The sequence below is a fragment of the Sphingomonas sp. PSPC2-2 genome, assembly GCF_049897725.1.
Lineage (GTDB): Bacteria > Pseudomonadota > Alphaproteobacteria > Sphingomonadales > Sphingomonadaceae > Sphingomonas.
Genome location: NZ_JAFCWU010000001.1, coordinates 169,411 through 397,556 on the forward strand (window position 1 = coordinate 169,411; position 228,146 = coordinate 397,556).

Sequence of the window (228,146 nt, forward strand, 5' to 3'; positions counted from 1 at the left end):
TCTTTTCGAGGCGGTCGGAAATATAGGTCCACAGATCGCGGATTTCCTGCGCCGATTTGCCGTTGCCATCGACCTCCATGACCGTGCGCCCGTCGATCATCGACGCCGCGAAATCGGTGCGGTGGTGGACCGTGATCGGCGCGACGGTGCCGTGCTGCGACAAGGCGACCGCCGCTTCGGAGGTGATCCGCGCCTTGGGTGTCGCGCCATTGACGACGAACAGCAGCGGCTTGCCCGCGCGTTCGCACAGATCGACCGTGGCCCCGACCGCGCGCAGATCGTGCGGGCTCGGGCGTGTGGGGATGACGATCAGCTCGGCCACCGCGATCACGCTCTGGATCGCCATAGTGATGGCGGGTGGCGTGTCGATCATCGCCAGGCGGAAACCCTGCTGGCGCAGCACCTCCAGATCGGCGGCGAGCCGCGCGACCGTGGTCTGCGCAAAGGCCGGAAATTCGCTTTGCCGCTCGTTCCACCAGTCCGACAGCGACCCTTGCGGATCGATATCGATCAGGACGACCGGGCCAGCCCCGGAGAGCTGCGCCTGAACGGCCAGATGCCCGGACAAGGTCGTCTTGCCCGATCCGCCTTTTTGAGATGCCATCGCGAGGACGCGCATGAGCCCCTTTCACTCCCGCTATTCGAGAGCCATGCCTGCCACGCCATCCCTCAAGGAACGGTTAACGGTGGGGGGCCTGCTCCCCCTTTAGGATGAGCGTGGGTAACAAAATCTTTGCCATGATGCGGCTACAGGGCATGATCGGTTGAAGAAACGGGACGGGACCATTGTTATGCGCAACGCGCTAATCCTCGGCATGGCCGGGCTCTTGCTCGCAGGCGGTGCTGTGGCGGCACCCGCCGTTGCGGATGTGCGCGAGGGCGTCGATGCCTGGAGCCGCGGCGAGTATAAGAAAGCCGTCGACCAATGGCGTCCCGCGGCCATTGCGGGCGATGCCGATGCGCAATTCAACCTGGGCCAAGCCTATTCGCTCGGGCGCGGGGTTCCGGTCGACATTCCGATGGCCGAAAGCTGGTTCCGCAAGGCCGCGTTGCAGGGTCATGCCGAGGCGGAAGCGAAATATGGCCTGGTGCTGTTCGACCAGAAAAAGCGCGCCGAAGCGCTGCCGTGGCTCGAAAAGGCGGCGAAGCGCGGCGAGCCGCGTGCACAGCTGGTTTTGGGGACGATGCTGTTCAACGGCGACAGCGTCGCGAAGGACTGGCCGCGTGCCTATGCGCTATTGGTGCGCTCCGCCGCCGCCAGCACGCCGGGCGCTTCCGAAGTGCAGGCGCAAATGGATACGCTGATCCCGACCGAGCAGCGCCAGCAGGGGCTGATGCTGGCCCGCCAATATGAAGCCGAGGCGCAACGCCCGCAGCTTCCACCCGAAATTTCCGGGCGGGGCACCAGCACCGCGATGCGCGCCACCGACTTGCCGCCGTCGCAATATGATCCCAGCGTCGGCAACCGGCCCCAGATCGTCGCGCTCGCCCCGCCGCCCGCCGCCAAGCCGACAAAGCCGCGCGTACCGCCCCGTGCCGCCGCAGTGGCTGAAGCGGCTCCCGCCCCGGCGGTCGGGCGTGGCGGCTGGCACGTTCAGCTTGGCGCATTCGGCGATCCCGGCAATGCCCGCAAATTGTGGGGTCAAGTCAGCGGGCGGTTTGCCGGGGCGAGCGTCAGCTACGTCAAGAGCGGCGCGCTGACGCGCGTGCTGGTCGGGCCCTACCCTTCGCGCGCGGCGGCGGCGGCGGCTTGCGGCGCAGTGCGTCCGTGCGTGCCGGTCAACCCATAGCGCGTTACGCGCCGACCCATTCCGCGCGGGGAATGCCCTGCGCATAGAGCAAGGCGGACAGATCACCCTGGTCGATTCGCGCATCCGTCGCTGCAGCGACGACCGGCTTGGCGTAATAGGCCACGCCCAAGCCAGCGGCGCGGATCATCGCCAAATCATTGGCACCATCCCCCACCGCCAGCGTAGCCTCGGGCGGCAAGTTTAGCTCGGCCATCGCCGCCAACAGCGTCTGCAATTTGGTGTCGGAGCCGACGATCGGTTTGGTCACCGTGCCCGACAGCACCCCGCCCGCAATCTCCAGCCGATTGGCAATCGCGCGGTGAAACCCGATCTGCGCCGCCACCGGCTCGGCAAAGCGGGTGAAACCGCCTGAAACGAGAATGGCGGTCGCCCCGCGCGCACGCATCGTGCCGATCAACGCAACGGCACCGGGCATGATCGTCACGCGTTCGGCCAGGCAACGCTCGATCACCGCCTCGTTAAGCCCCGCCAGCAATGCGACGCGCGCATCGAGGGCACCTTCGAAATCGAGTTCGCCGCGCATCGCCGCTTCGGTAATCGCCGCGATCTGTGGCTTGATCCCGGCAAAATCGGCGAGTTCGTCGATGCACTCGACGGTAATCATGGTCGAATCCATATCGGCGACGAGCAGCTTCTTCTCACGGCCCTCAGCCTGCTGCACGACCACGTCGATGCCGGGAAACGCGCCCTCCAGCGCCGTGCGCGCGGCATCCGAGGCCAGGCCGAACGCAATGTCGGCCGCCTTGCCCGGCTCGATCCAGCCCTGCGCGACCGGCGCACAGCCAGCCGCTTCGAGCCGGTCCATCGCCGTCGAAATTTCCCCTGCAGCCAGATGATCCGATGCTATCAGCGTCGCAATGAACACACGTCACCTCCCAAGGCTCGCGCTCATCGCAGGGCCGACCGCCAGCGGCAAGTCCGCTCTCGCGATTGCCGTCGCGGAGCGACACGACGGCGTGGTCATCAATGCCGATTCGGCGCAGGTCTATCGGGATTTGCGCGTGTTGACCGCGCGCCCGTCCACTGAGGACGAAGCGCGCGTGCCGCATCGTCTGTTCGGCCATGTCGATGGCGCGGACAGCTATTCTGCCGCCCGCTGGGCAAACGCGGCCGCGCGCGAAATCGACGCGGCGCACGCTGCGGGCAAGCTGCCGGTGCTGGTGGGCGGCACCGGGCTCTACCTGCGCACCCTGCTCGACGGCATCGCGCCGGTGCCCGAGATCGATCCGCAAATCCGCGAGGCGGTTCGCGCGCTGCCGGTGGCGGAGGCCCATGCTGCACTTGCCGTGCTGGATCCGCCCGCCGCCGCGCGGCTTGCGCCTGCCGACACCACGCGGGTGGCGCGCGCGTTGGAGGTGGTCCGCTCGACCGGCAAGCCCCTCGCCGACTGGCAAGCGGCGCGCAGCGGCGGAATCGGCGACCGCGTCGCACTCGCCGCGCTGGTCCTGCTGCCCGATCGCGACTGGCTGATGGCGCGTTGCGATGCCCGCGCGGCGGCGATGTTTGCCGACGGTGCCCGCGCGGAAGTCGCGGCGTTGCGCGATCGCCCCGACATTGCCCCCGCCGCACCGATCCGCCGTGCCATCGGCGTACCGGAACTGACGGCGGTGCTGGCCGGAGAAATGACCGAAGATCAAGCGCTTGATCTAACGTGCGTCGCTACCCGGCAATATGCCAAACGGCAATATACCTGGTTCCGCAACCAGCCTCCGGCGTGCTGGCGGCGCAGTCATGCGTTAGAAACAATCGATCTAATGCATGAAATGGATATTTTATTACGCAGTTAGCGATTGACACGTACATTTCGTGCAACTAGCAGCGCCGCTCCAACGCTGCTAAGGCCGCAGCGCGAAAGGAGACGAAACGTGACCGAGAAAAGCGGAGCAGACATCCTGATCGAGGCGCTGGGCGATCTCGGCGTGGAGGTCATCTTCGGCTATCCCGGTGGTGCGGTCCTGCCGATTTACGACGCGCTGTTCCGGCACAATGCTGCGGGCGGTCGGATCAAGCATATTCTGGTGCGCCACGAACAAGCCGCCACGCATGCCGCCGAGGGCTATGCCCGTTCAACCGGCAAGCCCGGTGTCGTTCTCGTTACCTCGGGCCCCGGCGCGACCAATGCCGTCACCGGCATCACCGATGCGCTGATGGATTCGATCCCGATGGTGGTCATCACCGGCCAGGTGCCGACAGCACTGATCGGCACCGATGCCTTTCAGGAGGCCGATACCGTCGGCATCACGCGCCACTGCACCAAGCACAATTATCTGGTGAAGGACCCGGCCACGCTGGGCGCGACGATCCACGAGGCGTTTTACATCGCCACCTCGGGTCGCCCCGGCCCGGTCGTGATCGATATCCCCAAGGATGTGCAGGTCGCCACCGCGCGTTACACCAAGCCCGGCCCGATCCGCCACAAGACCTATCGCCCGCAGGTAAAGGCCGACCAGGGCGCGATCGAGCAAGCGATGGATATGCTCGCCGCGGCCGAGCGCCCGATCCTCTACACCGGCGGCGGCATCATCAACGCCGGGCCCGCGGCCAGCCAATTGCTGTGCGAACTGGCGCGGATCACGGGTGCACCCGTCACCTCGACGCTGATGGGCCTGGGTGCTTATCCGGCAAGCGGGCCGCAATGGCTCGGGATGCTCGGGATGCACGGCACGTACGAAGCCAATCTGGCGATGAACAAGGCCGACTTGATCCTGTGTCTCGGCGCGCGTTTCGACGATCGCGTGACTGGGCGGCTCGACGCGTTCAGCCCCTATTCGCGGAAGATCCACGTCGATATCGACCGCTCGTCGATCAACAAGAACGTCCGCGTCGATTTGCCGATCGTGGCGGATGTCGGCCATGCACTGGAAGACATGGTGCGCGTGTTCAAGGCACGCCGCCATCCCAAGCCCGATCTCGCCGAATGGTGGCGGATGATCGCAGGCTGGCGCGCGGTGAAGAGCCTCGATTTCGCCGAGACCGGCCCCGAAATCATGCCGCAACGCGCGATCCGCGCGTTGTGGGAGGCGACGCACAAGCGCAGCCCGATCATCACCACCGAAGTCGGCCAGCATCAGATGTGGGCCGCGCAGCATTTCGGCTTCGAGGGCCCCAACAAGTGGCTGACCTCCGGCGGGCTCGGCACGATGGGCTATGGCCTGCCCGCCGCGATCGGCGCGCAGCTCGGCAACCCCAAGGCGCTGGTCATCGACATTGCCGGCGAAGCCTCGATCCAGATGAACATTCAGGAGCTGGCGACCGCGGTGCAGTATCGCCTTCCGGTCAAGATCTTCATCCTCAACAATGAATATATGGGCATGGTCCGCCAGTGGCAGGAACTGACCTATTCGAGCCGCTATGCGGAAAGCTATTCGGACACGCTGCCCGATTTCGTGAAGCTGGCCGAAGCCTATGGCTGGAAGGGCATCCGCATCGAAGGCATCGGTCAGCTCGACGACGGCATCGCCGCGATGCTCGATCATGATGGGCCGGTGCTGGTCGATTGCCGCGTGGCCAAGCTCACCAACTGCTTCCCGATGATCCCGAGCGGAGCAGCCCACACCGACATGCTGCTCGCATCGAGCGAAGTGTCGGGCGAAATGGACGACGAAGCGAAGGCGCTGGTCTAATGCACATCACCGAAGAAAAAACGCAGCGGCACACGCTGGCCGTGATGGTCGATAACGAGCCGGGCATTCTCGCCCGGATCGCCGGCCTGTTCACCGCGCGCGGTTACAATATCGAGAGCCTGACCGTGTCGGACGTCACCGCCGACCAGGCCGTCAGCCGCATCACCATCGTCACCTCGGCCAGCGCGCATGTGATGGAACAGATCATGGCGCAGCTCGACCGGCTGGTGCCGGTGCATTCGGTGACCGATCTCACCGCACTCGGGCCGCATGTCGAGCGCGAACTCGCGCTGCTCAAGGTCTCCGGACACGGCGAACACCGGATCGAGGCGTTGCGCCTCGCCGATGTGTTCCGCGCGCGCGTGGTCGACACCACGATCAACAGCTTCGTGTTCGAACTCACCGGCGGGCGCGAGAAGATCGATGGCTTCATCGCGCTGATGCGGCAAGTCGGCCTGTGCGAAGTCGCGCGCACCGGCATCGTCGCCATCGCCCGCGGGGACAAGGCGATTTGAAGAAAATACCCCTCTCCCACCGGGAGAGGGAGGGGCCCGCCGCGAAGCGGTGGGAGGGTGAGGGCGATGATGCTCAAGCCCATCACCCGCACCACCTCCGACGAGGCGGCTAAGCCACCACGTCTTCGTATCCTCTCCCACGGGGAGAGGGCTTTGATAGGGAACCAAAGAATGCGCGTTTATTATGATGCCGATGCCGACCTGAACCTGATCACCGACAAGAAGATCGCGATCGTCGGTTATGGCAGCCAGGGCCATGCCCATGCCCAGAACCTGCGCGATTCGGGCGTCAAGGAGATCGCCATCGCGCTGCGCGCTGGTTCGACGACGGCCAAGAAGGCGACCGATGCGGGCTTCAAGGTGATGACCAATGCCGAGGCCGCCGCCTGGGCAGACATCACCATGATCCTCGCGCCCGACGAGCATCAGGCCGCCATTTATGCCGACGATCTCCACGCCAACCTGAAGCAGGGCGCGACGATCGCGTTCGCGCACGGCCTCAACGTGCATTTCGGTCTGATCGAGCCGCGCGCCGATCTCGACGTCATCATGATCGCGCCCAAGGGCCCCGGCCACACAGTGCGCAGCGAATATGTGCGCGGCGGCGGCGTTCCGTGCCTGATCGCGATCCATCAGGACAAGAGCGGCAACGCGCACGACATCGGCCTCGCTTATGCCTCGGGCGTCGGCGGCGGTCGCTCGGGCATTATCGAGACCAACTTCAAGGAAGAGTGCGAAACCGATCTGTTCGGCGAGCAGGCCGTACTGTGCGGCGGCATCACCCACCTCATCCAGGCCGGCTTCGAAACACTGGTCGAAGCGGGCTATGCCCCGGAAATGGCCTATTTCGAGTGCCTGCACGAGACCAAGCTGATCGTCGATCTGCTCTATGAAGGCGGCATCGCCAACATGCGCTATTCGATCAGCAATACCGCTGAATATGGCGACATCGTCACCGGCCCGCGCATCATCACCGATGCGACCAAGGCCGAGATGAAGCGCGTGCTCGCCGACATCCAGTCGGGCCGTTTCGTCAAGAACTTCGTGCTCGACAACCGCGCCGGCCAGCCCGAACTCAAGGCCGCGCGCAAGCAGGCCGCCGCGCATCCGATCGAGAAGGTCGGCACGGAGCTGCGCGCGATGATGCCGTGGATCGGTGCCAACAAGCTGGTGGACCAGACCAAGAACTGAGCCGCGTTTCCTTCGGCTATGGTGGAGGGCGCATCACGCGCCCTCCACGAAACGGATCGTTGCCGAAACAGCGTTTGACGCTGCCACCCGTTGCGCCGCACTTGGGGGCCACGTAACAGGAGAACCGCAATGCGTCTTACCCATCTCTACGCCGCTACCGCCGCCGTGCTGCTCCTTGGTGCACCCGTCATCGCACAGATGGCACCGCCCGAGATGTTGCACGGTGCAGGCACTGTCGCGGACATCAAGGCCGGCACCTATGCGGTCGAGCCACACCACACCCAGGTGACTTTCAGCGTCAGCCATTTCGGCATTTCGCCTTATGCCGGCACCTTTTCCGATGCCAGCGGCACGCTGAAGGTCGATCCAGCGAAGCCCGCCGTCACCCAGCTTGACGTGACCCTGCCGATCGCCAGCGTGCAGACCACCAGCGCCAAGCTGACCGAAGAGCTGAAAGCAGCCGACTGGTTCGACGCCGCCAAATTCCCGACCGCGACCTTCCATTCGACCAAGGTCACCCCGCTCAGCGCCGATGCCGTGGCGGTCGATGGCACGCTCACACTGCACGGCGTGACCAAGCCGGTCACCTTCCGCGCAAAGCTGTTCGGTGCGGCCACCAATCCGATGAGCAAGAAAGCTTCGATCGGTTTCCTCGGCCGCATGGTGATCCATCGTTCGGACTTCGGCGTCAGCAAATATGTGCCCGTCGTGTCGGATGAAACCGTGCTGGTCATCAACGCGGCATTCGAGCTTCAGTGAGCCCAACGATCCCCCCGTCCGAGGACACCGAAGGCCGCCCCGGCGTGGGCCGGGTCGAGGCGTTTTCGGACGGGGTGATCGCGATCATCGTCACCATCATGGTACTGGAGCTGCACCCGCCGGTCGCGGCGGGGCTCGATAAGCTGTGGTCGCAATGGCCCGTCTTCTTCGCCTACGCGCTCAGCTATCTCTACGTCGCGCTGTACTGGTCGAACCATCACCGGCTGTTCAGCCATGCAACCGTGGTCAGCAACGGTCTGATCTGGTCGAACATGGCGCTGCTGTTTGCACTGTCGCTGGTGCCGTTCTCGACCGCCTATCTCGGCGAGCAGCATTTCAGCCGCGATGCGACCCTCGTCTATCTCGTTACCATGTTCGTCCCGGCCATCGCTTACGCCTGGCTACAGCGCGTGATCCGCGCAACCGGGGTACAGGGCGCACGCGCCAGCCGCTATCACGTGGCGACGCTGCGCAAGGGCATCGTTGCGATCATCCTGTATCTGGCGGGCATGCCGCTCAGCTTCATCTCGCCCTGGCTCGGCATCGGCTGCGCGATGCTGGTGGCGGTGCTGTGGTTCCTGCCCAACAGTCCTTTCGACCGCCTGTTTGAATCCCGGACTGGACAGCCTACCCCGTGACTTGCTAACGCGCCGCGACCATGACGCAGGCTCTGCTTCTTTCGCTGCTTCGACTTACGCGCCCTTAGGCGCGCCCCTCGCTGCGCGCCCACGGGCTGCGCCGCGACCCGCCTAAGGGACAGACCGCCCCAAACGTCGATCCGCGATACCGAGCGAGACCAACCATGCTGCGTGACCCTTCGACCAAATACCGCCCCTTCCCCACCATCGACTTGCCCGATCGGCGCTGGCCGTCGCAGACGATCGCCACCGCCCCGCGCTGGCTCTCGACCGATCTGCGCGACGGCAACCAGGCGTTGATCGACCCGATGGATGCCGAGAAGAAGACCCGGATGTTCGACCTGATCGTCAAGGTCGGCATCAAGGAAATCGAAGTCGGCTTCCCCGCCGCCGGCGCGACCGAATTCGATTTCATCTCGGGGCTGGTCAAAAGCGGCCGCATCCCCGACGACACCATGATCCAGGTGCTGACCCAGTCGCGCCGCGATTTGATCGAAACCAGCTTCCAGTCGCTGCGCGGCGCGCGCGCAGCGATCGTACATCTCTACAATGCGGTGAGCCCGGCCTGGCGCAAGATCGTGTTCGGCATGACTCGCGCCGAGGTAAAACAGATCGCCATCGACGGTGCGATGATCCTGCGCGACCAGGCCGCCGCCCAGCCCGATACCGACTGGTATTTCGAATATAGCCCGGAAACCTTCTCGACTGCCGAGCTCGATTTCAGCCTCGAGGTTTGCGAGGCGGTGATGGACGTGCTGCGCCCGACGCCCGACCACAAGCTCATCCTCAACCTGCCCGCCACGGTCGAATGCGCGACGCCCAATGTCTATGCCGACCAGATCGAATGGTTCGGCCGCAACATCCGCAACCGCGATTGCGTCGCGCTCAGTCTGCATCCGCATAACGATCGCGGCACCGGCGTCGCCGCCGCAGAACTCGGGCTGATGGCGGGGGCCGACCGCGTCGAGGGTTGCCTGCTCGGCAATGGCGAGCGCACCGGCAATTGCGACCTCGTCACCGTCGCGCTCAATATGTACACGCAAGGGCTTGATCCGAAACTGGACTTTTCGGACATCGACGCGATCGTCAACACCGTTACCTATTGCACACAGCTCCCCGTGCATCCGCGCACGCCTTATGCGGGCGATCTGGTGTTCACCGCCTTCTCGGGCAGCCATCAGGACGCGATCAAGAAGGGCTTTGCTGCGCAGGAAGCCAAGAACGATACGCTGTGGGAAGTTCCCTATCTGCCGATCGACCCGGCCGATCTCGGCCGCAGCTATGAAGCGGTGATCCGCGTCAATTCGCAGTCCGGCAAGGGCGGCGTCGCCTGGGTGATCGAACAGGATAAGGGCCTGAAGCTGCCCAAGCGCCTGCAGGCCGATTTCAGCCGCCACGTCCAGCGTCTGGCCGACGAAACCAGCCGCGAAATGAACGCGAGCGACATTTGGGGCCTGTTCGAGTCCACCTATCTCGCGCGCGGCGAGGACCGCTTCCGTCTGCTCGATTATAATGAGAGCGGCAGCGTCGGTGACCGCCTGTTCGTCGGCCATGTCGCAGTCGATGGCGAGGAACGCTCGATCTCCGGGCGCGGCAATGGCCTGATTTCGGGCGTCATCGCGGCGCTCGGCGAAACCACCGGCCCCCAGCTCGACGTGGTCGATTATAGCGAACATGCCATCGGCCATGGTGCCGATGCGCAGGCCGCGGCCTATGTCGAATGCCGCACGGGCGACGGGCGCACCGTGTTCGGGGTCGGCATCGACGCCGATATCGCCACCGCCAGCGTGCGCGCGGTGCTCAGCGCGGCGAACAGGGCGTAGCGCCCTTCCCGTTCGCCCTGAGCCTGTCGAAGGGCTCGTCTTCGCAGGCCCCAGATCCTCGCTTCAGGCGAGGGGGGCTTCGACGGGCTCAGCCCGAACGGGGCAATGGGACAAGACCGGATGTGCGCTACCGCCCGCGCACAATCTCGCACCCGACCGCAGCATCGGGATACACGTCCGGCTTCGACGTACGCACCGTCACGCGCTCGACGCGCGGGTCTGCAAGACACAGCGCCGCGATCGCCTCGCACAAGGTTTCCTGCAAATGGAAATGGCGGTCGGCGACCAGCGCCTGCACGCCTGCGCGCACGAAATCATAATCGAGCACCGCATCGATGCGGTCTTCGGCGGGGGGCGCGGGATAGACCACCTCCATCCGCACCGACACGATCACGCGCTGCCGCGCCGCCAGTTCGTGCGGATGGATGCCGAGCCCCATCGTCACTTCGAGACCCTCGAGGATGGTGGTGAACCGAACCGTCATACCCGCCCCTCGAACATCACGTCGCGCGCGCGCGGCAGGAAGCGCTGGCCGCAATCGACGTACACAGTCTGCCCCTGCACGCCCCGCGCCTCCAGCAGGAAGGCGACCGCGCGGGCGATATCGACGGGATCGACCGGACGCTGCAACGGGTTCTTGCGCGCCGCTGCGGCAAATTCGGCGTCGCTCTGGTCGGCGCTGGGCAAGGACAGGCCGGGCGACACCGCATTGACGCGGATGCGCGGCCCCAATGCCTGCGCCAGCATCGTCGTCGCGCCCGCAAGGGCGAGCTTGGCGCAGGTATAAGAGAAGAAATCGGGGTTGAGATTGGCGATCTTCTGGTCGAGCAAATTGACCACCGCTCCCTCCGTCAGATCCTGCTGCTCCGCCAGGGCGTTGGCCAGCAGCACCGGGGCCTCGAGATTGACGGCATAATGGTCGCGCAGCAACGCCCGGCCGATGCGCGGCGGCGTGTCATAGTCGAAGAGCGACGCGCTGTTCACCACCGCCGCGAGCGGCCCGCCAAACGCCGCCCGCGCGGCCTCGACCAACGCCCCCGGCACTTCCGCGTCGGACAGATCGCCGGTCAGCACCGTTGAGCCGGGCAAGGCCGCCGACAGCCGGTCCGCATCTTCCGCCGAATGCAGATGATGGATTGCGACGCGCCAGCCCTCGCCCGCCAGATGCCGCGCAATCACCGCCCCAAGGCGACGCGCCGCCCCAGTCACCAGCACGGTGCGCGGCATTGCGATCAGCATCCCATCAAGGCGAGGATTTCCTTGCGGCTGCGTTCGTCGTCGCGGAACACACCCATCATCCGGCTGGTGACCATCGCAACGCCTGGCGTCCGCACCCCGCGCGCAGTCATGCAGGCATGGCTCGCCTCGATCACCACCGCCACACCCAGCGGCTTGAGATTGTCCCAGATGCAATCCGCGACCTCCGCCGTCAGCCGCTCCTGCACTTGCAGGCGGCGGGCAAAGGCGTGGAGTACGCGCGCCAGCTTCGAGATGCCGACGACGTAATTGCCCGGAAGATAGGCGATGTGCGCCTTGCCGATGATCGGGGCCATGTGATGTTCGCAATGCGACTGGAACGGAATGTCCTTCAGCAGCACAATCTCGTCATAGCCGCCCACTTCCTCGAAGATCCGCGCCAGATGGACTGCCGGATCGTCGGCATAGCCCGAACAATATTCCTTCCACGCCCGCGCGACTCGTTGCGGCGTCTCCCGCAAACCCTCGCGCGCGGGGTCGTCCCCGGCCCAGCGGATCAGCGTGCGAACAGCTGCCGCGACCTCCTCCGGCACCGGAATCTTCGCCGGTCCGGCCACCAGATCGCCGTCGCCGCCTGCATCGGAACTATCGTTCATTATCTTCCCTTACCCCGATCCGTGCGATTGACGTTACGGCAAATGCGTTTCGCCGTACTGCAACATGAATTCCAGTCGCCCTGGAAACTGTTCTATTTTGAACACAGCGGGCGAATGCCGCAGTTTCCCTATTATTATGTCATTGACGGGCGATTCAACGACACGCTATTTCACAAACCGTACATTCGAAAACCAGCACCCGACATGAGATTGGGGCTGACCATCAAGGGGATGCCATCATGAAGAAGTTCGAATTGCTTGCAGCGTCGGCTTTGGCGATGCTTTCTGCCACGCCCGCCCTGTCGCAAACCACTCCTCCCCCGGCTCCTGCGCCCCAAACCACGCCCGATGGCGATGACATCGTCGTCACCGCAACCAAGCGCGAGCAGACGTTGCTCGATACGCCTGTTGCAGTGTCGGTAACCAGTGGCGCAACGATCGAGCAAGCGCAAATTCGCGATCTGAAGGATTTGCAAAGCGTCGTGCCGTCGCTGCGCGTCAATCAGCTCCAGAGCTCGGCGAACACCAACTTCATCATCCGCGGCTTTGGCAACGGTGCCAACAATGCCGGGATCGAGCCTTCGGTCGGCGTATTCATCGACGGCGTGTACCGCTCGCGATCGGCCGCGCAGATTTCCGATTTGCCCAACCTGAAGCGCATCGAAGTGCTCCGCGGCCCGCAATCGACGCTGTTCGGCAAGAATGCCTCGGCGGGCATCATCAGCATCGTCACCGCCGAGCCCGCCTTCAAATTCGCGGGCAATGCCGAGGCGACCTATGGCAATTACAACGCCGTCGTCCTGAAGGCGGCCGTCACCGGTCCCATCAGCGATACGCTCGCCTTCAGCATCGGCGGCAATTACAACCGTCGCGACGGGTACGCCTATGACGCCTTGCAGAAGACCAACGTCAACGATCGCAACCGCTGGGGCGTTCGCGGGCAATTGCTGTTCCAGCCGAGCGCCGATTTCAAGATCCGCGTGATCGGCGATTACGACAAGATCGACGAAAACTGCTGCGTGGCCGGCAACCTCATCAATGGGTCCACCGGAGCGATCGTCCAGGCGCTGGCCGGCGGCAACGGGATCGATCCGCAGAACGTGTTCTCGTACAAGGTGTACAACAACTTCCTGTCGAGCAACAAAATCGAGAATTACGGCGGATCGGTTCAGGCCGATTACAACCTCGGAAAGGTCGCACTGACCTCGATCACCGCCTATCGCGAAGTGAAGAGTGCCACCAACCAGGATTCGGATTTCACCGGTGCCGATCTGATCGGGCGGAATTCGGCCAATGTCGGGATCGATACGTTCACGCAGGAACTGCGTCTCGCCACCGATTTCGAGGGACCGCTCAACTTCCTGCTCGGCGGCTTCTATTTCAACGAAAAGATCAACCAGAAGAACCAGATCACGTTCGGTTCGCAATTCCGCCCCTATGGCAATGCGCTGATCCAGGGCGCGACCGGTGGTGCATTGAGCGTCGCCACGCTGGAAACGACCTTTGGCGCGCTTGAAGGGAATCCGGCGAAATATACCGGCACCTTCTTCCGCACCGGCGACGGCCTGAACGAATCCTATGCGCTGAAGGACGAATCCTTCTCGATCTTCGGCACCGCCGATTTCAAGCCGGTCGACCGGCTGACGCTCACCGCCGGGTTCAACTATACCGACGACCGCAAGCACTTCTCGACCAACGTTGTCAGCACCGACGTATTTTCCGGCATCAACTTCGATGCGCCGCAATATGCGCCGTTCCGCAACCAGTTGCTCTACCAGGGCGGCCTCGCCCAATTGATCGGTACGCAATTGGGTCTTGGCCGCTCGGCCACCGCAGCCGAGATCGGGGCGTTCGCAGGTGCCAATCCGGCGGCCTTCAGTGCGATCAACGCAGGTGCGCAGGCCAACGCCAACGCCAATCAGAACAACCCTGCGGCCAACCCGCTCGCGGCGCTGCGCCCGCTGCAATTCCTGCCGCCGTTCCAGAACGTGCCCAACGCGGTCGAACCCGGCAAGACCAGCGACAGCAACTTCTCCTACACGTTGCGCGCGGCGTACAAGCTCGACAACCACCTGAACGCCTATGTCACCTATGCGACGGGTTTCAAGGCGAGCTCGGTCAACCTCTCGCGCGACAGCCGCCCGACTGCGGCGGATCTCGTCGCGCTGCGTACTGCCGGGCTTGCCGTCGTCAATCTCAGCTCGGGCTCGCGTTTTGCAGGCCCTGAAAAGTCGCGCGTGATCGAAGGCGGCATCAAGGGACAATATCGCAACTTCGCCTTCAACATGGCGGTGTTCCAGCAGCAGATTACCGGTTTCCAGAGCAACGTCTTCACCGGCACCGGCTTCTCGTTGCTCAACGCGCCCAAGCAATCGACCTTCGGGGTCGAGTTCGATGGCAGCGTGACCCCGGTGCCGCGGCTGACGCTCAACGGCGCGGTGACCTATCTCGACCCGAAATACGACTCCTTCCCCAATGGCGGCGCGATCGTCGCGGGCACCTACACGGTCGGGCCGGTCAACCTGTCCGGAACACGCCCGGCCGGCATCCCTGAATTCTCGGCATCGATGGGGGCCACTTATACCCAACCGCTGTCGCACGGGATGAAGCTGTTGCTGCGCGGCGACTTTGATTACCAAACGCCGGTGCAGATCGCCGAAGGCGTCATCACCCTTGAACGCGAGGTCAAGGAACTCAACCTTGCCGCGACGCTGCAGTTCGAGAACGGGCTCGAAGTTTCGGCCTGGGGCCGCAACGTCACCAACAACCACTATATCACGACGATCTTCTCGTCGGTGGCGCAATCGGGCAGCGTTTCGGCCTATCCCAACCAGCCCGTTACCTATGGCGGGACGATCCGCTTCAAATTCTGAGCGACGCTTTTGTGGCGTAACGGCCCGCTTTCCGAACCGGAGAGCGGGCCTTTTTGCGTTACAACCCCGAAACCGACGCATTTCAGGGCATTGTAAGGCGTGACAAGGGCAAAAAGGCAGCGCACAAGGAGCGCAGCGCTATTCAAGGCGTGAAACCGATGTCGGTTGTAACGACACTCAGGAAGGACACATAATGGCCAAGACCCCAACCGCGAAGAGCGATGCGCCCAAGACCGGCGGCATCTTCGCGCCCATCACCCCCTCGGCCGAGCTCGGCGCGATCGTCGGCACCGACAAGCTGCCGCGTAGCGAAGTCATCAGCAAGGTGTGGGCCTATATCAAGGCACACAATCTCCAGAACCCGGAGAACAAGCGCGAGATCGTCGCCGACGAAAAGCTGAAGAAGGTTTTCGGCAAGGACAAGGTGACGATGTTCGAAATGAACAAGCACCTGGCAGGCCACATGAAGGCCTGATCCCTCCTGGATCGCTTTTAAAAGACGTCGGACGCCGGCACCTCCGCAGGGGTGTCGGCGTTTTGCGTGTGTGGGGGGCTTGCTCCTCCCCTTCTTCCTCCCCTCCCTGGAAGGGAGGGGTTGGGGGTGGGTCGGCTGATGGCGAGTGTCACGCTCGATAACGGGCCAACCCACCCCTCAATCCCCTCCCTTCCAGGGAGGGGAGGCAGAGCGCGCAGCGCGGGCGTACACCCCCCTATGTGTTGGCCTCAGCCTCCCCCACCGACACCACACTCGGCTCCGCCAGTTGCAGCGGTTCGCTGTCACTATAGCGCGCCAGCGCTTCGACCGGGGCGACATCCTCCAGCTCGCGCGCGCCGGTTTCGATGTTGAGATCGCGGAACTTGCGCCCCGTCACCATCAGGCGGCCGTTGAACGAGTTGGAGAAGCTGTTGAAATTGTTGACCGCGCTGTTCAACCCCGCACCAACTTTGCGCAAGTCGTCGGCCACCTTCGCCAAACGGTCGTGCATTTCCTTGCCTAGCCGCCCAATCTCGGCGGCTTCCTTGGCCAACCGCTCCTGCCGCCACACCGCCGCCACCGTGCGCGCGATCGCGATAAGATTGGTCGGGGTCGCCAGCAGCACACGCTTTTCAAAGGCGAAATCCCACAGCGTAGGGTCTTGTTCAAGCGCCGCCGACAGGAAATGCTCGCCGGGGACGAACATGATGACATAATCGGGCGCGTCGGCGAACTGGCTCCAATAGGCCTTGTTGCCAAGCCCGTTGACGTGCGCGCGCATCGCCGCAGCGTGCAGCGCCAGGCCCTTCGCGCGCTCCGCCTCATCGACCGCGCCGAACGCATCCTGATAGGCGTTGAGCGACACCTTGGCGTCAATCACCAGGCTGCGTCCGCCCGGCACGGTGACGATCGCATCGGGGCGCAACCGCCCGCCCTCATCGCCGCCCGAAACGGACACTTCGGTCTGAAAATCGGTATGTTCGGACAGGCCGCAGCTTTCGAGCACGTTCTTCAATTGCTGCTCACCCCAGCGCCCGCGCGATTTGGGGGCGTTGCGCAGCGAATTGACCAGCTTGGCCGCTTCCGACGATACCTTTTCCTGGCCGATCCGCAGCCCCTCAAGCTGGCCTTTGAGTTGGTCGAACGCGCTCAACCGCTCGCTCTCGACCTTGGTTACCGCTTCCTCATATTTGAGCAGCCGCTCGCTGACCGGCTGGAGCATCGATTTGAGGTTCTGCCCGGCGGTTTCTTCCGACTGACGGAACCGCTCGTCGGCGCGCTTGAGGAAAACCTCCTGCGCCTCGTTGAGCAATTTGTTCGACACCTCGGCAAATTGCGTGGCGAGCAATTCTTTGGCGTGGAGCAATTCGGCAATGCGCGCCTCATGCGTTTCGCGCACCATTTGGAGGCGGGCTTCGTCGGCCTCGCGCATTTCGGCAAGGCGGCTTTCAAAGGCCGAACTGTGCGTCTTCAACGCGGTGTTTTCGAGCCGCGCGACATCGCGTTCATCGCGAATTGCAGCAAGATCGGTGCGCAATTGCGCGGTTTCTCGCGCCCGTTCCTCGGCACTGGCCAGATCGACGATCGCGCGCTTGAAATCCTCATTGCGCGCATCGCGCTCGGCGCGGGCCTGCGCCGTACCGCGAATCCCGAGCAGGAAACCGATCGCCAGGCCAACCAGCAGGGCCGCCACTCCAAACAAGGCCATCGTCACACCGGTCATACGAACTCTTTCTGGAACATTCTGCGAACCTGTAGCTTGGGCGACCAGTGTCGTAAATCCTCCCCCTTTGGGAATGGATTTGTTAGGGCAGTATCATGCTGTCTGACATTGCGATCTCGCGCGCCGCCACCCTGCAACCGATCGGGCAGATCGCCCAACGTGGCGGAATCCCGTCCGAAGCGGTTGAACCCTATGGTCATTTCAAGGCCAAGATCGACCTTTCGCGCCTCCCCGCGTCAACCGCGCAAGGCCGCCTGATCCTGGTCACCGCCATTAGCCCGACCCCGGCGGGCGAAGGCAAGTCGACAACGTCGGTCGGCCTCGCCGATGCGCTGAACCGCACCGGGCGCAAGACGATGCTGGCGCTGCGCGAACCGTCGCTTGGTCCCTGTTTCGGCACCAAGGGCGGCGCGACCGGCGGCGGCTATGCGCAAGTGGTGCCGATGGAGGACATCAACCTCCATTTCACCGGCGATTTCCATGCGATCACCAGCGCGCACAATTTGCTGGCCGCGATGATCGACAACCATGTCCATTGGGGCAATGCGCTCGATATCGACGTGCGGCGGATCGTGTGGCGGCGCGTGCTCGACATGAACGACCGGGCCTTGCGCGACATCGCCCAGTCGCTCGGCGGGCCCGCCAATGGCTACCCGCGCGAAAGCGGGTTCGACATTACCGTCGCGTCCGAGGTGATGGCAATTCTGTGCCTGGCCAGTGACTTACACGATCTGGAAGCCCGGCTAGGGCGAATCGTCGTCGCCTATACGCGCGACCGGCGGCCGGTAACCGCGCGTGACCTCAAGGCCGATGGCGCGATGGCGGTGTTGCTGGCACAGGCGATCAAGCCCAACCTCGTCCAGACGCTGGAGGGCACCCCTGCCCTCATCCACGGCGGCCCGTTCGCCAATATCGCGCATGGCTGCAATTCGGTGATCGCCACGCGCACCGCGCTGGGCCTCGCCGATTATGTGGTGACCGAGGCCGGGTTCGGCGCCGATCTCGGCGCGGAAAAGTTCTTCGACATCAAGTGCCGCCAGGCCGCCTTGAAGCCCGCCGCCGCGGTGATCGTGGCGACGGTGCGCGCGCTGAAGATGCATGGCGGCGTCGCCAAGGCCGATCTCGGCGCGCCCGATGCGGAGGCGGTGCGACGCGGTGGCGTCAATCTCGCCCGCCATATCGAGAATGTCCGAGCCTTCGGGGTGCCGGTGGTGGTGGCGGTCAACCGCTTCGATGGCGATACCCCCGATGAATTTGCGGTGATCGAGCAGATTGCCGCCGAGCAGGGCTGCAACGCGGTGCTATGTACGCATTGGGCCGAGGGCGGCACCGGGGCCGAAGCACTGGCCGAGGCGGTGGTGGCGCTGTGCGACCACAATGCCGGTCAGTTCGCGCCGCTCTATTCGGACGAACTATCGCTGTTCGACAAGATCAACACCGTCGCCACCCGCATCTACCGCGCGGAAGAAGCGATTGCCGATGCCTCGGTCCACGCGCAGCTCGCCCGCTGGGAAGCTGCGGGTTTCGGTCATTTGCCGGTATGCATGGCGAAGACGCAGTACAGCTTCTCGACCGACCCGGCCAAGCTCGGCGCGCCGACCGGCCATGTCGTGCCGGTGCGCGAGGTGCGATTGAGCGCGGGTGCCGGCTTCGTCGTGGCAATCTGCGGGGAGATCATGACCATGCCCGGCCTGCCGCGCGTTCCGGCGGCGGAGGGGATCCGGTTCGGGGCCGGGGGCGAGATTGAAGGGCTGTTCTAACCTCTCCCTCTCCCCTTCAGGGGAAAGGGCAAGCTAGGCGAAGCCGAAGCGCGGAAGAGCGGCAGTCTAGACCGCAACGGTTGTTACTGCCTCTCTCCCCGACCCTCCCCCTGAAGGGGAGAGGGAGAATCGGTCAAGCCGCCTTGCGCTGCTTCGCCAGCTTTTTGAGCAGCATATCGCGCTTCAGCTTGGAGATATGGTCGATGAACAGCACGCCGTTCAGATGGTCGATCTCATGCTGCAACGCCGTCGCCAGCAAACCGTCAAAATCGGCCTCGTGGCGTTCACCCTGCTCGTCGAGCCAGGTGGCGCGGCAGCGCGTCGGGCGCTCGACCTCGGCATATTGCTCGGGGATCGACAGGCAGCCTTCGTTATAGAAGGAGGTTTCCTCGCTCAGCGACAGCAATTCCGGGTTGATATAGACCAGCGGCTTGCGCACCGGCTTGGCATCTTCCGCATCGCTTTCGGGCTCCTGCAGGTCGATCACGACAATGCGCTGCTCGATCGCAACCTGCGTCGCGGCGAGACCGATCCCGCGCGCGGCGTACATCGTGTCGAACATGTCGGACACGATCTTGCGAACGCTATCGTCCACCGTTTCGACGGGCTTGGCGACGGCGCGGAGGCCAGGATGCGGAACTTCAAGGATTTCTAGGACAGCCATTCCTTCGAGCTAGGAAAGCAACAGCCGTCCGTCAAGTTTCGTTCTTCTCCGCGCGGCAGCGCTCAAGAAAAAGAAAGAGTGGTTCGCGCAGAGGCGCAGAGGACGCGGAGAAGGCCATCTCTGCGTCCTCTGCGCCTCTGCGCGAACCCAATCTTCTTAAATTACCCCACCGGTCGGCGCGCGCGCAGTGCCTGGGCCAGCGTGCCTTCATCGAGATAATCGAGTTCGCCGCCCACCGGCAGGCCGTGCGCCAATTGGGTGATGCGCACCGGAAACCGCTCGATCCGCTCGATAATGTAATGTGCCGTGGTCTGCCCCTCCAACGTCGCATTCATCGCCAGCACCACCTCGTCGATCCCGCCCTCAGCAATGCGGCGTACCAGCGAATCGATGGCGAGATCCTCGGGTCGCACGCCCTCCAGCGCCGACAATCTCCCGCCTAGCACATGAAACCGCCCCGGAAACAGCCGCGACCGATCGAGCGCCCATAGATCGGCCACCTCCTCCACCACGCACAGCGCGCGCGCATCGCGGCGCGGATCGGCGCACACGCCACAGGGATTGGTGGTATCGATATTGCCGCAAATCGAACAGGTTGAGAGCCGTTCCTCAACCGCCATCAACGCACTCAGCAACGGCCCCAGCGCCGCCTCGCGCTTCTTCAGCAAGTGCAGCACCGCACGTCGGGCGGAGCGCGGCCCCAGCCCTGGCAATTTGGCGAGGGCCTGTGTCAGCGCTTCGATTTCGGGAGAGGCCATGGAGAACAGATAGGGGGTTGCGCCGCGTTCGTCACCCCGGCGCAGGCCGGGGCCGTCCCGTGGCGCTGAAAACGATCGCCGCGCACCCGACCCAGCGGCCCCGGCCTGCGCCGGGGTGACGGGGCTTGTGTTTGCGGGCCCTCGATCGCAAAGCGCCGCCATGCGGATCATTTTCATGGGAACCCCGGACTTCTCGGTGCCGGTGCTGCAAGCCTTGGTCGATGCCGGGCATGATGTCGTGGCGTCGTACAGCCAGCCCCCGCGCCGCGCCGGGCGGGGCAAGGCGCTCACCCCCTCCCCGGTCCAGGCCCGCGCCGAGGCGCTCGGCATTGCGGTGCGCACGCCGTTCACGCTGCGCGACGCCGAGGCGCAGGCTGAATTTACCGCCTTCGGAGCCGATGTCGCGGTGGTTGCGGCTTATGGATTGATCCTGCCGCGCGCGGTCCTCGATGCCCCTGCGCGCGGGTGCCTCAACGTCCACGCCTCGCTGCTGCCACGGTGGCGCGGGGCGGCCCCCATCCAGCGCGCGATCCTCGCGGGCGACGGCGAAACCGGCGTGTGCATCATGCAGATGGAGGCCGGGCTCGACACCGGACCGGTGCTGCTGCGCGACGCGACCGCGATCGACGGCAAGACCGCAGGCGCGCTGACCGACGAATTGAGCGCGATGGGCGCACGGCTGATGGTGCAGGTGCTGGGCGACTTCGCCGCCTATCCGCCCGCGGTGCAGCCCGAGGACGGCGTCACCTATGCCGCCAAGATCGACAAGGCCGAAGCGCGCATCGACTGGACGCAACCCGCCGACGCGGTCGAGCGGCAAGTGCGCGCCTTCAACCCGGTGCCCGGCGCGTTCTTCGAGTTTCAGGGCGAGCGCATCAAAGTGCTGGCAGCAGACCTTCTCCCTCTCCCCGCAAGCGAGGAGAGGGTGGCCGAGCGCAGCGAGGTCGGGAGAGGGGCAGTCCAGCAGAACGCTGACGATGCGCACAGCCCCTCTCCCCGGCCCTCTCCCCACCAGCGAGCAGGAGAGGTGCTCGACACGCTTCTAACCATCGCCTGCGCCACCGGCGCGATCCGCCCGACCTTGCTGCAACGCGCCGGGCGTGGCGTCATGACCACCGACGAACTCTTGCGCGGCTTCTCCATCCCTGCAGGCACACAGCTTTGACGCGGTTCGCGCTGACGGTCGAGTTCGACGGACGCCCCTATATGGGCTGGCAGCGCCAGCGCCACGGGGCGAGCGTGCAGACCGCGATCGAACGCGCCGCGCAATCCATCACCGGCGAGGAGATCGCCGTCCATGCCGCCGGTCGCACCGATGCCGGCGTTCACGGCCTCGGTATGCGCGCGCATCTCGACCTGACGCGGAACTTCACCCCGTTCCGGCTGATGGAGGCGCTCAACGCCAAGTTACGGCCAGACCCGATCGCGATCCTCGACTGCGAGATCGTTCCCGATGACTGGCACGCGCGCTTTTCATGCATCGGGCGGCATTATGAGTTCCGCATCGTCACCCGCCGCGCGCCGCTGACAGTCGAGCGCGGGCTGGCATGGCGCATCCCCGCCCCGCTCGATGTCGCGGCAATGGCGGACGGTGCCGCGCGGCTGGTCGGGCGGCATGACTTCACCACCTTTCGCTCGGCGCATTGCCAGGCCGACAGCCCGCTGCGCACGCTCGACCGGCTCGATGTGGTGGCGAAAGGCGAGCGGATCAGCGTGTTCGCCTCGGCGCGCTCCTTCCTGCATCATCAGGTGCGCTCGATGGTCGGCTGTCTCGCGCTGGTCGGCGAGGGCAAATGGAGCCCCGACGACATGACCACCGCGCTCGAAGCCCGCGACCGCACCGCACTCGGCTTCAACGCCCCGCCCGACGGCCTGTACTTCCTGCGGGCCGATTATCCTTGATGGCTATCGGCTGAAGCGGGCCGCTAACTCGGCATGGGTCGACCAGCGGAACTGGCCGACCGGCTGCACCCAATCGAGCGTGTAACCACCCTTGCACAAAATCTCCGCATCGCGCGCAAAGCTACTGGGATTGCACGAAACATAGGCGATCACCGGCACCTTTGATGCCGCCAGTTGCGTCACCTGTTCGCGCGCACCCGCACGCGGCGGATCGAGCACGATCGCCTCGAACCGGTCGCATTCCGCACTCGTCAACGGACGCCGGAACAGGTCGCGATGCTCGGCGAACACCGCCCGGCCCGCCTGCGCCGCGCCCGCCTTCAACGCGAAGATCGCATCGCGCCCAGCCTCGGCAGCATACACCTTGCCCGGCAGCGACAGCGCCAGCGTGCCCAGCCCGGCGAACAGATCCGCGCTCACCCGCACTGCGCCAATTGCCTCGCGCACCGCCGCAACCAGGCTCGCCTCGCCCTCGCGCGTCGCTTGCAGGAAGCTGCCCGAGGGAAAGGGCACCGCCACACCACCGAGCGTGATCGTCACCGCCTCAGGCTCCCAGCGCGTTTCGGGGCCGATCCCGTCATCGACCGCCAAGCGCGCAATACCGTGCGTGCCGCAAAACGCCGTGATCCCTTCGGCAATCGCCAGCCCCTCGGCCAGCTTGCCCTCGATCAGCAGATCGATGCCCTGATCGACCTCGGTCAAATGCAGCCGCGCCCGCCCCTTCAGTGCCCGCGCGAGCAGTTTGCGCAAGGGCGCCAGCACCGCGAACAGCGCAGGCGTCAGGATCCAGCATTCCTGCACATCGACGATCGCATGGCTGGCGGGTTCGCTGAACCCCAACCGGACCGCACCGCCCTTGACCTCGGCATGGAGCGCCGCACGCCGCCGCGTGCGGTCGGGGGACAGTGAAGGCGGTCGAAGCGGTGCCGTCAGCCCCTGGGCGGCGAGGGCACCCGATATGCGATCGGTGAGGAAATCGGCATAGCTTGCGTCATCGAGATGCTGGAGCTGGCACCCACCGCACACCGGAAAGTGGCGGCATGGCGGCGTCTGGTGGCGCGGCCCCGGAATCACGAGATTGTCGGGCGTCAGCGTATCGCCCGGCGCGGCGAAGGCAGCATGGCGACCATCGGCGGTGACACCGTCGCCGCGCGCGGCCACCCGAACAATCACATCGCTCACAACGCCGCCCTTATTACCGATATTTCACGCGCCAAGTCGTCCGCCAGAAACGCCCCGCCCAACCGCCGCGCGGCCGCGCCGTGCATCCACACCGCTGCCGCCGCGCGCGCTGGCGTCCCCAGCGGCGAATCGCTTGCCGCCAACGCGGCGACCGCCCCCGCCAGCACGTCACCCGTGCCTGCGGTCGAAAGCCAGGACGAGCCATGCGGAGCCATCACCACGCTGCCATCGGGATCAGCGATGACCGTGTCCGCGCCCTTGAACACCACCACCGCCCCCGATGAGGCTGCGGCGGACCGTGCCGCCTCGATCTTGCTGCCGCTCCACGCGCCGAACGCCGCAACAAATTCGCCGCCATGCGGGGTCAGGATCGTCGGCGCTTTCCGATCATGAAAGGTCCGTCCGTCCAGCAAATGCAGCGCATCGCCATCGAGCACCAGCGGGCGATCGCTTGCCAAAGCCACTGCGAGCTTGGATCGCGCCGCATCGTCGCGCCCGAGACCGGGGCCGATCAGGATCACTCCGATCCGCGCGTCCGCAAGCGCGTCCGGTGCCCAGGCTCGACGCACCAGCGCGTGCGGCGTGTTGGCCGGCAGCGTGTCCGACAGCAACAGCACATAGCCCGCCCCGGCCCGCATCGCCGCCTCCGAAGCGAGCGCGGCGGCTCCGGGCATGATCCCGCCGACCACCGCCACCATCCCGCGCGTATATTTGGTGCTGTCGCTGCCGGGCGCTCGCAGCGTGGGGCGATCGATCACCGTCGCGCGCGCAGCGCTGCGTGTCTCCAGGCCGATCTCCACCAACCGCACGGTTCCACAAGTTTCAGCAGATGCAGCAAGCACATGCACGGGTTTCAACGCACCCAGTGCGAGCGTGATATCGAAGCGGCTGACAGTATCGATCAGCGCCTCGCCCGTGTCGGTGGCGAGGCCGGTCGGCACATCGACCGTGATCGAAAGCCGCGCCGCCTGCACCAGCGCAGCCAGCGGTGCCGCAATGGCATCGTCGACCCGCCGCGACAGCCCCGTCCCGAAAATGGCATCGAGCACAACCGGCGCAGGCGCGGCATCGCCAAGCGCTTCAACCGCCCCATCCCAGCCGCCGCGTGCTTGAATGGCGGCCTCGCTCGTCGGAGCCCCCGTCGCCGCCACGCGTACCGCGACGCCGTTCGCGCGCAGAATCCGCGCCGCGACATAGCCGTCGCCGCCATTATTGCCCGGTCCGCACAGCACCAGCACCGGTGCATCCCCCGCCAGCCGCCGCACCGCCTCAGCCACGCCCGCCCCGGCGCGCTCCATCAGCGCGGCAACGCTGGCTCCCGCATCGATCGCGCGCTGTTCCGCCGCGCGCATTTCGGCGGCGGTCAGGATCGGCTGCCCTGCAATGGGGGTCATGAGGCGGCCGCGGCCTTGCTTTTGACGGTGGCGGGGAGACGATAGCGGTCCCCGCCCAAAGCGACCTCGATCTCGCCATTGGCAATGATCGTCACCACGGCCGTCTCCGCGCCGTCCGCAGCGATGACGCCGCGCCCGTCCTTGGTCACCAACAAGCGGTGGAACGCCCCGTCGGGGTGGCGCACGGTCAGCACCAGCCCGGCATCGGTTTCGCTTCGGTCGACCGTGCAGGTCCGCGCGAAATCGGCGGAACCGCGCTCCGCGCAGACGATGTTCCCGCTATCGTCGCGCGCCTGGCGCTGCTCCGCCTCGATCTTGGCGAGTGTGGCGTGGTCGGTGCGTTGCTCGCCGCACGCGGCGAGCGAAAAGGCCAGCAATATTAGACTAGATATCCGCGTAGACATGAGTTTCGGCGCTGGCTCCCGGGTGCGTGACCGCGCCCTTATAGGCAGGCCCGACCGTCTGGGAATAGCGCCACAGCGCGCCCGCCTGGTAATCATTGACGCGCGGCACCCATGCCGCCTTGCGGGCGGCCAGCGTTTCCGGGGTGACATCAAGGTCGATCGTGCCCGCTTCGGCATCGATGCGGATGATGTCACCGTCTTCGACCAGCCCGATTGGCCCGCCTTCGGCGGCTTCCGGCCCGACATGGCCGATGCAGAAGCCGCGCGTGCCGCCCGAGAAGCGACCGTCGGTGATCAACGCGACCTTTTCACCCAGCCCAAGACCGTAAAGCGCGGCGGTGGTCGACAGCATCTCACGCATGCCGGGGCCGCCCTTGGGGCCTTCATAGCGGATGATGATGACTTCGCCCTCGTTGATCTGGCGCGCCTCGACCGCCGCGAAACAATCCTCTTCACAATCGAACACGCGGGCCGGGCCGGTGAACTGCAACCGGTGCATCCCCGCGACCTTCACGATCGCGCCATCGGGGGCGAGCGTGCCGCGCAGACCGACCACACCGCCGGTCGCCGACAGCGGTGCCTTGACGTCGTAAATGACCTTCTGGTCGGGGTTCCAGGTGACCTGATCGATATTCTCGCCGAGCGTCTTGCCCGTCACGGTCAGACAATTGCCGTCGAGGAAGCCGCCTTCGAGCATCGTCTTCATCAGCATGTAGACACCGCCCGCCTCATACATATCCTTGGCGACATACTTACCGCCGGGCTTGAGATCGGCGATATAAGGCGTTGATTTAAAGGCCTCTGCCACATCGAACAAATCAAAGTTGATGCCCGCTTCATTGGCCATCGCGGGCAGATGCAAGGCGGCGTTGGTCGATCCGCCCGTCGCCGCGACAACGCGCGCTGCGTTGATGAAGGCTTCGCGCGTGCAGATGTCGCGCGGGCGAATGTTGCGCGCGATCAGTTCCATCACCTGCTCGCCCGCTGCGATCGCGATCTCGTCGCGGCCGCGATAGGGGGCGGGCATCATGTTGGAATTGGGCAGCGACAGGCCGATCGCCTCACCCACGCACGCCATCGTGTTCGCGGTGAATTGCCCGCCGCACGCGCCGTGCCCGGGGCACGCGACCTTTTCGAGCTCGATCAGTTCCTGCAGCGGACAGCCGCCCGCCGCATATTGGCCGACCGCCTCGAACACATCGACGACGGTGACGTCGCGATCATGGAAGCGACCGGGCAGGATCGATCCGCCATAGACGAAGATGCTCGGCACGTTGAGGCGCAGCATCGCCATCATCATACCCGGCAGCGACTTGTCGCACCCGGCAAAGCCGACGAGCGCGTCATAGCAATGGCCGCGCACGCTGAGCTCGACCGAATCGGCGATCACTTCGCGGCTGACGAGCGAGGATTTCATCCCCTGATGCCCCATGGCGATGCCATCGGTGACGGTGATGGTGTTGAAACGGCGCGGCATTCCGCCGCCGGTGATGACGCCCGCCTGCGCGGCATCGGCCTGTTCGTCCAGCTTGGTGTTGCACGGCGCGGAGTTGTTTCCAGCCGAGGCGAGCGCGACGAACGGCTTGGCGATGTCCGCCTCGGCGATGCCCATCGCATAATAATAGCTGCGATGGGGTGAGCGTTCGGGACCAACCGAAACGTGACGGCTGGGGAGCTTGGCTTTGTCGAAGGTGCGAGTCATGGCGAAAGCCTATGTCGCCAAACCCCCGTTCGACGCAAGTCTGTTACGTATTTCGATCAAAATTGGCGCGAGGATCGTGGTCCAGCGGGCTACCCCTCCCGCGTCGGCGATCAGATCGTTGCGGATTTCGATCGAAAGGCTGGCAATCCCGTTGCCTTCCCCATGCCGGTCGAGCGTCGCGTTGAGCAGGCGGCCCGAATAGGGTTCATTGTCGCCGGTGACCAGGCCCTGCGCCCTCAGCAGCGGCAGCGCGATCTCGGCGGCGCGACGGTCGTTGTTCGACAGGATACCGATTTCCCAGGGACGAACCGCGCCGCTCCCGCTTTCGAGCTGTGGCGTGAAGCTATGGATCGCCGCAAGCAGAACCGGTCGCCGCGCCGCGATCGCGGCGTCGATGGCCTCGTGATAAGGCACATAAAAGCGAGCGATGCGGTCGTCGCGCTCGGCGATGGCATTGCCGGGAATGGCGTGGCCATCGCTGGCGACGGGGATCAAGCCCGGAGACTCGAGCGGGCGGTTGAGGTCGATCACCAGACGCGACACGCTGGCAAGGATGGCCGGTGCATCGAGCGCTTCCGCCAACGCTTCGGTCAGCGCGGCGCTGCCAAGATCGATCGCAATGTGTTTGTCGAGCAAGTCGGGCGCGATGCCGAGCTCGACCCCGACAGGCACCGCGTTCGACGCGTGATCGCAGATCAGCAGAATGTCGCCCGTGGTTGCGGGCAGGATGCGCGGGCCGGTCATGCCGACGAGGGGACGGCGCGGTTGCCCGCGCCGTCCCGCTGCATGGATGGCGCGCGGGGGGACCGTGGACCATCAACGGGCGCTCCGCTGGGGGCGGCGGACCCGTTCGATCCGACCGCTGCAAGGCCAGTGCCAAGCGCGCATTTCCGCCGTTGCGGCACAGCGCGCTGCATCGTCTGTCCCGAAATGGAGCGCGAGAGCGTCATGCGAGTCGCGTTTCGAGACACCACCACCCCGGCTGGGCGGCACGAATGCGCGTCGCGGCGGCGGCGCGCTCCGCCTCATCCGTATAGAGGGCAAAGCAGGTCGCGCCCGAGCCCGACATGCGCGCCAGCACTGGATTGCCCTCGCCAAGCGCGTCCAGCACTGCGTCGATTTCGGGCGCAAGTGCGCGCGCCGGTGCCTCCAGGTCATTGCGCCCTTCGAGCGCCATCGCCAGCACGTCCCCGGTCGGCAATGCGCCGCGATCGACGCCATCCCACGCCTTGAACACCGCCGCCGTCGATACGGCGACGCCGGGGTTCACCAGCAACGTCGGCATATCCGCCAGCCCGGCAAGCGCTTCCAGCCGCTCGCCGCGCCCCTGCCCCATCGCGGTGCGCCCAAGCAGGCAGGCCGGCACGTCCGAACCAAGCGCCGCCGCAATCTCGAACAGGCGCGGGTCGTCAGTCGCGACATCGTGCGCCCGCGCCAGCGCGCGCAAGGCGGCCGCCGCATCGGCGGAGCCGCCGCCAATGCCCGAAGCGACCGGCAAATGCTTGTCGAGCGTGAAGGCCCCGCCCACGGGCACGCCGAAGCGATCGGCAAAGGCGCGCGCGGCGCGCGTGACGAGATTGTCGCCCTCGCCCGACAGGCCACCCGCAAACGGGCCGGTGATGGTCAGCGAGAGCGGCCCTGGCTCCAGCGAAACGGTGTCGCCATCGGCGACAAAGGCGAACAGCGTTTCCAGCTCATGATAGCCATCGGTGCGCCGCGCGCGGACGTGCAGCGCGAGGTTGATCTTGGCGGGGGCGTTTTCGGTGATCATCGGCGGCAGCCCCTAGAGCAAGATCGCATCGGTTGAAAACAGCGATGCGAGCCTGCGGAGGGAAACGCCCCCATCACATATTCGGATAATTCGGTCCGCCGCCGCCCTCCGGCACCACCCAGTTGATGTTCTGCGTCGGGTCCTTGATGTCGCAGGTCTTGCAATGGACGCAATTCTGCGCGTTGATGACGAACTTCGGGTTGCCCTCTTCCTGCCCGACGATTTCATACACGCCCGCCGGGCAATAACGCTGCGCCGGCTCGTCATACATTGGCAGGTCATATTCGACCGGGATGTTCGGGTCCTTCAGCGTCAAATGGACGGGCTGGTCCTCCTCGTGATTGGTGTTCGAGATGAACACCGAGGAGAGACGATCGAAGGTCAGCACGCCATCGGGCTTGGGATAGGCGATCGGCTTGACCTGATCCTTGCGCCACAGGCTTTCGTTGTTGGGGTGGTGCTTCATCGTGAAGGGCATCTTGATGCCGATATATTCGGCCCACATCGTCACGTTCGCCAGCGCCGAACCGATCAGCTCGCCGAACTTTTCGACCAAAGGCACGACGTTGCGGACGATCGACAGCTCCTTCTTGACCCAGCTCGCCTCGAACGCCTCCGGGTACGCCGCCAGCTCATCATGCTGGCGCTGCGATAGGATCGCATCGACCGCAGCTTCCGCCGCCATCATGCCGCTCTTCATCGCGGTGTGCGTGCCCTTGATGCGCGGAACGTTGAGGAAACCGGCCGAACAGCCGATCAGCGCACCGCCGGGGAAGACCAGCTTGGGGATCGACTGCAAGCCGCCATCGCTAATCGCGCGCGCGCCATAGGACACGCGCTTTGCACCTTTCAGGATCTCGGCGACCTTGGGATGGGTCTTCCAGCGCTGCATTTCGTGGAAGGGCGACAGATACGGGTTGGAATAGCTGAGCCAGGTGACGAAACCGAGCGCGACCTGCCCATTGGCCTGGTGATACAGGAAGCCGCCGCCATTGGAGCCCTCGGTCTCATTGAGCGGCCAGCCCTGGGTGTGGATCACGCGGCCGGGCACATGGTTTTCGGGGGCGATGTCCCACAATTCCTTGATGCCGATGCCGTAGACCTGCGGCTGGCTGTCCTTCGCCAGATCGAAGGTGCGGATGATCTGCTTGGACAGATGGCCGCGCACGCCCTCCCCGAAGAAGGTGTATTTGGCGTGGATTTCGAGGCCCGGCGTATAATCGGGCTTGTGCGTGCCGTCGCGCGCCACGCCCATATCGCCGGTGGCGACGCCCTTTACCGAGCCATCGTCATTGTAGAGAATCTCGGCAGCGGCAAAGCCCGGGAAAATCTCGACGCCCAGCTCCTCGGCCTGAGTCGCCAGCCAGCGGCACAGATTGCCCAAGCTGCCGGTATAGGTGCCCTTATTGTGCATGAAGGGCGGCGTGAGGAAATGCGGCACCGCGACCTTGCCGGTCTTGGACAGCATCCAATGCTGGTTGTCGGTGACGGGCACCTCGGCAAGCGGGCAGCCCTTTTCGCGCCAATCGGGGATCAGCTCATCGAGCGAGCGCGGATCGATGACCGCGCCCGACAAAATGTGCGCGCCGACTTCGGAGCCTTTTTCAAGGATGCAGACCGACAGGTCCGCGCCCTTTTCGGCCGCAACCTGTTTCAGCCGGATCGCCGCCGACAGGCCGGCAGGGCCAGCCCCGACGATTACGACGTCATAGGGCATGGATTCGCGGTGGTTTTCGGCCCCAGTTTCTTGGCTGCTCACATCTCGTCTCCATCGCGGACGCCACCTGCGCATTCTCGTCGCGCGCGCGGCACGTCCTGTCCATCTCCGCGTGCCAGCGAATTGACCTTCACGTCAACATAGGAGTCTAAAGGAACGCATGGGGGCTGACCAGAATATCGATTGGCGTTTGGCGGCGGCGAGCGCGCTGGAATGGTGGCGCGACGTCGGCATCGACACGCTGGTCGATGAGGACGCGCGCGACTGGACCGCCACCCCGCTTGCACCGGTCGAAACCCAGCCACAGCGCCCGGCCCCGCGCGCCGTAGCGGCACCGGTCGTCGTGCCGCTACCGGTTACGCTCGATGCGTTCCTCGCGTGGCGCACTGGTCCCGATGCGCCGGAAGCAGCGTGGCGCGGCGATCCGATCGCGGCATCGGGCAATCCCGCCGCAGACATCATGATTTTGGTGGATGTGCCCGATCGCGACGATAGCGATACCGGCGTGCTGCTGAGTGGCACGGTCGGGCGGTTGTTCGACCGGATGCTGGCCGCGATCGGGCGGGATCGCGAATCGGTGTACCTTGCGCCAATGTGCTCGGTGCGCCCGATGGCGGGCCGAATCGCGCCGGAAATCGAGGCGCGGCTGGTCGAGATTGCGCGCCATCATGTCGCGCTGGTCGCCCCGAAACGGGTACTCCTATTAGGGAATGCGCCCAGTCGTGGATTTACCGGGATGGACGTCGCGCGTGCCCGCGGTAGTTTGCAGGCAATTAACCTCGAAGGTGGCATGGGTGGGACCACGGTTGATGTGGTGGCCAGTTTCCATCCGCGACTCTTGCTGGAACGGCCCGCCGAAAAGGCGCGCGCGTGGAAGGATTTGCAGATGCTGATCGCAGGATTGGACGCATGAGCGCTAGACTGGCTGTCGTCGCCACCTTGGCGCTCGCCGTTCCCGGTGTCGCGCATGCGGCGGGGGAGCCGCCGGCCTCGATCGAAACCGCCAGTCCGCGCGGCGTTATTCCCGCACAGCTCGATGTCGAGCAGCGCGAGGGTTATCGCGCGGTCTTCGCCAGCATCCGCAGCCAGAGATGGCAGGACGCCCAGCTTCAGCTCGCCGCGCTCAAGCCCGGCCCGCTCCACGCGATCGCGCAGGCGGAATTGCTGACCGCCAAGGGTTCGCCCAAGGCCGATCTCGACCCGTTGATGAAGCTGCTCGCCAGTGCGCCCGAACTGCCCCAGGCCAAGCAGATCCTGACGATGGCCGCGTCGCGCGGGGGTGTCGGGTTGCCGCCGCTGCCCGAGGCACGCGCGCTCACCTGGATCGACGGCGCGCCCGCCCGCAAGCGCGCGAAGAGCTTCGGCAAAGGCGATCTGCTCGCGGTCGAACTCGCGCTGAAGATGCAGCCGATGATCAAGGAAGATCGCGGGGCGGATGCGCAGGCGCTGCTCGAGGCGACGCCGGGGCTTTCCAGCGACCTGCAGACCGAATGGCAGCGCAAGATCGCCTGGATGTATTTCCTGGCGGGTGACGACAGCAATGCCCGCGCGATGGCGCAGAAGGCCGCCGCCGGATATGGCGATTTCGCGGTCGAGGGCCAGTGGGTCGGGGCGCTGGCGGCATGGCGGCAGCATGATTGCGCCGCCGCTGGCACGCTGTTCGAGGGCGTTGCCGCGCGCGCCAGCGATGTCGACCTGCGCGCGGCGGCACTCTATTGGGCGGCGCGCGCCGACATGCAGTGCGCGCGGCCCGATCGCGTCGAGAACCGGCTGAAGAACGCGGCGCAATATCGCGAGACGTTTTACGGGCTGCTGGCACGCCAGGCGCTCGGCATTCGCGAAACCGCCGCGCACCCGATGGCGGCCGTGGTCGCGAGCGACTGGCAGACGCTTGGTCGCCGCCCCAATGTGCGCGTTGCGGCGGCCTTGGTCGAGATTGGCGAAAACGGGTTGGCCGACAGTGTCATCCGGCAACAAGCGCGGATCGGCGACCCCGCCGAATATCCCGCTTTGGTCCGCCTTACGACGGCACTCGATCTTCCCGCCACGTTGATCTGGCTGTCGCACAATGGCCCGGTCGGCGCGACGCCGCCAGTCGAGGCGCGCTTCCCCGCGCCCAATTGGGCACCCGATGGCGGCTGGCGCGTCGACAAGGCGCTGGTGTTTGCGCACACGCTGCAGGAATCGCGCTTCCGCACCGATGTGGTGAGCCCGGCCGGTGCCTATGGCCTGATGCAAGTGCGTCCCGGTGCCGCGACCGACATTGCGCGCAAGCAGGGCCGCAATTTCGACCGCAGCGCCCTCTCCCGCCCCGGCACCAATTTTGAGGTCGGGCAAAGCTATCTCGAGCAATTGCGCGACCAGCATTGCACCGACGGGCTGCTGCCCAAGGTGATTGCGGCCTATAACGCCGGGCCTGGGCCGGTCGAGGCGTGGAACGCGCAGGCCCGCGACGGCGGCGATCCGTTGCTTTACATCGAATCGATCCCGTTCTGGGAGACGCGCGGCTATGTCACTACGGTGCTGCGCAACTATTGGGTGTATGAGGCGCAGACCGGCAAGACCGCCTCGGTCAGCCGTGCCGCTTTGTCGCAGGGCCTGTGGCCGCGCTTCCCTGGTTTGCCGGGGGCTGCGGCGGTGCGGTTAACATCAAGTGCGTCCTCGGGCCGCACGATGGCGAGCACCACGGCGACCAGCCCCTCGAGACAAGCGATCGCCCGTGCCGATTGACGAAAGCCTGACCTTCCAGCCCGTCCGCATTGCCGTCCTTACCGTCTCCGACACGCGCGGCCTTGCCGAGGATCGCTCGGGCGATACGCTGGTCGCACGGCTGGAGGAGGCAGGCCATATCCTCGCCGCGCGCGAGATCGTGCGCGACGATGCCGATCTGATTGTCGCCACGCTGCATCGCTGGATCGATGACGAGCAGGTCGATTGCGTCATCACCACCGGCGGCACCGGCGTGACCGGGCGCGACGTGACGCCCGAGGCGATCGAGCGCGTTGCCGACAAGATGATCCCGGGCTTTGGCGAACTGTTCCGCTGGCTCAGTTTCCAGTCGATCGGCACCTCGACCGTGCAATCGCGCGCCTGCGCCTGCGTCACCCGCGGCACCTATATCTTCGCGCTGCCGGGCTCGACCGGCGCGGTGAAGGACGGGTGGGACGGCATCCTGGCGAGCCAGCTCGACAGCCGCCACCGGCCGTGTAACTTCGTCGAGCTCATGCCGCGTTTGCGGGAACGCTAAGCCCTCACAGGCACGCGACTGTCCGCTACTTCTTCGCCGCCGCGCGCTTTTCGTCGAGGAACTTGGCGAGATCGGCGTCCATCGTCTGATACCAGTCGACGATATCGGCAAAATTGGCGAAGGTGGTTTTGCCGATCGCGGAGAAATCCATCCACTCGTCGAGCGTGCCCTCCTTGGTGACCACGATCTTCAAAAAGCGCTTGTCGCGATTCCATTCATTGGCGAGTTCGGGCGTGAACAGCGGCTCGGCCTTATACCAGCTCGAGAATTGATAGGAGCCGCAATCCTTCACGCCGGTGCAGCCGTAAAATTCGATGGTGAAGGAAGACCCGTTGGCTCCGCTCAACACATAGGGCTCGCCTGCCTTGTTGGTCTTGAGCTCGGCCTTGTAGCCCGCGTCATGGAGCGCCTGGACCACCACCGACGGCTGGCGGAGATCGAGCAAGCGCTCTTTATCCTCTTATCCTCCTCCGCAGATGCCACCATCGGCAGGACCGCCAAAGCCGCAAACAACACTGCTGCAGAGCAATGAAGATACGAACGAATCATCGAAAAATCCCCCGGAAATCTTCGTGATATGTATCATCCAGATCTTGGCGGACAAGCACTTCACCTTGGCTGCATCACCGCCAATTCATGCCCCGCCACATCGCGAAAATGAAACCGCCGCCCGCCGGGGAAGGCGAAGATCGCCAGCGTGATCTCGCCTCCTGCCGCCTGTACCGCCGCTTCCGCCATCTCCAGATCCGCCACCTCGATCACCGGCAGCGGGGCCGCGGTCTGTTCCGCGATATCGCCCTGCAGGCCGATATCCGTGTCCCCGCTCATCGTGGAGGCATAGCTTGGCCCGAAATCGGTAAAATCCCAGCCGAAGGCGGCGGTGTAAAACGCCTTGGCCGCGGCAAGGTCGCGAACCGGCAGTTCGAGATAGTTCAGACGCGCCATCGCTGGGTCTCCTCCCAAATGTTCTTGTTACGTTCTTACGTGCCTGCTAGCATCTGTCAATGGCCCAAAACCGCCCCCAGCGCGGCGCAACGCTCAATCGCGAAAGCCGCCGCTTCAACTTGCCCGAGCGCGAGGCGGATGGCGACTGGCTGGATGATCGTGAAGCGCTCGACGGTGCCCCGCCGCGCCTGCGTACCACGGTTACGGTCGAGCGGCCGCGCACGATCATCAGCCGCAACAGCTCACCCGACGTGCCCTTCGATCGGTCGGTTAACCCGTATCGCGGGTGCGAGCATGGCTGCATCTATTGCTTCGCGCGACCGACCCACGCGTTTCACGACCTTTCGCCGGGGCTCGATTTCGAGAGCAAGCTGTTTGCCAAACCCGATGCCCCCGCCCTGTTGCGCGCCGAATTGTCCAAGCGCGGCTATGTTGCGCAACCGATCGCGTTCGGCACCAATACCGACCCCTACCAGCCGATCGAGCGCGAATGGCGGATCACGCGGGGGTGCATCGCGGTGCTGGCCGAGACCAACCATCCCCTCACCATCACCACCAAATCGGACCGGGTGGTGCACGATCTCGACCTGATCGCGCCGATGGCGGCCAAAGGGCTGGCGGCGGTGGCGATTTCGATCACCTCGCTCGACCCCAAAATCGCGATGACGGTCGAACCGCGCGCGCCGACCCCGAAGCGGCGGCTGGCGGCGGTGCGCGCGCTGGTCGCGGCGGGCGTGCCGACGCATGTCTCGATCGCGCCCGTCATCCCCGCGATCACCGATCACGAAATCGAGCATCTGGTCGAGCAAGCGGCGGAGGCGGGCGCGCGCTCGGTCTCGTTCATTCCGGTGCGGCTGCCGTGGGAGGTCGCCCCCTTGTTCAAGGCCTGGCTCGACACGCACTTCCCCGACCGCGCGAGCAAGGTGATGGCGACGATCGCCTCGATCCGGCAGGGCCGAGAGAATGATCCGGGCTTCTTCTCGCGGATGCGCGGCAGTGGCCCCTGGGCGGACTTGCTGCGCACGCGCTTCCTCATCGCATGCCGCAAGCATGGGATGAACCAGGAGCGGATGGTGTTGCGCACCGACCTGTTCCGCCCGCCCGCAGGGCCCCAGGGCGATTTGTTTGGCTGAAGCCGGGTGGGCGTCGTCCGCGATCTTTGCTATGCCCGCGCCGGATGCGGGGGCTTCTGACATTTACGGTGCTGGTCGCCGCCGTTCCGGCTTACGGCCAGGTGCTGCCGCGCGCGCCCGAGGGCGGCGATGTCTCGGCGAACATCCGCCTGCGCTACGAAACGATCCGCGATCAGGCGCGCGCGGGCGTACCCGTCGATGAAGCCTCGACCCAGTTGCGCACGATCGTGCGTGCGACATATCGCAGAGGCCCGCTGACGCTGGGCGGGACGCTGTTCGACAGCCGCGCGCTCGATGCTCCGCGCCCAAGCGCGCTGTCGACGAACGAGGTCAATGGCTTCGAGCCGGTGGAGGCGTTTCTCGGGCTCGATCTGGGCGATGCCGCGCGCAAGCGGCTCTACGGGCATGTGACGCTTGGGCGGCAGACCGCCGACCTGCGCTCGCGCCGGTTGATCGCCAATGACGATTACCGCAACACCACCAACGCCTTTACCGGAGCCCGGCTCGATCTGGCCGACGGCGATCGCTGGAATGTGACTGCTTTCTATCTGCTGCCGCAACAACGCTTGCCCGACGATGCCGCCGGATTGCGGACCGGGCGCGTAGTGCTGGATCGGGAGGGGTTCGATACGCGCATCTGGGGGGCGACGGCCGGGCTGCCGCGCCTGTTCGGTCGCGTTGCGGGCGATATCGGCGCGTACCGCTTCGAGGAACGCGACCGCCCGGACCATGCGACGCGCAATCGTCACCTGACGACGCTGACCGCACGGCTGGTCGCCCCCGCCAGCCCGGGCAAAACCGATGGCGAAGTCGAGATCATGCGCCAGACCGGCACGATTGCCGTCAGCCTTGCCCCCACCGCCGCACGCGTGCCGGTGGAGACGTGGTTCGCGCACGCGCGGATCGGCTATCAATGGACCAGGGCATGGACGCCGCGTCTCGCCGTCGAGGGCGATTATGCTTCGGGCGACCGCCGCAACGGCGGCTATGGTCGGTTCGACACGCTGTACGGCATGCGCCGCGCCGATTTTTCCCCAGCGGGACTGTATAATGCGGTGACGCGCAGCAACCTGATTTCGCTCGGACCCCGGCTGGAGGTGACGCCGTCGCGCCGCGTGGACGCGATGCTGTCGGTCAAGAAACTGTGGCTCGCCTCGGCACGCGATGCCTTTGCCACCACCAGCGTGGTCGACCCGACCGGGCAATCGGGCCGCGATGCCGGGTGGCAGAGTGATGCCCGCGTGCGGTTCTGGGCGGTGCCCAAGCGCCTCCAGCTTGAGGCCGACGGAGTGTGGCTGGCAAAGGGCCGCTTCCTCGCCAGCGCGCTCAACCGTGCCAGTGACCACGACACGCTATACCTGTCGCTCAACGCGTCGGTATTCTTTTAAGAAGGCGGGCATGAGCCGCATCAAGAACAGCTTCCCCCCGCGCGAGGAACTCGAACGATTGATCGATGCGCACGGGCATTTGACGATCCGCGCAACCCCCAATGCGGGCGCGAACGACATCCGCCTGCCCGCCGATGGAGCGCCCGCTGTGCTCAACGTGCGGACCACCGTGACGCCCGAGGATGGCAAGGCCAATGACGCGATCCTCGCCTTGCTCGCCAAGGCGCTGGGTCGACCGCGATCGGCGCTAACGCTGGTGCGCGGCGCGACCGCGCGCGACAAGGTGGTGCTGGTGACGCGCTAGCGCGGGAGTATTGCCGCGAATCCCCGTTCGCCCTGAGCTTGTCGAAGGGCACCTCTCAAAGCGCAGGACGCGCGTGGCGCGAGCGGGGCTTCGACAAGCTCAGCCCGAACGGAAAGAAGCGGAAGCCTCAGCTTCAGGCCGCCGCCAGCACATGGTCCTTGAACTGTTCGCGCAAGGCAGTTTTGAGCAGCTTGCCGGTCGCAGTGTGCGGCAGCGCCTCGACGAACACGATTTCATCGGGCAACCACCATTTGGCCACGTGACGGCCAAGGTGGACCAGAATCTCGTGCGGGGTCACCGCACTGCCGGGCTTGCGCACGACGACCAGCAGCGGGCGTTCGTCCCATTTCGGGTGATACACGCCGATTGCCGCCGCCTCGGCAACGCCGGGGCAGCCGATCGCGGCATTTTCGAGATCGACCGAGGAAATCCACTCGCCACCCGATTTGATGACGTCCTTGGCGCGATCGGTGATCTGCATCGTGCCGTCGCCGTGGAGCACCGCGACATCGCCGGTGTCGAACCAATTGTCGGCATCGACCGCGTCCTCCGTGGCCTTGAAGTAGCGTTTCACCACCCACGGCCCGCGCACTTGCAACCGACCCGAACTGGTGCCGTCGCGCGGCAGCACAGCCCCCGCATCATCGACGATACGCAATTCGATGCCGAAGGGAATCTGCCCCTGCTTGCCGACATGGTCGAGTTGGGCCTCCGCGCTCATCTCGTCCCAATGCGGCGGCGGAAAACCGGCGGTGCCGACCGGCGAGGTCTCGGTCATCCCCCACAGATGCTTGACCTCGACGCCCATGCCCATGATCCGCTCGATCATCGCGCGCGGCGCGGCCGAGCCGCCGATCGTCACTTGGCTAAGGAAGCGTGGCACCTCGCCGGTCGCATCGATATGGCCGAACATCGCCAGCCACACCGTCGGCACGCCCGCCGAATGCGTGACCTTTTCCTGGTTCATCAAGCGGCACAGCACCGCCGGATCGTTGACCGCAGCATAGACGAATTTCGCGCCGGCCAGCGCGCCCGCGAACGGCAATCCCCAGGAGGCGGCGTGGAACATCGGCACGACCGGCAGCACGACGGCGGAAGGCGAGAGGTTGAACACCCAGGGTGCGACTTCGGCCATGGCGTGGATCACGGTCGAGCGATGTTCGTACAGCACGCCCTTGGGGTTACCGGTAGTGCCGCTGGTGTAGCAGAGCATACACGGATCGCGCTCTGGCCCTTCGTGCCAGCTATAGGCCCCGTCCTCAGGCGCAATCAGCGCATCGAAGCCGCCATCGTCGAAACAGACATAGCGTTCGATGCTGGTCCACAGCGGTTTGAGCCGGTCGACCAAAGGCTGGAACTGCTTGTCATAGAGCAGCACGCGGTCTTCGGCATGGTTGGCGATATAGATAAGTTGTTCGTCGAACAGGCGCGGGTTGATGGTGTGGATCACCCCGCCCATCCCGATCGTGCCATACCAGGCGACCAGATGGTGGCTGTGGTTCATCGCCAGTGTGGCGACGCGGTCGCCGGGCTTAAGCCCGATCCGCTCCAGCGCCTGCGCCAGCTTGCGGGCATCGCGGGCGACCCCTGCCCAATCGCTGCGGGTTTCGCGTCCATCGGCCCAATAGCTGACGATCTCACGCCCGCCATGTTCGCGCGCGGCGTGGTCCAGCAGCCGCGGCACCCGCAATTCGAAATCCTGCATTCCGCCGAGCATAAACTCCCCTCCCGCTTGCGGGAGGGGCTGGGGGAGGGAATGCTTCCTTCGCCCCGCCGCCGCTCCCGCTACTATCCGACGAGTGCCAGCCGCGCCTCTGCGGTTCTCAGCACTACGTTCGAAACATCCTGCAAGGCTTCGATCCGCGCGGCAAGCTCCCCGTCGAGCAGAAAGTCGCGCCCGAGCAGCACGCGGGTGGTCTCGCCCGGCGAAACCGTCACCGTCGCCCATATCTCGCCGCGTGCGCCGCGTGCCTCCGACAGCATGCTCGCAAGTGCCGCCATCGCGCCCGGCGCATCGACCGACAATTCCAGGCAGAAGCGCGCGTTGGAGGCGAGCGATTCGAAGGATTGCAGCCGCTTGACCGAGACACGCGGGGTTTCCTCGCCGGGGCGGCGATCGAGCTCGACCGTCGCCAGGCCGCAGCCTCCGGTGCGCGCGCATTCCTCCAGCTCGGCGGCGACCGCATCGTCGAAGCAGGTCGCCATGAACTGGCCCGACGGGTCCGACAGCGTCGCCATCATATAGCGCTTGCCGCGCGCCGAGGTGCGCCAGCGCGCATCCTCGACCAGCACCGCCATGGTCGCACCGGCGCGGGTGCCGTCATCGGGAATGTTGAGTTCGCCCAGCGTGACGAAGCTGCGCGCGCCGTGCAGCTTGGCCAAATGGCTGTGCCGGTCGACCGGATGCGCGGAGAAATAAAAGCCGAACGCCTCACGCTCCTGGTCCATCCGTTCGGCCATCGTCCAGCGCGCGGAGAGCGGGAATTTGATCGGCGGTTCGGACGCTTCGGCGGTGCCGAACAGGCCGCCCTGCCCGCTGATTTTCTGGTCGTGAATCCGCGCGGCGGTGGCGAGGATCGTCTCGGCGCTCGCCACGATCCCGGCGCGATTGTCATTGAGCGCATCGAACGCGCCCGCCGCCGCGAGCGTTTCCAACTGCCGCTTGTTGAGGATGCGCGGATCGATGCGGCGTGCGAGATCGTCGATCGACTCGAACGGCCCGCCCGCCTCGCGCTCCGCGACGAGCTTTTCCATCGCGCCTTCGCCGACCGATTTGAGCGCGGCGAGCGCATAGCGCACGGCGAGCCCGTCGCCGCTATCCTCGACCGAGAATTCGGCTTCGCTGCGGTTGATGTCGGGCGGCAGAATAGCGACGCCAAGGCGGCGCATATCGTCGATGAACACGCTCAATTTGTCGGTCTGCGCCTGATCGAAGCACATCGAGGCCGCGAAAAATTCGTGCGGGTGGTGCGCCTTGAGCCACGCTGTCTGATAGGACAGCAAGGCGTAGGCGGCGGCGTGCGACTTGTTGAAGCCGTAGCCGGCGAATTTGTCGATCAAGTCGAACAATTCGTTGGCCTTGGCTTCGGGAATGCCGTTGATCGTCTTGCAGCCCTCGACGAAACCCGCGCGCTGCGCGTCCATTTCGGACTTCACCTTCTTGCCCATCGCGCGACGCAGCAAATCGGCTTGTCCGAGCGAATAGCCGGCCAGGATCTGCGCCGCCTGCATCACCTGTTCCTGATAAACGAAAATGCCGTAGGTTTCTGACAAGATGCCTTCGAGCAGCGGGTGCGGATAGGCGATCTCTTCCTGCCCATTCTTGCGACGGCCGAACATCGGGATATTGTCCATCGGGCCCGGACGATACAGCGAGACGAGCGCGATGATGTCGCCGAAATTGGACGGGCGAACGGCCGACAGCGTGCGGCGCATCCCTTCGGATTCGAGCTGGAAGACGCCGACCGTGTCGCCCTTTTGCAGCAATTTGTAGACGCCCTCGTCATCCCATTCGAGCGCGTCGAGATCGACCACCACGCCGCGCGCGGCCAACAGGTCGATCGCCTTCTTGAGCACCGACAACGTCTTGAGGCCGAGAAAGTCGAACTTCACGAGGCCTGCGCCCTCGACATATTTCATGTCGAATTGCGTGACGGGCATGTCCGAACGCGGATCGCGGTAGAGCGGCACGAGATCGGCGAGCGGACGGTCGCCGATCACCACGCCCGCGGCGTGGGTCGAGCTGTGGCGCGGCAGGCCTTCGAGCTTCATCGCCAGATCGAGCAAATGCCGCACGCTGCGATCGTTCTTATATTCGCTGTGCAGTTCCGACACGCCGTCGATCGCGCGTTTCAGGTCCCACGGGTCGGCGGGAAGGTTGGGGATCAGCTTGGCAAGCCGGTCGATCTGGCCATAGCCCATTTGCAGCACGCGCCCGGTGTCCTTCAGCACCGCGCGCGCCTTCAGCTTACCGAAGGTGATGATCTGCGCGACCTGGTCGCGGCCATATTTCTCCTGGACGTAGCGGATCACCTCGCCACGCCGCGTTTCGCAAAAGTCGATGTCGAAGTCGGGCATCGACACGCGTTCCGGGTTGAGGAAGCGTTCGAACAGCAGGCCGAGTTTCATCGGGTCGAGATCGGTGATGGTCAGCGCCCAGGCGACGACCGAGCCCGCGCCCGAACCACGCCCCGGCCCCACCGGGATGTCATGATCCTTCGCCCATTTGATGAAGTCCCCGACGATCAGGAAGTAGCCGGGGAAGCCCATCTGGATGATGACGTCGAGCTCGAAATCGAGCCGCTTGCGGTACGGCTCGCGCCAGTCCGAATCTCCCCTCCCGCGTGCGGGAGGGGTTGGGGGAGGGCCTGAACCAGCCGCAGAAGACTCCCCTCCCCCAGTCACACCCGCAAGCGGGAGGGGAGCAGAAACCGCGAGTTGTTCGATCCGGTCGAGCCGCCGCTCGAGCCCGGCATGGGCATCCTCGCGCAGCTTGGCGGCCTCGGCGGTGGGATCGCCGGCGAGGCTCGGCAGGATCGGCTTGCGCTTGGGCGCGCCGACGCCGCAGCGCTGCGCCACCACCAGCGTGTTGGCGATCGCCTCGGGCAAGTCCGCGAACAGCTCGCGCATGTCCTTGGCGGGCTTCATCCACGCGTCCGGCGAGGTGCGCGGCCGGTCTTCGCTGGCGACATAGGTCGAATTGGCGATGCACAGCAACGCATCGTGCGCCTCGCTGAAATCCTGCGTGGCGAAGCAGCACGGGTTGGTCGCGACCAGCGGCAGATTGCGGTCGTAGGCAAGATCGAGCAGCGCCGGTTCGGCCTTGCCTTCGATCTCATCGAGCCGCCGGGTCAGCTCGATATAGAGCCGGTCGGGGAACAAGGCCTGCAGGCGATCGGCATAAGCCAGCGCGCGATCGGGCTGATCCTCGGCGAACAGCCGCGCCAGTGCACCTTCACGACCGGCGGTGAGCGCGAGCAGGCCGTCGGTGCGGCCCTCCAGCGCGGCGAAGGGGACGTGCGGCGCGAGTTCGAGCGGGCGATCGAGATGCGCTTGCGATACCAGCACGCACAGATTGCGATAGCCATCCTCATCCTGTGCGTAGAGCGCGATCCAGTCGAGCACGGGCGGTGCATTCTCGGGCATATCGGGGCGAGCGACGCCGAGCATCGTGCCGATCACCGGCTGCACCCCCGCCGCGCGCGCGGCATCGCCAAACGCCATCGCGGCGTACAGGCCGTTACGGTCGGTCAAGGCGGCGGCGGGAAAGCCCAGTTCCTGCGCGCGTTTGGCAATCGCCTTTGGCTCGATCGCGCCATCGAGCATGGTGTAGGAAGAGAAGATCCGAAGGGGTACGAACGCGGAATGGGCCATTCCGGTTGGTAGCGCCCAACGCGCCGATTCGTAAAGCTGCGAACTCGGCAGCGGCCGCGTTGCCCGTAAACTTACGTATAGTGCGCCTGACACGATCGGCGTTCTGATATAAAAATCAGCTTGTTCAACGCCCCCCCGTGCACTTCACCCTGGAGACAGACATGAGCGACACGACTTTCGGTTCGTCCACCACATCCGCTCGCGTCGGGACCGGTTGGCTACTGGCTTACGGCCTCCTCAGCATCGCGGTCGGCATCACCGCATTTCTCTGGCCGGTCAGCGCGACGCTGACCGCCACGCTGCTCGCCGGGTCCTTCCTGATCGCGACCGGTGCGATCGCGGTAGTCGCGAGCTTCGGCCTGCGCGGCCATCATTTCTCCGCTTACACCTTGCTGAGCGGCATCCTTTCGCTGGCGATCGGCGCGTGGATCATCGTCGAACCCGCAAGCGGCGCGGTCTCGCTGACGTTGCTGATCGCGATTTGGCTGACCGTGCGCGGCGTGATCGAAATCGCTATCGGCACGCGCTTCCGGCGCTTCGGGATCAGCCTGATCCTGCTCGGTATTCTTAACATCGTGCTGGCGGTGTGGATCATCTGGGGCATCCCCTTCACCGCGCTGACGCTGCCGGGTTATGTGCTCGGGATCAGCTTCCTGTTCAGCGGCATCACCGCCACGCTGCAGGCGATCGGCACGCGCGGGCGCTGATCACTCGCCGATCGAAAAGGCCCCATCGGCATGCAGCACCAGCGTCATGCCCGATAGCAGATCGAACCCCAAAACTCCGGTGGTACGCCCCTCGACCACCGCCGCCTCCGGCAACGGTTGCGGGGCGTCGCCCACCTTCAGGGTAACGGGGCCGACGATATCCATGGTCACCGTCTTCCCCCCAACCCCGCGGCTCTGCGCGGTCCGCAGCCGGGGAAGACGGGGGGCGGCAGTGGCCGGGATCGCACTGCGCCAGGCACCGCTATCGACCAGAAAAAACGGCGTATCCGCCCCCTCCCCCACGCCGACCGGAACATGCGGACGCCCATCGCCGCGCCAGCCTGGTGCCGCAACCCGAGCGCCCTTGGCCAGAGGACGGCAGGCCACCGCACCCGCGTCCGCCACGGTCGCCACGCCACCGCGAAAATCGACGCGCACGCACCCCGTAGCGGCCAGTGCCTGCGGAGCGATAACGCCCGCCAGTCCTAGCGCCTCGAGCGGCCCCAGCGGCATCGCCAGCACACGGTCCACATGGCGAAGCGGCGCGCCCTCCGCCGTCGCGATATCGACACCCGTCACGTAGCGCCCCGCGACGGCGACGCCGCCGCTATCGGTGCCGGTCTGCGTCGTCGCCCCGCTCAGCCCGAGCTGGGTCGCAGTACGCTCGCTCAGCACGATTTCGGAGGCACCCGTGTCGAACAGAAAGCGAAGCGAAGTGCCGCCGATCCGCAGCGTCACGATCGGCAACTGCGCACCCACCGGATGCCCATCGAGCTGCTGCGGTCGCTCGATCGCGATGGAGCGCTCAGGGATAGCTTCCGCCATGACGGGCGACGCCACCACCATCGCTATCGCTGACCCCAACGCCACCGAGTAGCGCGTCAAAACCATACCGCCCACGACGTACCTCTCAGAGCAGCTTTTCGATATCCGCCGCAATCGCCTCGGGCTTGGTCGTCGGCGCATAACGTTCAACCACCTGCCCGTCCTTGCCGACGAGGAATTTGGTGAAGTTCCACTTGATGCCCTCGGTGCCAAGGATCCCCGGCGCCTGCTTCTTGAGCGCGACGAACAGCGGGTCGGCATTGGTGCCGTTGACGTCGATCTTGGCGAAGACCGGGAAGGTCACGTCATAGGTCAGCGAGCAGAAATTGGCGATTTCCGCGGCATCGCCCGGCTCCTGCGCGCCGAACTGGTTGCAGGGGAAGCCAAGCACCTCAAACCCACGATCGCCGAATTGGCGGTGCAGCGCCTCCAGCCCTTCATATTGCGGGGTGAAGCCGCATTTGGAGGCGGTGTTGACGATCAGGAGCACCTTGCCCGCATAAGCCGACAGGTCGACCGGCGTGCCGTCGGCGGCTTTAACCGTGAGATCGGTGATGGCAGGCATGAACGCACTCCTCAGGCGTGGCGCGCGAGCAGGAAGCGCAGATTCTGCCGCACCCCGGCCCATTCGCTGGCGATGATCGAATAGACCACAAGATCGCGCACGCGACCATCCATCACTTGATGGTTGCGCAGCACACCATCGCGCTTGGCCCCCAGCCGCTCGATCGCGGCTTGCGAACGCTTGTTGAACCAGTCGGTGCGGATCTGCACGGCGTTGCAGCCCATCACCTCAAAGGCGTGGCCCAGCAGCAGCAACTTGGCCTCGGTGTTGACGCCGGTACGCTGCACCGACTTGGCGTAGAAGGTGCCGCCAATCTCCAGCCGCTTATGGCCTGCATTCATCCGCATATAGCGCGTGAGGCCAACCACCCGGCCCTCGGGGGTGCAGACGGTAAACGGCATCGCCCGCCCGAAATCCCGCTCCTTGAACAGCGCCGCCATGAAGGCGTCGGGGTCGGTGAGCGTCGAGGCGTTGGTGAAGAACAGGTCACTGATCTTCCCATCCGCCCCCGCCGCGACGATGGCGTCGCGGTCGTCGACCACGGTCGGGCGCAGCGTGACGTGATCGCCGGTGAGTGTTGGGGGCGTGGTCCAGGCGCTCACGCGAGCCGCCCCTCGTGCAGGCGCACCACGCGGTCCATCTTGAGCGCCATGCGCTCATTATGCGTCGCGACCAACGCCGCCGAGCCTTCGCCGCGCACCAGCCGCAGGAATTCGGCCAGCACCACGTCCGCGGTCGCCTCGTCGAGGTTGCCGGTCGGCTCGTCGGCCAGCACCAGAGCGGGCTGGTTGGCGAGCGCGCGGGCGACCGCGACGCGCTGCTGCTCGCCGCCCGACAATTGGCTGGGGCGGTGGGTCAGGCGGTGGCCGAGGCCAAGCGCGGTGAGCAAAGCCGTCGCGCGTTCGTTCGCCTGGGCGTGGGTGCGATCGCGGATCAACTGCGGCAGCACGACATTTTCGGTCGCGTTGAAATCGGGCAGCAAGTGATGGAATTGATAGACGAAACCGAGCGAATCGCGCCGCACGCGGGTTCGCCCGTCCGAATCGAGCTTGGCGACTTGCTCGCCCGCGATGCGGATCGACCCGCCGAAGCCGCCTTCGAGCAGCCCGACCGCCTGCAACAGCGTGGATTTGCCCGAGCCGGACGGACCCAGCAACGCGACGATCTCGCCCGCGCCGACATGGAGATCGACCCCGCGCAGCACCTCGATGGTTTCGCCGCCCTGGCTGAACGCGCGCGTCAGGCCGGCAACGCTGAGGACGGGTTCACTCATAGCGCAATACCTGCACAGGATCGGTGCTCGCCGCTTTGAGCGCGGGGTAGAGCGTGGCGAGGAAGCTGAACAAGAGCGCCATCAGCGAAATGACGGTCACTTCGACCGGGTCGGTCTTGGACGGCAATTCGGTGAGGAAGCGGATCGAGGGATCCCAGAGGTTCTGCCCCGTCACCAATTGCACGAAATCGACAATATTTTGCCGGAAGTGCAGGAAGATGAAGCCAAGCACCAGCCCAGCGACCACGCCCAGCGCGCCGATGGTGGTGCCGACCGTCATGAAGATACGGATCATCGCCCCCCGGCTCGCCCCCATTGTTCGCAGGATCGCGATGTCGCGCGTCTTGGCGCGCACCAGCATGATCAGCGAGGACAGGATGTTGAACACCGCCACCAGGATGATGATCGACAGCACGGTGAACATCGCCACGCGCTCGACCGAAAGCGCCTCGAACAATTGCGCGTTCATTTGCCGCCAGTCCTGGATCACCGCGCGCTGCCCGACTTGTTTGGCGAGCGGGGCGAGGATCTGGCCGACGCGATCGGCATCGTTGGTCTGCACTTCGATCATGCCGACCGAATCGCCCATCATCAGCAGCGTCTGGGCATCTTCCATCGGCATGATGACATAGGCTTTGTCATAATCGTACACGCCGATCGTGAAGATCGCGCCGACGGTATAGCTCACCGCGCGCATCATCGTGCCAAAGGGTGTTGATGGTCCCTGCGGACTGATAATCGTTATCTGGCTGCCGACCACCGCCCCCAATTGGTCGGCCAGGCCCGATCCGATCGCAATCACGCCGCTGCCCGGCTTCAACGACGCGAGCGAACCCATCACCACCTTGCTGCCGATCGTCTTGTTGCGGCGAATATCGGACACCTGCATCCCGCGCAGCAGGATGCCTTCGACGCGGCCGTTATAGGTGGTCATCAGCGGCTGCTCGATCATCGGCGTGGCGCTGGTCACGCCCGGCGTCTTGTCGGCCAGCGCGACGATATCGCGCCAGTCGCGCAATTGCCCGGCATAGCCCTGCACCACGGCATGGCCGTTGAGCCCGACGATCTTGTCGAACAGTTCGGCCCGGAAGCCGTTCATCACGCTCATCACGATGACGAGCGCGGCGACGCCGAGCATCACCGCGACGAGACTGATGCCAGCGACGAGGAAGATGAACCCCTCGCCTTTGCCGGGCAGCAGATAGCGCCGGGCGATCATGCGTTCATAGCGGGAGAGGATCATGGAGCCCGCTCTACGGCGCACATGCCGCGCTGGCAACTGTTGCCCCCTGTTGCGCAACCGCCACAGCAGCGCCGCAATCGCTACGGATCGGCCATATTCCCCATGACAAGCCGCTCACTCACACTTAACGCTTCTGTCACTGACACACAGGCAACGGCCGTGGTTCGGGGAATGCTTTCAGCGCCGCCGCAAGGTGTGCAGCGAGAGCGAGATGGGGGCTGACGAGCGATCGTCACGCAGGCGTCCGGGTCGGAAACGGCCCGGACGTTTGCGTTTGGGCGAAGGTGGCCATGCTGGCCACCGGTCCGCACAGCGGATCGCCCAAATCGGACGGCGGGTCGCCTTGGGCGAACCCGGCCGACGGCGGCTTTGCCGTCGGCGCTCCTCCTTCCCTGTCGCCCCTCCCCCGTCACCCCGGCCTCGTGCCGGGGTCCACCATGCCGCAGCTCCCGCGTCCGACTCCGAACGCTATCCGAGCAGCGAAGTAGACCCCGGCACAAGGCCGGGGTGACGGCCAGGCCTCAGAACGACTTGGAAATCGTCGCGCCAAAGGTCCGCGGGTCGCCCGGCTGCCCGACGATCAGCCCGGTGCTGCCCGACTGCGTCGACAGCAATTCGAAATAATCCTGGTCGAAGGCGTTATGCACCCAGGCAAAGACGTTGAAGTCCTTCTTGCGATAGCCAAGCCGGAAGTTGGACAGCGAATACCCCTCGATCCAGGTGTAAGCCGAAGGCGATGGATTGGACGAGAAGCGCGAGCGCGCGCTGCCGTCATAGCCCAAATAGACCTGTCCGTCCCCACCGCCGACCGGCACATTATATTCGCCGCCGTAAGAGAAGGACCATTTCGAAATGCCGGGCAGACGCTGCCCCGAAATATCGCACACCACCGGGCTCAGTGATCCCGGCACCCCGGCCGGACCAGGCGTACCCGTCGTCACGGTGCCGCCGGACAGCTCGGGCGGGCACGGCGCGTTGGTGAACTTTTTGTAGATCGCATCGGTATAGGCACCGTTGAGATACAGGTTGAAACGCTTGCTCGGGCGGAAGCTGGCGTCGAACTCCACCCCGCGCGACCGCACCTTGCCGGCATTGGCGAGATAGCCGCGGATCACGGTCAACTGGCCGTTGTTCACCGTTGCCTGATAATCGCCGATCTCGGTCCAGAACCCGGCGACGTTCAGCGTGACGCTGCGATCGAGAAATTGCGTCTTCAGGCCCAGTTCGAACGCATCGACCTTTTCGGGCTTCACCGTCTGCGTGGTGAGGTCCACCGCCGTCCCCGCCGCATTGAGCGGCAGGCCCGACAGATTGATGCCGCCCGATTTGAAGCTCTTCGCATAGGTTGCATAGCCATGCACATCGGCGGAAAAATCATAGGACAGCGTCACGTCCCCCGACACGTTCCACGCGCTGAAGCGCGGCGCATAGCTTTGCGGGGCAAGCGTGGCAGACTGATCGGCGTTCAGCGTGGTGCTGCCGCTGCCGGTGGTGACGACCGAGACATAGGAGCCGCTCTTCTTGTCATAATTGACGCGCAGGCCCGGCTGGACGTGGAAATGGTTGAACGCTTCCCAGTTGAGCTTGCCGAACACCGCAAAGCTGGTGTTCTTGAAATTGATCGTATTGGTCGAGGTCAGCCCGTTCAGCACCGCCGGATTGCAGGCATTGGCGGTCGGGGACGCGCACCCGCGCGACCCCACCGGAACGTTGCCGGGGTTGAGCAGGAAACGGCTCGCCGCCGATCCCTGCACTTGCGACCCCTGTGTATTGATCGTCTGATGGAACAGGAACGCGCCAACCGTGTAATCGAGCTTGTTGGTCCCGTTCGACGCGAGCCGGATTTCCTGCGATTCCTGTTCCTGCTGCGACGGATTCTGCGACACTGTGGTAATCGGCAGGCCGATGAAATCGCGGTCGTTGGCGGGTTTCCAGTCCCAATAGCGCCATGCCGACACCGAGGTGAGCGTGGCCGGCCCCAAATCCCAATTGGTGACGAGCGACGCCCCGCCCACTTCCTGGCGCGAATTGATCTTGGCATCGAGATCGGTGACGCGATCGAACGGGTTGGTGCTGGGCGGGGCATAGCCGAACGCCGCCGCCAGTGCCGGATATTGCCGGTTCGCCGCGCGCTGCGTGGTGCCGACCCGCGCATAGATTTGCGCGCAGCACAATGGGTTCTGCACGTTGAGATCGCCTGCCAGCGTCAGGCTGAGCGTGTCGGTCGGCTTGTACAGCACTTGCCCGCGAAACCCGATATTGCGTTGGCGGTGGAGATCGGTGTTGCTGGCCACATCGTAAATCGTGCCGTGCCGCGTCGTCGCGGAGGTCGACAGGCGGATCGCCAAAGTGTCGGTAATCGGCCCCGAGATCGAAGTTTTGCCCTGTACGAAATCATAATTGCCGACGCTCAGTTCGGCGCGCGCCTCGGGCGTAAAGCTCGGCGCGCGCGTGGTGATGTTGAGCGCGCCTGCGGTCGTGTTCTTGCCATAGAGCGTGCCCTGCGGCCCGCGCAGCACCTCGACCCGGTCGACATCGACGAAATCGAAGGTCGATGCCCCGACGCGCCCGATATAGACGCCGTCGATATAGAAACCGACGCCCTGTTCGATCCCGTCATTGGTGAGCCCGAACGGTGCGCCCAGCCCGCGAATGTTGATCGCCGAGTTGCGCGGGTTGCTCGAATAGAATTGCAGCGTGGGGACTTGCTGCTGCAACCGGTTGACGTTGAACGCGCCACTATCGGCCAGCGTGCGCCCGCTCAGCACAGAGAGCGCGATCGGCACGGTCTGCTCGGTTTCCGCGCGGCGGCGTGCGGTGACGACGATATCGCCCGCATTGCCTTGTGCATCGCCATCGGTCACCTCCGGCGCAGCGGGTTCCGGCGGCGTCGAGGGTGGCGCGAGTGTCGCATGGGCAAGCAGAATGAGCGGCAAGTGCGCGAGCATGAACGTCCCCTTGTTCCCGGGCGTTGCCCCGAGTCGGCGTACAATGCCCATCATTCACGGGGATATTCACGCCCTCTCCTTCTTTGCCGCGCCAAAGCTGGTCTTTAGCACCATGAAATTCTGTACCGGTGGGTCTTGAACTCCGGCCAAAGCGAACCAGATTCTGCGCGTGTGGTGCCCTTGGGGCCGCACCGGGCAGGGTCGCGCAGGTGGCGGGCCCGGCTCGACGTACCGACACTCGCTTGTAAAGGAGTTCACCATGCGTCAGTTCGATTTGACCCCCTATCGTCGCTCGACCGTCGGCTTCGACCGGCTGTTCGATATGCTTGAGGCCAATGCCCGGCAGCAGAGCGCCGACAATTATCCGCCCTTCAACCTCGAACGCCTCGATGGCGACCGCTACCGCATCACGCTGGCGGTGGCAGGCTTTGGTCGCGACGAGATCGAGATCACCGCGCAACAGAATCTGCTGCAGGTGAAGGGCCGCAAGGACGAGAAAGAGGCCGCGACCTCCTCGTTCCTCCACATCGGCATCGCCAATCGCAGCTTTGAGCGCCGTTTCGAACTCGCCGATTTCGTGCGGGTCGAGGACGCCCGGCTGAACGATGGCCTGCTCACCATCGACCTTGTCCGCGAAGTGCCCGAGGCGATGAAGCCCAAGACGATCGCGATCAAGACCGGCACACCGCTGGTCGCGGTCGAGGACAAAGGCGCGGCGCAAGCGGCGTAACGCTGAAGAATAAGGGAGGTGGCCGGACTTTGGCTCGGCCATCTCCCCTCTTTGTTTGTTTTACCGTGCCTTGATTCCGTACCGCGCATAATGCCGATCGATGCTGGGCGCGATCCGGCGGGCGATCTTCAACTCGCTTGCCGCCTCGGCGTCGCGGTGGAGCCTTTGCAGCACGATTGCCCGCATGAAGCGGCTGGCGGCCTGGCCGGGCTCAGCGGCAAGAACCGCATCGAGATCGGCCAGCGCGTCATCGAACCGGCCCAGTCGGAACCACACCATCGCGCGGCTATCCAGCGCGGCACTGCTGTCCTCGCTCAGTTCGATTGCCCGGGTGCAATCTTTCACCGCTGTATCTAGCATCACGCTGCGCGTACCCTTGGTCCAGCACCGAGCATTCATCAGACTGGGCGAGCCCGGCTTGTCGGCAATCAAGGCGTCGAACTGCGTGATGGCCTCTGCCGGATCGCCATATTCCCCGATCAGGCTGGCCTTGGCGGTGCGGAAGGTCCGTCGCATCTCCCCGCCAAGCGCGATCCGCTGGTCGAGCAACGCAAGCCCGCCCGCCAGATCGCCGCTTTCCGCCTTCAGCATCGTCACACGACCGATCGCGGCTTCCGATGACGGATCGAGCGCCCGCGCCGCCTCGGCGTCCGCCAGCGCGGCTTTGACATCGCCCAGTTCGTACAGCGTCGCCGCACGCTTCAAATACAGGTCGATCGAGGGTTCGATCGCGATCGCCTTCGTCCAATCGGCAATTGCGCCCGCGCGATCCCCGATATTGGCGCGGAAGGAACCGCGCGTTGCATAGGCACTGCTGTCATCGGCGGTGGTTGCAACAATCGCCTTGGCCAGGACCGCGTTGATTGCCGCGACTTGCGTGGCTCCGGCAGGATCGCTTGTGCCAATCTCCCATTTGCGCGCGGTCGCCACCGGAGCGACGAGGCGCGGTGCCCGCGCCTTCGCGGTCGCCACGGCATCGCGCTCGATCGGGATGCGCGCGACCGGCACTTCGCGGCCGACAGTGTCGATCCGCTCGTCAACCGTAACGACCCCGCCATCGAGCTTGGTCGTACGTGAAATTTCGTAACCCGCGACGTGTTCTTTCATGTCGGGCTCGCCCTCGATCGCGAAGCCGCGCCCCCGGTCGGGCAGACGCAGCCGCAACCGATACCGCATCCCGAACGGATCGCCCGTCGCCACCGGAATCGTCGTCCACGCCACCTTGCTGCGGTCGGGCGCGAAGGTGACGTTGTCGAGCGCCCGCGCCAGCGCGCGCTTGCGCCGGCGGTCATCGGTCGTCCATGCCGAATTGACGATGCCATGCGCCTTCAGCGTCACGTCGCCAGTCAGCGGATCGGGGACCATCGCGGTATCGGAAAACTGCCCTTCGCCAAGGTAATTGATGAAAAACCCGCCGACCGCGTCGCGTTCTTCTTTCTCCCCCATCTGCGTCTTGGCCAAGGTCAAGGCCGCCGCATAACCGCCATGGACCACCGCCACCGCATCCACGGCACTCGGCAAATCGACGCTAGCGCTCTCATCGACATCGACCGTCAGATCCACCATCGGCCGGGCGTTGGCGTGGGTCTCGATCTTCAGCAAATCGGCACCCGCCGCGCGCACCGGCAAGCCATAGCCGAACGGCGGTGTGTCGTGGATATCGATCAGGCGCGCTCCACTGCCGGTGCCGTCCAGCCACAGCGTTTGTCCATCGATCGTCGCGCGCACCAGCACGTGGTTGAACGCCATCGGGCTGGGCAAACGGTCGGGCACGATATCGCCCAGCCCGATATTTGCGAGCACAGGCTCAGCCTCGATCTTCATCGCCCGCAACAAGGTCAGCAACAGCAGCGTCTTGGCCTTGCAGTCGCCATACCGCACCGCCCAGGTCCGTTCCGGCTTTTGCGGGACATAATTGCCGCCGTTCATGCCCACCGCCAAATACCGGATCTTCTGCTGAACCAGTTCGAGCGCCCGCTCCGCGCGGCCGATCGGCGTCGGGTCGGCCTTCATGATCGCGGCGGCCTCGGCCAGGATCGGGTCGTTCGGATTGGTCGATTCGGGCGTCGCATATAGCGGGGCCATCACGCGCGAGACGTCGGCCCAATCCTTGAATGTCGCCAGTTCGATCAAGGGCGGATGGCGAAAGCGGACCGGCGCATCCGCAGGCATTTCGGGTTGCTTCGGGGCCGGCAGGGGGATGGTGACTTCGCTATAGGCACCGTTGCGCACCGGGGTGAGCGTAACGCCCTCGGCGAGCAGCTTCCATTTGGGCGGCGTCGCGGTCGGCCAGGAGAAGCGCATTTTGGCATAACCAAGCCGCGTCGGTGCGGCGAACACCGGCATCACCGTCTGTACCCGTCCGCCCAGCGCCGCGTCGGTCGTCGTGGTCGACATCCGCAGTCGCAGCACGTCGCCGACCTGCAACCCCTCCACCGCCATCGTCGCAGTCAGAATGCCGGTCAGTTCGCGCTGCTCCAGCGTCTGCTCGCGCCGTAGCACCGTGAATTTCTCGCCCTTCGCGAGCAGGTCGATCCGCTCGGTCCCGCGCAGGATCGAGAGTTCGTGGATGATCAGATCGCCCTTGTCGGGCACCCACGGCAAGGCGAGCGACGTTGCCTGCGCCAGCAGCTCGGGCGACGTGATCCGCGTCGCGCTATCGACATAGGCCCATAAGCGCCCATTCTCGATGCGTTGCTGGACGTCGAAGATCAAATTCGGCGGCGCGCCTGCGTCCAGCTTGGCAAGGTCGGGCATCGCAGCCATGACGATCCAGCCCGGCGCGGGTTGATAGAGTGGGGCTTCACTTGCAAAAGCGACGGAAGGCATCCCGGCAGCAATAACCGCCAGGCTCACCGAGTGAAAAAGTCGCAAATGATCCCCCTTACGTCTTCAAGTCCGTAGACAAGACTATGGGCGGAGGCGGCACGAAGCCAGTGCAATCTTTAAGGATTTTTGGCGCGGACTGACAATTTCAGGCACCTCCACCCCCTTTGTCAGTTTGCAGCAATCCTCCCACCACACCGGACCGGCGCGATCAGACCAATCTCGACTGTTTGACTGCCGCCGCTACGAAGCTTGCGAACAAGGGATGCGGATCGAACGGCTTGCTCTTCAATTCCGGGTGGAATTGCACGCCGACGAACCACGGATGGTCGGGCCGCTCGACGATTTCGGGCAGCATGCCATCGGGCGACATGCCGCTGAACACCAGGCCACCTTTCTCCAGCGCCTCGCGATAGGCGGTGTTGACCTCGTACCGATGGCGATGGCGCTCGGAAATGTCGGTGCCGCCGTAAATGGTCGAAACCACGCTGTTGCCGTCGAGCTTGGCGTCATAGGCCCCAAGTCGCATGGTGCCGCCCAGATCGCCGCCTGCCTCGCGCGTCTGCACGCCCTCGGCTGTCATCCATTCGGTGATCATGCCGACCACCGGCTCGTCGGTCGGGCCGAATTCGGTCGAGCTGGCATTGGCAATGCCCGCCAGGTCGCGCGCACCCTCGACACAGGCCATCTGCATACCGAAGCAAATGCCGAAATAGGGAATTTCGCGCTCGCGCGCGAACCGCACGCTGGCGATCTTGCCCTCGGCACCGCGTTCACCAAAGGCACCCGGCACCAGGATCGCGTGCATCGGCTCGAGCCGCGCGGCAATGTCGCTATCGGGCCCTTCGAACAGCTCGGCGTCGATCCATTCGACATTGACCTTCACCTTGTTGGCGATGCCGCCATGGACCAGCGCTTCGTTGAGCGACTTGTACGCATCCTGCAAACCGACATATTTGCCGACGACGCCGATCGTAACTTCGCCCTCGGGGTTGGTCAGCCGGTCCATGATGTCGGTCCAGCGCGACAGATCGGGCGCGCCGCCGGGCAGGATGCCGAAGGCGTTGAGCACCGCGTCGTCCAGCCCCTCCTGGTGATATTGCACGGGCACCGCGTAGATGCTCTTCGCATCCAGCGCCGGAATCACCGCCTCCTTGGGCACGTTGCAGAACAAGGCGATCTTGGCGCGGTCGCTTTCGGGCAAGGGCTGTTCGCAGCGGCACACGAGCACGTCAGGCTGCACGCCCAAAGCGGCCAGTTCGCGCACCGAATGCTGCGTCGGCTTGGTCTTCAGCTCGCCCGCCGCCGCGATATACGGCACCAGCGTGACGTGGATGCTGATCGAATTGCCGCGCCCGAGATCGTTGCGCAGCTGGCGGATCGCCTCGATGAAGGGGAGCGATTCAATGTCGCCGACCGTCCCGCCGATTTCGCACAATACGAAATCGAGATCGTCGGTCTCTGCTTGCGCGAATTCCTTGATCGCATCGGTGACGTGCGGGATGACCTGGACGGTTGCACCCAGATAATCCCCGCGCCGCTCGCGCGTGATGATCTGCTGATAGATCCGGCCCGAGGTGATATTGTCCGACTGGCGCGAGGCGACGCCGGTAAAGCGCTCATAATGGCCAAGGTCGAGATCGGTCTCCGCCCCGTCGTCGGTCACATAGACTTCGCCATGCTGATAGGGCGACATCGTCCCCGGATCGACATTAAGATACGGATCGAACTTGCGAATCCGGACGCGATAGCCGCGCGCCTGCAACAGGGCGGCGAGCGATGCCGCCATAAGACCCTTGCCAAGCGAGGAGACCACGCCGCCGGTAATGAAAATGAACCGCGCCATGGGAGAAAAGACCTAGCGTGAAGAGGGGTGGCACGACAAGCGCGCGACTCCGATATTTTTGGAAAAGTGCGCGGACCGGAAGACGGCCCGCGCGCGACTTATTGAGCGAGCGGAACTGCGCCGTTATCGGCCCGCGCGGCGGTGTTGCCGGTCGGCGCGAGCGCGCTGCGTGCGCCGCTGGCGAAGGGAACGCTCGGGTCGGTCTGCGCCGGTGCCTGGATCGGCGCGGTTGCGGCGGCGGGCGGCGGCGTGGTTGGTGCCACCACCTTGGCCACGCGCCCTTGCGCTGCGAGCACGGCGAGCAGGATGCTGAGCGCGATGAACAGACCGCCCAGAATCGAGGTCGCCCGCGTCAGGAAATCGGCTGCGCCGCGCGCCGACATCAGGCCGCCCGGGCTACCGCCCATGCCCAGCCCACCGCCCTCGGAACGCTGCATGAGAACGACCGTCACCAGCGCCAGCGCAATGACGAAATGGACGACGAGGAGAAACTGGAAGAGCAACATGAAGCGGGTTGAATCCTTGGAGCGCCGATGGCGAAGCCGGGCACATAGGCGAGGTGCGCCACGCGATCAACCGCGTGCCGCATCCAGGGGTTGTAAACATTCCGCAATCGAACTGAAACCTGATGCGGCGCGGCGCGTTAGGTTCTCAGGAATATCCCCAATTGTGGGGCTTTATTGCGTCATTTGCGGACACTTGCCGTGGCTTCACACACCAATCATGCACTCACCGAATGGATGGAGACCCTGATCGATTATGTTCGGTCGGGCGAGCCCGATTTGACCAATCGGCAAATGGCCCTGCTGCTGCTGGTATACCTCCAGCCGGGGCCGCATACCGTGCGCGGACTGGCGACGATGCTCAACGTTTCAAAGCCCGTTATCACGCGCGCCTTGAACAGGCTCGGCACCCTGGGCTATCTGCGCCGTCAACGCGACGATAACGACAAGCGTAATATCTTTGTCGCACGTACCTCCGAGGGGGCAGAGTTTCTTGACGATTTCGGGCAGTTCATCGGCGACAGCACGCCACAACACGCTCCCCAGCGAACCCTTCGACGCGCCAGCACGTAGGAGCTTTGCGCTCCAGGGCGCATCGGTAACGCTCGATCCGCGGCGACACGCCGTGCGCCGCGATCTCGCCGATATTCGCCTGGCCGACCGCGTTTTTGCGCCGCATTATGCCTGTGCCGTCCCCCGCGTGGTGATCGCTGCGGCAGCCTTGCGTGAGGAGCCCGCCCCCGATTCGGCGGTGCTGGTCGAATTGGAGATTGGCGACGTGTTCGAAGTGCTGGAATTCGTCCGCGGCCGCGCCTGGGGCCGCGCACCGGGCAAGGATCTGGTCGGCTATGTCGACGCCGACGCCTTGTCATGGCCCGCACCATGAGCATTTCGGTCTTCATCGATGGCGCGCACGGTACCACGGGCCTGGAAATCCGCGAGCGGCTTGCCGGACGCAGCGAAATTTCGCTGATCTCGCTCGACGAAGCGCGGCGCAAGGACACGGTCGCGCGCGGCGAAGCGCTCAATGACAGCGACTTTGTCATTCTTTGCCTGCCCGACGATGCCGCCCGCGAAGCCGTCTCACTGATCGACAATGATCGCACGCGCGTGATCGATGCCTCGACCGCGTTCCGCACCGCCGAGGGCTGGACCTATGGTTTCCCGGAACTGGAGCCGGGCCAGACCGCCGCGATCGCCGAGGCGAAGCGTGTCAGCAATCCCGGCTGTTATCCGACCGGCTTCCTCGCGCTCGTGCGCCCGCTGGTGCGCGCCGGGCTGGTGCCGGTCGATTGGGCGATCAGCGTCAATGCCGTGTCGGGCTATTCGGGCGGCGGCAAGGCGATGATCGCCGATTATGAGGGCGTCAATCCACCGCCCGCAGCGCGTGCTTATGCGCTGGGCCTCGCGCACAAGCATGTGCCCGAAATGCAGAAGCATGCCCGGCTGGAACATCCGCCGATTTTCATGCCGTCGGTCGCCAACACCTATCGCGGGATGATCGTCGAGGTGCCGCTGGCGCTGCATATGTTCACCCGCCGCCCGACATTGGCGGTGTGCGAATCGACGCTGCGCGAGGCTTATGCCGACAGCGCGCTGATCACCGTCGGCGACGGTGATAGCGACGTGGTGTGCATTGAGGACGATGCCGGCACCGATCGGCTGACCGTCCGCTTGTGCGGCAATGCCGCCACCGGCCAGGCGCGCCTGATCGCGACGCTCGACAATCTCGGCAAGGGTGCGGCGGGTGCTGCCGTGCAGAGCCTCAACATCATGGCCGGGCTCGATCCTTTGGCAGGGCTGACGCTGTAACTTTTTGGTGCCCCGTGATACGTATTCACCTTGGCGGCGCGCTTGCGCCTCTTTAGGTGACCCCTTCCCCAGGAGGTCGATTTAGCATGCCCGTCCGCACGCCCGTCGCCAAATTGATGTTGTTCGGCGCGACCGGAGATCTCGCGCAGCGGATGCTGCTCCCCTCGCTTTATGGCCTGCATGCCGACGGCCTGCTGCCCGAGGGATTGACGATCACCGGCACTGCCCGCTCCGATCATACCGATGCGACGTTCCGCAAATTCGCCAAGCAGGCGCTGGACCAGTTCCTGCCCGAGGACCGCAAGGACGAGAAAGCGGCCAAGACCTTCCTCGACCGCCTGCAATATCAGGCGCTCGATGCGACCGACCTCGACCATTACAAGCAGTTGGCGGAGAAGGTCGGCGACATTTCCGGCGGGCTCGCCATTTTCCTGTCGACCGCGCCCTCGCTGTTCGAGCCGGTCATTCGCGGCCTCGAATCGGCAGGGCTCGCCGGGGAAACCGTGCGGATCGGCCTCGAAAAGCCGCTCGGCTACGATCTCGCCTCCAGCCAGGAAATCAACGACACCGTCGCCACGGCCTTCCCCGAGGACCGGACCTTCCGCATCGACCATTATCTGGGCAAGGAAACCGTCCAGAACATCCTCGCCTTGCGCTTCGGCAACAGCTTCTTCGAGCCGGTGTGGAATGCGCGCGGCATCGACAATGTCCAGATCACCATTTCCGAAACGGTCGGCCTGGAAGAGCGGGCGGCCTATTATGATGGTGCCGGCGCTTTGCGCGACATGGTCGCCAACCACATGCTGCAATTGCTCGCGCTGATCGCGATGGAGCCACCGGCGCGCTTCGACGGATCGGCGATCCGTGACGAGAAGGCCAAGGTGTTCCGCTCGCTGCGGCAGGTCGCCCCGGCCGACGTGCCCAACATGTCGGTCACCGGGCAATATGCAGCGGGTGCCAGCGGCGGCGCGATCGTGCGCGGCTATATCGACGAGCTCGGCAAGCCCTCGACCACCGAGACCTTCGTCGCGCTCAAGGCGCATGTCGACAATTGGCGCTGGCAGGGCGTGCCCTTCTACCTGCGCACCGGCAAGCGCATGACGACGCGGCGCTCCGAGATCGTTATCCAGTTCAAGCCCGTGCCGCACTCGATGTTCTCCAATCGCGGCGGGCTGTTGCAGCCCAATGCGCTGATCATCCGCTTGCAGCCCGAGGAATATGTGCAGTTGCTGGTGATGGCGAAGGAGCCCGGCCTCGACCGCGAGGGCATTCGCCTGCGCGAAGTGCCGCTGAACCTCAGCCTCGATTCGGAATTTGCCGGCACCCGCCGCCGCATCGCGTATGAGCGGCTGCTGCTCGACCTGATCGAGGGCGACCAGACGCTGTTCGTGCGCCGCGACGAGGTGGAGGCGCAATGGACCTGGATCGACGCGATCCGCGCCGGTTGGGTCGCCAATGACATGAAGCCCAAAAGCTATGCCTCGGGCAGCTGGGGCCCGAGCGCCGCAGTCGCGCTGACCGAGCGCGACGGGGTGACCTGGCAGGACGATTGAAATCCCCCTCTCCCCACCGATCGGGAAAGGGTAAGCAAGCGAAGCGCGGGGGCGGCGTAGGGACGCAGACATATGTCTGACGCACTGCGTCCCCCCTCTCCCCGACCCTCTCCCCGCACGCGGGGAGAGGGAGATGAAGGACAAAGATCATGAGCGAAGAAATCGAATGGTGGGATTATGACGATGCCGAGGAAATGGCCGATGCCGTTTCCGGGGACATTGCCTTCATCATCGAATCCGCGATCGATGCGCGCGGTGCCGCCGTCATCGCTTTGTCGGGCGGCAAGACGCCGATCCCGATCTACGAACGCCTGGCCAAAGCCAAGATCGACTGGAAGCGCGTCACCATCGTGCCGACCGATGAGCGCATCGTGCCGCTCGGCGATCCGCTGTCGAACGTGACGATGATCGCCAAGACCTTCCTGCCCAAGGGCGCGCGCGTGATGCCGATCGTCCCCGCCGCGACCGCCGATTACAAGGCCGCCGGGCGCTCCGCCGACGCGCTGATGCAAGATCTGCACTGGCCGCTCGATTTGTGCCTGCTGGGCGTGGGCGCCGACGGCCACACCGCCTCGATCTTCCCCGGCCCCGATTTCGACGAAGCGCTGTCGGGCCCGAACGAGCGCCGCGCGCTGGGCGTGATGCCGGAGCCGCTGCCCAAGGAAGCGCCGGTCGCGCGCGTCACCTTGAGCCGCGCCGCGATCGTCTCGGCGCGCGCGCTGATCATCGCTGTCACCGGCGACGCCAAGAAAAAGGTGATCGAGCAAGCGATCAAGCAAGGCCCGTCCTCGGCTTATCCGATCGGCCGCGTGCTGGCGGACGCCGAATTGCCGGTCGACATTCACTGGGCGGCTGCGTGACAGCAACGCGCCCCGCACCGTCACCCCGGGCTCGTCCCGGGGTCCACCGCGCCGCCTGGCCAGCGATCGCGGGACGCGCTGCGGGGTGGATGCCGGGACAGGCCCGGCATGACGGAGAAGTTTCATGACCCTGCACCCGGAAATCGCCGCCGTCACCGACCGCGTGATCGAGCGCTCCAAGGCCAGCCGCGCCGCCTATCTCGGCCTGATCGGCCGCGCGCGCGATTCGCATATCGAGCGCCCCGCCATGGGCTGCGCCAATGCCGCGCACGCTTATGCCGGCACCGAGGAGGACCGCCCTGCCCTGACCAGCGGCAAGGCGATGAACATCGGCATCGTCACCTCCTATAACGACATGCTCTCGGCACATGCGCCTTACTATCGCTACCCCGAGCAGATGAAGGTGTGGGCGCGCGAGGCGGGTGCCACCGCGCAGGTCGCAGGCGGCGTGCCCGCCATGTGCGACGGCGTGACGCAGGGCTATCCCGGCATGGAGCTGTCGCTGTTCAGCCGCGACACGATTGCCCTCTCCACCGCGATCGCGCTCAGCCACGGCGTGTTCGAGGGTGCCGCGCTGCTCGGCATTTGCGACAAGATCGTGCCGGGCCTGCTGATGGGGGCCTTGCGCTTCGGCCATTTGCCGATGGTACTGATCCCCTCAGGCCCGATGCCCTCTGGCCTGCCCAACAAGGAAAAGGCCGCCGTGCGCGAGGCCTTTGCCGAGGGCAAGGTCGGCCGCGAGGCGCTGCTCGAAGCCGAGATCGGTGCCTATCACTCCAAGGGCACCTGCACCTTTTACGGCACCGCCAATTCCAACCAGATGATGATGGAAGTGATGGGCCTGCACATGCCGGGTGCCGCCTTCGTCAACCCCGGCACCAAGCTGCGCCAGGAACTCACCCGCGCTGCCGTCCACCGCCTCGCCGCCAATGGCTGGCATGGCGACAGCTATCGCCCGCTGGGCCTGTGCGTCGATGAGAAAGCGATCGTCAACGCGGCGATCGGCTTGCTCGCCACTGGCGGCTCGACCAATCACTTGCTGCATTTGCCCGCCATCGCGGCCTGCGCCGGGATCGTGCTCGACTGGGAGGATTTCGATCGCCTGTCCAAGGCGGTCCCGCTCATCACGCGCGTCTACCCCAACGGTTCGGCCGACGTGAACGGGTTCGAGGCGGCGGGCGGCATGCCCTTCGTCATCCGCGAACTGGTATCGGCCGGGTTGCTCCACGGCGATTTGCTGACGGTCGCTGGAGACAGCCTTGCCGATTACGGGCGCAAGCCGGTGATCGAGGGCGACGCGCTTGCCTGGGTCGATCCCGGCCCGAGCGGCGACGAAACGATCCTGCGCGGTGCGGCAGCGCCATTCGCGCCCGAGGGCGGCTTCCGCATCCTCACCGGTAATCTCGGCCGGGCCTGCATCAAGGTGTCGGCGGTCGAGCAGGACCGCTGGACGATCGAGGCCCCCGCGCGCGTTTTCCACGATCAGGCGTCGGTCCAGGCCGCGTTCCAGGCGGGCGAGCTTGACCGCGACGTCGTCGTGGTCGTGCGCTTCCAGGGGCCGCGCGCCAATGGGATGCCGGAATTGCACAAGCTCACGCCCCCACTCGGCGTGCTGCAGAATCGCGGCTTCCGCGTGGCGCTTGTCACCGATGGGCGCATGTCGGGTGCGAGCGGCAAGGTGCCGTGCGCGATCCATTGCTCGCCCGAGGCTTTGGGCGAAGGCCCGCTGTCGCGCGTGCGCGATGGCGACGTGATCCGGCTCGATGCGGTGACCGGCGAGCTGTTCGCGCGGGTCGATCCGGCGGAATGGGCGGCGCGCACGCCGGTCTCGATGCCGAGCGAGATTGACGGCATGGGCCGCGAACTGTTCGGCCTGTTCCGCCAGAACGCCAATGAAGCCGAGCGCGGCGCATCGCCGCTGCTGACCGGCATGGGATGGTAGGGATGGACCTCCCAACCGCACAGCCCCTCCCCTTCAGGGGAGGGGTTTGGGGTGGGGCCTGTCCAAATGGGCTGACCGCGTATGCGCGGCACGTCCCCACCCCAACCCCTCCCCTGAAGGGGAGGGGCTAAAGTGACGGAGAGAGATAGAATGGAAATCGTTTCGGTCGATATTGGCGGCACGCACGCGCGCTTTGCGCTGGCCGAAGTGGCCGAGGGCCGCGTCGTCTCGCTGGGTGAGCCGGTCACGCTCAAGACCGCCGAATATGCCGGTTTCCAGACCGCGTGGGAGGCGTTCGGCACGCAATTGGGGCGCGCGCTGCCGCGTGCCGCCGCCATCGCGGTCGCCTCGCCGATCAGCGGCGACGTGATCAAGCTGACCAACAATCCCTGGGTGATCCGCCCGCCGCTGATCAAGGAGCGGCTCCACGTCGACAGCTTCGTGCTGATCAACGATTTCGGCGCAGTCGGCCAGGCGGTGGCCCAAGTCGATCAGGGCGATTTCCTGCACCTGTGCGGGCCGGACGTGCCCTTCCCCGATCACGGTGTCCTCACCGTCTGCGGCCCCGGCACGGGCCTGGGCGTGGCGCAGGTGCTGCGCGGGCCGGATCGCTATCATGTGATCGAGACCGAGGGTGGCCATGTCGATTTCGCGCCGCTCGACGGGCTGGAGGACCAGTTGGTCAAGCGCCTGCGCAAGGCCTATACCCGCGTCTCGGCCGAACGCGTCGTCTCCGGCCCCGGCATCGTCGCCATTTATGAAACGCTGGCCGACATCGAACATCGTGTCATCCCGCGTATTGACGACAAGGCGATCTGGGCTGCGGCGCTCGATGGTGAGGATAGCCTGGCGGTCGCGGCGATGGACCGTTTCTGCTTGAGCCTCGGCGCGGTCGCGGGCGATCTCGCGCTGGCGCATGGCGCGAACGGCGTGGTCATCGCGGGCGGGCTTGGCCTGCGCCTCAAGGACCATATCCGCAATTCGGGCTTTGCCGAGCGCTTCGCCGCCAAGGGCCGTTTCCAGAACCGCATGGCCGCGATTCCGGTCAAACTCATCACCCATCCGCAGCCCGGCCTGTTCGGCGCGGCGGCGGCTTATGCCCAGGAGTACACCTTATGACCGCTTCGCCCTCCATTGCCGACGTAATGCAGACCAGCGCCGTCATCCCGGTGCTGGTGATCGACGACGCCGCCACCGCGCGTCCGCTCGCCGAGGCGCTGGTCGCAGGTGGCCTGAAGGTGCTCGAAGTCACGCTGCGCACCCCGGCCGCGCTCGACGCGATTCGCGAGATGAAGAAGGTGCCCGGCGCGATCGTCGGGGCCGGGACCGTCGTGAACCCCGACCAGTTTGCCCAAGCCGTGGACGCCGGGGCGGAATTCATCGTCTCGCCCGGCCTGACCCAGCACCTCGCGCGCCCGATCATCGACGCAGGCGTGCCGTTCCTGCCGGGCATCGCCAATGCCGCCGACATCATGACCGGGCTTGACCTTGGCCTCACCCACTTCAAGTTCTTCCCGGCCGAGGCGAATGGTGGGCTGAAGGCGCTGAAGGCGCTCGCCGCGCCGTTCTACCAGTGCAAATTCTGCCCGACCGGCGGCATCACCGAGACGAGCGCGCCCGAATGGCTCGGCTTCGCGCCGGTGCTGTGCGTCGGCGGAAGCTGGGTGACGCCCAAGGGCGCCTCGATGGCCGAGGTGGAAGCGCTTGCGCGCGCGGCGAGCAGGCTGCGGGGCTAAGCGCACACCCGTCACCCCGGCCTCGTGCCGGGGTCCACCGGCCCGCCAAGACAACCGCCCGCAGAACACGCGGCGCGGTGGATGCCGGGACAAGCCCGGCATGACGGGCGTGGGGCGACCAGAACAATCTGCGGCGCACCACCCTCACTCCCCGTCAGGATCAAGCGCCTTCTTGGCCAGGCGCGTCAGCAGCGTGATCGGATCGCGGCCATTGCCATAGCCGTAGGCAGCCGCTTCGCGTTTGCTGCACCGCCGCTCCCCGGCAAAGATTCCGCAGCGACCCGATGGGGTGATGGCGCTCAGGCCACTCGCCTCCGCCCCGCGCGCAGCATCCGCATCTGGCGCGGGCTCCTCGCGCAGCGGCAGCCGGTATTGATCCCGCCTTCGCCCGCACACGACAATTTCGTCAGCAGAGAGTGTATCGTCGCACTTGGGAAGCGCATTTAGCCCGATGGGCTTGGTGGTCCCGGCCAAATCGAAGGGCTTCGCGACCGGGGCAGCCTCTGCTGCCTGAAGGGCGATGCTCAGCCACAAGGACATCCATGCTTCCCCAACCGCCTGTTCCGCCGGAGGTACAGCAGATTGGGAACACTGCCAAGGCAACCACCCGTATGCCGCGCGGCCCGGTGGATGCCGGGACAAGCCCGGCATGACGGCTAGGGGCTAAATCCCGTGCGCCGCGCGGTACGCGCGCCACTTGGCGACATTGGCGTTATGTTGTTCCAGCGTGTCGGCGAAGACGTGCCCGCCCGACCCGTCCGCCACAAAGTACAGCGCATTTGAGGGGGCCGGGTTCAGCACCGCATCGATCGATGCGCGGCCTGGGTTGCAGATCGGCCCGGCGGGCAGCCCGACCATCGCATAGGTGTTGTAGGCGTTCACCGCGTGAACCTCGGACAGCAAGATCCGCCGCCCGAGTGGACGCCCCTTGGTGATCGGGTAGATGATCGTCGGGTCGGCCTGCAGCATCATGCCGCGCTTCAGCCGGTTGGAATAGACCGCCGCCACCATCGCGCGCTCGCTCGGCTTGCCGGTTTCCTTTTCCACGATCGAGGCGAGGATAAGGGCCTGTTCGGGCGTGGTCACGGCCAGCCCAGGCTTGCGATTCGCCCAGGCATTGGCGAGGTAGCGGCGCATCACGCTCTGCATGCGTTTGACGAGAAAGGCGCGACTGTCGCCACGCTGGAACGCGTAGCTGTCAGGCAGGATGCTCCCTTCCTCGGGCACCGGAACCGTTCCGGTCAGCCCCGGCGTCTTGTCGAGCGCGTCCTTGACCAGCACCGAGGGCCAGCCCTCGGGGATCGTCACGAAGCGCTGGATCGTCTTGGTGCCCTGCAACACCTTGAGGATGTCGGCCTGGCTCAGATGCGCCGGAATGCGATATTCGCCCGCTTTGATCGGTGCGTCCGCCCCGAACACCTTGGCAAACAGGCGGAAGCGCGACGCCGACGCAATCGCCCCGGCCTTCTCCAGCTGCACCGAAGCGGTTGCCAGACTGCTGCCCGGCGCGATTTGCACCGTGATCGGGTGGGCGAGCGGCCCGCGCCCGCCCCACATCTGCGCAACGCCGAACAACGCGGCAATCGCGACAAGCCCGAGCAGCAATCCAAGGCAACCGAGCTTGCGCATGGCGCTACTTCCCGTTCGGGCTGAGCGTGTCGAAGCCCAGCTCCCCAAAAGCGGAGGTTCCGCCCGTGGTGGGCTGCCCTTCGACAGGCTCAGGGCGAACGGAAGCGGTCGGCATCAGATCGCCCGCATCACCAGGCTCGCATTCGTCCCGCCAAAGCCGAACGAGTTGTTCAGCACTGCCTTGACCGAGCGCTTCTTGGCAACATGCGGCACCAGATCGACGCCGGCGCAATTCTCGCTCGGATTGTCGAGGTTGAGCGTCGGCGGCACGATCTGGTCGCGCAAAGCGAGGATGCAGAAGATGCTCTCCACCGCACCCGCGCCGCCGAGCAGATGCCCGATCGCCGACTTGGTCGAGCTCATCGACAGCGTGTCGATATTGTTGCCGAACAGGCGACGCACTGCGTTCAGTTCCAGCTCGTCGCCGAGCGGAGTCGAGGTGCCGTGCGCGTTGATGTAATCGATGTCGGACAAAGCGAGGCCCGACTTCTTCATCGCCATCTGCATCGAGCGGAACGCGCCCGAGCCTTCCGGGTGCGGCGCGGTGACGTGATAGGCATCGCCCGACAGGCCATAGCCAATCACCTCGGCATAGATTTTCGCGCCGCGCGCCTTGGCGTGCTCATATTCCTCAAGACAGACGACGCCCGCGCCCTCGCCCATGACGAAGCCGTCGCGATCCTTGTCATACGGGCGGCTGCCGCGTTCGGGGGTCGCGTTGAAATTGGTCGACAGCGCGCGCGCCTGCGCGAAACCGGCAATGCCGAGCGGGCAGATCGCGCCCTCGGCACCGCCTGCCAGCATCACGTCGGCATCGTCCATCGCAATCATCCGCGCGGCATCGCCGATCGAATGCGCGCCGGTCGAACACGCGGTGACGACCGCGTGGTTAGGCCCCATCAGGCCGTATTTGATCTGCACCTGGCCAGTGATGAGGTTGATCAGGCGGCCATGCACGAAATGCGGGGAAACGCGGCGCGGCCCCTTTTCATGCAACACGATCGATTCGCTGGCGATGCCCGGAAGTCCGCCAATGCCCGATCCGATCGAGCAACCCGCGCGGAACTTCTGTTCCTCGGTCATGTCGAGCAGACCGGCGTCTTCCAGCGCCTGCCCGGCGGCATCGATGCCATAGATAATGAACGGATCGACCTGGCGCTGCACCTTGTGGTCGACGCGCTTGCCCGGGTCGAAGCCATAGGCATGATCGGCGGGCTTCACCTCGCACGCGATCGTGCAGGCATAATCGGTCGCGTCGAAGCGCGTGATCGTGCCCGCGCCCGATTTCGACGCCAGGATGTTCGCCCAGGCGGTTTCGACATCGGCCCCCAAAGGCGTCACCAGCCCGAGTCCGGTTACGACAACACGGCGCATGGCCATCTCCGTTTATTCAAATGCTCGTAAATGGGAAACGGCCCCTCGCCCCCGGTCAGTGCCCTGGGACGGGGAGCCGTTCCTGTGTTCAGCCGTGCGGCCGCGCCAGAGGCGTGGCGCTCAGCCCTTGTGCTCGTCGATAAAGGTGATCGCATCCTTGACGGTCGTGATCTTCTCGGCAGCATCGTCGGGAATTTCGACTTCGAATTCTTCTTCGAACGCCATCACGAGTTCCACGATGTCGAGGCTGTCCGCGCCCAGATCGTCGATGAAGCTCGCGTCTTCCGTCACCTTGTCGGCTTCGACGCCGAGGTGCTCGACGACGATCTTCTTAACGCGCTCTGCGATCTCGCTCATTGTATCTTCCCTCTAGTCGGTGGGGGTTTAGGTGTTTCCTGAACGCACGTAGAACGCGCATCGGAACGGCGCAAGAGGGCGGCGTGGCGAGCCGGGCTATTTGCCCGCCAGGACCGTATCGCTAACCATGCCGCCGTCCTATGCGATGGCGATCAGATCATCGCCATTCCGCCGTTGACGTGCAAGGTCTGCCCGGTGACGTAACCCGCCTCACGGCTGGCCAGATACACCACGGCCGCGCCGATATCCGCGCCCTCGCCCATCTTACCCATCGGAATCCGTGCGTTAAGCGCTTCCTTTTGCGCATCGGGCAGGCTGTCGGTCATCGGCGAGGCGATGAAGCCCGGTGCGACGCAATTGACAGTAATGCCGCGGCTGGCAAGTTCCTGCGCCAACGCCTTGGACATCGCGGTCAGCGCGCCCTTGGATGCGGCATAATTGGCCTGGCCCGGGTTGCCGGTGGTGCCGACGACCGAGGTGATCGACACGATTCGCCCGAAGCGCGCCTTCATCATCGGGCGTGCTGCCGCGCGGGCCAGCCGGAACGCCGCCTCCAAATTGACCCGGATCACCTGATCCCATTCCTCGTCCTTCATCCGCATGACGAGGTTGTCGCGCGTGATGCCGCCATTGTTGACGAGGATGTCGAGCTTTCCCCCCAACGCCTCGACCGCCGCGGGCACCAGTGCATCGACTGCGGCACCATCCGAAAGGTCGCACGGCAAAGCGACATGGTCGCCGCCGAGGCTATCCCGAAACGCCTCCAATTTTGCGATATTGGACCCGGAAACCGCCAGCCGCGCGCCTTGTGCCGCAAGCGCGCGCGCGATCGCGGACCCAATCCCCCCCGAAGCGCCCGTCACCAGCGCGGTCATGCCTGTAAGGTCGAACATTATTCTCTCCGATTGATATGATTCACGCGAAGGCGGTCACCTCATCCCTGCGCAAAAACGTCCTAAAGCGCCTTCGCCAAAGCCTCGATCTCCGCCATCGTCACCACGCTGACGGCATCGACGTCCGCCGCGATGCGCTTGACCATCGGGGTCAGTACCTTGCCGCCGAATTCGACGAAGCGCTCCACGCCCGTTTCCGCCATCGCCAGCACCGATTCTCGCCAGCGCACCATGCCGGTCACTTGCTCGACCAATAGCCGCCGGATCGTGTCGACATCGCCGACCGGCGAGGCGGTGACATTGGCGAAAACCGGAACCAGCGGCGCATCGATCCGCGCATCGGCCAGCGCCTTTGCCATCGCGTCGGCGGCGGGCTGCATCAGCGGGCAGTGGAACGGTGCCGATACCGGTAGCAAGACCGCGCGCTTCGCGCCCATGTCCTTGGCCAGCGCCACCGCGCGCTCGATCGCGCCGCGATGACCCGAAATCACCACTTGCGAGGGATCATTGTCATTGGCGACGGTGCACACCCATTTGTCTCCGCCTTCCGGCGCGGGCCCCTCGGCCGCCGCCTCGGCGATTGTGCGCGCCTTGTCGATATCGGCCCCGAGCAGCGCCGCCATCGCACCCACGCCGACTGGCACTGCGGCCTGCATCGCCAGCCCGCGATGCTTCAGCAGCAACGCCGTCGTCGCCAGGTCGATCGCGCCCGCAGCGCACAAAGCGGTATATTCGCCCAGCGAATGCCCCGCGACATAATCGGCCTTGTCCGCCAGCCGGATACCGCCCTCTTTCTCCAGCACCCGCAATGTCGCGATGGCATTGGCCATGATCGCGGGCTGGGCATTTTCGGTCAGTTGCAGCTGATCCTCCGGCCCTTCGCTCATCAGCCGGAACAGATGCTGGCCCAGCACCTCGTCGACTTCCTGAAACACCGCCCGCGCCTCCGCGCTCGCCTCGGCCAGCGCCTTGCCCATGCCAACGCTCTGGCTGCCCTGCCCCGGAAAAATGAAAGCGCGCATCGTGATACTCCTTTGGTGCGGCGGTTAGGCGCTCCGCCAAAGCCGCGTCAAGAACGGGGCACCCTGCGCTGAACCTGAACAGGGCCGAAGCGGGCGGGACACTTTGCGACCATTTCGGGTTCTATCCGCCACGGGCGTGCGACAACCACGTCCCACATATGTGTTCGACGCCGGGAGTAAGGCGCCGTGTACAAACAAGGAGCCCATCATGAAGAAACTCATCCTCGCCGTTCTGGCCGCCACCACCGTCCTCAGCCCGCTCGCCGCGAGCGCGCAGCAGCGCGACGAGCGCCGCACGACGGAGGTCCGCCATCAGCCAAATGGCCGCACCGTCGTCACCAAGCGCACGGTCGTCCGTCCCGAACCCGGCCGTCGCTGGGCCCGCGGGCAGCGCTTCGACCGCCGCTATGCCTCCAACTATCGCGAAATCAGCGATTGGCGTCAGTATCGCGGCCGCCGCCTGTACGCGCCGCCGCGCGGCTATCACTGGGTGCGCTCGGGCAATGACGCCGTCCTCGTCGCGCTCAGCGGCGGCCTGATCGGCGCGGTGCTGGCGGGCGCGTTCAACTAAGGCGCGTCGTCTTCGTCATGCCGGGCTTGTCCCGGCATCCACCGGGCCGCACACCCTGCAGTCGATCCGCTCGGACGACGGTGGCCCCCGGCACAAGGCCGGGGTGACGGAGGTCCGTACCGGGCTTGCCTTCCTCGCGAATTTCGCTATGGGACGCCGATCGGGGTGGAGAGCGCACGCTTTCCGCCCCGGTTGTTATGCAAGACGATAGCCGGAGGGGCGTTTCGCATGGTGCGGGCGTCAGCGATCGGCCAAGAAGAGAGACGAGACACATGGCTCTATACGAGCACGTGTTCCTTGCGCGCCAGGATCTGGCACAGGCGCAAGTGGACGCTCTGGCGGAAATCGCCACCAAGATCGTGAACGATAATGAAGGCCGGGTCGTCAAGACCGAGAATTGGGGCCTGCGCAGCCTCGCCTACAAGATCGCCAAGAACCGCAAGGCGCATTACGTCATGCTCGAAATCGATGCCCCGGGCAGCGTGATCGTCGAGCTGGAGCGTCAGGTTCAGATCAACGAAGACATTATTCGCTACATGACCGTCAAGATCGACGCGTCCGAAGAGGGCCCGAGCGTGATGATGCGCAAGTCCGATCGTGACCGTGAGCGTCGCAGCGATCGTGAAGGCGGCCGCGAAGGCCGTGGCGATCGTCCCGACCGCGGCGACCGCGAGGATCGCCCCCGCCGCAGCTTTGACGGCGAATAAGGAGCTATAGATATGGCACGCCCATTTTTCCGCCGCCGCAAGAGCTGCCCCTTCTCCGCGAAGGACGCGCCCCGGATCGATTATAAGGACGTCCGTCTGCTGCAGGGCTTCGTGTCCGAGCGTGGCAAGATCGTCCCGTCGCGCATCACCTCGGTGAGCGCCAAGAAGCAGCGCGAGCTCGCCCAGGCGATCAAGCGTTCGCGCCATCTGGGCCTGCTGCCCTACATCGTTAAGTAAGGGGCCCAACAGATGGACATCATCCTGCTGGAACGCGTCGAAAAGCTCGGCAACATCGGCGACGTCGTCAAGGTCAAGGACGGCTTTGCCCGTAACTACCTGCTGCCGAACAAGAAGGCGCTCCGTTCCAACGAAGCCAACCGCAAGGTCTTCGAAAAGAACCGCGAGAAGATCGTGGCCGACAACGCTGCCAAGCGTTCGGAAGCCGAGGTCGAAGCCAAGACGATCGACGGCATCACGCTGACGCTGATCCGCCAGTCGTCGAACACCGGCCAGCTCTATGGTTCGGTCGCCGTGCGCGATCTGATCGAAGCGCTCGACGCCGCTGGCCACAAGGTCTCGAAGTCGGCGATCGTGCTCAACAAGCCGATCAAGGCAATTGGCCTCTATGAGGTCAAGGTTTCGCTGCACCCGGAAGTGTCGGTGACGATCAAGGTCAACATTGCACGCTCGCCCGAAGAGGCCGAGATGCAGGCCAAGGGCGTCAACGTCATGGAAGCCATGTTCGAAAAGGACGAGGCTGGTTTCGTCGAAGCGTACGATCCCAATGCCGAACCCGGCGCGACGGCGGAAGTCGGCGCGGACGATGCCGAGGCACCGGCCGCAGCCTGAGCCGTTCGCTCAAGCGCACAGAAAAAGGGCCGTCCGGAGCAATCCGGGCGGCCCTTTTCTTATGTGTGCCTGTCCTCCCCGGCACGGGGAGGATGCAGTTACCCCGTGACCGCGCACGCGCCGACCAGCGCAGCAAAGGGGATAAGCGCTAGGAAAACGGGAAGAATCTTGTTCATGGGAAAGATCGCTTTGCGGTGATGGGATGTTGCCTGGACAACGTTGCGCATGAGATGCGTATGCGCGCCGCCCAATTCAATACGGCGAAGCGTTCTTTATTGTAGACGAAATGAGCGAATCAACGCTCCGTCGTTCATTCCTGCGCAAGCCGCACGCTATTTCCGCCCGAACAACTTCTCGATGTCGCCATGCGCCAGCTTCACCCAGGTCGGACGACCGTGATTGCATTGGCCCGAGTGCGGGGTGACCTCCATTTCGCGCAGCAGCGCGTTCATCTCGGCGACCGACAGCACCCGCCCGGCGCGCACCGAGCCGTGGCACGCCATCGTCGCAGCGACATGGTCGAGCCGCTCGCGCAAAGACAGCGCCTCATCGAACGCGGCGAGCTCATCGGCCAGATCGGTGACGAGGCCCGTCACATCCCCCTGCCCGAGCATCGCCGGCACACCGCGCACCAGCATCGCGCGCGGGCCGAAGCGGTCGAGGTCGAGCCCGAATTCGCTCAGTTCCGCCGCGCGTGCCTCCAGCCGGTCGCAGGCCGGTTCATCGAGTTCGATCACTTCGGGCAGCAGCAGCGCCTGGCTCGCCACCCCGCCGCTCGCCATCGCCTTGCGCATACGTTCGAGCACGAGCCGTTCGTGCGCGGCGTGCTGGTCGACCAGGATCAGCCCGTCGCGGCTTTCGGCGACGATATAGGTCTTGGCCACCTGCCCGCGCGCGACGCCGAGCGGATAGTCGGCGGTTTCGGGCGGCGGCGCATAAGCCGGTTCGGCGCGAGCTTGCGGGGGTGGGGTGAAGCTGGGGCGGCGGTCGTTGAGGGTGTAAGCGGGCCGTGGCGCTTCCCACTGCCCCTCTCCCCGACCCTCTCCCCACAAGTGGGGAGAGGGAGATGGCGGCGCGATCGCCTCGACCGGCTCGCTTTGCCAAGCCGCCATCGCCGTTTCCGGTGCCCGCTGGCTGCGGTGCCCGGCTTCATCCAGCGCGCGGCGCAGGCCGCTGACGATCAGCCCGCGCACCAGCGCCGGATCGCGGAAGCGCACTTCGGTCTTCGCCGGATGCACGTTCACGTCGACCGCGTCGGGCGGCACGTCGAGGAACAAGGCCACCACCGCATGGCGGTCGCGCGGCATCATCTCGGCATAGGCGCCGCGAATCGCCCCGATCAGCAGGCGGTCCTTCACCGGGCGCCCGTTGACGAACAGATATTGGTGGTCGGCAATGCCGCGATTGAAGGTGGGCAACCCGGCGATGCCGCCAAGCCCGATCCCTTCGCGCACGAAATCGACGCCAACGCCATTGTCGATCAACCCGCGATCGGTCAGCGCGGCGACGCGGTCGGGCAAGGTCTCGCCCGCACTCACCCCGAACGAGCGCCGCCCGTCATGCTCGACCGAAAACCCGATGTCGGGCCGTGCCATGGCGAGCCGCTTGACCACGTCGATGCAGGCGGCGAACTCGCTACGCGCCGAGCGCAGGAACTTGCGCCGCGCGGGCACGCGCTCGAACAGCGCCTCGACGCGCACGCGCGTCCCCGGCGGAATCGCAGCGGGGCCCTCCGACACCAGCACGCCATTGTCGACCACGCGCGCCCACCCTTCCGCCCCGCGCGGGCGGCTTTCCAGCGTTAGCCGCGCGACACTTGCAATCGAGGGCAACGCCTCGCCGCGAAAGCCGAGCGTACTGACCGCTTCGATCGCCTCATCGGGAAGCTTGGAGGTGGCATGGCGCTCCAGCGCCAGTGCCATATCGGGCGGGGTCATGCCGCATCCGTCGTCGGTCACTTCGACCAGATCGGTCCCCCCACCCCCAAGGCGCACAGCGATGCGGGTGGCCCCGGCGTCGATCGCATTCTCGACCAGTTCCTTCAACGCGCTGGCGGGCCGTTCCACCACTTCACCGGCAGCGATGCGATTGACGAGATGTTCTGGCAGGCGGCGTATTGACATGGCCTAGCCTCTAGCCCAATCGACGGCATCCCGCGACCCGCATTCAACCGAGCATCAGAGCGTGGAGGCAACGCTCTGAACGCCCCGGTTGCAAGCGACGCGCGACCTTTGTGCGACCTGTCGGCAGTTCATTAAGTCCGGCGTGAAACGGAACGATCCATGGGCTTTTTCTCGAATCTCTTCCGCTTTTCTTCTCATGACATGGCCATCGATCTCGGCACCGCCAACACGGTCGTCTATCTGCGCGGCAAGGGCATCGTGCTCAACGAGCCGTCGGTCGTTGCGGTCGAGACGCTCAATGGCGTCAAACGCGTCAAGGCGGTTGGTGACGACGCCAAGCTGATGATGGGCAAGACCCCCGACAGCATCCAGGCGATCCGTCCCTTACGCGATGGGGTCATCGCCGACATCGACGTCGCCGAGCAGATGATCAAGCACTTCATCCACAAGGTACATGGCGGGCAACGCCGCTTCATGCGCTGGCCGCAAATCGTGATCTGCGTGCCCTCGGGCTCGACCTCGGTCGAGCGCCGCGCGATCCGTGACGCCGCGTCCAATGCCGGTGCCAGCCAGGTGTGGCTGATCGAGGAACCGATGGCCGCCGCGATCGGTGCCGACATGCCGGTGACCGAACCGATCGGTTCGATGGTCGTCGATATCGGCGGCGGCACCACCGAAGTCGCCGTGCTGTCGCTGCGCGGCCTTGCCTACACCACTTCGGTGCGCGTCGGCGGCGACAAGATGGACGAAGCGATCGTCTCCTATGTCCGCCGCAACCACAATCTGCTGATCGGCGATGCCACGGCCGAGCGGATCAAGCAGGAAGTCGGCGTCGCCAAGCCGCCGCTCGATGGCATCGGCCTGACGATCCACGTCAAGGGTCGCGATCTGGTCAACGGCGTGCCGAAGGAAATCCAGATCAACCAGGGCCAGATCGCCGAAGCGCTGAGCGAACCGGTCGGCCAGATCGTCGAGGGCGTGCGTATCGCACTTGAAAACACCGCGCCCGAACTGGCAGCCGACATTGTCGACCAGGGTATCGTGCTCACCGGCGGCGGCGCGCTGCTCAAGGGCATCGATGAGGTGCTGCGCGACGAGACCGGCCTGCCCGTCACTATCGCCGACGATCCCCTCACCTGCGTCGCGCTCGGCACCGGGCGCGCGCTGGAGGATCCGGTCTTCCGGGGTGTTCTTCACTCCGCGTGACGCTCTGAAATGACACGTCGTTGTGCCTGAAGCTAGGGTAACCCCTACTCAGGCACACCGACATCGCGTAAGGCGAAGACCGGTTTCTTTAGGCGGCCCTCGGGCTTTTGGATGGGGTTAGCATGGCGCCGCCACATAATCGGCGTCCCGGTTTTTCGCGGCGGGCGCAATACGGTTTCTTCCTGGCATATGTCGTCGCGTTGGCGGGTGCGATCGTCAGCGCGGTGCTGCTTGCCTTGTCCTCGCTCGATCCGCCCGCCTTCGCGTCGCTCCGCGCCAGTCTGGCCGAAGTTACCACGCCGGTATCGTCGGGCATTTCGGGTGTGGGAAACTGGCTGGGCTCTATTCCGAGCGGCATTGGCGACTATCTCGCGGTGCGCGGCCAGAATGCCGCCTTGCGCAAGCAACTGGCCGACCAGCACGCGTTGTTCATGCGCGCGCGATCGCTCTCCTATGACAATCGCCGGTTGCTGGCGCTGCTCAAGATGCGCGAGCGCATCGCCGAGCCGGTCGTCGCGGCGCGGCTCGTCAGCTCCACGGGCTCCAGCACGCGGCGCTTTGCGGTGCTCAATGCGGGATCCTGGCAGGGCGTTGCGACCGGCCAACCCGTGCGCGGCCCCGAAGGCCTGATCGGTCGTGTCCTCGAAACCGGCCCGAACAGCGCGCGCGTGCTGCTGCTGACCGATCCGGAAAGCGTGGTGCCGGTGCGCCGCACGCGCGACGGGATGCCAGCGCTCGCCGCCGGGCGCGGCGACGGGTTGATCGACGTGAAATCGGTTGCGCTTTCTACCACTGATTTCGGGCCGGGCGACGTGTTCGTGACCTCGGGCACCGGCGGCATTTACCCGCCCAACATTCCCGTCGCGCGCGTCCTCCGGCGCGGCCGTGATGCCTCGATCGCGCGCAGCTTCGCCCAGGCCGACACGCTGGATTACGCGCTGGTGCAACGCGCCTTCATGCCTGAGCCGCCGCCCATTCCCGTGCCGATCCCGACCCCCAAACCCGCCAAGCCCAAGAAGAAGAAATGAGCCAGGTTCGCGGCCCGTTTGACGAGGCACCGGTAACCGGTTTTCAGCGCTTCGTGCCGGCGCTGTCGGTGATCGTCGGCTCGGCGGTGACCCTGTGGCCGTTCATCGCGACCTTTCCGATCCTGCCGCCCTTCGGGCTGTTGATGCTGCTCGGCTGGCGGCTGACCAAACCCGATTCGCTCCGCATTTGGGCCCCGCTTCCGCTGGGGCTGTTCGATGATTTGATCAGCGGGCAACCGCTCGGCACCGCTATGCTGTTCTGGACGCTGTGCTTCTTCATGATCGACTTGATCGACCAGCGGATCGTCTATCGTGATTTCTGGCAGGATTGGTTGATTGCGGCAGGGTCGGTCGCCTTCTGCCTGATCCTGGGGCGCCTGGTTGCCGCGCCGCTCGGCGCGCATGTCGACACCGTTCTGCTGCTGCAGATCGTCATCGCAACCCTCCTCTTCCCGCTCGCCGCGCGGATTTGCGCCATGCTGGCGGGCGATGAGGAGCCGGAATGAAGCGCGCCACCTTCGCGCAATCGCCGCGCATGGTGACCGAGGCGTCGCAAAGCTACAGCTTTTCGCGCCGCGCGATCCTGCTGGGAGGCTTGCAGGGCGCGGTTGGCGTGGCGCTCGCCGGGCGCATGGCCTGGCTCGCCATCGCCGAAAACGCACGGTATAGCTCGCTCAGCGAAAGCAACCGCGTCAACATGACGCTGGTGCCGCCCCGGCGCGGCTGGATCGTCGATCGCCACGGCGCGCCGATCGCCAATAACCGCACCGACTTTCGCGTCGACATCATCCCCGACCGGCTCGAAAACAAGGGCCATGTGCTGGGGTTGCTGCGCGACATCCTGAAGCTGCCGCCCGAGGAGATGGACCGGCTCGTCGCCGATCTGGAGCACGCCGCCGGGTTTCAGCCGGTACAGGTGGCGGAGAATCTCGATTGGGAACGCTTCGCCGCCGTCAGCGTGCGCTTGCCCGAGCTTCCCGGCGTCGCCCCCACGCGCGGCTTTTCGCGCAGTTATCCGGCGGGGGCGGCGGTCGCCCATCTCACCGGCTATGTCGGTGCGGCCTCCGCCGAACAATATAAGCAGACCCGCGACCCGTTGATGGTCACGCCGGGCTTCAAGCTGGGCAAAGATGGCCTGGAAAAGACGCTCGAATCGACGCTGCGCGGGGTCGCCGGACAAAAGCGGGTCGAGGTGACGGCGCGCGGCAAGCTCGTCGCCGAACTGGCCACCAAACCAGACCAGCCGGGCACCAATGCGCGGCTGACGATCGATGCAGGCCTGCAGGAATATGCCGCGCGGCGGCTCGGCACGCAGTCGGGCTCGGTCGTGGTGATCGACGTGGCGACCGGCGAGATGCTCGCGATGGTGTCGATGCCCGCGTACGATCCCAACACTTTCTCCGACGGGATCAGCCATCTCGAATGGAAGATGCTGTCGGACAACGACCATGTGCCCTTGATGAACAAGGTGCTCCAAGGGCTCTATCCGCCGGGCTCGACGGTCAAGCCGATGAACGGCCTGGCCCTGCTCGGCGCGGGGGTTCCGGCCTCCGATCGGGTCGTCTGCACGGGCGCTTTGCGCGTCGGCAACGGCATCTTCCACTGCCATAAAAAGAGCGGGCACGGCGCGCTCGACCTCAAAAATGCGATCATGCAGAGCTGCGACATCTATTTTTACGAGATGGTTCGGCGGCTCGGCTATGAACATGTCGCCCCGGTCGCGCGCACGCTCGGGCTCGGGCAGAAGTTCGCCTTGCCGTTCAACAGCCAGCGTTACGGCACCGTGCCCGACCCCGCCTGGAAACTGCGCCGCTACAAACACCCATGGACCGTGGCCGATTCGCTCAACGCGTCGATCGGCCAGGGCTATGTGCTGTCCAATCCGCTCCAGCTTGCGGTCATGGCCTCGCGGCTGGCTTCGGGCCGCGCGCTGCAGCCGAGCATCCTCGCGGCGGACGTTCGCCGGGACGCCCCGCTCCTGCCATTCGAGCCCGATCACCTCCAGACGGTCCACGAAGCGATGTGGGGCGTGGTCAATGGCGGCGGGACCGGTGGCGCGGCGCGAATGCTGGTTCCGGGCGTGGCGCTCGCGGGCAAGACCGGCACGGCGCAGGTCCGCCGCATCACCATGGCCGAACGCGCCGGTGGCGTGCTTAAGAACGGCGCGCTCCCGTTCAAGATGCGCGACCACGCGCTGTTTCAGGGTTTTGCGCCGCATGACAAGCCGCGTTACGCAATTGCCGTGGTGCTCGAACACGGCGGCCACACCGTCCGCAATCTCGATACGCCAGCGATCGCACGCGATATCATGACCTATCTGTTCGACCGCGACCGCGCGCTCGCCTCGCTGGCCGAGGCCGAGCCGACCTGGGGCGGCGATATCAAAACCCGCATGGCCGCAGAGACCGCCGCCTATCGTGCGGCGGCGGGGGCACCGCCGCTAGCGGTCGGCGCGCAGACCGAACTGAACGCCACTGCGCCCACCGACGCCCCTGCCGTCCGCGCCGCCTCCGCCGCCGATGTCGCCGCGGCCGAAGAACTCGCTAACACTGCAGCCCCCGGCAACACCGTCGCCGAGGACGGCACTACCGAGCGCGACGTGCCATGAGCGGCCTCAACTTCGTCCCTGCCCCCTTGGCGCAATTGCCGTGGCGGATCCTGCTGCTGGTCATCGCGATCGGCGGCTTCGACCTGTTCGTGCTCTATTCGGCGGCGGGCGGCAGCATCCGGCCCTGGGCGCTTTCGCAGGGCATTCGCTTTGTCGTGTTTCTGGCGGGGGCGATCGCGCTGTCGCGGGTGCGCGAGACAACGTGGAGCAGCCTCGCTTTGCCGGCTTATGGCGTGCTGTGCGTGCTGCTGGTGCTGGTGGAGCTGATCGGCGCGGTGCGCGGCGGCGGGCAGCGTTGGCTCGACCTCGGCATCGGCTTCCGGTTGCAGCCATCGGAATTGATGAAGCCGTGCATCGTGCTGGCCTGCGCGAAATTCTACGACATGCTGCCACCCAACGAGACACGGCGGTTCGGGGCGATCTGGCCCGCCGCCTTGCTGATCCTGGTGCCCGCCGCCTTGGTGATGAAACAGCCCGATCTGGGCACGGCACTGATGATCGTGATCGGCGGCGTGACGGTGATGTTCCTGGCGGGCGTGCCGCTGCGGCTGTTCATCGGCGGGGGGCTGGCACTGGCGGCGGCGGTACCGCTTGCGGTCAATTTCGTGTTGCACGGCTATCAGCGCAACCGCATTCTCGTGTTCCTCAATCCCGAAAGCGATCCGCTGGGCATTGGCTATCACATCAGCCAGTCGAAGATCGCGATCGGATCGGGCGGCATTTTCGGCAAGGGCTTCCTCAACGGCACCCAGAGCCATCTCGACTACCTCCCCGAAGGCCATACCGATTTCGCTTTGGCGACGATGATGGAGGAATGGGGCCTGCTCGGCGGCGTGCTGCTGATCGTCGCCTTTGTCGGCATCGTGCAATGGGGCCTGGCGGCGGCATTGCAAGCGCAATCGCGCTTCGCCCGGCTGACCGCTGCCGGGCTCGCCGCGACGATCTTTTATTATGTGTCGATCAACATGGCGATGGTGATGGGCCTGGCCCCGGTCGTTGGCGTCCCGCTGCCCTTGATCAGCAATGGCGGGTCGTCGCAAATGACCTTTATGCTGTGTCTGGGCATCCTGATGTCGATCGACCGCACCAATCGCCAGACCACGCGCTGGTAATTTTTATGGGCTTTTTCGCAAAAAAGGGTTTGCAACCCGCGGCGACGCTGCTAACCGGCCACCTCCCGCAGCGGTCGCGCCACCAAGCGCCTCGCCAGACCGCCGGAAATGGACGCATAGCTCAGTTGGTAGAGCAGCTGACTCTTAATCAGCGGGTCCTTGGTTCGAGCCCAAGTGCGTCCACCATTTTTCAATGACTTAGCCCTCATCGCGAGAAGCGGGCATCGCTCAAGGTAGCGTTTTAGGTAGCGTTCAAAATGGGACGCTGTGAGACGATTTAGCGCCAATCGGAATGCGCACCCACCATCAATCGTCGGCTTTAATTCCGATTGGCGGAGAATTGACGACGCAACGCGCGGGCGTTGATGCTTCCGGCCAGCCTCCCGTCCTGAATCCTGCGGTCGGGCCTACCGACTGCATGTCTTCTGACCAAGTCGCTTGATCTGGATGAATGCCCCTTGGCTTGGGGGTAACCTGAAACCAGTCAGTGGGTCACGGCCGGAACCGCAGGTCGGTTTCGGTCCGACCAGTCGGTCTGCAACACGCCCTACGCATCGAAGCCGATGCACGTCTGATCGCGCGTGACCGCTCGATCATCGGCGAGCAGCGCTTGGCGGCGGCGGTTGTCGCCAGTGACAATCGTGCCGGGCCGATCATCGAAGCGTTCAGCACTGCGTCCGATGAAGTCGTCGGCAAGCTGGCGGAATGGTCGCAAGCGAACCTTACCGCGCGATAGTCCGCCCGGACCGGCTGATTCCGCGCGCTTTCCCGACGCTCCGAAGCCTCCGAGTGGCATACGCGGTCATCGACCCGATCGGCAGATCAATGCCCGGCTTACCCCACTGCCCCACCATCGCGAAGTATGCGAGCCCCGGCAACGTCATCTAGCGCGGCTGATCCGACAGGTCGCGCGCCTGCCAGACCAGCCCCGAACGGAGGAGGGGAGCAGGTGCCACTGGCCCACTCCCTAACGCAGATGGGCAGGTTCAGGATTCAGGCGGAGGCATCCGTCGACGCTGCGCGCACGATCTGGGCGACGAAATCGGCGATCTTGGCCTGTAGCGATGCGCGCAGTTCGGCGTCGGTCAGGATCAGCGTCGCGATCGGCGCGCGCGGCGTCAGGCTGGCCATATCGGCAAGCGCAGTTTGGCCGCCGCTGCCACCTTCGGTGACGAAGTGCGCGGTTCGCGTCAGCGCGCTGCCATGATCGAGCAGGTAGCGCCGCATCGGCGAAGACACATGCTGAACCCACACCGGCGAGCCGAGCACCACCAGATCATAGTCTGCCGGGTCATTGCGTGGGGCCAGGATCGTCGACGGGGCGCGTCGCCACGCTTCGACGGCGGAGCGGACATAGCCGCCCGGGCCGCGGCGCGAACGCAACTCGCGGATTTCCTCGAAATCGGCATGGCAGTGCGTGGCGATGGCTTGGGCAACGGTGCGCGTATTTCCACTGCGCGAATATGCAACGACAAGGATGCGCGACATGGCGGCCTCCGGCAAGAGTCGAGTTCTTGAGTCGAGTTCTTGCGAAAATGCCGAGCGGCAGCCCGGCAGACCATAAGCAATACACCCTAGCCGTGCGCCACGGGTTCGGCGCGCCTGCCGTCGGACTGGTGTCGCACACCAAGTACGTAGCTTGCCGAATACCATGCCAATGCCGATGCGGCGCATGCCCACATCATCAACAGGCGGAAAAGGCGCAGCGCCATGACATTACGGTCATTTGGAACCTTGCTGGGCGTTGGTGCGCTGGCCCTGTCCGCAGGGACCGCGATTGCTGCGCAATCTCCCAGGCTCATCCCCGGCATCCAGCGCTGGGCGGAGATCGATCGCATCCCCCGCCACCATTTCGTAGCGACCAAGGGTGTGCCGGAGCCGTACCGAGCACTGCGGAACCCCCTCCCCGCGACCGATACGACAATCGCGCGGGGAGCGGTGGTCTATGCCGCCAACTGCCTTTCCTGTCACGGCCAGGCTGGCAAGGGCGATGGGGCGGCCGGGCGCGGGTCCACGCCATCCCCCTTCGACATCGCCTGGCTGTCAGAGATGAAAATTTCCCGCATCGACGGCTTCATGTATTGGAGCATCGCCGAGGGCGGCCGGCCTTTTTCCAGCGCGATGCCAGCCTTCGATACGTCGCTGACCAAGGACGAGATTTGGGCGGTGACTCGCTTCATTCAGGCAGGACTACCCTGCGCGCAAGGCGCATCGCGCGCGGAAAGCGGCCGGTGCGCACGCTAACTTGTCGGTCCGCCCTCGGCGGTCTGGGCGGCGTCGCGCTCGTCGGCTGTTACGCGGGCCGGACGCCTATTTGGCCAACCGATGACGTTCTCCACTCCACCCTTTAGCCACCCAGCGCGGTATGAGCATGGGCCAATGCCCGTTGGTAGCCAATCCGCGTCGCCGCCTCGATCGCGGCATGGATGAGCGCGCGGCCCGACAGGGGGTCTCCGCGTAGAATCAAGATTTCTCCGATCAGAATCCGGAGATCGATTTTGCGGAGACTAAGGCCATAGCGTGTCGCCGTCGTCATCGCGTCGATCGCATGTTCGAGCGCAACCTCATAATCACCACTGGCGATGCGCAAACGCGCCAGGCCGCGCCGCGCCTCCACACGAACCCGGTACGTATCGGTCGAATCGGCGTATCGCAGCGCGTCGATCAGATCTCGGTTCGACCGCGCGAGTTCGTCGAGGCGGCCGGGCGATATCCGCCGGTCGGCGCGCCTGATCCGGCCCTGATGCACCACATCCATCTGATGCGCCGCCTGGGCGCTGCAGATGGCGCGTTCGAGCATGTCGTCCGCGACGCCACCCTCCAGGATGGCTTGGCCGAGCGAAGCGTAATAACGCTGGAAGATCGCCAGGGCTCGCAACTCGCCCAGCCGGTGCAGAAGAGCCATCGCCTGTTCGAAACCGCGACGCGCGCCGAGCATGTCGCCGCGGAAGAGATCGCAAAGCCCACGATATCCCGTAGTCAGTCCAAGCGCGAGCATCTCTTCATAGGAGATGACGGGGTCCGCCTGCACAGATCCCGGCCGCGCTTGATCGGCGAGAGATTGTGCGCGCTCCCACTTTTTCGGCGAGATTTCGCGTTCGATCATGTCGATCCTGTCGCGCGCCGAGGAAAAACGTCCGCGTTCGATATCAACCACGATCTGGTTCAGCGTGATGCGACGCCAGTTCAACGCTCGGTCGCCGAACTCGACATAGGTTCGGTTGAAACGATCGGCTTCGTCAAAGGCGGCGCGTGCCTCATAGAGATCGCCCTGCGCGAGCTTAACGACGCCGCGCTCATTATAGAGCCAGACAATCTCGTCGGGATAGAAAGCTCCAAAGCCTGTCGTGTCGCCACGCCGCTCCACGGCCCGTTGCGACCGCAGGAACGCTTCGAGCAGGCGATCGAGCCGCTCGCCATGTTCGGTCAACGCCCCATCACGCTCGCCAAGCCAGGTCGACCGGTCGCTTTCGATCGAAAGCAGCGCGCTGGTCGAATAGAAGCCGCGAATAACCGCGAGCGCAGCGCGTAGCGCTGCCAGCGCATCGGGACGGTGGTGTTCGGGTTCGCTGGGCCGCTCGTCCGAAATCGGAGAGGGATCGTTATAGGCCCCGATTAACCAGTCGATCATATGCCCCAGTTCGTCGTGCAAATGCGGCTCGGGAACCGGTCCGTCGGTTGGCTGGGCAGCATAGAGCGACATGTTGAAGGCGGCGGACAAAGCCGCCTCTGACAGCGGCACACCCGAACGATCGCGCAATTCTGCGAGCAGCGTCGCATGAATGCCGAACCGTGGCATGTGCGTCGGGTCGATCGACGGCGCGACCGGCAGCACCAGCCCGCACCCCGACAGGAGCCTAAGCTCCTTGCCGATCCGCTCGAGGCGCTCGACTTCCTTGGTGACCCCGAAAATCGGATCGGCCAGCCGCGTTCGAAGACGGGGTACGTGGAGTAACACCTCGGCCTCGACCGGCTGGCCGACGAACGCCATGACCATCAGAATGTCGAGCGCGAGGTCGGGGTCAAGCCCCAAGCTCCGCAAAGCCGTGGGGGTGAGGTTGGCGGCGAAGTGCGCGCGCCGATAATCGGCGATCGCGACATCCGGCCCGGCCTTCAAGTCGACGCGGCGGATCGCGATCGGGGTCATTGCCTCGGTTGCGCGAACCCCCATTTCCACTTCCAGATAATGGTGCTTGCGAAAACGCCTGGCCGCGTCGCCAGCGTTCGATTGCCCCGACGACGCGACCAATGGCCCGTAATCGATGATGACCACCGGGGGACGTCCATCGCTCGCGATCGTTCCAACCTCGCCGAAAAGGCCGCAGAAATATTGTTTAACCCGGAGCGTCCCCAGAATGACGAACCGGGCATGCGCATGCCTGGAGCGGGCATGTCGACAACACGACGCGGCAAAGCAACGCATCGCTTCGTCGAATTCGGCGCTTAGCGGCTCGCCGCCATTGCCGAACATCCGCTCGGTACCGCTAATCACGACCACCAAATCGCTGTTATCAGGCAAGCAAAAGGCAAGATCCTCAGCGAACTGTCGCGACCGGCTCATATGGCGCGGCCCCCTATGGCCACGACGCCGCCAGAGCACCTCGGCGATGAGATTGAGCATCGTATCGGTGTCGAAGCAGAAATCGGCGTTGATGTGGACGACCGTCGCCAAGGGATGGTCTTCCTGAAAGCGATTTGCGAAACAGCGCGCCGCGGCCCCCTTGCGCAGGCCCGAGGTGGCCGCGACGACGGTCAGCAGCGCATTTTCCTCGCGGAACGGCGTGATCAGCGCCGCCGGAGCCGGTAAGCTCGGCGCGGCAATCAGCGCCCAGGCTGCGATGATTTTGCCGTCGGCATGCTGTGGAACGCGCAGTGAAAGAGACCGCCAATGGCTGATCGGTTTTGCGTGCTCGTCACCGCGCCGTGCCATCGCCGCGGCAAGATTGTCGATTGAGCGGGCAAGGCGCTCGGTTGTCTCTCCCTCGAGAAGGTCCACGCCAGCATGCCGCGCCAGGTCATCGTCGAACAGCGTCAGCACGCCGAGCCGGTGCAGCATATCGATGCGCTTGATCGCCTTGTCCGCCTTTCGCGCCTCTTCGGACAACGTCATGTCGGCGTTCCACAGCAGGAACGTCGGCATCACGCGGCGATACGGATGGTCGCCGACCACATCCTGCAAGCTCTGGTTGATCTCGCTTTCCGACATCCCGATGCCGACGAACAGGACGGGATTGCCTGAGTAGAGCAGGCCCAGCGCATGTTCGAACGGCACCTTCGATGTGCCGCTGCGCCGGTAAAGGCGATCATAATCGCGATAACTGACCACCATCGTTTCGTGACGATCGGCACGCCCGTGGAGATGCATCACATGATATTCATGCTCGGCCGAGCCGACCGCGAACTCTATCAAACGGTCTGTCCGTTCGCGCAAAAACACATCGCTGACGAGACTCCGTCCGCCCGGCATGCGCAGCACAATCTTGTGCGTGGCGGGATCGTCCTGGCGGATTCCCGCGCGATTGAGCTTGGCGACCGTCGATCCTTTAGCGCCGGGATCCTGCGCGATCGCAAGCTCTACCTCAAAATCATAGTTCAACGTGAGGATGCGATCGATATCCAGCTTGGTCAACAAGCAGTCGAGCACGGAATTCGGTTTAACCGGCCGTTCGCGTTTTAAAAAAATCTCGTTCGCGATCTTTTCGTTCAAATTGCTGAGCGCCCTTGATGAATAACGCCCGACAATATCCATGATCTCTCCGATCACGCTGAACGCAACACGTACGTCGAAATCTTCACGTTTTAGTGTTTCCTTGAAAGTCGCCAGGATTTCCTTGTTTTTCGTCAGCACATCGGCCCGGGCATTGGCCTCCTCGAACTTGTCCAGGTCACCAAAGGCAAAATCGAAGCAATGCGCGGCAAAATCCCGCCATTTGGGATAGCCGCGATCGATCGTCGTCAACGATCCGGTGAACGCGATGACCCGCCCGGTGCGCAACGCCCGCGCAAATTCCACCATCGTGCGCTGCTCGAGCTTTGCCGCGTCGAAATAGTGCCGCTTGAGATAGCTGAAGGTCGGATCTTCGAACCATTCTCGCTGGATCGTTTCTGCATCCGATTCGGCCATCTCAGTCTCCGTGGGCAATCTCGATGTCCATCCGCGTCAACAGCGGGCGAAGCGCCGTCTCGATCGCTCCGTAGAGATGCGGCGCGTCGCTTGGGTCGTCGTCGGCGGCCGCGTAGAGCGCGCGCGCGCGGGGCGACAGGGCACTGAACACCGTGCGGCGAATCTCTGCATGGGCGGGCGCGGCGTAATAAGCATCAAGCGCCGCGACCGTCTCAAATTCGACCGTCAGCACCAGCCGCGCGGCCGGGGTTGCGATCTGGATCGGACCGCCGAGCAGCCCGTCCGTCACCGCACGCTCGACGGTTCGCCCGAGGCGCGCGGTGACGAAAGCGACCCTACCTGCAGCCCGCGCGGCATGCAGGTCAACGAGCATCGCCTGAACCGGCGCAGGGTCGACCGCATCGGCGAACTGGACGATGTGCAACACCCGCGCGCCTGTCATAGCAGCACTTCATACGCCAGCTTGCTCGGGGTGATCGCCGGGTCGGTGCCGCTCCATATCTCGTCCGAGCGCAACACCGCCCCCGCCGGCGCGGTCTGTCGCTTAAGAGCCTCGAGCAACGCCGCGAACGGGATATTCCCGCCCCACCCCTTCGCCTTGGCTTCGACCGCATCGACCGGCACGAACGCGTATTGCAAATCGTTCATTCGCTCGACCCCCTCGGCCCGCAGGGTTGCATTCAAACTGGCGTGATGCCCGACCTTGTAGACGATCGTTCGCGCAATCAGGTCGGGGCCGGTCACCACCCGATCGCCGATCGTCCAGCGCAATTTGAGCCAGGAAAGCCAATTGCCGACTTGCGCATCGGCTGCGAACAGGAGCACGGGCCCGCCCGGCTCGAGTTCAATGGCCAGAACCAGGCTCGAATTGTTCACCGCGCGATCGAGCAGCAGTGCGAAATTCTGCGTGTCCTCCAGCCAATCGGTATCGATCCTGCGCCAGGCGACGTCGGCTGCGGCATAGCTGTTGCGGAAAAACGCGAGTTGGCGCGCATCCGCGAGCGGAATCGTGACACTGGCGTTAAACGGACGTTGATCGTCTTCCTCGCCCTCGCCGAACACGCCAGCGAGGCCGTACAACCCGTCGAGTGCGGTGAGCGAATAGGTTTCGGGATTGCGCGACGTGGGATCCATCTGGCGCAACTCGGCCTCGTCGCGCGGTGGCCCCAGGACGAAAATCCGCGCCTCGGTGCCGGGAATGAGTACCGGCGGGTCGGCCGGTCGACAATAACGCGGCACGCGAACCTTCGCTGCGGCTGCCTTCACCGCGTCGCGCGTCGTGCCGCCTCCGGCGGAGGGAGCGGCACCGAGAAAGTCGATCAGGCTTTGCGTCTGGCGTGCATTCTCATTGAGGCCGAGCGCCGTAAGTTTATCGATGCTGGCGCGCAAAGCGGTCTCGGCACCGGCATGGATCGAGCTGAGCTTGACGGCGAGCGGGTCGGCGGGGTCTTCGGGCCAGCCAAGCCAGACCGCATCGGCGTTGATCTTGGCGAAATCGTCCTTCGCCTGCAAAAACCCCGAAACATGGTCCCAATGCGGATGGGTGACGACAAGCAGGTCGAGCGAGGCCGAGCCCAATGTGTCGACCAGATCGGCCATCACCGCTTGCATCGTCGTGGTTGCGCCCTTCGCACCCAGCACGAGCCCGCAATCGATCATGATCCGAAACGGTGCCTGCTGGCCGCGCAGCAGTTCCACATAAAGGCAGTCCCCCAACCCTTGCCGATACATTCGCACGCGCGCGCGCGGCTCGGTCTTGGAGGTGGGCGGCGACGCTTTGGCGTCGGACGTCGGCGCAGCGGCGGACTTTGCTTTCGCCATGACTTTACTCGAAATCCTGTGTGTGAAGCATGGCAAAGGGCTCGCTTTTCACGGTTGAATCGGCGTTGAAATAGGCGGCGCGCAGCCCTGTTAGCGGCCGCTGTACATAGGTCGCCTGGCTACTGTATCGCGCGCTGCTGTCGATCCGCTTGCGCACGACATAATTGAGCGCACCACTGTCACGCGCGATGATCAGCGTGCATCCGCCGCGAAAACGCTGGCCGTCCTTGGGATCAGCCGGATACCAGCTTTGCGTCAGCTCGACGATCAAATCGCTGCGGATCGTGCCATCGGGGCCGACCCGCCGCAGCGTGCGGACCGAGTGCACTTCGGGCCCGCGCACATTCCCGACAATCGTCGTAACGGTTCCGTCGGCGGCGGTCGCTTGCTTGTTCATTGGTCCAGCGACGCGCGCGATGCCGAACAGCGTTAGCCAGTCATCGGGTGCCCGCTGCACCAGCCAATCGTGGAACACCCGCGCATTGTGCGCCGAGCGACGGGAAATTTCTTCCCGTGTGGTATCCAGCGGAAAATCGAGCGCCATCGCGTCGACCACTTCCTTGAAGGAGACGTGGAGATCGGGCGTTTCCCAGGCGAGCGTATCGGGCGATACGCTCCGCACATCGCGCGGGGAAATTCCGCGCGCGCGAAATGCAGCGGTGATCGCAACGCGATAGGCGCGCCGGTCGTCGGGCACGAGGTCTCGGTCGGCCGTGATCACCGCGCGCAGATACTCGCCAAAAGTGATGTCGAACGGCGGACAATAATCGAGCGCCCGGATCATGATGTCGAGGAAGCGCCCGGCAATCTTGCAGACCGCAATGGTCAGCGCGTCGACCAACGGGGCGGACAATTCCCCCGGGGGCAGGACACCCGATGCCCCGGTTGCGAGCGCGATCAACTCCTTCGCCTTGCATTCGTAAATCCGCAAGAACGCATCGAACACCGCCGCAACGAGCACTGCGCCGCGATCATGCGCTTCGGTCGCGGCGTGATAATCGTCGATGCTGACCGGGCGCGATTTCCAATGCCCCTTGGCATCGATCGTGCCGATATAATCGCGCAGCGCGCCGCGCTGCCCCGTCGCCTGGCCGAATTGATAGGCGAGTTGCCCCAGACGGTTTCGCGTGAACAGGTCACCGCGCGTCGCCGCGATCTCGGGCCGCACGGCGTCGGGGAGAGTGAAGTGCAGGAACATCGCGACAATGTCTGCAAAGCCCTCGTGAAAGGCGAGGACGTCGGGGTTGGTCGGTTCGATGAAGCGCCGGTGCAGCCCGTCGAGCAAGGCGTGCGCGGTTTCGTGCGCAACGATGTCGTGCGACAGCGCGGCGAAGACCGTCGGACGCGCAATGTCGGCATGGTCGCAAATCGCCGGCGACTGGAAATAGCCGAGCAGCAACGCTTTCTTGGCCGGACTGTAAAACGCGTTGGCGGCGCGCAGTGCGTGCGGATAGATACGCAGCCGCTGGACATAGCGCCCGCTGATGTCGGTGCCGTTCGGGTCCCGATATGGCGACCACAACGCGCGCCGCCCGAGCGCGTGCTCGAACGCCTCAATCGTGCGCATCGCGACGGCATAGACCATTTGCTGGTGAAATTGCGGATCGGTCTCGCTCGGAAACAGGCCGTGTTCGTGCAGCAGATACGGGTCGTCGAGCGCGACTGGCGCATACGCCGCCGAACTCGCGGGATCGACGTCAACGACTTCGAGATATTCGCCGACAGGCCCCGGTGCGAGCCGCTCCCAAGCGACACTGACGGTCGTGACACTGCGCGCGACCGTGTCGAGCCCGGTCCCGAGCGTCGGATCCGACGCGAAGATCCGCACGTGCCGACGCAACGGTGCCGAAATCACGGGCTGGCGGGCATTGGCCAGCTTTGCCGACGCGTTCAGCGCCTGTGCCGAGGGGCTCGGTGGCGATTCCAAGGCTTGTGGCGCTGCGCCACCATCGGTCGGAGGCGGAGCGCCGGTGTTACTGGCACCGGCAGCCTTTGCAAGCCATTGGCGCAGTGTCATCGAGGCGCGCGCGTCGGTCGCCAGGGTAGCCGCCAGCCGTTGGCGGGTGGCCGCGGCAAGCTGATCGGGGTCGGCGTCGAGATCGGGCAGGATCGCCTCGATCACCGGATGCAGCGACAATTGCAGTGCCTCGAGCGACAGCATCGCATAGGTCGGATCATCGCTGGGATCAGTCAGCCCGACTCCGAGCAAGGCCCGCAGGAACGCGAACGAGGCGGTATCGGGCTTCTCCTGCTCGAGCTCGGCGAGAGGGACCGACTGCGCCGCCATTCCGACCGCGTCGAGCGTGCCGCGACCAAGTTTGGGATTGGCACCGCCCCGCGCGCTCGCGAACAGGGCGTAGCGGATCGCTTCGACCCTCCGCCAATCCTCGGGAAGCTCAGCGCTATGCGCGCTATCGGCCAGCCAGATCGCCGCAGCGGCAGCGACTTGCGGGGTCGCCGAGGATGTTCCGGAACCGTCATGATCAACGACCGTCGGCGCGCCGATCCGCGCCCACGGAAGGTTGGGGGTGGCGGCGGCGATCGCGGTGCGCATCTTCGACGCAGGGCCGTAATTCCCCGCCATCAGCGTCCCGGGCAAATCGGCATAGGGCGATCCGTCCGCCATGACCCCGCACGCCGCGACCACGCGATTGAACCGGGCGGGAAACACGATGTTGCGCGTCGGCGCATTGCCGTAATTGTTGCCCGCTGCGGTCACGACGAAAATGCCCGCGTCATAGAGTGCGTTGACAGCATCCGCCCACGCTTGCGAGGGGAGCCCGCCCATGCTCATCGTCACGATGTCGATCCGCTTCTCGGGATCGTCCTTGAGGCTAAAGACATAATCGAGCGCGCGAGCAATCGCACTGTTGCTGAACAGCACGACACGATCGGCGACGCGGATGGGCACAATGTCGACGAACGGGGCACCACCGATCGTGCGCGTCGGATCGGCCGGGTCGCGTCCGGCGAGAATCCCGAGCGTGCCCGTGCCGTGCCCGCGATTGGTCAGCGGGCCGTCGACCTGATCGCTGGCATCGTGCAGATCCTCGCCCGCCACGAAATTGCGCGCCAGCGTTCGGTCGATCCCGGCGGGCAGCGCCTGATGCCCAGGATCGTACCCTGTATCGAGCTGCGCCACGCGCACGCGACGCCGCCGCTCGGTCGGCACGCCGTCAAGCCACGCAAGCGCGTCAAGGAACCCGCTATGCGCCGCATCGCGGTACCAATCGTCGTCGGTCTCGCGTGGAAAACGCGAGTCCTGCGGCACGGAGACCGGATCGTTTTGCGACAACGCCAATGCCGGCGGGACCTCATCGCGCTGCCACAACCAGTTCTGCCGGATATCGGGTTCGACAAAGTCCACCTGCGCGGCAAGGCCGAGATCTTGCGCCCGCAGCCGATGCGCGGCGTCCCACGGCGATAGCGTCGTGTCGCCGAGCTGCACCTCATACCATTGCGCGGCAACGCCAGCCCCGCCCGCAATGCCAAGCTCAGACGCCAATCCGGCATTGATCGCCGGCATAAGCGGTACAACCGCCGCGCGCATGGCACCCAGCATCGATAGGTGCGCGTCGGACAGCGCAAACCCGGTCGCGCTCGGCGCACGTGCCTTGACCAGCAGGCGAATGTCCCGATCAACCGGCATGATCAAGCCTTTCCAGCGGCGGGCACGAGCGCGGGCTCGACGATATTGGCCAGCACGGCGGACAGCTGACGCTTGAGCTGCTCCAACGCGGCCGCATCCGTCGTTTTGGCGATACGGGCCTGTAGGTCGGTTGCCTGGCGATTGAAGCGCCAGTCGGATGCAACTTTGGCGATCTCCAGCACATCGTCGAGTCCCGTGGCGACGCCGGTCTTGGATGGGTAGAAACGTCGCGCCATGTCGGCGGCGACCACCCCGGGGGTGAAGCCTTCGAGCTCGGGCCGCTCGCCGCCATAGACGGCAATTACAACATAGGGTTCGTCGCCCGTATAAAGCCGGTCATCGCGATCGATCAGGCCCACATTGGCGCGGTAGCGAAGCTTCTGAAGATCCGATGTGGCGGGAGCAACGAGTCGAAAATCGGCCGCAACCGGCGCATAGCCCGGCAAATCGAAGCTGAGTTCTGCACTTTGGTGCCAGCCGGGCGAACGCGCGCCGATCGCATCGATCAAGCTGCCCGCGAGGGGAACGAGCTGGCCTGCCGCCAGCAAAGCGCCAGCATAAGGCAAAAAAAGCGGGACACCGGCTGCGGCGGTAAATGCGCCTCCAAGCTTTGTCAGCAAGACGGGATCCGGCGGGGCCGCGACGATCTCAAAACTGGCGACCACCTGTGCCGTAGCGACCGCTTTTTGATAGGCCACCAGTCGCGTACCGTCCGACAATGCGTCTGGTCCCGCGAGCAACGCGTGACGCCCGGTCTTGCTTGCCACGAAATTCAACCCGCGCGCGCTCGCCTTGACGGAACTCCAGTCCTTCACGCCAGACACCACCGCGATGTCCCCCGTTCCGTCGAACAGCGATTTCGATCCGACGTTTCCGGTATAGACGCTCCGAATATCGATCGTCATCGGCTTGCCATAGGCGACTGCGGGAAACGCCACGGCATCGCCCTGCCCGACGTCGACCGCGGCAAAAGACAGCACCCCGCCATTGTCGAGAGTGATGGAAGGTTGTGCGCCCGAACCGGCTGCCACCAGCCGCGTCACCTCAGCGCCCTTCACCGCAAATTCGCCTTCGGAAATCAAATGCTCACCGAAAATTCGATAGACTGCCATGATTTCCTCCCGCAAACGTGCTAATCTATACTGTATCAGTATTTGATATTTCGCATTTTCACGAATCGGACGATTTTTCGGAAAATATACATATCCGAAATTGACGGACAAGAGATATAATTCAGAATTGACCTGAAATGCGGGATTCCAGACCGTAAAATATTTCAGAATATATTATAATAAACTGTTCGATTATAAAAAGAAGACGGACTTTCCATCATCCATAATGCGCCAAATCCATATCGTTTCGGATATGTAAGTTTCCGTCCAACTGCAGTGAGTCCGGTAGATATCCACTCTTGCCGCTCACCTGACGATAGGGTCGACGATCGGACACACCGGGACCGCGCACGCTCGTTCGCTTGGGCTTCGTTGTCCCGTGGATCAGGACGTCCGAAGCGTAGTACCCGTCGTCGCAATCAATCAGTCGCCGAGACCTTGCAGCGACCCGAGCCACCACGCGGCCAGCGGTCTAGACGCAGGCACCGTAAAAAGCGCCGTTCCGACAGATATCGGGCGCGCCGGGAGCGGCCTGCCTCGCAGACCAAATTTCCGGCAAGAGGTGACTTGCAAGACGTGATCTGCAAGTCTGGTGGGCAACCAGTTAGGATTGCAATGCCGGTCGAGCGAAAGTCGAACATATCGCAGCAGGAGCGTTCCACGCTTCTGGAAGCGCTTGCGCGGCGCTATTCGGCACCCCTTGCCCGCTATTTCGCGCGTCGCACGCAGCACCGCAACGACATTCCCGATCTCGTGCAGGAAGTGTTGGTGCGCGTGTCGCAAGTGTCCGACATGACCGTGATCGAAAAGCCGGAACATTATCTCTTCCGCGCCGCCGCCACCACGCTGACCGATCATGCGCGACGCGAGCAGCGGCGGCATAGCGCGCATCACATTCCGCTCGATTCCGAGGCGCACGGCGATACGGATTTCTCGCCGGAACGCGTCTTGGCAGGTAGGCAGGCGGTAGCAGCGGTAGAAGCGGCGCTGAGAGCGCTGCCGGAGAGGACGAGGACGGTGTTCGTATTGCGGGTGCTGGAAGATCAGAAGACGGCCGATGTTGCGCGTCTGCTGGGCATCTCCACCCGCGCGATCGAGGCGCATCAGGCAAAGGCGATGGCAGCGGTCGCGCTGGCGGTTCGGGCGCACCGCGATGACTGATATGGAGGATGCCCGGATCGAGCAGGCTGCGCTGTGGTATGCCCGTATCGAAGGCGCCGCCGACCGCGCCTCCCTCGCGGCCTTCGAGCAGTGGCGCACCGACGCCCACAATGCACAAGCCTATGCCGAGATCGCGGAGTCGATGCGGCTGGTGCGGAGCGCGGCGAAAAGCCCCGAGCTGCTGGCTTTGCGGCAGGAGACGATCGCTGGTCTTGTCGTGTCACCGCCGACCCGCAGGCGCTGGCCAGTAGCGGTCGGGGCGGCCGGGGCGACGATTGCCGCTGGCATCGCCATCGCGATATGGTTCTCCTTCCCGCCGCACGTCGCGCCCGTCGCCCGACCCGCCCAGGTCGCCGCCGCCGCGCCGCCGCGATACGGGACCGGTATCGGCCAGCGGCTGTCCGTCACGATGCCGGACGGATCAACCGCTACCCTCAACACCAATACGCGGCTGCAGGTCGCGTATGACGCGCACGCGCGCCGCCTGGTCCTGGAACGCGGGCAGGCCGTGTTCCATGTTGCCAAAGGCCAGGCGCTCCCGTTTGAGGTCGTCGCCGGGGGCCGGACGATAACCGCGCACGGCACGGTTTTCGATGTCCGGCTCGACAGGGACGCCGTTGCCGTCGCTCTGTTCGAGGGCAAAGTGAGCGTGAGCGGCGGCCCCGGCGGCAGGGAGAACGCCCTGCTTCCCAACCAAATGCTCACCGCGTCGGCAGCGGGCACGCGCGTGACGCCGATCCGCTCGACCGAGCAACTGACAAGCTGGCAAAACGGCATGATCGTGTTCGATGACGAGCCGCTCTCCGTGGCCGTGGCCGAGATCAACCGCTACGTGCGCCGCCCGCTCGTCATCGGGGACGCCGGGCTATCGTCGCTGCGCATCAGCGGGGCCTTTCAGTCGGGCGACACCAAGGCGTTCGTCGAGGCGATGCAGCTCTACTTCCCCGTCCAGGCCGACGAGCGCGATCCGGCGCGGATCATACTTAAGACAAAGCCGTGACCAACTTTTTGCAATTTTCTTACGATTTCTGATTCGGGTTCGTTCGGATCTGGCGTCTCACGCTGCATGGGCTTCTGCGAAGCCGTTCAGGGGACAATGTGATGACGAACGGGAATCGGGTAAAGCGAGTGAACACGCGGGCGCACCGGATGGCGATGGCGCTTGCCGGCAGTGCCGCTCCGATGCTGCTGATTGCCCTGCCCGCTCCCGGCCACGCGCAACAGGCCACGGCTCGGTTCGACATCGACGCGCAGTCGCTCTCCTCGGCGCTGAGCGTGTTCGCACGGCAGAGTGGCCGCCAATTGCTCTACACGCCCGATCTGACGCAGGGCCGCCGCGCCCCCGCGCTGCACGAAACCCTGCCGCCCGAGCTCGCGCTCTCGCGGCTGCTGCGATCGTCGGGGCTGACCTTTCGGCAAACCCCTTCGGGCGCGTTCCTGTTGATCGCACCGCGCGACCGGGGCGGACGCACCCACACCACGTCCAGCCAGCGCGCACCCAACAACGGCGCGCCCGGAGATCCAGCGCCACCGCTGACCCGCGCCGATCTGCCCTCGGCGGCAGCCCCCGACATCGTTGTCGTCGGCGGCTCGCTCAACACCGATATTCGTCGCAGCGAAAACGGTGCCCGGCCCTATGTGGTGTTCAGTCGGCAAACGATCAAGCAGTCGGGCGCGCAGAACCTCGACGACTTCTTGCGTCAGCGCCTTACGGCCGCAACCAGCGGGGCAAGCGCGTCGCAACTCGGCGGACGCACGGGCAATGCCAGCTCGATCAACCTGCGCGGCCTCGGTGCCGACGAAACCCTGATCCTCGTCGATGGTCGGCGCCTTGCCGGCTTCTCCGTCGCCGGGTCGCTCGCCCAGCCCGACATCAACGGCATCCCACTCAGTTCGGTCGAACGGATCGAGGTCTTGCCGACGAGCGCATCGGGCATTTACGGCGGCGGCGCGACGGGCGGCGTCATCAACATCATTCTGCGGCGCGATTATCAGGGGCTGGAAGCCAAGGCCACCTATGACGGCACGTTCGATGGCGGCGGCGCGCGCAAGCGCATCGATCTGAGCGGCGGCTTCCCGCTCGAAGGCGGCAAGACGCGGGTGATGCTGTCGGGCGCGTGGTCGCAGAGCGATCCCTTGCTCAACGGCCAACGCGACTATGCGAGCAAGGGCCGCGCACTCACCGCCGCGCGCAACCCCGCTTTCTATTATGGCAGCCCGGACGTGATACCCGTGGGTGCCACCACCAACATCGTCGGCTACGATCCCGACACGGGATTGCCCGCCAACCTCGTGCTCAAATCGGGACAGGCGCTTAATTCGCCCTATGCGCATGTTGCTACCGGGGCGACCGGAGCGGTTGGCTCGGGGCTGGTCGCGGGCAGCTATTCGCTCGCGACGCCCGATACTGCGGTCGCGGATGGCAATCGCCATTCGCTGCTCAACGCGTCGCAAGTGCTATCCGGCATGGTCAGCGCGCGCCGCGAGTTTACCGCCAGGCTTTCGGGCTTCGTCGAGTTCGCCGCCTCGCGCAACCGCAGCCAATTCCTCACCACGCAGGCCAATTCGGTGTTCCAGCTTGCCGCGAGCGATCCCGGCAATCCTTTCCTGCAGGCGATCCAGGTGGCGGTGCCCGCTGTTGGGGCCGATCAGGAACTGCGTACCGAGATCCAGAATTACCGGGTCGCGGGCGGCTTCACGTGGAAGCTCGGCACGGATTGGTCGCTCGGTGCGGACTATACGTGGAATCGCTCGCGCTATCAGGCGACCTTGCCGAGCTACATGGACACCGATGCCGCGCAGGCGGCGATCAGTAGCGGTGCGCTCTCGATTTTTGCCGATCCCGCTACGAGCAATCTCGATTTCAGCCAATTCCTCTATGGTCGCGCGACGCTGACTCCTGCCGCGACGACGTTGCAGGATGCGGTCGTGCGGGCCTCCGGGCCCTTGCCGGTGACCCTCTGGGGCGGCGCGGTGCGGATTTCGGGCTCGCTGGAACACCGCGTCGAAAGCTATGGCGGCTCGCGCTTCAGCGGCACCGGTAGCAACGGCGTCCGTTCGGCGATCGCGTACCAGCCGCAGCGCCAGATCGTCAGCAGCGGCTATGCCGAGCTGGTATTGCCGGTGGTTTCGCCCGGCAACCACGTACCCGGTATCCATTTGCTCGAAGTGCAAATCGCCGCGCGCCATGATGAATATCGGACGCGCGGATCCCGCCAGATCGCGATCGCCGACGACGGCACTCCGCTTGAAGACGGCGAGCGGACCTCCAGCAGCTTTGGATCGACCAACCCGACCGTGGCGCTACGCTACCAGCCGACCCAGGACCTGACCTTGCGCGGCAGCTACGCAACGGGCTTCCTGCCGCCGACCGTCACCCAGATCGTGCCGAGTCAGTCGCCGCTTACGCTACCCGGCTATTTTCTGAGCTTCCTGCGCGATCCGCGCCGCGGCGGCGAGCCGGTCGGCGCGACCGGCACCGATTTCACCTTGAGCTATACCGGCTCGGGCACATTGCGGCCCGAACGATCGACCAGTTGGTCGGCAGGCGCGATCCTTACCCCGCGGTTCGTGCCCAATCTGCGCCTCTCGGTCGATTGGAGCCGGATCAGCAAGCGCGACAATATCGCCTCGCTCGCGACCTTGTCCTCGCGCGACTTTACTTTCGAGGGAACCGTGCCAGGCCTTATCAAGCGGGGGCCGGTGGCACCGGGGGACCCTTACGGCGTCGGGCCGGTGACGGGGATCGACCTTGGCCTGTTCAACGTATCGCGGCTCAAGGTCGAGGCGCTCGATTTCGCGCTCGATTACAGCCTGGTCACCAAGCGGATCGGCACCTTCAACCTCACCGCCAACGCCACCCGCGTCCTGTCGCTGGCGGCGCAGGTCACGCCCGGGTCACCGTGGATCGAATATGTCGGAACCGGCAGCGCCGCAAATGTCGGCGGCGCGAACGATGGCGGCGCGCTCAAGTGGAAAGGCACGGCCACGCTCGGCTGGCAAATCAACCCGGATCTGACGGCAAGCTGGACGGCGCGGTATTTCGGCCCCTACTTCTTCGACGAGACCCACGACGTTCAGGCCAATCAGGGCAGCGACCATATCGGCAGCCAGATCTTCAACGATCTGTTCGCGTCGTATCGCTTCGCGCTGTTCGGCACCAACAAGTCGACCCGAATCGAGGGGGGCGCGCGCAACATCTTCAACGCATCCCCCCGCGTCGACGTGATCGGCACTGGCTTCAATCCGTCAGGCTATAGCTATTTCGCCGATCCGCGCGGGCCCTCTTATTACCTTACCATCCGACAGAATTTCTGATGGCCATGTCGATGCGGAGGGGCCGGCAGCCGGGCGTGCTGCCGGAAGCGGCCAGCTATGGCCTGTGGAACGACATCCGGTTCGCCGCCCGGCTGATCGCGCGATATTGGTCGGGCAGCGACCGGATCTGGGCATGGGGCGTCGGCGGGTCGCTTGCCGCGCTGGTCGGCGGCGCGGTCTATGCGGCGGTGCTGCTCAACAGCGCCAACCGCACCTTTTACGACGCGCTGACCAACCGCAACCCCGATGCCTTTCTGATCCAGTCCTTTGTCCTGGCAGGTGTCCTGGCGCTGGTGACGGCGGTCGCCATTCTCCGTGATTTCCTGCGGCAATTGCTGGAAATCCGCTGGCGCAGCAGCCTGGTCGAGCGCTACCTTGATCGCTGGCTGCGCGACGACGATTACCACCGGCTGGAGTTGTGCGGCGCGATCGAGAACCCCGATCAGCGTATTCAGGAAGATGTGACGCTGGCGGTCCGCGCCACCATCAAGCTCGTCATTGAGGGCACGACCAGCGCAGCGATGCTGGTCAGCTTCGGTCTGTTGCTGTGGCGGCAAAGCGAACCATGGCATGTCGATCTTGGTGCGGCGCACTTCACAGTCGTCGCCCCGTTCGTGTGGCTCGGTCTTGCTTATGCACTCGTCGGCGCGTGCGTGACGCATCTCAGCGGCCGTGCGCTTACGCGTACCAACGTCCGGCAACAGCGTTTCGAGGCCGATTTTCGCCACGCACTGATCCGCGTGCGCGACCATTCCGAGGCAATCGCATTGTACAACGGCGGCAGCGCCGAGCGCGTGCGGCTCGGCACCGCATTTGACCGGGTACGGCACAATTGGCACCGCATCATGGGCTTTACGCTGCGGGTCAATCTCGTCAGCGGGCTCTATATTCAGGCGATCGGCGTGCTGCCGACCTTCCTCAGCGCGCCGCGTTACTTCGCCGGTCGGATGAGTTTCGGCGGACTGATGCAGATCGGCATGACGTTCGCGCAATTCGTCATGCAGCTCTCCTGGTTCACCAACAGCTATGCCGAAATCGCCGAATGGCGTTCCTATATCGAGCGTCTGCATCGGCTGGAGGACATGCTGGCAGCGCCGCTGCCGCATGGTGCCGAACGGCGCTCCGGCGGGGCGGATTTCGTGGCGCGCGACCTGCGCCTGATGCGACCCGACGGCGAGCCACTTGCGATGGTGCCCGATTTGCACATCGCGCCCGGCGCGCGCGTGCTGGTGCGCGGCCGCTCCGGACTGGGCAAGAGCACGTTGTTGCGCAGCCTCGCCGGACTGTGGCCGTGGTCGACGGGAGAGATCGTGGTGCCGGGGGATGCACGCGTCCTGTTTCTACCGCAGCGCGGCTACCTGCCGGAAGGGTCGCTTGCGGCGGCGCTCGTTTATCCAGCGCAGCCTTCGGACGTGCTGCGTGCATCGATGCAGCGCGTGCTTCGCGACACGCAGCTTGGCGACCTTGTCGATCGTCTCGATGAAGTTCGCGATTGGGCGCGATCGCTGTCGCCGGGTGAACAGCAGCGTCTGGCGGTCGCGCGTGCGCTGCTCCAAGCACCCGATTTCCTCTTTCTGGATGAGGCGACCAGCGCCCTCGACCCTTCGCTGGAGCGGCTGCTCTACGAACTGATCTCCGATCGTCTGCCTGGCGCGGCGATCGTCAGCGTCGCGCACCGCGAAGCGGTCGCGCGCTATCACGATTTTGTGCTCGATTTCACGCCGGGCGAAGATGGCGTTGTGCGTCTCCAGCTCGCGCCGCTCGGCACCTCCCCTTCAACACAGGACGAATTATGACAGACTTGCGCGACGATGAGGACTTTGCCGCTTTGCTCGCGGCGGCGGGGGACGTGCCGGTGGTCATCGATTTTTGGGCACCATGGTGCGTGCCCTGCAAGACGATGACGCCGCTGGCCGAAGCGCTCGCCGCCGACTTCGCTGAAAGCACGCACTTCGTGAAGGTCGATATCGATGCCGCACCCGAGCTTGCCGCTCGCTTTGGCGTGCGCGGCGTGCCGACCTTCCTACGACTGGAAAACGGTAGCGAAACCGCCCGGCTGACGGGCCTCACCACCCGAACCCGGCTGGCCGCCTTGTTCGAAGGCGACGCAGCATGACCGACCACGCGATCACCCCCGCCATCACGCTGCTGGCACGCTTCGCCAAGCGTGAAGATGCACAGGCCGAATGGCAGGCGGCCGCCGACGGACGGCGCGACCGACACCGGCTGGCGTCGATGATGGTGCTGTGGGCACTTCAACAAGTCGATCCCGACGGCACGTGCGAAACCGGGCTCGCGGTCGCCACACTTCATCAGCGGCTGCTGGCTGGCGATCCGCCACCCCGCGCCGAATGGTCCAGAGTGCGGCGCGCGGCGCTCGCAGCGACCGACCGAGCTCCGCGCGGCGAACGTGTCGTATATGAAATGGCTGAAGCCGCCGCCTGGGATCCCTCAGGCGCATCAACCGTGCTGAGCGATACCTTGCTGCCGTGGCTGATCCACGTCTCCACCAACGCGATGGCAGCCTGCGGCTGGACCGGTGCCGACAGCGACGCCATCGGCCCCTTTGTCGCGCGCGCACTGGAAGAGGATGCCGAGGCGGATCCGTATCGCCTCGTCCGGGCCGAAGCCCCCGAGCTCTTCGCCCGGATGGAAGCGGCCGGTGCCGCAGACGCCCGCGAAATCCGCCGCGTCGCTGAGGCGACCCTCGCCGCGCTGTTGGACGCAACGCTTTCGCTCCCGGCCGACGTGCCGTTGATTCCGCGCGTCGACCTGTTCGGCAACCCCGATCGTTACGGCGCGCAGATCGATCCCACCGGCACCATGCTTGCCTGGATCGCGCCAGCGGGCAATGTGAACAATATTTGGGCGGCCCCACGCGACGATCTCGCGGCCGCCTATTGCCTCACGCGCGACGACAAGCGCGGCATCCATTCGTTTGTCTGGGCCTATGACGGCGCAACGATCCTGTATGTGCAAGACGCCGATGGCGACGAGAACTGGCATGTCCACGCCGTCACTCTCGATCGCGCAACCCGGGACCTGACTCCGTTCCCCGGCGCGCAAGCGTCGATCGCAGGCCTCAGTCGCGATGTTCCCACGATCATCGCCGTGCAGATCAACGCGCGCGACCCGCGCTTCCACGACATTTACCACATCGATCTCGCCAGCGGCGCGGCAACCCTGATCGAACAAAATCCGGGCTTCGGCGGCTTCGTTCTCGACTCCCGCTTGCTGCCGCAACTCGCGATCGCACCTCGCGCCGATGGCGGCCAGGACGTTTTGCGCCGCGGCACTGCGGACTGGGAGCTATGGTTCGGCTTCGATCCGGACGATGCCCGCGCCTCCCGCATCGCAGGCCTTTCGCGCGATGGCGCAACGGTGTTCGTGATCGACAGTCGCGACCGCGACACCGCCGCACTTGTCGCGCTGCCGCTCGCGGGTGGACCGGCACGGATGCTCGCGGAACAACCCGATGCCGACATCGAAGGCTATCTTTCCGACAGTGAAACCGATTGGCCGATTGCCGTGGGCTATACCCGGGCGCGCAACACGCTCGCGCCGATCGGTGAAACGGTCCGCATCGACCTCGAACGGCTCGTCGCCGCCGATCTCGGCGAATTCGTGATTACCAGCCGCAGTCTGGACGATCGCCGGTGGACGATCCAGGCCGATCGCGACGATGTTCCCTCCGCCTCGTGGTTGTTCGATCGCGACGACGGCACACTGACTCGCCTGTTCTCGGCCCGGCCATGGATCGAGCATGTCCCGCTCGCCCGCACCACTGCGGTGACCATTCGCGCGCGCGATGGCCTCGATCTGATCAGCTACCTCACGCTGCCGGTGGACCGGCAACCCGACATGCGCCTTCCGCTCGTCCTGCTGGTCCACGGAGGCCCCTGGGCGCGCGACCGGTTCGGTTACGACAATGAGCGCCAGTGGCTTGCGAACCGCGGCTATGCGGTGCTCGCCGTCAACTTCCGCGGCTCGACCGGTTTCGGCAAGGCGTTCCTCGCGGCGGCACGAGGGGAATGGGGCGCGAAGATGGACGACGATCTTATCGATGCAGTCGAATGGGCCGTCGCAAGCGGCGTCGCCGATCCAGCGCGCATCGCCATCATGGGCGGAAGCTATGGCGGCTATGCCGTGCTGTCCGGCATGACTCGCTCGCCCCACGTCTATGCGTGTGGCGTCGATGTTGTCGGCCCGTCCAGCCTGGAAACGCTGATGGCATCGATCCCGCCTTATTGGGAGGCGCAACGCGTCATGCTGTATCGCGCGGTCGGCGACCCCCGAACCGAAGCGGGCGCAGCGCTGCTCCGCGAGCGGTCGCCGCTCCATCGCGCCGATCGCATCGCGCGCCCGCTGCTGATCGGCCAGGGTGCCAACGATCCGCGCGTGCTCCAGTCGGAAGCCGATCAGATGGTTGCTGCGCTGCACGCCAACGCCGTTCCCGTCACCTATGTCCTGTATCCCGACGAAGGCCATGGCTTCGTGCGCCCCGCCAACCGTCTGTCGTTCAACGCGGTGGTCGAGGCATTTCTCGCACGCCATCTCGGCGGTCGTTTTCAGCCGGTTTCACCGGGTGAGTTCGACGGCACGACCATGGAGGTTCGCGAAGACAGTGGCGGCGTCGCGACGATGCCGGTCGCATGACGAGAGCGCGCGACTGGTGCGGGACGGCGGTGCGAACGATCGAAACCGAGCTTAACCGTTCCGCCGACACCCACCTGATCCGCCTCGAGCCGAAGGGCGCGCCGGGCATTTTCCTGTACCTTAAGGACGAATCGACCCATCCGACCGGCAGCCTGAAACACCGGCTGGCGCGCTCGCTGTTCCTCTACGCGCTGTGCAACGGCTGGATCGGGCCGGATACCACGATCGTCGAGGCGTCGAGCGGGTCGACCGCCGTGTCCGAGGCCTATTTCGCGCGGATGATCGGCCTTCCGTTCATCGCGGTACTGCCACGCGGCACTTCGCCCGAAAAACTCGCCGCCATCGCGCTTCATGGCGGCCACTGCCATGAAGTCGACGATCCGCGTTCGGTGCGCGCGACCGCCCAACGACTCGCACGCGAAAGCGGCGGGCACTTTATGGACCAGTTCACCTATGCCGAACGCGCGACCGATTGGCGCGGCAACAACAATATCGCCCAGTCGATCTTCGAACAGATGGCGCAGGAGCCGCATCCGGCCCCCGACTATATCGTCTGCGGCGCGGGGACTGGCGGCACTTCCGCGACGATCGGCCGCTTCCTGCGTTATCGTCGGTTGCCGACGCAATTGTGCGTCGCCGACCCCGAGCACTCGGTCTTCCATCGCCATTATGCCGACCGCGCGGTGACCACCGTCAGCGGGGTACCGTCCTGTGTCGAAGGGATCGGCAGGCTGCAACTCGAGCCCTCCTTCCTGCCCGATGTGATCGACCGCATGATCGCGGTGCCCGATGACGCCAGCATGGCGGGCGCGCTCAGCATCAGCCGCGTGATCGGCAAGTCCTGCGGCGTCTCCACCGGCACCAACATTTGGGCTTGCGCCACGCTGATCCGCGAGATGCGCGCCCAGCGCCGTACCGGCGCGATCGTCACCCTGCTCTGCGACGACGGGCGGCGCTATGCGTCGACCTGTTTCGACGCCGCCTGGCGGACGGCGCAAGGGCTTGAAGTGGCGGCGCTTCAGCGACAACTCGACGACATTTTCGAAAGTTGACCGAGAAGATACGTCCTTCGACGCGCGATCAAGCCGCAGTTCGATCGCGCAACATCCGCAGGATGTCGGCCTGCCATGCCGAGTTGTGTTCCGACCCGATTGATGGGACATCCCATCTTTGTTTGTAGCACAACAGCTTGCCCAGCGAAGCATAGACCGAGGAAAAGGCATTGACGAAATCGGCTTACTGTACCGGCCATTCGCGGCGCGACGTCCTTACATCCGCGGCAAAGACCGCGATCGCCGCCGGCATCGTGCCGATGAGCGTTGCGTCGGCCGGTGCCGCCGCCGCGACGCAGCCGGTCCCTGAGGCTGCGGGCACGGTGCAGCCATTCGATATCGCCCAAGTCGAACTTGGCGACGGCCCCTTTCTGCATGCCCAGAAAATGACCGAAGCGTATCTCCTGCGCCTTCAACCCGATCGGATGCTGCACAATTTCCGCGTCAATGCCGGGCTGCCCCCCAAGGCACCCGTTTATGGCGGATGGGAATCCGAGCCGATCTGGGCGGACATCAATTGCCATGGTCATACGCTTGGTCACTATCTGTCCGCCTGCGCGCTGGCATGGCGATCGACGCGCGACCCGCGATACAAACAGCGCGTTGCCTATATCGCCGACGAACTGGCCGCATGTCAGAAGGCATCGGGTACCGGCCTGGTCTGCGCCTTTCCAAAAGGGCCCGCGCTACTGGCCGCCCATTTGCGCGGCGAGCAGATCACTGGCGTGCCGTGGTACACTCTGCACAAGGTCTTTGCGGGCCTGCGCGACGGTGCGCTGCTGGCGGAGAGCGACACGGCGCGGACGGTGCTGATCGGCCTTGCAGATTGGGCGGTGATCGCGACGCGGCCCTTGTCCGACGCGCAGTTCGAGGCAATGCTCGACACCGAGCATGGCGGCATGAACGAGGTGCTCGCCGATCTGTACCTCATGACCGGCAACGCGGAGTATCGCACCCTATCGCAGCGCTTCTCGCACAAAGCGATCCTGACCCCGCTTGCGGCGGGGCACGATCAGCTTGATGGCCTTCATGCGAACACGCAGATTCCAAAGATCGTCGGCTTCGAGCGCGTCTATGAGGCGACCGGAGACTCCCGTTATCACGATGCCGCGGTGTTCTTCTGGAAAGCGGTGGCGCTGACTCGGTCCTTTGCCACCGGCGGCCACGGCGACAACGAACATTTCTTCCCGATGGCGGAGTTCGACAAGCACGTTTTTTCCGCCAAGGGTTCGGAAACCTGCGGCCAGCACAACATGCTCAAACTGACGCGGGCGCTCTTCCTGCAGGATCCGCAAGTGGCCTATGCCGACTATTACGAGCGCACCCTCTATAACGGCATTCTCGCGTCACAGGATCCCGACACCGGCATGGCCACCTACTTTCAGGGTGAGCGTCCGGGCTATATGAAACTGTATCACACGCCCGAAAACTCCTTCTGGTGCTGCACCGGCACCGGCATGGAAAATCACGTCAAATACCGGGATTCGATCTACTTTCACGACGATCGCTCGATCTATGTAAACTTGTTCATCCCCTCGACCGTGCACTGGATCGAACAAGGCGCGGTGCTGACGCAGACAACGGCCTTTCCGGAAACACCGTCGACCACGCTCAGCTGGACTTTGAAGCAGCCGACGGCGCTGACGTTGAAATTGCGCCACCCGCGCTGGAGCCCGACGGCGGTGGTCCTCGTCAACGGAAACGAGGTTCTGCGCTCCAATACCGCCGGGCACTATATCGAGCTCGCGCGCGTCTGGCGCGACGGTGATCGGGTCGAGTTGCGCCTGGCCATGCATCTCGGGATCGACCGGGCCCCGGCCGCGCCCGACATCGTTGCCCTCACCTATGGCCCGCTGGTGCTGGCCGGGGCACTGGGCCGCGAGCACCTCGAGCCCGGATCGGACCTCGTCGTCAACGAACGCAAATATGGCGACTATAACGACGCGGCTTTCGCACCGCCGACGCTCGCGGGGAATCCGGAGACGCTGCCACAAACGATCCGTGCCACCGCCAAGCCTCTTGAGTTCACGATCCCCGCTGCCGACCAGCAACCGCTACGACTGGTCCCCTATTACCGGATCGCGCACGAGCGGTACGCGACCTATTGGAAGCTGGGGTCAAACGACAACCAACCTGTGTAGAAGGCGGAGTCGTGCGCCGGGCTGCCGGCTAACGCAGGCCCCTTCGTTCGAGGCGCGACGATCGAGGCCTCCGGGTGCAGTGCCCGAGATCCGGTCGCCGCGCCGTTGCGGTCGCGCCGCCCCCGCCCCTGCCGCCGCAGAAGCAATTCTTGGCCGCGCTAAGGGTTTCGCAGCATTGTAATCCCAGGCGATGCGGAGGATTTCCAAGGTACCCGCGCTGCCAGCCGCGCGCCGCCCCGGCCTTTCTGGCCAACAAAACAAGAAACGTGATTTCGCAAAGGGACTTTGTACATGATCAACCTCCGCCCGAGCCTCGCCGTCGCCGTGTCCGCGCTGGCGCTGAGCTATGCCGGTGCCGCCAGCGCGCAGAGCGTTCCCGCCAACGCCGGCGAAGCAACCGCCCCGGAACCCGCCGCCAACCAGGACATCGTGGTGACGGGCACGCGCACGACGGGCCGCTCGCGGTTGAACAGCATCGCGCCGATCGACGTGTTGAGCGCCGCCAACCTGCAGCATCAGGGCACGACCGAACTCGCCGCCTCGCTCGCGGCGATCGTTCCGTCGATCGACTTTCCTCGCTCCTCCGCCGTTGACGGGACCGATTCGATCCGTCCGGCAACGCTGCGCGGGCTGTCGCCGGATCAGACGCTCGTTCTCATCAACGGCGTAAGGGCGCACACTTCGGCGCTGCTCAACACCAACGGCTCGGTCGGGCGCGGCTCAGCGTCAGTCGATCTGAACACGATCCCGTCGGTGGCGCTGGACCGCATCGAAGTGCTCCGCGACGGGGCCGCTGCCCAATATGGCTCGGATGCGATCGCGGGCGTCGTCAACCTGCGGTTGCGCGAAGCGCGCACGGGTGGCGGAGCGTCCGTCACCTACGGGCAATATATCACCGACGTGACCACCGCGCGCGGCGCGCGCAGCGAGCATGACGGCAAGACGGTGACCGCGTCGGGATGGCAGGGCATTGCACTCGGCGAGGACGGTTTCCTCACCATTTCGGGCGAATATCTCAACCGCGGTGCCACCAGCCGTGGCGACTTCGATCCGCGCAAGACCCCGCTGACCGTGCGGTCGCGCTTCGGCGACCCGGCGGTCGAGCAATTTACCGGCTATGTGAATGCTGCGGCACCGCTCGGCGACACCGGCTGGACGCTCTATGGCTTTGGCGGATACCAGCATCGCGACAGCACCAGCGCGGCGACCCCGCGCATCAATGGCGGCACCGACGCCAATGCCAATGCCGCGGCGCTCGCCACGCTCTATCCCGATGGCTTCACGCCGCTGATCGCGGTCGAATCGAACGATCTGACCGAGACGGCGGGCATTCGCGGGGAATTGTCGGGCTGGAAGGTCGATTTCAACGTGTCCTATGGACGGAACCAGCTCAACTTCAACACGCGCAATTCAGGCAACGCCACCTATGGCGCGAATTCGCAGAAGAACTTCTACGACGGCAAGCTGACCTATGACCAACTGGTCGGCGGGATCGACGTCTCGCGTGAGCAACCGCTCGGACAAGGCACGATCAACATCGCCTGGGGCGTGGAATATCGCCGCGAGAGCTTCCAGATCGGCGCTGGCGAGCCGACGTCCTACAATCGCGCGCCTGGTGCTGCATCCACATTGGCCGGCGGTGCGCAGGGCTTTCCCGGCTTCCAGCCGTCGAACGTGATCGACAAGCATCGCGACAACGTCTCGGGCTATCTCGACCTCGAAGCCAAGCCGACCGACAAATTGACGCTCGGTGCCGCGGTGCGCGGCGAGAGCTATTCGGACTTTGGCGAGACCGCGACGGGCAAGCTCAGCGCACGCTATGACTTCGCGCCCTGGTTCGCCATTCGCGGCACCGCCTCGACCGGATTCCGCGCGCCCTCGCTGCAACAGCAATATTTCACCTCGACCGCATCGGTGCTGGGCACCGGTGGCGCGGTGGTGGAAACCGGCCTGTTCCCCTCGACCAGCGCGGTCGGCGTGGCACTTGGCGGACAACCGCTGCGCGCCGAGAAATCGCGCAACCTGTCAGCGGGTTTTGTGCTGCGTTCGGGCGGGTTCGATCTCTCGGTCGATGCCTATCAGATCAAGCAGCGCGACCAGATTGCCCTGTCGGAAAATCTGAGCGGCACTGTCGTTGCGGCGCTGCTCGCGCCGTATAATGTTTCCGCCGGGCGTTTCCTGCTCAACGGCATTCGCTCGACCACCAAGGGCATCGATATCGTCGCGCATTATCGCAAGGCGACTCCGGCAGCCGGCACCTTCGACCTGACGGCTGCTGCCAATTTCAACGATATCAAGCTGACCAGCTTCCCGGGCAACACCACGATCACCGCGCTCGTAAACGGCGTTTCGACGAGTTCGACCCAGGCGCTGTTCACCCGCCAACGCATCATTTCGTTCGAACAGGGCACGCCGCGCGAAAAGGTGGTCGGCACGATCGACTGGTCGCTCGAGAAAATCGGTATCACCGGCCGCGCGTCTTATTACGGTGACGTGACCCAACCGAGCAGCGGCAACGGGTTGGCGGCGAATGACATTCACAGCGGCCGCCACACGATTTTCGATCTCGAGGCACGCTATCAACTGGTGAGGAACGTCAACGTCGCGGTCGGCGCGAACAACCTGCTCGACACCTATCCCGATTATGTGAAGCTCACCTCATCGGTCGGCACCACGTTGAACAGCACCGGGTTGGTGGCATTCCCGTATTACTCGCCGTTCGGCTTCAACGGCCGCTACGTCTACGCGCGTATCGGCCTGAGCTGGTAACATCGTGCAGGATTCGGGGGGCGGTCGCTTGGTGGCCGGCTCCCCGATCCGGCGTGCGCAGCAGCGGCGTATCGTCGCCCTCAGCCATCGTGGAGGTCGAGGAACGCCACCACGTCATTTTCGGTCGCACACCACAGACCCGCCTGCACCTCTTCGGGCTGTTGGCTGGCGAGCAGCATCGCCTCGGCTAGCGGACCATAGAACAAGGTCTGCGCAACCGCGTCGTTCTCGTCGAGATAATAGAGCCGCACGGTGGCGGTGGAGGAAGTCGTGCGCATCGCGGTGTCCTGCGACGGCGCGTCGCATTACGCAATATCAACTCGGCGACACGGTCGCCTCAGCCGTCGCAAGCACCGCGACCAGATGCTGTACGCTGGCGCGCAAATCGATCAGTTCGTCGGGCGACAAAGAAAGACCGCTCGCCAAGGTTTGCGGCACATCGCGTGCTTGCTGGCGGAGAGCCCGGCCTTGCTCGGTGAGGGCGACCAGAACGCGTCGTTCATCGGCCGTGTCGCGCTTCCGGGTCACCAACCCGGCCGCCTCCATCCGCTTGAGCAACGGTGTCAGCGTCCCGCTGTCGAGATGCAGTTGCTCGCCGAGCGCGCCGACGCTTTGCGGGGCCTGCTCCCACAAGACCAGCATCACCAGATATTGCGGATAGGTCAGCCCGAGCTTGGCCAACACCGGGCGGTACAGTCGGCCGAACAGGTTGGAGGCGGCATAAAGCGGGAAGCACACCTGCCGGTCGAGCCGCAGGAAATCGTCGTCTTCGCCCATTGCCGCCTCCTCCTCCGTCACTTGGTCGCGACGGTGATCTTGACGTCGATATTGCCCTTTACCGCGTTGGAATAGGGGCAGACGGCATGCGCGGCCGCGACGATCGCCTCGGCGCTGGCCTGGTCAAGCCCGGTGATCGTCACATCGAGCGCGACCGACAGCACGAAGCCACCCGACGCGTTGGGCGACAGACCAACGTCGGCGACCACGACAATGTCGTCATCCTTGACCTTCTCGGCCTTGCCCCGCGTGACGTGGATCACGGCATTTTCAAAGCAGGCGGCGTAGCCGGCGGCGAACAATTGCTCGGGATTGGTCGCCCCGCCCTTGCCACCGAGCGACGTCGGCAGTGCGAGTTGGAGGTCAAGCAGGCCATCCTCGCTACGAATGGTGCCGCTGCGGCCGCCAATAGCGGTTACCTTCGTGCTGTAGAGCGTGCTCATCGTCGTCTCCTTGCTAAACTGTGGAATGTCGAACGCGTTTTATATTGTGTACAATTTAATTGAATGCAAGTGATATTCTGATGGTGTATTTTTCCGGCGGAGTTCCCACATCGCGTTTCGACACTCCTCCAGCCGCAGATGGTGCCGCATGCCAAAGCCGATGAAGATCGATTTCGTTTCCGACGTTTCGTGCCCGTGGTGCATCATCGGGCTGCGCGGGCTTGAGGAGGCTCTTGCGCGGACGGGCGATCTGATCGACGCCGACATCACGTTCCAGCCATTTGAACTCAATCCGCAAATGGGCAAGGACGGCCAGAATATCGGCGAGCATATCGCCGAGAAATATGGCTCAACGCCCGAACAGTCCGCCGCCAACCGCGCGATGATCCGCAAGCGTGCCGCCGATCTGGGCTTCACGATGCAGATGAGCGACACCAGCCGGATCTACAACACGTTCGATGCGCACCGGCTGCTCCACTGGGCGGAGATCCAAGGGAAGCAGGCGGCCTTGAAACGCGCGCTCTTCGACGCCTATTTCACCGATCAGCAGGACCCGTCCGACCACGCCGTGCTGGTCGCCGTCGCCGAGAAGGTGGGGTTAGATCCGGCGCGCGCCGCTGAAATTCTCACCAGCGACCTGTATGCCCCAGAGGTTCGCGCCGCCGAGCAACTCTGGCTCTCGCGCGGAATCCATTCGGTGCCCGCAATCGTCATCAACGATCAGTACCTCATTTCGGGGGGACAGCCCCCCGAAGCGTTCGAGCAGGCGTTGCGCGAGATCGCCGCCGCGTGAACCTGCCCTCCTCGCATGGGCGTATCGATGTATCGATGCTGACCGGAAAAACGACATCCCGCTAATTGTCTGAGTTGTTCTTTGATGTATGGTCCGGCTCACGGGCAGGTCTGGTAGCGATGGTCAAGCATCGGCCACCTGAGGCGGGAGAGTCGAATGAAGCAGCGATCGTCCATGCGGTGCCGAGGGCCGATCGCTGTCCTGCTGATGACATGGGCTGGTGCAGCCCATGCCGACCCCGCGCGGTTCGAGGACTTTAGCTATCAGGGGCGCTCACAGGAGCAGGTCGCGAAAGGCGTGGGCCAGTATATCAACCCCATCTTGTCCGGCTATTATCCCGATCCTTCGGTAATCCGCGTCGGCGATGATTATTTTCTGGTCAACTCGTCCTTCTCGCACTTCCCGGGGCTGCCGATCTTCCGGTCGAAGGACCTGGTCAGCTGGACGCAGATCGGCAATGCGATCGATCGACCCGAGCAGCTTGATTTTACCGGGCGCACGGTTTCGCAAAGCGTGTTCGCGCCCGATATCTCCTACCACGACGGCGTCTTCTACATCGTCAATACGTGCGTGCAGTGTGGCGGCAATTTCGTCATCACCGCGAAAAATCCGGCAGGTCCATGGTCGAACCCGGTGTGGCTACCCTTCGAAGGGATCGATCCGTCCATCTTCTGGGACGGCGACAAGGCGTATATCGTCAACAACGGTGCCCCCGACGAAACGCCACGCTACGAAGGCCATCGCGCGATCTGGATGCAGGCGTTCGACTGGCGGACGCTGAAGCTCGTCGGGCCGCGAACGCAGATCGTCAATGGCGGGGTCGACCTGTCCAAAAAGCCCATTTGGATCGAAGGTCCGCACCTCCTGAAACGCGACGGTCGCTATTATCTGATCGCCGCCGAGGGCGGGACGAGCGACAACCATTCGGAGGTCGTCTTCCGCGCCGATTCCGTTGACGGCCCCTATGTGCCCTTTCCGGGCAATCCGATTCTCACCCAGCGTACGCTCGACCCCAGCCGCGCCAATCCGGTGACATCGGCGGGCCATGCAAAGTTCGTCCAGACGCAGAACGGAGAGTGGTGGGCGACCTTCCTCGCGACGCGTCCCTATAAAGACGGACTCTACAATATCGGGCGCGAGACCTTTCTCCTCCCCGTCACCTGGCGCGACGGCTGGCCACAGATCTTGCCCGCCGGAACCGCGATCCCGTTCGCCGCGCAGCGCCCGAAGCTGCCCAGGCAACCCGCACCGGCGCTGCCAATCAGCGGCGACTTTGGCTATGTCGACACCTTCCAGGGTCCGCGCCTCGGCCCGCAATGGATCGGCATACGCACGCCAAAACATCCGGTCTATCGGCTGGAGCGCGGTGCACTTGTCCTTGAACGCGGTGCCGCGCTGGGAGACGCTTCGGGCGCGCCCGCCTTTATCGGGCGACGGCAGCAGCACCCAATTGCAACCGTCTCGACCACCCTGCGCTATTCCCCCGACGCCGATGGCGACGGGGCTGGGCTCGCCGCGGTGCAAAATGATCGGTCGTACCTCGTGTTCGGCATCACCCGAATCGCAGGCAAGGCGATGATCGCGCTCTACACGCGCGACAACGCCGATACCGACACGCTCGTCGCCTCGGCCCCCGTCACCGCAGCCGACCCGGTGACGCTGACCATCCGCGCTGACGGCGGGACAATGGCGTTCGACTATCGTGTGGGCGGCCAGCAGCAAACGCTCAAGGCCGGACTCGACGACAGCTTCCTCAGCACCAAGCGCGCGGGGGGCTTCGTCGGCACCGTGATCGGCCCTTATGCTTGGAACCATTGATCATGCGACCGGTGCTGCGTCGCGCGGCGCGCCACGAAACGTCAGGAGAGCGGCAATGATTCGATCGGTCACGCACCCATGACCCAGCCCTTTACCCGCCGCGAAACACTCGCGCTCGCCGGACTCGGTGTTATCGGACTGGCGCTGCCAGCCCCCGCCTCTGCCGCGCGAACCGCAGCGGTCGGATCGCTCGCGGCAGCGGCGGCGCGCACCGGACGGCGGTTCGGATCGGCGTTCGCCTGGGGCCCGCCGGGGCACGACGGCGGGACGTTCGCCAACCCGCCTTATGCTGCGTTGCTCGAATCCCAATGCACCATCCTCGTTCCCGAAAATGAAATGAAATGGCAGGCGCTGCGCCCGACGCCGGACGGGTTCGACTTTGGTCGGTTCGACGCGATGATGGCCTATGCGCAGGCCAAGGGCTTTGCCGTGCGCGGGCACAATCTGTTGTGGCATCAACCGAAATGGATGCCGCGCTGGGAAGAAAGCCACGATTTCGGGGCCCGTCCTGCATCTGAGGCTGCGCGCCTTCTCTCGCAGCATATCGATACGGTCTGCACGCGATACGGCAGCCGCATCGAAAGCTACGATGTGGTCAACGAAGCGGTAAACCCCGCGGACGGCACCCTCTATGAGACCGCTTTGTCCCGCGCGCTGGGCGGTGCGACGACGACACTCGACCACGCCTTTCACACCGCGCGCGCCAGCGCGCCGCACGCCCAACTGGTCTATAACGACTATATGAGCTGGGAGCCCGGCAATGCCGCCCATCGCGCAGGGGTGCTGCGGCTGCTCGAAGGATTCCGGGCGCGCGGCGTGCCGGTCGATGCGCTGGGCGTCCAATCCCACATCATAACGCAGGGCCCGGACACCGCGCGCATCGTCGGGCAGTTGCAGCCGGATTGGTCACGGTTCCTCGATGCGGTGACCGTAATGGGCTATCGCCTCGTCATCACCGAACTCGACGTACGCGACAACGCCCTGCCCGCCGACCCGGCACCCCGCGACCGCGCTGTTGCGGATTTCACGCACGCCTATCTCGACGTCATGCTCGATTATCCGCAACTTCGCGATATTTTGGTGTGGGGCATGACCGACCGGTACAGCTGGATCGAGGGGTTCGAGCCCCGCCCGGATAAGGCCCTCCGGCGACCCTGCCCCTATAACCGCGACTTCACCGCCAAGCCGATGCGGACGGCGATCGTCGATGCGCTTTCAGGCGTCCCGCACGCTCGCCGATCTGGCACCAGCGCCTCGCTATAGCCGCTGCGCGGCCAGAATGCGGCCGCCCTTGCCCGCTTGAACCAAAATGGCCTCGCGCAAGCCGGGCCCGGCGGGCTGCGCAATGCGATAGGATTGCGCGCGCCCGGTCCAGGTGCCGATCGCGACGAGCGACCTGACAACATTTCGGTGTGGCAAGGTGCGCCCGCCATTCTCGCCGGCGCGGATCGGCACCAATTGCGTGCGGGGGTCGTAACGTACCAGCCACACCGTTGCTGGGGTCGCGACGCTGCCTTCGGCCACCGTCACGCCCCCCGCGTTGCGCACGATGGCAGGTGCCGATGCGGCGCGGTGGCTGGCCCGGATTGCCGCGGCGAGCTGGTGCGCATCATTGCCGACGACGGTGTCGTGCCCATCGATAATCACTTGCGGTGTCGCCACTTGCCCGCGCCCGGCAGCGTGCGCGTAATCCCATTGCCGCGCAGTGAACGTCGGTTGCGCGAACGTATCCTTCCAGCCAAGGTTATCCCAGTAGGTCACCGCGAAATTCAACGCGAGGACGTCGGGCCGGTCGGCAATCGCATTGAGGTTGGCGTTTGCCGGAGGGCAGCTCGAACAGCCCTGGCTCTCGAACAGTTCGACGACCGTTGGGCCTGCAGCACCCGCCGCGTTCGCCGTTGCGGGAAGGAGCGATACCATGGCCAGCGTCGCGGCGAGTCCGCTTGCAAGCCCCGCCCCCAGAACAATTCGAGCAGATACTCCCGTCATGATCGATCTCCGGCGTTGGAATAAGTGGGAAAGGACGATTCGGACGCGGCCATGCGGCGAAAGCTGCTGGGGTCGGCACCATAGGCTGCCGAAAACGCCCGACTGAAATGGCTGCGACTGGCAAAGCCGATATTCGACGCGATCATCTTGACCGGCAGTCGCGTCCCGTTGAGCAGATCGGCACCCTGCCGAAGCCGCGTTCGAGCAACAAACGCCATCGGCGTCATTGCGAGCTTTGCGGCAAATTCTCGCGCGAAGGCGGAGCGACTCATCGACGCCGCGAACGCCAGGCTGGATACCGTATGCGGGGCCGCCGGATTTTCGATGACCGCCACGATCGCCTTGCCCAGACGCGGGTCACGCAGCGCGCCGAACAGGCCAGCATCGCCTTCAGACCGCGCAACCGCGTCCCGCAACGCCATCACGATGCACACTTTCATCAAAGCATCGACCAGCGCACGGGATCCCTGCCCCGGTGCGGCTGCCTGACGAGTCATCAGGCCACACATCTGCTGGATCAATTGCGGTTCAGCCAGGACCGAGACGATGGGATCGCTCGCCGAAGCCAGCAACTCGAACGTGCCACTGACGCGTGCGGTCACCACCCCCATCGCGATCCGGAGCTCGCTGGCAACGCAATCGGCGTCCATCCCTTCGGCGGGTATGATCGTGCGCTCCAGCCCGGGCGGCAGCAAGATCAGCGTCCCCTCGCCGCACAGCCGATCGGACTGACGGGGAATCTTCAGCCGCATTGTCCCGGCAAGTATGTAATACACCTCGATGCCATCGCTGCGATTGCCCGCCAGCGCATGGCCGCACCTCAACGACAATTCACGAAAGCTCTGCACCGCAACGCTGAGTGTCGTTAGCATTGTATGGAATTCGGGTTCGTTCATCACATCCTCCGAACCGCTATTTCGCCGCTCCATCGACAATGGTTACAGAAGCGGTTCGATGGTCGGCGCAGAATGACGGGGCGGCGCGCTCGCCACCACAAGAAAACCTCGCACGCAGTTGCTCTTCACTCGCTCGCCCGTGGTCTCCCAAGGGTCATTCGTCGGCGCACTCGTCGACCCTCGTGCGCTACGCCGGTAAGGTAAAGTCGGCCGCGGCCCGAGGCGACCGCACCGTAATCGCCTCGGCCAGAAAATCGGGGACTACCTCCCGCTGCCGGTCTCGGCGATCGGCAAGCCGAAGGTGAAGACCGTGCCGCGCTCTTCGGCAGGGGTCGCCACCAGTCCACCGCCATGGGCGTCGACAATGGATTTGCAAATCGCCAGCCCCATGCCCATCCCCTTCTCCTTGGTGGTGAACAGCGGCGTGAAAATCCGGGTCAGATGCTCGGCGGAGATCCCGGTGCCTGAATCCTCAATCCGAACGACCGCTTTGCCCTCGCTCCGCTCGGTCGTTACCGTCAGGATCCGGTCGGCCTCGGGGATCGAAACCATCGCGTCGATCGCGTTCATGACCAGGTTGAGCACGACTTGCTGCAACTGGACATAATCGCCGGTCACGACCGTTTCCATTCCGTCCAGGTGCGCGATGAGCGCGACACCGCGCTGGTCGATTTCGGCCGCCGTCAGCTCAAGGACATCGCGCACGACGGCGTTCAGGATTACAGGTTCGCGCGAAGCCGGCTCCTGTTTGGCGAGCGCGCGAAGCCCGCGAACGATGTCGGCCGCGCGCAGCCCGCCGTCCTTGATCTGCTCCAGCCCGGATACCGCTTCCGGAATATTGGGCTCCGGCCGCCGCAACCATCGGATGCTCGCGCCCGCATGCGAAACGATCGAAGCAAGCGGTTGGCCAATCTCATGAGCAATCGATGCGGCAAGCCCACCCATCAGCGAAAGATGCGATGTCTGCGCCAATTCGGCCCGCGCGGCCCGCAACGCATTTTCGGTCTGCGATCGGCGCGCATCCTCCTCCATCAGTTCCGCGTGCCGGTGTGCGGTGTCGAGCGCAATACTGGCCACCGCGCCGATGCGCTCGATCAGCGCGACGCCCGACGGCGCGCAGATCTCCGCCGCGCATGTCTCTAAATGCACGATTCCCAAGAGCCGATTGCGCTGTAGCAACGGGATCGACAGAATATACCCCTTTTCCCGATCCCCCGTCATCGCGGGCTTTTGCGTGCGCATCACGGCCTGCAGGACGGTCGGATCCACGCGCTCGGCAGTCGGAATCGCGACGGCGCTGCCAAGCTCGATGCCATTGCGCGTGGCAACGCCCATCGATTCAATGACGGGTTCGCCATCCCGCAGGATCATCAGCAGGCCGCGCTGCGCGCCTGCGCGTTCCATCATTGTCCGCGTGACCATCGCGTTCAATCGATCGGAAGCAAGCTCCTGGGCAAAGGCCTCGGCGAGATCCAGGATCGTATCCAGATCGCGATCCTGATCGACCCGCTGCCGATCAAACCATTCCGGGTGATCGGTTTCGAGGCGTGCCGCTTTCGCGGTAGCGCCCCAATCGAGATAGCCGGTGCGTGCCGCCCGGCCATGATACGCAGCGGTCACGCCAAGCCCGATCGCCGTACAGTGTCGCGCCGCCAGTTCATGCGCCATCGCTCTTTCATGACCAAAGCCATCGCTCGCTTTGACCGCGCGATCATAAAGCTGCAGCGCCTGAAGATCCTCGCCGCGCAATCGCGCCATCTCCGCGTCGACCATGAGGAGCTTGTTCTCGAAATTCTGCGGGTTGAGCCGGGCCCATGTCTCCAGCTTGGCGCGGTGGATCGCCATCTGACCCAACGCATCTCCATCTTCGGCTCCATCTTCGGCGCGCTGTGCGATGCTCAGGGCCGAGAATAACGCGAAATAGGTCAGGTCGATATTGGCCGGCAGCGCCCAAGCCAGCGGCTCTGCGTCCTTGAGCACCCATTCGGCACGCGCGTAATCTTCGAAAAGATAGGCGGCGATACCGGCGTACAGGCGAACCCAGAAGCGAGTCGACGCCGAAGTGATCTCGCCCGCGGATTCGAAAGGTACCATCGCGTGACCGTTGCTAAGCTCACGCACCAGCCCCTGTTGCGCGCCGATCAGCAGCTCGATGTCGCGAAATGCGATACGGCGAGTCAAATCCAGGCCGCGCTCCGCCTCCTCGTCGACCAGGGAAAGCGGTGCCCCCATCATCAACAGGTCCGACACAAGGTGGTTGCGCGCGTAACATGTCATGCCAAGATCGCCCGCGGCATACCCAGCCGCAATCGCTTCGCGAATGCGGAGGATCGCGCAAGAGAAGGGCTGCGTCCACGGGCTGAGCTGATCCAGCGCGACGAGAGTACCCGTCCGCTGCGTCTCGAAGCCATGCCGATCGACCAGCGCGAGCGCGGCCAGGGCATATTCCAGGCCATCGGCATATTGCCCGTAGAAATCGCAAACGAACACCCCGAACCAGGCGAGTCCATAGGACGATCCCGCAGTCGCACCATGCGCCAGCGTCAGTTCGGCAATCTTGGCAAGGTGGATGAAGCGCAGGCCGTCATCTGAAAAAATTGCCGCCACCATCGTCGACAACAGCCCCATGATCGCCTCGATCGCGGGGTCATCGGTTTTGGGCAGATCCGCCAGGCTCGCGATCGGGGTATCGCCCAAAGCCGCGCGGACTCGCTCATAGGCGGCGTCGCATTCCTCGCGTGAGGGAAAACGATGGAGATCGACGCCGAGCAGAGCGAGCCCTGCCAGCCCCGCTGCGATCGCACCGTCATAATCGGAATGCAGCGTCCGGGTAACGGCCTTCAGGCGGTAGGCCTGGGCCCTGTCGATAGGTTCTGCCGCATGGATCAGTAACGCGTCGATCCCGTGCTCGGCCCGCTCTACAGCACCAATCTGCAAAAGGTTCTCGGCTCTGCGAAAGTTGATTTCGAACGCCAACCGATAATGGCTTTCCCACCACGCTTCGGAAAACAGGGCATTTGCCCCTTCAATATACCGTGTGACCTGGTCCACGGCTGCCGTTTGGAGAGCGCGCGCCGCCGCGTCGAGCAGGGTCCGCGCGAAGAGCGGTCTGTCGGTGGACGGAATCTCGCTTGCCATCGCCGCAACCACATGGTCGGCAATGTCAAAGTCGCTGACTGAGGCGGTGCCACGCAAACGCAGCAGCAGCCGGGCGAGCTCGACATGACGTACCGGTCGCTCGGCTTCTGGCGTCAACGCAATCGCGACCTCCATGATGCGGTCATGCGCGAACGCATATCGTGTCGCATCCCGATGGAGAAAACCGCCTTCGACGAGCGGCTGCGCCCGGTGCGTAAGGCGGTCAAGATCCACGCGGAGAAACGCGGCAAGCAAGCTGCCATCGGCGCGAGTGCCGATCAAAGCAAGCGCCTGGAGCACCGCGCGCTGTTCCTCGGGCAAGCGCTCGACGCGGCTTCCGGTAAAGTCGACGACATTGCCTGTCTGCACCGAGGATTCGAGGCCTTCCCCCGTCCAGGTCCAACAGCGCCGGGCAGCATCGTATCGGATGACGCCCGCATCGCGCAGGGCACTTAACACTTGCTGGACGAAGAACGGATTGCCTCCGGTTCGCGCATGGACGGCGCGCCCGAGCGCGTCGACATCGCGCGTGGTTCCGCCAAAGGTGGATTCGAGCATTTCCACGATGGCTGCGGCGTGCAGCGGTGCCAACGCGATTTCAGTAACCGGGAGCGCATGCGATTTGATGGCGTCCAGAAACCCGGACGGCTTCAGATGCAAATGCGCTTCGTCTTCGCGATAGGCTAGAATGACGAGGGTGTTTTGCGGTGGCGTCCTGGCGAGGCTGACCAACATTTCCAGCGAGAACGGGTCCGCCCACTGAATATCGTCCAGGAACAGAATCAACGGTGCCTCTCGCGTGGCGAGCGCACCGATGGTTGCCAGCAGCGCCTGATGCAGCCGAATTTTCGCAAGCGCGGGCGACATATCTGTTCTCGCACCCGCCGTCCCGAGAACGATCTCCATATCCGGAACAAGATCGACCACCAATCGCGTGTCGTTCCCCAATTGCGGAAGGAGGCGCGCGCGTAGGTTCTGCAACGTCGCGTCGCTTTCGCCGAGCAACGCATGCGTCAGGCCATGCAAAGCCTGGGCAATGGGCGCAAACGGCGCGTTGTGATGTAACTGGTCGCATTTTCCGGTGGTGAAACGATGTGGCGATGCCGCCATGAGCATCCGGAAGCGGCGTACCAACGCCGACTTTCCGACGCCGGACACCCCCGAAAGCAAAATCCCTTCTGCTGTGCCGCTGCCGCAAACCCGCGCCAGCGCGTCTGCGAGGGCAGCGCTCTCGGCGATACGGCCGAACAAACGGCGTGTGAACGTGGTATCCGACGGACCGTCACTGGCGGGCTCCGCAATATCGCGGTTTGGCGGCGTAAAGCTGGACGGGCTCCAGGGATCGGCTGAGGTCATATCAATCCAATACCGTTCAGAAAGGAGACTCGCATGCATCTGATCGGCATGGCCTTTCGGCCATGCAATAAAGTCGAGCGCGGCTCCGTCCCTGGGGAGGCGAAGGTCGCGCTGGATATATGGCGTAATACGGTTAGTCATCGGCGGATTGTACAATCTCAACACGGACGGCAATGTCGCGCGCAAACCCGCGCTTGCGCGGCCAGAAGCATTTCTATTATTTCCGACTGGATCGATAGGATATCCTCCACAAAGGAGGCCCCGTGACCGATTTACGCACCGACAACGATATCGCACCGATTCCCCCGCGCACCGTTGGCGACGCAATCGCCGATCTGCGCGAGGCGCGCGAGGAATGGCGGTCACGGCAGGACGAGGCACGCGATGTGGAAAGTTTCCCGTCGCGCGCGGCGCTGGAGCGGGTGCTGTCCCTGCTTGCCGCAGCGTTGTATCCGCGTCGCCTCGGCCATTTCCGCGGCCCCGTAGCGGAGGAGGACACTTTCGTTGTCGCCAAGCTGCTGGCCGCGATAACCGATCTCGAGCGTGAGATCGGCCATGAACTCGGCTATTGGCAGTGCGAGGCCGGGGCCTTCGAGGCCGACCATGCCACCACCATCGTGCGGCTGTTCACGGCCACGCTCGGCGACATCCGGCGCTTGATCGACAGCGATGTCGAGGCGGCGTTTCTCGGCGATCCGGCAGCGCGCAGCGTGGACGAGATCCTGGTCTGCTATCCCGGCGCGATCGCCAGCCTGCACCACCGCATCGCACACGAACTGAACAATCTGGGTGCCCCCATCGTTGCGCGGCTCATTTCGGAAATCGCCAACGAACGCACCGGCATCGATATCCACCCTGGTGCGCAGATCGGCCCGCGCTTCTTCATCGATCACGGCACCGGCGTCGTGATCGGCGAGACGGCGATCATCGGCGCGCGGGTGCGGCTGTATCAGCATGTCACGCTCGGCGCGCGCAGCCCGGTCGGGGCGACCCGCGACGACGTGCGCCACCGCCATGCCCGCCACCCGATCATCGGGGACGATGTCGTCATCTACGCCGGTGCCACCATTTTGGGCCGGGTGACGATCGGCGCGCGATCGACCATTGGCGGCAATGTCTGGCTACTTTCGGATGTGCCCGAGGACAGCGTGCTCGTTCAGCCGGAGGCGCTCCGGCTGGATCGCAAAGCGGGGCTGGACTTGCGCGAGACGTTGCTCGGGCAATCGGCATGACGGTGGCGAAACGCCCCGTCATCGGCGTGCTGTGCTGCAACGAAACACTGGGGCGGCCGGTGCAGACCGTCGCCACCCGCTTTGTCGCCCCCCTTGCGCGCTTTTCGGACAGCACGGTGATGCTGGTGCCGGCGGTGCGCGATGCCGTCGATATCGCCGTGCTCACCAGCCTGCTCGACGGCGTATTGTTGACGGGATCGCGCTCCAACGTCGCGCCGGAACGCTATGGCGGTGCCGCACTTCCCGAAGGCCAGCAGATCGACCGCGAACGCGACGAGGTCGCGCTCGCCTTGGCCGGACGGATGATCGAAGCCGGCAAGCCCGTGTTCGGCATTTGTCGTGGTTTGCAGGAGATCAACGTTCTGTTCGGCGGCACGCTGTCGACCGATTCGTGCAGGGGACGGCATCATCGCGGGTCCTGGGACGGGTGCTTCGACACGCTGTTCGGCCACCGCCACGATGTCGAGCTGAACGACGGCGGTCTGCTCGCTTTCGCGACCGGGCGTCAGCGGATGTCGGTTAACTCGGTCCACGAACAGGGCATCGATCGGCTTGGCAGCGGACTGACGGTGGAGGCGGTCGCCGCCGATGATGGCCTGATCGAGGCGATCCGCGCGCAACCGTGCGGGGCCGAGGTGCTGGCGGTGCAATGGCATCCCGAATGGGATGTCGATCACTCCCCAGAAAGCCGCGCCTTCTTCTCCGTGGTCGGCACTTCGCTGCGCGCCGCCTCAGACGCACGATAGCTACGGCCCCGGCGCTCCACCGCTACAGCCCTTCCGCCACCCAATGCGCGTTGGAGAGGCGGCGGGCCAAGGTCCACGCCTGCCCGCGAATGTCGGGCACCGCGACGATTTCCCAGAACGCGCCGCGCGTCATCGGCCCGAGCGCGAACAGGCGACGGTTGGCCATGCCATCACGACCGATCACCCGCATCTGCTCATCCACATCGATCCCGAGCCGCGCGGTATCGGGGCGAATGACGCCCCGCGCCACCAAAGCGCCGAGCATCGGCGCGCTGGTCCGACCGAGATCGCCTTGCGGGCCCGTGCAATTGATGATCCGTTGAACGATGCGGGTCCGTCGCGCGTCCTCTCCGCGAGGTCGCCACTCGACCGCAACACCGTCGGCGCATGTCGCAGCGAGACCGATCTTGCCAGCGACGATTTCAAGCCGCCCGCTTGACCGCAAGGCGGCGATGCGGTCGGCCACTTCGGGGGCCAAACGGTGGCGGTGAATGTCCCACCACGGGCGCGCGTGGCGAATGAACCGTGCGCGCTCCGCAGCGGTGGCGGCGCGCCACATATCCTGGGTGAATGGGCGCAACTCGTCGATCGCGCTGCGCCAGCCGATGGCCGCGCTGCGCCTGCGGAGGGCTCGCACCAGATGGGAGAGAACCGTCGACGGCCGCTCCGCAATCGCAGTCCACGCGCCAGCCGGTGCAGCATGGGCGTGCGGTAACAATCCTCGCCGCGACAGCGCGATAATCCGCCCCGCAAACCCCTTTGCCTCCAGCAGCAACACGACATCGACCATCGTCAGCCCGGTGCCGAGGATCAGCACCGTATCATCGTCGAGCAAGCCTTCGGTCGCCTCCGCACTCCAGCAATCGCCGACATAGCAGCCGGGTCCAAGCGATTCCGCCACCAGCTCGACCGGCGTATGCGGTGGCAAATTGCCCACCGCCAGCACAGCGGCATCGGCCTCGACCGAGGCACCATCGGCCAGCAGGACGCGCACGCCGCGATGCTCTGTCACGTCGACCGCCTCGCCGCGCACGATCCGCAAGCGGCCGGGAAAATCCGCGGCGACGCGATCGAGCAGTTCGCGCAGATAGGTGCCGTAAACCAAGCGCGGCACAAAGCTTTGCCCCGCCGCCGCGTGTCCACGACTCGCCAGCCAACGCACGAAATGGCCCGGATCGTCGGGAAACGCGCTCATGTTGGACGCTCGCACGTTGAGCAGATGCGATGGGTGCGCCGCGCCATAGGCAAGGCCAACGCCTGCATCCGCTTGCTGGTCGATCAGGGTCGCACGCGGTCCATCATGGCGCAGCACGTTGATTGCGGCGAGCGACCCCGAGAACCCCCCGCCGACGATCGCCACATGCGCAATCACGCCCTCCCCCGGGGGCCGATGCCATTGCTGCCGTTCCTCGAGCGTACGCGGTTCACATCCATCTCCCATGTCGTGCACTTCACCGAGAAGGACGCACCGGCTGCGGCGATATAGCCGAGCTTAGCGCCCAGATAGATTTCCCTGCGTCCAATTGCCCGCACTTCGGGACAGACTATCGATCTGGCGCAACCGGCATACGCTCTGGCGCAGCTCTATTGCCTAGTACCGTAGTAGGAATAGCTTTTGATACGTGGAAGCGAAATCCGACTCGACCTCCGGGAGAGTCGCAAGCGACCACCAAAGTTGATGGGAGAGCAGTCATGGTCTTTGTTACCGACGTGCTGACCGACACTCCGCTGCCGATCCTGGTATCGGTACGCGGTGATTCGCCGTCCTCCACCCCAATCGCCCGGGTCGAGCTGGACCTTTCGAAATTCCACAATGGCCGCTGGGCGGTGCAGCTCGACGCGACCTTTTCACGCGGCGATGCACCAGTGGTGATCCTCGCGCGTGGGGTGGCATGCCTGGCCATAGCGTGGTGGGCACAACTTTCGCCGCGCAGCTATCTGCGATCGGTTCGCGGTGCCGTGTTCGACTCGCCGCTCGCAGTGGACATGAGCCAAGTGGCCGTCGCCGCAGCAATCCGGAGTGGGCCTGCCTATCGCCTCCCCTTTCCCTCGATCGTGGTAAACGATGCATCGTTCCGGATCGGGGAGGTTCTGCATCTTGCCGACAAATGGGGCAGCCGGTTCGTCGAAAAGGCCGGAGCTTCGGCTGGCCAGCCCAGCAATCGCAACGGCCGCTTCACTGATGCCGAAGAGGGCCTGCTGGCCTATCTGGACGTGCTCGACCGAACCGTGCCCGCGCCGCAATCGCACGCCGCGCAGGTGCCCGAAGTCCCGGTCCTCGCCCCGCAAGACTAACCGTCATTGCCAAGGCGTACGACCGCGCGCCTGTTCCTGTCCCCGGGAGCCCGGGGACAGGATCGTCAAAGCAGGCGTCAGCCGCCCTTGCGGCCTGATGCGCCAACGATCGGGGGTTGCGGCGCAGTGGGAGCGGTCCACCTGTTCATCCACCCCAGCACTTCGCGATACCATTGGCGGCTCTCGCGTGGCTTCAGCACCCAATGGCTGCCGCCCGGGAACACCACCAGCCGCGATGGGATGTCGCGCCGCTGGAGCGCGGTAAAAGCGGCGATGCCCTGCGTATAGGGAATACGGTAATCGCCTTCGCTGGTGATGACGAGCTGCGGCGTTTTCCACGCGGTCACATGGTTGACCGGGTTCCACTTCTCGAAAGCGGCGGGATCCTCATAATAAGGATGGCCGCCATGCTCCCACTCGTCGAACCACAGTTCTTCGGTTTCATAGGCCATGGCGCGGGCGTCGAACACGCCGTCATGCTGCACGATGCACTTGAAGCGATCGGGCCAGTTGCCCTCGATCCAGTTCATCATATAGCCGCCATAAGAGGCCCCCAGCGCACAGGCATTGTCCGCGTCGAGCCACGCAAACTTGTCGGTCGCGGCCTTCAGCCCGGCTTTCAGATCCTCCAGCGGCCAGCCGCCCCAATTGTTGCGGATCGCATCGGTGAAGCCCTGCCCGTAGCCGGTCGAGCCGTGGAAATCGACCGCGACCAGGCCATAGCCTGCGCCCGCGAACACCGCCGGATTCCAGCGATACGACCAGCTATTGTTGCTCGACCCTTGCGGGCCGCCGTGCACCATGAACGCGATCGGCACCTTGCCGGTGCTGCCCGCAGGCTTCACCGCATAGCCCCACACCGTATCGTTATTGGCCCCGGTGAAGCTGAACTTGGTGACGCTCGGCATCTCGACATCGGCCAGCTTGGCCGCGTTGACCGAGGTCAGCCGTACCGAACTCTTGCCGGTCAGGCGGTAGAAATCGTCGGGCGCGGTCAGCGAATTCATCGCATACACCACGCCGGTTGGCGTCGGCACCACGGCCGAGACACTGCCCACCCCGGTCAGCCGCGCGACCGCGCCGGTTACGGGCGAGACCGACCAGATCGGCGTTTCCTGCGTATCCTCGGCGGTAACGAAAATCGTCTTGCTGTCGGGGCTCCACGCGATCGAGGCGACCGAGCGATCCCAGCCTTCGGTCAGCGCGCGCACTGCGCCGCTCTTCAGGTCGCGCAGCATCAGCACTTGCCGATCAGCCTCATAGCCCGGCCGCTTCATCGCGAACCAGGCGAGATACTTGCCGTCGGGTGACGTGGTCGGGAGATTGTCCATCCCGTCATTGGCATCGGTAAGATTGACCGGCGCAGCCGACCCATCCGCAGGTGCCGCGAAAATATCGAGATTGGTCGACAGCGGCTCGATCCGACCGGCCTCGCGCAACGCGAAATACACGATCTTGCCATCCGCGCTCCACGACACTTCCTCGCCGCCGCCAAACGGCTTGGACGGGGCGTCCCCAACCAGCTTGCCTTCGATCGGTAAGCCGTTGCCCGTCGCGCCCGCTGCCGTCAGCGGCAGGACGAACAGTTGCGAGCGCGTGCCATCGGCCCAGCTCGCCCAATGCCGCACGAACATCTGGTCATAAGTGCGACCATTGCCGGCATTGGCATCCCGCTTGATCATCGCCGGTTCGAGGCTGGGCGCGCCCGGCAAGCGATCGGCCCATATCAGCAATTTGTCGTCCTGCGGCGAGACCTTGAAGCCGCCCATCCCGCCCTTGAAATGGGTCAGCTGCAGCGGCGCGCCACCCGCGATGCCGATCGACCAGACCGCATCCTCGCCGCCCTTGTCGGACTGGAAATACACGGTCTTGCCGTCATGCGAGAATTGCGGCGCAGTCTCGTTGACGTCGGCCTCGGCGATCAGTTTTTCCGGGGCGGCACCTTTGCGCGTCAAATCGAGCCGCCACAGATCGAAGCGACCGCCATCGATGGTCAGGTCGGTCTCGCGCTGCTGCCACACCAGCCAATGCCCATCGGGCGAAACGGCTGGAGCGGAGACGCGCGACAGCGTGGACACATCGTCGATCGTCAGTTGGCGGGCGACCGCAGGCGCGGCAACGAAAGCGGCCGTCAAAGCGGTCGCAGCAAGCAGTGTTTTCATGAACGCAGGTTACAGCAGAACCGCGCGGCCGCTGCAATCACCGCCGGACGGCTTATTTGCCGGTAATGCGGTCGATTTCCTTGGCCACCATCGTCTCGACGATCGCGGGCAGATTGGCATCGAGCCAGTCGCGCAACATCGGGCGCAGCATATCGCGAACCATGCCTTCCAACGTGTCCGATCCGCTGACCTCGGGCTTGACCACCAGCCGCGACAGCACATCCAGCGGCCCGCGCGAGGCTTCGGCGGTGCGCGGTGAAACAATCGACTCGGGCGCGGGCGTTTCAGGCACCGGCTTTGCCGCGACGGGCGGCGGCGCGCGAACGGGTTCGGGGGCTGGCTCCGGCACGAGTTCCTCCCTGGTCACGGCCCGGGCGATCCGCGCCGATTGTGGGTAATTCTCGGGCTGAGGACGGCGGTCGAGCTCGGGGGCCGGTTGGCTCAACTCGAGAATTTCGTCGTCACTAAAAGGGGTTGGCTCGGATCGCGCGGGCAAAGCACGCGCCGGTCGCTTGGCACGCGCCGGGGCCGCGTCATTCTCTTCCGCGATGATCCGCTTGATCGATGAGAGGATGTCCTCCATCGATGGCTCCGCGCTCAAATCCCCCATCGACAACCCCTGAAAAGTGCGTCGATCCGCCGGTTAGCGGTTCTTCGTTGCTTCACCTGCGGTAATTGGAGCACTTCTGTCAACTGGCGCGTCCAGAATCGGATCGAGCGGGCGGGTGACCTTGGCGTCTTGCGGGCGAGTCGCGTTGGTCCGCGTGCCGGTAACTGCGGGATCGGGATCCGACGAAAAGTCCGAAATCCGGCCGCGCACGCTCTTATAATGCGCCACCGGATCGTAGAGCGGGCCGCCGTCAAGGCCAAGACTGCGCGCCTCGGCCCGCCCCATCGCCGCCAGCAGTGCAAAGCCCGCGACATAGGCATCACGCCGCGCCGTCACCAAGGTGACCTGCGAGTTGAGCAATTCCTGCTCGGCATTCAGAATATCCAGAATGGTACGGTTGCCGACGCTGTTTTCCGCGCGCACCCCTTCCAGCGACAATTTGTTGGCGTTGACCGCCACTTCGCTCGACGCGATCACCTCGAGCGAGGATTTCCAGACCGCATAAGCCGATCGCGCTTGCGAGATCACGCCGCGCTCGGTCTCGGTGACGCGCTCGATCGCCTGCAACCGCGCATCCTGTGCCTGCCGGATCTGCGCGGCCGGACGCCCGCCCTGGTACAGCGGCAACGTCAGCCCCAGACCGACGGTCGAGGATGTGCCCGTCTGGCCAATCGCCACGCCGGTGCCTGACCCGAGCGATCCGAGATAATTGTAATAATTGCCACCGACGTTGACGCTGACCTTGGGCAAGCGATTCGAGCGCGCTACGCCAATGTCATACCCTGCGGCTTCGCTCGCTTTGGCGGCCGCCAACAGCGTCGGATTGTCCTTCAACGCCACGTCCACCGCAGTATCGGGATCGGCGGGAAGATTGGGGAGCGCCGGTGGCGGCTCAAGCGCATCGGGCGCAGTGCCGACATAGCGGATATAACTTTCCCGGCTGGAAATCAGCCGCGCCTGCGCCGTTTCAAGCTGGCCGCGGGCGACGGCGAGACGCGCTTCAGACTGCGCGACGTCGGTCCGGGTCAGATCCCCCACCTGAAACCGGTCGCGGCTGGCCTGCAGATTGACCTCAAGCACCTTCACGTTCTGAATATTGAGGCCGACGATCGCCTCATCGCGGATGACATCCATATAGGCACCCACGACCGTGGTGAACAAATCGGACTCGGTCCCGCGCAAGCTCAACTGGCCGCCTTCGACGCGGGTTTGCGCGGCACGGACGCTGTTGCGCACCGCGCCACCTGCATAAAGCGGCACCGACAGCGTCGCGCCGGCGGTCGCGCTGCGATCGGGCGACACGAAGCTGTTCGAGGATTTGACGACGTTCTCGGTATAGGCGCTTTGCAGATTGACGGCAGGCAGCGCCTGCGACCGCGCGATCGGCACGTTTTCGTCGTTTGCGCGCACGTTTGCACGCTGCGCGGCAAGCGTCGGGTTGGTGTTATACGCCTTAACCAGCGCCTCGCGCAGCGTCTCCGCAGAAAGCGGGGTCGCCGCGAGCCCAAGCAGCGCAACGCCAGCCAGTAGGTGTATCGATCGCATGGGTCGCTGGTCTTTTCTGCTCAGAACGTGAAAGTGCGCGGCTGCGCAAAGCCGGGAAGCGGCACGCATTCGATGTCGGCAAAGGCGAGCAAGCCGAACCCGCCCGCGCTGCGCCGCCCGGCGGCAAGGCGCGTGATACCGCGATCGACGATCCCGGCCACCGCACGGCCACCAATTGTGACCTGCTCGACCAGGGCATCGGACACGCCTTCGACCGCGCCATCGATCACCAGCACGTCATAGGGCGCGCCAGCGGCATGGCCGTTTTCCAGCGGCCCTTCGACCAGCGTGACATTCGCAATCCCGGCCAGCGCGGCGCGGGCATGGGTGGCGAGCGCCGGATCGCACTCGACCGCGACGACCGACGCCACCAATTCTGCAAGCACCGCAGCGGTATAGCCGCCCGCCGCACCGATCAGCAGCACGCGGTCGGCGGGGAGCAATTCCGCCTGGGTCAGCAAGCGCCCGGTGGCGATCGGCACGTTCTGCGCGCGGCCGTGCCCAAGCGGTACGGCGGTATCGCGATACGCGAGCGCCGCCACCTCGCTCGGCAGGAATGCCTCGCGCGGGACCGAGTCCATCGCCGCGACGACGCGCGCATCGCTGACGGCATTGGTACGAAGCTGGCTTGCCACCATTGCATGGCGCATCGCGAGCATATCCGAATCGTGCGTATTCAAATTCATCGTGCCACCCTTGTCGGACACCCGGTTTTGCACAACTGTTGTAGCTGTGCAATACACTAGTTGAGAGTGCTCACCTCTATCGTGGCGAACCGGGTTCGCCAAGCGACGCGTATCGGCATTTTTGCAAGCGCGTGGTTGACAGCGGGCGCGGACGCTTGCATCTGCGCCGCTCTTCGGCCCGATGGCGGAGTGGTGACGCAGAGGACTGCAAATCCTTGCACCCGGGTTCGATTCCCGGTCGGGCCTCCACAACAGCTTCCAGCGACGCACGCAGCGGTCCTGGTGCAGCGGATTTCCAACAGGCCGCGATAGAGACATTTTGCCCGCGTGACATAGCGAACAGCGCGCCATAAAGCGTCGATCGTGCAACCGTTCCGCGATCATATCCAGCAACATCGCGTCCTTGCGGCCTGGCTGCTGGCGTTTGCGCTGCTGCTGAAAGTCGTCGTGCCCAGCGGGTACATGCTGGACACGTCGCAGGGTACGATTCGCATTGCGATCTGTTCGGGCATGGGCCCGATGAAGACGATGGCGATGGCAATGCCCGGCATGGACCACTCAGTATCGCAAAAGCATCAAAAGGACGGCGAGAAAGCCGATCAGCCCTGCGCCTTTGCCGGCCTGAACGCGCATTCGGTTGCAGCGACCGACCCGATCCTGCTCGCACTCGCCATCGCTTTTGTGATGGCGCTCGTCTCGCGCCGGATCGCGCCGCCGCTGGTCGGCCTGCGCCTGCATCTCCGTCCCCCGCTGCGCGGACCACCTGCCACCCTATGACGATCGATAGAGCCGCGACGCGCTGAGCAAGCGCCGTCGCGACGGACGTGCATGGCCCACCGCCGCGCGCCCGCTACCAGCGTTTACAGGGGATTTTTTCGTGCGCCTTCCATCAACGTTTCTCGCGGCGTCGATCGCCGCGCTTGCCGCTGCGTCGGCGTCCGCTCAGACAGGCACCGACACGCGACGCCAGGAATTGCTGCGCCAACGCGCGGCGATCGACGCCGAACTGCAGCGCCTCGACACGCCCGCAAAGACCCCGGAAAGCCAGCCGAATCGAGCGGGCACCGCATCGACATCCCCCGACGACATCATCGTCACCGGGCGCGCGTTGACGCTGACGACCAAGGTCGCGGGCCAGACCGACACCACCATCACCAACGCCGCGTTCCGCAATACGCCCGCCACGACCATCGCCGACATCGTCAAACTCTCCCCCGGCGTCACCGTCATTGGCGGCAATGGCCCACGCGATGTGGGAGTCTCGATCCGCGGCTCGAACGCGCGCAACAGCTTCGGCGCGCGCAATATCCAGGTGTTCGAGGATGATTTTCCCGTCACCCAGCCCGACGGCCTTGCCCGGTTCGATCTGACCGACCCGCATGCTTATGGCGCGGTCGACGTCGTGCGCGGCCCGTCCTCGGCGCGCTATGGCAATTATGCCGTCGAAGGGGCGATCAACTTCCGCACGCGGCGTGGACGCGACCTGCAAGGCGTCGAGGCCGGAGTCGATGGCGGCAGCTATGGCTATCTCAACACCTACGCCACGCTCGGTCATGCCGGACCCGGCTATGAATATGCGGTGTTCGGCAGCTTCGCCCGCGCCGATGGTGCGACCGGCCATACCGGTTACCAGACCGGTACGATCAACGCGCTGGCGACCTTTGCCCTGTCGGACCGCGACCGTGTCACCGGCAAGGTGATCTACAATGAAGGCGAGTTCCGCCTGTCCACGCGGCTGTCGTTCAACCAATATCTCGCCAATCCGTACCAGCAAGGATGCGATCAGGCAGCCACTGCCGCCGCAGGCTGCGGGACGATCTCAGTGCTGGCAAATGGCATCAACGGCACCCGCATCGCCCAGACCGCGAGCGAGGGCGATCTCGCGCGAAACGACCGCCGGACCATTGTCGGTGCACGCTATGAGCATGACTTTTCCGCAGGCACGACCTGGCGCACGCAAGCGACCTTCGACAGCCGTGTGGTGTTCCAGCCGACCAGCGCAACCCCGTTTCGCGGCACGCTCAACAGTTACAATCTGAGCTCTGACGTCACCGCGCACAGCCAGATATTGGGCATGGATGCGCTGAGCTTTATCGGGATCTTCTACAACTATCTCGACGGGCAGAATTACTCGTTCAACAAGACGCCTGCAGGCCGCAACGGCATTGGCGCGCCGACCCAGACGGTGTTCGGCGGTGTGCGCAATATGGGGGTTCGCGCCCGCGAGGAATTGGCGCTGACGCAGGACCTGCAGCTGATTCTTGGCATTGGTTATGAGCATTCGAAGATCGACATGCGCCAGACGAACTACGCCTACCCTGTCGGTGCCAATCCGACGCTGACCAATATCCCGGCGATCCGCGATTTCGACAATGTCGCGCCCGAGGCGTCGCTGGTATGGCAGGCCGCGCCCGCAGTGCGGCTGCACGCCCGTGTCGGTACGGCCTACGGTATTCCGCAGTCAGGCCAGCTTTTCGTCACGACGGCAGGCGTCGCCGGCAACAATATCGACCTCAAGACGCAGACCAGCACCGGCGTGGACGTCGGTGCGGAGCTGACGCTCGGCGACACCCTCAAGGCCGAAGTGACGGGTTATTATGAGTGGTTCCGCAACGAGCAGGTTAGCCAGTCGGCGGGGGTGAACCTGTTGTCCTTCACCACCAACGTGCCGCGCTCGATCCATCGCGGCGTGGAAGTCGGCGTCAACTGGAAGCCCCTGCCCGCGCTCCTGCCCGGCGGCTATGTCCAGGCGACCTACAGCTATAACGACCAACGCTATACCAGCTATGTCGAGCGGCTGACCTCGGGGGCGGTGTCGGCCACCTTCGATCGTGCCGACAACCGCATTCCGGGCGTGATCCCGACCTTCGCCAACGGGCGATTGGGCTATGACCAGCCGCACGGTGCCTTCGCCGGGTTGGGCGGCTTTGCCGAGGTGACCTACCGCTCGCGCTATTTCATCGACAATGCCAATTTGCTGCGCATTCCGGGCTACACGCTGGTCAATCTCAACCTGCATTACGATCCGCCCGCTGCAGCAGGCTGGTGGTCGCGTTTGTCCTTTTACGCATCGGTGCAGAATTTGGCCGACAAGACCTATGTCGGTTCGGCGTCGATCATCTCGGACAGTCTGGGCGCTGCGAGTGCACAAAACCCCGCCTCGGTGCTGATGGGCACCACCGGATCCTTGTACGCGGGCCAGCCGCGCACCGTCTATGTCGGCCTGAAGGGCCGGTTCTGAGGAGGAAGTGATGGCCAACCCCGCCCGCCCGCAACTCAGCTATAACGCCGTCTGGCGCTGGCATTTCTATGCCGGCGTGTTCTGCGTGCCCTTCGTGATCTGGCTGGCGCTGACCGGCACGATCTATCTGTGGAAACCGCAGATTGAGGCGTGGCTGGACCAGCCCTACACGCATCTGCCGACCACCGGCCCGACGGCATCGCCCGATGCGCAGGTCGCCGCAGCCTTGCGCGCGGTGCCGGGATCGACGCTGCACAAATATGTGCTGCCCGAGCGCCCGGACGAGGCGGTGCGCATCCTCGTCACCAAGGATCGTCAGGACCAACGCGTCTATGTCGATCCGCGTTCGCTCGCTGTCCTCAGCGTCGTCAGCGAGGAGCAGCGGCCGATGCGGCTGATCTTCCATCTGCACGGCGAATTGCTGGCGGGTGCGTTTGGCAGTTACATGGTGGAGATCGCCGCCTGCTGGACGATCGTGATGTTGCTGACGGGCTTGTATCTGTGGTGGCCGCGCGGGCGATCGGGTTTGGCGGGGGTGCTGTATCCCCGCCTGGCGGGCGGACGTCGGGTGTTCTGGCGCGATCTTCACGCCGTCTCGGGCATTTGGGTATCGCTGTTCGCCCTCGCGCTGATCCTCACCGGGCTGCCCTGGGCCAAGGGTTGGGGCAACTATCTCACCGAAATCCGACAACTTACCGGCACCGCGCGCGGGCCGGTCGACTGGACGATCGGCGGCAAGCCACCGCAGGCCGAAGCGATGTCGGGAGACCATGCCGGACATGGCGGCATGGCGATGCCGCGCGCGCCAATCGTGTCGGGCGAACTCGCGCGCGTCATCGGAGTGGTGCGACCGCTCGCGGTGGCCCCACCGGTGCTGATCTCGCCGCCGATGCGTCCGGGCGACCCCTGGACGGCAGCGTCCGACGCGGCGAACCGACCATTACGTAGCACGGTGAAGATTGACGGTCGCACGGGCACCGTCATCAGTCGCGAAGGCTTTGCGCAGCGCCACTGGATCGATCAAACGATCGGCTACGGTGTTGCAGGGCACGAGGGCGCGCTGTTCGGCCTAGCAAATCAACTACTTGGCACCGTTACCGCGCTGTTGCTGGTGGTGCTGGCGGTGTCGGGCGTGGTGATGTGGTGGCGACGACGGCATGTTGGCCTGGGCGCGCCGATCGCGCTGTCCCGCCCGCGCCTTGGGGCGGGACTGGCCATCGCCATCCTCGCCCTGGCCTTATACCTGCCCTTGTTCGGCCTGACCCTTATAGCCGTGCTGGTTGCCGAAAGGGTTGTGGGGCGATGGATGCCCGGCCCCGCCATCTGGCTTGGACTGCGGGCAAGCCTAGCCCCGCGCTAACGCAGCCTCCAGGGCCGGGATAAATGGCAAATCGGCCGGGGGCATCTCCAGCCCCCGCAGGTCGGCGGGGGCGTGCCACGCGATCGCCGTCGCGTCGAGCGCCTGCGGCTCGCCTGTCCAAACCCGACACACGTAGAGCAAGAGCAGCAAATGCCGGTCGGCAAGCGGTGCGCTGGCGAAGGTCAGCGGCGCGAGCGCGGTCGGCGCGACCACGACGCCCAGTTCCTCCTCCAGCTCGCGCACCAACGCCGCCTCGGGCGTTTCACCGGCTTCCACCTTGCCGCCGGGAAACTCCCACAAGCCCGCCAATGCTTTTCCCGGTGGTCGGCGCTGCACAAGCACCCGCCCCGCACCGTCCACCAAGGCGGCGGCCACGACCAGCATCACGAGCGCCGCTCCGATGTAATGAGATTGTTAGGCATATCGTAACCCACCTGTTTTAGGGATCGGGAACCAGCAGCTGTTTCGGTGGCCTCGAACTCCTATGATCCTCGACACGCTGAAAAAGCTCCTGGGAGATCGCCGCGGTGCCACAGCCGTCGAATATGGTCTTATTGTCGCGCTGATCGTGATTGCGATGGTCACCGCGCTAACCCAGCTCGCCAATTCCACCACCACCATGTGGGGCAACGTCAGCACCAAGGTCTCGGCGGCCACCGCTGGCGTTTAGAGTCGCCCGCCCGACAAAGTTCCGTCGGGCTTAAACCTTTTTCAACTCTGCCTCCCTAGACTCGGCAGCGTTGGTCCGGTTTTTCCGGCCCGACCGGGTACTGAAGCTTTCACCAACGGAGACCGGAATCATGAAGACCATCCGCAATTTCATCAAGAATTCCAAGGGCGCGACCGCCATCGAATACGGCCTGATCGCAGCGCTCATCGCCGTCGCCGCGATTGCCGCGATGCAGGGCCTGGGCACGCAACTGAACAAGACCTTCACCAACGTCACGACCAACATGAAGGCTTCGTAAGACTCTTACGAACTCCTCTAATATGCCAGGGCGGCGGAACTACGGTTCCGTCGCCCTTTCATTTGCCTCGCGACCGAATACCAACCCTGGCGGCCGCGATCGCGCCCGCGTTAAAGTCGGCCCATCGCCAGAAATTTTGCACGTCGGGACCGGCGCAGCTCGGCGGGGCTCTGGCCATCAAGGTTCGACAAGGCCGCGTCGATCGCATTGCCCAGCGCCGCGATGGCCGCGCCCGGGTTGCGTTGCGCACCGCCCAACGGCTCGGGCACGATCGTATCGATGACCCCGAGACCCTTCAGGTCCTGCGCAGTGACTTTCATCGCCTCGGCGGCATCGGCGGCTTTGTCCGCCGTGCGCCACAGGATCGACGCACAGCCTTCGGGCGAAATTACCGAATAGACGGCGTGTTCGAACATCAACACCGTATTGCCAGCCGCCAGCGCGATTGCGCCGCCCGAGCCGCCCTCGCCCACCACCGCCGCCACCATCGGCACGCCAAGCGACAGGCACATTTCGGTCGACCGCGCGATCGCTTCGGCCTGGCCACGTTCCTCGGCCTGCACACCCGGAAACGCGCCCGAGGTATCGACCAAAGTTACCACCGGCAGGCCGAAACGGTCGGCCAATTGCATCAGGCGAATCGCCTTGCGATAGCCCTCGGGCTTGCCCATGCCGAAATTGTGGCGCAGCCGACTGGCGGTATCGTCGCCCTTTTCATGGCCGATCACCAGTACGCGCCGCCCGCGCAGGGTAGCAAAACCGCCGAGGATCGCCTGGTCGTCGCCAAACGCACGGTCGCCCGCCAGCGGCAGGAAATCCTGAAATAGCCCCGCTACATAATGTTTGAAGTGCGGACGTTCGCCGTGGCGCGCGACCTGGGTCTTCTGCCAGGGCGTCAATTTGGCATAGGTGTCGCGCAGCAACTTGTCGGACTTCGCCTGCAGCCGCGCGACCTCCGCGTCGATGTCGACCGTGCCTTCGGCTGCGGTCTCGCGCAATTCGTCGATCCGCGCTTGCAGCTCGGCGATCGGTTTTTCGAAATCGAGGAAAGTTGCCATAAGTCGGGCCGGTTAAGCCCCGCGCTTCCTTGCGTCAACGCGTGCCGTAGCTTCGGCGAGCGGATGACGCGCATTGACCAGCTCGATCAGGCGGCTGGCATCGACATGCGTATAGATTTCGGTGGTCGCAATATCGGCATGGCCGAGCATCGCCTGCAGCGCGCGGAGATCGGCTCCGCCCGCCAGCAAATGCGTGGCAAAGGCATGGCGCAGCACGTGCGGGCTGACGCGATCGGGCGGAATCCCGGCCTCCGCCGCCAGTGCTTTCAGGATCTGGTAGAGGCGAATGCGGCTCAAATGCCCCTTGCCGGAAGGGAACAGCCACACGCTGTCCTCGGGCACGTGCAGCCGCCAGACCGCAACGGCTGCGCGCGCGCGATCCGACAGCGGCACCAGCCGCTCCTTGTCGCCCTTGCCGCGCAGGATCAGATAAGGCCGGTCGGGCGCAATAGCGCGGCGCGAGAGCGATACCAATTCGGTCGCGCGCAGCCCCGATCCGTACAATAGCTCGACCAACGCCGCCATGCGCAGGTCGTTGGGGTCGGCGGGGACGCGCGCGATCCGCTCGGCGATCGTGGCGAACAGGCGGTCGATATCGGCATGGTCGAGCACCTTGGGCAAACCGCGCGATGCACCCGGACGCGGCAAGGCACCGCCGGGATCATCCGCCCGCAACCCCTCATCCGCCAGAAACGCGAAAAAACGCCGCAGCGCCGCCGATTTGCGCGCTACGCTCGCCTTGGACAGGGCGAGCCATTCGCCACCCAGCCGGGCAAGGTCGTCAGGCGTGGCGCTGCTCAGCCGCCCGCCAAGCACCTCCGATGCGAGCGCCAGATCGCTGCGATAGGCGGCGATCGTGTTCTTTGCCGCCCCGGCTTCCGCCGCCAGCATCTCGAGAAAGCGATCGATCAACGCGCGATCCTCGCGCGGCGAATCGGGCGCGCTGGGGCGCTCGGTCAAAGCCGCGAGATCGCCTCGACGGCGATCATCCGCGCCTCGCCCGACATGCCGACCGCGTGCAGTGCGGCCGTGATGTGATAGATCGCCTCGGGCGAGACGCCATGCCACTGCCGCGTCTGCATACCGATCGCCGCGAGCAGCACCACCGTGCCGGGCTCATGATCGCGCGCCGCCTTGGCGATCGAGCGCGTCCAGCTATTCTCCTGCGTTATTCGCAACCCCAGCCCTTGCGCGCCACGCTCGACTTCGGCACCCGACATCCGCCCTAGCCCCGCAATTGCGGCAAAGAACATCCGGCGCTTCAACCCCTCGGCATCGTTCGCCCCGGAATAGGCGCTGACGTCGCCATAATTCAGCGAGGGCATTGCCGGATCGACCAGCGTCAGCATCGCCCAGGCATTGCTGCCGCGTCCCGCTTTATCACGCCAGCGCAGTGCCGGAACATCCAGCCCGGCGCTCAGCATCGCGGCGACCAGTCGATCGATATCGGGCTGCTCCAGTGTCGTCGGAATGCGCGCGGCAGCCCCGGCAGTCAGCACCAGCCGGGCATAGCGGCCTTCGGCGGTCTTGGGTTCATCCCACAACCGCACCAGCGCATCGGCGCGCGCCTTGGCGTCCGGCCCCTCATAGGCCGCGCGCAGATCGCGCGCGATCCCGACCTCGGCACCCGTCTGATCGTCTCCCGCATCGATCGCGCTATAGAGATCGACCAGCGCCGCGCTCGACAGAATGCCACGCGCTGCGGCCAGCTCGGCCACGGCGGCGCGCACCCGCGGGTCCAGCGTCGGGGACAAAGCCCGCCAGCCCTGCACGGCAGGCGATGCGGTTGCCAGCAGCGACTCGGGGATCTCGACCCCGGTGGCAGTGGCCATGCCGTATCGCCAGGCGGTCAGGTGATCGACGCTGTCCCACTCGATCGTCACCGCCTGGCGTCCGCTTTGACCGGCACCCGCGACCTTTTGCGCCAGCAAAAAGTCGACGCCACCGGCAATTCCGGCCTTTCGCGCCTGCGCCAGCAACGGTTGCGCCCGCGCGGGCGTGCCAGACAGCCCCGCGCAAATCGCCCGCGCCATGATCCAGCCGCGTTCCTGGCCAAGCTCCGCCCCGGCCTCGGCCGCCGGGCATAACGCTGCCGCGTCTCCCGTCGCCAGCGCGGCCTGCATCGCCGCCTCGAACATCTTGGGCGTATAATCCTCGGTATCGACGGCTTGTGCCATCGCCCGCGCGGCCACGGATTCGCCCATACGCGTCAGCAACCACGATCGTTCCGCCGCGAAATCCGCACCGTTCACGCCGCGCGGGGTATCGACCCGCGCCATCAGCGCGCGGCGCAGCGCAATCGACACCCAGCGCGACGCGACCGGGGTGTTCAACCGTTGCATCAGCACTTCAAGGAAGCGGCCGTCGGCGCGGCCAAAGGCGTTCGGCCCCATCGCGCCCTCAGGCGGACCCGCGACACCGACGCGCGCCAGCGACCGGCGCGCGAACGATGGCATGTCGGCGCGCACGAAGGCGGCAAAGTCGGTCGGCGCGGGAGGCGTGGCGGCGGGGCTCGGCACAGTCGTCGGGGTCGCGTCGGGCGCTGAAAACCCTGCCGACGCGGCCGCTGGAGTCTGTGCGAGCGGCGGTGTAGCCGCTTGGCTCGGTTGCGCGGGGGCCTGCTGGACCGGCTTGGGCCGCGCCGCCGCCGGAGAAGGCGCGGGCGTAGGATCGCCAAAGCCGGGCGGCAGGATCGATTCGGGGCGTTGCTGCCCCAGCGCCGGTATTGCCAGCACCGCCGCGAGAGCGGTGCCGACGCGCAGCGCGATGGTCAGCTTGCGCGCGGTCGCGCCGGACACACCGCTACTTTTGGAGATTCGCAAGCGGGACGGCCTTTTCGACATGCTTCAGCGGCTTTTCGCGCGCGATCGAGGAGAGTCCGAACAGGACACCCACCAATACGACCACGATGACGAGGAGGATTACGAGCGAGCGGGACATGGGCCAAGACCTGTAACAGAACAATTTGGGCTGCGCCCGCAAGGCCTTTTGCCCGAGACGCCCGTGCGCTGTATAGCCCTCGCTTCGATGTTGCAAAGCCCAGCCCCCACCCCACCCCAATCGCCGAAATGGACCGGCCAGCCGATCGTGCTGGTTGGGCTGATGGGGGCTGGCAAATCCACCGTTGGCCGCCGCCTGGCGATGCGCCTCGGCCTGCCCTTCGTCGACGCCGATACCGAGATCGAAACGGCCGCCGGCATGTCGATCCCCGATATTTTCGATCGCTTCGGCGAAGCCTATTTTCGCGATGGCGAACGCCGGGTGATCGCGCGGCTGATGGAAGGCGAACGACGAGTGATCGCCACCGGCGGCGGCGCGTTCGTGGACCCGCAGACGCGCGCCGCGATCCTCGACCGGGGTTTTGCGGTGTGGCTCGATGCCAAGCCCTCAGTGCTGGTCGAGCGCGTCTCGCGCCGCGACACGCGCCCGCTGCTGCGCGGGCGCGATCCGCTTGCCGTGCTCGAAGAACTGGCGCGCGTCCGCAACCCGTTCTACGCGACCGCGCATCTCCGCGTCTCCAGCCACCGCGCGCCGCACGACGCAACCGTCAACGCCATCCTGAAAGCGCTCAACCAACCATGACGACCATTCCCGTTTCGCTGGGCGCGCGCAGTTACGATATCATCATCGAGGCCGGGCTGCTCGGCCGCGCTGCCGACTGGCTCGCGCCGCTGTCGCGCGGGCGGCGGATGGTGATCGTCACCGATGAGAATGTCCTGCCGCACTTGGCGACCGTGCAGGCCGCGCTGACCGCGGCGGGCGTAGCGAGCGAAGCGATCGTGCTGCCGCCGGGCGAATCGACCAAGAGCTGGGCGATGCTGGAGCAGCTGACCGACCGCTTGCTCGATCTTGGCGTGGAACGCGGCGACCATGTCGTGGCGCTGGGCGGCGGGGTGATTGGCGATCTCGTCGGTTTTGCGTGCAGCATCCTCAAGCGCGGTTGCGGCTTCGTGCAGATCCCGACGACCCTGCTCGCACAAGTCGATTCGTCGGTGGGTGGCAAAACCGCGATCAATTCCAAGGCCGGCAAGAATCTGATCGGCGCTTTCCATCAGCCGGCGTTGGTGCTGATCGACCCCAATGTGCTCGACACGCTGCCGGAGCGCCATGTCCGCGCGGGCTATGCCGAGGTCGTGAAATACGGCCTGATCGATGACCCCGACTTCTTCGCCTGGTGCGAGGCCAATGCCGCCGCGCTGATCGCGGGTGATGCCGACGCGCGGCTCTACGCCATCGCCCACTCGGTCGCGGCCAAGGCGCGGATCGTCGCCGAGGACGAACGCGAGACGACCGGCGCGCGCGCCCTGCTCAACCTCGGCCACACCTTTGGGCATGCGCTGGAAGCCGAAGCGGGCTTTTCCGACCGGCTGCTCCACGGCGAAGGCGTCGCGGCCGGAATGGTGCTCGCCTTCGGCTATTCGGCGGCGCGCGGGCTTGCTCCACAAATCGATGCCGATCGCGTTGCCGCGCACCTCCGCGCGATCGGGCTGCCCGATGGCGCGGCCGCGGCGGGCATCACCGCCGATGGCGAAACACTGGTCGCGCACATGCTGCACGACAAGAAAATGGACGCGGGCACGCTGCCTTTCCTGCTCGCACGCGGGATTGGCGGCACTTTCCTCGACAAATCGGTCGATCTGGCGGACGTGCGCGCATTTCTGGATCGAGCGGCCTAAGTGCCGAACGGCGTCGCCAAGGCCGACCTGCCTGAAAAGATCTGCCCGGTCTGTCAGCGCCCGTTTGCATGGCGGAAAAAGTGGGCGCGCGATTGGGACAGCGTCGTTTACTGCTCCGAACGTTGCAAGCGCGCGCGGATCAGCGCCGCTTGAGCAAGGCCAGGCCGCCAAGGCTCAGCACGCCCGCCGCCACCAGATAAGCCCCGACCAGCCACAGCCCACCCCGCGCGGCCAGGGCCTGCGCCGCGATCGGGGCGAGCGCGCCACCCAGGATTCCGCCGAGATTGAAGGTGATCGACACGCCGGTATAGCGTACCCCGGCGTCGAACAACGACGGCAGCCAGCCGCCGAGCGGGCCATAGGCAAAGCCCATCGCGAACAGCGACAGCGCCAGCCACGCGAACACCACCCACAAGGACGCAGACCCCAGCATCGTTCCCATCAGCAAGCCCGAGGCGACGGAGCCGACAAACCCCCAGCGCAGCATTGCGGTCGCACCGAACCGGTCGGCCAAGGTGCAGGAGACGATCACGCCCGCAGCCAGGAACAGGATCGCACCGAGTTCCAGCCCCAGAAACGCCTGCCGCCCATGGCCAAGCGCGGTAGTGCCGTAGCTGAGCGCAAACGCCGTCGTCAGATAGAAGAGCGCAAAACAGGCAACCACGCCGACCGTGCCCGCGACTGTCGCGCGCAGATGCAGGCGGAACAGCTCGGCGATCGGCACTTTGGGCAACGCATCGTGCGCGGCGGCTTCGCGGAAGGCCGGCGTCTCGGTCAACTTCAAGCGCACCCACAGACCAAGCAGCACCAGCACCGCGCTCGCCAGAAACGGCAAGCGCCAGCCCCAATCGCGGAATTGCTGGTCCGTCAGCACAGCGCCCAGCAGCAGAAAGAAACCATTGGCGGCGATGAACCCAACCGGCGCGCCGAGCGGCGGAAACATCCCCCAGCGATTTTCCTGGCCCTTGGGCGCATTCTCGACCGCCAGCAGCGACGCCCCGCCCCATTCGCCGCCAAGCCCGAGCCCCTGCCCAAAGCGCAACAGGCACAAGAGCGACGGGGCGACCCAGCCGATTTGCGCATAAGTCGGAAGGAAGGCGATCGCGACGGTCGAGCCGCCCATCAGCATCAGCGAGGCGACCAGCGTCGACTTGCGCCCCAAACGGTCGCCGAAATGCCCAAACACCGCCGCCCCCAACGGCCGGGCGAAGAAGGCGAGGCCGAAGCTCGCGTAAGAGGCCAGCAACTGCACCGCCGGATCGCCCGCCGGGAAGAAGAGCGGGCCGAACACCAAGGCGGCGGCGGTCGCGTAAATATAAAAATCGTAGAATTCGACCGAGGTGCCGATCAGGCTGGCGAGCAGGATGCGGCGGGTCGAGGCGCTGGTCATCCACGCTCCCTATCGCGCTTGTCTGTTCGTGTCGAAGGGGCGAATGAATAGCGCACCGTCACCCCGGCCTCGCGCCGGGGTCCACCGCGATACGAGACAATCGATCGCAGAGACCCTGTATGGTGGATGCCGGCACAAGCCCGGCATGACGTGGGAAGGTTGCCGTCGTTGCCGTCCCGTCGAACCGTCCGTCACACCGCCGGACGCGGCACACGCTTACCCTTGGTCCGGCTGGTCAAATGAAACGCCCCGCAGCGATCGCACCGATAGGGCCTGAGCACAAGATCACTCGCCTGTGCCAGCGACCGCGCCTCTTGCTCGGACCCGAATCGCCTTTTTCTCGCGCAAACGCTGAGCTTGGTGCGGGCCACTTAAAAGGCACCTCGCGTCGGCGTCACACCGTCCGCGCCGCCGACCAGGCCAGCCACAGCCACCCGGCAATCAGCAACACGCCCCCGATCGGCGTCACCGCACCCAGCCAGCGGGGTGCGCCCAGCGCCATCAGATACAGCGTTCCGGCGAATATCGCGCCGCCACCGATGAACAACCACGCCGGGCCGCGCACCTCCATCCGCCACGCCACCAACGCCACAACTGCGTGGATCAGTTGATAGTGCGCGCCGGTCTTCAGCCACTCGGCCGCCTGACCGCTTGCCCCATGCGCGCCGAACGCGCCCGCGCCGACCGCAATCGCGCCCGACAGCGCCGCCAGAAGGGCGATCCAGTTCATCCTGCTTGCTCCTCGCTCAGCCCGGCGCGTTGATCTTGCGTAATCATGATGCCACGCGCCGCGCGAATGTCGCCCGCCTCGGACTGCACGCGCAGACGTTCCTTGTCGTTGCGGCGATAAATGTCCTCGGTACGATCGATCTCGGCATGGTCCACGCCGATGCTCTCAAGCGCCATGCGCCCCATCTTCACCGCCGATTCGAGCACTTCGCGCACGACGCCATCGACCGGGGCGCCCTTCAGCTTGATCACCGCGCGACGATCGAACGCGCGCACGTAGATTGACGCTTTGGGAAAGGCGTTGTGGACCCCGGTAACGAGATCGGGCGAAATCTGGTCGCCATCCATGCAGAACAGGATCAGCTCCGCCTCGCCCGCACCCGCCTGACGCAGCAAATCCAGCCGCGTTCCGTCACCATAATAGACCTTGGCTCCGAAATCGCTGGCGACATCGATCATCTCGATATCGGTGTCGATCAGCGTCACCGGCACGCCTTGCGCGATCAGCATTTGCGCCACCGTCTGGCCGAAGCGACCATAGCCGACGATCAGCGCATTGGCCCCGTCGGCCTTTGGGCCGTCACGCTCGCCCGCGACGACCGGCTCTTCGCGAATGCGCTTGGTGATCATCATCAGGAACGGCGTCGTCGCCATGGACAGCGTGACGATCGCGCCGAACAGGCTCGCCGCCTCGGGCGCGATCAGGAAGGCACGCTGCGCCTGGGCGAACAGCACGAAGCCGAACTCGCCACCTTGGCTAAGCAGCAGCCCGAGCGCGAGCGCGGCGCGCCACTTCATGCGAAAGGCCATACCGATGCCGAAGATGATCACCGCCTTGGTCGCGATCAGCGCGAGCGCCATGGCGATCACGAAGAACGGCCGCTCGGCGATCGCGTGCAAATCGAGCATCATGCCGACCGCGAGGAAAAACAGCCCGAGCAGGATGGAGCGGAACGGCTCGACATCGGCCTCCAGCTCATGCCGATACGGGCTGTCCGCCAGCATCACGCCCGCGACGAATGCGCCCAGTGCGGTCGACAGACCAAGCGCCTCCATGATCGCCGCCGCTGCCACCACCGTGAACAACGCGGCGAACACGAACATCTCGCGCTCCCCCAGATTACCGATGATGCGGAACAGCGGGCGCAGCAGGAAGCGCCCGGCGAGCACCAGCCCGGCCACGGCGAGCACGGTCGACAGGAACAATTGCCAGCCCGGCGGGCCATGCGCGTCCGCCGGATTGCGCGACAGCACCGTCACCAGCGTGATCAGCGGCACGATCGACAGATCCTGGAACAGCAGGATCGAAAAGGCGCGCTCGCCAAAGGGCGTGCGCAGGCGCCCCGCCGATTGCAGCATCGGCAACACCTGCGCGGTCGAGGAAAGTGCGAGCGGCAACCCTAGCACCAACGCCGCCGACCAGGAGAAATGCACCGCCGCGACGAGGCCGGTGACCGCCAGCCCGCACAGCACCACCTGCAATAGCCCGAGCCCGAAGATTTCCTTCTTGAGCGCCCATAGCCGCGACGGATTGAGTTCCAGCCCGACGATGAACAACAGCAGCGTGATGCCGAGTTCGGCCACGCCGATCTTGGATTCGGCATTGCCGACCAGATGCAGCACTTGCGGCCCGACGACCGCGCCCGCGACGAGATAGCCGAGCGTCGCGCCGAGGCCGAAACGGCGGAAGATCAGAACGAAAACGAGCGCAAAGCCACCGAGGATGACGCCATCGAGCAGCAGCGATTCGTTCATGCCGGTGCCTTTGCGGCGGCAGCGGCGGCGGCTTCGGCGGCCGCTTCGAAGGCCAGTCGGATCGACGCGTGCCGCGCGCTGTGCGGCAGTGCAGGCGTGAACAATTCGAAGCCGGGCCAGTCGGGCAACGGCCCCTGCCCCGCCAGCCACGCGGCCAGCGCATCGCGCGCAGCGGCGATCTCAGCGGCGGATTTGCCGATCACCGCCGCGCCCATCAGCGACGACGAGGCCTGACCCAGCGCACAGGCGCGCACCAGCAGACCGAGGTCGGATACGCGCCCCTCAGCATCGACATTGATATCCACCGTCACGCGGCTGCCGCAGATCGGCGAACGTTTTTCCGAGGTCGCCATTGGACTTGGCAAGCGCTGATGATGCGGAATGGTGGCGGCGAGCCGCAGGATTTCGGTGTTGTAGAGCGGCGCGTTCATGCAGCGGATGTAGGGCATGCCGGGGGATTCGTCACCCCGGCGATGGGATGTTCTGCGCCGCTTTGCGCGGCCAGGGACCGAGAAATCGCTACTCGCCCGCGCGATCGGAGTCGGCGACGTTCGCGCCATGCCCGAACACCGGCTCGCCCTTGCGGCGGCGATCGACGAAATCGGCGATGCTGGCGCTGGTGCTGTTGAGGAGGGGATAGACCTTGGCCGAGGTCAGCCATTCGGGGCGATGCGCCGGGCCGCCGCTGACGGTGTCGGTCATCAGCACCACCAGCAGGAAAGCCAGGCTCGCGAGGATCAAGCCCTTGAGCGCGCCAAAGCCGAAGCCGAGCGCGCGATCGACCGGCCCCAGCACCGAATCGCGGGTACGGGCACCGATCGCCCGCGCAACCATGCGCCCGCCATAATACGTGCCGCCCGCCAGAATCGCGAAGGCGAGCACCGCCGCGCCCGTCGTCGTGCCGACCACGCCGGTCAACGCATGAGTCAGCGGGACATGGAACAGCTTGATCGCAAACACGATTCCGACCCAGGCGAACAGCGAAAGCACTTCGGTGACGAAGCCGCGCGTGATGCCGAGCGTGGCGGCACCGCCAACGGCGAGCAGGACCAATATGTCGAGGGCGGTAAGATGCATGGCGCGCGTCTTACAAGCGTGGGACGGTGGAAGTCGAGTGGGGTGCGGGCGTGTTGGGGGTTACGGGGTTTGGGGGAGTGCTTTCCTCAACCCGCTCGTTTCGAGCGTAGTCGAGAAAGAGCCACAAGCGCTGTGCCAGGTTTCTCGACTACGCTCGAAACGAACGGACGGAGAGCTACGGACAGGGAGCTACGGACAGGGCAGGGAGAGGATGCGACCAAGAGTCATTACGCTCCACCAGTGGAAGGCTTGTGGGAGGGCGCAACGCCCCCTCACCGCCCCAGCATATGCTCCACAAAGCTGGCCAGCGTGCCGAATCCGCTCAACTTCAACCCGCTCTTGTCGTCCGTCACCGCCGCGGGCAGCAGCGCGCGTTCGAAGCCGAGCTTGCCCGCCTCCTTCAAGCGCAGCGGACCGTGCGCGACCGGGCGGATTTCTCCGGACAAGGCCAGTTCGCCGAACACCACCGCATCGGCGGGCACCGGGCGTTCCGACAGCGCCGAGATGAGTGCCGCCGCCACCGCCAGATCGGCAGCCGGGTCCTGCACGCGGTAGCCACCCGCAATGTTGAGATAGACTTCGCTCGAGGAGAAACTGAGCCCGCAGCGCGCCTCCAGCACCGCCAGCACCATGGCGAGACGCCCGCTGTCCCAGCCGACCACCGCCCGCCGGGGCGTCGCGCCGCTCGCCAAGCGCACGACCAGCGCCTGAATCTCGACCAACACCGGCCGCGTGCCCTCCAGCGCCGGGAACACCGTGGTGCCGGTCATGCCTTCCTCGCGCTGCGTCAGGAACAATGCGCTGGGGTTGGACACTTCGGCCAAGCCTTCCGCCACCATCGCGAACACGCCGATCTCGTCGGTGCCGCCAAAGCGGTTCTTGATCGCGCGCAGGATGCGATATTGGTGGCTGCGCTCGCCTTCGAAGCTCAGCACGGTATCGACCATATGTTCGAGCACGCGCGGGCCGGCGATGCTGCCGTCCTTGGTGACATGGCCGACCAGCACCACCGCAGTGCCGCGTTCCTTGGCGAAGCGGATCAATTCCTGCGCCGAGGCGCGCACCTGGCTGACGGTGCCCGGCGCCCCCTCGATCAAATCGCTATGCATCGTCTGGATCGAATCGATCACCAGCAAGGCAGGCGGCGTCGCCTGGCCGAGCGTGGTGAGAATGTCGCGCGTCGAGGACGCCGCCGCCAGCATCACCGGCGCATGGCCGAGCCCGAGCCGCCGCGCGCGCAAACGCACCTGATCGGCCGCTTCCTCGCCCGAGACATAGGCGACTGGCAGCCCGGCCAGCGCCATCTTCGCGGCCGCTTGCAGGAGCAAGGTGGATTTGCCGATGCCGGGATCGCCGCCGATCAGCGTCGCCGATCCTTCGACGAACCCGCCGCCGAGCGCGCGATCAAGCTCGGCAATGCCGGTGGCGAGCCGATCGGGTAGCGTGATCTCGGCATCGAGGCTGACGAGCTGAAACGCGCGCCCGCCGCCCTGCAGATTATGCTTCGCCTGGAACGGCGTGACGGTAGCGGGAGCTTCCTCGACCAGCGTGTTCCATTCCCCGCAATCGGCGCATTGCCCCTGCCAGCGGTGCGACACCGATCCGCAGGCCTGACAGACATAGCGCTTTTGGAGTTTTGCCATAAGCAGCGATGTAGCAACACCGGAACGAGAGGGGAACAAATTTCGTTGTGGGTCGTGTCGTCCACCCGCCCGGCGCACGCGTTTTTCACGAAATCGGGACGCCGCCTTGTTAGCGGGCGAGTCGCGGGGCTGACCGTCGAGCACGACCCCGCGCCGGGAACAGGGGAAGCACAATGGATTCGGCAACGGCGATTACGCGCGCGCGCAGCGGGCTTGGCAAGAAGACCGAATATAAGAGCCCCGGCACCATGCCATCCTTCGCCGCCGCGACCATCCCTTCCAATGGCAAGCTCGATTGCAGCGGCTTTGTCTATGCTCGCTCGGCGGATGGCGGCAGCACGGGGATGCGATCCAGGAGACCGCACCCGCGCCGTGGCTCGCCCACAACAACGCAATTGCCGTGTGGTATGAAGGCTTTTCGGACGCGCCGTCGGCCTGACTACCCCCGCGCCGGGATCGCCAGACCGCGCTGCACCGCTGGCCGTGCGAGTCCGCGCTCGAGCCATGCCTTTACGTGCGTGAACTGGTCGAAGCCGACCAGCTCGCCTGCCCCGTAGAAATCGACCAGACCGCGTACCCAGCCGAGCATCGAGATATCGGCGATGGTATAATCGTCCCCCAGGAACCAACTCTTGCCCGCGAGCACGCCGTCCATCACGCCGAGGATGCGCTTGGCTTCGGCGACATAGCGGTCACGCGGGCGCTTGTCCTCAAAGTCCTTGCCAGCAAACTTCACGAAGAAGCCGACCTGTCCGAACATCGGCCCAACCCCGCCCATCTGGAACATCACCCACTGGATCGCCTGCCAGCGCGCAGCGGGATCGCTGGGCAGGAACTTGCCGGTCTTTTCCGCCAGATACAGCAGGATCGCGCCGGATTCGAACAAAGCGAGCGGTTTCCCATCCGGCCCATCGGGGTCGAGGATCGCGGGGATCTTGCCATTGGGGTTGAGCGATTCGAAGGCGGGGCTGTGCTGGTCGTCCTTGGCGAAATCGACCAGATGCGGCTCGTAAGCCAGCCCTGTCTCCTCCAGCATGACCGATACTTTCACGCCGTTGGGCGTGGGCAACGAATAGAGTTGCAGCCGGTCGGGCTGGGTGGCGGGCCAGCGTTGCGTGATCGGAAAGGCGGAAAGGTCGGTCATCGGCGCGAAAACTCCTTTGACGCCAGAGATAGTCATCCGGCGATAGCTTCGCTATGGCCCGGCACGATGGAAGCGTCCGATCTCCGCGTAGCCCTGTTCAGCGGCAATTATAACTATACCCGTGATGGTGCCAACCAGACCCTCAACCTCCTGGTCGGCTATCTGCTCAGTCGCGGCGTGAAGGTGCGAATCTATGCACCGACGAGCCGCACCCCAGCATTCCCGCCGGTCGGCGACCTGGTCAGCGCGCCATCGATCAAGATCCCGTTGCGCGGCGAATACAAGCTGACGCGCGGCATGGGCAACCGTGTCCGGCGCGATCTCGACGCCTTCGCGCCCAATATGATCCACGTTTCGGCACCGGACCGTCTGGGGCACAAAGCGCTCAATTATGCTGAAAAGCATAACATCGCCCGGGTTGCTTCGTACCATACGCGGTTCGAGACCTATATGAGCTATTACGGCTTGGGGTTTCTGGTGCCGCCGATGATCGGTATTCAGAAGCGTTTTTACAGCCGGGTCGATGAAGTGCTCGCGCCAAGCCAGGTCATGGGCGAGATCCTGCGCGAATGGGGCGTGCCCACCCCGGTGACGCGCTGGTCGCGCGGGGTCAATCACGATCGCTTCAACCCCGCGCAGCGCGATCTGGCGTGGCGACGTAGCCTTGGCATCGGCGATGACGAGGTTGCGGTCGGCTTTCTGGGGCGGCTGGTCAAAGAAAAGGGGCTGGACGTGTTCGCCGCAGCCCTCCGCACGCTCAAGGCGCGCGGCGTCAAGCACAAGACGCTGGTGATCGGCGAAGGCCCCGCGCGCGACTGGTTCGCGCAGGAAGTGCCCGATGCGGTGTTCGCCGGCTATCTGACCGGCGACGATCTGGGCAAGGCGGTCGCGTCGATGGACGTGTTCTTCAACCCGAGCGTGACCGAGACCTTCGGCAATGTCACTCTGGAAGCCATGGCGGCGGGCGTGCCCGTCGTCGCGGCCCGCGCCAGTGGTGCCGTCGGCCTGATCGCCGACGGCGTCACCGGGCTGATCGTGCCCCCGACCGACATCGAAGGCTACGCCGACGCCCTACAGCGCTTCTGCGAGGACCATGCCTTCCGCAGCACCGCCGGGGCCGCCGGTCATGCCGAGGCCGCGACCTATCAATGGGAACGCATCAACCAGACCGTGCTCGACACCTATTTGAAGGTACTCGCGCGCCGCGCCGCATGACGTGCGCGTTCAGCGCCAATCATAAGCGAGTGGGGCCTCGCGAAACGCGAAGCGATCGACATGGCGCGCGACCGCGCCTTGCAACGCTTCGAGCTGTTCGACTGCGCTAGCCTCGATCCGCACCACAAGCGCATCGGGTTCGGCATCGAAAGTGACGGTGGCATCGCCCGGGAAATTGGCCCCGCGCGCATCCTTTGGGAACACGATCGTGCCGTGCTCTGGGGTGAAGACCACCGCCAGATTGTGCTCCCAATGCTTGCAGGTTTGCTGAAGATACTTGCTCGCATGCGCCGTCGGCACGCGCGCGGTTGTGCTCAGGCTCATATCACGTCTCCGAAGGGGAGGCTCAGCCCCTGCCGCAGCCGCGGCACTTGCGAGGCGACGGCGGAGGAGCTGAAGCCGGGTCATGCTTACAGCCGCTCGATCTTCTGCGCGGCTTCGTCGATCAGCGCGACGACTTCGTGCAGCGTTTCCTGCGCCACGTCCTCGCTGCGCAACTTGTGGATCAACACTTCGCGCAGATTGCCCATCGCCCTGCGCACCGAGGCGCTGTCAGTCCGCGCGCGTTCTGCGCCGACCTCGGCAAGGCGCGCGAACAGCGCCTCGACCTGTTCGGCATTCTCGGCGAGATGCGCGGTGCCGGTCTCGGTGACCGCGAAGAGCTTCTTCGCCCCATCGGCCTGCCGCGCCTCGATCAAGTCCATGTCGTCGAGCAGGGTCAGCGTGGGATAGACGACGCCCGGGCTCGGCGCATAGGCACCCCCCGTCAGTTCCTCGATCGAGCGGATCAGATCATAGCCGTGGCGTGGCTCGTCGGCGATCAGCTTGAGCAGCACCAACCGCAATTCGCCGCCATCGAACATCCGTCGGCCACGCGGACCACCGCGCCCGTCACCGTCGCCCCGGCCGTGCCCATGACCATGGCCACGTCCGAACCCGCCGCCGAAGCCGCCACCAAAGCGCCCGCCCATCGCCATGCCTTTACGACCTGGATGACAGCCACGGTCTCCGCGACCGCCGCGCTCTACAAATACAAACATATCGTTCCTTTCTATAACACGATGGCACTAAGATATATCTTGATTGCATCGACGCAAGGGGTTCGTGCATTTTTTTGGGGGAAACCCTATCTTGGCCTAACTCGCCCGAGGAAAATGATGCCCGACCTGTTCGCGACCTTCGATCCTCCCGCCGCCGACCAGCCGAGCGCCACCGCCCCGCTCGCCGACCGGCTGCGCCCGACGACGCTCGCCGAGGTGGTGGGGCAGGATCATATCACCGGCCCCGAAGGCGCGATCGGGCGGATGGTCGCGGCGGGGCGGCTGTCCTCGATGATCTTGTGGGGGCCGCCGGGCACCGGCAAGACGACGATCGCACGGCTGCTGGCCGATGCGGTTGGCTTGCGCTTCATGGCGATTTCGGCGGTGTTCTCGGGCGTCGCCGACCTCAAGAAAGCCTTTGCCGAAGCCCGCGATCACGCGAAGATCGGCAAGCGCACGTTGCTGTTCGTCGACGAAATCCACCGCTTCAACCGTGCACAGCAGGACGGCTTCCTGCCCTATGTCGAGGACGGCACCGTCACGCTGGTCGGCGCGACCACCGAGAACCCGTCCTTCGAGCTTAACGCCGCCGTGCTCAGCCGCGCGCAGGTGCTTATCCTGCATCGGCTGGATCCTGCCGCGCTCGGCAAGTTGCTCGACCGCGCAGAACAGATTGAGGGCCGCCCGCTCCCGCTCACGCCCGAGGCGCGCGATGCGATGATAGCCAGCGCCGATGGCGACGGCCGCTTCCTGCTCAACCAGGCCGAGACGCTGTTCGCAGTCGACCTGCCCGAGCCGCTCGATCCCGCCGGGCTCTCCGCCTTTCTGCAGCGCCGTGTCGCGGTGTATGACAAGGACCGCGAGGGGCATTACAACCTCATCTCCGCACTGCACAAAGCGGTGCGCGGATCGGACCCGCAAGCCGCACTCTATTATCTGGCGCGGATGCTGACCGCCGGCGAGGAGCCGCTGTACCTGCTGCGGCGCATGGTGCGGATGGCGGTCGAAGACATTGGCCTCGCCGATTCCAATGCGCTGACGCAATGCCTTGCCGCCAAGGACGCCTATGATTTCCTCGGCAGCCCCGAGGGCGAATTGGCGATCGCGCAGGCATGCCTGTATCTGGCCACCGCGCCCAAATCGAACGCTGCCTACAAGGCACAGAAGGCCGCCTGGAAATCGGCACGCGAGACGGGGTCGCTGATGCCGCCCGAGAATATCCTCAACGCGCCGACCAAGCTGATGAAGGACATCGGCTATGGCAAGGGCTATGCCTATGATCACGATACCGCCGAGGGCTTTTCGGGCGCGAATTACTGGCCGGCCGAAATGGCACCGCAGACCTTCTATGTGCCGACCGAACGCGGCATGGAAAAGCGCATCGCCGAACGCATGGCGTGGTGGGCCAGCCTGAAGGGGGAGGAATGAAGGACTGGGAGTCGCTCGCCGCCTTTGCGCTGACGCTGCCCGACACCGTGGCCGGGACGCATTATGGCGGGGCGGCGATCAAGGTCGCGTCAAACGGGCGGGCGTTCGTCTCGATCGGCAGCGAGGCAGGTTCGTTCGTCCTCTCGATCGACTCGGATACCAAGGAAATCCTGCTCGAAACCGACCCAGCGACCTTCTGGCAGACGCCGCATTATGAAGGCTGGCCCGCCGTGCTGGTCCGCTATGACACTAGCGATCCGGATCGGGTGCAGGACATGGTCACCCGTGCCCGCGACCAGGCGGCCGCGCGCAAGGCCAGCAAGCCCCGCAAGAAAGCGTGACACCGGCGCATTTCTCACGCTTCGCCGCGATCGACTGGTCGGGAGCCAGAGGCGCGCGCCACCCCGGCATCGCGCTGGCGCTGTGCGAAACCGGCACGGCAGCGCCAACCCTCGTCAAGCCGCCGCGCGGCATCTGGTCGCGCGCCGACATCCTGCACTGGTTGCGCGATCAGGCGGATACGCCCTTGCTGGTCGGCTTCGATTTCAGCTTCGCGCCGCCTTATGTGATGCGCGGGGCGTATCTACCCGGCGAGGACACGCCAACCACCGCCCGCGCTTTCTGGGCTTATGTCGACGCGCATGCGCCCGACGCCGATCTCGGGGCAGCCTCCTTCCTCGAAGCACGGCGCGGCACGCATTTCTATCTCGGTGCGCGCGACGGGACCAAGGCCGACTTCCTCCACTTCCGCCGCTGTGAAGCGCACCACAATGCCGCAGGCTTCGGCAAACCCTCGACCGTCTATGATGCGATCGGTGCCGCGCAGGTCGCCAAAGCGAGCTTCGCCGGGATGCGTCTGCTCCATCATCTCGGCACGGACGTGCCCATATGGCCGTTCGATCCCGCTCCAACCGCCGGCGCGTGCGTGGTCGAGATCTACACCACCATCGCGGCCCGCGCCGCAGGTGTGCGCAAGGGCCTCAGCAAACTGCGCGATCCTGCCGCACTCGACGTCGCGCTTGGCGTGCTCGGCAGCGCACCGCACCTTCCTCTCCCGCGCTATACCGATCATGCCACCGACGCGATTTTGACTGCGGCGTGGCTGCGCGCCAATCGCGCACGCCCGGAATTTTGGCATCCGCCTGCCCTCACCGCACAAATCGCACGCACGGAGGGCTGGACCTTCGGCATATCCTGACGCATTGAGCGTGCGACGTGCCGGCTTAGCTCAGTTGGTAGAGCGCCAGTTTTGTAAACTGGATGTCGCGGGTTCGATCCCTGCAGCCGGCACCATCTCCAACGTGGGCGATTCGGGTAACACGTCCGCTGCATTGGCCCGGCCGTCTCGGTGACAAGAACCCAAAACCGCGCCCAACCTTCGTATAAATTACAAATCCACATCGCTGCCTAAAAAGAACACCGTCGTCGGTTGAGGGGTCACGAACGTCATGGCCCCGGCCGCGCATCGGAGGCCTGTGATGCATCGGGGAAAGCGGCGCGAGCTAACGCATTTGGCGCTCGTCGGCATAGCGTCGAGTTTGGCAGCCTGCAGCGCGTCTCCCGCCGCGGAACGGGTGCCCGCCGTCCCGGTCGTGACCGCCGTCGTTCAGCGCGGCAATCAGCCCGTAACGCTTGGTGCCCCGGGCCAGCTGCAAGGCTATTACACTGTCGATGCACGCGCGCAGACCAGTGGCAGGATCACCCGTTTATTCTATGCCGAGGGACAGACGGTCAAGGCCGGTCAGCCGCTTGCACAGATCGATCCGCGCCCTTTGCAGGCGGCGCTGGAGGCCGATCGGGCGCAACTCGCGCGCGACAGCGCGGCGCTGGACGGGGCGCGTGATCTGCTCGAGCGTAACGCGCCGCTCGTCTCGCAAGGGCTTGCATCCGCGCAACAAGTCGCTGCCTACCGAACCCAGGTCGCCCAACTTGCCGCAACCGTGGCAGGTGATCGCGCGGTCCTAACGCGCGACCGCCTGTCGCTCGCCTACACCACAATCCGTTCGCCCATTTCGGGCGTGGCAGGTCTGCGCAAAGCCGATCCCGGAGCGTTGGTCGGCCCGTCGGACGCCGCCGGAATCGTGACGGTCGCGCAGGTGCAGCCGATTGCCATGCTGTTTTCGGTTTCGCAAAAGGATCTCGATGCAATCCAGCGCGCAGTGGTTGGCTCGCGGACGAACCTGAAAGTCGCCGTCACGACGCAAGGCGATGGACGACCCGTTCTCGAATCCGGCGAATTGGTCGTTCTCAACAACCAAATCGATCCGGCAACCGGCACCGTGCTTCTCAAAGCGGTCCTGCCGAATGCCGACCGCAAGCTCTGGCCCGGACAATTGGTACATGCACAGCTCGAACTGGGCATCCGGCCCGGTGTCATAACAATCCCGTCCAGCGCGGTTCAGCGGAACCCGCAAGCGACGTTCGTCTGGCTGGTGTCCAACGGTCACGCGCGCATGCAGCCGATCAAGGCCGGAGCATCGACGGGTGATCGAACGATCGTAACCGCCGGCCTGGTCGGCGGCGAAACCGTGGTTACCGACGGCCAGTTCGCGCTGACTCCCGGGGCGGTGGTGACGGCCCAGGCCAATCCCGCCTCCGCCCCGGTGCGATCGGATGACCCTCACCGGCTGGGCATCGTTCAATGAGCGCGCCCGAGGCATCGGAGCTGACTCCATCGGGCGGGCTGTCGGGCCCCTTCATCCGGCGCCCGGTGGCGACGATGATGCTTGCGATAGCGCTGCTGCTCGCCGGCATTCTGTCCTATCTGCAGCTGCCGGTTGAATCGTTGCCGAACGTCAGCGTCGCGACAATCCAGGTCACCGCACAGCTGCCAGGCGCGGACGCGACCACCAACGCCGCTGCGGTCGCAACCCCGCTGGAGCGTCAGCTTGGGCAGATCCCGGGCCTGACCCAGATGACATCTTCGAGCGCTCTCAGCTTTGTGCAGATTTCATTGCAGTTCGCGCCAAACGTTTCGGCCCAGCAGGCCGCGCTTGGCGTGCAGCAAGCGCTGATCGCGGCACAGGCGAGTCTGCCCCCGACGCTGGTCGCGCCGCCAAGCTTTCGCCTCGTCAACCCGGCCGACCCGCCCGCCCTCATCCTGGGAATCACGTCCGACGCGCTGCCGTTGACCACGGTCGACGATTATACCGAGAGCGTCCTGTTCGGTCGCCTATCGCAGATGCCCGGCGTCGGCCTGGTCACGATCGGTGGACAGCAGCAGGCTGCCATGCGGGTCGAAGTCGACCCGGCGGCCCTAACGAGCCACGGACTGACAATGGCCACCGTGCGTACGGCGCTTCAGCAAAGCACGCTCAAAGCCGCCAAAGGAACGATCCGCGGCGACCGCCAGACCTGGGGCCTGTCGACCAACGACCAGCTCGATACCGAAAAGGGCTTTTCAGATGTGGTGATCGCCTATCGCAACGGCGCACCGATCCGCATCTCTGACATTGGCAGCGCGCGGATCGGGCCCGCAAACACCCAGCTTGCCGGCTGGTTCAACCGGAAGCCGGCCATCATCCTCAACGTCTTTCCGGCAGCCGGAGCGAACGTGATCCAGACGGTCGCGCAAATCCGGGCGGCGCTGCCCAAGCTGCAGGCATCGCTGCCGAAGGCGGTGCAGATCCGCATTGTGTCCGACCGAACCACGACGATCCAGGCCTCCGTAAGCGACGTCCGGTCCACGCTTCTGCTGACGGTCCTGCTCATAATCGGCACGATCTTTCTTTTCCTCCGCGAGCCACGCGCCACCCTGATCCCGGGGATAGCCGTCGTGCTGTCGATCATTGGCACGTTCGTCGTGATGCGCCTGTGCGGATTCAGCCTCGACAATCTGTCGCTGATGGCGCTGTCGATCGCAGTCGGCTTCGTCGTCGATGATGCGGTTGTGATGATCGAGAACATCACCCGCTACGTCGAACAAGGCCTGACGCCGTTCCAGGCGGCACTGAAGGGTGCGGGCGAGATCGGTTTCACCATCCTCGCGATTTCGACATCGCTGCTTGCAGTGTTCATCCCCTTGTTGCTGATGAGCGGTCTGGTCGGCCGGATGTTCCAGGAGTTCGCGCTGACGGTGGCTTCGGCGATCGTCCTGTCGGTGATCGTCTCCCTAACCCTGACACCAATGTTGTGCAGCATTCTGCTCAAGCCAAGCCGTGCCGACGCCCGGCATGGCCGACTCTATACCTTGCTCGAGCGCGGCTTCGCGCGGCTGACTGCGGGTTACGGCAAAGGGCTGGACGTCGTACTGCGCCACCAGCGGCTCGCGCTCGTCGCGATGGGCGGCACGGTCGCATTGACCGGCCTCTTGTTCGTAACGATCCCAAAGGGTTTCTTTCCTGAGCAGGATACCGGCATGATCGCCGGGATTACCGAAGCCAGCGGCGACATCTCGACAACGGGGCTGGCCGCCCGCCAGACGGCGCTCGTCGACATCCTGCTAAAAGACCCCGCAATCCAGACCGTCGCGAGCTATATCGGCCCGGGCGGAAGCAGCCCGGCCCCCAATCAGGGCCGTATGTTCATCGCGCTCAAGCCGTTCGGACATCGAGGACCCGATGGCGGCGCACAGCAGGTCATCGCTCGGTTGAACAAGGCCGTCGCAGGGCTCGCCGGGATCAAGCTCTACCTCCAGGCGTCGCAGGACATTACGATCGGCGCGCGAGTCTCCAAGAGCCAATATCAGTTCACGCTGGTCGACGCCGACAGCGCCGAACTCAGCGAGTGGTCGCAGCGCGTGGCGTCGGCCTTCAAGAAGATCGCCGGTGTCACCGATGTGACCAGCGACGCGGGCAGCAACGGGCCACAACTTGCGATCACCATCGACCGCGACGCCGCTGCACGCCTCGGCATCACACCGGAAACCATCGATACCGCGCTGTACGACGCCTATGGCGAACGCCCGGCGACGAAGATCTACACTCCGGTGAACCAATATTTCGTCGTGCTCGAATTCGCTGCGGCACAACGGGCGACACCGGATTCGCTACAGCAAATCTATCTCAGCGCGTCGAACGGCGACCGAATCCCACTGTCGCAGGTCGCCACGATCCAGCCCGACTCAGCCCCGCTGGTGGTGAACCATCAGAGTGGCTTCCCCTCGACGACCATTTCCTTCAATCTCGCGCCAGGCGTGTCCATCGGCACTGCGGTAAGCGCAGTTCAGAAGGTCCAGGCGCAGCTTCATCTGCCGCCCACCTTGCAGACATCGTTCGCGGGCAATGCACAGGCGTTCCAGTCCGCGCTTGCGGGCCAGGGGATCCTGATCCTGCTGGCTCTTGTGGTCGTGTATCTCATTTTGGGGATGCTCTACGAAAGCTGGATCCTGCCCCTGACGATCCTGTCGACCTTGCCTTCGGCCAGCCTGGGGGCGTTGCTCACGCTATGGCTGGTAGGGCGCCCGCTGGACGTTATCGGAATTATCGGCATCGTGTTGCTGATCGGGCTTGTGCAGAAGAACGGCATCATGCTCGTCGATTTCGCGGTCGAGCAGGAAGCCGCAGGCTTGGCACCCGAGGCAGCCATCCGCGAAGCTTGCCTCACTCGCTTTCGGCCAATCCTGATGACGACCCTGTGCGCAATGCTTGGCGGCATCCCGTTGATGATCGGGACGGGCGCGGGTGCGGAAATCCGCCAGCCGCTCGGCTATGCCATCGTCGGCGGACTGATGTTGTCGCAGGTACTGACGCTGTTCACCACGCCGGCCGTCTTTCTCGCAATCAATCGCCTGTCCCGCCGCCGCAAGGCCTCACCAGGGCCGCTTCAGCCGGTGCCGCAGCCATGATGGGTCCCGCAATGTCGTCTCCTTGCTCATACCCGCACCGGATCATCGGTATTCTGCTCGCGAGCGCAACGCTGGCGGGATGCGCGCTCGGCCCCCGCCCGGTCCCGCCCGCCCCGACCGTCCCCGCGCAATGGAACAACCCGGTCGCCAACCAGGGAGAGTGGCCGAGCGACGACTGGTGGAGCGCATTTGACGCCCCCGAACTGGAACGCCTGATCACAGACGCGCAGTCGCTCAATACGGACATAGCCCAGGCTCAAGCGCGGTTGGTTCAAGCCGATGCGCAGGCGCGGATCGCGGGTGCGGCCTTGCTGCCGACGGTCGCGCTCCAGCCGGGCGCATCGACCATCCGCAGCCTCAGCCCCACCGGCACGCTGCGGCGCTACAGTCCGTTGCTCGGCGTCGCGAGCGCTTCCTACGAAATAGATTTATGGGGCAAGCTTCACGACGCGCGACGCAGTGCCATCGCCAACGGCCAGGCGGCGCGCTTTTCGATTGCGGTGGTGCGTCTCGGCGTGACGAGCAGCGTGGCGGCGACCTATTTCCAGCTCTGCGCGGTGCAAGACAAGATCGCGGACGCCAAGAATGACGTCCTAAGCGCGACCCGCATATTGGAGGGTCTGCGTATCCAGCAACAGCATGGGCTCGTCACGGGTATGCAACTGGCCCAGCAGACCGCCCTCGTCGCCCAGTTCGAAGCGGCGATTGCCCCGCTCGAGATCCAAAGGACGCATCTTGCCGACGCGCTGGCGATCCTGAGCGGCCACACACCCGAAGAGATTGCGATCACGGGAGGTTCGCTCGAAACCGTGAAGATCCCGCATGTGGAAAGCGGTCTTCCTGCCGACTTGCTCCTGCGTCGCCCGGACGTTCAGGAAGCCGAACGCCTGCTCGCCGCTGCGAATGCCAATATTTCGGTGGCCCGCAAGAACTTCCTTCCCTCCATTGCCTTGACCGGAACAGGTGGAGCGCAAAGCGTCGCGCTGGCAAGTGCGGTGGGTGCACCTGCCGCGATCTTCAATTTCGGTTTGTCGACGCTGCAGCCGATTTTTTCGGGCGGGCGACTGCGAGGTTCGCTCGACTATGCCAATGGCCGTTACGCCGAGCTCGCTGCCGGCTATGCGCGCGCCGTACAGCAGGCGCTTGGAGACACCGAGGATGCCTTGGCGACAGTCTCCGGCGAGGACATCGAGATGGCCAGACGCACCCAAGCGCTGGCCGCTTCGCGCAATGCAGCGGAGATGGCGCGCAAGGGTCTCGAAGGCGGCCTCACCGACACTCTCCCGCTCCTGCTGGCCCAGCAAAGCCTCGCAAGTGCGCATAGCAGCTATATCGACGCGCGCCTCAACCGGGTCCTGGGGGCGGTAGCCTTGTACAAAGCCTTGGGCGGCGGTTGGCAGAAGCCCTGATATCCCGCGCGACGACCGGCCGATGCGCGAACAATATCTCTTAACTTCGCCCACTCTTCCGAGTGCGATCGGCGAGCGCTCAGCCCTCGCTGAACCCCGCCACCACAAACCGCTCCGGCAACGGTGCTTTGGCGATAATCGGCTCCTTGCCCGCACGCGGCACGGTCAATTCGGCGGCGTGGAGCAGGGTCGCACCCTCGCCCTTGCCATAGATCGGGTCGCCCACCACCGCCGCGCCCAACGCTTCGGCAGCATGGACACGAATCTGATGCGTACGGCCAGTTTCGGGAATGAATTCCACAAAGCTGCGCCCGTCCTTGATCTCGAGCACGCGCCATGCCGTGCGCGAGGGCTTGCTGCCTTTGGTGCCAAGGGGATCGCCAACCATGCGCCACCCCGTCTCGATCGTGCTGACCTTGGCCAACGCCAGGTCGATCAATCCGCTTTCGCCTTCGACCACGCCATCGAGCACGGCGAGATAGCGCTTGCGCACAAGCCCCTGCTCGAACGCCTGCTGCAGCCTGGCATGCGCCTTGGGATTGCGCGACAGCAGGAGACAACCAGACGTATCGCGATCGAGCCGATGCACCGGCACCGGCCAGCGTTTGAACCCGAAGGTCAGCCCGTCGAGGTGGTTTTCGAGGCTAAGCGAGCCATCGCGCGGGCGGTCGACCGGGAGGCCGGCGGGCTTGTCGATGACGAGTGCCTCGCCATCGAGAAAAAGAACATGGTTTGCGAGCATTTCGGCCTCTTGCCACCGCTAGCGCCGACATGCCAGAGATTGTGCCTGTGAGCAGATGCGGAAGATCGATAACGCAGGTCGTTTTTGGGGCGATGGGCATCGTTCTCGCCCTGACTGCGGCTGCCCCGCAAAGCGATCTTCCCGCCCCTATGCCGGACGGCCGCATGCTCGGCCATCTGCCCTATGCCGAGGCCCTGCGCGGCGACCTGGTCGAAGCGCCAGCGGGTTTCGGGGTTGGGCAACCGTGCTTTATCCACCGCGACGCGGCACCGGATCTGGCCCGGCTGCTGACTGCAGCAGCGCTGACCCCGGGGGTCGGCCGGGTCCTCCATGCGGTATCCTGCTTTCGCGCGATCGCGCATCAGCGTGCGGTCTTTTGCCGTAACGCCCGGCCCGGAATTTGCCCCGATCCCTTCAATCGCGCCCGCTTCGTCGGGCCACCCGGCTATAGCGAACATGCCACGGGCTATGCGATCGACTTTGCGGTGCGCCCTGCCGCCGATTGCCGGGACGTGGATGCCTGTATCGCCGCCACCAACGCCGGGCGCTGGCTTCTTGCCCATGCGCCGGACTATGGCTTCGAACTGTCCTTTCCCAATGGCAACCCGCAAGGGGTGACGTGGGAACCGTGGCACTGGCGCTGGGTCGGCGCGAGCGTCAACGTGTCGGGCGCGGCACGCGCGCGGCTGACCTTCGCCCGCGCCCGCACAACCTACCCCGGAAAGCCGGGTGTTGCCAGCGACCGCGACGCCTGGCTGATCGCCACTGCACCGCAACCGCCGCTCTTGCTGATCAGCAAGGCAGCCACGACGCCGCCACCGCCCCTGTTGGGAGCGATGGCAGCGCCCTGGAGTCAGGAGCTCAGGCGCTAAGCTTGGCCGCCGTTTCGGCGATGCGCTTGCCCTGATAGCGCGCACCGGCCAGTTCCTCCGCTTCGGGCTGACGGCTGCCGTCGCCGCCTGCGATCGTGGTCGCGCCATAAGGCGAACCGCCGCGCAGCTTGTCGACGCCCATCTGGTCCTGGAAGCCGTAATCGAGACCGACGATCGTCATGCCGTGATGCAGCAGGTTGGTGATGATCGAGAACAGGGTCGTTTCCTGGCCGCCATGCTGGCTGGCGGTCGAGGTGAACGCGCCGCCGACCTTGCCGACGAGCTTGCCCTGAAACCATACACCGCCGGTGGTATCCCAGAACGACGCCATCTGGCTTGGCATACGGCCGAAGCGAGTCGGCGCGCCAACGATGATCGCGTCATAATCGGCAAGGGCGTCTGGGCCCTCGATCACCGGATGGGCGGTGTCGGTCTTGAAACCGGCCGCTTCGATGACCGCCTGCGGGGCGGTTTCCGGCACGCGGCGGATATCGACCTCGGCCCCGGCCGAGCGGGCACCTTCGGCAACCGCATCCGCCATCTGCTCGATATGGCCATAGGACGAATAATAGAGAACGAGAACCTTGGTCATTGTACAGTCCTTCTTCATTGCTCCCCTCCCGAGAGCGGGCGGGGGTTGGGGTAGGAAAACGGGTTATTCTGAATCGACGAGCACCAGTTCGGCATCTTCCAGCGCGGTGATCGTCACGGTCTGGCCGCCATCCATCGCGGCACCGTCGCGCGCCTTGAACGTTTCGCCATTGATCTCGATCGATCCGGTCGCGGGCACCAGATAAGCGTGGCGTCCGGGCAGGACGTCATGCGTGATGCTCTCGCCCGCCCGCACCATCGCGGCGAGCACCCGCGCATCGGCGCGGATCGGCAGAGCTTCGGTATCTTCCGCGAAGCCGCTGGCGAGCGTCACGAACTTGCCCGAACGATCGTCCTTGGGAAACGGCTTGGCACCCCAACTGGGCGATCCACCGGTCCGCGTCGGCTCGATCCAGATCTGGAACAGCGTCGTCGGCTCCTGCTCCAGATTGTATTCGGCGTGGCGCACGCCGGTGCCGGCACTCATCACCTGCACATCCCCTGCGCCGGTGCGGCCCTGATTTCCCATCGAATCCTGATGGGTGATCGCACCCTTACGGACATAGGTGATGATTTCCATGTCGCGGTGGGGATGCGGCGGAAAGCCGCTATTGGCGGCGATCTCGTCATCATTCCATACCCGGATCGCGCCCCATCCCATCCGGGCGGGCTCATAATAATCGGCAAAGGAAAAATGATGACGGGCATTGAGCCAGCCATGGTCGGCATGGCCCAGGCTCTCGAACGAGCGTTTCTCGATCACGGTGTTTCTCCAGCGGAGGAATTCTGTTGCCGCCAAGATAGAGCTTTGGATCACACGGTAAATGGAAACGCTGGAAACCTATCGTTTCCCCATCTACAAATGAGGAGACGTTTCTATCGAGGATTTTTCCATGCGCTTGCCCGATCTTGAAGCTTGGGCGATCTTCGCCAGCGTGGTCGAGCATCGCTCCTTCAGCGGCGCGGCGGATGCGATCGGCGTTTCAAAAGCGACGGTTTCGAAAGCGGTGACGCGGCTCGAAACGCATCTGGGACAGTCGCTGTTCCACCGTACCTCGCGCCGCCTCTCGCTTACGGAGAATGGCAAGGCCTTGGCAGAACATGCGGCGCGCATTCTGGCCGAAGCCAATGCCGCCGAAGAGGCTGCCCATGCCGCGGCAACTGCACCAACCGGCCTGGTGCGCGTCGCCGCGCCGATGTCGCTCGGGCTGATCGCCATCGCGCCGGTCATCGCAGATTTTCTCGCGCTGCATCCAGGCATCACGATCGACCTCCACCTGTCCGATGCGCGCGTCGATATCGTCGCAGAAGGGTTCGACATCGCATTGCGCATCGCCTCGCTGCCCGACAGTTCGCTGCGCGCGCGCAAGCTCGCCGACATCCGCATCAACCTTGTGGCGGCACCCGAATATCTCGCGCGGCACGGCCGACCGACCCATCCGGGCCAACTCGGCGAACATCGCTGTTTCGCCTACACCAACATTACCGCGCCGTGGCGATTCGTCGGGCCGGATGGGACGGAGGTCTCGGTGCGTCTGCAGGGCCCGCTCGCGACCAATAGCGGCGAGGCGATGCTGCCGGCGCTCCGCCGAGGCCTGGGCATCGCGATGCTGCCGGACTTTATTGTCGGCGACGACTTGGCCACCGGTCGGCTCGAAACCATCCTCGAGGATTGGACTCCCTATGGGGGAGCCTTGCACTTGATGACCCCGCCCGGCACGCTGCGGCCAGCGCGGGTGGAGGTGCTGATCGCCTATCTGAGCGAGCACCTGAAAACGCTTTGTTCCGTAAAAATCCCTAAGTGAATGCCCGCGACTCGTGGATTCAGGCCGCTTAATGTGAAATTAACCTTTTGCCTTCATCACTGATGAGGTTAATGGAGTGTGAGGCAAGTCGGACCGCAGGGGGCCCGGAACGCCTGACGAGAAACGGGGAACGCCCAGATGCGCGTATTGCTGATCGAGGACGAGCCGACGACCGCCTTGGCGATCGAGCTCATGCTGACCACCGAAGGTTTCAATGTCTACAAGACGGATCTGGGCGAAGAAGGCCTCGATCTCGGCAAGCTGTATGATTACGATATCATCCTGCTCGACCTCAATTTGCCGGACATGCACGGCTATGACGTGCTCAAGCGGTTGCGGGTTGCCCGGGTGCAGACGCCGGTGCTGATCCTGTCGGGCATCAACGAAATGGACTCGAAGGTTCGCAGCTTCGGCTTCGGTGCCGACGATTACGTCACCAAGCCCTTCCACCGCGAAGAACTGACCGCGCGCATCCACGCCGTGGTCCGCCGCTCAAAGGGCCACAGCCAGTCGGTCATCCGCACCGGCAAGCTGGCGGTCAACCTGGATGCCAAGACGGTCGAAGTCGATGGTGCCCGCGTGCATCTGACCGGCAAGGAATATGCGATGCTCGAGCTGCTCAGCTTGCGCAAGGGCACCACGCTGACCAAGGAAATGTTCCTGAACCACCTGTATGGCGGCATGGACGAGCCCGAACTCAAGATCATCGACGTGTTCATCTGCAAGCTGCGCAAGAAGCTGTCGATGGCCTGCGAAGGCGAGAATTATATCGAGACGGTGTGGGGCCGCGGCTATGTGCTGCGCGAACCCGACGAGATGATGGCCTCCGCCGAAGTCGCCTGATCGCGTCACTCCGTCAAACCGAACAGCTTTCCGCTCCGGCGGATCCGGGCCGCGCCATCTGGGGGGATGTCGCGGCCTTTCTTTTGTCCCGCGTCGCCCAGTTGCGGTCATTCCCAGACCGATATTACGATGACGAGGATTTGGCCGACAGGCAACTTCTGTCACGCGGGGACGAAAGCTGCTATCGATAGTTAGCTGAAGCGCTGAAAGGCACTCGCCATGGACGATGCGGAAAAAACAAACGGCCACGTAATTGATCGCGACAAGCTTCACGGTGACTTCCCGACGCAATTTCAGGAGCCCGCTTTCTGGGAGGAACTCGGCCGCACGGTCGCTGCCTTTGGATTCATCGAGGGAGAGTTGGCGAAGGCCATTTACGCGCTCACCGGCGTGAAAGAGTTTGATCCCAAGGGCGATCCGGAAGCCTTTAACGCGTGGATCAAGACACTGGAAAAGGCCCTCACGGACCAGCTAGGCGCTCTCATCATGACCTACGACAAAGCGCTGACTGAAAATCCCCGAACCAAGGAACACGACTTCAGCAGACTGATCGCCGAGCTCAAGGAGGCCAAAGAGATTAGAAATGCGCTGTGCCACGGTTCGTGGGGCAAACCCGACGATCAGGGGCGCACGGTGCCCAAGTTCGTGAGGCGCGGCCTCCAGATTTTCGAAACGCCGGTTGACGTCGCCTTCTTCAAACAAACCCGCGCCGCGCTAAGGGAAATCATCTGCGACATTCTCGATAGCGTGACAATGGTTGGCTACAAATTTCCGGGTTCCGACAGCCCCGGCGAGCAACTCTGGCCCGACCCAGCGACCCTTACGGTCGTTTAGCGGCCAAAAACGCGCGTCGATTTTGAGTGACCGCTTTCCACCAACCCAACCCTAGCCTGTCCTACATCCCCGCATTGTGCCACGCTCGCTGCATGCCAGGCACCGTCCGTTGCCCACGCCACAGCGCCGCCGTACCTGTCGCCCCCTTGGGCGGGGCGCAAAAGAGCGGGGACGTAGCGTGGACTTTGTGGACTTCCGCACCCGACTCGCCTGCGGCCGATCCTGTTCGGCGCGATGCTGGCACGCGGGAAGCAGTGTGCACGCTCGCCCTGGCCAGTCGGCTTCGTACACTACGCCCCACCCGTCACCCCGGCCTTGTGCCGGGGTCCACCGGTGTCCGCTACGATCGCCAGCGAGAGCGCGGCGCGGTGGATGCGGGGACAGGCCCGGCATGACGGTGGCGGTGACGGTGACGGTGGCGGGGACGGCGCGACAGGCGGGTCGCGTTGCGCTACGGGCGCACCCACATCTTCACACCGCCGACCCAGGTCTGCTCAACCTTGGTCGCGCGCAGTTCGGTCGGCGAGGCGAGCAGCGGGTCCCGATCGACGATGATGAAATCGGCGCGCTGCCCGACGCCCAGCCGCCCGAATTTGTCCTCGGCAAAACCGGCATAGGCCGCCGCGCCCGTAAACGCCCACCACGCCTGCTCGCGCGTCACGCGCTCTTCGGGCCGCCAGCCACCAAAAGGCTGACCATCGGCGTCCTGGCGGGTGAAGGCTGCAGCCCAGCCCGCAAACGGATCGGGCTTTTCGACCGGATAATCCGACCCGAACGCCAGCGTCGCGCCATTTTTGAGCATCGAGCCCCAGGCATAGGCACCGCTCAACCGATCCGGCCCAAGCCGCGCCTCCGCCATAGTGCGATCACTGGTCTGGTGCGTCGGCTGCATCGAGGCGACGATGCCGTTCTTGCCGAAGCGCGGCAGATCGGCTGGGTCGACGATTTGCGCATGTTCGATCCGCCAGCGCCGATCGCCCTTATAGGTGTCGACCATGTCGTCGATCGCATCGAGCACTTCGGCATTGGCGCGATCACCAATGGCGTGGACCGCGACCTGATAATGGTCGAGCGCGGCGCGACTCATGTAATTGCGCAGCACGTCGTCCGAGAGGAAGCCAGCGCCCGATTGCCCGGGGGCGTCGCTATACGGCTTTTTCAGCCATGCCCCACGCGACCCGAGCGCGCCATCGGCATAGAGCTTCACGCCGCCCATGCGCAGCTTGTCGCCATAGAGCCACGGCGTCGGCCCTGCCCCGCCGATACGGATGGCGGTGTCCACGCCCATGGCGTAGCTCATGATGCGCACGCGCAAATTGCCGGCATCGCCCACACGACGATAGGCAAGCCAGTCGTCCATGCCGGTCCCCATATCGGCGGTCGCGGTGATGCCATAGCTCAGCAAAATGTCCTGCGCCTTCAGGAAAGCGAAATCGCGATCCTTGGGCAGTGGCTGCGGCACGACCTTTTCGACCAGCGCCTGCGCCGCATCGACGAACACGCCATTGGGCTGCAGGCCGGTCTTTTCGATGCGGCCGCCGGGGGGCGATACCGATTTGGCGGAAATGCCGGCCGTCTTCAGCGCCGCGCTATTGCCCCAACTGGCATGACCATCGGCGCGCGACAACCATACCGGGCGATCGCTGACCACGGCATCCAGATCGGCCGCAGTCGGGAAGCGACCAAGACCCCACACTTCCTGGTTCCAGCCACCGCCAATGATCCACTTTTTGTCGGGATTGGCCGCCGCATAGGCCGCAATCCGCGCCTTTGCCTCGTCCAGCGACTTGGCCGCCGACAGATCCAGCTCGAGCGCGCGAAAACCCAGCTCCATCACATGGCCGTGCGCGTCGATGAAACCGGGCAGCAGGACTTTGCCATGTTCGTCGGCGCGCCAGTCCAGCTTGACCGGGCGCTTCTCATTATCGGCGAGCAGCTTCACCACCTTGCCATCGGGCGAAATCAAAACGCCGGTGAAGCGCACCACTTTGCCATTTTGGTCGAGCGTGATGCCGTTGACATTGTCCACCAACGCATCGGCAAACGCCGAGGTCGGCAGCGAAAGTGCCGCGAGAAGAAGCGCTGCACGGCGAGCGAAGGATGGGCTTTGCATGGGTAAGGCGATAAGCAATGTTCCTTCGCCGCGCCAGATGGTCTAGGCGCGCTGCCAGCTCCGTTGGTGTCGCGCATAGTGCGGCGCTGTCATTCGCGTGACGCGGAGCAAAGCAGATCAGCCCTTGGACACGTCCGGGGATAACGGAAGACAGAATGGCCACGCACACCCGCCCCGCGCCCGAAACCCTCCCCGTCACACTGCCCGATGTTCAGGCGGCTCACGCGCGCATTGCCGACCAGATCGTGCGAACCCCGACCTTCATCAGCAAGACGCTGTCGGAGCTGACCGGCGCAACGGTGTATCTGAAGTTCGAGAACCTCCAGTTTACCGCCGCCTATAAGGAGCGCGGCGCACTCAACACGCTGTTGCAACTGCCGGCGGGAACCAGCGGCGTCATCGCCGCGTCGGCTGGCAACCACGCGCAGGGCCTGGCTTATCATGCCAACCGGCTCGGTATCCCCGCGACGATCGTGATGCCGACCAACACGCCGACGGTGAAGGTGACGCAGACCGAAGGCCACGGTGCGACCGTCGTGCTATTTGGCGACACCTTCGATGCCGCTTATGCCCATGCCCGTGAGTTGGAGGTGGAGCGCGGACTGACCTTCGTCCACCCCTTCGACGATGCGCGCGTTATCGCAGGCCAAGGCACCGTCGCGATCGAAATGCTGCAGGACGTGCCCAGCATCGATACCTTCCTTACGCCAATCGGCGGTGGCGGGCTGATTTCGGGCATGGCGGTGGTCGCGGCTGCGGCCGACCATCCCATCGAAGTCATCGGGGTCGAAGCGGAATTGTTCCCCTCCATGTATAATCGCATCAACGGCACCGACATGCCGTGCGCCGGCGACACGCTCGCCGAAGGCATTGCCGTCAAGGAACCGGGCGCGATCACGTCGAACATGGTCCGCGCTTTGGTCGATGACATCGTATTGGTCAGCGAACGCAGCCTGGAGCAAGCGGTCAGCCTGCTGCTGCAAATCGAAAAGACCGTGGTCGAGGGTGCCGGAGCCGCAGGCCTTGCCGCCTTGCTGCAGCACCCCGAACGTTTCGCGGGCAAGACTGTCGGCGTCGTCCTGTGCGGCGGCAATATCGACACGCGTTTGCTGGCCAACGTCCTGCTCCGCGACCTAGCGCGGTCGGGGCGACTGGCGCGACTGCGCATCCGCTTGCAGGACCAGCCCGGCGCACTGTTCAACGTCGCGCGGATTTTCGATGCCGAGCGCGTCAATATCATCGAAATCTATCACCAGCGCGTGTTCACCACCCTGCCGGCCAAGGGGTTGATCACCGATGTGGAATGCGAAACCCGCGACCGTGCGCATCTCGATCGGTTGATCGCCGCGCTCCGCGTCGGCGGCTATGAAGTGAGCACCGTCGAACTGGCGTGACGAGTGGAATCGGGCGTGCGACCAACCGCACGCCCCGGCCTTCCGCAATGGACCTCAACACTGCATTATAGGTGGATCGCGCACGGTCCGTCGTTTTCGGCGTCGCGTTAACCACCATTGTTGGTAAAGCCGCTTTTCATCACGTTCCATCCGATTCATAACGGGGCCACGAGCCGCCACAGCGACGGCGCGCTCCCTGGTTCAAGGAACGATACGCGGTGACAGCGCCATTTCGCTTTCCAAGGTTTTTCGTCACCAGCCCTTCGCCGTGCCCGTATTTGCCCGACCGGCAGGAACGGAAGGTCTTTACGGAGCTTCGTGGGGAACAAGCTGGCGACTTGAACGATGCGCTGAGCCGCATCGGTTTCCGCCGCAGTCAATCGGTTGCCTATCGACCGAGCTGCGCGGGCTGTTCCGCCTGCGTATCGGTTCGGGTGGTGGCCGCCGGTTTTGCCCCCAACGCCACCCAGCGCAAGCACCTGCGCCGGAACGCCGATCTGGAAGTCGCCGCCTGCCGCCCATGGGCAACCGACGAACAGTATCAGTTGCTCCGACGTTATCTCGCCGCCCGGCATCCTGGCGGCGGCATGGCGGATATGGACGAGGGCGATTATGCCGACATGGTCGAGCATTCGCCCGTTAACAGTTTCATCGTCGAATATCGCGAGCCATCGATACATGGTGAACGCGGCAAGCTGATCGGTGCGTGCCTGACCGACCAGCAGGCCGACGGGCTTTCGATGATCTACAGCTTCTTCGATCCCGAGCATGCCGAGCGCCCGGGACTCGGCACCATCATCATCATGGACCACATCCTGCGCGCACGCGCGGCGGGCTTGCCCTATGTCTACCTTGGCTATTGGGTTAAGGGGTCGCAGCGCATGGCGTACAAGGTCCGCTATCAGCCGATCGAAGCGCTCGGCCCGAGTGGTTGGTCCCTGTTGGTCGACGAAGAGGCGACTTACCGGCCACCGGCCGAACGCCATGCAGTCTCGGATCACCTCGCCAGCGCCCGCTGATCCTGGCGGTCGCTGACGCTATCCTATTGGCCGCTGCGATCGACGTGGAGATCGACGTCCAGCATCTCCTCACCTTCGCCAAGCCGAGACCCGGCCACCGGGGCGGCTCCGGCCGAATCGAGCGCTACTGCCACTCGGGCATAGGCTTCGTCCGCGCTGAGGCCGGTACATGGGTCAAACGCGACCCAGCCCAATCCCGCCACATGCGCCTCCGCCCAGCCGTGGGGAGCCGGACGCCCGGCTCCAACCACACAAGCCGGGCTATACCCTGAGACATAGCGGGCCGGGACGTCGAGCGTGCGCGCCGCCGTGATGAAGACCTGCGCCATATCGCGAGCACTGGCCTCCCCTTGCGAAAAGGCTGCAATCGCACTCCGCCCGGCCACCGCGCGCCCGCGATCGAGCGCGAAGCGGCGATGGACGGCAAGGTTCAACGCATGAAGCCGGGCAACCGGATCTGGCTCCCGAATTGCTCGCGCGAAGGCGACAATCTCTGCATCAGGCGTCGTCAGGGGCGTGGTCCGGAGAAACACTGCGGGCGGTAACGGCTCATGCGCGCCATGGACGACCCCGTTGGAGGGGTTGGTCAGCACTTCGCCGGACACTGCAATTTCGATGCTTTCGATCGGCCCTTCGACATAGAGCATCGTCGTGCGATTGCCGAAGCCGTCGCGGCCGTGCCGCAGGCGGGCATCGCAATCGACATGCAGGTTCCAGCTCGCGACGGATTGGTCATGCGTGCCATCGGGAATCAGGCGGAGCAACTGCGTCAAGCGCGCCTGCGGGCTGGAAAAGCGATAGGTCGTGCGATGATCGACCGACAGCCGCATCAGGTGAACTTGAACTGGCGGCCGACCGCCATGTGCAATTGGTCGTTTTCGGCAATGAAGCCTTGCAGAAACTGGTGCAGCCCCTGCGCGATCACGTCGCCCGAGCGCAGCCGTTGCAGGCGCTGCTGCCGCGCCCGTGCCATGCGGTCGGCCTCGCCGTGGAGCCCGGTGCGCTTGGCAAGCAGATTGAGGATCTCGACCGCTTCCTCGACCGACGCGGCGAGACTGCGGGGGAGTTCGGGCCGGGCGATCAACAAATCGATGACGTTCGCCGGTCGCAGGCCTTCGGAATAGAGCCAGCGATACGCCGTGACAGCCGACACCGTCTGCAGGATGGTTGTCCATTGGTCGCGATCAACCACGCCACCGACGCGTTCGCCCTCGGGCAGCAGGATGTGATATTTCACATCGAGCAGGCGGGCGGTATTGTCCGCGCGCTCAATTGCCTGACCAAGGCGGATGAACCACGTCGTCTGGTTGCGCAACATACGATGGACCGCGCCTTCGAAGCCGCGCGTTTCCGCCTTGATCGCCTCGACGAGGTTGAGCGTCGCCATCGCCCCGCCCTGCCCCTGCGCACCCGGACTGGTGCGGTGGTCGAAAATCAACCAGGCACGGTTGATCCCGGTCCAGGCTTCCTTGGTGAGGGCGGTGCGGACCGCGCGTGCATTGTTGCGGGCCATGTCGATCGATCGGACCATCGACCCCGGGTGGCTGGAATCGAGCGTAAGAAACCGCGCGACATGCGCTTGGGTAATCGACCGCCCGGTTTCGGCAAAGGCGGCGTCCGTTTCGGTCACTGCCAGCGCCGACGCCCAGGCCGCCTCCCCCGCCGGACGCGGAGACAGGACGTCCAGGCGGACCGTCGCCTCCACCAGACGCGCGATGAAATCGGTCCGCTCGACATAGCGACCCAGCCAATAAAGCGATGAGGCGGTACGGCTCAGCATCGGCCACCCGCCTTCGCCGACGTGCGCGTCCGCGCCGGGCTCACGCGGCCTGCCCCTGCGATTGGGTCAGGAACTCGGCAGGCTGCACGCCGTCATCCATCAATACGAAGCTGTCTTTCGTGCCCCCGCCCTGCGAGGAATTGACCACTAACGATCCTTCCTTCAGCGCAACCCGGGTCAGGCCGCCAGGCACCACTTGAACGCCCTTCGATCCGGTCAACACGAATGGCCGGAAATCGACATGGCGCGGCGCAAGGCCGATTTCCGTCATCGTCGGCACCGTCGACAGCGCCAGCGTTGGCTGCGCGATATAGCGGTGCGGCTCTGCCATCAGGGCGGCACGAAACGCCTCGATCTCGGCCTTGGTGGCCGTCGGCCCGACGAGCATACCGTAGCCTCCCGAACCATCGACCAGTTTCACCACCACATCCGCCAGATTATCGAGCACGTATCGAAGCGCCTGCGGCTCGCGGCACCGCCAGGTTTCGACATTGGGGAGTTTCGGATCCGCTCCCGAATAGAATTTCACGATCTCGGGCATGTAGGAATAGATCGCCTTATCATCGGCAATGCCATTGCCCGGCGCGTTCAAGATCGCGACATTGCCCGCCGCATAAGCCGCGATCAGCCCCGGCACCCCCAGCATCGAATCCGGCCGAAACACCAACGGATCGAGATAGTCATCGTCAATGCGACGATAGATGACATCTACTTTCACGCGCCCCGCGATCGTGCGCATCCAGACGATATCGTCATCGACCACGAGATCGGCCGCCTCGACCAGTTCAACCCCCATCGAGTCCGCCAGGAAGCTGTGTTCGTAATAGGCCGAATTATAATGTCCCGGCGTCAACACCACGCACACCGGCGCGGCGACGCCCTGCGGCGCGACCGATTTCATCGTCTCGAGGAGGCGATCGGGATAGGAATCTACGGCGGCGACGCGAAAATCGCGAAACAATTCGGGACACAGTCGCAGCATCGCCTCGCGATTTTCCAGCATGTAGCTGACGCCCGAGGGCGTGCGCGCATTGTCCTCCAGCACGAAGAAATCGTCGGGCCCGGTTCGCACCAGATCGATCCCGCAAATATGCGCCCATACGTCGTGCGGTGGTCGGATACCGGCAATTTCGGGCCGGAACTGCGGATTGCCGAAGATCAAATCCGGCGGCAGCACGCCTTCGGCCAGGATCCGACGCTCACCGTAAATGTCGTGCAGGAATGCGTTGATCGCCTCAACGCGCTGCACCAACCCATCCGAAAGCCGCGCCCATTCGCTGGCGAGGAAGATTCGCGGCACGATGTCGAACGGGATGATGCGTTCGCTTGCATCGCTATCCCCATAGACCGCAAAAGTGATGCCGAGTTGTCGAAAGGTTGCTTCGGCCGACTGTTGCCGCCTGCGCAATTCCGCATCGGGCGTGCTCTCGATCCAGTTCCCAAGCGCGGCCAATTCTGCGCGGGGCGTGGCCGACCCAGCCTGCCCCATGATTTCATCAAACGCTGACCGCATCCCCATCTAACGGTAAAGCCCCCAAAACGCCGCGGGTTCCATGCTGCGACGGATTGCTGCGCCGCACAAGGGGGCAAAGCGTCAGCAATACCGATTGGTTTCTGACAGCGAAGCGTTCGTTCAAATTGAGTAGAACGACTCTGATGCCAAATCCCGTTTTTCGTGTTACTCGCTTACCAACGACATGGACGAGGGAAAGCCCGTCTTCGGGATTAGCGATACCGTGCCAAAATTCATGTTGCTTCATGAACACTGCGGAACACGTGATCCGTGCAATATTTTGGAAGATCCCCCCATTAAAACTATGCGCGCTTCCCACGAACGGAGACTTGATGACATCGTATTCATGGCGGTGTCGTTACTTGACTGCAGCTTGGCGATGATCACCGACGCCAGCGAAAACAAGCGCGTACTCGCATGTGCCGTGCGGGGCGACGGCGAGAATTCATTTGCGATCAATGACGCGCCGCAGCGGTGGCTCGACCCGGTAGACGCCGAGCGGGTCGGCCTTCTCTTTTATTGCGGCTTCCCGCTCCGGACCGCGGCGGGCGACAATATCGGCCACCTTGGCGTATACGATGTCGAACACCGCAAGGTTGGGCAGATGGAGCTCGACATGATGCTGCGGCTTTCGCGTATTGCCGCTGCACTTTTGGAAAGCGTCGGCGGTGCGTTAACAGCTGACCTTGTCGATTAGACCCAACAGGTGCTGGCCCCGCCGCGTGATCAATGCACCGATCACCCGCGGCTCTGGATCGGCACCAAGTACCATGGCATCGTAAGAAATAAATCCGTGGTCGTTCAGATATTGAACGGTATGCACGAAGTCGCGATCCGTAACGCCTCCTGACGCAAGAGGAAGTGCGCCCGGCAGCAGCATCGCAGAATTCGGCCAACGGTCGGTCAGCGCACTCAGCACCTCGCGCGCAAGGGGGGCAGCATCATGGATCGATGTCAGGCCTTCGGTCATACCACGAACCCTAAGCCCCGTTCGCCCGCATTAACGAACGTTAAGGTTGGGTGAAAATGCGCGGGAAAGGTTAAAAAAGAGTTAACTGAGCACGACACCTGCAACCCCACATCCACAAAACAATAAATACGATATAGTAATGCAAATCATCGTGCTGGATGATAGGCAAAAAACGACCATGGTCGCCGTACTTTATATCGCACTATTTCGTCGGTAGACTGGCAAGCAGAGCAGAGGATAAAACTTGCGGCAGCACCTGTGGCTGGCCCGTTCCAGGACCATAATAAAGATATAGCGGCACGCCCGCCCGGTTATGCGCTTCGATAAAGCGCCCCATCACCGGATCACCGTTGGTCCAATCTCCAATGAGCACCGCAACATTGTGCGCAGCGAAAGCGGCACGGGTAGTGTCGGTTTCAATTGCCGCTTTTTCATTGACCTTGCACGTGAGGCACCAGTCAGCGGTGAAGTAAACGAAAACAGGCCGCCCGGCCTTGCGCAAGCTCTCCAGCCGGGCCTCGCTAAACGGCTCCGCACCCCCCGGCTGCGCCGCAGCGGTGTCGGCCCGGTCCGGATGGCGTCCGTTGACAGACCAGGCACCCACGATAGCGACGCCGAGCAGGAGCAGTGTCATCACGACACCAAAGCCCAGCCCCGCGCGCTGCCGTTGCCCCGCCACCCACAACACGATCGCGAGAGCGAGCGTCAACACGAGTCCCAGAGCAAGGGCATCGACCCCGGCCTCTTTGCCCAATACCCAAGCCAGTGCGATGGCGGTGAGCCACATCGGCACCGACAGGATGCGCCGGAAGGTCTCCATCCACATCCCCGGCTTGGGCAAGCGCTTGCGCAGCGCAGGCACGAAACCGAGCGCGAGAAACGGCAAGGCCAGCCCGAGCCCAAGCCCGGCGAACACCGCCAAAGCGGCCGGCCATGGCAGAACCAGCGCCGCGCCCAATGCTGCGCCCATAAAGGGTCCGGTACAGGGCGTCGCAATGAAGGCAGCCAGCGCGCCAGTGGCGAAGGCACCGCCTGCCCCACCGCTGCGGTTGACGAACGCTGGGGTGGGAATTTCGAACAAACCGCCCAAGTTGAGCGACAACGCCACGGTCAGCAGCAGGAGCAGCACGATCGCGCGCGGATCCTGCAACTGGAACGCCCAGCCCACCGCTGTACCGCCTGCGCGCAAGGCCAGAATCGCCGCGCCCAAACCAACGCAGACTGCAACCACGCCGCCGGTATAGGCCAAGGCTTCATGCCGTGCCGCGCGCTCGTCGAGATGACCCCGCGCCAGGCTCAGCGCCTTGAGGCTCAGGATCGGAAAGACGCACGGCATGATGTTGAGGATCAAGCCGCCCAACATTGCCCCGGCAAAGGCAATCGCCGTCGCCAGCCACACATTGTCCCTCGACGCGGACGCCATCGAGGCAACCGATGCAACGTTGCCCGCCGCTGCCGTGACCAAGAGCCCCTGTTGCGCACCGATCTGCAACACGCCCTTTAGCGACGCTGCGCCCGCGCCAGCGGCCGCCTTGGTTTCCACCACCAGCCGGTCGCCATCCCGCACCACGCTCTGCGGCTTGGCATAGTCAATCATCCCGGGCGTAATCGGGTAAAAATAGGCGTCCTTCGCTACCGCCGCTCCCGCCGGATACGGGATCGCGATGCGAATGGTGCCCCCGGCAATCTGAAAAACACTTTTCGCATCGAGCGGCCGCGGGACGGCGCGGTGCCACGCATCGAACTGCGCCTGCGCTTGCGCGGAGATCACCCCGTCGCCAACGGTTAGTGCAATCGCCAAATCCGCCGTCTCGGGGACGCATACCGTCGCCGAGCACACCAGATAATTGACATGCAGCTTCACCGGCAGGGCCGTCCCCTGCGCCAGTCCTGCAGGCACGCTGAGCGTGACCAGCGGGGCATAGGGTTTGTCGAACACGTAGTTCATCAAATCGGCCACCACGAGCCGTCCGGGCACGGGATAGCTCGGGTCGCTGACGGTCACGCCCTTGGGCAAGGACCAGTCCAATTTGGCAGGGAAGCCCGCGTCGCCGGGATTTTCCCAATAGCCGTGCCAGCCTGGTTGCGGGACCGTGGCCAAAGCGAGCGTCACGTTGGACCCGGCGGCCGGATGCTCGGTCTCAGCCACCAGCGTCATCGTGAGATGCCGCCCCCCCAAGCCCGCATCGGGGGCTGCGGGCTCGGCTTGCGCCGCGCTCAACCCCAACACCGCCACCACCGTCACCATCGCGTAATGAAACCAGCGCATCGACCATCCTTGTAGCTCGCGCGCACCAAGGCCATAGCAGCGCGCGCGGTCAAGCCTGTCGATAGCGGAGATTATCATGAAACGGTTCGTATCAAGTCTTGCCCTGTCGATAGCGCTGCTTAGCGCACCAGTCGCGGCCAAGGACGCACCGCCAGCACCACGGACCGCCAATGCTGCCCCGCCCAAGCTGATCGTCGTGATCTCGGTCGACCAATTTTCCGCCGACCTGTTCGGGGAATATCGCAAATCCTTCACCGGCGGCTTCGCCCGGCTGCAGCAGGGTGGCGTGTTCCCGAGCGGGTATCAAAGCCACGCCGCAACCGAAACCTGTCCCGGCCATTCGACGATCCTCACCGGTTTCCGCCCCGAACATACCGGCATCATCGCCAATAACTGGACCGACCTTTCGGTCGCCCGCGCCGACAAGCAAGTGTATTGCGCCGAAGACGAGACGGTGCCCGGTTCGACCTCGGCCAATTATACCGTGTCCGACAAGCATTTGCTCGTCCCCACGCTTGGCGAGCGGATGAAGGCGGCCAATCCTGCGGTGCGTGTCGTGTCGGTCGCGGGCAAGGATCGCGCGGCAGTGATGATGGGCGGCCATACTGTCGATGAGCTGTGGTGGTGGAACGGAAAGGCTTTTGTCAGCTATGCCGGTCGCGCCACTCCCGCAGTTGTCGTCCGCGCCAATGAAGCGACCGCTGCCAATATCGCCCAGCCACAGGCCGCGCTGGAGGTCCCGGAGGTGTGCAAGGCACACGACCGCGCAGTGCCCGTTGGTGCAGGCAAAACCGTAGGGGCGGGGCATTTCGAGCGGGCCGCAGGCAGCGCCGGTGCCTTCCGTGCGTCCCCCGCCTTTGACGGTGCGATCGTCGCGCTCGCAGCGGGCCTGGTGCAGGATATGAAGCTCGGCCAGGGCCCGACCACCGACATCATTGATGTCGGAGCGTCCGCCACCGACTATATCGGCCACACTTATGGCACTGAGGGTGCCGAGATGTGTATCCAGCTCCAGCAGCTTGACGCGACCCTCGGCTCGTTCTTCAGCGTGCTCGATGCGACCGGCGTCGATTACGAAGTCGTGCTGACAGCCGACCACGGCGGCAACGACATCCCCGAACGCGAAATCGACGCCGGACTGCCCAACGCGGCCCGCGCCACCGTCGCGCTCGCGCCCGCCGTCGTTGGCAAGGAAATCGGGGCAAAGCTCGGCATCGCCAAGCCGGTGCTGTTCGGCGATATACCCAATGGCGACGTCTATATCGCCCAGGACATTACCCCCGCCCAGCGCAAAGCCGTGCAGGACGCCGCGATCGCCTATTACAAGGCCAACGCGCAGGTCGCCGAGGTCTTCACGCAAGCGCAGATCCTCGCCACGCCAAGCCCCAAGGGACCGCCCGAAAAATGGACGCTGCTGGAACGTGCCCGGGCATCGTACAAGGTTGGCCGGTCGGGCGAATTGATCGTCTTCCTCAAACCGCGTATCACCCCGATCCCCGATCCGACCAAAGGCTATGTCGCGACCCATGGCAGCCCCTATGATTATGATCGCCGCGTACCGATCCTGTTCTGGCGGAAGGGCATGACCGGTTTCGAACAGCCGACAGGCGTCGAGACGGTCGACATCCTGCCGACGCTCGCGCACCAGATCGGCCTCGCGCTGACGGGCCCGAAAATCGACGGCAAATGCCTCGATCTGGCGGCAGGCGGAGTGCCCTGCCGCTGATGGACAGGAGCGGGGCCGAGCTGGCGACGATCCGCGACCTGGATCGCTATTGGGCGGAGGCAACCTTTCGTGCGCCCAGGAGCCTTTCCCGGATACAAGCGCGGATCTTGCTCGACGTGCTTGGCCTTGGCGTCGAACAGACCTCGGTCTACCTTGGCCGCCAGCCCGATTTCGCGACCTTTCAGGCATGGGTCCTCGCAACCGCGGGGCCGCCCGATGCCGATCGGGTGGAGCGTTATCACGCCTGGCTCGATAACGCTCCGCCGCCCCACGCGACGGCGGAGCGCCTCGCCAGAGTCGAGGCAGCTCCGGATGTGCTGGATGCGGACGACCTTGCGCAGTGGGACGCACTCGGCTTCGTGATCCTGCGCGGCGCGCTGTCCCCGGACCAGGCCAAGGCGTGCGAAGCACTGTTATGGCAGCAAGTCGGGGGAACGCCCGATGATCCGACGAGCTGGTATGCTCCCCGCACGAACGGCATCATGGTGCAATATTTCCAGCATCCCGCCCTCGACGTCGCGCGCACCGCGCCGCGCGTGCATAAGGCCTTCGCCCAACTCTGGGGCACGGCCGATCTGTGGATGACGGTCGACCGGATGAGCTTCAACCCACCCGAGCGCCCCGGCTACACCTTTCCCGGCCCGCATCTGCACTGGGACGTCAGCCTCGCCCAGCCGATCCCGTTCGCGACGCAGGGCATTCTCTATTTGACCGACACGCGCGCCGATCAGGGCGCGCTGCAACTCGTCCCCGGCTTCCATCATCGCTTGGCCGATTGGCTCGATGCGCTGGGCGACGCCGATCCGCGCCAGGTCGATCTTGGCGCGGAAGCGATCACCATCCCCGCCGCCGCGGGCGATTTGGTCATCTGGCGACAGGATTTGCCGCACGGTGCCAGCCCCAATGCGAGCGATCGCCCGCGCATGGCGCACTACGTCAATATGTACGCGCCGACCCTGCAGTCGCACCCGGTCTGGCGTTAGCGCACTTCGTACAGGCGGATCCCCGCCCCCAGCCGGTTCGCCCCCACCGCAAGCTGCTCCCCGCTCATATTGGCGACGAAGGCGGGGTTGGTCGGGGCCTTGGGCGCAAGGCTCGCATCATTGCCCTCGATGCGCAGCCCCGCCGAGGGGTAGGTCTTGGCCTCGGCTGACACCACGATCAGCCCCGAATGGTTTTCCTTATTCGGCCCCTGGACGAAGGTGTTGCGGGTGATCAGTCCGGTCGCGCCCTCGGGCAGGTCGATCATGTAATTGGTCTTGCGGCCCTGCGTATCGTCGAAGCTGTTGTCGGCGATCGTCACCTTGGGCACGCGCAATTTGACGTAATGCCCGCCCGTGCCGCGTTCGAAGCGCGAATTGGTGATCACCACCGATCCGCGATTGGCGAGATAGATGCTGTGCGAACAGCTCGGGCTCTCATCGCATTGGCCGAGCCCGGCAAAGGTGGAATGGTCGATCGAAATCTTCTGCGCGGCCGGCTCCCCGCCGAGAATGCCTTCCTGGCTATCGAGGAACATCGCGTTGCGCACCACCAGATCGCCCATTTCGGTGCGGATGCCCGCGCCATTGCCATCGGCGACACGCATCTTGCGGAACACGATGCCATCGACGGTCGAGCCCTGCCCGCGCAGCACGAACGCGGCCTTGCCCTCGCACGCCGTGCCCTCGAAGATCGCGGTGCCCGGCGTCACCGCCTTGAAGGTGATATGCCCGCCCGCCTGCACGGTGCATTGGTGATAGACCCCCGGCGCGATCAGGATCGTCGCCGTCCCCATCCGCACCGATTGCACCGCCTCGTCGATCGTCTGGAAGCCTTGCCCCGTCTCGGCAATGGTAAACGGCGCGCGCGCCTGCTGCGCGGCAGCAGGGGCGGCGATGGCGAGGGCGATGAGCGGAAGAATGCGGCGCATGAGTCAAGGCTCCTTTGCGGGGTGGGATGCCCGCCCGCCCGCCGCAGGGGAAGGTATATTGAGGGTTAACCAGCGCGCGCGGCGCGCTTTTCAAAGATCAGATCGACGCCTATGCAGACCGCGATTCGGGGGAAACAGCATGCTGACCGAGACCACCCAAGCGTTGCCACCACGCTATGTCTCGCCCGCCGGGCCGCCCTCGGCTTATGCGATGCTCACCCGCGCGCTGTCCGATCCGGCCTCGGTCATCTCCGACGCAATCTATTCCGACTGGTCGCTGAAACTACCGGGGCCGCGCTCGCCCGTCGTGGTGTCGCACCCGGATGCGGTGCGGCAGGTGTTGCTCGACAAGGACGGCGCATTCGGGCGCAATCGACAGTTGCGTCTGCTGATGCGCCGCGCCTGGGGAAAGGGTCTCGCCGCCGCCGAGGGTGAATCCTGGGCGCGCCAGCGCCAGGCCGCAGCGCCCGCGTTCAAACCGGCGGCGGTGCAGTCCGCCGTCCCGGCAATGGCGGCAGCGGCCGAGCGGGCCGCGCGATGCTGGTCGACCGATGCGCCGATCGACCTGTCGGTCGCCTTGGCGCGGATCGTCACCGAAATCGTGATGACCACCTTGCTCACCGGTCTGGACGATGCCGATCTGGATGCGATCGCAGCGGATGTCCCGCCCTTCATCCGTGCCGCAGCGCATTTCGGCTTGCTCGACCTGCTCCCGGTCCCCGATGCGTGGATCGACCGGCTGCGCGGCATGGGACGCGGGGGCCCCGAGCAACGCCTGCGCGCGGTGGCCACGCGTCTTGCCGCAGCGCGCGCCACACCACCCGATCGCGTGCAGGACATTGCGGCGCTGATGCGCGGTGCCGGGCCGCTCGCCGACAATCTGCTGGGCTTCCTCCCCGCCGGGCTGGAAACGACCGCGCAGGCGGCGGCGTGGGGCCTGTATCTGCTGGCGCTCTACCCCGAGTGGCAGGAAGCTGTGTATCGCGAAGCGCTCGCCGCCGACGCGACGGACCCGGCCCTGCCGATCGGCCGCCAGGTCGTGCAGGAAACGCTGCGTCTCTATCCGCCCGGCCCCTTGCTGGTGCGCGCGGCGCTGCGGCCCAGCGAATTGCAAGGCCACCGCCTCCACCCCGGGCAAGTCGTGATCCTGCCGGTGTTCGCGATCCACCGCCATCGCCAGCTCTGGGATCACCCCGATGCGTTCGATCCCGACCGCTTCGCCCCCGCTGCCGCTTATGATCGCGGCGCGTTCCTGCCCTTCGGCGCCGGGCCACGCCTGTGCATCGCGGCCGCCTTCGCGCAGACCGAGATCGCGGTGATGATGGCGGTACTGCTGCGCCACTTCCGCTTCACGCCCGCCGCGCCCGAGCCCGTCATCAGCCTGAAGACGACCACCCATTCGCTGACGGGCCTGCATGTGATCGCAACGCCCCGGCGCGGCTAGATCAATCCAGATTGGGCCGCAGCCAGCGCGTCGCGGTCGCCAGATCGACCCCGCGCCGCTCGGCATAGTCCTCCAACTGGTCCGGCCCGACGCGCGCCACGCCGAAATAGTCGGCTTGCGGGTGCCCGAAATAGAAGCCCGACACCGCCGCCGTCGGCAGCATCGCAAAGCTGTCGGTCAGCGTGATGCCGGTTGCTGGCGTTGCGCCGAGCAGCTTGAACAGCATCGGCTTTTCGCTGTGATCGGGGCAGGCCGGATAGCCAGGGGCCGGGCGGATGCCGCGATAGTGCTCGCGGATCAGCGCTTCGTTGGTCAATTGCTCGCCCTCGGCATAGCCCCACAAGGTGGTGCGGACATGCTGGTGCATGCGCTCGGCAAAGGCCTCGGCCAAACGATCGGCCAGCGCCTTCAGCAGGATGTCCGAATAATCGTCATTGTCGGCCTTGAAGCGCTTGAGGTGCGCCTCGATGCCGTGCCCCGCAGTCACCGCGAAGCCGCCGATCCAGTCGCCTGCGGGGTCGATGAAATCGGCCAGACACATATTGGCCCGCCCCTCGCGCTTGGCGATCTGCTGGCGCAGGAAGGGCATGCGCACAGCGTCTCCCCTCCCGCTTGCGGGAGGGGTTGGGGGAGGGGCTGATGTGCCATCGGACGGCCCGTTCGCGGACAGCCCCTCCCCTAGCCCCTCCCGCAAGCGGGAGGGGAATATTACAACATCATCGCCCTCGCGCCGGCACGGCCACAGCCCCGCCACGCCCTTCGCCGTCAGCCACTTCTCGGCAATGATCTGGTCGAGCATCTTCTGCGCATCCTCGAACAGATTGCGCGCGCTTTCCCCCACAATCTCGTCCTGCAGGATCGCCGGATAATTGCCCGCCAATTCCCAGGCGCGGAAGAACGGCGTCCAGTCGATCAGCTCGCGCAGATCGGCAAGATCCCAATCCTCGAACACATGCACGCCGGGCTGCTTGGGCGCCCCCGGCTTCAAGGTCATGTCCGCGACAAAGCCATTGGCACGCGCGGTCTCGATCGGAATCAGCTCGCTCTGCCCCTTATTGGCGCGCGCGATGCGAACGGCTTCATATTCGTCCGAGGTCTTCTGCACGAATTCGTCGCGGATCGTGTCGCTGACCAAGGTCGAGGCAACACCGACCGCACGGCTCGCATCGAGCACATGCACCACCGGCCCTTTATAGGCAGGCGCGATGCGCAGCGCGGTGTGCACCTTGGAGGTGGTCGCCCCGCCGATCAGCAGCGGCATCGTCATCCCCGCCCGCTGCATTTCCTCGGCCACCGTCACCATCTCGTCGAGCGACGGCGTAATCAGCCCCGACAGGCCGATCATATCGGCATCATTCTCGTTCGCGGCCTTGAGGATGTCCGACCAGGGCACCATCACCCCCATGTCGACCACGTCGAAGCCATTGCACTGCAACACCACGCCGACGATGTTCTTGCCGATGTCATGCACGTCGCCCTTCACGGTCGCCATGATGATCTTGCCCTTGCCGCGCGCGCCGGGCTCCTTCGCCGCCTCGATGAAGGGCAGCAGATGCGCCACCGCCTTTTTCATCACGCGGGCCGATTTCACCACTTGCGGCAGGAACATCTTGCCCGAACCGAACAGGTCGCCGACGACGTTCATCCCGTCCATCAGCGGCCCTTCGATCACCTCGATCGGGCGCGCGAAGCCCTGTCGCGCTTCCTCGGTATCCTCGACCACATGCAAGTCGATGCCCTTGACCAGCGCATATTCGAGCCGCTTGTTGACCGGCAGGCCGCGCCACTCGGCCGCCGCTTTCTCGGCCACCGCATCGGTGCCCTTGAAGCTTTCCGCCATCGCGATCAGCCGCTCGGTCGCGCCCTCGTCGCGGTTGAGGATGACATCCTCGCACGCGGTGCGCAGCTTGGGGTCGATCGCGTCGTAAATGTCGAGCTGCCCGGCATTGACGATCGCCATGTCGAGCCCGGCGGGGATCGCATAATAGAGGAACACCGAATGCATCGCGCGGCGCACCGGCTCATTGCCGCGGAAGCTGAACGACAGGTTGGAGAGCCCGCCCGAGATATGCGCGTGCGGGCAGCGCGCCTTGATGTCGCGACACGCCTCGATGAAGTCGACCGCGTAGTTATTATGCTCCTCAATCCCCGTCGCCACCGCGAAGATGTTGGGATCGAAGATGATGTCCTCTGGTGGGAAGCCGATGCCCATCAGCAAATCATAGGCCCGCGCGCAAATCTCGAGCTTGCGCGCGCGCGTATCGGCCTGGCCGACGGTGTCGAACGCCATGACGACGACGGCGGCACCGTATTGCATGACCTTCTTGGCCTGGGCGAGGAACTGCTCTTCCCCCTCCTTCATGCTGATCGAATTGACGATCGGCTTGCCGCTGACGCACTTCAGCCCGGCCTCGATCACCGACCATTTCGAGCTGTCGACCATGAACGGGATGCGCGCGATGTCGGGCTCGGCGGCGATCAGCTTGAGGAAAGTGACCATCGCATATTCGGCGTCGAGCAGGCCCTCATCCATGTTGATGTCGAGCACCTGCGCGCCGCTCTCAACCTGCTGCCGCGCGACTTCGACCGCCGCCGGATAATCCCCCGCCATGATAAGCTTCTTGAAGCGCGCCGATCCGGTAACGTTGGTGCGCTCGCCAATGTTGACGAACTGGGCGGTGGAGGTGGTGGTCATGGGTGTTTTTTTCTTCTTCTCCCTCTCCCCGCTGGCGGGGAGAGGGTCGGGGAGAGGGGCAGTACCGGGAACGGGCCGTCGATCACTGCCCCTCTCCCGCCTTCGCTTCGCTCGGCACCCTCTCCCCGCAAGCGGGGAGAGGGAGAATTGCTATGCCGCCATCGTCATCGGCTCCAGCCCGGCCAGCCGCGTCACCACCGGCGGCACCGGCAGCACGCGCGGCGTCAGCCCACGCACACCCTCGGCAATCGCCTTGATGTGCGCAGGCGTCGATCCGCAGCAACCGCCCAGGATGTTGACGTGCCCCGCGCTCGCCCATTCGCCGACCAGCCCCGCCGTCGTCGCCGGCATTTCGTCATATTCGCCCAGTTCGTTGGGCAGCCCGGCATTGGGATAGACCATGATGAGGGTGTCGGCGATGCCCGCCAGCGTGCGCACATGCGGGCGCAACTGCTCCGCGCCGAACGAGCAATTGAGCCCGATCGTCACCGGCCGCGCGTGGCGCACCGCATGCCAGAATGCCTCGACCGTATGCCCAGACAAATTGCGGCCAGAAAGGTCGGTCAGCGTCATCGACAGCATGATCGGCACGTCGCGGCCCAGCGCCTCGCCCGCTTCCAGCGCCGCCATGATCGCGGCCTTGGCGTTCAAGGTGTCGAACACCGTCTCGACCAGGATGAAATCCGCCCCGCCCTCGATCAGCGCGTCGGTCTGTTCGCGGTACACGCCTTTGAGATAATCGAAGTCGATCTCGCGAAAGCCCGGATCGTTGACATCGGGGCTGAGCGACAGCGTCTTGTTGGTCGGCCCAACGGCCCCTGCAACAAAGCGCGGGCGGCCGTCCTTGGCCTGATATTCATCCGCCAGCCGCCGCGCGAGCCGCGCGCTCTCGACATTGATCTCGCGCACCAGATGCTCGGCGGCATAATCGGCCTGGCTGATGCGGTTGGCCGAGAAGGTGTTGGTCTCGGCAATGTCCGCGCCCGCCTCGAAATAGGCGCGGTGGATCGCCTCGGGCACCGCCGGTTTGGTCAGCGCGAGGATGTCGTTATTGCCCTTCTGGTCCTTGGTCAGGCCCAGGTCGCCGGCATAATCCGCCTCGGACAGCTTCCAATTCTGGATCTCGGTGCCGAACGCGCCATCGGTGATGAGGATGCGCTTGGCCGCTTCGGCCAACAAGGTTTCTCGTGCCGTCATCTTCTAATCCTTCTCCCCTCCCGCTTGCGGGAGGGGCAGGGGGAGGGAATGTCTCGGGAGGGACCTGACAGGCCCTCCCCTAACCCCTCCCGCAAGCGGGAGGGGAATGTGTTACGCCGCCGCAGCCGCCGCCACGGGCTTAGCGCGCAGGCCCAATAGGTGACATATAGCAAAGCTCAGCTCGGCGCGGTTGAGCGTGTAGAAATGGAAATTGCGCACATCGCCCGCATACAGCTTGCGGCACAGTTCGGCGGCGAGCGTCGCGGCGATCAGCTGCCGGCTCGCGGGATGATCGTCCAGCCCCTCGAACAGGCGCCCCATCCACGGCGGCACCACCGTGCCGCACATCGCCGACATGCGCACGATGCTCTGGAAATTGGTGACCGGCATGATGCCGGGCACCATCTCCGCCGTGATCCCCGCCGCCGCCGCACGATCGCGGAAACGGAAGAAGGTCTCGGGCTCGAAGAAGAATTGCGTGATCCCGCGCGTCGCGCCTGCATCCAGCTTTCGCTTGAGATTGTCGAGATCGTCCGCCTGGTCGCGCGAATCCGGGTGGCATTCGGGGTAAGCCGCGACCGAAATCTCGAACGGGTGCAGCCGCTTCAACCCAGCCACCAGATCGGCGGCATTGGTATAGCCTTCGGGGTGCGGGACAAAGCCCCCTGCCCCCGGCGCATCGCCGCGCAACGCGACGATATGGCGCACGCCTGCCGCCCAATACTGCTCGGCAATCTCGTCAATTTCCGCGCGCGACGCCTCGACGCAGGTCAGGTGCGCTGCCGCCGCCATGCTCGTCTCGCGCTCGATCCGCGCGACCGTGGCGTGGGTGCGGTCGCGCGTGGTGCCGCCTGCGCCATAGGTGACCGAGACGAAGCTCGGGCCGAACGGCTCCAGCGTGCGCACCGTCTCCCACAGCGCCTCTTCCATCTTCTCGGTCTTGGGCGGGAAAAATTCGAACGACACCGCCGCATCGCCTGCCAGATCCGCGAACAGCGGGGCCTCGAGCGCGCGCCGCGCTTCCTCGAGCTGGTTCACCGAAATCGTCATGCCGCCATCGCCTTATGTACCCCGGAGTGTATCCCGGAACGCTGGGCATCGCGTTTGCGCGCGAGCCATAATTTCACCGTCAGTTCCCCGCCTTCCAGCCGCTCGGTCCGCTCGGGCGCGAGATCGGCGGCGGCGAACCATGTCGCCATTTGTTCATCGACAAAGCCCAGGCGGGTATGCCCGTCCTTCGTCCGCAACTCCTCGCGGTCGTGCGCCGCGAAATCGGCGATCAGCAACCGCCCGCCCGCCTTCAGCACGCGCGCCGCCTCGGCGATCGCCGCACCCGGCTGCTGCGCGAAGTGCAGCACGTGGTGCACGATCGCCACGTCCGCCGCACCGTCCGCCAAAGGAAGCGCATAGAGATCGGCCTGCCGCAATTCCGTATTGTCCAACCCCCGCTCGGACAGTTTCGCGCGCGCCAGCCGCAGCATTTCGGACGAGCGATCGATTCCAAGCGCCTGCTCGGCCCGCCCTGCAAACAGTTCCAGCATCCGCCCGGTGCCGGTGCCGATGTCGATCAACTGGCCGATTGGCGCATCGCCCAGCACCGCCGAAATCGCCGCCTCGACCTCGCTTTCGGCGATATGGAGCGAGCGGATCGCGTCCCACTGTCCCGCATTGGCCTCAAACCACAAAGCCGCCGAGGCAGCGCGATCGGCACGCACCGCCGCCAGCCGCGCGGAATCGGCTACCGCCCAATGGTCGGGCTGAAGCGCCGCCCACGAATCCAGCGCCTCCAGCACCGGGCCGACGGTGGTGCCGCCGCCCAACGCTACGAACACCCAACTGCCCTCCTTGCGGCGCTCGGCCAGACCGGCATCGCACAGGATTTTGACATGGCGGCTGACGCGCGGCTGGCTTTGCCCGAGGACCTGCGCCAATTCGCCAACCGACAGCTCCATCGAGCGCAGCAGGGCAACGATGCGCAGCCGGGTCGCGTCGGCAAGCGCGCGAAAGATGTCGAGGGCAATGGTCATTGACGATGACATATAAAGATATCTTTATATGAGGTCAACGCGCTTCGGACCGTTCCGCCTTTCCGTCAAAGCCGCGCCCCTACATCGCCCCGCCCTCTTAGAGCGGCTTGCGTGCAACAAGATCGGCCGGATGGAGTTGAAGGGACACCGCCCATCCTTTACCGTCGCGGCACATCTTCCGAAAGCCAAGGGTACTCATGATGACCAAGTCGCTCGCCATTCTGCCACTGGCTGCTCTCCTCGCATTCGGCGTGTCCGGCTGCAGCCCAAAAGCACAGAATGAAGTTTCCGAGGCAGCAAACGCCGTTGCTGCCGACGCCAATGCGACCGCAGCGCAGGCTGTCGACGATACCGACGCCGCGCTCGGTGCCGCCGAATCGCGGATCGACAATGCGGGCGCGGTGCTCGGCAATAAGGCCGACCGGGTCGCCGACAAAACCGGCGCAGCATTGAAGGATGTCGGCAACGAGATCCAGGATTGATGCGGACGCCCTTGCTTTTCGCGCTGCTGTTGCTGGCGGCTTGCTCGGGCAAATCTCCCTCCGGTGCAACCGCAGGGGAAGACAAGGCGCTCGACACGGCCGCCGCCTCGCTTGACGCCAATAGCGCCGACGCCAATGCCGCGATCATCGTCGATGACGATGAAGGCGGCAACGAAACCGACTCCGGGGACCACTGATCATGACCACTCTACGCCGCCTTGGCGCGACCGAACTCCATATCGCGCCGCTCATATTGGGCGGAAACGTCTTCGGCTGGACCGCCGACCAGGACACCAGTTTCGCGGTGCTCGACGCGTTCGTCGCGGGGGGCGGCACGATGATCGACACCGCCGATGTCTATTCGGCGTGGGTGCCCGGCCATAAAGGCGGGGAATCGGAAAGCGTGATCGGTGCCTGGCTCAAAGCGAGCGGCAAGCGCGAGCAAGTGCAGATCGCCACCAAGGTCGGCATGCTGCCGGGCGACGGCGGCGAAAAACTCGCCCCTGCGCGTATCGCAGCGGCATGCGACGCGTCGCTCCAGCGGCTGGGGGTGGAGACGATCGATCTCTATTTCGCGCATCAGGATGACGATGCGGTGGCGCAGGAGGACGCGCTCGCGGCCTTCGCCAAGCTGATCGACGCGGGCAAGGTACGCGCGCTTGGTGCGTCCAACTTCCACGCAGCGCGGCTGAAATCGGCCAATGACGCCGCCACCGCCCACGGCCTGCCGCATTATCACGTGCTGCAGCCCGAATATAATCTGGTCAGCCGTCACAAGTTCGAAGGCCAGCTTCAGGATTATTGCGTCGAACATAATATCGGCGTGGTGCCTTATTACGGCCTCGCCTCGGGCTATCTGACCGGCAAATATCGCAGCGCCGCCGATTTCGGAAAAAGCGTGCGCGGCGGGCGGATGCAGGCGTTCATGGATGGGACCGGCCCTGCCGTGCTTGATGCGATGGACGCGATTGCCGAGGAAACCGGTGCTTCACTGGCGCAGATCGCGCTGGCCTGGCTTGCCGCCCAGCCCGGCGTCACCGCACCGATCGCCAGTGCCACCAGCGTTGCGCAAGTCGAGGAGTTGATCGGGGCGATGGACCTGACGCTCAGCACCGACCAGATCGACCGGCTGACCAACGCGGGGGTGTAAGCCCAACCCGTTGCCGTCACCCCGGCCTTGTGCCGGGGTCCACCGCTGCGCGCGGATAACGGTTCAGAAATCCGTGGCAGGGTGGATGCCGGGACGAGCCCGGCATGCCGGAAGGGTCGAAGGCCCGCCGCGGCAAAGCCGCGTCGTCGGCCGGGGCTGCAGGCCCCGCCGGCCGGGCCGGCCGCGGGCGCGGCGGAGCTTTGCTCCGCCTGCTGCGTCAGGCCGCGAACTGGTTCATCGTATTGTGCGCGCCACCGGCCTTCAGCGCCGCTTCGCCCGCGAAATACTCCTTGTGGTCATCCCCAATGTCGCTGCCCGACATGTTCTGGTGCTTCACACAGGCGATGCCTTCGCGGATTTCCTTGCGCTGCACGCCCTTCACATAGCCGAGCATCCCCGCCTCGCCGAAATACTCCTTGGCGAGATTGTCGGTCGACAGCGCTGCGGTGTGATAGGTCGGCAGCGTGATCAGGTGATGGAAGATCCCGGCGCGCGCTGCGGCGTCCTTCTGGAAGGTGCGGATACGCTCATCGGCTTCATCGGCCAGCGGCGTGCCGTCATAATCGACCGACATCAGCTTCGCACGATCGTAAGCCGACACATCCTTGCCCTCTCCCGCCCAGGCATCAAACACTTGCTGGCGGAAGTTGAGCGTCCAGTTGAACGACGGCGAATTGTTATATACCAGCTTGGCGTTGGGCACGACCTCGCGGATGCGGTCGACCATGCCCGCAATCTGCGCGATGTGCGGCTTCTCGGTCTCAATCCACAGCAAGTCCGCACCATGCTGGAGCGAAGTGATGCAGTCGAGCACGCAGCGATCCTCGCCGGTTCCGGTGCGGAACTGGAACAGGTTGGACGGCAAACGCTTGGGCCGCAGCAGCTTGCCATCGCGGTTGAGGATGACGTCGCCATTGCGCGCAGTGGCGGGGTCGATCTCCTCACAATCGAGGAAGCTGTTATACAGGTCGCCAAGGTCACCCGGCTCCTTCGACACCGCGATCTGCTTGGTCAGGCCTGCACCGAGCGAGTCGGTGCGCGTTACGATGATCCCATCCTCGACGCCGAGTTCGAGGAAAGCATAGCGACAGGCGCGGACCTTGGCGAGGAAGTCCTCATGCGGCACCGTAACCTTGCCATCCTGATGCCCGCACTGCTTTTCGTCGCTGACCTGATTTTCGATCTGCAACGCGCACGCGCCCGCCTCGATCATCTTCTTGGCGAGCAGATAGGTCGCCTCGGCATTGCCGAAGCCCGCGTCGATGTCGGCGATGATCGGCACGACATGCGTCTGATAGCCGTCGATCGCGTTGAGCAGACGATGCTCGTTGACTTCGTCGCCAGCAGCGCGGGCGGCATCGAGCTCGCGGAACATCATGCCGAGTTCGCGCGCATCGGCCTGGCGCAGGAAGGTGTAGAGTTCCTCGATCAGCGCCGGAACACTGGTCTTTTCGTGCATCGACTGGTCGGGCAGCGGCCCGAATTCGCTGCGCAACGCGGCAACCATCCAGCCCGAGAGGTACAGATAGCGACGCTCGGTCGATCCGAAATGCTTCTTGATGCTGATCATCTTCTGTTGGCCGATGAAGCCGTGCCAGCAGCCCAGCGACTGCGTGTATTTGGCCGGATCGGCGTCATACGCCGCCATGTCGCGGCGCATGATCGCGGCGGTGTAGCGCGCAATGTCGAGCCCGGTCTGGAAACGGTTCTGCACCCGCATCCGCGCGACGCTTTCGGCGTCGATGCCGTCCCAGGTGCCGTTCTGGCTCTGGATGAGTTTGGCGGTGTGGGCGATAGCGGTCTGGTAGGTCACGGCGAACATCCTCATCGGCTGCGATGTGGATGATGTAGGCAAGTTTACAGAACTATTTGACCAAGAATCGTCATAAATTGGCGTTTCGCTGTTAATTAGCGCGGCACATTTTTGTAATTATGATATATATTTACAAACCGTCAGTCAGGGCGATCTTGGATCACGCTCGGCGTCGGGCGCCCCCGTACATAGGCCTGGGCCGGGCTTGCGATGGGAAAGCCCGCCGCCGTCGCCGCCGCTAAAATGCGCCGGATATTTTGATAACTGCCGACACTCACCGCGACGCTACTCGGCAAATTGAGCCACTCCTCCGAAACCAGCAAACCACCGCGCGCCTTTTTGACCCGACCGTCGGCCACCAGCCGCTCCACCCGACGCTGCACCGTCGCGTATGGAAGGCGCAGGGTACGAGCCAGCGCACTCACCCTGAGCGGACGACGCAGCGAATCGGGCGGGACGCGGAATTGATCCGCGTAACGCCGGGCCAATTCGGGATCGTAGGTATAGGCGCGGGCGTTTGCGCACAGGATGGTCGAATACAGAACAAGATTGATCCATTCCTGGTGCAACCCCCGATTGTTATCGGCAACGGCGAGCATGATGTCGGCAGCAGCCCGCACCCCGACCGCCGGATGATACAGGCTCGTTACGCGCTGCGACGGCATCGGCAGGTCGAATGCCTGCAAATCCTCGACCAGCCTGACAAAGGCATCGTGCGCCGTCATCGACATTTCGACCATTTCGGGGCGTTGCAAGCCACTGGCAAGCGCCACCACCCCGCTTGGCGTGCGCGCCACCACCTCTTGCGCGATCAGCGCATTGACGTGGCGACGCACGGTCTCGAACGGACGTGAAAGCGATGCCGCCAAGGAATTGATCGAGATCGCGCGGGAATCGGGCGGATCGGCGGCGGAGTCCATGCCGTCGATCGGGGTTGCCGCACTCTGGCGCGCGATCAAGGTGAAGATCACGAACCGATCCAGATCCCCGTCAAAGCCGCGCAGCCCCGCCTGGACAATGGTCGTCTGCATCTCGGCCAGAAAGCGGGTAACCAGCCGTATCGGCGGAACCGCCCCGAAATCGCTTTCCGCCTCTCCCATGATCGTGCCTCAGTCCCCGCCAAAGGTAAACGCGCTCACGCCGCGCTCGCGCTCGTTGATCGCCAATGCTCGACCGACCGGCGGCAGCGATCGCTGCGGACAACCGCCGCGCCCACATGCGCGGCAGCCAAGCCCGATCGGCGTGGCCTCCCCCTTCAAATCGAGTCCCCGAGCCACCACCAACGTACCGGCATGCTCCGCCGCCACGCCCAGCCCGACCGCGAATTCCGCCGGCACCGCGCCGTAGCGCCGCCCCTGCGGCGTAACGGTCCGCGCCATCGTCAACCAGCGTGCACCACCCTCCAGCTCGATCAATTGCACCGCCAGCACTCCCGGTCGATCGAACGCGGCGTGCAACCGCCATAGCGGGCAACGCCCCTCCGACTCCGCCAGCGGCGATCCGCTCGCCCCTGAAAAGCGCTTCGACACCTGCCCGGCGCGATCGATCCGCACCAGGAAAAACGGCAGCCCGCGCGCACCAATGCGCTGCAAAGTGGTCAGCCGATGCGCGACCTGCTCGAATCCAGCGCCGAAGCGGCGTTGCAGAAGTTCAATATCGTATCCCGTCGCCTCGCACGCGCGCAGGAAGCGCGCATACGGCATCATCAACGCCGCCGCGAAATAGCTGGCGAGGTGGCGGCGATACAGGCGTTCCGCGTCGCGATCGGTAAAGCCTGCCCCCTTGGCCAGCCCATCGATTTCGCCACGCGCCTCGATCTGGGCGAGTTGATAGGCCGCCCCGAACACGCGCGACGCCGGGTCGAGCATTTCGGAGAGCTGCAATTGCCGCGCGTGGAGATCGGTGCGGCGCAGCAGATCGGGCATGACGTCCACCGGCAATACGCGAATGGTGAGCTGATGCTTCACCCGCAACCGCTCGGCAATCGCTCCATAGAGATCGCCCGCGCCGAGGCGCAATTCATCGGCAAGCCCTTCCGCCAGCGCATCCAGATCGGCGAAATGGCCACGCCATCGTTCAATTTCGCGGCGCACCTCGGCAATCGGATCCGCCGCCCCTGCCTCGGCCGAGCCCGCCGCCCCGATCCGGTCGAACGCGCGCGCAAACGCTTCCGCCCCGCCCGGTGCGCCCGCCAGCCATTCCTCGATTTCATTGCGGTCGATTTCCAGGTCGGCGAACATCGGGTCGGCGAGACGTCGCCGGAGTGCCGCCTCCCCCCCGCCGGGTTCCCCCGCCGCCAGCGCCCGCGGGTCGAAATCGAAACTCTCCGCCAGCTTGACGATCAACGATGCCGATAAAGGCCGCTGGTTCTTTTCGACCAGATTGAGGTAGCTCGGGCTGATCGTCAGCATTTCGGCCATGGCCGCCTGCGTCAGTCCGGCCTGCCGTCGCAAACGACGGATAGCGTGCCCAGCGAACAATTTGCGATCGGCCATGCTTCTGCGTCCCTCACGATGCGGCGCGCCCCAAGGGAGCCCCCCGATCATCATGCCGCAACCTGTCATATATTTACAAGGGGACTCCGAATTCACGCAGATAAGTAACGCCTTTACCGAATGGCGGGCGCATCCCCCCTGTTCGGCGCGGGTCTTTCCTCTCTATTGCGCCGTCAACGGATCGGCAGCTTGTCAAAAGCTCGACCGTTCGCAGAGGCTTGAGAGTTTCCTGGGGAGGAAAGGATGCCCGCCATGCACATGCGTGGCGGGCATTTCCTATTCTACTTCCTCATTGCTGCGACGAAGACGCTTTTGCAGCAGCCGAATCAGCGTGACGATACCAATCGTTGCCCATGCAATGTTAAGCGTGGTCGAGGGCCACGCCCCGTGCCAGCCGCTATTCAAAACAAATCCGGCCGCACCGACGACGTTCATCCATTGGAACGCTGCCGACTGGCCGGACAGTTTGCCGGTCGAAACCAGCAGATAGGAAGCGAGGATGAGCAGCGCCGCTGCCCATCCAATCGCCTCGATCGCCGTCGTCACGACAGCATCGGCATTACGCCGCCAGCTTGCGCAGCACGTACTGCAGGATGCCGCCGTTGAGGAAATATTCCAGCTCGTTGACGGTATCGATCCGGCAACGCGTCAGGAAGGTTTCGACCGTACCATCGGCGCGGGTCAGCGTGACCTCGACATCCTGGCGCGGGCGGATTTCGGCGACCTTCATGATCGTGAAGCTTTCCGAACCGTCGAGCTTCAAGGTCTTGCGGTCGACACCTTCGGCGAACTGCAGCGGAAGCACGCCCATACCGACCAGGTTCGAGCGGTGAATGCGCTCGAAGCTCTCGGTGATGACAACGCGTACGCCGAGCAGATTGGTGCCCTTCGCCGCCCAGTCGCGCGACGAACCGGTGCCATATTCCTTGCCCGCGATGACGATCAGCGGAACGCCGTCCGCCTTGAAGCGCATCGCCGCGTCATAGATCGGCATCGTTTCGCCCTTATACGAGGACATGCCGCCCTCGACGCCGGGGACCATCTCGTTCTTGATGCGGATGTTGGCGAAGGTGCCGCGCACCATGACATTGTCGTTGCCGCGACGTGCGCCATAGGAGTTGAAGTCGGCGCGTGCGACCTGGCGCTCCATCAGCCAGGCCCCTGCCGGGCTGTCGGCCTTGATCGAACCGGCCGGCGAAATGTGGTCGGTCGTGATCGAATCGCCCAGGATGGCGAGCGGACGCGCCTCGACAATGTCCTGCACCGGTGCCGGGGTCATCGACATGCCCTCGAAATACGGCGGGTTGGCGATGTAGGTCGATGCGGGCGGCCACGCATAGGTGTCGGAGCCGACCACGTCGATCGCCTGCCACTTCTTGTCGCCCAGGAACACGCTCGCGTAGCGCGACTGGAACATGCCGCGGTCGATGTTCGCATCCATCACTTCGCGGACTTCGGCGTTGGTCGGCCAGATGTCCTTGAGGTAAACGTCGGTGCCGTCGGTCGCCTGGCCGATCGGGGTGGTGGTGAAGTCTTCGGTCACCGTGCCCTTGAGCGCATAAGCGACGACCAGCGGCGGCGAAGCCAGGAAGTTGGCGCGCACGTCGGGCGAAACGCGGCCCTCGAAGTTGCGGTTGCCCGACAGCACCGAGGCGGCGACGATGTCATTGCCGTTGATCGCCGCCGAAATCGGCGCGGCGAGCGGGCCCGAATTGCCGATGCAGGTGGTGCAGCCATAGCCGACCAAGTTGAAGCCGACCGCGTTGAGGTCCTCGGTCAAGCCAGCCTTGTCGAGATAGTCGGTCACGACCTGCGAGCCGGGTGCCAGCGAGGTCTTCACCCAAGGCTTGGGCTTGAGGCCGAAAGCATTGGCCTTGCGCGCGACCAGACCAGCGGCGACCAGCACCGACGGGTTGGAGGTGTTGGTGCAGCTCGTGATCGCCGCGATCACCACGTCACCATCGCCGATGTCATGGTCCCGGCCTTCAACCGGAACGCGCTTGGCGCTGGCGTGGCTGTAGACCTTGGCGAGATCGGCGTTGAACGTGTCATCGACTTCGGTGAGGATGACCTTGTCCTGCGGGCGCTTGGGGCCAGCAAGCGACGGCACGACGTTCGACATATCGAGTTCGAGCGTGTCGGTGAAGACGGGGTCCGGCGCATCCGCCAGGCGCCACATGCCCTGCGCCTTGGCATAAGCCTCGACGAGCGCGATCTGTTCATCGGTACGGCCGGTCAGACGCAGATAGGTGAGCGTCGCGTCATCGATCGGGAAGAAGCCGCAGGTCGCGCCATATTCCGGTGCCATGTTGGCGATCGTTGCGCGATCGGCGAGGCTCAGTGCGTCGAGGCCGGGGCCATAAAATTCGACAAAGCGGCCGACCACGCCCTTGGCGCGCAGCATTTGCGTGACGGTCAGCACCAGATCGGTCGCGGTGATGCCTTCAGCAAGCGTGCCGGTCAGCTTGAAGCCGACGACCTCGGGGATCAGCATCGACACGGGCTGGCCGAGCATCGCGGCTTCCGCCTCGATCCCGCCGACGCCCCAGCCGAGCACGCCCAGGCCGTTGACCATCGTGGTATGGCTGTCGGTGCCGACGCAAGTGTCGGGATACGCGATCGTCTTGCCGTCCGGCGACACCGACGACCACACCGCCTGCGCGATGTTCTCGAGGTTCACCTGGTGGCAGATGCCGGTGCCGGGGGGCACGACCTTGAAATTGTCGAGCGCCTTGGAACCCCATTTCAGGAACTCGTAGCGCTCATTGTTGCGCTGATATTCGAGCTCGACGTTATCCTCGAACGCCTTGGGCGTGCCGAACTCGTCGACCATCACCGAGTGATCGATCACGAGGTGCACCGGCACCAGCGGGTTGATCTTGGCGGCATCGCCACCAAGCTTGGTGATCGCATCGCGCATCGCCGCCAAATCGACTACGCAGGGCACGCCGGTGAAATCCTGCATCAGCACGCGCGCGGGGCGATACTGGACTTCGCGGTCGGATTTGCGCTCCTGCTGCCAGTCGATGATCGCCTGCAGATCCTCGGTGGTGACGGTAACGCCATCCTCAAAGCGCAGCAGGTTCTCGAGCAGCACCTTCATCGAGAAGGGCAGACGGCTGATATCGCCGAGCTTTTCCGCGGCGGCAGCGAGGCTGAAATAATCATACTGCGCGCCGTTCACGTCGAGCGTGGTGCGAGTGCCGAGGGTATCCTGGCCAATGGCGGTCATATGCAGCGGGTCCTTCCCTATGGGGCCTAACGGGGCGCGGCGGGGAGGCGGCGAAAAGCCGCGCGGGCGCGCCCAGTATGGGCGAATGCAAGAGTCGCGAGGGGCGATAGCAGCGAGGGGAAGCTTGGGGAAGGGCACGAGGCCACGCCCAGCGTCTAAAAGGTTGCGCGCTGAGCGATCGATCCCCCGCTCGCCCCGCCGTCCTCAACGCCGTCCTTAACGCTGCATTGCCTTATGATAGATCATGGCGGGGGGGCTGCTTTGCTGGTAGGAGCGCCGGACGACACGAGCGCGCCGGCGCGCTTTGGTCCGAAGTGGGGTAAAAGCGTGACAGAGCAAGCACTCGTCCTGGACGATCGCGTAGTTGCAGCCGATGCTCCTGTTGAAACGGCTCCACTCGAAATCGCGAACCCCGCCGCGCTGTCCGGCGCTTCCATGGCCGCGCTGGCGGCGACGCTGGCGCTTGCCGCGTGCGGAGACGGCGGAAGCGGCGGCGGCGCCACCGGAGGCTCCCCCACCCCCACGCCATCGACGCCCACACCGACCCCGATCGGAGCGGCCGCCGCCAGCCGCTTTCTGGGCCAGGCGACGCTCGGTGCGACCAAGGCGGAGATCGCAAACGTGCAGTCGGCCAGCTACGATGGCTGGCTGACCGCGCAATTCGCGCTGTCTCGGTCGACACGCCACTGGGACTGGCTCGTGGCCAATGGCTATTCGGCCGCAACCTTCATCAATTCGCTGGCGGGGTTCGACCAGACGATCTGGCGGCAAATGATCGTCGAACCCGATCAGTTGCGCCAACGCGTCGGCATCGCGCTGTCGGAAATGTTGGTGATCGGCGTCGACGCGCTCAACCTCAACTGGAAGCAGTTTGCCGGCGCGGCCTATTTCGACGTGCTGCTCGACAATGCCTTTGGCAATTTCCGCACGCTGATGGGCGCGATCACCACCAATGCGGCAATGGCGACGTTCCTGACCTTTCTCGGCAACCGGAAGGCAAACCCTACCACGGGCTCTCAGCCCGACGAAAATTATGCGCGCGAACTGATGCAGTTGTTCACGCTCGGCCTGTATCAGCTCAATCCCGACGGATCGGTCAAAACAAACGCGGGAAAGCCGCTCGAAACCTATGGCCCAGCCGATGTATCGGGGTTGGCGCGGGTATTTACCGGACTCAATTTGGCATCGTCCGACAGCACGACGCCGGAGCGTTACCGCGTGCCGCTGGTCATGACGGCGTCGCAGCACGAAACCGGTGCATCGACGTTTCTCGGCACGACGATCCCGGCGGGAACCGAGGGAATGGCCGCCGTCAACCTCGCGCTCGACGCGATCTTTGCGCATCCAAACGTCCCGCCCTTCGTCTCCAAGCAATTGATCCAGCGGCTCGTCACTTCCAACCCCTCGCCCGCTTATATCGGACGGGTATCCGCCGTATTCGCCGACAATGGAAAGGGCGTTCGCGGCGATTTGAAGGCCGTGATCCGCGCGATCCTGCTCGATACCGAAGCCCGCGATTCTGCGGCCTTGACCAGCGCGACCGCTGGCAAGTTACGCGAACCCGTGCTGCGGCTGGTCGGTTGGGCACGCGCCTATTCCGCGACGTCGCCGTCCAATGCCTGGGCGATCGGCGACACGTCGAACCCCAATTCGCGGCTCGCCCAATCGATCGGACACAGCGCGACGGTCTTCAATTTCTTTCGTCCCGGCTATGCACCGCCCAATACCGCCATCGCCAGCGCGGGGCTGGTCGCGCCGGAATTTCAGATCACCAACGAGCTGAGTGTCGTCGCCTATATCAATTACATGCAGGCGCTGATCGCCAATGGCACCGGCGACTTCAAGGCGGACTACACCACGATCCTGACGCTCGCGGCGGACAGTCAGGCGTTGATCGACGAGGTCAACCTCGTGCTCGCCAATGGGCAATTGAGCAGCGCGACGGTTGCGGCAATCAAAGCCGCGGTCGACAGCATCGCCAATACCGGTGCGACCGGCCCCAGCAACCGCGTGATGACCGCCATTTTGCTGACGATGGCCTCGCCCGATTATCTGACCTTCAAGTAAGGATCGCGCCATGACCAGCGACCAATCCCGCCGCGCCTTCCTCAAACGCTCCGCCGCGCTCGGACTGGCGGGCAGCGCCATGCCGTTCGTCACCAGCCTCGCCGCGATCGGCGAAGCTGCCGCGGCCGTTACCAGCGATTACAAGGCGCTGGTCTGCGTGTTCCTCTATGGCGGTAACGATTACGCCAACACGCTGCCGCCCTATGATCAGGCGAGCTACGCGCTCTATCAGGCTGCCCGCAGCAACATTGCGCTCGATCGCGCGGCGCTGGCCGCCACCGTGCTGAATCCCGCGACCGCGCTTGCCGGCGGCAGACAATATGCGTTGGCTCCGACGCTGTCACCGCTGCTGCCGCTGTTCAACGCGGGAAAAATGGCGGTCGCGCTCAATGTCGGCACGTTGGTCCAGCCGACGACCAAGGCGCAATATAGCGCCAATTCGGTGCCACTGCCGCCGAAGCTGTTCAGCCACAACGACCAGCAAAGCTATTGGCAAGCCTCCAACCCCGAGGGCGCGACCTCCGGCTGGGGCGGTCGCATCGGGGATCTGCTCCAAAGCGGCAATGGCTCGGCGACGCTGACCTGCATCAACGCCACCGGCAACGCTGTATTCCTGACCGGCAAGACCGCGATCCAATATGCGGTTGGCACCGGTGGGCCGATCGCATTGTTGAACAATGGCTCAACCCTGTTCGGGTCGAGCACGGGCGCAAGCACGCTGCGCACGCTGATGGCCGCGTCGCAAACCAACATCTTTCAGGACGAGCACGCCAAGATCAGCAAGCGCGCACTCGATACCTATGCCCAGGTCAATGCTGCGCTCGCTAGCGCGCCTGCCGCCAATTTCCCGCTTTTCCCCACGTCCAACAGCCTTGCCGATCAGCTCAAGATCGTCGCGCGGCTCATCTCGGTCTCGTCGCAACTGGGCGCGCGGCGGCAAGTGTTCTTCGTGTCGCTTGGCGGGTGGGATATGCATGATGCGCTGGTCGCCAATCATCCCACTCAGACCACGCTGCTCGCAAACGCGATGCGGGCCTTTTACGACACAACCGTCGCGATGGGCGTGGCCGACAAGGTAACCACTTTCACCGCCTCCGATTTCGGGCGGACGCTGGTGTCGAACAACGACGGATCCGATCACGGCTGGGGCAGCATGCATTTCGTAATGGGCGATGCTGTACGCGGGCAGCGCTTCTATGGAACGCCGCCCGCAATCGGCAATGGCACGGTCGACGACGTCGGCCAGGGCCGGCTGCTGCCGACGATCGCGGTCGACCAATATGCCTCGACGCTCGCCAATTGGTTTGGCGTTTCCGCGACCGACATGCGCACGGTCCTGCCCAATATCGGCAATTACAACAGCTCGTCGTGGAACCTAGGGTTCGTCTGACGGACGCAATCAAAGGAGCGAACCTAAGGCGGCAGTTGCGCGTTTGGCGATTAACGCCCAGCAACGGTCGCGGCGGCAACAGGAGATTCGCATGCGCAAATTCGTGATCGCGGCAACTGCATTGACGACATTCGGCCTCACCGGCTGCGATACGCAAAAGACTGTCGCCGTCGGCGCGCCAGTCGCGGAGGGCGCGCATGCGGTGGCGCAAATCCGCACGCCGGACGGTGCCGATGTCGGTCGCGCGACCGCGACCGAAGTGACGGGTGGCCTGCGACTGACGCTCGATGTGCACGATCTCACGCCCGGCACGCATGGGGCACATGTGCATACCGTCGGGCGCTGCGACGCCCCCGACTTCGCCAGTGCAGGTGGCCATTGGAACCCGGCGGGCACCAAGCACGGCTCGATGAACCCCCAGGGGCCGCATGAAGGCGATCTGCCCAATCTCATCGTCGGCGCTGGTGGGCGCGGGACGATCGGCATCTTGCTGCCCGGCGCAACGATGGCTGGGCTGCTCGACACCGATGGCTCGGCCATCGTCGTCCATGCCAAGCCGGACGATTTGATGACCGACCCGTCGGGCAATAGCGGGGCGCGGATCGCCTGCGGGGTCTTCAGCGCGGGCTGACGCGCGCTTAGGCGATCACCTCTCCCGCAGCGCGCGCCCGCGCCTCACGATTGGCTTCTGCCCGTGGCACCAATCGATACGCTGCGATGGCTGCGCCGATCGTGATCGGTGCGGTCAGCAGCAGCGAAAGCACGCCGGTGGTAAGACTGCCCGACAGGGTCGAAACGCGCCCGGCAATATAGGGGCCCATCGCCAGGCCAAGCAGCGTCGTGCCGATGAAGAACGCGCCCGTTGCGGTGCCACGCATGCGCGGCAATACCAGATCCTGCATCGTCGCCCCTGCGGCACCCAGCGCCGTACTCGAACACGTTGCCGCCACCAGTAACGCGGAGACGAAGATCGAAACGTCCCCGCTGCGAAACGCGATGACGATGAAGGGCAGCGGCACGACCGCGCCGAACAGGATGACCATGATCCGTCCCGCCGGAAAGCGTCGCCGTAGTCGGTCAGCGACAATGCCGCCCACCGTCACCCCGACAAAACCCCCAAAGGCCAGCGTTCCGCCGATCCACCCGCCGGCTTGTTGGATCGTCACACCCAAGGTGCGCATCGCATAGGGTGCCGCCCACAGGCTGACGCCGTAGCTGACAAACGCGTTCAAGCCATAGGCAATGACGACACAGAGAAATGCCGGATTGGCGATCACCAGCGTATAGGTCGGCAAATCGCGGCGCTTCAGCGCGCTGGCCCAGGAAAAGACCGCATAGGCCCCTAGCCCGACGGCGGTCCATTGCGGCCACGGCTCGCCAAAATGGCGCAACACCGCGATCGCCCCCGCCACCACGCCAAGCGCGAGGAGATTGATCGCGAGCGGCCGAACCCCGCCGCGCGCTGCGCCAATCAGCGTGAACGGAGGCACGATGGTAAGCAGATCGGCCAGCAAGGCGCGGAACGGGGCCGGATGCCGTTCGGGCGGCGGCAGTCCCTCCACCGCACCGCGCACTGGCTCGCGCAGTGTCGCGACCAGCAGCGCTAACAGTAAGCCCGGCAGCCCCACGGCGATGAACGCGGCTTGCCACCCGTGCAGCCCCAGCGGTCCGCCGGCCGGATAGACTGCGTTCCAGCGATGCACGACGAGCCCTGCGATGCTGAGCGAAACCCCGCCTCCGACATAGAGGCCGGACGAGTAGATCGCGAGCGCGGTGGCGCGCAACTTCTTGGGAAAATAGTCGGAAATCAGGGAATAAGCCGACGGGCTTGCCGTCGCCTCGCCAATGCCCACGCCGATTCGCGCCCCAACCAGCATTCCTCCCGAGCGCGCAAAGCCGGACAGCGCGGTCATGCTCGACCACAGCACCAGGCCTGCGGTCATCAACCGAACCCGGTGCCAGTTATCCGCTAACCGGCCGAGCGGGATGCCGAACAAGGAATAGAACACCCCGAACGCCGTGCCATAGAGGAAACCAAGATCCTCATCTTTCAAATGCAGGTCGCGCTTGATGTCTTCGGCGAGGATCGAGATGATCTGCCGATCGACAAAATTAAGCACGTAGACCAGGAAAAGAATGCCGAGAACATAATATGCATAGGCTGACGCGCGCGGCGGCGCGATGCCCGGTGGGGTCGCCATTCGATCAATCCTCTCGGCAGTTTCTGCTCTGCTCGGCAGCCTAGCAGAGCATACCGAGATTACGAAAGCGCTTTCACGTCGGGGCCGCATTCCTGTCGATCGGTCGTCGGCGATCTGCGCGACGGCGGGATCGCACGGTTGCGGGATTGGCTTGAAAAGCGCGCTGTAAAGGCCGATATTGCCGTCATCTGACATATGGTCGGTGTTTAGGAGCTTCTCGCAATGGCAAACTGGTCTGATCCCCGTCCGAATGCTTCGGCGTTCCCGGCGGCTGGGACCGTCGGCACGGCGGCATTCGATGCCGGCCTGCGCAGCTATATGCTTTCGGTTTACAACTACATGCTGTCGGGCATCCTGTTGACCGGGTTGGTCGCCATGTTCTTCTCATGGGGCGGCCTGGATTCGCCTGCGGCGCACATTCTGATCGGTGGCGGTCCGCTCGCCTGGATCATCATGCTGGCACCCTTGGGCTTCGTTTTCGCCATGAGCTATGGGGCCGCCCGCATGGCACCCGGCACGCTGCAGGCGATGTTCTGGGGCTTTGCGGTAGCGATGGGCCTGTCATTGTCGACGGTGTTCCTGCGCTACACCGGCACGTCGGTTGCACAGGCCTTCTTCGCGACGTCGGCCGCTTTTGCGGGGCTTAGCCTTTACGGCTACACCACGAAGCGTGACCTTTCGGCGTTCGGCACCTTCCTGGTCATGGGGTTGGTCGGCCTGATTGTCGCAATGCTGCTGAACGTGTTTTTCCAGTCAGGCCCGCTCGCGCTGGTTATCAGCATCGTCGGCGTTCTGCTGTTCGCTGGTTTGACCGCTTATGACACCCAGCGCACGAAGAGCGTCTATGCCTATGTCGCCGGAACCGAAGACGAGCAGCGCACGGTGATCATGTCGGCGCTGACCCTCTATCTCGACTTCATCAACATGTTCCTCTTCATCCTGCGGATGTTCGGCAACCGCAACTGATCGACGCGATACGCGACGCACCGGATCTGTCCGGTCTGGGCCCGATAGAATGTCTATCGGGCCCTTTCTTTTGCCGAAGGGTCCGTGATGCGCCTCTCGATCGATGTGACGTTGAATTATGCGATCGACGGTGCCGCCGACGTGCTGTTGCTGATCGAAGCTGCAAAAGGCCCCGATCAGCGCCTTTTGACGCAGGATTTCACGGTGTGGAGCAACACGCCGTTACGCGCGGTGCCCGGCGAAGAGGGTATTGGACAACGGTGCTGGCTTCACGCGGAAGGATCGTTTCACGCCGAATATCGCGCGACCGTGGAGATCCTGCGCCAACCGCGCGATTTCGCCGAGTTGGGCGACACGCCGATCCGCTTGATGCCGCCCGAAACCATCCCCTATTTGCTGCCTAGTCGGTACTGCGAATCCGATCGTTTGGAAGGCTTTGTCGAACAGGAATTTGGCGGGCTGTCGGCAGGCCCATTGGCGAGCGCGCTGGTCGATTGGGTGGCAGGCCACCTCACATATGCCAGTGGCACCTCCAGCGGCACGACCACCGCGCTGATGACCTTTGCCGAACGCCGCGGCGTCTGCCGCGACTACGCGCACCTGCTGGTGGCACTCGCGCGCGCTGGCGGCATTCCGGCCCGGTGCGTATCCGCCTATGCCCCAGGCGTCGACCCGCCCGACTTCCATGCCGTCGCCGAATTGTGGATCGATGGCGACTGGCATCTGGTCGATGCCACGCGCATGGCATCCAGCGCCGAACTGGCCCGCGTTGCGGTTGGCCGCGATGCCACCGACATCGCTTTCATGACGGTGTTTGGCCGCGCCACGATGAACCAGCAGCGCGTGACCGTCACCCGCCTGCCCTGACGGAACACTGTCCGCGCTCCGCTCGTTTCAGAGCCATTGCAGTCAGGAGAGCGACGATGCCGCACGATACCAAAATGATCGACGAGAAAGCGCTCGACAGCTTGTCGATCGCCCCGGGAAGCCCCGAAGAGAACGAACAGATCCATCATCCGCGCCAAAATGCGGGCCAGGACGAGTCGATTGCCAAGCGCCTCGAGCGCGATCCGACCAGCCCGGACGCGGTGCTCGATAACGCGCTCGACGAATCGATGGACGCTTCGGATCCTCCTGCGACGACCAAACCGGGCGATAACGGCGCGGCCCCCAAATCGTCCGGCTATGATCAGGACGCGGAGGCCGCGATTATCGCGGATCGCCGATAATCCCTAGCGGCGGTCCCGCTTCGCCTAAAAATGTTGCGCGATCGCCGCACCTTTCAGAATTTTCCATCATTGGACCAGATTCGCCACCTCGCGTGTTGCGCTGCAACAAAATCTATGGTCGCTTACTACTATTGGACGATCGCGCGTTAACCATGGAGTAAGCCACGAAGCGCATGATCGCCCAACTGCACTTTTTGGGCGCGGGGTGATGTAATGGGTTCTCGAATGAAGCCGGCGAACGGTGCCATGACATTGGCGGAAATGAAGGAGTTTGCTGGCTTTTCGTCGGCAACGCAGCGTTATGTCCGGCGCTCTCTGGACATCGGTCTCGACCGAGATGACGCGATGGCACGCTGGTCGAGGGACGTTGTCGAAGCGGCGAGCATCCGCGCCCAAGTTCGCGTCTACACACGCCTGCCCGACATCCGCGCAATGATCCCGGACGACAGTGGCCTGGATTCGGTGGAACCGCTTTTCGCACCGCTGCTGACTATTACGGCCTTCGATCTGGGCCAGGGGCGGCTGACGACCTTTTCCGCCTATCGCTTTCTGTACGAGCGCCTGGTCGGTGCGGAAATTCGTCCGTGGCTACCCGCAGCCTTCTGTGCTGCCGCAGCGCTACCGCATCTGCATCCCGACCTGCGCCGCAAATTGCTGCAGTCGATCAGCGAGGCGGCGGCGACCGCGTCGGGCTGGTCGAACCGCCAGCCCGCCTTTTTCCCGAAATGGGTGGAAAAGGTCGATATTACCGCGCTGCCCAACTGATCCTGCCCAATGGATCATCGGCGCGGTCCAACCGGACCGCGCCGCACCTCATTTGTAAGCGGTGACACGGCCCTTCTGGTCGAGCACGTACAGCGTATTGTTGGACACGACCGGCGGCAGCGTGAACGGGGCCTTGGACTCAATCACCGTGCCGACCTTGCCATTTTCGACCGACGCCGAGACGATCTGACCGAGCGAATTGGTCAGCACCAGCCGCCCGCCCGCCAGCACCGGACCGAACCAGGTGACCGGATTGGCCTTCTTGCTGTCCTTGATCGTGCCGTCCTTCTTGCGCTTCTCGCTCTTGAAATGCTGCAACTGACTGATCCAGCGGACCTTTCCGGTCGCGCGGGCGAGGCAAACCAGACGAGCATCGTCCGTAACCAGGAACACCCATTCGCCGGCCACCCACGGGGTGGAGATGCCAGCGAAATTCTGTTCCCACATGCGCTGGCCCGAGACGATTTCGAGCGCGACCATGCGGCCACCCTGCCCGACCGCGAACACGACCCCGCGATCGATGACTGGATCGGCGTCGATGTCGGCCAGCGAGGAAACCGAGGTCGAGATGGTCGAACGCGACAGCGCGTCCTGCCACAGCGTGCGGCCGTTTTCATAGCGATAGGCGTTGAGTTCGCCCGACGAGAAGCCCGCGACCACGGTCCCCTGGCTGACGGCCGGAGCGGCCACGCCAAACACGCCTTGCGTCTCGATCGAGCCCGACTGCGTCCACACGACAGCGCCATCGGCCTGCGACAACGCGTAAAGCTGATTGTCCTGGCTCAGGATATAGATCTGCCCATTGGCCACGGTCGGCGCGCCGCGCAGCGGAGCACCCGGCTTGACGCGCCACAGCACCTTGCCAGTCGCTGCCTCGAGCGCGACGACATCGCCCAGGCCGTCAGTGGCAAAGATCTTGCCATCATCGAAGCTCACGCCGCCGCCAAAGCGCGCGCCGCGGGTCTTCTTGTCGATCTTGCCCTTGTGCGTTTCGGCCACGTTGGTGGACCAAACAGCCGCCCCCGTCGTCGACGAAAAGGCGTGGATCGTCGCATCGACGTCGATCGCATACAGTCGACCGTCAGCGATAACCGGCGCGGCTCCCAGGCGTTGGCGATTGCTGCCCCCGTCGATCGAGGCGCTCCATGCCCGCGACAAAGACGAGCCGAGGCTCAATTGACCAAGCGACTTGGACGCGCTGCCACCGGGCTGGGCCCAACTGTCATTGGGTGCCGCAGGCGGCACGAGCACATCGACACCCGCAATGGTCTTGTCGGCGAGCACGTCATGCTCCCCGGCCAAGATCGCGATGCGCTGCCCCAGCACCGGCGTTTTCTTCTTGCCCTTCATCGAAGCGCAGCCGCTGAGCGCGACAGCAGTCACGGCCACGACGAGAAAGCGGTTGGTCATCTTCATTGCGATTTCTGTTCCTTAGCCTCGGTGACGGCATCCACACCCAATACGCCCGCCATCTGAACCGCGCGTTGCCGCAGCGTCTCCTCCGTGTTCGGATCGCGCGCGATCTGACCGTACAGCACGCCCGCGAGATCGCGACGATTCTGGCGGAGGTATGAAATCGCGACAAGCTCGCCGGCATTGCCGAACCACGGATTGCCCTTCACCGCGATGCCACGCAGCCGTGCGATGACGACATCCGGCTTCAGCGAGTCAAACTCGGCGGTGGTCTGGCGGACCAGCGCAAGATCGCGGAGCGGCTGGCCGATCGAGCCATCGCTCGCAACCTGTGCAAACTTCGCGGCGGCTCCCCGCAGGTCCTGCTTCTGCAGCAGCAGATCGGCCTGGCTCATCAGCGCGAGCGCGCGGTAGCCACCAATGTTCGATGCCGCCAGCGTGGTGAGCTTGGCACGGGCCGAATCGATGCGGTTGCTCCCCATGTCTTCATAAGCCTTGGACAGCGCTTCGCCCTGCTCACCCGCGACTGATTGCTCATGCGATTGCCACAGCAGCCACCCGCCAAAACCAAGAAGCGCCAGCACCACCAGCGCGATCGCGGCGATCCCGTAGCGCTTCGCCGCCTTGGCGACTTGATCGCGACGCAGCTCCTCATCGACTTCACGCAGGAATGCGGCATCGGTATTCGGCGGCACAGCCAAGGGGGAACTCCATCGGATCAGGGCGGGAAGGCGCGGACCTTAGCCGCGCCGGTGGACAAACAAAAGCGCTCAAAAAATCGGGCGAAACTCCTGGGCGGCGTCAGTCCTTCGGGGCGTAAATCTGCTCGGCACCGGGGAAGGTACGCGAGCGGACATCCGCCGCATAGGTTTCAACCGCGGCGGAAATACGGCCTGCAAGATCATCGAATTTCTTCACGAAGCGGGCAGTGCGATCGAACAGGCCGAGCATATCCTCCGCCACCAGCACTTGCCCGTCGCACTGGGCCGAGGCACCGATGCCGATGGTCGGACAATCGATCGTGCGCGTCAGCTCGATTGCGATCGGTTCGACCACGCCCTCGATCACCAGCGCGAAGGCTCCCGCCGCGGCAATCGCCTGGCCATCGTCGATGATCTTGGCGGCTTCCGCCTGAGTCCGCCCGCGCGCGCCATAGCCGCCGAGCGTGTTGACCGCCTGCGGGGTGAGCCCGACATGCCCCATAACGGGAATGCCGCGTTCGGACAGGAATTTGACCGTGGGGGCCATCGCCCGGCCGCCTTCGAGCTTCACCGCCGCCGCACCGGTCTGCTTGAGCAGCCAGGCCGCGCTTTCGAACGCCTTTTCGGGCGAGGCTTCGTAGCTGCCGAACGGCATGTCGATCACCACCACCGCATGATAGCTGCCGCGTACCACCGCCGCGCCATGCGCCGCCATCATCTCCAGCGTGACCGGCACGGTGGAGGGCAGGCCGTACACCACCTGCCCCAGACTATCGCCCACCAGCAGCATGTCGCAATGCGGATCGAGCAATTGCGCGGTGCGCACGGTGTAGGCGGTCAACATCACCAGCGGCTCCGCCCCCTTGCGCGCGCGGATCGACGGCACGGTAAGGCGCTTCATCGGCGCGGGGGTCGGGTTGGCGCGACTGGTCGCGGTGTCGATGGTGAAGGTCGTGGACATGGCCGCAACGACTAGCGCCTCCCGCCGCCGGACGCCAGCGTGGCAATGGCCAAATGCAAACTACCATTGACTCTATGTTGGATATTTCTAACATTGGGTTCTGTTATTGGAACATGGAGATCGAAATGCCGTTCAGAGAAAAGATCGCATGGCTTTCCGCAGGTGGCATCCTCGTCGCTTTCGGGCCGTATTTTGCGCTGGTGGCGATGCGCCAACCGACCACCGCGCTCGGCCCGGCGACAGCGGCGGGCTTTCTGGCGGTGATCGCGACGCTGGTGGCGGTGATGACGGTCGCAAGCATTCTCGTGGCACTGACCAACCTACGCGACGCGCAGCAGCCGAGCGACGAACGCGACCGCGCGATTGCCCGGCGTGCGCTGGCGTTCGCTTATCCCGTGTTGCTGACGGCGTTGTTCGCCGCGCTGGCAACGCTGTTCCTGGGTGCGAGCCTGCCGGTGCTGACCAACGCCGTGCTGGGCGCAATCGTGCTCGGCGAACTCACCCGCTGCGGCGTCGAGATTCTCGGCTATCGGGCGCGGGGCTGAGCGTCGTGTCCGCGCGCATTACCAATCACATTCGCTTGCTGCGCTTCATGGCCGGGGAAATGACGCAAGCCGAGCTGGGCGAGAAGATCGGCCTGACGCGACAGACCGTCGCGGCCATAGAGGCCGGCAAATACTCGCCGACGCTCGAGGCCGCGTTCCGCATCGCACAGGTGTTCGGCAAACCCCTGGACGAGGTGTTCCAATGGGAGGGGTGACGGGCCTTATTCGACCGTCACGCCCTTCCAGAAGGCGATGCGGTCCTTGATCTCCGCCGCCTTGGGCTTGGGGTCGGGGTAGAACCACGCCGCGTCTTCATTGCGCTTGCCGTCGACGACCAGCGACTTGTAGCTCGCCTCGCCCTTCCACGGGCAGACCGAGTGCGTCGCGCTGGCTTCGAAATAGTCGGCGACGATGCTGTCGGCGGGGAAATAATGGTTGCCCTCGACCACGACGGTATCCTCGGACTGGGCGATCACCGCCCCGTTCCAGCGTGCAGTCGGCATGGCGGTCTCCTTTAAGGCTTGAGAGCCGCTAGATAGGTATCGGGCTTGAACCCTGCCAGCAGCACGCCGTCCTTTTCGGAGCCCGCTTCCAGAATCGGGCGTTTGATCGCCGACGGCTTGGCGAGCATGATCGCGATTGCCTTCTCGGCATCGAGATCGGTCTTGTCTGTATCGGGCAGCGCGCGGAAGGTCTGGCCGGCGCGATTGAGCACGACCTCCCACCCGAGCCGACCGACCCAGCGCCGCAACGCCGCCTCATCGACGCCCTGCTTCTTATAGTCGTGGAACGCATAGTCGACGCCGTGCTCGGCCAGCCAGGTGCGCGCCTTCTTGACCGTGTCGCAATTGGGGATGGCGTACATCGTCCGGTTCAATTTGGAATTCCTTTGGAAGCAGCGTATCGTTTGGATATGATCATCACTGCTGAACATCGCCTATTGGCGCAAGAGGGGCATTTAGCCAGCGCCTCTTTGCTATCCGGCTTTGAAGCTCTAGCAAAAATAGACTACGACAGAGCGGGTACAATTTACTCGACCTTGTTTGCTCTTTCCATTGGGATGGAGCGAATTATGAAAATAGCCGTAATCCTTAATCACAAAGCAGCCAACGATCTCGCAAATCCGACAGACAAGCAGCTCAAAGCCCTCGGCCATTCAATCACAGAACTCTATGAACATGTGCGGCTAATTGGTGCTGCCCACGGACTGGCCGATGGCTGGTTTGAAGCAAGGTCTCACCATTATGATGCCTTAGAGGCTCTCTCAGAGTTTGCTCTTGGATCGAGATATTACAATTTCGATCAACTGACGAACGGCAAACAACACCCGGACCCCTTGGTCCGCTGGTTCAAGGTCCACATTCAGATTGCAGAACATGTTCTTTCGCATCGTCGCCTCGAACGGATCATGGGCAGAGCTCGGGCATTTTGCGAGGCCCGTGGAGCGCTCGGTTGGGAATGGGGGCCACTGGGTCGTTGGGAGCTAACCATAGACGTCAATTACCAAATATGCGCCGCCCATGCGACTCGCGGTCAATGCGTGTGGGCCATTATCGAGATCCTAAAACCAGTCTGCCAACTGATCGAAATACTCACGGACAAGGTACAAGCACTGGAAGTCGAAAAAGGTTCTGAGAGCGCTACACCGTACATGATCGAGTTTTTCCCTTTTCGGTGGACTCCCCGGGAAGCGGCAATCCGGCGCAAAGCTTGGTCAAGCCTCTTTCACCTAGGGGGACGGTGACCGTCACGACTACGGGAGAGAAGAACGCGCGGCTCGCAAAATCGCCTCAAGCCCCTCACCCCACTCCCGCATCCGCCAGAAACCGCCCCAGCACCACGACATCCTGCCGCGCCAACCCGAGCGCTTCGTAAAAGCCGAGCGCGGCAGTGTTGTCGCCGCGAACCATCAATTGCAGCTTGGGCGCGCCGCGCGCGTGCAGCCAGCCTTCCGCCGCCGCCATCAGCGCGCGACCGAGGCCGGAGCGGCGCGCTTCTGGGGCGACCGCGAGATAATAGATCCAGCCGCGATGGCCGTCGAAACCGACCATCGCGCTGCCGATGATGCCGCCCTCCCCGCGTGCGACCAACACGCTCGACTGCGCCTCGCGCAGCGCGAGCGCGAAGTCGCTGGCGGGGTCGTTCCACGGGCGGGTGAGGCCGCACGCGTGCCACAAGGCGATGACGGCGGGGGCATCGGCAGCGGTGGCGGGTTCGATCTCGGGTATCATGACGCCTGTCATGCGCGGCGCTGGCGCTGCGTCAAGTCGGCGCGCCCCTGCTGTTCCCCCTCAACCTATAGAAGGGAAAGCATGGGGATGGTATCGTGCGCCATGCCCCGGCGACGGACTCTTCTCATAATCAGCGCCGCCGCTCTTCTGATCGGCAATATCGCGCTCTTCGGTTGGCGCGCCTACGATTCAACCAGGCCCAATGCGGCGATCACCTATGTAGGGATCGACTCTTTGGTCCTGTCCGTGTCCCCGAGCCAGAAGACAACCGTATTGACTAAGGGTCGATGGAACCCCGACCCTCGCACTGATGAAAGCGTGCGACTTCCCGCCATGACCCAAAGCGGACAGTCTTTGAAGGTCGTGGTGATCCGTTTAGGACCTGCCCCAAATTACGAGCGCCTGATTCAGTCGATACGGAGCCTGCGAGCGCACAACATCTGCCATGTTGGCATAGTCGAAGGGGCAAATATCGATTCTGTTCCCGCCCCGAATGTACCGTTTGCAGTTCCGGCTCCGAATTCCTTTATCGAAGTGCCGACCTTCGTGCTGTGTGGGGAGGCCGTTGGCGATGCTTCAGGATTCGATGGGAAGTTGCCACCCGATGCTCTTATTCGGTTGTGACGTTCTGCGCGTGCTGAGAGAGGTGCTTCGACACGCTCAGCACGAACGGAGGGAGAAGCACAGGCGACGCCCCTCACCCCGCGCGGCGCACCACATCGATGATCGGCCTTTGCGCCCCCGCCAGCACGCGCGCCTCGATCCCGTAAGCCGCGCGCAGCACGTCCGGCCTCAGCGCGTCGACGGGCGCGCCATCGGCCAGCACCGCGCCCGCCGCCAGCACCACCACGCGGTCGGCGAGGCGCAGCGCCATCGTCAGGTCGTGCAGCGTCACCACCACCCCGGCCCCGGCCAGCGCCATGACGCGGAACAGCCCCGCCACGTCGAGCTGATGCGCGGGGTCGAGCCCCGACAGCGGCTCATCGGCCAGCAGCCATTCGGGCTCCCCGGCGAGCGCGCGGGCGATGAGGACGCGGGCGCGTTCGCCGCCCGACAGGCTCGTCACCACGCGGCCAGCGAAGTCGCTGACCCCGGCCAGCTCCATCGCTTGCGCCACCGCCGCCGCATCGGCAGTGCCGCCGCCGCGCGCGCCTAGGAACGGAATGCGACCGAGGCCAACCAACGTCCGCGCATCCACCGCCCAGGCGATTTCCGGCGTCTGCGGCAGAACAGCGAGCCGCTGGGCGAGCGCGCGTGGCGGCATGGCGGTGACCGGCTGGCCGTCCAGATGCGCCGCGCCGCTATCGGGCGTGCGTAGCCCGGCAAGGCAGGCAAGCAAGGTCGATTTGCCCGCGCCATTGGGGCCGACGATCGCGGTCACCTGTCCCGCCGCGAACGTCAGGTCGATCCCCGCCAGCACGCCGCGGCCGCCCAGCGTCACGCGCACATCCTGGCACGACAGCACGCTCATGCGATCCTCCGCCGGAGCGTCAGCAGCAGCGCCAGGAAGAACGGCCCGCCCAACGCCGCCATCGCCACGCCGAGCTTCACCTCGCCCGCCGCCGGAGTCACGCGCACGAGAATGTCCGCCGCCAGCACCAGCACCGCGCCGCCGAGCGCGCTGGGGGCAAGCAACGCGCCCGGCCGCGCGCCGACCAGCGGGCGCAGCACATGCGGCACCACCAGCCCGACAAAGCCGATCACCCCGCTCACTGCCACCGCCGCGCCCGTCGCCAGGCCCACACCCAGCGCGAGCGTCCAGCGTGTCCGCGTGAGCGAAATGCCGAGCGAACGTGCGCCCGCCTCGCCCAGCGTAAGCGCATCGAGCGCGCGGCCCGTCGTCAGCAACAGCGCGGCCCCGGCGAGGATGAAGGGGGCGGCCAGCCGCACTTCATCGACGCTGCGATCCTGCAGCGATCCCATCAGCCAGTCGACGATCTCGCCCACCGCCCAGGGGCTCGGCGCGAGGCTCAAAGCGAGCGAGATGCCCGCACTCGCCACGATATTGAGGATCGCGCCCGCCAGCACGAAGGTAACGAGGCTCGACCGGCTGCCCGAGAGCAGCAGCAGCAGCCCCACGCCGATCAACGCGCCCAGCATCGCCGCGCCGGGCAGCACCCAGATGCTGGCGAGCGTCGCGCCATAATAGAGCGTCAGCACCGCACCCAGCGCCGCCATCGCCGACACGCCGAGCACGCCGGGATCGGCCAGCGGATTGCGCGTATAACCCTGCAGCGCTGCGCCCGACAGGCCAAGCGCCGCACCGATCAACATGCCAAGGATGGTGCGCGGCACCCGAAGATCGGCGATGATCGCCCAGCGCGGATCGCTGCTCGCGACATTCCAGGCCGACAGCGGCACCCACACCCGCCCCGCAATCAAACTGAGCCCCGCCAGCACGGCGAGCAGCACCAGCAGCCCGGCATAGAGCGCGATCCGCCGCAGCATCATGCCCCAACCACGCTTTGCCGCGCGCGCACCAGCGTGGCGAGCGCCGGGATCATCACCGGCCCTCCGCAATAGAGCAGCCGCTCGGGGAACACCGCGCGCCGCATCCCGCCGACGACATGCGCCAGCGCTGGATGCTGCATCACCCGCTGCGCCCATCCCGGCGCGCCCGCGCTGGTTTCGCCTGACAGCAGCAATTGCGGCGGATCGGCGACCAGCAGTTCGAGCGGCACGTTGCGCGACTGGGTGAACCCATAGCGCGTGATCGCGTTGCTGAGCCCTGCGCGGCGCATCAGTTCGTCCATCAGCGTCCCCGGCCCCGAAGCAAAACCACCGGCCATGAACACCAGCGCCGAGACGGGCGCCATGCCCGGCGGCGGCGCGGCGGCGCGCAGCGCGGCCTCGATCCGCGCGACGATGCGCTCGCCGCGCGCGCTTTCCCCCACGGCGCGCGCGACATCGCGGACTTGGGCGATGCTGGTGGCGATGGTTTCGGGCACATCGAACAAAGCGGTGTTCAAGCCGCTGCGCGCCAGCGCCTGCCGCGTCGCCAGCGGCATCAGCTTTGCGCCCAACACCAGATCGGGCGCGAGCGCGATCACTTCCTCCGCGCTCTCATAGGTTTTGGGCAGCGTGCGCGCGAGGGCTGCGATGGTCGAGCCATTGGCCTCGCTCGCCCAATGGCTGAGCGCCGCGATCCGGCGGCGGTCGACCAGTTGCACGAGGATGACATCGAGGCAGGGGTTGAGCGAGACGATCCGTTGCGGACGGGCGGGCGTGGGCGCGGCGGCGCACAGGGTTGCGGCGCACAGGCCGGTGACGACGGCGCGGCGCGACGGCGCGATCGGTGCTGCCCGCGAGGAACCGGGGCGCGCATGGGCAATCACTACATCCCTACTCATCGACCCCCCGCTCCTCCGCGCGCAACGATCGCGCTGTCCGGGGAAGGACGGGAAGCGCACGATACCAGTGCACCTGCGCTTTAGCCCCCACCTTTATCAAACGAAATCGTTCTGCCGCGAACGCAGCAGAACGCTCGTGGTCAATAAGGCGGTGCCGCCACCGCGCGTTGCCGCGCCGCCGCATCCGCCCACCAGGTCAGATCATCGGCGAACCGGTCGAACCCCGCTTCCAGCGCCGCACCGCCGCCCCCGATCGGCTGCGCCGCGGGGTCGAGCGTTGCACTGATAGGCCCAATGGAGAGAGTGCTCGATACCACGACCATGCCCATTTCCGCCAATGTCGGGTGCCAAGCCTGCGCGGCGCGCACCCCGGACAACCGCCCCGCCGAATAGCTGGCGATCGCCGCGGGACGCCAGAACCATTCCTCAAGGAAATGGTCGGTCAGGTTCTTGAGGCCCGGCTGCACGCCCCAATTATATTCGCCTGTGACGAACAAAAAGGCGTCGGCTTCACGGATCTTGGCTGCCAGCGCAGCCATCGCCGACGGTGCCTCAGCGGGGGTATATTCCTTATACATGCGATCGAGCATCGGCAGCCCGACCGCCTTTGCGTCGATCAATTCGGCGTCGACCCCGCGCGCCTGAAAGCGTCGGACGAGATAATCCGCAAGGCGAATGCCCATACGGTCGGAGCGGTACGAGCCATAAAGGACGAGCAGCTTCTGCATCGCCCCGCTCAATCGAAACGCGGAGCAGCGGGCGGATCGCTGGCGGGGAAACTTTCCTCGAGACCTTCGTCGATCAGCTCTTCCTCATGGTCCTCGGCCGGCACATCGGGCGTCGAGTCGGGGTTGGGGTCAGGGTCGGACATCGAAGTTCCTTTCACGGCGAACATAACCGCACAACGCGGCGCGATCTTGGATAGACGCAACATCCGCGCACGAAAAAGCCGGACGGGGTACCCCGTCCGGCTTTTTTTTCTCCTGCGCAGGACCGTGGTTCAGCGACGGGCGTCGAGGCTCCACGCTCCGCCACCCAGCGCGATGACGTTGAGCAGGCCACCGGCGATAGCGACGTTCTTGAAGAAGTGGATGAACTGGTTCTGGTCGCCAAGCGCGCTGTGGAAGGCGAGCGCGGTCGCGATCGCGAACACCGCCAGCACCGACGCCACCAGACGCGTGCGATACCCAAGGATGAGCGCCACACCACCGAGCAATTCCACGACCAGCGCGATCGCCAAGCCGACTTGCGGCAAGGGCAGGCCGACCGACTGGATATAACCAATCGTGGCGGCGGGCGCGGCGAGCTTGGACAGGCCGCTGAGGACGAAGATCGCGGCAATCGCGGTACGGCCGACGAGCGGAAGCGCAGCGGCGCTGGTCGAGGGGCGGGCGGTTGCACCGAGTGGTAGGGTAGCCATGGGAAATCTCCTTTGGGGCGGACCAATCCCGCCGTTGCCGCAAAGATGGCACTGCCCCTCCCCCTCAACCAGTGGAATAAAATTGTATCGTTCGTTCGAATTATTAGAAATGTCGGCTGCGCGCACGAACGGGTGTCGCAGATAGATGCTGGTCGCATCACGGCGATCCAAGACCGTTCTCGCCAATGTGGCTAAACAGAGCTCATGGGAACGCTATTCAACAATTTGGAACGTTCTGACCGATTTTATACGTCTGCCGCTGACGTCGCGAATTCGCCATCTCTTGCCGGGTCGCCACAGGAGGTTCCGATGTCGTCTTTGCTCCCACCGCCCGTCCTCAACAATCGCGAATGGTCAGCCGTCGCCGAAGCGCTGCGCGAAGCCGATGCCTGCGGATGTGCGCCGCACTTCTTCCGCAAGCGCAACGCCGATGTGGCCGCCGATCCGCGCCGCGAGGCGGTCCGCCGGTTCGTCTGCACGACCCGCCGCCGCCGCACCCCGGCCCGCGACCTCGCGGATGGCCTGTCGACCCATGGTTTCAACCCAGCGCAGATCGACGCGATCGCGCTGCTGTCGCTTTGAAGGGATCGTAGCATGGCCACTGCCACCGCCCGGATCGGCACAGAATTCTACCGCACCGCGATCACGACCGGGCACCATATGCTGACCGCCGATGAACCCGCCAGCCGTGGCGGCGCAGACGCCGGCCCCGCGCCGTACGACCTGCTGCTGTCCGCTTTGGGGGCCTGCACCGCGATCACGCTGCGCATGTATGCCGATCGCAAGGGCTGGCCGATCGAAACGCTCGACGTGGCGCTGCGCCTGGTCGGCGGCCCAGATGGCAACCGTGTCGAACGGCTGCTGACGATCGTCGGGCCCGACACCGCCGCGCAGACCCGCCTGGCCGAGATTGCCGAGCGCACCCCCGTCACGCTGACGCTGAAAAGCGGCATCGCGATCCACACCACGCTTTCCACTCCGACATTGTAAGAAAGGTTCCTCCCATGACCATCACCGCGACCGCAACGCCCGGCAAATCGCTGATTTCGCCTACCGACCACACGCTCGTACTGATCGATTTCCAGTCGCAAATGGCGTTCGCCACCAAATCGATCGGTGCTGAATTGCTGCGCAACAATGCAGCACTCATCAGCAATGCCGCCAAATCCTTCAACGTGTCGACGATCCTGACGACGGTTGCCGAAAAGAGCTTTTCGGGCCCGATGTTCGACGAGATCAAGGACGCTTTTCCCGGCCAGGCAATGCTCGACCGCACCAGCATGAACACGTGGGAAGATGCCGCCGTGATCGACGAGGTCAACCGCATCGGCAAGACCCGCATCGTGTTCGCCGGGCTGTGGACCAGCGTTTGCATCGTCGGTCCCGTGGCCTCGGCGATCGACCAGGGCTTCGATGTCTATTTCATCGCCGATGCCTGCGGCGACGTTTCGCCCGAAGCGCATGAGCGCGCGGTTCAGCGAATGATCCAGCTTGGCGCGACGCCGATGACGTCGGTGCAGTATCTGCTCGAACTGCAGCGCGATTGGGCACGGGTGGATAGCTATGAGTCGACCACCGCTATCGCCCGTAAATGGGGCGGAGCCTATGGGCTGGGCATCACTTACGCCAAGACGATGTTCGGGGCTTCCGAAGGCCAGCACGGCTGAGGATGGCGCGTCGGGGCGGGTCCCAAGCCCCCCGCCCGCCCCGATGCTGCAGGCTTTACCGCTCCAGCAGGAAGTGACCTAAATGAAGCCATATCTCATCTCGCTCGCCGTCGGCTTGCTGGTTGGGCTGATTTACAGCCTGCTTGGCGTGCGTTCGCCCGCACCGCCCGCCATCGCCCTGGTCGGGTTGCTCGGCATTCTCGTCGGCGAACAAGTCATTCCGCTCGTCAAGCGCGTCAGCTCGGGCGAAGCGGTTGCCTTCCTGCGCGCCGAAGCGGCCGAACATGTCTTTGGCCGCCTGCCCGGCGACCACCCCGACCAGGACGCATGAACGACCTCACCCGCCGCCAGACGATCGCCGGGGCGGCGATCGGCACGTTCGCCGCCCCGCTTCTCGCAAGGACTTCCACAATGCCGGCCACCGATCTCATCCTCGTCAATGCCAAGGTCACCACGCTCGACCGCGAAAACCCGCAAGCGCAGGCGATCGCGATCCGCGACGGGCGCTTCCTCGCGGTCGGCAGCGAGGCCGAGGTGCGCGCCGCCGCCCCGCAAGCAAGCGTGATCGATGCCAAGGGCCGCCGCATCATCCCCGGCCTGATCGACAGCCACATGCACATCATCCGCGGCGGGCTGAACTATAATATGGAGCTCCGCTGGGATGGCGTGCCGAGCCTTGCCGACGCGCTCGCCATGCTCAAGCGCCAGGTCGACATCACCCCCGCCCCGCAATGGGTGCGCGTGGTCGGTGGCTTTACCGAGCATCAATTCGCCGAAAAACGCTTGCCGACTATCGCCGAGTTGAACGCGATCGCGCCCGATACGCCGGTGTTCATCCTGCATCTGTACGACCGCGCACTGCTCAACGCCGCTGCACTGCGCGTCGTCGGCTATACCAAGGACACGCCCAACCCGCCCGGCGGCGAGATCGTGCGCGATGCGGCGGGCAACCCGACCGGCCTGTTGCTGGCACAGCCCAATGCGACGATCCTCTATTCCACGCTCGCCAAGGGCCCCAAGCTGCCCCCCGAATATCAGCTCAATTCGACGCGCCACTTCATGCGCGAGATGAACAGCCTCGGCGTCACCGGTGTGATCGACGCGGGCGGCGGCTTCCAGAATTATCCCGATGATTATGCGATCATCGAGCAGCTCCACGCCGACAACCAATTGACCGTGCGCATCAGCTACAATCTGTTCACGCAAAAGCCCAAGGAAGAGCTGGCCGATTTCAGCGGCTGGGTGAAGCAAGTGACGCCCGGCCAGGGCGACGACAGCTATCGCCACAATGGCGCGGGCGAAATGCTCGTCTATTCCGCCGCCGATTTCGAGGATTTCCGGGTCGAACGCCCCGACATGCCGGCAAACATGGAGGGCGACCTCGAACCCGTCATCCGCTTGCTCGCCGAACATAAATGGCCGTGGCGGCTGCACGCCACTTATGACCAGACGATCGGCCGTGCGCTCGATGTGTATGAGAAGGTCGCGCGCGACATTCCCTTCACCGGGATCAACTGGTTCTTCGACCATTGCGAGACGATCAGCGACCGCAATATCGACCGCATCGCAGCCCTCGGCGGTGGCATCGCGATCCAGCATAGAATGGCCTATCAGGGCGAATATTTCGTAGAACGCTATGGCGCAAAGGCCGCCGAGCGCACCCCGCCGATCGCCAAGATGATGGCCGCCGGATTGCCGGTCGGCGCGGGCACCGATGCGACGCGCGTCGCCAGCTACAATCCGTGGGTGTCGCTCAACTGGCTGGTGACGGGCAAGACCGTCGGCGGCCTCGGCCTCTACCCCGGCGTCAACCGCCTGAGCCGCGAAAAGGCGCTGCGGCTGTGGACGCATGAAAACACCTGGTTCTCGAACGAAGTCGGCAAAAAGGGGCAGATCAAGGTCGGCCAGCTCGCCGATCTCGCGGTGCTGTCGGCCGATTATTTCAGCGTGGCCGAAAGCGAAATCCCGCATTTGCGGTCGGTGCTGACCGTGCTCGGCGGCGCGGTGGTCTATGGCGAGGGCGACTATGCGCCGCTCGCCCCGGCCTTGCCCCGGCCGATGCCCGATTGGTCCCCGGTCGCGACCTTTGGCGGCTATCACCGCACCCCCGACACCGCCGCCAAGCTGGCGAGCGCCTGCGGATGCGCGAGCGGTTGCGCGGTCCACGGCCATGACCATGCCGCAGCCCTCGCCACCAGCGCCCCCACCGCCGACGTCCAGACTTTCTGGGGTTCGTTCGGCTGCGGCTGCTGGGCCGTCTGATGCTTTTCCCACGGAGACACGCCATGAAACGCCTGCCGCTCTTCCTCGCCGCGCTGATGCTCGGCACCGCCCCTGTCGCCCCTGCGCTGGCGCGCGAAGCCGTCACCGCCGATTATGCCGTCGGCCCGCAATATGACACGACGCACGTCTATGTCGCGCCCGAGGATTTCGATCGCTTCGTCACCAGCCTGATCGCTACTTTCGGCGGCACGACGACCAAGAAGGGCGCGTTTCAGGTCACCCCGACCACGAGCAAGACCTGGTCGCAACTGGTGCTGACCCAGGCGGGGTCGGTGTCGGTGTTCGGCTTCACCACGCCCATCCCCTACCCCTTCGGGGTCGAGCGTAACGGCTATCTGGTCAGCGACATGGATGCGGCGGTCGATGCGGCCGTGGCATCCGGCGCGGCGCGGCTGATCACCACCTTCCCCGATCCGATCGGGCGCGATGCCGTCGTGCAATGGCCGGGCGGCGTGAACATGCAGCTCTATTGGCACACCACCAAGCCCAATTATCCCACGCTGGTGACCGTGCCCGAAAACCGCGTCTATCTGACCGCAGACCGTGCCGATGCCTTCGTCAAAAGCTGGACCCGCTTTGCGCACGCCAGGACGGTGTCGGATGAGAAGGCCGCGCCCGGCGTCGAGATCGGCCAGCCGGGCACTGCCTATCGCCGCATTCGCCTGACCTCGGGCTATGGCGACATGACGGTGATGGTTTCCAACGGCCAACTGCCCTGGCCCTATGGCCGCGACATGACCGGCTATGCCGTTGCGGACCTTCCCGCCACGCTCGCCAGGGCGCAGGCGGCGGGCGTCGAGACGCTGGTCCCGGCGCATGCCGAAGCCGATCGCCAATCGGCGATCGTGCGCTTCCCCGGCGGCTATATCGCCGAAATCCACAGCCAGACCGCGCGATGACCGGGCACGAAACCCCACGCTTCGTCACCGCGATCCTCGATTGGCCACCGACCTGGTTCGTCGTGCGGCTGGCGTTGCTCAGCGCCTATCTCATCGGCGGCGTGGCCAAGCTGGGCAACTGGCCCTCGGCGGTGGCGGAGCAAGTGCATTTCGGCGTGCATCCGCCCGAACTGACCGCAGCGCTGACGCTGCTGGTCGAACTGGTCGGATCGGTGCTGATCCTGTGGGGGCGCTTCGTCTGGCTCGCAGCCGGGGCGCTGGGCGTGTTCACCTTGCTCACCGCCTTCATCGCCAGCCCGTTCTGGGCGCTGCAGGGGCAAGCGCGCTTCATCGCGACCAACGACTTTTTCGAGCATCTCGGCCTGGTTGCCGCGTTCGTGATGGTGGCGATGGTCGCGGCCCGGCGGCGCTAAGATGCGCCGCGCGGTTCTTCTGGCAACATTCGTCACCGCCAGCCCAGCCGTGGCGCAGTCGAGCGACGCCTGGAAACCGCCGACGCTGACCACGACGCGCTATGACGAGGATTGGTCGACGCTCGCCGACCCCGCCCAGCGCACCGGGCATTGGACCGAGCAGTTCAACTACATCGCGCTCGGCACCGACAGCTATGTTTCGACCGGGCTCGAACTGCGGCTGCGCAACGAGGACTATCACAACAACCTCTGGGGCGGCGGCGCGGCCCCCAATGATGGCTATCTGTGGCTGCGCGCCATGCCTTATGCCGATCTGCATGTCGGCCGCGTCCGCGCCTTTGTCGAACCGATCGCCGCTTATGCGATCGGCGTGCGCCCCAGCAATTCGCCGATCGACCAGACCCGCACCGATCTGCTGCAGGGCTTTGTCGATGTGCGGCTGGGCGAGGCGCATACCGGCGACCCGGATGCGACCGGTCTCACGCTGCGCGCGGGGCGACAGATGCTCTCGCTCGGCACCGAGCGGATGGTCGGCACGCGCTACGGCCCCAATGTCCCGCTCGCCTTTGATGGATTTCGCGGACTTGCCTCGCTTGGCGGCGCGACGCTCAGCCTGATCGCGGTGCGCCCGGTCGAGCCGGGACTCGGCAGCTTCGACGATCGTCGTTCCCGCACCCGCGCGCTGTGGGGGGCCTATGGCTCGGTCAAACGTCCACGCAGCGGGGTCGATCTCTACTATTTGGGCTATCGCAACACCCAGGCGACCTTCGGCGGCGTGACGGCGCGCGAGCTGCGTCACAGCATCGGTGCGCGCTGGTTCGGCGATGTCACCACCTGGCATTGGAATGTCGAGGGCGTGGCGCAATTCGGCCGCTTCGCCGATGGCTCGATCGGCGCGTGGACGCTTGGCAGCGAGGTCGGGCGGCACTTCCCCAAGATCCGCTTCGCCCCCGATCTGCAAGTCCGCCTCGATTATGCGAGTGGTGACGGCAACCCCAATGACCACCACCTTGGCACCTTCAACGCGCTCTTCCCCAAGGGCAAATATTTCGGCGAGCTGTCCCCGGTCGGACCGTACAATCTGATCAACCTCAACCCGCAAGTGTCCGGCACATTTGGCAACGGTGTCACGGCGAGCCTAGCCGGCATGGCCTATTGGCGTGCCTCGCTGGCGGATGGGGTGTATGATATTCCCGGTCGGCTGATCCGCGCGCCGGGCAGGTCGCGCGCGCGCTTCATCGGCAAGGAGATCGAAGCGACGGTTGCATGGCAGGCGACGCGCGAGCTGAGCTTTTCCGCCTCGCTCTCCGCCTTCGCGCCCGGCACCTTCATCCGCGAGACAGGCCCCGCGCGGACGATCACGATGCTGGGTCTTGAAAGCGACTTCCGTTTCTGAAGGATGATGACAATGGCCACCCCCACGCCTCCCCAACCCGCTCTGTTGCCGCCGCTGTTGCTGTTGCTCTCCTTCACCACCGGCCTGGTCGATGCGACCAGCGTGCTCGGGCTGGGCAAGGTGTTCACCGCGAACATGACCGGGAACATCGTCTTTCTCGGCTTCGCCGCTGTGGGCACGCCCGGTTTCACCGTCGCGCCCTATCTGATCGCGATCGCCACCTTCATGCTCGGCGCGTTCCTCGCCGGGCGCACCGGGCGCTTCCACACCAACCGCCCGCTGCGTCACTGGCTGCTCTGGTCGGCGCTGATCGAGGCGGTTTTGCTGTGGGCTGCGGCGATCATCGCCCTCGGCTTCGATCCGGCGACGCTGACGCCCGAATGGCAGTTGTTTGCGATCATCGCGCTGACGGCGGTCGCAATGGGCTACCGCAACGCCACGATCCGCCAATTGAAGGTGCCCGACCTGACGACCACGGTGCTGACGCTCACGATCACCGGCCTCGCCGCCGATTCGACACTGGCGGGCGGCAGCAACCCCAATTGGGCGCGGCGGATCGCCGCGGTGGTGGCGATCTTGCTGGGCGCTGCGCTCGGCGCGGTGCTGGTGCGATACGGGCTGGCTGTGCCGCTCGCAGTGGCAGGGGCACTGATTCTGGGTGGGACGATCGCCTGCACGCTGCATCCCGATGCGAGGCGACCGCTGGCGGGGTAACCGGTTCTCACACGTCGGGAACGCCCGGAAGCTCGGCATCCTCGCGGCCCTGCGCGACGAACTGGTCGAGCAGCCAGGATGCCGCCGGGCCGGGCGGCACGTCCCGCCGCCAGATGCCCGAAAAACGATAGATCCCGCCCGGCTGTTCGGGCATCGCCAGCCTCACCAGCGTCCCGGCCACCAGATCGCCCTCGATCAGCGGCAGCGGCATGTTGCCCCAGCCGATCCCCTCGCGCAGCAATTCATGTTTCGCGCCGAGATCGGCCAGCCGCCAGGTGCGCGGGCTCATCACCGCAAAGTCGCGCCCCTCGGTCAAAGGCGAGCGATCGGTCAACACGAGTTGCACGAAATCGCGCCCTGCGCCGGGCGGGATCGGCGTCATCCGCGCGAGCGGATGGTCGGGCGCGGCGACCGGCACCATCTGCACCGATCCCGCCGTCACCGCTTCGATCCCCACACGCCCAGCCGCCAGCGGCCCGGAGATGCCGACCACCGCTTCCCCATCTTGCACCAAAGCGACCACTGCTCCCAATGCCTCGACATGCAAGCGCAGCGTGACCGTGGGGTAGGCGGCAGCGAAGGCGCGTAACACCTTGCCCAGCCGCTGCGCGGGCAGCATCACGTCCACCGCCAGATGCACCTCGGCCTCCAGCCCGTCGAGCAGCCCCTTCACCTTGGCGCGAAGACCGTCGATGCCCTGCGCGACGCTGCGCACCTCGGCCAGCACCGCGCGCCCGGCCTCGGTCAGCTTGGGCTTGCGCGTGCCTTCCCGGTCGAACAGCAGCACGCCCAATTGCGCCTCGAGATTGGCGATGCCATAGCTGATGACCGACACCGCGCGGTTGAGCTTGCGCCCGGCAGCGGCAAAACTGCCGGTATCGACCACGGCCAGAAACACGCGGAGCTGGTCCAGGGTTGGCGTACCGGGATTGTGCATATCAACTTTCTCGAACGTTTCGATGCACTTTATCCGACTGAGCAGCGAAGTCGAGCCGCTCTATATCCCTGTCATCGACGGACGGACCGGCACCCTGCCAGTCCACCGCAGCACAGGAGTTTGCGCCATGATCGACCTTCGCCCTTATGCCAGCCTCGGCGGTGCCAATCACGGTTGGCTCGATGCCAAGCACCATTTCTCCTTCGCCAATTACTACGACCCGGCGCGCACCAATTGGGGCAATTTGCGGGTGTGGAATGACGACACGATCGCCCCGCAGACCGGCTTCCCGCCGCATCCGCATCGCGACATGGAGATCATCACCTATGTCCGCGAAGGCGCGATCACGCACCAGGACAATCTCGGCAATCTCGGCCGCACCGAGGCGGGCGATGTCCAGGTGATGAGTGCCGGCACGGGCATCACCCATTCCGAATATAATAAGGAGGATATCACCACCAGGATCTTCCAGATCTGGATCCAGCCGACGCGCGGTGGCGAGAAGCCAAGCTGGGGTGCCCGCCCCTTCCCCAAGGGCGATCGCGCCGGACAGTTCGTGGTGCTGGCGAGCGGCTTTGCCGAGGATGGCGATGCGCTGCCGATCCGCACCGACGCCCGCGTTGTCGGTGCCACGCTCAAGGCGGGCGAGACCGCCGAATATCCGCTCGGCAAGGATCGGCGCGGCTATCTCGTCCCCGCGACGGGCGCGATCGAGATTGACGGCGTGCGCGTCAACGCCCGCGACGGTGCGGCGATCCGCGATGAAGCGGTGCTGCGGGTAACCGCGATCGAGGATAGCGAGATCGTGCTGGTCGACGCTGCCTGAACCATATTGGCCGCCGGGGTTCCTGCCCCGGCGGCCATAATCCGTCGTTAGAAGGCGGCGGAAACGCTGAACACCACCTTGCTGCCCGCGATCGACGATCCGTTCTTGGTCGAGGAGAAGTTCGGCAGGAGATAGGCCGATTTCGCGCGGCTGATGTCGGTGTCGACATAAGCGACGCCCAGCGTCACCGGGCCGACAACATAATCGACCCCCAGCAGCCAGTCCCAATAGCTCCCCGTCGGTGCCACGCTGGTGCCGTTCGGCCCCAGCCCGGGATTGCCCTTGGAATAACCGATATGTGCCTTGGCGGTGACGGGCGTGCCGGGAATGCCCGCGCTGCCATCGCCCCACAGATAGAGATTGTCCTGGGACTGCCCGCGGCTTTCGGCCGTGTTGGAGAAATTGCCCAGCGCCTTTTGCTTTGGCGCATAGGCGACACCCGCCAGCAAGGTCGCCGGACCAAGCGTGCCGCTCACTTTGACATAGGGTTCGGCGAAATCGGTGAGAGCGGCACCTCCGGGATACATGTACCAGGTCAGCCCGACATCGATCGTGCCGCCAGCGAGCGGGCGCTTATAGCCGCCGACCAGATCGAGCTCGAGATTGGCACCGCCAAAGGTGCCCCAGCCGGCAAGGTTCGAGGCCCAGGTGCTGGCGTAGAGGCCACTTTCGTGGGTGACGGTGATGCCGCCCTGCAGCGCGATCTGTTTGTCGGATTGGGACACGCCCCGGAAGCGATAGTCGGAGACGAGCGCGACGCTGCCCGATACCTTGAACGGCGGTGGCGGTGCGGTGTCTCCGCCCGTGTCCTGCGCGACGGCGGGGCTGGCGATCAGCGCGAGCGCGGCGGCGAACGTGAATCGATACATGGGATCCCCCTTTGAAGTGGTGGTGGGTTCCCGCCTGCGGTCCGGTGCCGCCGCTCCTCTCATCGCCGGATTGGGGGATGCGATGGGGAGCGGTCGACCTCGGGAGTTCTGGTGTAGCGTCGCGGTGGTGCCGCGATCTTGCCGCTTTGTAACGAAGCGTTGCTTGCTACGCGGTCATCGTGGCGAGCTTGTAGGACGCACCGGTCAATTCGACCGGATGCCCGGCCGCACGCCGCCGCGCGAGCCATTCCTTGAGCAATTCGGCGCAGGTATGATCGACCTTGGTCAGCCGCGACACGTCGAGGCACGTCGGCCCATCCATCGGCAGTGCATCCAGCGTGTCCGACAATTTGGGCAAGGTCACGAAGGTCGCGCTGCCCGCCAGCGCCATGCAGCGCCCTTGCGTCTCATCGGGCATTTCGACCTTCAGGCCCAGGCGACGCACATGCGGCACCAGTTCGAGCAGCGAGAGCGCGATGCCGACCAGCACGCCGGTCAACAAATCTTCCGCCACCACCGCCACGAGCGTCACCGCCCAGATCAGCGCTGGCAACACGCCATAGCTGTGGAACAGGTGACGGACGTGCGCGAGACTGACCAACCGAACCCCGGTCACCACCAGGATCGCGCCCAGCGCCGCCATCGGGATTTCGCGCAGCAGCCACGGCAGCAACGCGACGAAGCCCAGAATCCAGATTCCGTGCAGCATCGTCGAGAGCCGCGTCGTCGCGCCCGCCTGCACGTTGGCCGAGCTGCGCACGATCACGCCGGTCATCGGCAAGGCGCCCGCCACGCCGCACAGCAAATTGCCGATGCCCTGCGCGCGCAGTTCCTTATTGTAATCGGTGCGCACGCCATTGTGCATCCGGTCGACCGCCGCCGCCGACAGCAGCGTCTCCGCGCTGGCGATGAAGGCGATGGCAAGCGCTGCGACGATGATCGACGGGTCGATCCACTGGGCCAGGAAGTCCGGCGCGGGGAGCGCGACGGCGGCGACGATCGATTGCGGCACATCGACGCGGTCGATCGTGAGGCCGAGGCTGAACGCGGTCAGCGTGCCGACCATAACGCCGACGAGCGCTGCTGGCACTTGCTTCAGCGCAGCCGGGCGGAAGCGTTCCCAGCCCAGCATCGCCGCGATCGTCAACAGGCCGATCATGAACGCCTGTTCGACGCCCGAGACGTTGGTCGCCGACAACCCGAACAAACGGCCGGGAATGGCGAGCAGATTCTGGATGCCGCTCGGCAAGGGCCGCGCATCGAACAGCACGTGGAACTGGCCGACGACGATCAGCACGCCGATCCCGGCGAGCATGCCGTGGACGACGGCGGGCGAGATCGCACGGAACCAGCCGCCGACCTTGAGGATGCCGGCAATAAGCTGAATCAACCCGGCGAGGATCAGGATCGGCCCCAGTGCCGACAGGCCCTTGTCACGGACCAGCTCGAACACGACGACGGCAAGGCCAGCGGCGGGGCCGCTGACCTGCAAGGGGGAACCGGCCAGCGCCCCCACGACGATGCCGCCGATGATGCCAGTGATCAGGCCTTTTTCAGGCGGCACACCAGACGCGATGGCGATGCCCATGCACAAGGGCATCGCCACCAGAAACACGACGATCGACGCGGTAAAATCCCGCGAAGCCACTGCCAGCGTCGGCAATTTGAAACCGGCGAAGCTCATTCAGCCGCCTCCAGATAGGATACGCCCGAAGCAAGGCGCTGCTGCGCGGGCAAGGCGACCGGCATCGGGCGATCGTCGCGGATCTGCTCGAAGCGGCCCGTGCCGCCATCGAGCGCGAACACCGCACCCTGATGAATGTCGAAGAACCAGCCGTGCAGCGCCAGCTCGCCGCGCGCGATGCCCGAGGCGACCGCCGGATGCGTGCGCAGATGCGCGATCTGCACCACGACGTTTTCCAGCGCCGCCGCGCGCACCTGATCGTGGCCGTCAAGATCGGGATAGGCATCGCTCACCACCGAATGCGCCGCATGGCTATGGCGCAACCACGCCGCCACATTGGGCATGGTTTCCAGCGACGACGGGTTCATCAACGCCTTCATCGCGCCGCAGTCGGAATGACCGCAGACGATGATGTCGCGCACCCCCAGCGCCATGACGGCATATTCAACCGTCGAGGTCACACCGCCATTGGCGTTGCTGAACGGGGGAACGATATTGCCGGCATTGCGGCAGACGAACAGATCGCCGGGGGCGGCCTGCAGAATTTCCTCGGGCACCACGCGCGAATCCGCGCACGACACGATCAGCGCTTTTGGCCGCTGGCCGTTGACGGCGAGGTTCGCGTAGAGCGCGCTCTGATTGGGGAACACCGACTTCTGAAAGTCGAAGACGCGACCGATCAGCTCGTTCATGAACCTGGCTCCTGCTTGCACCGCGCGGGGGCTGCGCGGGCTTCACAGGATCAGATACGAACTGCGTTTTGCTGCAACGCGGCACTTTTGTAAGGAAGCGTTTCCGATCAACGTGGCAGGCGGATTTCCGCACGCAGGCCGCCTTCGGGCAGATTGGTGAGGCGTAGCGCGCCGCCTTCCAGGTCGACCAGTCGCACCACGATCGCCAGCCCCAGCCCCAGCCCCAGCGTATCGCGCCGACGCGCGGTATCGAGCCGGACGAACGGCTCCAGCACGCTCTGCAAGGCGTCTTCCGGAATACCCGGCCCGTCATCCTCGACCCGCAAAATTACGTCACGCGCAGTGGCGGAGAGCGCGATCGTCACCACCGATCCGTGGTGCAGGCCGTTCTCGACCAGATTGGTCAGCGCGCGCTTCATACCGAGCGGGCGGAAGCGATGCTCGAGATGCGATGGGCCGACATAATGCACCTCGCGCCCGTGATCCGCAGCATCGTCGGCCAGCGTCGCGCACAATACGGCGAGATCGGCCAGCACGGGTTTTTCGGGGTCATCCTCGCCACCGAGAAAGGCAAGCAGCGATGCGACCATGGCATCCATCTCGGCCACGTCGCCCAAAATTTCGTCG

At 64.8% G+C, this 228,146-nt stretch carries 207 protein-coding genes and 3 tRNA genes (2 of these 210 only partly in view); 107 read left to right on the forward strand and 103 right to left on the reverse strand.

What is annotated here, in order from left to right; all coding sequences use genetic code 11:
• Positions 1–619: the 5' portion of a ParA family protein gene (locus ACP7BY_RS00840; RefSeq protein WP_010403240.1), read on the reverse strand. 98 nt of this gene lie to the left of the window's left edge; the window shows 619 of its 717 coding nt (coding positions 1–619); the start codon lies at positions 617–619; its stop codon lies off the left edge, out of view.
• Between the two features lie 172 nt (positions 620–791).
• Between ACP7BY_RS00840 and ACP7BY_RS00845 the strand changes: the two genes are divergently transcribed.
• Positions 792–1,790: an SPOR domain-containing protein gene (locus tag ACP7BY_RS00845; protein WP_137902582.1), complete on the forward strand. Its 999-nt coding sequence runs from the start codon at positions 792–794 to the stop codon at positions 1,788–1,790.
• 4 nt (positions 1,791–1,794) lie between these two features.
• Here ACP7BY_RS00845 and serB read toward each other — a convergent pair whose 3' ends face one another.
• A complete protein-coding gene (gene serB, locus ACP7BY_RS00850) occupies positions 1,795–2,676 on the reverse strand; it encodes a phosphoserine phosphatase SerB (RefSeq protein ID WP_033967390.1) in 882 nt (293 codons plus the stop codon).
• Here serB and miaA point away from each other — a divergent pair.
• The 7 genes from miaA (at position 2,669) to leuA (ending at position 10,360) form a co-directional block, all read left to right on the forward strand.
• Positions 2,669–3,598 carry a tRNA (adenosine(37)-N6)-dimethylallyltransferase MiaA gene (gene miaA, locus ACP7BY_RS00855; RefSeq protein WP_137902581.1) on the forward strand — a complete coding sequence of 310 codons (930 nt, stop codon included), beginning with the start codon at positions 2,669–2,671 and terminating at the stop codon, positions 3,596–3,598. The two genes, serB and miaA, sit on opposite strands and share 8 nt — an antisense overlap.
• 78 nt (positions 3,599–3,676) lie before the next feature.
• Positions 3,677–5,434, forward strand: a complete 1,758-nt coding sequence (locus ACP7BY_RS00860) for an acetolactate synthase 3 large subunit (protein ID WP_137902580.1) — start codon at positions 3,677–3,679, stop codon at positions 5,432–5,434.
• Positions 5,434–5,949 carry an acetolactate synthase small subunit gene (gene ilvN / locus ACP7BY_RS00865; protein ID WP_010403246.1) on the forward strand — a complete coding sequence of 172 codons (516 nt, stop codon included), beginning with the start codon at positions 5,434–5,436 and terminating at the stop codon, positions 5,947–5,949. Before ACP7BY_RS00860 ends, ilvN begins: the two co-directional genes overlap by 1 nt.
• Before the next feature lie 171 nt (positions 5,950–6,120).
• Positions 6,121–7,140 carry a ketol-acid reductoisomerase gene (gene ilvC, locus ACP7BY_RS00870; protein ID WP_137902579.1) on the forward strand — a complete coding sequence of 340 codons (1,020 nt, stop codon included), beginning with the start codon at positions 6,121–6,123 and terminating at the stop codon, positions 7,138–7,140.
• Positions 7,141–7,269: 129 nt separating this feature from the next.
• On the forward strand, positions 7,270–7,899 hold the full coding sequence (locus ACP7BY_RS00875; RefSeq protein WP_137902578.1) for a YceI family protein: 630 nt from the start codon (positions 7,270–7,272) through the stop codon (positions 7,897–7,899).
• A complete protein-coding gene (locus ACP7BY_RS00880) occupies positions 7,896–8,537 on the forward strand; it encodes a TMEM175 family protein (RefSeq protein ID WP_231565090.1) in 642 nt (213 codons plus the stop codon). Before ACP7BY_RS00875 ends, ACP7BY_RS00880 begins: the two co-directional genes overlap by 4 nt.
• Before the next feature lie 164 nt (positions 8,538–8,701).
• Positions 8,702–10,360 (forward strand): 2-isopropylmalate synthase, encoded by a 1,659-nt coding sequence (gene leuA / locus ACP7BY_RS00885; RefSeq protein WP_033965006.1) that lies wholly within the window; start codon positions 8,702–8,704, stop codon positions 10,358–10,360.
• Positions 10,361–10,487: 127 nt separating this feature from the next.
• Here leuA and ACP7BY_RS00890 read toward each other — a convergent pair whose 3' ends face one another.
• From ACP7BY_RS00890 to folE, 3 genes are read right to left on the reverse strand one after another with little or no spacing between them, the layout of a single operon-like run.
• The gene (locus tag ACP7BY_RS00890) at positions 10,488–10,844 is read right to left on the reverse strand and encodes a dihydroneopterin aldolase (RefSeq protein WP_126845723.1); all 357 of its coding nucleotides are present in this window, start codon (positions 10,842–10,844) and stop codon (positions 10,488–10,490) included.
• Entirely contained in the window at positions 10,841–11,599 is a 759-nt protein-coding gene (locus ACP7BY_RS00895; RefSeq protein WP_081988716.1) for an SDR family oxidoreductase, read from the reverse strand. Before ACP7BY_RS00895 ends, ACP7BY_RS00890 begins: the two co-directional genes overlap by 4 nt.
• Positions 11,593–12,213 (reverse strand): GTP cyclohydrolase I FolE, encoded by a 621-nt coding sequence (gene folE / locus ACP7BY_RS00900; protein WP_033965008.1) that lies wholly within the window; start codon positions 12,211–12,213, stop codon positions 11,593–11,595. The genes ACP7BY_RS00895 and folE overlap by 7 nt, the downstream gene beginning before the upstream one ends.
• A gap of 239 nt (positions 12,214–12,452) precedes the next feature.
• Here folE and ACP7BY_RS00905 point away from each other — a divergent pair, with 239 nt between their 5' ends.
• Both ACP7BY_RS00905 and ACP7BY_RS00910 read left to right on the forward strand, forming a co-directional pair.
• Entirely contained in the window at positions 12,453–15,086 is a 2,634-nt protein-coding gene (locus ACP7BY_RS00905; RefSeq protein ID WP_033965010.1) for a TonB-dependent receptor, read from the forward strand.
• Between the two features lie 193 nt (positions 15,087–15,279).
• Positions 15,280–15,561, forward strand: coding sequence for an SWIB/MDM2 domain-containing protein (locus ACP7BY_RS00910; protein WP_010403256.1), 282 nt, complete (start codon positions 15,280–15,282; stop codon positions 15,559–15,561).
• 235 nt (positions 15,562–15,796) lie between these two features.
• On the opposite strand, the gene rmuC is transcribed toward ACP7BY_RS00910, so the two are convergent.
• Positions 15,797–17,284 (reverse strand): DNA recombination protein RmuC, encoded by a 1,488-nt coding sequence (gene rmuC / locus ACP7BY_RS00915; RefSeq protein ID WP_033966976.1) that lies wholly within the window; start codon positions 17,282–17,284, stop codon positions 15,797–15,799.
• A gap of 95 nt (positions 17,285–17,379) precedes the next feature.
• Here rmuC and ACP7BY_RS00920 point away from each other — a divergent pair, with 95 nt between their 5' ends.
• Positions 17,380–19,044 (forward strand): formate--tetrahydrofolate ligase, encoded by a 1,665-nt coding sequence (locus ACP7BY_RS00920; protein WP_137902577.1) that lies wholly within the window; start codon positions 17,380–17,382, stop codon positions 19,042–19,044.
• A gap of 133 nt (positions 19,045–19,177) precedes the next feature.
• Here the strand turns inward: ACP7BY_RS00920 and def are convergent, their stop codons facing one another.
• Complete coding sequence (gene def, locus ACP7BY_RS00925) at positions 19,178–19,708, reverse strand: peptide deformylase (protein ID WP_033966977.1); 531 nt, start codon at positions 19,706–19,708, stop codon at positions 19,178–19,180.
• 161 nt (positions 19,709–19,869) lie between these two features.
• Positions 19,870–20,466 (reverse strand): recombination mediator RecR, encoded by a 597-nt coding sequence (recR, locus tag ACP7BY_RS00930; protein WP_010403262.1) that lies wholly within the window; start codon positions 20,464–20,466, stop codon positions 19,870–19,872.
• Between the two features lie 160 nt (positions 20,467–20,626).
• Here recR and fmt point away from each other — a divergent pair, with 160 nt between their 5' ends.
• Entirely contained in the window at positions 20,627–21,631 is a 1,005-nt protein-coding gene (fmt, locus tag ACP7BY_RS00935; RefSeq protein ID WP_137902576.1) for a methionyl-tRNA formyltransferase, read from the forward strand.
• Positions 21,628–22,368, forward strand: a complete 741-nt coding sequence (truA, locus tag ACP7BY_RS00940) for a tRNA pseudouridine(38-40) synthase TruA (RefSeq protein ID WP_033966913.1) — start codon at positions 21,628–21,630, stop codon at positions 22,366–22,368. The genes fmt and truA overlap by 4 nt, the downstream gene beginning before the upstream one ends.
• A 3-nt stretch (positions 22,369–22,371) precedes the next feature.
• On the opposite strand, the gene ACP7BY_RS00945 is transcribed toward truA, so the two are convergent.
• The 7 genes from ACP7BY_RS00945 to ACP7BY_RS00975 form a co-directional block, all read right to left on the reverse strand.
• On the reverse strand, positions 22,372–23,550 hold the full coding sequence (locus ACP7BY_RS00945; RefSeq protein WP_137902575.1) for a class I SAM-dependent RNA methyltransferase: 1,179 nt from the start codon (positions 23,548–23,550) through the stop codon (positions 22,372–22,374).
• Positions 23,547–24,944, reverse strand: coding sequence for an NAD(P)H-hydrate dehydratase (locus ACP7BY_RS00950; RefSeq protein ID WP_137902574.1), 1,398 nt, complete (start codon positions 24,942–24,944; stop codon positions 23,547–23,549). The genes ACP7BY_RS00945 and ACP7BY_RS00950 overlap by 4 nt, the downstream gene beginning before the upstream one ends.
• Entirely contained in the window at positions 24,941–25,321 is a 381-nt protein-coding gene (locus ACP7BY_RS00955; RefSeq protein WP_231565327.1) for a hypothetical protein, read from the reverse strand. The genes ACP7BY_RS00950 and ACP7BY_RS00955 overlap by 4 nt, the downstream gene beginning before the upstream one ends.
• A 7-nt stretch (positions 25,322–25,328) precedes the next feature.
• Positions 25,329–27,050 carry a dihydroxy-acid dehydratase gene (gene ilvD / locus ACP7BY_RS00960; protein WP_137902573.1) on the reverse strand — a complete coding sequence of 574 codons (1,722 nt, stop codon included), beginning with the start codon at positions 27,048–27,050 and terminating at the stop codon, positions 25,329–25,331.
• Between the two features lie 9 nt (positions 27,051–27,059).
• A complete protein-coding gene (locus ACP7BY_RS00965) occupies positions 27,060–27,794 on the reverse strand; it encodes an N-formylglutamate amidohydrolase (protein ID WP_033966915.1) in 735 nt (244 codons plus the stop codon).
• Between the two features lie 202 nt (positions 27,795–27,996).
• Positions 27,997–28,821 (reverse strand): 4-(cytidine 5'-diphospho)-2-C-methyl-D-erythritol kinase, encoded by an 825-nt coding sequence (locus ACP7BY_RS00970; RefSeq protein WP_137902572.1) that lies wholly within the window; start codon positions 28,819–28,821, stop codon positions 27,997–27,999.
• Positions 28,822–28,894: 73 nt separating this feature from the next.
• Positions 28,895–30,538, reverse strand: a complete 1,644-nt coding sequence (locus tag ACP7BY_RS00975; protein WP_033966396.1) for an electron transfer flavoprotein-ubiquinone oxidoreductase — start codon at positions 30,536–30,538, stop codon at positions 28,895–28,897.
• Positions 30,539–30,698: 160 nt separating this feature from the next.
• Here ACP7BY_RS00975 and ACP7BY_RS00980 point away from each other — a divergent pair, with 160 nt between their 5' ends.
• Genes ACP7BY_RS00980 through moaB form a run of 3 tightly spaced genes read left to right on the forward strand, consistent with a single transcriptional unit; the run spans position 30,699 to position 33,785 of the window.
• Positions 30,699–31,451 carry a uracil-DNA glycosylase gene (locus ACP7BY_RS00980; RefSeq protein WP_033966370.1) on the forward strand — a complete coding sequence of 251 codons (753 nt, stop codon included), beginning with the start codon at positions 30,699–30,701 and terminating at the stop codon, positions 31,449–31,451.
• On the forward strand, positions 31,448–33,268 hold the full coding sequence (locus ACP7BY_RS00985) for a lytic transglycosylase domain-containing protein (protein WP_137902571.1): 1,821 nt from the start codon (positions 31,448–31,450) through the stop codon (positions 33,266–33,268). The genes ACP7BY_RS00980 and ACP7BY_RS00985 overlap by 4 nt, the downstream gene beginning before the upstream one ends.
• On the forward strand, positions 33,258–33,785 hold the full coding sequence (gene moaB, locus ACP7BY_RS00990) for a molybdenum cofactor biosynthesis protein B (protein ID WP_033966371.1): 528 nt from the start codon (positions 33,258–33,260) through the stop codon (positions 33,783–33,785). Before ACP7BY_RS00985 ends, moaB begins: the two co-directional genes overlap by 11 nt.
• Before the next feature lie 25 nt (positions 33,786–33,810).
• Here the strand turns inward: moaB and ACP7BY_RS00995 are convergent, their stop codons facing one another.
• On the reverse strand, positions 33,811–34,230 hold the full coding sequence (locus tag ACP7BY_RS00995; protein ID WP_052192473.1) for a YbjN domain-containing protein: 420 nt from the start codon (positions 34,228–34,230) through the stop codon (positions 33,811–33,813).
• Between the two features lie 164 nt (positions 34,231–34,394).
• Entirely contained in the window at positions 34,395–34,730 is a 336-nt protein-coding gene (locus ACP7BY_RS01000) for a VOC family protein (protein ID WP_033966373.1), read from the reverse strand.
• 59 nt (positions 34,731–34,789) lie between these two features.
• Here ACP7BY_RS01000 and ACP7BY_RS01005 point away from each other — a divergent pair, with 59 nt between their 5' ends.
• Genes ACP7BY_RS01005 through ACP7BY_RS01015 form a run of 3 tightly spaced genes read left to right on the forward strand, consistent with a single transcriptional unit; the run spans position 34,790 to position 37,555 of the window.
• Positions 34,790–35,863 (forward strand): PA0069 family radical SAM protein, encoded by a 1,074-nt coding sequence (locus tag ACP7BY_RS01005; RefSeq protein ID WP_137902570.1) that lies wholly within the window; start codon positions 34,790–34,792, stop codon positions 35,861–35,863.
• Between the two features lie 44 nt (positions 35,864–35,907).
• Positions 35,908–37,251 (forward strand): alginate export family protein, encoded by a 1,344-nt coding sequence (locus ACP7BY_RS01010; protein ID WP_052192474.1) that lies wholly within the window; start codon positions 35,908–35,910, stop codon positions 37,249–37,251.
• 10 nt (positions 37,252–37,261) lie between these two features.
• On the forward strand, positions 37,262–37,555 hold the full coding sequence (locus ACP7BY_RS01015; RefSeq protein ID WP_081988809.1) for a DUF167 domain-containing protein: 294 nt from the start codon (positions 37,262–37,264) through the stop codon (positions 37,553–37,555).
• Between the two features lie 133 nt (positions 37,556–37,688).
• Here the strand turns inward: ACP7BY_RS01015 and ACP7BY_RS01020 are convergent, their stop codons facing one another.
• Both ACP7BY_RS01020 and dnaE read right to left on the reverse strand, forming a co-directional pair.
• Positions 37,689–39,272 (reverse strand): long-chain fatty acid--CoA ligase, encoded by a 1,584-nt coding sequence (locus ACP7BY_RS01020; RefSeq protein ID WP_033966374.1) that lies wholly within the window; start codon positions 39,270–39,272, stop codon positions 37,689–37,691.
• 71 nt (positions 39,273–39,343) lie between these two features.
• A complete protein-coding gene (dnaE, locus tag ACP7BY_RS01025) occupies positions 39,344–42,928 on the reverse strand; it encodes a DNA polymerase III subunit alpha (protein WP_033966378.1) in 3,585 nt (1,194 codons plus the stop codon).
• Positions 42,929–43,089: 161 nt separating this feature from the next.
• Here dnaE and ACP7BY_RS01030 point away from each other — a divergent pair, with 161 nt between their 5' ends.
• The gene (locus tag ACP7BY_RS01030; protein ID WP_033966399.1) at positions 43,090–43,635 is read left to right on the forward strand and encodes an HdeD family acid-resistance protein; all 546 of its coding nucleotides are present in this window, start codon (positions 43,090–43,092) and stop codon (positions 43,633–43,635) included.
• Here the strand turns inward: ACP7BY_RS01030 and ACP7BY_RS01035 are convergent, their stop codons facing one another.
• The 6 genes from ACP7BY_RS01035 to ACP7BY_RS01060 form a co-directional block, all read right to left on the reverse strand.
• Entirely contained in the window at positions 43,636–44,526 is an 891-nt protein-coding gene (locus tag ACP7BY_RS01035; RefSeq protein ID WP_033966379.1) for an aspartyl protease family protein, read from the reverse strand.
• Positions 44,527–44,545: 19 nt separating this feature from the next.
• Positions 44,546–45,025 (reverse strand): glutathione peroxidase, encoded by a 480-nt coding sequence (locus ACP7BY_RS01040; RefSeq protein WP_033966381.1) that lies wholly within the window; start codon positions 45,023–45,025, stop codon positions 44,546–44,548.
• 11 nt (positions 45,026–45,036) lie between these two features.
• Positions 45,037–45,627: a GNAT family N-acetyltransferase gene (locus tag ACP7BY_RS01045; protein ID WP_033966383.1), complete on the reverse strand. Its 591-nt coding sequence runs from the start codon at positions 45,625–45,627 to the stop codon at positions 45,037–45,039.
• Positions 45,624–46,298, reverse strand: coding sequence for an ABC transporter ATP-binding protein (locus ACP7BY_RS01050; protein WP_126845749.1), 675 nt, complete (start codon positions 46,296–46,298; stop codon positions 45,624–45,626). The genes ACP7BY_RS01045 and ACP7BY_RS01050 overlap by 4 nt, the downstream gene beginning before the upstream one ends.
• Positions 46,291–47,541 carry a lipoprotein-releasing ABC transporter permease subunit gene (locus ACP7BY_RS01055; protein WP_033966384.1) on the reverse strand — a complete coding sequence of 417 codons (1,251 nt, stop codon included), beginning with the start codon at positions 47,539–47,541 and terminating at the stop codon, positions 46,291–46,293. The genes ACP7BY_RS01050 and ACP7BY_RS01055 overlap by 8 nt, the downstream gene beginning before the upstream one ends.
• Before the next feature lie 521 nt (positions 47,542–48,062).
• On the reverse strand, positions 48,063–50,489 hold the full coding sequence (locus ACP7BY_RS01060) for a TonB-dependent receptor (protein ID WP_033966400.1): 2,427 nt from the start codon (positions 50,487–50,489) through the stop codon (positions 48,063–48,065).
• A gap of 259 nt (positions 50,490–50,748) precedes the next feature.
• Between ACP7BY_RS01060 and ACP7BY_RS01065 the strand changes: the two genes are divergently transcribed.
• Positions 50,749–51,219, forward strand: a complete 471-nt coding sequence (locus tag ACP7BY_RS01065; protein WP_033966385.1) for an Hsp20 family protein — start codon at positions 50,749–50,751, stop codon at positions 51,217–51,219.
• Between the two features lie 60 nt (positions 51,220–51,279).
• Here the strand turns inward: ACP7BY_RS01065 and ACP7BY_RS01070 are convergent, their stop codons facing one another.
• The 3 genes from ACP7BY_RS01070 to secG all read right to left on the reverse strand — a co-directional run bounded on the left by ACP7BY_RS01070 (position 51,280) and on the right by secG (position 56,397).
• Positions 51,280–54,093 carry a DUF3857 domain-containing protein gene (locus ACP7BY_RS01070; RefSeq protein WP_349304016.1) on the reverse strand — a complete coding sequence of 938 codons (2,814 nt, stop codon included), beginning with the start codon at positions 54,091–54,093 and terminating at the stop codon, positions 51,280–51,282.
• A gap of 163 nt (positions 54,094–54,256) precedes the next feature.
• A complete protein-coding gene (locus tag ACP7BY_RS01075; RefSeq protein WP_033966388.1) occupies positions 54,257–55,891 on the reverse strand; it encodes a CTP synthase in 1,635 nt (544 codons plus the stop codon).
• Between the two features lie 98 nt (positions 55,892–55,989).
• Entirely contained in the window at positions 55,990–56,397 is a 408-nt protein-coding gene (gene secG, locus ACP7BY_RS01080; RefSeq protein WP_033966389.1) for a preprotein translocase subunit SecG, read from the reverse strand.
• Between the two features lie 234 nt (positions 56,398–56,631).
• Here secG and ACP7BY_RS01085 point away from each other — a divergent pair, with 234 nt between their 5' ends.
• The 8 genes from ACP7BY_RS01085 to eda all read left to right on the forward strand — a co-directional run bounded on the left by ACP7BY_RS01085 (position 56,632) and on the right by eda (position 64,297).
• A complete protein-coding gene (locus tag ACP7BY_RS01085) occupies positions 56,632–56,967 on the forward strand; it encodes a MarR family transcriptional regulator (RefSeq protein ID WP_033966401.1) in 336 nt (111 codons plus the stop codon).
• 52 nt (positions 56,968–57,019) lie between these two features.
• Entirely contained in the window at positions 57,020–57,280 is a 261-nt protein-coding gene (locus ACP7BY_RS01090) for an SH3 domain-containing protein (protein ID WP_010403327.1), read from the forward strand.
• On the forward strand, positions 57,277–58,206 hold the full coding sequence (argC, locus tag ACP7BY_RS01095) for an N-acetyl-gamma-glutamyl-phosphate reductase (RefSeq protein WP_137902569.1): 930 nt from the start codon (positions 57,277–57,279) through the stop codon (positions 58,204–58,206). The genes ACP7BY_RS01090 and argC overlap by 4 nt, the downstream gene beginning before the upstream one ends.
• Before the next feature lie 86 nt (positions 58,207–58,292).
• A complete protein-coding gene (gene zwf / locus ACP7BY_RS01100; protein WP_033966391.1) occupies positions 58,293–59,759 on the forward strand; it encodes a glucose-6-phosphate dehydrogenase in 1,467 nt (488 codons plus the stop codon).
• Positions 59,760–59,908: 149 nt separating this feature from the next.
• Positions 59,909–60,619 (forward strand): 6-phosphogluconolactonase, encoded by a 711-nt coding sequence (pgl, locus tag ACP7BY_RS01105; protein ID WP_033966393.1) that lies wholly within the window; start codon positions 59,909–59,911, stop codon positions 60,617–60,619.
• A gap of 124 nt (positions 60,620–60,743) precedes the next feature.
• On the forward strand, positions 60,744–62,561 hold the full coding sequence (gene edd / locus ACP7BY_RS01110) for a phosphogluconate dehydratase (RefSeq protein WP_033966395.1): 1,818 nt from the start codon (positions 60,744–60,746) through the stop codon (positions 62,559–62,561).
• Between the two features lie 150 nt (positions 62,562–62,711).
• On the forward strand, positions 62,712–63,680 hold the full coding sequence (glk, locus tag ACP7BY_RS01115) for a glucokinase (RefSeq protein ID WP_033965187.1): 969 nt from the start codon (positions 62,712–62,714) through the stop codon (positions 63,678–63,680).
• Positions 63,677–64,297, forward strand: a complete 621-nt coding sequence (gene eda / locus ACP7BY_RS01120; protein ID WP_033965186.1) for a bifunctional 4-hydroxy-2-oxoglutarate aldolase/2-dehydro-3-deoxy-phosphogluconate aldolase — start codon at positions 63,677–63,679, stop codon at positions 64,295–64,297. Before glk ends, eda begins: the two co-directional genes overlap by 4 nt.
• Positions 64,298–64,441: 144 nt before the next feature.
• Here eda and ACP7BY_RS01125 read toward each other — a convergent pair whose 3' ends face one another.
• The 6 genes from ACP7BY_RS01125 to fabD form a co-directional block, all read right to left on the reverse strand.
• The gene (locus ACP7BY_RS01125; protein ID WP_126845757.1) at positions 64,442–64,837 is read right to left on the reverse strand and encodes a hypothetical protein; all 396 of its coding nucleotides are present in this window, start codon (positions 64,835–64,837) and stop codon (positions 64,442–64,444) included.
• Positions 64,838–64,960: 123 nt separating this feature from the next.
• The gene (gene mltG / locus ACP7BY_RS01130) at positions 64,961–65,926 is read right to left on the reverse strand and encodes an endolytic transglycosylase MltG (RefSeq protein WP_033965184.1); all 966 of its coding nucleotides are present in this window, start codon (positions 65,924–65,926) and stop codon (positions 64,961–64,963) included.
• Positions 65,927–66,040: 114 nt separating this feature from the next.
• Positions 66,041–67,300 carry a beta-ketoacyl-ACP synthase II gene (gene fabF, locus ACP7BY_RS01135; RefSeq protein ID WP_126845758.1) on the reverse strand — a complete coding sequence of 420 codons (1,260 nt, stop codon included), beginning with the start codon at positions 67,298–67,300 and terminating at the stop codon, positions 66,041–66,043.
• A 120-nt stretch (positions 67,301–67,420) separates the two neighbouring features.
• The gene (locus ACP7BY_RS01140; RefSeq protein WP_033965183.1) at positions 67,421–67,657 is read right to left on the reverse strand and encodes an acyl carrier protein; all 237 of its coding nucleotides are present in this window, start codon (positions 67,655–67,657) and stop codon (positions 67,421–67,423) included.
• A 152-nt stretch (positions 67,658–67,809) separates the two neighbouring features.
• On the reverse strand, positions 67,810–68,550 hold the full coding sequence (gene fabG / locus ACP7BY_RS01145) for a 3-oxoacyl-[acyl-carrier-protein] reductase (protein WP_137902568.1): 741 nt from the start codon (positions 68,548–68,550) through the stop codon (positions 67,810–67,812).
• Positions 68,551–68,612: 62 nt separating this feature from the next.
• Complete coding sequence (gene fabD, locus ACP7BY_RS01150; protein WP_137902567.1) at positions 68,613–69,572, reverse strand: ACP S-malonyltransferase; 960 nt, start codon at positions 69,570–69,572, stop codon at positions 68,613–68,615.
• A 208-nt stretch (positions 69,573–69,780) separates the two neighbouring features.
• On the opposite strand from fabD, the gene ACP7BY_RS01155 reads away from it, so the two are divergent.
• From ACP7BY_RS01155 to rplI, 4 genes are all read left to right on the forward strand, one after another.
• Positions 69,781–70,143 (forward strand): RcnB family protein, encoded by a 363-nt coding sequence (locus ACP7BY_RS01155; RefSeq protein WP_126845763.1) that lies wholly within the window; start codon positions 69,781–69,783, stop codon positions 70,141–70,143.
• Between the two features lie 272 nt (positions 70,144–70,415).
• A complete protein-coding gene (rpsF, locus tag ACP7BY_RS01160; protein ID WP_010403344.1) occupies positions 70,416–70,850 on the forward strand; it encodes a 30S ribosomal protein S6 in 435 nt (144 codons plus the stop codon).
• A gap of 12 nt (positions 70,851–70,862) precedes the next feature.
• On the forward strand, positions 70,863–71,087 hold the full coding sequence (rpsR, locus tag ACP7BY_RS01165; RefSeq protein WP_010163758.1) for a 30S ribosomal protein S18: 225 nt from the start codon (positions 70,863–70,865) through the stop codon (positions 71,085–71,087).
• 12 nt (positions 71,088–71,099) lie between these two features.
• Complete coding sequence (gene rplI / locus ACP7BY_RS01170; RefSeq protein ID WP_010403349.1) at positions 71,100–71,699, forward strand: 50S ribosomal protein L9; 600 nt, start codon at positions 71,100–71,102, stop codon at positions 71,697–71,699.
• 332 nt (positions 71,700–72,031) lie between these two features.
• On the opposite strand, the gene mutL is transcribed toward rplI, so the two are convergent.
• Positions 72,032–73,822, reverse strand: coding sequence for a DNA mismatch repair endonuclease MutL (gene mutL, locus ACP7BY_RS01175; protein ID WP_033965181.1), 1,791 nt, complete (start codon positions 73,820–73,822; stop codon positions 72,032–72,034).
• A 159-nt stretch (positions 73,823–73,981) separates the two neighbouring features.
• Here mutL and ACP7BY_RS01180 point away from each other — a divergent pair, with 159 nt between their 5' ends.
• The 7 genes from ACP7BY_RS01180 (at position 73,982) to ACP7BY_RS01210 (ending at position 80,512) form a co-directional block, all read left to right on the forward strand.
• The gene (locus tag ACP7BY_RS01180; protein WP_010403353.1) at positions 73,982–75,028 is read left to right on the forward strand and encodes a rod shape-determining protein; all 1,047 of its coding nucleotides are present in this window, start codon (positions 73,982–73,984) and stop codon (positions 75,026–75,028) included.
• Positions 75,029–75,150: 122 nt separating this feature from the next.
• Positions 75,151–76,056, forward strand: coding sequence for a rod shape-determining protein MreC (mreC, locus tag ACP7BY_RS01185; RefSeq protein WP_033965180.1), 906 nt, complete (start codon positions 75,151–75,153; stop codon positions 76,054–76,056).
• Positions 76,053–76,562: a rod shape-determining protein MreD gene (mreD, locus tag ACP7BY_RS01190; RefSeq protein WP_033965179.1), complete on the forward strand. Its 510-nt coding sequence runs from the start codon at positions 76,053–76,055 to the stop codon at positions 76,560–76,562. The genes mreC and mreD overlap by 4 nt, the downstream gene beginning before the upstream one ends.
• Entirely contained in the window at positions 76,559–78,664 is a 2,106-nt protein-coding gene (gene mrdA / locus ACP7BY_RS01195; RefSeq protein ID WP_033965178.1) for a penicillin-binding protein 2, read from the forward strand. The genes mreD and mrdA overlap by 4 nt, the downstream gene beginning before the upstream one ends.
• Complete coding sequence (gene rodA / locus ACP7BY_RS01200) at positions 78,661–79,776, forward strand: rod shape-determining protein RodA (protein WP_033965177.1); 1,116 nt, start codon at positions 78,661–78,663, stop codon at positions 79,774–79,776. The genes mrdA and rodA overlap by 4 nt, the downstream gene beginning before the upstream one ends.
• Before the next feature lie 110 nt (positions 79,777–79,886).
• Positions 79,887–79,962: transfer RNA gene (locus tag ACP7BY_RS01205), tRNA-Lys, on the forward strand.
• A gap of 301 nt (positions 79,963–80,263) precedes the next feature.
• Positions 80,264–80,512: a hypothetical protein gene (locus tag ACP7BY_RS01210; RefSeq protein ID WP_033965176.1), complete on the forward strand. Its 249-nt coding sequence runs from the start codon at positions 80,264–80,266 to the stop codon at positions 80,510–80,512.
• Positions 80,513–80,769: 257 nt separating this feature from the next.
• Here the strand turns inward: ACP7BY_RS01210 and ACP7BY_RS01215 are convergent, their stop codons facing one another.
• Complete coding sequence (locus ACP7BY_RS01215) at positions 80,770–81,264, reverse strand: flavodoxin family protein (protein WP_033965193.1); 495 nt, start codon at positions 81,262–81,264, stop codon at positions 80,770–80,772.
• A 222-nt stretch (positions 81,265–81,486) separates the two neighbouring features.
• Here ACP7BY_RS01215 and ACP7BY_RS01220 point away from each other — a divergent pair, with 222 nt between their 5' ends.
• On the forward strand, positions 81,487–82,020 hold the full coding sequence (locus tag ACP7BY_RS01220; protein ID WP_081988727.1) for a c-type cytochrome: 534 nt from the start codon (positions 81,487–81,489) through the stop codon (positions 82,018–82,020).
• 103 nt (positions 82,021–82,123) lie between these two features.
• Here the strand turns inward: ACP7BY_RS01220 and ACP7BY_RS01225 are convergent, their stop codons facing one another.
• From ACP7BY_RS01225 to ACP7BY_RS01245, 5 genes are read right to left on the reverse strand one after another with little or no spacing between them, the layout of a single operon-like run.
• A complete protein-coding gene (locus ACP7BY_RS01225) occupies positions 82,124–85,900 on the reverse strand; it encodes an SIR2 family protein (protein WP_137902566.1) in 3,777 nt (1,258 codons plus the stop codon).
• A 1-nt stretch (position 85,901) separates the two neighbouring features.
• Entirely contained in the window at positions 85,902–86,342 is a 441-nt protein-coding gene (locus ACP7BY_RS01230) for a hypothetical protein (protein WP_033965170.1), read from the reverse strand.
• Positions 86,339–87,721, reverse strand: a complete 1,383-nt coding sequence (locus ACP7BY_RS01235; RefSeq protein WP_137902565.1) for a hypothetical protein — start codon at positions 87,719–87,721, stop codon at positions 86,339–86,341. The genes ACP7BY_RS01230 and ACP7BY_RS01235 overlap by 4 nt, the downstream gene beginning before the upstream one ends.
• Before the next feature lie 4 nt (positions 87,722–87,725).
• Positions 87,726–91,370 (reverse strand): S8 family serine peptidase, encoded by a 3,645-nt coding sequence (locus ACP7BY_RS01240; protein ID WP_137902564.1) that lies wholly within the window; start codon positions 91,368–91,370, stop codon positions 87,726–87,728.
• 2 nt (positions 91,371–91,372) lie between these two features.
• Positions 91,373–92,482, reverse strand: coding sequence for a hypothetical protein (locus ACP7BY_RS01245; RefSeq protein ID WP_033965154.1), 1,110 nt, complete (start codon positions 92,480–92,482; stop codon positions 91,373–91,375).
• Positions 92,483–93,097: 615 nt separating this feature from the next.
• Here ACP7BY_RS01245 and ACP7BY_RS01250 point away from each other — a divergent pair.
• The 9 genes from ACP7BY_RS01250 (at position 93,098) to ACP7BY_RS01290 (ending at position 108,578) form a co-directional block, all read left to right on the forward strand.
• Positions 93,098–93,643 carry an RNA polymerase sigma factor gene (locus ACP7BY_RS01250; RefSeq protein WP_052192357.1) on the forward strand — a complete coding sequence of 182 codons (546 nt, stop codon included), beginning with the start codon at positions 93,098–93,100 and terminating at the stop codon, positions 93,641–93,643.
• A 1-nt stretch (position 93,644) separates the two neighbouring features.
• Positions 93,645–94,643 carry a FecR family protein gene (locus ACP7BY_RS01255; protein WP_137902563.1) on the forward strand — a complete coding sequence of 333 codons (999 nt, stop codon included), beginning with the start codon at positions 93,645–93,647 and terminating at the stop codon, positions 94,641–94,643.
• Positions 94,644–94,744: 101 nt separating this feature from the next.
• Positions 94,745–97,960, forward strand: coding sequence for a TonB-dependent receptor (locus tag ACP7BY_RS01260; protein ID WP_081988726.1), 3,216 nt, complete (start codon positions 94,745–94,747; stop codon positions 97,958–97,960).
• Positions 97,960–99,756 (forward strand): ABC transporter ATP-binding protein/permease, encoded by a 1,797-nt coding sequence (locus ACP7BY_RS01265; protein WP_052192356.1) that lies wholly within the window; start codon positions 97,960–97,962, stop codon positions 99,754–99,756. Before ACP7BY_RS01260 ends, ACP7BY_RS01265 begins: the two co-directional genes overlap by 1 nt.
• Positions 99,753–100,076, forward strand: a complete 324-nt coding sequence (locus ACP7BY_RS01270) for a thioredoxin family protein (protein ID WP_033965147.1) — start codon at positions 99,753–99,755, stop codon at positions 100,074–100,076. The genes ACP7BY_RS01265 and ACP7BY_RS01270 overlap by 4 nt, the downstream gene beginning before the upstream one ends.
• Positions 100,073–102,616: a S9 family peptidase gene (locus ACP7BY_RS01275; protein ID WP_209515288.1), complete on the forward strand. Its 2,544-nt coding sequence runs from the start codon at positions 100,073–100,075 to the stop codon at positions 102,614–102,616. Before ACP7BY_RS01270 ends, ACP7BY_RS01275 begins: the two co-directional genes overlap by 4 nt.
• On the forward strand, positions 102,613–103,668 hold the full coding sequence (locus ACP7BY_RS01280) for a PLP-dependent cysteine synthase family protein (protein WP_033965145.1): 1,056 nt from the start codon (positions 102,613–102,615) through the stop codon (positions 103,666–103,668). Before ACP7BY_RS01275 ends, ACP7BY_RS01280 begins: the two co-directional genes overlap by 4 nt.
• 170 nt (positions 103,669–103,838) lie before the next feature.
• On the forward strand, positions 103,839–105,809 hold the full coding sequence (locus ACP7BY_RS01285) for a glycoside hydrolase family 127 protein (protein WP_405052994.1): 1,971 nt from the start codon (positions 103,839–103,841) through the stop codon (positions 105,807–105,809).
• 291 nt (positions 105,810–106,100) lie between these two features.
• The gene (locus ACP7BY_RS01290) at positions 106,101–108,578 is read left to right on the forward strand and encodes a TonB-dependent receptor plug domain-containing protein (protein ID WP_137902561.1); all 2,478 of its coding nucleotides are present in this window, start codon (positions 106,101–106,103) and stop codon (positions 108,576–108,578) included.
• 80 nt (positions 108,579–108,658) lie between these two features.
• Here the strand turns inward: ACP7BY_RS01290 and ACP7BY_RS01295 are convergent, their stop codons facing one another.
• From ACP7BY_RS01295 to ACP7BY_RS01305, 3 genes are read right to left on the reverse strand one after another with little or no spacing between them, the layout of a single operon-like run.
• Entirely contained in the window at positions 108,659–108,856 is a 198-nt protein-coding gene (locus ACP7BY_RS01295; RefSeq protein ID WP_033965143.1) for a hypothetical protein, read from the reverse strand.
• Positions 108,857–108,893: 37 nt separating this feature from the next.
• On the reverse strand, positions 108,894–109,355 hold the full coding sequence (locus ACP7BY_RS01300; protein ID WP_033965141.1) for a MarR family winged helix-turn-helix transcriptional regulator: 462 nt from the start codon (positions 109,353–109,355) through the stop codon (positions 108,894–108,896).
• Positions 109,356–109,372: 17 nt separating this feature from the next.
• Positions 109,373–109,798: an Ohr family peroxiredoxin gene (locus ACP7BY_RS01305; protein WP_033965139.1), complete on the reverse strand. Its 426-nt coding sequence runs from the start codon at positions 109,796–109,798 to the stop codon at positions 109,373–109,375.
• 148 nt (positions 109,799–109,946) lie between these two features.
• On the opposite strand from ACP7BY_RS01305, the gene ACP7BY_RS01310 reads away from it, so the two are divergent.
• The 3 genes from ACP7BY_RS01310 (at position 109,947) to ACP7BY_RS01320 (ending at position 113,672) form a co-directional block, all read left to right on the forward strand.
• Positions 109,947–110,591 (forward strand): DsbA family oxidoreductase, encoded by a 645-nt coding sequence (locus ACP7BY_RS01310; RefSeq protein ID WP_033965137.1) that lies wholly within the window; start codon positions 109,947–109,949, stop codon positions 110,589–110,591.
• 174 nt (positions 110,592–110,765) lie between these two features.
• Positions 110,766–112,409 carry a glycoside hydrolase family 43 protein gene (locus ACP7BY_RS01315; RefSeq protein WP_137902606.1) on the forward strand — a complete coding sequence of 548 codons (1,644 nt, stop codon included), beginning with the start codon at positions 110,766–110,768 and terminating at the stop codon, positions 112,407–112,409.
• A gap of 78 nt (positions 112,410–112,487) precedes the next feature.
• Complete coding sequence (locus ACP7BY_RS01320) at positions 112,488–113,672, forward strand: endo-1,4-beta-xylanase (protein ID WP_137902560.1); 1,185 nt, start codon at positions 112,488–112,490, stop codon at positions 113,670–113,672.
• Here ACP7BY_RS01320 and ACP7BY_RS01325 read toward each other — a convergent pair.
• The 3 genes from ACP7BY_RS01325 to ACP7BY_RS01335 all read right to left on the reverse strand — a co-directional run bounded on the left by ACP7BY_RS01325 (position 113,667) and on the right by ACP7BY_RS01335 (position 119,788).
• Positions 113,667–114,398 carry a DUF1223 domain-containing protein gene (locus tag ACP7BY_RS01325; RefSeq protein ID WP_033963927.1) on the reverse strand — a complete coding sequence of 244 codons (732 nt, stop codon included), beginning with the start codon at positions 114,396–114,398 and terminating at the stop codon, positions 113,667–113,669. The two genes, ACP7BY_RS01320 and ACP7BY_RS01325, sit on opposite strands and share 6 nt — an antisense overlap.
• Complete coding sequence (locus tag ACP7BY_RS01330; RefSeq protein WP_171010476.1) at positions 114,395–115,294, reverse strand: helix-turn-helix domain-containing protein; 900 nt, start codon at positions 115,292–115,294, stop codon at positions 114,395–114,397. Before ACP7BY_RS01330 ends, ACP7BY_RS01325 begins: the two co-directional genes overlap by 4 nt.
• A 261-nt stretch (positions 115,295–115,555) precedes the next feature.
• Complete coding sequence (locus ACP7BY_RS01335; RefSeq protein WP_171010475.1) at positions 115,556–119,788, reverse strand: trifunctional serine/threonine-protein kinase/ATP-binding protein/sensor histidine kinase; 4,233 nt, start codon at positions 119,786–119,788, stop codon at positions 115,556–115,558.
• A 263-nt stretch (positions 119,789–120,051) separates the two neighbouring features.
• Between ACP7BY_RS01335 and epsC the strand changes: the two genes are divergently transcribed.
• Entirely contained in the window at positions 120,052–121,020 is a 969-nt protein-coding gene (epsC, locus tag ACP7BY_RS01340) for a serine O-acetyltransferase EpsC (RefSeq protein ID WP_033963928.1), read from the forward strand.
• A complete protein-coding gene (locus ACP7BY_RS01345; protein WP_171010474.1) occupies positions 121,017–121,766 on the forward strand; it encodes a gamma-glutamyl-gamma-aminobutyrate hydrolase family protein in 750 nt (249 codons plus the stop codon). Before epsC ends, ACP7BY_RS01345 begins: the two co-directional genes overlap by 4 nt.
• A gap of 22 nt (positions 121,767–121,788) precedes the next feature.
• Here the strand turns inward: ACP7BY_RS01345 and ACP7BY_RS01350 are convergent, their stop codons facing one another.
• Entirely contained in the window at positions 121,789–123,138 is a 1,350-nt protein-coding gene (locus tag ACP7BY_RS01350) for an FAD/NAD(P)-binding protein (protein WP_137902605.1), read from the reverse strand.
• Positions 123,139–123,458: 320 nt separating this feature from the next.
• Here ACP7BY_RS01350 and ACP7BY_RS01355 point away from each other — a divergent pair, with 320 nt between their 5' ends.
• Positions 123,459–124,061 (forward strand): alpha/beta hydrolase, encoded by a 603-nt coding sequence (locus ACP7BY_RS01355; protein WP_137902558.1) that lies wholly within the window; start codon positions 123,459–123,461, stop codon positions 124,059–124,061.
• Positions 124,062–124,138: 77 nt separating this feature from the next.
• Here ACP7BY_RS01355 and ACP7BY_RS01360 read toward each other — a convergent pair whose 3' ends face one another.
• From ACP7BY_RS01360 to ACP7BY_RS01375, 4 genes are read right to left on the reverse strand one after another with little or no spacing between them, the layout of a single operon-like run.
• On the reverse strand, positions 124,139–126,223 hold the full coding sequence (locus ACP7BY_RS01360; protein WP_137902557.1) for an alpha/beta hydrolase family protein: 2,085 nt from the start codon (positions 126,221–126,223) through the stop codon (positions 124,139–124,141).
• Positions 126,224–126,275: 52 nt separating this feature from the next.
• On the reverse strand, positions 126,276–126,833 hold the full coding sequence (locus ACP7BY_RS01365; RefSeq protein ID WP_249340817.1) for a DUF2497 domain-containing protein: 558 nt from the start codon (positions 126,831–126,833) through the stop codon (positions 126,276–126,278).
• A 33-nt stretch (positions 126,834–126,866) separates the two neighbouring features.
• The gene (locus tag ACP7BY_RS01370) at positions 126,867–128,378 is read right to left on the reverse strand and encodes a TolC family outer membrane protein (protein WP_137902556.1); all 1,512 of its coding nucleotides are present in this window, start codon (positions 128,376–128,378) and stop codon (positions 126,867–126,869) included.
• A gap of 20 nt (positions 128,379–128,398) precedes the next feature.
• Entirely contained in the window at positions 128,399–129,064 is a 666-nt protein-coding gene (locus tag ACP7BY_RS01375; RefSeq protein WP_231564934.1) for a protein-L-isoaspartate O-methyltransferase family protein, read from the reverse strand.
• A 175-nt stretch (positions 129,065–129,239) separates the two neighbouring features.
• On the opposite strand from ACP7BY_RS01375, the gene ACP7BY_RS01380 reads away from it, so the two are divergent.
• The 4 genes from ACP7BY_RS01380 (at position 129,240) to ACP7BY_RS01395 (ending at position 133,665) form a co-directional block, all read left to right on the forward strand.
• A tRNA-Cys gene (locus ACP7BY_RS01380) sits at positions 129,240–129,313 on the forward strand.
• Positions 129,314–129,427: 114 nt separating this feature from the next.
• The gene (locus ACP7BY_RS01385) at positions 129,428–129,841 is read left to right on the forward strand and encodes a DUF2946 family protein (RefSeq protein ID WP_033963932.1); all 414 of its coding nucleotides are present in this window, start codon (positions 129,428–129,430) and stop codon (positions 129,839–129,841) included.
• 100 nt (positions 129,842–129,941) lie between these two features.
• Positions 129,942–132,305: a TonB-dependent receptor family protein gene (locus ACP7BY_RS01390; RefSeq protein ID WP_033963933.1), complete on the forward strand. Its 2,364-nt coding sequence runs from the start codon at positions 129,942–129,944 to the stop codon at positions 132,303–132,305.
• Positions 132,306–132,315: 10 nt separating this feature from the next.
• Positions 132,316–133,665 (forward strand): PepSY-associated TM helix domain-containing protein, encoded by a 1,350-nt coding sequence (locus tag ACP7BY_RS01395; RefSeq protein ID WP_137902555.1) that lies wholly within the window; start codon positions 132,316–132,318, stop codon positions 133,663–133,665.
• Here the strand turns inward: ACP7BY_RS01395 and ACP7BY_RS01400 are convergent.
• Positions 133,651–134,049, reverse strand: a complete 399-nt coding sequence (locus ACP7BY_RS01400; RefSeq protein ID WP_137902604.1) for a (deoxy)nucleoside triphosphate pyrophosphohydrolase — start codon at positions 134,047–134,049, stop codon at positions 133,651–133,653. The two genes, ACP7BY_RS01395 and ACP7BY_RS01400, sit on opposite strands and share 15 nt — an antisense overlap.
• A gap of 100 nt (positions 134,050–134,149) precedes the next feature.
• Here ACP7BY_RS01400 and ACP7BY_RS01405 point away from each other — a divergent pair, with 100 nt between their 5' ends.
• Positions 134,150–134,335 (forward strand): Flp family type IVb pilin, encoded by a 186-nt coding sequence (locus tag ACP7BY_RS01405; RefSeq protein WP_033963935.1) that lies wholly within the window; start codon positions 134,150–134,152, stop codon positions 134,333–134,335.
• 130 nt (positions 134,336–134,465) lie between these two features.
• Positions 134,466–134,633, forward strand: coding sequence for a Flp family type IVb pilin (locus tag ACP7BY_RS01410; protein WP_010403444.1), 168 nt, complete (start codon positions 134,466–134,468; stop codon positions 134,631–134,633).
• A gap of 110 nt (positions 134,634–134,743) precedes the next feature.
• Here ACP7BY_RS01410 and ACP7BY_RS01415 read toward each other — a convergent pair whose 3' ends face one another.
• From ACP7BY_RS01415 to ACP7BY_RS01430, 4 genes are read right to left on the reverse strand one after another with little or no spacing between them, the layout of a single operon-like run.
• The gene (locus ACP7BY_RS01415; protein ID WP_033963936.1) at positions 134,744–135,691 is read right to left on the reverse strand and encodes an acetyl-CoA carboxylase carboxyltransferase subunit alpha; all 948 of its coding nucleotides are present in this window, start codon (positions 135,689–135,691) and stop codon (positions 134,744–134,746) included.
• Positions 135,692–135,703: 12 nt separating this feature from the next.
• Positions 135,704–136,651 carry a tyrosine-type recombinase/integrase gene (locus ACP7BY_RS01420; RefSeq protein WP_126849135.1) on the reverse strand — a complete coding sequence of 316 codons (948 nt, stop codon included), beginning with the start codon at positions 136,649–136,651 and terminating at the stop codon, positions 135,704–135,706.
• Positions 136,648–138,489, reverse strand: a complete 1,842-nt coding sequence (locus ACP7BY_RS01425; protein ID WP_137902603.1) for a hypothetical protein — start codon at positions 138,487–138,489, stop codon at positions 136,648–136,650. Before ACP7BY_RS01425 ends, ACP7BY_RS01420 begins: the two co-directional genes overlap by 4 nt.
• 4 nt (positions 138,490–138,493) lie before the next feature.
• Entirely contained in the window at positions 138,494–138,631 is a 138-nt protein-coding gene (locus ACP7BY_RS01430; protein ID WP_171010473.1) for a hypothetical protein, read from the reverse strand.
• Positions 138,632–138,718: 87 nt separating this feature from the next.
• Here ACP7BY_RS01430 and ACP7BY_RS01435 point away from each other — a divergent pair, with 87 nt between their 5' ends.
• From ACP7BY_RS01435 to ACP7BY_RS01445, 3 genes are read left to right on the forward strand one after another with little or no spacing between them, the layout of a single operon-like run.
• Positions 138,719–139,273: a shikimate kinase gene (locus ACP7BY_RS01435; protein ID WP_052192154.1), complete on the forward strand. Its 555-nt coding sequence runs from the start codon at positions 138,719–138,721 to the stop codon at positions 139,271–139,273.
• Entirely contained in the window at positions 139,270–140,367 is a 1,098-nt protein-coding gene (gene aroB / locus ACP7BY_RS01440) for a 3-dehydroquinate synthase (RefSeq protein ID WP_137902554.1), read from the forward strand. Before ACP7BY_RS01435 ends, aroB begins: the two co-directional genes overlap by 4 nt.
• The gene (locus tag ACP7BY_RS01445) at positions 140,368–140,520 is read left to right on the forward strand and encodes a DUF2256 domain-containing protein (RefSeq protein ID WP_081988617.1); all 153 of its coding nucleotides are present in this window, start codon (positions 140,368–140,370) and stop codon (positions 140,518–140,520) included.
• Here the strand turns inward: ACP7BY_RS01445 and ACP7BY_RS01450 are convergent.
• From ACP7BY_RS01450 to ACP7BY_RS01480, 7 genes are all read right to left on the reverse strand, one after another.
• Positions 140,507–141,757, reverse strand: a complete 1,251-nt coding sequence (locus ACP7BY_RS01450; RefSeq protein ID WP_033963939.1) for an MFS transporter — start codon at positions 141,755–141,757, stop codon at positions 140,507–140,509. The genes ACP7BY_RS01445 and ACP7BY_RS01450 overlap by 14 nt on opposite strands.
• 394 nt (positions 141,758–142,151) lie before the next feature.
• Positions 142,152–142,487 (reverse strand): DUF423 domain-containing protein, encoded by a 336-nt coding sequence (locus ACP7BY_RS01455; RefSeq protein WP_033963941.1) that lies wholly within the window; start codon positions 142,485–142,487, stop codon positions 142,152–142,154.
• Positions 142,484–144,241, reverse strand: a complete 1,758-nt coding sequence (locus ACP7BY_RS01460) for a cation:proton antiporter (RefSeq protein ID WP_137902553.1) — start codon at positions 144,239–144,241, stop codon at positions 142,484–142,486. Before ACP7BY_RS01460 ends, ACP7BY_RS01455 begins: the two co-directional genes overlap by 4 nt.
• Positions 144,238–144,672, reverse strand: coding sequence for an iron-sulfur cluster assembly scaffold protein (locus tag ACP7BY_RS01465; protein ID WP_033963975.1), 435 nt, complete (start codon positions 144,670–144,672; stop codon positions 144,238–144,240). Before ACP7BY_RS01465 ends, ACP7BY_RS01460 begins: the two co-directional genes overlap by 4 nt.
• 88 nt (positions 144,673–144,760) lie before the next feature.
• Positions 144,761–145,318 carry a CvpA family protein gene (locus tag ACP7BY_RS01470; protein WP_033963942.1) on the reverse strand — a complete coding sequence of 186 codons (558 nt, stop codon included), beginning with the start codon at positions 145,316–145,318 and terminating at the stop codon, positions 144,761–144,763.
• A gap of 272 nt (positions 145,319–145,590) precedes the next feature.
• Positions 145,591–146,961 (reverse strand): DNA repair protein RadA, encoded by a 1,371-nt coding sequence (gene radA, locus ACP7BY_RS01475; RefSeq protein ID WP_033963944.1) that lies wholly within the window; start codon positions 146,959–146,961, stop codon positions 145,591–145,593.
• Positions 146,962–147,400: 439 nt separating this feature from the next.
• Positions 147,401–148,105 carry a glutathione binding-like protein gene (locus tag ACP7BY_RS01480; protein WP_033963946.1) on the reverse strand — a complete coding sequence of 235 codons (705 nt, stop codon included), beginning with the start codon at positions 148,103–148,105 and terminating at the stop codon, positions 147,401–147,403.
• A gap of 66 nt (positions 148,106–148,171) precedes the next feature.
• On the opposite strand from ACP7BY_RS01480, the gene ACP7BY_RS01485 reads away from it, so the two are divergent.
• A complete protein-coding gene (locus ACP7BY_RS01485; RefSeq protein WP_126849125.1) occupies positions 148,172–149,320 on the forward strand; it encodes a glycosyltransferase family 4 protein in 1,149 nt (382 codons plus the stop codon).
• A 9-nt stretch (positions 149,321–149,329) separates the two neighbouring features.
• Here the strand turns inward: ACP7BY_RS01485 and ACP7BY_RS01490 are convergent, their stop codons facing one another.
• The gene (locus ACP7BY_RS01490; RefSeq protein ID WP_033963949.1) at positions 149,330–149,644 is read right to left on the reverse strand and encodes a DUF2218 domain-containing protein; all 315 of its coding nucleotides are present in this window, start codon (positions 149,642–149,644) and stop codon (positions 149,330–149,332) included.
• A gap of 86 nt (positions 149,645–149,730) precedes the next feature.
• Positions 149,731–150,297, reverse strand: a complete 567-nt coding sequence (locus ACP7BY_RS01495) for a PadR family transcriptional regulator (RefSeq protein WP_033963950.1) — start codon at positions 150,295–150,297, stop codon at positions 149,731–149,733.
• Positions 150,298–150,477: 180 nt separating this feature from the next.
• On the opposite strand from ACP7BY_RS01495, the gene ACP7BY_RS01500 reads away from it, so the two are divergent.
• The 7 genes from ACP7BY_RS01500 (at position 150,478) to ACP7BY_RS01530 (ending at position 158,982) form a co-directional block, all read left to right on the forward strand.
• The gene (locus ACP7BY_RS01500) at positions 150,478–151,788 is read left to right on the forward strand and encodes a replication-associated recombination protein A (RefSeq protein ID WP_033963976.1); all 1,311 of its coding nucleotides are present in this window, start codon (positions 150,478–150,480) and stop codon (positions 151,786–151,788) included.
• Positions 151,785–152,129: an MmcQ/YjbR family DNA-binding protein gene (locus tag ACP7BY_RS01505; protein WP_033963951.1), complete on the forward strand. Its 345-nt coding sequence runs from the start codon at positions 151,785–151,787 to the stop codon at positions 152,127–152,129. The genes ACP7BY_RS01500 and ACP7BY_RS01505 overlap by 4 nt, the downstream gene beginning before the upstream one ends.
• Entirely contained in the window at positions 152,126–152,986 is an 861-nt protein-coding gene (locus ACP7BY_RS01510) for a hypothetical protein (RefSeq protein WP_137902552.1), read from the forward strand. The genes ACP7BY_RS01505 and ACP7BY_RS01510 overlap by 4 nt, the downstream gene beginning before the upstream one ends.
• A gap of 19 nt (positions 152,987–153,005) precedes the next feature.
• Positions 153,006–153,081, forward strand: a tRNA-Thr gene (locus tag ACP7BY_RS01515).
• 299 nt (positions 153,082–153,380) lie between these two features.
• Complete coding sequence (locus ACP7BY_RS01520) at positions 153,381–154,433, forward strand: efflux RND transporter periplasmic adaptor subunit (RefSeq protein ID WP_171010472.1); 1,053 nt, start codon at positions 153,381–153,383, stop codon at positions 154,431–154,433.
• A complete protein-coding gene (locus ACP7BY_RS01525) occupies positions 154,430–157,573 on the forward strand; it encodes an efflux RND transporter permease subunit (protein WP_137902551.1) in 3,144 nt (1,047 codons plus the stop codon). The genes ACP7BY_RS01520 and ACP7BY_RS01525 overlap by 4 nt, the downstream gene beginning before the upstream one ends.
• An 11-nt stretch (positions 157,574–157,584) precedes the next feature.
• Complete coding sequence (locus ACP7BY_RS01530) at positions 157,585–158,982, forward strand: efflux transporter outer membrane subunit (protein ID WP_209515312.1); 1,398 nt, start codon at positions 157,585–157,587, stop codon at positions 158,980–158,982.
• Positions 158,983–159,061: 79 nt separating this feature from the next.
• Here ACP7BY_RS01530 and ACP7BY_RS01535 read toward each other — a convergent pair whose 3' ends face one another.
• On the reverse strand, positions 159,062–159,724 hold the full coding sequence (locus tag ACP7BY_RS01535; protein WP_126849116.1) for an RluA family pseudouridine synthase: 663 nt from the start codon (positions 159,722–159,724) through the stop codon (positions 159,062–159,064).
• A 92-nt stretch (positions 159,725–159,816) separates the two neighbouring features.
• Here ACP7BY_RS01535 and ACP7BY_RS01540 point away from each other — a divergent pair, with 92 nt between their 5' ends.
• Positions 159,817–160,596 carry a M15 family metallopeptidase gene (locus ACP7BY_RS01540; RefSeq protein WP_033963953.1) on the forward strand — a complete coding sequence of 260 codons (780 nt, stop codon included), beginning with the start codon at positions 159,817–159,819 and terminating at the stop codon, positions 160,594–160,596.
• On the opposite strand, the gene wrbA is transcribed toward ACP7BY_RS01540, so the two are convergent.
• Both wrbA and ACP7BY_RS01550 read right to left on the reverse strand, forming a co-directional pair.
• A complete protein-coding gene (gene wrbA, locus ACP7BY_RS01545) occupies positions 160,586–161,188 on the reverse strand; it encodes an NAD(P)H:quinone oxidoreductase (RefSeq protein ID WP_126849115.1) in 603 nt (200 codons plus the stop codon). The genes ACP7BY_RS01540 and wrbA overlap by 11 nt on opposite strands.
• Before the next feature lie 63 nt (positions 161,189–161,251).
• A complete protein-coding gene (locus ACP7BY_RS01550) occupies positions 161,252–161,950 on the reverse strand; it encodes a pirin family protein (protein WP_033963954.1) in 699 nt (232 codons plus the stop codon).
• Positions 161,951–162,080: 130 nt separating this feature from the next.
• Here ACP7BY_RS01550 and ACP7BY_RS01555 point away from each other — a divergent pair, with 130 nt between their 5' ends.
• The 3 genes from ACP7BY_RS01555 to ACP7BY_RS01565 all read left to right on the forward strand — a co-directional run bounded on the left by ACP7BY_RS01555 (position 162,081) and on the right by ACP7BY_RS01565 (position 164,669).
• Complete coding sequence (locus tag ACP7BY_RS01555; protein ID WP_033963958.1) at positions 162,081–162,992, forward strand: LysR family transcriptional regulator; 912 nt, start codon at positions 162,081–162,083, stop codon at positions 162,990–162,992.
• 138 nt (positions 162,993–163,130) lie between these two features.
• Entirely contained in the window at positions 163,131–163,835 is a 705-nt protein-coding gene (gene ctrA / locus ACP7BY_RS01560; RefSeq protein ID WP_033963959.1) for a response regulator transcription factor CtrA, read from the forward strand.
• A gap of 219 nt (positions 163,836–164,054) precedes the next feature.
• The gene (locus ACP7BY_RS01565; RefSeq protein ID WP_033963960.1) at positions 164,055–164,669 is read left to right on the forward strand and encodes a hypothetical protein; all 615 of its coding nucleotides are present in this window, start codon (positions 164,055–164,057) and stop codon (positions 164,667–164,669) included.
• A 451-nt stretch (positions 164,670–165,120) separates the two neighbouring features.
• On the opposite strand, the gene ACP7BY_RS01570 is transcribed toward ACP7BY_RS01565, so the two are convergent.
• Positions 165,121–166,782, reverse strand: coding sequence for an amidohydrolase (locus ACP7BY_RS01570; protein WP_033963961.1), 1,662 nt, complete (start codon positions 166,780–166,782; stop codon positions 165,121–165,123).
• Positions 166,783–166,937: 155 nt separating this feature from the next.
• On the opposite strand from ACP7BY_RS01570, the gene ACP7BY_RS01575 reads away from it, so the two are divergent.
• Positions 166,938–168,176 (forward strand): threonine ammonia-lyase, encoded by a 1,239-nt coding sequence (locus ACP7BY_RS01575; protein ID WP_033963962.1) that lies wholly within the window; start codon positions 166,938–166,940, stop codon positions 168,174–168,176.
• Positions 168,177–168,394: 218 nt separating this feature from the next.
• Complete coding sequence (locus ACP7BY_RS01580; RefSeq protein WP_033963963.1) at positions 168,395–169,195, forward strand: arginyltransferase; 801 nt, start codon at positions 168,395–168,397, stop codon at positions 169,193–169,195.
• A gap of 23 nt (positions 169,196–169,218) precedes the next feature.
• Here ACP7BY_RS01580 and ACP7BY_RS01585 read toward each other — a convergent pair whose 3' ends face one another.
• Genes ACP7BY_RS01585 through ACP7BY_RS01595 form a run of 3 tightly spaced genes read right to left on the reverse strand, consistent with a single transcriptional unit; the run spans position 169,219 to position 172,494 of the window.
• A complete protein-coding gene (locus tag ACP7BY_RS01585; protein WP_033963964.1) occupies positions 169,219–170,025 on the reverse strand; it encodes a transglutaminase family protein in 807 nt (268 codons plus the stop codon).
• The gene (locus tag ACP7BY_RS01590) at positions 170,025–170,975 is read right to left on the reverse strand and encodes an alpha-E domain-containing protein (protein WP_033963965.1); all 951 of its coding nucleotides are present in this window, start codon (positions 170,973–170,975) and stop codon (positions 170,025–170,027) included. The genes ACP7BY_RS01585 and ACP7BY_RS01590 overlap by 1 nt, the downstream gene beginning before the upstream one ends.
• A 40-nt stretch (positions 170,976–171,015) precedes the next feature.
• Positions 171,016–172,494 carry a circularly permuted type 2 ATP-grasp protein gene (locus ACP7BY_RS01595; RefSeq protein WP_033963966.1) on the reverse strand — a complete coding sequence of 493 codons (1,479 nt, stop codon included), beginning with the start codon at positions 172,492–172,494 and terminating at the stop codon, positions 171,016–171,018.
• A gap of 373 nt (positions 172,495–172,867) precedes the next feature.
• Between ACP7BY_RS01595 and ACP7BY_RS01600 the strand changes: the two genes are divergently transcribed.
• Positions 172,868–173,185, forward strand: a complete 318-nt coding sequence (locus tag ACP7BY_RS01600) for a hypothetical protein (RefSeq protein WP_126848663.1) — start codon at positions 172,868–172,870, stop codon at positions 173,183–173,185.
• Here ACP7BY_RS01600 and ACP7BY_RS01605 read toward each other — a convergent pair.
• A complete protein-coding gene (locus ACP7BY_RS01605) occupies positions 173,162–173,458 on the reverse strand; it encodes a hypothetical protein (RefSeq protein WP_033963969.1) in 297 nt (98 codons plus the stop codon). The two genes, ACP7BY_RS01600 and ACP7BY_RS01605, sit on opposite strands and share 24 nt — an antisense overlap.
• 202 nt (positions 173,459–173,660) lie before the next feature.
• Positions 173,661–175,727 (reverse strand): protein-disulfide reductase DsbD family protein, encoded by a 2,067-nt coding sequence (locus tag ACP7BY_RS01610; protein ID WP_033963980.1) that lies wholly within the window; start codon positions 175,725–175,727, stop codon positions 173,661–173,663.
• Between the two features lie 76 nt (positions 175,728–175,803).
• On the opposite strand from ACP7BY_RS01610, the gene ACP7BY_RS01615 reads away from it, so the two are divergent.
• Both ACP7BY_RS01615 and ACP7BY_RS01620 read left to right on the forward strand, forming a co-directional pair.
• Positions 175,804–177,453, forward strand: coding sequence for an alkaline phosphatase family protein (locus tag ACP7BY_RS01615; protein WP_137902941.1), 1,650 nt, complete (start codon positions 175,804–175,806; stop codon positions 177,451–177,453).
• Positions 177,453–178,436: a phytanoyl-CoA dioxygenase family protein gene (locus ACP7BY_RS01620; protein ID WP_033963970.1), complete on the forward strand. Its 984-nt coding sequence runs from the start codon at positions 177,453–177,455 to the stop codon at positions 178,434–178,436. The genes ACP7BY_RS01615 and ACP7BY_RS01620 overlap by 1 nt, the downstream gene beginning before the upstream one ends.
• Here ACP7BY_RS01620 and ACP7BY_RS01625 read toward each other — a convergent pair.
• Positions 178,433–179,365, reverse strand: a complete 933-nt coding sequence (locus ACP7BY_RS01625; protein ID WP_137902940.1) for a right-handed parallel beta-helix repeat-containing protein — start codon at positions 179,363–179,365, stop codon at positions 178,433–178,435. The two genes, ACP7BY_RS01620 and ACP7BY_RS01625, sit on opposite strands and share 4 nt — an antisense overlap.
• 139 nt (positions 179,366–179,504) lie before the next feature.
• Between ACP7BY_RS01625 and ACP7BY_RS01630 the strand changes: the two genes are divergently transcribed.
• The gene (locus ACP7BY_RS01630; RefSeq protein ID WP_137902939.1) at positions 179,505–180,809 is read left to right on the forward strand and encodes a cytochrome P450; all 1,305 of its coding nucleotides are present in this window, start codon (positions 179,505–179,507) and stop codon (positions 180,807–180,809) included.
• A gap of 1 nt (position 180,810) precedes the next feature.
• On the opposite strand, the gene metH is transcribed toward ACP7BY_RS01630, so the two are convergent.
• The 4 genes from metH to ACP7BY_RS01650 all read right to left on the reverse strand — a co-directional run bounded on the left by metH (position 180,811) and on the right by ACP7BY_RS01650 (position 186,728).
• Positions 180,811–183,504, reverse strand: coding sequence for a methionine synthase (gene metH / locus ACP7BY_RS01635; RefSeq protein WP_137902938.1), 2,694 nt, complete (start codon positions 183,502–183,504; stop codon positions 180,811–180,813).
• A 150-nt stretch (positions 183,505–183,654) separates the two neighbouring features.
• Positions 183,655–184,701 carry a homocysteine S-methyltransferase family protein gene (locus ACP7BY_RS01640; RefSeq protein ID WP_137902937.1) on the reverse strand — a complete coding sequence of 349 codons (1,047 nt, stop codon included), beginning with the start codon at positions 184,699–184,701 and terminating at the stop codon, positions 183,655–183,657.
• 111 nt (positions 184,702–184,812) lie between these two features.
• Positions 184,813–185,751, reverse strand: a complete 939-nt coding sequence (gene metF, locus ACP7BY_RS01645; protein ID WP_033965083.1) for a methylenetetrahydrofolate reductase [NAD(P)H] — start codon at positions 185,749–185,751, stop codon at positions 184,813–184,815.
• The gene (locus ACP7BY_RS01650; protein ID WP_033965081.1) at positions 185,748–186,728 is read right to left on the reverse strand and encodes an ArsR/SmtB family transcription factor; all 981 of its coding nucleotides are present in this window, start codon (positions 186,726–186,728) and stop codon (positions 185,748–185,750) included. The genes metF and ACP7BY_RS01650 overlap by 4 nt, the downstream gene beginning before the upstream one ends.
• 197 nt (positions 186,729–186,925) lie before the next feature.
• Between ACP7BY_RS01650 and ACP7BY_RS01655 the strand changes: the two genes are divergently transcribed.
• The 3 genes from ACP7BY_RS01655 to ACP7BY_RS01665 are packed head-to-tail and all read left to right on the forward strand — an operon-like array spanning position 186,926 to position 188,360.
• Positions 186,926–187,210, forward strand: coding sequence for a hypothetical protein (locus ACP7BY_RS01655; protein ID WP_249340867.1), 285 nt, complete (start codon positions 186,926–186,928; stop codon positions 187,208–187,210).
• Positions 187,210–187,407, forward strand: coding sequence for a hypothetical protein (locus ACP7BY_RS01660; protein WP_033965078.1), 198 nt, complete (start codon positions 187,210–187,212; stop codon positions 187,405–187,407). The genes ACP7BY_RS01655 and ACP7BY_RS01660 overlap by 1 nt, the downstream gene beginning before the upstream one ends.
• Positions 187,408–187,409: 2 nt before the next feature.
• Positions 187,410–188,360 (forward strand): aldo/keto reductase, encoded by a 951-nt coding sequence (locus tag ACP7BY_RS01665; protein ID WP_033965076.1) that lies wholly within the window; start codon positions 187,410–187,412, stop codon positions 188,358–188,360.
• Between the two features lie 217 nt (positions 188,361–188,577).
• On the opposite strand, the gene ACP7BY_RS01670 is transcribed toward ACP7BY_RS01665, so the two are convergent.
• From ACP7BY_RS01670 to acnA, 5 genes are all read right to left on the reverse strand, one after another.
• On the reverse strand, positions 188,578–190,173 hold the full coding sequence (locus tag ACP7BY_RS01670) for an isocitrate lyase (protein WP_033965089.1): 1,596 nt from the start codon (positions 190,171–190,173) through the stop codon (positions 188,578–188,580).
• 140 nt (positions 190,174–190,313) lie between these two features.
• The gene (locus ACP7BY_RS01675; RefSeq protein ID WP_033965074.1) at positions 190,314–191,273 is read right to left on the reverse strand and encodes a hypothetical protein; all 960 of its coding nucleotides are present in this window, start codon (positions 191,271–191,273) and stop codon (positions 190,314–190,316) included.
• Between the two features lie 9 nt (positions 191,274–191,282).
• Entirely contained in the window at positions 191,283–192,668 is a 1,386-nt protein-coding gene (locus ACP7BY_RS01680) for a helix-turn-helix domain-containing protein (protein ID WP_126848672.1), read from the reverse strand.
• Between the two features lie 276 nt (positions 192,669–192,944).
• Positions 192,945–193,214 (reverse strand): CBU_0592 family membrane protein, encoded by a 270-nt coding sequence (locus ACP7BY_RS01685; RefSeq protein ID WP_033965071.1) that lies wholly within the window; start codon positions 193,212–193,214, stop codon positions 192,945–192,947.
• Between the two features lie 13 nt (positions 193,215–193,227).
• Positions 193,228–195,900, reverse strand: coding sequence for an aconitate hydratase AcnA (gene acnA / locus ACP7BY_RS01690; RefSeq protein ID WP_033965069.1), 2,673 nt, complete (start codon positions 195,898–195,900; stop codon positions 193,228–193,230).
• A 327-nt stretch (positions 195,901–196,227) separates the two neighbouring features.
• Here acnA and ACP7BY_RS01695 point away from each other — a divergent pair, with 327 nt between their 5' ends.
• The 3 genes from ACP7BY_RS01695 (at position 196,228) to ACP7BY_RS01705 (ending at position 199,988) form a co-directional block, all read left to right on the forward strand.
• Complete coding sequence (locus tag ACP7BY_RS01695; RefSeq protein ID WP_249340866.1) at positions 196,228–197,967, forward strand: DUF1800 domain-containing protein; 1,740 nt, start codon at positions 196,228–196,230, stop codon at positions 197,965–197,967.
• 10 nt (positions 197,968–197,977) lie between these two features.
• Entirely contained in the window at positions 197,978–199,357 is a 1,380-nt protein-coding gene (locus ACP7BY_RS01700; RefSeq protein ID WP_033965329.1) for a DUF1501 domain-containing protein, read from the forward strand.
• A 91-nt stretch (positions 199,358–199,448) separates the two neighbouring features.
• Positions 199,449–199,988: a superoxide dismutase family protein gene (locus ACP7BY_RS01705; protein ID WP_033965330.1), complete on the forward strand. Its 540-nt coding sequence runs from the start codon at positions 199,449–199,451 to the stop codon at positions 199,986–199,988.
• A 7-nt stretch (positions 199,989–199,995) separates the two neighbouring features.
• On the opposite strand, the gene ACP7BY_RS01710 is transcribed toward ACP7BY_RS01705, so the two are convergent.
• Positions 199,996–201,558: an MFS transporter gene (locus tag ACP7BY_RS01710; RefSeq protein WP_033965332.1), complete on the reverse strand. Its 1,563-nt coding sequence runs from the start codon at positions 201,556–201,558 to the stop codon at positions 199,996–199,998.
• Between the two features lie 222 nt (positions 201,559–201,780).
• On the opposite strand from ACP7BY_RS01710, the gene ACP7BY_RS01715 reads away from it, so the two are divergent.
• The 4 genes from ACP7BY_RS01715 to ACP7BY_RS01730 all read left to right on the forward strand — a co-directional run bounded on the left by ACP7BY_RS01715 (position 201,781) and on the right by ACP7BY_RS01730 (position 204,518).
• Positions 201,781–202,524, forward strand: coding sequence for a Bax inhibitor-1/YccA family protein (locus ACP7BY_RS01715; RefSeq protein WP_033965334.1), 744 nt, complete (start codon positions 201,781–201,783; stop codon positions 202,522–202,524).
• 87 nt (positions 202,525–202,611) lie between these two features.
• The gene (locus tag ACP7BY_RS01720) at positions 202,612–203,391 is read left to right on the forward strand and encodes a transglutaminase-like domain-containing protein (protein WP_171010549.1); all 780 of its coding nucleotides are present in this window, start codon (positions 202,612–202,614) and stop codon (positions 203,389–203,391) included.
• Positions 203,392–203,447: 56 nt separating this feature from the next.
• On the forward strand, positions 203,448–203,753 hold the full coding sequence (locus ACP7BY_RS01725) for a hypothetical protein (protein WP_033965336.1): 306 nt from the start codon (positions 203,448–203,450) through the stop codon (positions 203,751–203,753).
• 213 nt (positions 203,754–203,966) lie between these two features.
• Positions 203,967–204,518 carry a hypothetical protein gene (locus tag ACP7BY_RS01730; protein ID WP_033965337.1) on the forward strand — a complete coding sequence of 184 codons (552 nt, stop codon included), beginning with the start codon at positions 203,967–203,969 and terminating at the stop codon, positions 204,516–204,518.
• A 48-nt stretch (positions 204,519–204,566) separates the two neighbouring features.
• Here ACP7BY_RS01730 and ACP7BY_RS01735 read toward each other — a convergent pair whose 3' ends face one another.
• The 3 genes from ACP7BY_RS01735 to panB form a co-directional block, all read right to left on the reverse strand.
• On the reverse strand, positions 204,567–205,934 hold the full coding sequence (locus tag ACP7BY_RS01735; RefSeq protein ID WP_137902935.1) for a PQQ-like beta-propeller repeat protein: 1,368 nt from the start codon (positions 205,932–205,934) through the stop codon (positions 204,567–204,569).
• Positions 205,931–206,626 carry a tetratricopeptide repeat protein gene (locus ACP7BY_RS01740; RefSeq protein ID WP_310065742.1) on the reverse strand — a complete coding sequence of 232 codons (696 nt, stop codon included), beginning with the start codon at positions 206,624–206,626 and terminating at the stop codon, positions 205,931–205,933. The genes ACP7BY_RS01735 and ACP7BY_RS01740 overlap by 4 nt, the downstream gene beginning before the upstream one ends.
• A gap of 106 nt (positions 206,627–206,732) precedes the next feature.
• On the reverse strand, positions 206,733–207,593 hold the full coding sequence (gene panB / locus ACP7BY_RS01745; RefSeq protein ID WP_033965341.1) for a 3-methyl-2-oxobutanoate hydroxymethyltransferase: 861 nt from the start codon (positions 207,591–207,593) through the stop codon (positions 206,733–206,735).
• 125 nt (positions 207,594–207,718) lie between these two features.
• Here panB and ACP7BY_RS01750 point away from each other — a divergent pair, with 125 nt between their 5' ends.
• Both ACP7BY_RS01750 and ACP7BY_RS01755 read left to right on the forward strand, forming a co-directional pair.
• A complete protein-coding gene (locus tag ACP7BY_RS01750) occupies positions 207,719–208,138 on the forward strand; it encodes a hypothetical protein (RefSeq protein WP_231565146.1) in 420 nt (139 codons plus the stop codon).
• 5 nt (positions 208,139–208,143) lie between these two features.
• Entirely contained in the window at positions 208,144–208,353 is a 210-nt protein-coding gene (locus ACP7BY_RS01755; protein ID WP_010403556.1) for a helix-turn-helix transcriptional regulator, read from the forward strand.
• 6 nt (positions 208,354–208,359) lie between these two features.
• Here the strand turns inward: ACP7BY_RS01755 and ACP7BY_RS01760 are convergent, their stop codons facing one another.
• Positions 208,360–208,641 (reverse strand): DUF427 domain-containing protein, encoded by a 282-nt coding sequence (locus ACP7BY_RS01760; protein WP_033965344.1) that lies wholly within the window; start codon positions 208,639–208,641, stop codon positions 208,360–208,362.
• 11 nt (positions 208,642–208,652) lie between these two features.
• Positions 208,653–209,003 (reverse strand): arsenate reductase, encoded by a 351-nt coding sequence (locus ACP7BY_RS01765; RefSeq protein WP_033965346.1) that lies wholly within the window; start codon positions 209,001–209,003, stop codon positions 208,653–208,655.
• Positions 209,004–209,045: 42 nt separating this feature from the next.
• Between ACP7BY_RS01765 and ACP7BY_RS01770 the strand changes: the two genes are divergently transcribed.
• The gene (locus tag ACP7BY_RS01770; protein ID WP_137902933.1) at positions 209,046–209,882 is read left to right on the forward strand and encodes a hypothetical protein; all 837 of its coding nucleotides are present in this window, start codon (positions 209,046–209,048) and stop codon (positions 209,880–209,882) included.
• Positions 209,883–209,937: 55 nt separating this feature from the next.
• Here the strand turns inward: ACP7BY_RS01770 and ACP7BY_RS01775 are convergent, their stop codons facing one another.
• Positions 209,938–210,369, reverse strand: coding sequence for a GNAT family acetyltransferase (locus tag ACP7BY_RS01775; RefSeq protein WP_081988737.1), 432 nt, complete (start codon positions 210,367–210,369; stop codon positions 209,938–209,940).
• 81 nt (positions 210,370–210,450) lie between these two features.
• Here ACP7BY_RS01775 and ACP7BY_RS01780 point away from each other — a divergent pair, with 81 nt between their 5' ends.
• Positions 210,451–210,993 carry a hypothetical protein gene (locus ACP7BY_RS01780; protein WP_137902932.1) on the forward strand — a complete coding sequence of 181 codons (543 nt, stop codon included), beginning with the start codon at positions 210,451–210,453 and terminating at the stop codon, positions 210,991–210,993.
• A gap of 73 nt (positions 210,994–211,066) precedes the next feature.
• Here ACP7BY_RS01780 and ACP7BY_RS01785 read toward each other — a convergent pair whose 3' ends face one another.
• From ACP7BY_RS01785 to ACP7BY_RS01810, 6 genes are all read right to left on the reverse strand, one after another.
• Entirely contained in the window at positions 211,067–211,840 is a 774-nt protein-coding gene (locus ACP7BY_RS01785; protein WP_137902931.1) for an ABC transporter ATP-binding protein, read from the reverse strand.
• Complete coding sequence (locus tag ACP7BY_RS01790) at positions 211,837–212,820, reverse strand: FecCD family ABC transporter permease (protein WP_126848687.1); 984 nt, start codon at positions 212,818–212,820, stop codon at positions 211,837–211,839. The genes ACP7BY_RS01785 and ACP7BY_RS01790 overlap by 4 nt, the downstream gene beginning before the upstream one ends.
• A complete protein-coding gene (locus ACP7BY_RS01795) occupies positions 212,817–213,719 on the reverse strand; it encodes an ABC transporter substrate-binding protein (RefSeq protein WP_137902930.1) in 903 nt (300 codons plus the stop codon). The genes ACP7BY_RS01790 and ACP7BY_RS01795 overlap by 4 nt, the downstream gene beginning before the upstream one ends.
• A 140-nt stretch (positions 213,720–213,859) precedes the next feature.
• On the reverse strand, positions 213,860–214,447 hold the full coding sequence (locus ACP7BY_RS01800; RefSeq protein WP_033966562.1) for an NADPH-dependent FMN reductase: 588 nt from the start codon (positions 214,445–214,447) through the stop codon (positions 213,860–213,862).
• Between the two features lie 8 nt (positions 214,448–214,455).
• Positions 214,456–214,590 (reverse strand): hypothetical protein, encoded by a 135-nt coding sequence (locus ACP7BY_RS01805; protein WP_260591593.1) that lies wholly within the window; start codon positions 214,588–214,590, stop codon positions 214,456–214,458.
• Between the two features lie 129 nt (positions 214,591–214,719).
• Entirely contained in the window at positions 214,720–215,139 is a 420-nt protein-coding gene (locus ACP7BY_RS01810; RefSeq protein ID WP_033966559.1) for a DoxX family protein, read from the reverse strand.
• A gap of 309 nt (positions 215,140–215,448) precedes the next feature.
• Here ACP7BY_RS01810 and ACP7BY_RS01815 point away from each other — a divergent pair, with 309 nt between their 5' ends.
• The 9 genes from ACP7BY_RS01815 to ACP7BY_RS01855 all read left to right on the forward strand — a co-directional run bounded on the left by ACP7BY_RS01815 (position 215,449) and on the right by ACP7BY_RS01855 (position 222,511).
• The gene (locus ACP7BY_RS01815; protein ID WP_033966557.1) at positions 215,449–215,721 is read left to right on the forward strand and encodes a hypothetical protein; all 273 of its coding nucleotides are present in this window, start codon (positions 215,449–215,451) and stop codon (positions 215,719–215,721) included.
• Between the two features lie 12 nt (positions 215,722–215,733).
• Positions 215,734–216,129 carry an OsmC family protein gene (locus ACP7BY_RS01820; protein ID WP_033966555.1) on the forward strand — a complete coding sequence of 132 codons (396 nt, stop codon included), beginning with the start codon at positions 215,734–215,736 and terminating at the stop codon, positions 216,127–216,129.
• 14 nt (positions 216,130–216,143) lie between these two features.
• Entirely contained in the window at positions 216,144–216,806 is a 663-nt protein-coding gene (locus ACP7BY_RS01825) for a hydrolase (protein WP_033966554.1), read from the forward strand.
• Between the two features lie 82 nt (positions 216,807–216,888).
• On the forward strand, positions 216,889–217,137 hold the full coding sequence (locus ACP7BY_RS01830) for a XapX domain-containing protein (RefSeq protein WP_033966553.1): 249 nt from the start codon (positions 216,889–216,891) through the stop codon (positions 217,135–217,137).
• Positions 217,134–219,068 (forward strand): amidohydrolase, encoded by a 1,935-nt coding sequence (locus ACP7BY_RS01835; RefSeq protein ID WP_171010548.1) that lies wholly within the window; start codon positions 217,134–217,136, stop codon positions 219,066–219,068. Before ACP7BY_RS01830 ends, ACP7BY_RS01835 begins: the two co-directional genes overlap by 4 nt.
• 23 nt (positions 219,069–219,091) lie before the next feature.
• On the forward strand, positions 219,092–219,988 hold the full coding sequence (locus tag ACP7BY_RS01840; protein ID WP_137902929.1) for a glyoxalase: 897 nt from the start codon (positions 219,092–219,094) through the stop codon (positions 219,986–219,988).
• The gene (locus tag ACP7BY_RS01845) at positions 219,985–220,401 is read left to right on the forward strand and encodes a DoxX family protein (protein WP_033966552.1); all 417 of its coding nucleotides are present in this window, start codon (positions 219,985–219,987) and stop codon (positions 220,399–220,401) included. The genes ACP7BY_RS01840 and ACP7BY_RS01845 overlap by 4 nt, the downstream gene beginning before the upstream one ends.
• Before the next feature lies 1 nt (position 220,402).
• Positions 220,403–221,797 carry an alginate export family protein gene (locus tag ACP7BY_RS01850; RefSeq protein ID WP_033966550.1) on the forward strand — a complete coding sequence of 465 codons (1,395 nt, stop codon included), beginning with the start codon at positions 220,403–220,405 and terminating at the stop codon, positions 221,795–221,797.
• Between the two features lie 12 nt (positions 221,798–221,809).
• Positions 221,810–222,511 carry a YoaK family protein gene (locus tag ACP7BY_RS01855; protein ID WP_137902928.1) on the forward strand — a complete coding sequence of 234 codons (702 nt, stop codon included), beginning with the start codon at positions 221,810–221,812 and terminating at the stop codon, positions 222,509–222,511.
• Between the two features lie 7 nt (positions 222,512–222,518).
• Here the strand turns inward: ACP7BY_RS01855 and ACP7BY_RS01860 are convergent, their stop codons facing one another.
• Entirely contained in the window at positions 222,519–223,448 is a 930-nt protein-coding gene (locus tag ACP7BY_RS01860; protein WP_033966548.1) for a LysR family transcriptional regulator, read from the reverse strand.
• A 127-nt stretch (positions 223,449–223,575) separates the two neighbouring features.
• Between ACP7BY_RS01860 and ACP7BY_RS01865 the strand changes: the two genes are divergently transcribed.
• Positions 223,576–224,274: a pirin family protein gene (locus ACP7BY_RS01865; RefSeq protein ID WP_033966568.1), complete on the forward strand. Its 699-nt coding sequence runs from the start codon at positions 223,576–223,578 to the stop codon at positions 224,272–224,274.
• A 47-nt stretch (positions 224,275–224,321) separates the two neighbouring features.
• On the opposite strand, the gene ACP7BY_RS01870 is transcribed toward ACP7BY_RS01865, so the two are convergent.
• The 4 genes from ACP7BY_RS01870 to ACP7BY_RS01885 all read right to left on the reverse strand — a co-directional run.
• Positions 224,322–225,143 carry a TorF family putative porin gene (locus ACP7BY_RS01870; protein WP_137902927.1) on the reverse strand — a complete coding sequence of 274 codons (822 nt, stop codon included), beginning with the start codon at positions 225,141–225,143 and terminating at the stop codon, positions 224,322–224,324.
• Between the two features lie 166 nt (positions 225,144–225,309).
• Entirely contained in the window at positions 225,310–226,827 is a 1,518-nt protein-coding gene (locus tag ACP7BY_RS01875; RefSeq protein WP_052192491.1) for a SulP family inorganic anion transporter, read from the reverse strand.
• Positions 226,824–227,519, reverse strand: coding sequence for a carbonic anhydrase (locus tag ACP7BY_RS01880; RefSeq protein WP_010403597.1), 696 nt, complete (start codon positions 227,517–227,519; stop codon positions 226,824–226,826). The genes ACP7BY_RS01875 and ACP7BY_RS01880 overlap by 4 nt, the downstream gene beginning before the upstream one ends.
• A gap of 107 nt (positions 227,520–227,626) precedes the next feature.
• Positions 227,627–228,146, reverse strand: the end of a protein-coding gene (locus ACP7BY_RS01885) for an ATP-binding protein (RefSeq protein WP_033966547.1). 785 nt of this gene lie beyond the right edge of the window; only the last 520 of its 1,305 coding nucleotides appear in the window; the start codon falls outside the window, past its right edge — the gene reads right to left on this strand; the stop codon is at positions 227,627–227,629.

Bases quoted from the DNA above. Each gene is read 5' to 3' on its own strand.
- ACP7BY_RS00845 (WP_137902582.1), top strand. From the start codon at position 792: ATGCGCAACGCGCTAATCCTCGGCATGGCCGGGCTCTTGCTCGCAGGC.
- miaA (WP_137902581.1), top strand. From the start codon at position 2,669: ATGAACACACGTCACCTCCCAAGGCTCGCGCTCATCGCAGGGCCGACC.
- ilvN (WP_010403246.1), top strand. From the start codon at position 5,434: ATGCACATCACCGAAGAAAAAACGCAGCGGCACACGCTGGCCGTGATG.
- ilvC (WP_137902579.1), top strand. From the start codon at position 6,121: ATGCGCGTTTATTATGATGCCGATGCCGACCTGAACCTGATCACCGAC.
- ACP7BY_RS00875 (WP_137902578.1), top strand. From the start codon at position 7,270: ATGCGTCTTACCCATCTCTACGCCGCTACCGCCGCCGTGCTGCTCCTT.
- leuA (WP_033965006.1), top strand. From the start codon at position 8,702: ATGCTGCGTGACCCTTCGACCAAATACCGCCCCTTCCCCACCATCGAC.
- ACP7BY_RS00890 (WP_126845723.1), bottom strand. From the start codon at position 10,844: ATGACGGTTCGGTTCACCACCATCCTCGAGGGTCTCGAAGTGACGATG.
- ACP7BY_RS00895 (WP_081988716.1), bottom strand. From the start codon at position 11,599: ATGCTGATCGCAATGCCGCGCACCGTGCTGGTGACTGGGGCGGCGCGT.
- folE (WP_033965008.1), bottom strand. From the start codon at position 12,213: ATGAACGATAGTTCCGATGCAGGCGGCGACGGCGATCTGGTGGCCGGA.
- ACP7BY_RS00905 (WP_033965010.1), top strand. From the start codon at position 12,453: ATGAAGAAGTTCGAATTGCTTGCAGCGTCGGCTTTGGCGATGCTTTCT.
- ACP7BY_RS00910 (WP_010403256.1), top strand. From the start codon at position 15,280: ATGGCCAAGACCCCAACCGCGAAGAGCGATGCGCCCAAGACCGGCGGC.
- rmuC (WP_033966976.1), bottom strand. From the start codon at position 17,284: ATGACCGGTGTGACGATGGCCTTGTTTGGAGTGGCGGCCCTGCTGGTT.
- ACP7BY_RS00920 (WP_137902577.1), top strand. From the start codon at position 17,380: ATGCTGTCTGACATTGCGATCTCGCGCGCCGCCACCCTGCAACCGATC.
- def (WP_033966977.1), bottom strand. From the start codon at position 19,708: ATGGCTGTCCTAGAAATCCTTGAAGTTCCGCATCCTGGCCTCCGCGCC.
- recR (WP_010403262.1), bottom strand. From the start codon at position 20,466: ATGGCCTCTCCCGAAATCGAAGCGCTGACACAGGCCCTCGCCAAATTG.
- fmt (WP_137902576.1), top strand. From the start codon at position 20,627: ATGCGGATCATTTTCATGGGAACCCCGGACTTCTCGGTGCCGGTGCTG.
- ACP7BY_RS00950 (WP_137902574.1), bottom strand. From the start codon at position 24,944: ATGACCCCCATTGCAGGGCAGCCGATCCTGACCGCCGCCGAAATGCGC.
- ilvD (WP_137902573.1), bottom strand. From the start codon at position 27,050: ATGACTCGCACCTTCGACAAAGCCAAGCTCCCCAGCCGTCACGTTTCG.
- ACP7BY_RS00965 (WP_033966915.1), bottom strand. From the start codon at position 27,794: ATGACCGGCCCGCGCATCCTGCCCGCAACCACGGGCGACATTCTGCTG.
- ACP7BY_RS00970 (WP_137902572.1), bottom strand. From the start codon at position 28,821: ATGATCACCGAAAACGCCCCCGCCAAGATCAACCTCGCGCTGCACGTC.
- ACP7BY_RS00975 (WP_033966396.1), bottom strand. From the start codon at position 30,538: ATGCCCTATGACGTCGTAATCGTCGGGGCTGGCCCTGCCGGCCTGTCG.
- ACP7BY_RS00980 (WP_033966370.1), top strand. From the start codon at position 30,699: ATGGGGGCTGACCAGAATATCGATTGGCGTTTGGCGGCGGCGAGCGCG.
- ACP7BY_RS00985 (WP_137902571.1), top strand. From the start codon at position 31,448: ATGAGCGCTAGACTGGCTGTCGTCGCCACCTTGGCGCTCGCCGTTCCC.
- ACP7BY_RS01000 (WP_033966373.1), bottom strand. From the start codon at position 34,730: ATGGCGCGTCTGAACTATCTCGAACTGCCGGTTCGCGACCTTGCCGCG.
- ACP7BY_RS01005 (WP_137902570.1), top strand. From the start codon at position 34,790: ATGGCCCAAAACCGCCCCCAGCGCGGCGCAACGCTCAATCGCGAAAGC.
- ACP7BY_RS01010 (WP_052192474.1), top strand. From the start codon at position 35,908: ATGCGGGGGCTTCTGACATTTACGGTGCTGGTCGCCGCCGTTCCGGCT.
- ACP7BY_RS01015 (WP_081988809.1), top strand. From the start codon at position 37,262: ATGAGCCGCATCAAGAACAGCTTCCCCCCGCGCGAGGAACTCGAACGA.
- ACP7BY_RS01020 (WP_033966374.1), bottom strand. From the start codon at position 39,272: ATGCTCGGCGGAATGCAGGATTTCGAATTGCGGGTGCCGCGGCTGCTG.
- dnaE (WP_033966378.1), bottom strand. From the start codon at position 42,928: ATGGCCCATTCCGCGTTCGTACCCCTTCGGATCTTCTCTTCCTACACC.
- ACP7BY_RS01030 (WP_033966399.1), top strand. From the start codon at position 43,090: ATGAGCGACACGACTTTCGGTTCGTCCACCACATCCGCTCGCGTCGGG.
- ACP7BY_RS01035 (WP_033966379.1), bottom strand. From the start codon at position 44,526: ATGGTTTTGACGCGCTACTCGGTGGCGTTGGGGTCAGCGATAGCGATG.
- ACP7BY_RS01040 (WP_033966381.1), bottom strand. From the start codon at position 45,025: ATGCCTGCCATCACCGATCTCACGGTTAAAGCCGCCGACGGCACGCCG.
- ACP7BY_RS01050 (WP_126845749.1), bottom strand. From the start codon at position 46,298: ATGAGTGAACCCGTCCTCAGCGTTGCCGGCCTGACGCGCGCGTTCAGC.
- ACP7BY_RS01055 (WP_033966384.1), bottom strand. From the start codon at position 47,541: ATGATCCTCTCCCGCTATGAACGCATGATCGCCCGGCGCTATCTGCTG.
- ACP7BY_RS01060 (WP_033966400.1), bottom strand. From the start codon at position 50,489: ATGCTCGCGCACTTGCCGCTCATTCTGCTTGCCCATGCGACACTCGCG.
- ACP7BY_RS01065 (WP_033966385.1), top strand. From the start codon at position 50,749: ATGCGTCAGTTCGATTTGACCCCCTATCGTCGCTCGACCGTCGGCTTC.
- ACP7BY_RS01075 (WP_033966388.1), bottom strand. From the start codon at position 55,891: ATGGCGCGGTTCATTTTCATTACCGGCGGCGTGGTCTCCTCGCTTGGC.
- secG (WP_033966389.1), bottom strand. From the start codon at position 56,397: ATGTTGCTCTTCCAGTTTCTCCTCGTCGTCCATTTCGTCATTGCGCTG.
- ACP7BY_RS01085 (WP_033966401.1), top strand. From the start codon at position 56,632: ATGGAGACCCTGATCGATTATGTTCGGTCGGGCGAGCCCGATTTGACC.
- argC (WP_137902569.1), top strand. From the start codon at position 57,277: ATGAGCATTTCGGTCTTCATCGATGGCGCGCACGGTACCACGGGCCTG.
- zwf (WP_033966391.1), top strand. From the start codon at position 58,293: ATGCCCGTCCGCACGCCCGTCGCCAAATTGATGTTGTTCGGCGCGACC.
- pgl (WP_033966393.1), top strand. From the start codon at position 59,909: ATGAGCGAAGAAATCGAATGGTGGGATTATGACGATGCCGAGGAAATG.
- edd (WP_033966395.1), top strand. From the start codon at position 60,744: ATGACCCTGCACCCGGAAATCGCCGCCGTCACCGACCGCGTGATCGAG.
- glk (WP_033965187.1), top strand. From the start codon at position 62,712: ATGGAAATCGTTTCGGTCGATATTGGCGGCACGCACGCGCGCTTTGCG.
- eda (WP_033965186.1), top strand. From the start codon at position 63,677: ATGACCGCTTCGCCCTCCATTGCCGACGTAATGCAGACCAGCGCCGTC.
- ACP7BY_RS01125 (WP_126845757.1), bottom strand. From the start codon at position 64,837: ATGTCCTTGTGGCTGAGCATCGCCCTTCAGGCAGCAGAGGCTGCCCCG.
- mltG (WP_033965184.1), bottom strand. From the start codon at position 65,926: ATGCGCAAGCTCGGTTGCCTTGGATTGCTGCTCGGGCTTGTCGCGATT.
- fabF (WP_126845758.1), bottom strand. From the start codon at position 67,300: ATGCGCCGTGTTGTCGTAACCGGACTCGGGCTGGTGACGCCTTTGGGG.
- ACP7BY_RS01140 (WP_033965183.1), bottom strand. From the start codon at position 67,657: ATGAGCGAGATCGCAGAGCGCGTTAAGAAGATCGTCGTCGAGCACCTC.
- fabG (WP_137902568.1), bottom strand. From the start codon at position 68,550: ATGTTCGACCTTACAGGCATGACCGCGCTGGTGACGGGCGCTTCGGGG.
- fabD (WP_137902567.1), bottom strand. From the start codon at position 69,572: ATGCGCGCTTTCATTTTTCCGGGGCAGGGCAGCCAGAGCGTTGGCATG.
- ACP7BY_RS01155 (WP_126845763.1), top strand. From the start codon at position 69,781: ATGAAGAAACTCATCCTCGCCGTTCTGGCCGCCACCACCGTCCTCAGC.
- rpsF (WP_010403344.1), top strand. From the start codon at position 70,416: ATGGCTCTATACGAGCACGTGTTCCTTGCGCGCCAGGATCTGGCACAG.
- rpsR (WP_010163758.1), top strand. From the start codon at position 70,863: ATGGCACGCCCATTTTTCCGCCGCCGCAAGAGCTGCCCCTTCTCCGCG.
- rplI (WP_010403349.1), top strand. From the start codon at position 71,100: ATGGACATCATCCTGCTGGAACGCGTCGAAAAGCTCGGCAACATCGGC.
- mutL (WP_033965181.1), bottom strand. From the start codon at position 73,822: ATGTCAATACGCCGCCTGCCAGAACATCTCGTCAATCGCATCGCTGCC.
- ACP7BY_RS01180 (WP_010403353.1), top strand. From the start codon at position 73,982: ATGGGCTTTTTCTCGAATCTCTTCCGCTTTTCTTCTCATGACATGGCC.
- mreC (WP_033965180.1), top strand. From the start codon at position 75,151: ATGGCGCCGCCACATAATCGGCGTCCCGGTTTTTCGCGGCGGGCGCAA.
- mreD (WP_033965179.1), top strand. From the start codon at position 76,053: ATGAGCCAGGTTCGCGGCCCGTTTGACGAGGCACCGGTAACCGGTTTT.
- mrdA (WP_033965178.1), top strand. From the start codon at position 76,559: ATGAAGCGCGCCACCTTCGCGCAATCGCCGCGCATGGTGACCGAGGCG.
- rodA (WP_033965177.1), top strand. From the start codon at position 78,661: ATGAGCGGCCTCAACTTCGTCCCTGCCCCCTTGGCGCAATTGCCGTGG.
- ACP7BY_RS01215 (WP_033965193.1), bottom strand. From the start codon at position 81,264: ATGTCGCGCATCCTTGTCGTTGCATATTCGCGCAGTGGAAATACGCGC.
- ACP7BY_RS01220 (WP_081988727.1), top strand. From the start codon at position 81,487: ATGACATTACGGTCATTTGGAACCTTGCTGGGCGTTGGTGCGCTGGCC.
- ACP7BY_RS01225 (WP_137902566.1), bottom strand. From the start codon at position 85,900: ATGGCCGAATCGGATGCAGAAACGATCCAGCGAGAATGGTTCGAAGAT.
- ACP7BY_RS01230 (WP_033965170.1), bottom strand. From the start codon at position 86,342: ATGACAGGCGCGCGGGTGTTGCACATCGTCCAGTTCGCCGATGCGGTC.
- ACP7BY_RS01235 (WP_137902565.1), bottom strand. From the start codon at position 87,721: ATGGCGAAAGCAAAGTCCGCCGCTGCGCCGACGTCCGACGCCAAAGCG.
- ACP7BY_RS01240 (WP_137902564.1), bottom strand. From the start codon at position 91,370: ATGCCGGTTGATCGGGACATTCGCCTGCTGGTCAAGGCACGTGCGCCG.
- ACP7BY_RS01245 (WP_033965154.1), bottom strand. From the start codon at position 92,482: ATGGCAGTCTATCGAATTTTCGGTGAGCATTTGATTTCCGAAGGCGAA.
- ACP7BY_RS01250 (WP_052192357.1), top strand. From the start codon at position 93,098: ATGCCGGTCGAGCGAAAGTCGAACATATCGCAGCAGGAGCGTTCCACG.
- ACP7BY_RS01255 (WP_137902563.1), top strand. From the start codon at position 93,645: ATGGAGGATGCCCGGATCGAGCAGGCTGCGCTGTGGTATGCCCGTATC.
- ACP7BY_RS01260 (WP_081988726.1), top strand. From the start codon at position 94,745: ATGACGAACGGGAATCGGGTAAAGCGAGTGAACACGCGGGCGCACCGG.
- ACP7BY_RS01265 (WP_052192356.1), top strand. From the start codon at position 97,960: ATGGCCATGTCGATGCGGAGGGGCCGGCAGCCGGGCGTGCTGCCGGAA.
- ACP7BY_RS01270 (WP_033965147.1), top strand. From the start codon at position 99,753: ATGACAGACTTGCGCGACGATGAGGACTTTGCCGCTTTGCTCGCGGCG.
- ACP7BY_RS01275 (WP_209515288.1), top strand. From the start codon at position 100,073: ATGACCGACCACGCGATCACCCCCGCCATCACGCTGCTGGCACGCTTC.
- ACP7BY_RS01280 (WP_033965145.1), top strand. From the start codon at position 102,613: ATGACGAGAGCGCGCGACTGGTGCGGGACGGCGGTGCGAACGATCGAA.
- ACP7BY_RS01290 (WP_137902561.1), top strand. From the start codon at position 106,101: ATGATCAACCTCCGCCCGAGCCTCGCCGTCGCCGTGTCCGCGCTGGCG.
- ACP7BY_RS01295 (WP_033965143.1), bottom strand. From the start codon at position 108,856: ATGCGCACGACTTCCTCCACCGCCACCGTGCGGCTCTATTATCTCGAC.
- ACP7BY_RS01300 (WP_033965141.1), bottom strand. From the start codon at position 109,355: ATGGGCGAAGACGACGATTTCCTGCGGCTCGACCGGCAGGTGTGCTTC.
- ACP7BY_RS01305 (WP_033965139.1), bottom strand. From the start codon at position 109,798: ATGAGCACGCTCTACAGCACGAAGGTAACCGCTATTGGCGGCCGCAGC.
- ACP7BY_RS01310 (WP_033965137.1), top strand. From the start codon at position 109,947: ATGCCAAAGCCGATGAAGATCGATTTCGTTTCCGACGTTTCGTGCCCG.
- ACP7BY_RS01315 (WP_137902606.1), top strand. From the start codon at position 110,766: ATGCGGTGCCGAGGGCCGATCGCTGTCCTGCTGATGACATGGGCTGGT.
- ACP7BY_RS01320 (WP_137902560.1), top strand. From the start codon at position 112,488: ATGACCCAGCCCTTTACCCGCCGCGAAACACTCGCGCTCGCCGGACTC.
- ACP7BY_RS01325 (WP_033963927.1), bottom strand. From the start codon at position 114,398: ATGACGGGAGTATCTGCTCGAATTGTTCTGGGGGCGGGGCTTGCAAGC.
- ACP7BY_RS01330 (WP_171010476.1), bottom strand. From the start codon at position 115,294: ATGAACGAACCCGAATTCCATACAATGCTAACGACACTCAGCGTTGCG.
- ACP7BY_RS01335 (WP_171010475.1), bottom strand. From the start codon at position 119,788: ATGACCTCAGCCGATCCCTGGAGCCCGTCCAGCTTTACGCCGCCAAAC.
- ACP7BY_RS01345 (WP_171010474.1), top strand. From the start codon at position 121,017: ATGACGGTGGCGAAACGCCCCGTCATCGGCGTGCTGTGCTGCAACGAA.
- ACP7BY_RS01355 (WP_137902558.1), top strand. From the start codon at position 123,459: ATGGTCTTTGTTACCGACGTGCTGACCGACACTCCGCTGCCGATCCTG.
- ACP7BY_RS01360 (WP_137902557.1), bottom strand. From the start codon at position 126,223: ATGAAAACACTGCTTGCTGCGACCGCTTTGACGGCCGCTTTCGTTGCC.
- ACP7BY_RS01365 (WP_249340817.1), bottom strand. From the start codon at position 126,833: ATGGGGGATTTGAGCGCGGAGCCATCGATGGAGGACATCCTCTCATCG.
- ACP7BY_RS01370 (WP_137902556.1), bottom strand. From the start codon at position 128,378: ATGCGATCGATACACCTACTGGCTGGCGTTGCGCTGCTTGGGCTCGCG.
- ACP7BY_RS01375 (WP_231564934.1), bottom strand. From the start codon at position 129,064: ATGAATTTGAATACGCACGATTCGGATATGCTCGCGATGCGCCATGCA.
- ACP7BY_RS01395 (WP_137902555.1), top strand. From the start codon at position 132,316: ATGGCCAACCCCGCCCGCCCGCAACTCAGCTATAACGCCGTCTGGCGC.
- ACP7BY_RS01400 (WP_137902604.1), bottom strand. From the start codon at position 134,049: ATGCTGGTCGTGGCCGCCGCCTTGGTGGACGGTGCGGGGCGGGTGCTT.
- ACP7BY_RS01405 (WP_033963935.1), top strand. From the start codon at position 134,150: ATGATCCTCGACACGCTGAAAAAGCTCCTGGGAGATCGCCGCGGTGCC.
- ACP7BY_RS01410 (WP_010403444.1), top strand. From the start codon at position 134,466: ATGAAGACCATCCGCAATTTCATCAAGAATTCCAAGGGCGCGACCGCC.
- ACP7BY_RS01415 (WP_033963936.1), bottom strand. From the start codon at position 135,691: ATGGCAACTTTCCTCGATTTCGAAAAACCGATCGCCGAGCTGCAAGCG.
- ACP7BY_RS01430 (WP_171010473.1), bottom strand. From the start codon at position 138,631: ATGTCCCGCTCGCTCGTAATCCTCCTCGTCATCGTGGTCGTATTGGTG.
- ACP7BY_RS01435 (WP_052192154.1), top strand. From the start codon at position 138,719: ATGTTGCAAAGCCCAGCCCCCACCCCACCCCAATCGCCGAAATGGACC.
- aroB (WP_137902554.1), top strand. From the start codon at position 139,270: ATGACGACCATTCCCGTTTCGCTGGGCGCGCGCAGTTACGATATCATC.
- ACP7BY_RS01450 (WP_033963939.1), bottom strand. From the start codon at position 141,757: ATGACCAGCGCCTCGACCCGCCGCATCCTGCTCGCCAGCCTGATCGGC.
- ACP7BY_RS01455 (WP_033963941.1), bottom strand. From the start codon at position 142,487: ATGAACTGGATCGCCCTTCTGGCGGCGCTGTCGGGCGCGATTGCGGTC.
- ACP7BY_RS01460 (WP_137902553.1), bottom strand. From the start codon at position 144,241: ATGAACGAATCGCTGCTGCTCGATGGCGTCATCCTCGGTGGCTTTGCG.
- ACP7BY_RS01465 (WP_033963975.1), bottom strand. From the start codon at position 144,672: ATGAACGCGCCGCTCTACAACACCGAAATCCTGCGGCTCGCCGCCACC.
- ACP7BY_RS01470 (WP_033963942.1), bottom strand. From the start codon at position 145,318: ATGCATCTTACCGCCCTCGACATATTGGTCCTGCTCGCCGTTGGCGGT.
- radA (WP_033963944.1), bottom strand. From the start codon at position 146,961: ATGGCAAAACTCCAAAAGCGCTATGTCTGTCAGGCCTGCGGATCGGTG.
- ACP7BY_RS01480 (WP_033963946.1), bottom strand. From the start codon at position 148,105: ATGACCGACCTTTCCGCCTTTCCGATCACGCAACGCTGGCCCGCCACC.
- ACP7BY_RS01485 (WP_126849125.1), top strand. From the start codon at position 148,172: ATGGAAGCGTCCGATCTCCGCGTAGCCCTGTTCAGCGGCAATTATAAC.
- ACP7BY_RS01490 (WP_033963949.1), bottom strand. From the start codon at position 149,644: ATGAGCCTGAGCACAACCGCGCGCGTGCCGACGGCGCATGCGAGCAAG.
- ACP7BY_RS01495 (WP_033963950.1), bottom strand. From the start codon at position 150,297: ATGGCGATGGGCGGGCGCTTTGGTGGCGGCTTCGGCGGCGGGTTCGGA.
- ACP7BY_RS01500 (WP_033963976.1), top strand. From the start codon at position 150,478: ATGCCCGACCTGTTCGCGACCTTCGATCCTCCCGCCGCCGACCAGCCG.
- ACP7BY_RS01505 (WP_033963951.1), top strand. From the start codon at position 151,785: ATGAAGGACTGGGAGTCGCTCGCCGCCTTTGCGCTGACGCTGCCCGAC.
- ACP7BY_RS01525 (WP_137902551.1), top strand. From the start codon at position 154,430: ATGAGCGCGCCCGAGGCATCGGAGCTGACTCCATCGGGCGGGCTGTCG.
- ACP7BY_RS01530 (WP_209515312.1), top strand. From the start codon at position 157,585: ATGTCGTCTCCTTGCTCATACCCGCACCGGATCATCGGTATTCTGCTC.
- ACP7BY_RS01535 (WP_126849116.1), bottom strand. From the start codon at position 159,724: ATGCTCGCAAACCATGTTCTTTTTCTCGATGGCGAGGCACTCGTCATC.
- ACP7BY_RS01540 (WP_033963953.1), top strand. From the start codon at position 159,817: ATGGGCATCGTTCTCGCCCTGACTGCGGCTGCCCCGCAAAGCGATCTT.
- wrbA (WP_126849115.1), bottom strand. From the start codon at position 161,188: ATGACCAAGGTTCTCGTTCTCTATTATTCGTCCTATGGCCATATCGAG.
- ACP7BY_RS01555 (WP_033963958.1), top strand. From the start codon at position 162,081: ATGCGCTTGCCCGATCTTGAAGCTTGGGCGATCTTCGCCAGCGTGGTC.
- ctrA (WP_033963959.1), top strand. From the start codon at position 163,131: ATGCGCGTATTGCTGATCGAGGACGAGCCGACGACCGCCTTGGCGATC.
- ACP7BY_RS01565 (WP_033963960.1), top strand. From the start codon at position 164,055: ATGGACGATGCGGAAAAAACAAACGGCCACGTAATTGATCGCGACAAG.
- ACP7BY_RS01570 (WP_033963961.1), bottom strand. From the start codon at position 166,782: ATGCAAAGCCCATCCTTCGCTCGCCGTGCAGCGCTTCTTCTCGCGGCA.
- ACP7BY_RS01575 (WP_033963962.1), top strand. From the start codon at position 166,938: ATGGCCACGCACACCCGCCCCGCGCCCGAAACCCTCCCCGTCACACTG.
- ACP7BY_RS01585 (WP_033963964.1), bottom strand. From the start codon at position 170,025: ATGCGGCTGTCGGTCGATCATCGCACGACCTATCGCTTTTCCAGCCCG.
- ACP7BY_RS01590 (WP_033963965.1), bottom strand. From the start codon at position 170,975: ATGCTGAGCCGTACCGCCTCATCGCTTTATTGGCTGGGTCGCTATGTC.
- ACP7BY_RS01595 (WP_033963966.1), bottom strand. From the start codon at position 172,494: ATGGGGATGCGGTCAGCGTTTGATGAAATCATGGGGCAGGCTGGGTCG.
- ACP7BY_RS01600 (WP_126848663.1), top strand. From the start codon at position 172,868: ATGATCACCGACGCCAGCGAAAACAAGCGCGTACTCGCATGTGCCGTG.
- ACP7BY_RS01605 (WP_033963969.1), bottom strand. From the start codon at position 173,458: ATGACCGAAGGCCTGACATCGATCCATGATGCTGCCCCCCTTGCGCGC.
- ACP7BY_RS01610 (WP_033963980.1), bottom strand. From the start codon at position 175,727: ATGCGCTGGTTTCATTACGCGATGGTGACGGTGGTGGCGGTGTTGGGG.
- ACP7BY_RS01615 (WP_137902941.1), top strand. From the start codon at position 175,804: ATGAAACGGTTCGTATCAAGTCTTGCCCTGTCGATAGCGCTGCTTAGC.
- ACP7BY_RS01620 (WP_033963970.1), top strand. From the start codon at position 177,453: ATGGACAGGAGCGGGGCCGAGCTGGCGACGATCCGCGACCTGGATCGC.
- ACP7BY_RS01625 (WP_137902940.1), bottom strand. From the start codon at position 179,365: ATGCGCCGCATTCTTCCGCTCATCGCCCTCGCCATCGCCGCCCCTGCT.
- ACP7BY_RS01630 (WP_137902939.1), top strand. From the start codon at position 179,505: ATGCTGACCGAGACCACCCAAGCGTTGCCACCACGCTATGTCTCGCCC.
- metH (WP_137902938.1), bottom strand. From the start codon at position 183,504: ATGACCACCACCTCCACCGCCCAGTTCGTCAACATTGGCGAGCGCACC.
- ACP7BY_RS01640 (WP_137902937.1), bottom strand. From the start codon at position 184,701: ATGACGGCACGAGAAACCTTGTTGGCCGAAGCGGCCAAGCGCATCCTC.
- metF (WP_033965083.1), bottom strand. From the start codon at position 185,751: ATGACGATTTCGGTGAACCAGCTCGAGGAAGCGCGGCGCGCGCTCGAG.
- ACP7BY_RS01650 (WP_033965081.1), bottom strand. From the start codon at position 186,728: ATGACCATTGCCCTCGACATCTTTCGCGCGCTTGCCGACGCGACCCGG.
- ACP7BY_RS01655 (WP_249340867.1), top strand. From the start codon at position 186,926: ATGATGACCAAGTCGCTCGCCATTCTGCCACTGGCTGCTCTCCTCGCA.
- ACP7BY_RS01660 (WP_033965078.1), top strand. From the start codon at position 187,210: ATGCGGACGCCCTTGCTTTTCGCGCTGCTGTTGCTGGCGGCTTGCTCG.
- ACP7BY_RS01665 (WP_033965076.1), top strand. From the start codon at position 187,410: ATGACCACTCTACGCCGCCTTGGCGCGACCGAACTCCATATCGCGCCG.
- ACP7BY_RS01675 (WP_033965074.1), bottom strand. From the start codon at position 191,273: ATGGGAGAGGCGGAAAGCGATTTCGGGGCGGTTCCGCCGATACGGCTG.
- ACP7BY_RS01680 (WP_126848672.1), bottom strand. From the start codon at position 192,668: ATGGCCGATCGCAAATTGTTCGCTGGGCACGCTATCCGTCGTTTGCGA.
- acnA (WP_033965069.1), bottom strand. From the start codon at position 195,900: ATGACCGCCATTGGCCAGGATACCCTCGGCACTCGCACCACGCTCGAC.
- ACP7BY_RS01700 (WP_033965329.1), top strand. From the start codon at position 197,978: ATGACCAGCGACCAATCCCGCCGCGCCTTCCTCAAACGCTCCGCCGCG.
- ACP7BY_RS01705 (WP_033965330.1), top strand. From the start codon at position 199,449: ATGCGCAAATTCGTGATCGCGGCAACTGCATTGACGACATTCGGCCTC.
- ACP7BY_RS01710 (WP_033965332.1), bottom strand. From the start codon at position 201,558: ATGGCGACCCCACCGGGCATCGCGCCGCCGCGCGCGTCAGCCTATGCA.
- ACP7BY_RS01715 (WP_033965334.1), top strand. From the start codon at position 201,781: ATGGCAAACTGGTCTGATCCCCGTCCGAATGCTTCGGCGTTCCCGGCG.
- ACP7BY_RS01720 (WP_171010549.1), top strand. From the start codon at position 202,612: ATGCGCCTCTCGATCGATGTGACGTTGAATTATGCGATCGACGGTGCC.
- ACP7BY_RS01725 (WP_033965336.1), top strand. From the start codon at position 203,448: ATGCCGCACGATACCAAAATGATCGACGAGAAAGCGCTCGACAGCTTG.
- ACP7BY_RS01730 (WP_033965337.1), top strand. From the start codon at position 203,967: ATGGGTTCTCGAATGAAGCCGGCGAACGGTGCCATGACATTGGCGGAA.
- ACP7BY_RS01735 (WP_137902935.1), bottom strand. From the start codon at position 205,934: ATGAAGATGACCAACCGCTTTCTCGTCGTGGCCGTGACTGCTGTCGCG.
- panB (WP_033965341.1), bottom strand. From the start codon at position 207,593: ATGTCCACGACCTTCACCATCGACACCGCGACCAGTCGCGCCAACCCG.
- ACP7BY_RS01750 (WP_231565146.1), top strand. From the start codon at position 207,719: ATGCCGTTCAGAGAAAAGATCGCATGGCTTTCCGCAGGTGGCATCCTC.
- ACP7BY_RS01760 (WP_033965344.1), bottom strand. From the start codon at position 208,641: ATGCCGACTGCACGCTGGAACGGGGCGGTGATCGCCCAGTCCGAGGAT.
- ACP7BY_RS01765 (WP_033965346.1), bottom strand. From the start codon at position 209,003: ATGTACGCCATCCCCAATTGCGACACGGTCAAGAAGGCGCGCACCTGG.
- ACP7BY_RS01775 (WP_081988737.1), bottom strand. From the start codon at position 210,369: ATGATACCCGAGATCGAACCCGCCACCGCTGCCGATGCCCCCGCCGTC.
- ACP7BY_RS01780 (WP_137902932.1), top strand. From the start codon at position 210,451: ATGGGGATGGTATCGTGCGCCATGCCCCGGCGACGGACTCTTCTCATA.
- ACP7BY_RS01785 (WP_137902931.1), bottom strand. From the start codon at position 211,840: ATGAGCGTGCTGTCGTGCCAGGATGTGCGCGTGACGCTGGGCGGCCGC.
- ACP7BY_RS01790 (WP_126848687.1), bottom strand. From the start codon at position 212,820: ATGATGCTGCGGCGGATCGCGCTCTATGCCGGGCTGCTGGTGCTGCTC.
- ACP7BY_RS01795 (WP_137902930.1), bottom strand. From the start codon at position 213,719: ATGAGTAGGGATGTAGTGATTGCCCATGCGCGCCCCGGTTCCTCGCGG.
- ACP7BY_RS01800 (WP_033966562.1), bottom strand. From the start codon at position 214,447: ATGCAGAAGCTGCTCGTCCTTTATGGCTCGTACCGCTCCGACCGTATG.
- ACP7BY_RS01805 (WP_260591593.1), bottom strand. From the start codon at position 214,590: ATGTCCGACCCTGACCCCAACCCCGACTCGACGCCCGATGTGCCGGCC.
- ACP7BY_RS01810 (WP_033966559.1), bottom strand. From the start codon at position 215,139: ATGGCTACCCTACCACTCGGTGCAACCGCCCGCCCCTCGACCAGCGCC.
- ACP7BY_RS01815 (WP_033966557.1), top strand. From the start codon at position 215,449: ATGTCGTCTTTGCTCCCACCGCCCGTCCTCAACAATCGCGAATGGTCA.
- ACP7BY_RS01820 (WP_033966555.1), top strand. From the start codon at position 215,734: ATGGCCACTGCCACCGCCCGGATCGGCACAGAATTCTACCGCACCGCG.
- ACP7BY_RS01825 (WP_033966554.1), top strand. From the start codon at position 216,144: ATGACCATCACCGCGACCGCAACGCCCGGCAAATCGCTGATTTCGCCT.
- ACP7BY_RS01830 (WP_033966553.1), top strand. From the start codon at position 216,889: ATGAAGCCATATCTCATCTCGCTCGCCGTCGGCTTGCTGGTTGGGCTG.
- ACP7BY_RS01835 (WP_171010548.1), top strand. From the start codon at position 217,134: ATGAACGACCTCACCCGCCGCCAGACGATCGCCGGGGCGGCGATCGGC.
- ACP7BY_RS01840 (WP_137902929.1), top strand. From the start codon at position 219,092: ATGAAACGCCTGCCGCTCTTCCTCGCCGCGCTGATGCTCGGCACCGCC.
- ACP7BY_RS01845 (WP_033966552.1), top strand. From the start codon at position 219,985: ATGACCGGGCACGAAACCCCACGCTTCGTCACCGCGATCCTCGATTGG.
- ACP7BY_RS01850 (WP_033966550.1), top strand. From the start codon at position 220,403: ATGCGCCGCGCGGTTCTTCTGGCAACATTCGTCACCGCCAGCCCAGCC.
- ACP7BY_RS01855 (WP_137902928.1), top strand. From the start codon at position 221,810: ATGGCCACCCCCACGCCTCCCCAACCCGCTCTGTTGCCGCCGCTGTTG.
- ACP7BY_RS01860 (WP_033966548.1), bottom strand. From the start codon at position 223,448: ATGCACAATCCCGGTACGCCAACCCTGGACCAGCTCCGCGTGTTTCTG.
- ACP7BY_RS01865 (WP_033966568.1), top strand. From the start codon at position 223,576: ATGATCGACCTTCGCCCTTATGCCAGCCTCGGCGGTGCCAATCACGGT.
- ACP7BY_RS01870 (WP_137902927.1), bottom strand. From the start codon at position 225,143: ATGTATCGATTCACGTTCGCCGCCGCGCTCGCGCTGATCGCCAGCCCC.
- ACP7BY_RS01875 (WP_052192491.1), bottom strand. From the start codon at position 226,827: ATGAGCTTCGCCGGTTTCAAATTGCCGACGCTGGCAGTGGCTTCGCGG.
- ACP7BY_RS01880 (WP_010403597.1), bottom strand. From the start codon at position 227,519: ATGAACGAGCTGATCGGTCGCGTCTTCGACTTTCAGAAGTCGGTGTTC.